Here is a 230,686-nt window from a genome sequence, read left to right on the forward strand (position 1 = left end):
TCAACTTTAGTGGGATACGCTGTCTAGTCTCCGCCTGGGGCTAGCTGAAGAAGACAATCAGGCTGACCTGAAGGGAATCCGGTGACAGGGAGTTCCTAGGGTGACATCAAATCTGTCACTACACCCGTAGAAGCTTGTGTTGTCGTTATCTTCGGACAGGGGTTCGACTCCCCTCGCCTCCATACATAAAATCGAAAAGCGACCTTGTGAGGTCGCTTTTTTGCGTGAAAATAAAAGAGAACCTTTATGACATGCATTGCAGCAAAAATAACAATAGTCGAAGTTAACTTTGCTTGTATCTCGTTTTGACTCGTTGAATGGCAGATTGACAATTATGAGAGTTAAAGTAAATATTTGCGGGAACGGCAAGCATTTACTTTAATAAACTTACGGCAAACCTTTGCTTTAAGTGTTATAAAAAAGTCCCATAAAGGGAATTTTGTATCCAGTCTTAAAAAGCTTTTGACTGGCGGGAGTTTAAGGTGGACCCACACAGTTTAAGAGAGGGCATTTGTCGCTGACCAGCCTTTCATTTTTAAAAATAACATTCCAAATAAGAAAAAATGCTCTCAAGCAATGGATATATGCACGTACAAGCGATCGCCGATGAAATAGGTTGTAAAAAAAACACTATACAATCACTTTCCTACACTTTGTAAAGCCCAAACGATAAAATGGAAGCAATACCTGGGGAGACGTAAACATATACGACTAGAAAATATTAAACAAGAAATTACGAATCTTTTTGAAAAGTATTCATGTCAAGGAAGGCAGATACTGAAAATTATGGAATAGATATTTGTAGTGATGAAATCGATTTGAAGGGCAATAAAGTTTCTGCTAATGATTTTAGAGCTGTGCTAGCGTTTCTTGGGCATAACTATAACAATGAGGACATAAAAAGGCTACTGGTTTCAAGTGGCGTGCCAATTGACAAAACTGATACGTATTCGAGCCTTGTTGTGCGAGCACGCGGACGGGATCGGAAGTGTTCGTGTCAGCGAATTCTTCTTGGAGTAGGAGCATCGCTATTCTCTGCTCATAAAATTTTTATGAGTTGTTATTGTATTCGTATGGTGGAATATAGAAAAAGGGGTTTTTGGGAGGTCCACCTCAATGCATAGTTCTAAATTAACCATATGTAACTTTAGAAACTTTAAAAATGTGGATTTTAAATTCACACATGAGGTAAACACTCTGATTGGTGAAAATGGATCAGGTAAAACGAATGCATGATGAGTAAATAGGAAATTAGTGAGAAAGCCAATTGAATTTCTGCAAATTTTATTTTGTAAGGGTGAGATTGAATTCGTCTGAGCTATGCCTTGAAAAGCTCCCCCCTTTATAATCTACTTAATCCTTTGACTCCGTGAACAGCCACAACTAACCGTTTCAAACCATTGCTGGTTGAGTAAATGAGGGCAATTGTAAATGGTGTAAAAGCCAGCCCGGATGTGACGTTAATGATCGCCCCTAATTCTTTTGCCACGAAAAAAGGAGCGAGCAGCATGGACAGATGGACCTGAAGGCCTCAATAAAGCTGCAGCTCGGTGGTGCTTGCGGTGTCCGGGCTGCGCTTATTCTAAAATGTTGTCCGAAGCCGCCGATCGCGCTAAAATGGCTTTAAATGAAACGCTTCAATAAAACGGAGGCTTCGCCGTGACGATTAAATGGATTGACTTGTCCAGGAATGCGATAGATTTATACGAGCAGAAGCATACGGGCGGACATCTCGTGTCTGAGCACTATCACCAGACGCACCAGCTGCTGTTTGTGCTGGAGGGCGAAGGCGCTATCCAGCTGGGGGAGGAGGAACGGAAGCTAGTGGTCGACGATACGGCGCTGATCGTGCCGTATTCCGTCCACTCGGTCATGTCCGACTCTAGGCTGACCTTGCTAGTGTTGGCGTTTGATGAGGCGGTGCTCGATCCGGATATGAAGGAGCAGCTGCTCCACGCCTATTTCCCGGACTCCTGTCTGATGAAACCGGGATTGTTTGCCGCGAGCGAGCTGCGTCAGTTGCTCAGGAAAATGCTGTTCGAGCAGTCCAGGGAGCTGTCGCCGCTCATCCGTCTATCGCTCAAAGTCCAGCTGTCTCAGCTGCTGCTCTTGCTGGTTCGTCCGGCCGGAACAGAGGCCGCCGGAGCGGGCTCCAGCTCCAACAGACTGCGCGCTGAGAAAATACGCAGCTATATCGATTCACAGTATTTTGATCCGCTGACCGCGGGGGACATCGCCTCCAAACTGGGCATCAGCACACGGCACGTGAACAACATCTTCAAGGAACGGTACGACATGACACCGATGCAATATTTGACCGAGGTGCGCATCCGCATCGCCCAGAAGCTGCTGGCCGAAACGGGCAAGGACATTATTTCGATCTGCTTTGAGGTTGGTTATGACTCCGTGTCCACATTTTACCGGTCGTTCAAGTCTGTCGCCAAGCTGTCCCCGAAAACGTACCGGGAGCTGAACGCACCCGCGCAAGCCGAGTAGGCAGGCCTTCCGTCAAAAAGGACAAACGAGCGCACAAACGTGCGATCAAACGAACAAGAATGCGATCAGCGGCCGACTGGCCGATTGATTGAAACGTAATTCCCCCTTCATCCCCCATTGGCTAAGCGCCCGCGGGGGATGTTGTTTTTCGCTCGAACAATTCGCTTCCGAAATTGAGAATCGTGTTCCCGGAATCGTAAGAAATGCGGTTTCGCACCGACTATAATACAGATATACGAAGCGAAGGGGGCAATGAAAGATGGCAGTTCGCAACATCGGCATTATTATGAACGGCGTTACCGGACGGATGGGAACCAACCAGCATTTAATCCGTTCGATTCTTGCAATTCGCAAGCAGGGGGGCGTCGCGCTATCGGGCGGAGACGTCATAATGCCCGACCCGATTCTGGTCGGCCGGAAGGAGAACAAGCTGCAGGCGCTGGCGGCCGCCTACGGCGTCGAGCGTTGGAGCACCGATCTTGAAGCATGCCTCGCCGATCCATACAATGAAATTTATTTCGATAGCCAGACGACGGTGCGCCGCGCGGAAAGCATCAAGCAGGCGATCGCGGCGGGCAAGCATATTTATTGCGAGAAGCCGACGGCCGTCGATCTCGAAGGAGCGCTCGAACTGGCCCGCATCGCCGCCGAGGCGGGGGTGAGAAACGGCGTCGTGCAAGATAAGCTATTTTTACCCGGATTGCTTAAGCTGAAGCGCTTGATCGACTCCGGCTTCTTCGGGCGCATCTTGTCTGTGCGGATGGAGTTCGGCTATTGGGTATTTGAGGGCGACTGGCAGCCAGGTCAGCGGCCTTCATGGAACTACCGCAAGGAAGACGGTGGTGGCATTATCGTCGACATGTTTGCACACTGGCGCTATGTGCTCGAGAATTTGTTCGGGGAAGTGAAGGCTGTTTCCTGTCTTGCCGCTACGCATATTCCGAAACGTTTGGACGAGCAGGGCGTTCCCTACGACTGCACGGCAGATGATGCGGCGTACGCCATGTTTGAGCTGGAAGGCGGCATTATCGTGCAGGCCAACTCGTCATGGGCGGTGCGCGTAGATCGAGACGATCTACTCACGGTTACAGTCGACGGCACCGAAGGCAGCGCCGTGGCGGGCTTGCGCGACTGCAAGACGCAGCATCGGGTCAACACGCCAAAGCCAGTATGGAATCCGGACATTCCGAATCCGTTCCAGTTCCGCGACCAATGGGTGCAGGTGCCGGACAACGCGTCGTTCGACAACGCGTTCAAGGTGCAATGGGAAATGTTCTTGAAGCATGTCGTCATCGACACGTCGTTCCCGTGGGATCTGCTCGAAGGTGCGAAGGGCACCCAACTTGCCGATCTCAGCTTACAGTCGTGGCATAAGCGCCGCTGGATCGACGTGCCGAAGCTGAGCCTGTAAAGGAGGAGAGTACAGATGACTAAATCGCTGCTCCTCCCCCGCGCAGGGGGAGCGTTGTATGAATATGCTCTTGGCAAAGCCGGCTCGTTTGCTGTGTCGACCAAGCCGTTTACGGGCCGTATCGCCTTCTCGGCCGCCCATGTCGTCTGCGATCCGTTTGCGGATGCCGATCCGCTGCATCACACGCAGATCGATTGGAACTCGACCCTCGCCTACCGGCACCATCTGTGGTCGCTCGGTCTGGCCGTGGCGGAAGCGATGGATACCGCGCAGCGTGGGATGGGCCTCGACTGGAACCGCTCGAAGGAGCTTATCCGCGCTTCGATCGCGGAAGCGTGCTCGGTTGGCGGCAAAATCGCCTGCGGCGCGGGAACCGATCATCTGCTCCCGGGACCGTCGGTCACGATATACGACGTGGAAGCTGCCTATGAAGAGCAAGTTGGCTTCATTGAAGGCGAGGGCGGTCAAGTCATTCTGATGGCGAGCCGCGCACTTGCCGCTTGCGCGAAAGGGCCAGAGGACTACGAGCGGGTGTATGGGCGCATTTTAGGACAAGTGAAACAGCCGGTTATCCTGCATTGGCTTGGCGACATGTTCGATCCCGCTCTGGCCGGCTATTGGGGGTGCAAGGACGATCCGGATGAGGCGATGGACGTTTGTTTGCGCGTCATTCGGGCAAACGCGGACAAGGTCGACGGGATTAAAATCTCGCTGCTCGATGCCGGTAAAGAAATCAAGATGCGTCGGCTACTGCCGGAAGGCGTCAAGATGTACACCGGCGACGACTTCAACTACCCGGAGCTGATCAAGGGTGATGAGCAGGGCTACAGCCATGCGCTCCTCGGCATATTCGACGCGATCGCTCCGGCCGCTTCCCAGGCGCTTCATGCGCTCGACGCGGGCGACCTGGTCAGTTATGGGGCGATTATGGAGCCTACAGTCGCCCTGTCGCGCCATATTTTCCAGAAGCCGACGTTCGCCTACAAGACGGGAATTGTGTTCATGGCCTACTTGAACGGCCACCAACCGCATTTCCGCATGATCGGGGGAGCGGAGGGATCGCGCTCGATCGTCCATTTGGCCGAGCTGTTCGTGCTTGCCGACCGGGCCGGGCTATTGGCCGATCCAGAGCTTGCCGCCGAACGGATGAAGCCTGTCTTAGCGCTGGCAGGTATTCGGCCGTAATCTCTTATAGCAATATTTGAAATCCGGGAGGGATCAGCATGGAACTGCTTCGTTCCATAGACAGACTCAGCTTGAACCAGATTACGACCGATCGGCTGGATATGCGCGAGGCCGTGGAAGCATGCGTTCACGCGGAAGTGCCTTGGATCGCGATGTGGCGGCATAAAGTGGCCGAGACCGGCCTGGCCGAGAGCAAGCGGCTTGTGCGGGACGCGGGCCTGCGCGTCTCCAGCCTGTGCCGCGGAGGTTATTTTCCGGCGGCCACCGCGGCTGCGCGCAAAGAGCGGATGGACGACAACCGTCGGGCTGTCGAGGAAGCGGCTGAGCTCGGCACCGACGTACTCGTGCTCGTTTGCGGACCAGCTCCGGACCGGGATATCGATTTTGCCCGCAAGACGGTCGAAGAGGCGATCGCGGAGCTCGTGCCGTTCGCTCGCTCGCACGGAGTCAAGCTCGGCATCGAGCCGTTGCACCCGATGTACGGCGCTGAACGCTCCGTCATCAATACGCTGGCGCAAGCCAACACGCTCGCGGAGCAGCACGACCCGCAGGACGTCGGCGTCGTTGTCGACGCGTTCCACGTCTGGTGGGATCCTGAGCTATACGCGCAAATTGAGCGTGCCAGAGGGCGGATACTCGGTTTCCACGTTTCCGATTGGATCGTGCCGGTACCCGACCTGCTAATGGGCAGAGGGATGATGGGGGACGGCGTTATCGAGCTGCGCCGGATGCGTCATGCCGTCGAGACGGCCGGATACTCGGGGGCGATCGAGGTGGAAATCTTTAACCAGCAAGTATGGGATATGCCGGGAGACGAAGCGCTCTCGCTAATCAAGGAACGTTACTTGCAGTGCGTATGATATGAATTTTTATTTACGGCTTTGGCTAGCCTGGAGAATCGCTTCCCGGCTTGTCAAGGCATAGGTAATGGAGGGAAGGAATATGAAGATTTGTCGCACCGCGCTGATCGGGATCGGGGGATTCGGCGCTCAGCATGTGAATATCATGCAGAAGCTGGCCGGAGAGGGCAGCCTGCAGGTTGTCGCTTTTGCGGAGCCGAATGTCGACGCTCATCAGGAGTCTTACGGTAAGCTGACCGCGCTTGGGGCCATCCATTATACGGACTATGTGCAGATGCTCACGCTTCATCCGGACATCGATTTCGTCGTGATTGTCACGCCGATCCCCACCCACAAGCCGATGTGCATCCAGGTGATGCGGATGGGCTTTCACGTGCTGGTGGAGAAGCCGCCGGCGATAACGATACAAGATCTGGACGAGATGATCGCCGTGCAGCGGGAGACCGGCCGCTTGTGCCAGGTGAACTTCCAGAATACGTCGGGTCAGGCGTTCCGAACGTTGCTGGAAAGGCTTGGCTCCGGCGTGCTCGGGCATGTGAAGCATGTGGTCGGCGTTGGTATGTGGAAACGCTCTCGCTCGTACTACGATCGAACCCGCTGGGCCGGAAAACTGGTCAGCGACGGCGAGTATGTGTTGGACGGGACGTTCAACAATCCGTTCGCTCACTTGCTGTACAATTGCTTGCTGTCGGCCGGAGTCGAAGGCGCCTCAGGTTTACACCCGGAATCGGTGCAGGCCGAGCTTTACCATGTCAACGACATCGAGGGGGACGACATCTCCTGTATTCGAGTCGTTATGGCTAACGGTGCGAGCGTTCATTTTTACGCCATGCTTTGCCACGAAACGAGTGAAGTGCCTTCCATTGCTGTGTACGGGACGCGCGGGGAGGCACATTGGAATTACCAGAACAAGCTGACGATTCGCGCGCAGGACGGCGAAGAAGATTTGGCGTTTGGCCCGGCCGATTTGATGCGCAACATGTATCAGAACCTGATGGAAGCGATAGAGACCCCGGGCAGGACGCTCTTCTCACCGATCGAGGCGTGCCGAAGCTTCGTACTGGTATCCAATGGAGCCTATGAGTCGGCCCGCGCCGTTCGCTCAATTCCCGGCCGGTTCGTGACCGAGCAGGAGGATAGCGACTCCACGGTGCGCTTGCTGTCCGGCTTGTCCGATAAGATGAGGGATGTGGCGGCGAAGAGGCAACTGTACAGTGAATACCCGCTTCCTTGGGCATCGCCGACCCTTCCGTTCAGGCTGGAGAGCTACAGCCGATTCGAGCTGCCTGCCGACATGCGTGCAAGTAGCGGTCGACCGACCAATTAGAGGCGTCCCTTCCGGGCTCTTGTTGCCGCTTCGCGGCAGGGGGGCCCTTTTCCTGGTTTCCTTCTTGCCTCTTCCTTAGTAGGGTTCTGATTCACTTATCCCCCTATCAGTTGAGATCAAGGCAGGCTGTACGTCTTATTTAGAGGAAGTGTTTACTTGGCAGGGCTATGACCAGATTTCGCGTCCCTTTATCTGTATGCGAAAAACAAAAAAATCTAAAGAAAAACCTAGAGAATTTTAAGGTTTGAACTGGAAGGACTGCGGTACAGTATACACGATATCGATAAGCATTCAACCAAGAAAGAAGGTTAGAACATGCCAACAACCTGCAGCCGCCGGAATGGACAGCGTTCCGAAGGCCAAACACGCCTTTTACCGGTATTTTTCTATGGGCGGGATTGAAATCGCTTTCAAGGGGTTCATCCGGATGGATTGGTTGAAAAAACTGAACCTGGGGGTGCGAAGAAGAAACGTTCGGACGAATCGCCGGCAATAAAGCAAATAAGGAGTGTAAAGTGTTTTCGGTGAATGCTGAGAGCTATATGATTCCAAGGAGGACTGTTAATGCTCAGGAAAAGATTCAGGTACCTGCTGCTTTGTCTCGCGGTGCTGCTGATGCTGCCGCAATGGAGAGGAGCGGCTGCGGCGGCAGACAGGGCGCCCGATGCGAAAGATTCGATGTCGGCGTCGACAACGGCGGTGTCGGAGGTGTCAAATTTCTATAATACGATTATGCAGGTAGGAGCCGACCCTTGGGTTTACAAGCATACGGACGGCTATTATTACAACGTCTTTGTCAACGCCAGCGGCATCATGATCCGCAGATCGATGACCATCACCGGCATTGAAGCGGGCGAGAGGAGCCTAGCCTGGACACCGGTTAAGGGTACCATGTACAGTTCCAATGTTTGGGCACCCGAAATGCACTATCTCAAAGATATCGATGGCAAATACAAATGGTATATTTACTTCGCGGCTGACAACGGAACCAACGCAAATCACCGCATGTATGTGCTGGAGAACGCCAGTGAGAGTCCGATGACCGGAACCTGGGAGTTCAAAGGGAAAATAACCGATTCCACGGACCGCTGGGCGATCGACGGCACGGTGCTGACTGTAAATGAGAAACACTATTTCATCTGGTCCGGCTGGGAGGAAACGGATGGGAGTTACCAAAATCTATATATAGCGGAAATGAGCGATCCACGGACCATCAGCTCGCAGCGGGTATTGATTTCGACGCCTGACCATGATTGGGAAACGTCCCCGGGCAGGATCAACGAAGGTCCCCAAGTCAATATACGCGGTAACACCATCAACTTGGTCTATTCCGCAAACGGAAGCTGGACAGACAGTTACTGCCTCGGACTGATCACGGCCAAGATTGGCGACGATTTGATGAACCCCAGCTCCTGGGTAAAACAGGACAATCCGATTTTCTCCAGCGCCAACGGCGTTTATGGCCCGGGTCACCACAGTCTCACCACCTCTCCCGACGGCAGTGAGGACTGGATTATCTACCATTCCGCCCGCTGGCCAGGATCAGGGTGGACCCGCAATGTCCGAGCGCAGAAATTCATCTGGAACGCAGACGGAACGCCAAACCTGGGAGAGCCCGTCGATCCAAACAAACCGATTGCCAAGCCTTCAGGGGAGCCGGCACGTCAGCGCTGCGAGGCGGAAGCAGCCCTGTTGGTGAAAGATCCCAGCGGCGGAACCGGCCCCGGCGTTTGGTGGGAAGGTACCGCTTCCGACGGGAAGAAGATCGCCAATATCAAGAACGCCAATGATTATGCCCAGTTTACAGTCAACGTGCTAGAGGCGGGATTTTATGTGCTGTCTGTGCGCAATGCCAACGGCTCATCGAATGGGGCGGATGCTTCACATATCTTGTCGGTAAACGGCAGTTCCGGCGCCCGTTTGAACATCGTCTATTCCGGCTGGAATCGTTGGGGAGCCTCCACGGTGAAAGTCTATCTTAAACAAGGCAACAATACCATCCGTTTCTCGACGGGTGCCAACCTTGCCGAAATTGACAGCATGGATATATTCAAGCTTGATGTTGCGTCGGAAATTCTATTCGATTCTCCGGGGTACACGCTGGGGTTAGGTGAAAGCCGCAGTTTGCCCGTGTATACGGTAACAGGCACTACCTACTCCCCTGTGGACAGCGGAGTTTCCTTCAGTTCTTCCAACAAAGAGGTCGCTGATATTGATGGGATGGGGGTCAAAGGACTCAAGGCAGGCAGCGCCACGATCACCGCGACATATAACGGAAAGACGGCCACAGCCACGGTTACCGTTGCCGCTGAACCTAAGTCTGTGCAGTCCATTGCCATCAGCGGATTGAACAACATCCTGACCAGCGGGCTGACAGGGCAACTGCAGTTAACAGCTCGCTACAACACCTATGAAGTCCAGGATGTGTCGGCTGACGCCACGTACTTCAGCAGCAAACCAGACGTGGCCAAGGTTACGGTCACCGGTCAGGTATATGACACTGGGCCGGGGGATACGGTGATTACAGCCGTATACGGCGGCAAGGAAGCAAAATTCAACTTAACAGTAACACCCGATCCGTCTCAGGTTCCTCAGATTCTTTCTCAAGTAAAAACTCCCTCCGGAGTGACACCGAGGCTGCCCGGCGTTGTTGACGTCAATTACAAGGGTGAGATAAGCATCGCCGAGGTCAGCTGGAAGCTGGAAGGAATACACTTCAACTCACTTGGCACGATTCAGGTGCCTGTCATATTAACACTGAATGGCGAGAAGATTCCTGCTGCCGTTTCCGTAGAAGTGATCCCGGGATGGGGTCTTGATGAGATTGTAGATAACATGCGCAGCAGGATAGTCGGTTTCTCTTATCCGCTGGGCGAAGGCTTGGGAACCTATAGTCAAGATGCGTATAATGCTCTCTTGGCTGAGCTGGAACATGCGGAAGAGATGTCTGTAGACCCTGATCTGCGTGAAGAGCAGTTTGAGGAGGCGCTGGATCGCCTTGCTGAAGCGGAAGCAGCCCTGCTTGGCTCACTTAACCTTACCGAGGATGGCGTGACCTATAACGCCTACCGGGATTTCTCCGGCGATGAGACGGGCAAGTACCCTTACGGCATTACCACCGAAGCTCTAACCAATGGCGCTACTGCCACTGTGCAAGAAGAGGACGGGAATAAGTTCCTTCGACTGACCACAACCGCTGTTGCGGGCAAGGCAAATTTGTTCCTGCCGTTTGCAGGCGAGGTCAAGGCAGAAGCGGATCAGCGCATCGTCATCGAATATCGTGCCAGATTAAACAGCAGCTTTCAGTACGCCAATGGTGCCATGGTGAGAAATGACAGCGGCACCGGCAATTATTCCATGGTCACAGCTTTTGATACGGGTAAAATCATCGTACAGAATGGGGGGTCCAAGAAGCCGGTCAAGAACACTTCATACAATACATGGTACAAAATTAAAATGGTGGCAAATTGGGACGCCAAGACTTATACCGTTTATATTAACGATGATCCTGTTCCGGCGGCCACTGACTTCCTCTTCCGCCATACAGGCGGCAGTAAGTTGACCGGCCAGCTGTTCGGCATCGACGGCTACGCTAACGCTTCAATCGACTTCGACGATTTCAAAGTCATGGTTACGGGAGGATCGAAAACTGCGCCGATCACATCCGCGGCTCTTTCGCCAGAAGTTCCGAATGGCCAAAATGGCTGGTATACGCATCCGGTAACGGTAAGTTTGTCAGCAAAGTCCCCGTGGGCAAGCGTTGCAAAAATCGTCTACAGTCTGGACGGCGGGGCGACTTCGCAAACCTATACGGCACCGATCACATTCAACCAAGACGGTACTTACACGGTTACCTATCGTTCGACTGATCCAGCAGGGAATGAGGAGATTGCGAAAGCCGTCAGTTTTAAACTGGATACGAAGGCGCCAACTATAGAAGTTGCCATTCCTGAAGACGGCAGCATCCATGAAGATAGCGGGGATTTGACCCCTATGGTGACTATGCTGGATACGGCATCGGGAGTCGACAACAGCAAGACGATGGTGACGCTGGATACGTATTCTTATCTGGTTGGCACGACGGTCCCACTCTTTTCATTGCCGCTGGGAACACATACGCTTGAGGTGTCTTCAGTTGATCTAGCCGGCAATTCAGGCAGTAAAACCGTTGTTTTCCATACCGTAGCAAGTATCAATTCATTAAAGGCATTAGTGACGCGTTTTGCCGAGAGCAAGGAAATCGATAATGCCGGAATCGCCCGTAGCCTGCAGAAAAAACTGGAGAATGGCAATTTGAACAGTTTTGTTAACGAGGTGCGGGCGCAAGACGGAGAACACATATCGAACGATGCGGCAAACTATTTACTTAGGGACGGACGCTTCTTGTTGTCCCGGCAATAATTTGAAGGAAGCATTAAGCTCTGGCATTTAAATGAAAAGCTAACGCAAACGGGAAAGGGAAGCGCCAAAAAAGGACGCGAGCGAATTCGCGTCCTTTTTTTTTCTGTACGTGAAAAACAAAAAAAACTATAGAAAAACCTAGAGATTCTTAAGGTATGCACCGGTGGGACTGCGATACAGTATAAACATCATCGAAAAGCAATTAACCAAGAAAGAAGGTTAGAACATGCCAACAACACCTGCGACCGCCGAAACGGACAGTGTGCCGATGGCCAAACAAGCCTTTTACGAGACCAAGAGGTTTCGGCAGAATATTCCGCTGTTCCTCATGCTCGTACCGGGGATCCTGTATTACGTGATATTCCGGTATCTTCCTATGGGCGGTCTTGTGATCGCTTTCAAGGATTACAATTTCCGCGATGGCATTTTGTCCAGCCCTTGGGTGGGACTCAAGTATTTCAAGATTTTATTTCAGTCCGACGCTACGCTGCAGATCATCTGGAATACCCTCGAATTAAGTATTCTGAATCTGATCTTCGGTTTTCCCGCGCCGATCATTATCGCCATCGCGCTGAATGAGGTTCGAAAAAGATGGTTGAAGCGATGGATTCAAACGATTATTTATCTTCCCCACTTTCTGTCATGGGTCATCGTAGCAGGGCTGGTTCTCACCTTGTTTTCGATCGACGGCGGCACCGTTAACAAGCTGCTGGAGCAATGGGGAATGGAGCCTGTGCCGTTTTTGTATCGCATCGAATCCTGGGTCGCGATCTTTATCGGCTCCGGGATGTGGAAGGAAATGGGGTTCGGTGCCATTATCTATCTCGCCGCCCTTTCGTCCATTGATCCCAGCTTGTATGAATCCACCGCCTTGGACGGCGCGGGTAAGCTGAGACAGATCTGGCATATTACGCTGCCGGGCCTCCGTCCTACGATTATCCTTCTGCTGATCCTGGGCATGGGCCGCTTGATGGAGGTAGGGTTCGACCAGGTTTACAACTTGCAGAATCCCACAGTCCTGGAAAAAGCCGAGGTCATCAGCACCTATGTGTACAAAGTGGGGCTGCAGAAGGCCCAATTCAGTCTGACCACGGCCATGGGTCTATTCGAGTCCATTGTCGGCTTGGTGCTGCTGTTGTCGGCTAACGCACTGGCCAGGAAATTCGACCAGGGATTATTCTAGCCCATGCTTCCGAAGCAAGTTTTGTACGAAGCTTATCCGGAAAGCAAGGCTCACAAAACTTTAAGGGAGGGGACCTGCATTGAGAGAGTCGGCTAGCGGAAGGGTTTTTTCGGTCTTCGTTCACACGGTTTTAATTATCATCGCACTCACCTGCATTCTGCCTTTCCTGCATTTGATCGCTTTGTCCATAAGCGAAGGGCAGGCAGTGGATCTGGGACAAGTCTTGTTCTGGCCGGTGGGCCTTGATTTTACCGCTTACAAATATTTTTTTCAGAACACGCCAGCCTTGCGGGCGTTTGGCAACAGCGTCATCATCACATTGGGCGGAACGGCGCTTAGCATGCTGACTACGGTTCTGACGGCGTATCCTTTGTCCCGCCGCTATCTGTATGCCCGCAAGCCGCTCACAACGGCCGCGCTGTTTACGATGTTGTTCAGCGGCGGCATGATTCCCACGTATCTAGTGATGAACACTCTGCATTTGACGAACACGTACTGGTCCTTATGGTTCGTTGGGCTGATCAGTACCTATAACATGTTAATCATGAAAAGCTTCTTTGAAAACATTCCGAGTGAAGTGACGGAATCGGCTCAGATTGACGGCTGCGGAGAGACGCAACTGCTTTTGCGCATTATTTTGCCTTTATCCCTGCCCATGCTGGCCACATTGACGTTATTCTACGGCGTTGGTTACTGGAACATGTTCATGAATGTCATTCTTTACATCAATCGAACGGAACTGCAGAATCTCACGGTCATTGTCCAGAGCATGCTGCAGATTCAGAGCATGGACAATATGATGGCGATGGATATCATGCAGCAGCAGGAGCTGATCTCCGAGAAACTGAAGGCGGTAGGCGTTATGGTGATGGTGGTGCCGATGCTGGTGGTATATCCGTTTTTGCAAAAGTATTTCGTTCAAGGGATTATGCTGGGTTCCATTAAAGGTTAGCGGCAACAAATCCATTCATTATAGATCATGGGTCGAGAGGAGCTTGTAAATGTTAAAACAAACATCCAAGTGGAACAAAAGGGTCTGGTCATCCACAGTACTGGCTATCGTGTTGACGGTGGGGGCTGCCGGCTGCAGCCAGCCAAAAGAAGAGGGGCAAAGCGGAGATAAACCTGTCATTACCGTGTCAAACTATGACAGAGGCAATATCCCGGCCGCGGAGGGAACCGTGGAGGAGAACCGCTGGACTAAATGGATTAATGAACATTCTCCGGTGGAGGCCAAGTTTGTGCCCGTGCTCCGGTCGGAATCGACTCAGAAGCTAAATGTGATGTTCGCATCCGGCAGCGCGCCGGATATGATCAATGATTATGATACGGGCTTCAGGGATTCCCTATATCAGCAGAAGCAACTGCTGCCCCTGGACGATTACTTGCAGTATGTCCCTGAATATGAAAAATTGCTGGAGAAGTATCCCCAGTTGCGCGAGGTGGGCACCAAGCCGGATGGCAAGCTTTACGAAATCGGCAAAATTAACGAGCCCCATCTGCAAAGCGTGGCGTTTATCCGGGTGGATTGGTTGAAAAAGCTGAACCTAGAGGTGCCGAAGACGACCGAAGAGCTGATTACAGTCTTGAAGGCTTTTGTAGAGCAAGATCCTGACGGCAACGGCAAGAAGGATACGTACGGAACGAATATAAGCTATACCTCCGGCGGCATGGTCGATTCCATGTTCGGCTCGAGCGGTTGGGCCATCTCGGCTGACGACAAAATCATCCGCAGCTGGGATAACACGCTGGAGGCGACGAAATTCAAGAAGAGACTGTTCGACGAAAGACTGATCGACCCGGATTACCTGGCAGACACGAACGGTTCCAAAGCCAAGAAGGATTATTTGAACGGCAAGGTGGGCGTTTTCCTTCCTCCGCAAATCAACAACTGGTTTGAGAGTACGGTCACCGATATCAAGACCATCAGAAAGGTGGTCCCGGATGCGGAAATTGCGCCGATGATGCAGCCCGAGTCTCCTGTGGGACAGTTTACCCATCACGTGACCAACCCGATTCAGATGACAACGGTGGTTAACGCCGCAGCCAAAGATCCCAAGGCTGTGATGGAATATATCAACTTTATGCTCCAGCCGGATACGGCGCTGACGTTGAGAAAGGGGCTGGAGGGAGAACATTGGAACAAGTCAGCGGACGGTGCGCCCATCGTGATTGATCCCGACAAGAATACGAAGGAAGTGGATTGGGCCGCGGACTACACCATGTTCTATTCTCTCCCGCAGAACGAATCTTTGACCTCCGTATCGGCATTTAATGTAGAGGATCCGGATCAGAAGGCGGGGCTGGAGATGATGAAGCAGGCAGACCAGTTCTTGCTCAATCCGGACGCCAAATATCCCGCTCTGAGTCACTACGAGCATATGCCGGTTCTGCCAAGCGACCTGGTGGTTATCAGTACCAACGTGAACAAAGAAGTGAGCGACATCATTGTCAAAGGAATCATAGGCGGGTCCAAATATACGGCCGAGCAGGCTATTGCGGATGCTAAAGCAGCCTGGGAGAAAGGCGGCGGCAAGCAGATTGAGGAATACATGAATACGTGGTATCAAGAAAATAAAGACACGGCCTTCCTGGGCGATGATGTACTGGAAATGGTCCGCTCCCAACTAAAGTAAAGTTCGGACGGAGCACCAGGAATAGAATAAGGACTTGGTCCGGTAGAAGCCGGGCCAAGTTTTGTTTTAATTCAGGATGAAAGGGATTACAATCGGATTACATCATCGTTTGGGGGAGGGAGCCAGACTGAATCCGATAAGTTGGCCGGGGAGAATTGCCGGAGAAATGAAGGGCAGCTTCAAGTTGAAGCTGATTGTACTGCTCTCGTGTATGGTCACATTAGCCTTTGCATTAGCGGGGTGGCTGGTCTACCGCTTAAATGTCCAATTGATGGAGGACGAGATCAGCAAGCAGTTCTCCATTGCCAATGAACAGGCTTTGGCCCGATTGGAACTCACCTTCCAAGAGGTAAGCCGGGTATCCCAATCCATTATACTGAACCCTTCTATAGAAATGTTCGTCACAGAGAGCCTTGATCCCGGAGGGGAGCTCTATACGCAATACAAGAACCGTAAGTACGTGGAGGAGCAGCTGATCACGCTGCAAGTGGATACGCCGTCGATTCGTTCCATCTTTCTGTTCAATGAAAATGGAGATTTGGCTATTCGCTCCCAAAATGGGGCGTCAGGGGAACCCGGACCTGAAGAAATGGCCATGTTGATGGGCAAGCTGGAATCGCATCGGGGGAACTTGGTCTGGGGACGGGCCAGTCTGCCTAGTAGTGTCGATCCCGGCGGACGCCGGACGGTGCTAATTGCCGCTAGACGGATGCTCAATGATAAGCTGATTCCGTACGGAACCATGGTGGTGGTCATGGAGGAAAGACTGGTGTCCAAAGTGCTGCGGGATCTTACGGAGAACGGCAACGGTAAGGTACTGCTGCTGGAACCTCTGGAGGGACTGCTCTACGCCAATATGAATCAGGAGGAGACGGAACAACTCATGCGCTTGATCGAAGCCGGCGATCCCCAATATGTCAAGATGAGTGGGGTCACCTATTTATTTGTCCGCCATCGTCTGGAACCGGCAGGCTTCACGTTATATGGAGGGGTTTCTCTGGAGGAAATTCAACGCAAAAACAAAGACATCATCCATATCTTTGTTATTGCCGGAATTGGCGTCGTGCTTCTTAGCGCACTGCTGATTACGATTTCTACCAGAACCTTGCTGAAGCCACTGGCTGATCTGCTGCGGGGGCTGCGCAAATTGCGTTCGGGGGATTTCTCGGCTCGGATTAGCGTCCGTTCCGGCGATGAGCTCGGGTTCATCGGTGAGAGCTTCAACAGCATGGCGGAGCAAGTAAGCACTCTGATCAACAAAGTGTATCTGGCCCAGATCAGCCAGCGGGAATCGGAATTAAAAGCCATTCAGGCGCAATTGAACCCTCATTATCTGCATAACCTGTTCAATGAACTGTATTGGAAGCTGTATAACGACGACCAGGCAGAGGCGGCTCTACTGATCAACGCTATCTCGGAGATGCTGAAGTATTCGCTTAAATCCGTCAAGACCGATACGACGCTGGGAGAAGAACTGCAGCAGATACGGAATTACATTAAGATTCAGACCGAATTGTTTACCGGCGAGATTGAAACGATCATTCAGGCCGAAGAATCGCTTCTGGGCCTACGGATGATGAGATGCCTGCTGCTGCCGGTGGTGGAAAATGTTTTTGTGCATGCCTTCCGAAATATGGATGAAGATCGGGTGCTCAGGGTGAAGGCGGCTTTACGGGATGGAGCGCTGCATATCGAGGTGGCTGACAACGGCTGCGGCATGGATGACAGCACTTTATATGCTTTGAAGGAAGCTGAGGATGCGCTGTCTGAGAACAACAAAACGGGAATTGGCTTTAAGAGCGTGCTGCGACGCATTGAACTGGTGTATGGGGCTCCTTACGGAGTAGAGATTTCCAGCGTCAAGGGAAAAGGAACGACCGTTCACATCAAGCTTCCCATTCAGACGATCCCGCAAGAGTACTAAGCCTATTCTTTCGAAGCGAGTTTTGCTCGAAGCTTATCATGAGGTAACGCTGACAAAACTTTTAGGAGGGAAATGGATGAAAGCCAAGCTGTTTATCGCCGAGGATCAACCGAATTTTCGCAAAGGATTGCTCAAGCTGGCCGGGAAACGGTCCGCCGAGTGGGTGGTGGCGGGAGAAGCGGCAAATGGCCTGGCCGCTCTGTCTTCGATGGAGCAATGCATCCCGGATTTGCTGTTAACCGATATCCGCATGCCCCATATGGATGGGCTCGAACTGGCCGAGGAAATCAAGGCTCGCGGCTGGGGGACCAAGATTGTGATCATCACGGGATTCAAAGATTTTGCTTACGCCCAGTCCGCCCTCAAGTTTGGAGTGCTGGACTTTATCACGAAACCTTGCGTAGAAGCGGATATATTAAACATGCTCGATCGGACCTATGTACGGCTGATCGAAGAGGATCAGTCCGGGCGGCTGGTGGAGGATTGGAAGCGCCAGCATGAGGACAGCCAGCTTCGCTCAGCGATTATGGGCATGTCCTGCAACAACGGAGAGGTGGAGGCTTTGCTCGGACGGATGAAGGAATGCGAGCTTTACTTTCTTAGCATCCCTACCTATATTTCCTCAGAAAAACATTATTCCGCCCAGGATATGCCGCTATTGCAGTTTGCTCTCGGCAACATTGTCAGGGAGCATTTGCATAAATGGTATGGCGGAGGCTTCCGTTTTTTTTCCTTGAGTTCATCGGAATGGGCTTTATTGGTGGACAGGACGGATTCCCGGCCGGAAATGCCTTCTTCCTGGTTGCAGATCCTCACCGATTCGATTCAGCAGTATCTGAAACTGGCGCTTGCCTACTGCGGACAAGGACGATGCCGCATGGCGGAGGACCTGCGTCAGGCTTACGAGCGGTATTGCAGCGGGCTGGGCCGGGAGGCGGCCTCTGAGCGCAGTACTGGCTATGAATCTTTACTTAACCAGACGGCGCTTTACGAAAAGGAGAAGGAAATCGTATCCTGGCTTATGTCGGGAGACAATGGCCGTTTGAACAAGGAGCTTCTAGATCAAGAGGTGCGGATCAGTAGTATGCCCCTGCAAACCGCTAAAATCGAAGCCCTGCTCCTGGCCACGGCCCTTCTCCGGCTGGTGCAAGTACAGTTTCCTGTATGGCGGATGGCCGCACGTTCCATCGAGTGGGGTTCCGTCTACAAATGCGAGACGCCCGAAGAGATTGTGGCTTGGCTGCAGGGATACATCCATGAATTCCTACTCTCCCATAACAACTGGCTTGCCGGCAAAAAAGATAATCCGGTCAAGCAAGCCATCCGGTTTATCGAAGAGAAATATATGGACGAATGCGGATTGGCTAAGGTGGCGGCGCATGTTCATCTCAACCCCAGCTACTTCAGCAACCTGTTCAAGAAAGAAACTGGCGAAAGCGTCACCGGCTATATCCAAAACCTGCGCGTGCAGAAAGCGAAGATCCTGCTCAAAAGCACCGATATGAAAATTTTCGAAATCGCCCAAGCCATCGGTTTTAACGATTCCAATTACTTCACGCATATGTTCAACAAAGTAGCAGGGCTCTCGCCCAAGGAATACCGCAAGCGGACAGCAGAGCCGCCGCAGGGAGTCGCGGATGGATTTTGATGCGGATGGGCAGTCTGATTCTCTTGAGGTAGCTTGGAATGCCGCGGCATTTATGATGAAAGTTGACACTAATAAATACGTATTAAAATTAGATTGAACATTCTTTCTAATAGACTGCGAAGGAAAAGCGCGATGTTCGATAAATACAAAAAATCACAAAAAAAGTGCTGGATACAACGCTCAGACTTTTTCGGGAGAATGGCTTGCAGGCTACCTCGATGTCAATGATTTCGAATGAATCCGGCGTATCCATGGGGAGTATTTACAACGCTTTTTCGGGGAAAGAGGATATCGTCAATGTGCTCTAAAAAAGCATCGTCGAATTCCAGACTGAGACAGTGCTGCAGGACTTTTACGACGAGTCGTCGATTCCGAAACGATTCGGGAATGTGTGGAAAAAAGTTGTCACATCTTGCATCGATTATCCTGACGCTTTTCAGTTCATGGATTTACGAGTCTTCCAAGAGAGAAGCCTATGATAACAACTGGTACGCTCCCTTGTCACGAATGTATGCCGAGGTAACTCAGCAAGGTTTGTTCATTTCGGACGACCCCCGGCTGATGGTGCAGATGCAGTGGGGGAACCATGGTTTTCCTGGTCAAAGGCCATTTGCAGGGAAATCTTGAACTATCCTCTGGGATTGTTGAAATGGTGATTCGATCCTGCTGGACTCAGTCAGCACAGCCCAGGGATTTAATCAGCTTCTTCAAGAAGCGGTGATTTGATTGTCGTCAGCAGCATTTGGCGGCCGTGCCGGCCTGTAAATGGGAGCGGCACTATTTTTTAGCCAAAATTAGAATGAATGTTCACTACAAATGATAAGGGAGGTTTTTATCATGAAATAATTGCATTTGTAGCGGGGGCACAAGCGGCATCGGGAGGGCGACGGCTTTTGAACTGGCAGAACGCGGTACGGTTGTGTTTGTGGCAGGACGACGCGAACAAGAAGCAAAGACAGTTCTGTTTGCGACGACAGGGGTTCGACTCCCCTCGCCTCCATACATACCTTAAAAAAAGCGACCGATTACGGTCGCTTTTTTTGCTGTAGAATGCTGATAAGTGTGAATAATAAATTTCACTGTCTTGTAGATGTTTTATTTATGGATCGTGGAATATACGGTTTCAAGATAAGCAATTGAATTGCGTTCGGCTTCTTCTTTGCGTATCCAACCATCAGAAGCCTGGCGTAAACGTTGATATAGCTTGATAGTGGCCTTTAACGCACGGTAACAACTTTCGTAGCTGTGGAGTGGAATCGTGTCCCGAAGCTCAGCCATCTCCATTTCAGCAAATTGCTCTAGTCGTCGGACTCCCGCGGGAAGATGGCCGTTACGCATGAGTATCAACGGTCCTAATACTGCATTGCGAATAAACGTAATATGTTGGATGAGCTCGAACAACTCGCCTCTTCCTAATTTCGCCGCACCGTAATGCACCCAAACCCAGAACCGATCCTCCATCCATTGCATAGAGGGCGATGGATAGGTAGGGGATGTCTCGGCAAGGATCGTTCTGATCTCCTCGTCTCTCTCCCAAAGCACAATCGGATTCTCGGTTCGTATCCTAAGCTCCGATTTCGAAATGAACTTCAGATCCACGTGAAGCAACGGTGGGCCGTATAGGCAAATAACCAGACGTGGTTCTCCGACATGCTCACCTGTGAATGCCGACAGTAATTGTTCGAGCTCTTCTGCGAGTTGAATGCGTTGCTCCATAATTTCATTGCGATACGCGTTATCGTACACGATGACTAAATCTAGATCGCTATACTCGTCCATGGCTCCGTGGATCATGGAGCCGCCTGCAAGGAGGCCCGTAAGTCGATTATCTCGACTGATTTTCTTTTTTGCCTGCTGAATGAAGCGTTCGTGAACGGGTAACATCATGCTATGCACTCCTTAAAGATAGGACCCATATATAAATGGGTATTACGCCAATATATCATTGCGGTTAATTCGTTGTCAAACGGGTGATACTCAGGTGACACCACAATCCTGACTACACCGTAGAAGCTTATCTTCGGACAGGGGTTCGACTCCCCTCGGTTCCATCATAATGAACACCATCCGCATGAGGATGGTGTTTTTGTTTTATATTAATACTATAGGGTAGAACATGTCGTACAGATGGAGTGAAATCGATGAATCATAGTCATGATGGAGAGGAACCATTGATAACGGTACTCAATATGGATGGTCAACAACTAACACCATGTTTACCCCATCGGGCTTGGCGGGAAGTTGAGCGATCGCGAGCTGTTTGGATTGATGAGCAGACGATCCAATTGCTTTATAATCCGTTCTTATTTCGGGACTATCGAAAAGCTGCACTGAAACGAGATCATCACACTTGTTTGTGGTGCGGACGACACGCCACGACAGTGGACCATATGATCCCCTCAAGCAAAGGCGGCTCGGATCTTCCGCAAAACCTGATCGCTTCATGCAGCGAATGCAATACGAAACGAGGAAACCGTTCTGCATTGTCCTATCTCAAAGAAAATGCACACTCTGTTCCAAATCTTATGAAGCTTTGCTGGCGTATCTTTCTAGCTAAATACAGACATCGTCAAATGAAAAAAGGGACACTTGAGTAAAGGCTTAGATTTATGATTTGGGAATCGTGGTGCAGTGAGCTTCAATGATCGCAGCCGTTTGTTGACGATCGAATTGATGGTTAACCATATCCACTGTAAAATTTTCGGCTTTCTTGCATCTATCTTGAAGTGCAGGCCATTAAAGCGCAGGAGTACAACCAGTGCTGTAAAAGCAGTCCAATTATTTGCGTTATGGAAAGGATGGTTTTGACCAAGGGATTCGAACAAAGCTGCGGCTATTTCGAAAATAGTAGGATAAGCATCTTCGCCTATGTTCCCCCGGGCTATATCGTTGTATCATGTTGGACGGATAAATAGCGGATGGATGTCATCCGTCTTTAAGTCCTCGAAGCGTTTGATCGTATTCTTCAATGTCATCGTCAAAGTATCCATGAAGTCCGCACGTATTCCTTTAGGTAAGGAGACCTTTGTTAACTTCTTAATAATGATTTCTCTTGTGGCTGGACTAACCTCAATACTGACAGTGTTGCCTTGATCCAGTCCAATTTGCTTCAAAACATCAGTCATGGTTATACCGAGGCTGTTGCCGAATTTGGTCACTTTCCGTTCCATCTGAATCATCCTGTTCATTACATGCTCAAACATCGAGAAAACGTCAGAAATAGAAGCGATTAAATAATGAGGGTCTTCAGAGTCTTCGTAAATAAATTTATATTCACAGAGGGAAAGATAATATAAGTTTGCAAAGCAAGACACGTCACTCAAAGAGTGTCAAATACACGTTATGCTAAAGAAGGGCCTTAGAGGTCCTTCTTTTTTTGCTTGTTATGGCTTTAGCCAGTTGAGTGCGTGAAACGCGCGAAACAAAAAACCACCCGCTATGCGGGTGGAGGGATTGAGGGTTTGACCACTGAGACCATTCCAATAAAATTGAGATGTTCAGGCTCAAAGAAAGGAATGGTCTCAAATGGCAACCAAGAGCTACTGCCTAGCTCACACAAAGTGGATGTGCAAATACCACATTGTATTTACCCCGAAGTATAGACGGAAAGAGATCTATAATCAAGTAAGAAGAGACTTAATAGAAGTTTTCAAACGCTTATGTAAGTACAAAGGAGTAGAAATTATAGAAGGTCACATGATGCCCGATCATGTCCATATGTTGGTGGCTATCCCACCGAAAATTTCAGTCTCATCATTCATGGGATATCTAAAGGGGAAAAGTTCGTTAATGATCTTCGAGAAGCATGCACAACTAAAATATAAATACGGGAATCGAAAATTTTGGGCAGAAGGATATTATGTGAGTACAGTAGGTTTGAATGAAGCAACAGTAGCGAAGTACATTCGTGAACAAGAGGCACATGATAAGCCATGGATAAGTTGAGTGTAAAAGAGTACGAAGATCCATTCAGCAGCAACAGGGGCAAAAAGAAATAAACCAGTTTAACTGGTAAGTGAAAGTGACAAATAACAATGAGCCTGAACAGAGTTATGGTCAGGCTAGCGTCTTTAGGCGCAGTTTGGCAACAAGGGGTTATACCCCAAGAGCAAACCACCCGTTGGACGGGTGGTCATGATTTCTTTTTTCTGACATTTGTCATAACCGGCTTGTGACAACCCACACTAATTGGTTTTCGCGCTTTCTCAATATAATAAGGACATCAAGTAACGAAAGAAGAAATTAGCGGAGGTTAGGACAAAATGACAAAGGCGATTGAATGTATCAATCTAGTGAAGAAATTCGGCGACTACCGTGCCGTTGATCATATGAATCTATCTTTTGAGAAAGGTCAAATATCAGCACTGCTCGGACCGAATGGTGCAGGCAAGACAACAACCATTTCCATGATCCTCGGAATGATCAAGCCAACATCAGGAGAAGTCAGGGTCTTGGGGGTCCCGTCTGGCACAAAAGAATTACGGCAACGCGTCGGAGCGCTTTTGCAGGATGTGAAAGCAGCAGATGGACTTACGGTCAAAGAAGTGCTTCAATTGTTCCGCAGTTACTATCGTAATCCGATGTCGCTAGAGCGATTGTTAGACATTTCGGGTCTCCATGCGGATCAGAAACGACGTGCATCCTCCCTGTCTGGAGGACAACGCCGTAGATTAGCCTTCGCTCAGAGTTTGGCGGGAAATCCAGAGCTTCTCCTGCTTGATGAACCAACCGTCGGAATGGATATCGAGGCTCGTGGCCGCTTTTGGGACACCATCCAAGCACTGGCAAGTGACGGACGTACGGTGCTCTTAACTACACATCATTTAGACGAAGCTGATGCTGTCGCAGATCACATCGCAGTCATCGCTGGTGGACAGGTTGTTGCGGAAGGGACTCCGGAGCGTTTAAAGGCTCAAACAGCGCTTAGAGCCGTTTCATTTCGAGCGGCGAACGCGCCAGCCCAGCAGGAATGGCTCACATTACCTGGCGTTGAAAAGGCAGAATGCAACGGTGAGCGAATTCGTCTGTATGCTCAAGAGACCGATGTATTGTTATTTACACTGATGCAGTCTGAATGGGGAATATCGGATATTGATATACAATCCGCCAGCTTAGAAGATACATTCCGAAGTCTTACAGGCTCAAATAAACAAACAATTATACGATAATAAACATTTTCAGGAGGAAAATAGCCATGTTACATATGTTTATTGCCCAGACGAAAGCAGAAAGTATACGAATTATCCGCAGTCCATTTTTCTTGCTCTTCTCCATTGCGATGCCGCTTGCTTTTTACTTTTTATTTGCGAGTATGAATGGGGTAGATCAATCGATCCAATCGACAACTTGGGGTGTCTTTTCATTGATGTCGATGACGGCATTCAGTTTGATCGGTACAGCCGTATCTCAATTCGGTATCCGTCTATCGTTCGAGCATCAAGACGGGTGGGTACGCCTGTTGAAGTTGACTCCACTATCTCCTGCAGTCTGGATTGGCAGCAAAATTGTATCGCAAATGGCTGTTCACTTGATCGTCATTGTTGTTATCTTTTTATCTGCTGGCCTTGTTCATGATATACAATTGACAGCCGGGCAATGGATTTTATGCGGACTATGGTTATGGATCGGGAGCATATCTTTTCTGGCGCTTGGTGCCTTGTTAGGAACGCTTAAAAATGCGAATACCTCCGTTGCCATCGGAAATGTATTACAGATGGGACTCGCCATTGTAGGGGGGCTTTGGATGCCGCTTAGTACTTTGCCAAGTTGGATGGGCTCGGTCGGGGAATGGCTTCCATCTCACCGTTACGCCAATGGGGCATGGAATATGATCGCTGGACAAAATCCAGCAAGTATTGATTTCATAATTTTGACAGGATGCGGTCTCCTCTTTATGCTACTATCAATCTATATATATAATCGACGGGATGCGGTCTAATTGAATAGAGAAAAGTGGCGTCTCTTTCCAAAATCGGAAGGAGTCGCTCCTTATATTTTGTTAACCAATTTAATGATACCCTTGTACTTTTTACTCTATGAGCCATCAAGTATACAGTGGCTTGGCTTTGTTCTGTTAGGCCTATTCGTTCTATTGTTTCGACAATCCTACTTTAATTTAAAGTGGGCCACGCCAATATTGATGGTTCAGTTGGGTATACTTTTAATTTTAGCAGCTGTATTTCACCCTATGTATACGTTTATGGGTTTTATGATCGCTGCTCCGCTGAGCAAACAAAAGCTGCCGATATTACTCTCTATAACGATCGTTTTTACGGTAGCTATGGGATTTATCGCCGTTCCTTACTTGGACCGGATGGGCAGCCTAGTATGGATAGGGCTGGTGCCTATGTTTGGCATCTGTATTCTGCCGTATATTATTCGAACTTCGACCCGGTTTCAACAGAAGGCAGCGCGGCTGCGGGCAGAAACTGCTGAACGAATGGCACAGCAGGAGGAGCGCCAGCGGATCGCACGTGAATTACATGATACATTGGGACATACGCTGTCATTAATCGCACTAAAAGGCGAGGTCGTTGAGAAATTGGTCAATCGTTCTCCCGAGAGAGCGATAGCAGAGGCTCGTGAAATACGGGAAACGGCACGCGCAGCCTTGAAACAAATGAGAGAATTGGTTACGGAGATGAAAGTTACATATCTCGCTGACGAATATAAGCATGCTGTATCGTTATGTTCAGCTGCGGGTATACCGCTTATTTTTCAATATCAATCGATTTCCGATCCCAGACCTTCTAATGTTGGGACGGAAGACGCTTTAGTGAACAATCCGCTTCCGTTAACACCCTTGCAGGAGACGATTTTGGCGATGTGTTTTCGCGAGACGATTACAAATGTGGTTCGTCATAGCCGAGCAACAAGTTGCAGCGTTCTTCTCGACATTCAGGAAGGGGAAGTTCGTGTATCCGTAAGTGATGACGGTATTGGGGCAGATATGGATCAATTCTATACTAGCAGTAACGGCCTCGCCGGATTACGGCAGCGGTTGGTTATGATCGACGGTCGTATGTCGCTGTCTTCTTCCTTAGGCAAGGGGACGGAAGTCACCTTACATATACCTAGGGTAATACGAAATGAAAAGGTAGGTAGCGCTTAGATGATTCGTATTGTTTTGGCAGAAGATCAAAAGTTATTAAGGGGAGCACTGGCAACGTTACTCTCGTTAGAAGATGATATTGAAGTAGTCGGTCAAGCTGAAAATGGGGAAGAAGTGATGTCCATGATTCAGGAGTATGAACCGGATGTAGCTGTTCTGGATATTGAGATGCCACTGAAAACGGGGTTAGATATTGCGGAATGGGTTCAAAAAAATAAGTTGGGTTGTCGTGTCATCATCTTGACGACGTTCGCGCGTCCTGGATATTTCCAGCGGGCCATGCAGGCAGGAGTTTATGGTTATCTTCTCAAGGATACGGGCAGCGAGGAACTGGCTGATGCGATTCGTCGGGTCTATGATGGGAAACGCGTCATTAATTCAGAATTATCGCTCGCGGTATGGGATGATCCATGTCCATTATCACCCAGGGAGCGTGAAGTCATGAAGTTGGCTGCCCAAGGCTTAGTTCTTCAAGATATTGGAGCACAGCTGTTTCTATCCTATGGAACGGTACGGAACTATATGTCAGAGGCGATCGGGAAGCTCGGGGCGAATACACGGATCGAGGCGATCGATATCGCACGCAGCAAGGGATGGTTGGATTAGGGAGAGTTCCGAGGTATATGGAGGTAAGCGGATCACCCCACTCAAGGGATGATGCAGCCGGCCAAAGAAGAGATTTTCAAGAAATTTGGGATGAAATTAGAAAGGTTCCGTACCAACGAGAGCGGGGAAGGACAGAGGATTAGGGAGCTGTTAAGCTCTATGTTGTATAAGATGGAATGATTTAAATAGAGCTAATCATCACCGATTTTATTTTATTAGTTACAGGTTTACCTTTTAATGTTCGACCCCCTCGCCTCCATACATACAATTATAAATCCACAACCGACTAAGGCTGTGGATTTTTGCTTTTGTGACACTTGCAGCTTTACAATAAGCACGCCTTAAAGCTATATCCTTTTATACAGAGATAATAGTTCTATCTTATTGTATGGATAGCGACCCATAAAGCCTCTCAATATAATGAGGACAACAAGTAACGAAGAAGAAATTAGCGGAGGTTAGTACAAAATGACAAAGGCCATTGAATGTATAAATCTAGTGGAGAAATTTGGCGATTGCTGCGCCGTTGATCATATGAATCTATCATTTGAGAAAGGTCAAATAACAGTATTGGCAAGACAACAACCATTGTTTCCTGTTTTCTGAAGGCTAAAGGCGTTGGATTTAGACAACGCCCTTGGAAATTGAAAAAATTAAAGTTATTGTTGATATCATCATGCAATGGAATATAATAGAATTATAGATGATTATGTTGTATTTTGATATTAAAGGTGATTTGAATAATTAATTTGATTTGTTGTCATAAACAGGAAGATAATATGTCATAAATTGTATATTAAACCGATATATATGGTGTTGTTGCAGAAGGAGAAATCGTTGATTTTATAAGATGGTTGTATGATGTGAGCTAAGAGAGTGAGAGTGTATAAGGGGCATGAAAGGGGGGAATTGTCCAAACTATGAACATACCTACGGATTTAAAGGATTTCGTAAGAAATCAGGTAAGTAATAATCCAAGTGTGGCATTTGATTTTTTCAGAAAAAAGAATATGTAACAAAGACCTATCAAGAGTTTCAAGATGACATTATTAATTGAGGCTCTTTTTTTTATACCAATGTTTTGAAAAATAGCAAGATTTCCGTCATTGGCGAAAATAGTTATGAATGGATTGAGGCAAGATCAAGACGTTGCATCCATTGTAATAAAGATAATGTCGTAGCATAAAAACATAATTTCTTGGGAGGTAAAACATGAAATCTTTTACAAAATTAGTATTAGAGGATGGAGTTAATATAACACTCGACCAATTACTTGGAAATTATGCTAATGAGAAATCAAAGGGAGTTTACTTTACTCAATCCGATGGCTCTGATTTGTTTGAGTCTTATGAAAGTCTTTATCTTAATGCCAAATGCATCTTAGGGGCACTACAAAAGCAGGGATTTCAGAAGGGCTCTTATATTATCTTTCAGACAAACAATAATCTATTCTTTATAAGGTTGTTTTGGGGTTGTATTTTAGGAGGCATGATACCCGTCCCTCTGTCTATACCGCTAATTGCATCGCCTGACACTGAAGCCTTCAAAAAGTTAGTGAAAGTAAGCGAGCAGTTGTCGAATGCGTGGATAATTACTGATGAAAGAAATTTAAATACGTTTAGAGAAAGTTATGAAGCCATTAATTTGAAATATTTAGAGTATGAAACCTTAGCAAGAAATATGGAAGAGGGGCAATGCGTTGCAGTAGATTGTCAGGACTTAGCGTATATACAATATTCGTCTGGCAGCACAGGTAACCCTAAAGGAGTAAAATTAACACATGAAAATCTAGCTTATAATTTGGCACAGATAGTAGATCGTATGAAATTAGACAAAAATGATGTCATGGCTAGTTGGTTACCATTGACACATGATATGGGCTTGATCGGTTATCATTTAACTCCGATATTTGCGGGTATATCTCATTCCCTTCTAAATTCCGGTACATTTTTAAAGAAATCTTGGCTATATCTTCAAAAATGTGCGCAATTAAAAGCAACGGTGCTTGTAAGTCCAAATTTTGGATTAGACTGGATGATGAAGACTGTAAAGGATTCACATTTAGAACATATTGATTTATCTAGTGTGCGAAACATAATGTGTGGTGCAGAACCAATATCAATGGATACCATTAGACGATTTTATGAAAAATTTTCGTCTTCTGGCTTGCGTGAAAATACGATCCATCAAGTCTATGGTATGGCAGAAGCTAGTTTGGCTGTTACTATTCCTGAAGAAGGACATAATCGAAGTGTATGTATTAACCGTCATAAAGCTCGTATTGGACAAGAAGTGGAAGATTTAGAAACGAAGGAGCCAAATGCAGCAGAGTTTGCCATAGTAGGAGAACCATTACATGAATTAGAAATATTGATTGTAGATGATGAAGATCACATCTTAAAGGAAAATTACATAGGCAATATCGTGATCAAAGGGAAAAATGTATTTGAGGGATATATGAATCATGATAGTTCCCCTTTTAGTGAGCAGGGCTTCTTCCATACAGGAGATTTAGGGTTTTTACGCAATGGAGAACTAATTGTAATGGGTAGAAAAAAGGATATTCTGTTTGTAAATGGCCAGAATTATTATGCTAGTGATATAGAAAATATGTTAACATTGGCGATCCCACAATTGTCTCAAGTCGTTGTGTGTGGTGTACGCAATCCGTCATCTATCAGGGATGAAATTATAGTATTTGTACATAATCGACAAGATGCTAAGGTATTTTTGCCGCTTGCCCATCAAGTGCAGAATATGGTATTAGAACGGATTGGAATAGCTGCAGATTATGTAATTCCAATAAAAACGATACCGAAAACAACAAGTGGAAAGGTCCAACGATATCTTTTAATAGAGCGATTTGAGAATCATGAGTTTGATGATGTTATCGCAATAGCTCCATATTCTTATCAGAGTATCAAGGAATCCGCAAAGAAGCCAGCATGGAACAAAGCGGAGATTGAAAATCAAATCGTTGAAATTGCAAAAGAAGTATTCTCTATCCCTACTTTGAAAGTAGACGATACTATTTCTCGGATGGGAGTTAGTTCGTTAACTTTGATTCGTTTCCAGGATGAAATAAATCAACGATTTCAAGTTGAAATCCCTATCGTAAGCCTTTTCAAAATGTCTACCCTGGAACAAATAATTACGATTGTTGAGGAACAACTACAGGTAGAGGATGTCCGAACTTCTGAATTAACAGGGAATAAAGACATGTGGTATGAGCCGTTTCCGGTAACAGAAATACAAGGAGCCTATTTAGTTGGAAGACAAAATATTATGGAAATGGGCAATATCTCCACACATGCCTATTATGAGTTTGAAACAGAATTAGATATTAAACGCTTAAACGATGCATTGAATCATGTTTTAGAGCGTCAGCTTATGCTACGTACTATTTTTGATGATACAGGAATGCAAAAAGTTCGACGTTCTGCTTCTTCTTATGAGATTTGTATTGAAGATTTACAAGACCTGTCTTTAGAGGATCAACAAAAACGAATATTGGAAAAAAGAAATCGTAGGTCACATTTTGTTTTTCAACAAGATCATTGGCCATTATTTGAGTTGTCTGCATTTATTCTTGGTGAGAAGAAAAATTACCTCTTCCTGGATATTGACCTATTAATTGCTGATGGCGGCAGTTTATTAATTTTAATACAAGAGATCATGGATTATTATGAGAAACCGAATATGGAGATTGAACCTTTAACATTTCAATTTTCAGATTATGTAAGGGCATTGGAGAGCTTTCGTGAATCTTCCGCCTGTCAAAGAGCTCAAGATTATTGGCAAGCCAAAATAGAGGATTTTCCATATGCCCCTCAGCTACCATTCGTTTGTGAGCCAGAATCCATAGAGAGACCAACATTTCAGCGAATGGAGAAGAGTCTGACAACTGATAAATGGAATATTGTGAAAGGCTTAGCAACTCAGTATGGTGTAACACCATCTGTATTCTTATGTACAATTTATGCGGAAGTTTTGGGCAAATGGAGCAATCAATCCAGAATGGCACTTAATTTAACATTATTTAATCGACAGTCCTTTCATCCAGACGTAATGAAGTTGATTGGAGATTTTACGTCAGTTTTACTGTTAGATATTGATTTGTCTGTTCATAGTGCTTTTTGGGAGAGAGCATCTATGGTTCAAGATCTATTATTTGAAGCCGTAGATCATCGTTTTTATAGTGGTGTTGATGTTATACGAAATATTGCAAGTAAGAGAGAAATGACTAGTAAAGCGATTATGCCAATTGTATTCACTAGTATGTTATTCGATAAATCGGAATTTACAGATACTTTGACGAAATTAGGAGAAATAAAATACGGAATAAGCCAGACCCCTCAAGTATTCTTAGATTTCCAAGTCACGGAAAGAGACGGACAATTAATGATGACTTGGGATTATGCGAAAGATTTGTTTGATGAAGATATGATCAGTGCTATGTTTGAAACGTATCAACTTCGATTGCAGCAAGTTATAGACCATAATCTTTCATCTATCCCGCTGCCTGTAACACAGTATCAACTACTGCTTGATTACAATCGTACACAAGGAGATTATGAAGGAGATTTACTGCAAAGATTAATAGACCAGCAATGCCAGAAGACGCCAGATGCGATTGCAGTCAAATTAGGACAGGATACATTGACCTATGGCGAGTTGGCGAGAAAATCCAATCAGGTCGCTCGCTATTTAGCAGAACAAAACTATGCGCACAATTCTTATATTGGCGTTTGGGCAGAGAGACGAATCGAGACCATTGTAAATACGGTGGCTATTTTAAAAGCCGGCCATGCTTATATTCCTGTGAATCCGGAACATCCTGAGGAAAGAATAGAATATATCGTGGAACATAGTGATATCAAGCTCATGATTCATCCGGATTTATATGAAAAAGAGAACCTGTCCACCTACAACGATGGAGCCTTAGATCTGTTAGAAGGCTGTGAGCAGGATAAAGCCTATGCTATCTATACTTCAGGAAGTACGGGACAGCCTAAGGGTGTTGTGATCACCCATGAAGCAGTCGTGAATACATTATTAGATATTAATGAGAAATTCAAAGTAGGCAGCGAGGATAAAATCATTGCCCTATCATCGATGAGCTTTGATTTATCTGTCTATGATATTTTTGGAGCACTCATTAGTGGAGCCCAGTTAGTATTAATTCCGGATCTTTTAGATATGAGTAGCATTCATCAGATCATGATCGAAGAAGAAATCACGATATGGAATTCGGTTCCGGCAATTATGGATATGTATCTGGAAAGCACAAAACAAGATACGGTGCATAGCACTTCAGCAGAGCGCTTACGTATTGTGATGCTAAGTGGAGACTGGATTTCTCTTGGTTTGCCGGAGAAAATCAAAACAAGAATGCCAAAAGCACAAGTCATCGGGTTAGGTGGAGCAACGGAAGGCTCTATATGGTCCATCTATTTCCCAATCATAGAAGTGAAGCCAGAGTGGAAAAGTATCCCTTATGGATATCCGTTGAAAAATCAACAAATTTACGTACTGGATGAATGTGGAGAAGAATGTCCAGTAGGCGTTCCAGGAGAACTGCATATTGGTGGAAAAGGAGTCGCCGTAGGCTATCTCAATGAAGAAGAGAAGACGAAGGCTGCCTTTATCAACCATAGATTCGGGTATCTGTACAAAACAGGTGATTATGGTGTCATGCGTGCGGAAGGATATGTAGACTTCCTTGGAAGAAAAGATAGTCAAGTTAAGATACGTGGGCATCGTGTCGAACTAGGAGAAATAGAACACTGTATCCATCATTTGCCCAAAATTCGCCAGTCCGTAGTCGCTGATTATAGTGATTCCCATGGAGAGAAGCAGCTGTGTGGGTACATTGTTGCCGATGAGATAATTGAATCGACAGAAATAAAAAGAGAGTTAGCGAAATATCTACCTGATTATATGGTCCCGGCACAATTCATACAGGTAGATGAGATTCCACTATCTGCAAATGGTAAAGTAGATCGTAAATTATTGCCGAATCCAGAAAAGTGTATTGAAGAAAGTAAGATGATAAGGGATTATGAGGCACCAAAGACCCAGACGGAGAAATTGGTAGTAGAGGCATTTGAATATGTACTTGGTATGGAAAGAGTAAGCGTAAACGACAATTTCTTTGATTTGGGTGGGGACTCCATCAAGGCTATCCATATTCTAAACAAGATAAGAGAAGCTGGATACGATATCTCCATGCGAAATCTTTTGATGGAGAGAACACCAAAGCTAATAGCCATGAATTTATCCACAAAAAAAGAAATTATACCTGCGGAGCAAGGAGAAATAAGTGGTGAAATTTCACTGACACCAATTCAAAACTACTTCTTCGCACAAAATATGATGGATCCTGAACATTTTAATGTATGCCAAGTGTTTAAGGTTCGTGAAAAGCTAAATGCCATGGCACTACAAAAAGCTTTATCTGCGTTAGTGCAGCATCATGATATGTTGAGAGCTACGTACAAAGATAAGAAACAGGTTATAGGGAAAGTAGAAGATAAGAAATGGTACGGCTTTACAACAATAGCATGTGAATCTGAAGAGATTCAGGAAAAAATTAAGTCAACGAAAGTAAAGATGGATTTGGCGGAAGGACCATTATTGCAGGCTGTTGTATTTAGTACGCCGGAGCAAGATTATATGATGTTGCTAGCTCATCATATGATAATGGATGTGATTTCCTGGCGAATTTTAAGTGAGGATCTGGAGAAGGGCTACTCTCAAGCTTTGAATCAGAAAGAGATAACATTACCAGCTAAAACCGTTTCCTTTAAAGTATGGAGCGAAGGATTAGCTCATTACAGCCAGAGTGAAAAGTTAAAGAGAAGGGTAGCTTACTGGTCAGAAATAGAAAATAAATTGGTTGATGGTAAGTTAAAAGAAGATAGCACTGACCATGAATTCGAACCAAAGACAGCCGTGGCATGTCTTAATGCCACGATCACAGAAAAGTTATTAAAAGAAAGTGCACATGCTTATAATACAGAGATTAATGACTTGCTTGTAGCAGCACTAGGACGTGCGGTAAACAAAGTAACAGGTCAGAGAACGCTTGCTATACAGATGGAAGGACATGGTCGTGAAGAAACAGTAGGGTCTTTTGATTTAGGTAGGACAATAGGATGGTTCACTAGTATATATCCCGTAGTTTTAGAAGAGTTAGGCACTAATATTGCTCAGGATATTCGAAATACGAAAGAGAACCTACGACGTGTGCCAGCACATGGAATTGATTATGGCCTCATAAAGTATGCAGACATGGTTAATTCAGAAGGAATGGATGTGGAAGTGGCACCAGATATATCATTTAACTATCTTGGAGAACTAGAAACAAAGAAAGGATCTGGCGATCCAAATTTTGAGTTTTCACAACTGGGTTATGGACAGGATACGGATCCTCGCAATCAATTTGGACCATCCATTAACGTCATAGGTCATGTGCAAAATGGTAGTTTATCTATGACAGTAACCTGCAACAGCAGTCGTTATTTAGCTGAGAGAATTGAGCAAATAGGAAAAGCATATGAAGAAGAACTGATAGCGGTCGCAGAACATTGCTCCCATGCACAGAAGAGTGAGTCAACGGCAAGTGATTTTGGTGAGAGGGTATGGAAAGATAGCGAATTTTGTTATGTACAGGAAGCTGCCAAAAACCGCGGCGAAGAAATTCAACGTATCTATCCATTGGCTCCTGTGCAAGAGGGAATGCTCTATGAGAAGCTTTTGGATGAATCCTCTACGAAGTATGTTGTTCAGCAGACGTTGCGATTGACGGAAGTAGATGTAGAGAAGATGCACAAGGCTTTTGAATATCTAGCAACACAGCATGATATTTTACGTACAAAGATCTGTTATCGGGAAGTAAGTGTACCAAGACAAGTTGTATTGAAAGAAAGAATGCCGGAATTTAATTATATGGAAGTAGATAATGAATCTGATTATCTTGATTTAAAGGAACAAGATGTAAAACGTGGATTTGATTTGGAAGAAGATACACTACTTCGTATGAATTTGATAAAAATAAAGAACAGTGGTTATCGGTTGATCATGACGAACCATCATATTATTTTAGATGGTTGGTGTTTGCCAATTTTGCGTAAAGAATTATTTAGTGCGTATATGGCAACAGATGAAGAACAATTAAAAATACTTAATCAGGCTGCTTCTAATAAAATTGGGAGCTATGAAAAATTTGTAGATTATATCAATGAAAAAGATAAAGAGCCGAGCCTTAAATATTGGGAAGACCTTCTTCAAGGATATGAGACAAGGGCTGAAATTTTACCTATGGGTCGTCCAGAAGAAACAGAAGAAGAGAGTCAGAGTCAAGAGTTTAAGTTAAGCTTGGAGGTAACCGAACAAGCAGAAGCGATATGTGCCAAGTATGATGTAACATTGAACACGCTAGTAGAAGCTTGTTGGGGCGTTTTATTGGAAAAATACAACTCAACCAATGATGTCGTTTTTGGAAAAGTTGTATCTGGTAGAAATGCAGAGATTGAAGGTATTGAAGAAATCGTTGGTTTATTTATCAATACCATACCCGTACGTATATCGACAACAAACGAAGACACATTCGCTGATTTGTTGAAATCATTACAGAGCCAGGCAATTGCTGCAAATGAACACGATTTTCTTCCTTTAGCAGAAATACAGAATCATACTTTATTAGGAAGGAATCTAATTGGAACCTTATTCTTCTTTGAGGGCTATCAAGGAACAAGTATAAATATTGATGGCAAATTAAATGTGGAATCTGAATATTACCGTGAACAAATCGGGTATGACTTGGGAATGACAGCATTTAAGAGTGATCGTCTCCATTTTAGAATTCTATTCAGTACAAAGGTATATAACAAGGAAGAAATAAACATTATTGGTTCCCATTTGCAAAGACTTATGGAACAAGCCATTGCAGCACCACAGACGAAATTAAAAGAATTGGGCATGACAAATGAAGCAGAAGAAAAGATTCAATTAGTACAGTTTAACGCAACGGGTAGTGACTATCCAAGAGACAAGACCATTGTCCAATTATTTGAAGAACAAGTAGCAAGAACACCCCATAATACAGCAGTAGTATGCGGGAATGAGCAATTGAGTTACGCTGAATTAAATGCTCGTGCCAATAAACTTGCATTAAAGTTACGACGAGAATATCATATTCAGCCTGATGATTTTGTTGCCATTATTGCAGAAAGAAGTTTAGAGATGGTGGTCGGATTGTATGCCATCCTAAAGTCGGGTGCAGCATATGTGCCAATCGACCCGTCTTATCCAGAAGAACGCATCGAGTATATATTGGAAGATAGCCAACCGAAAGCGGTTTTAATTGGTCATGGAAAGTATAATATTTCTCCTGAAAAGGCTGTAGACTTATATAGTGCAAGCAATTATGAGGAAGGTGCAGAGAATCCAGAACATGTGAATACTCCTCATGATCTTATTTATCTGGTTTATACATCGGGTACAACAGGAAAACCAAAAGGGGTTATGGTAGAGCATCAGCATATAGTCAATCAGCAGATGTGGACACAAAGAGAATATCCATTGCACGAGGGAGAATCCCTTTTAATGAAGACCACTTGTGCCTTTGATGTTTTTGCCTGGGAAGTATTTTGGTGGATGCTAGAGGGTGGTAAACTTGTTATTTTGCAACAAGGAGAAGAAAGTCAAAGTGATAAAATCATCAAGGTAATTCAGGATTATCAAGTAAATGCAATCCAGTTCGTTCCTTCCATGTTCAATATGTTCTTAGATGAATTAGATATGAGCAAAGAGGAAATCAATACGCTACGTTATATCATTAATATTGGTGAGAAACTGAATGCAGAAAGTGTGAGACATTATAATCAATTAAGGGAAAAAGGACAAGTAAGAGCAGAACTACTGAATCTCTATGGTCCAGCAGAAACTACAGTTAATTCCAGTGGATATCATTGTCCAGCAGGCTTAGATGTAGACAAAGTATTAATTGGTAAGCCTATTAGTAATACACAAATTTATATATTATCAAATGAAAAAATAGCTGGAATAGGTGTACCAGGGGAATTATGTATTGCAGGAGAAAGTGTGTCGCGTGGCTACTTAAATCGTGAAGAATTGACAGCACAGAAATTTATTAAAAATCCTTTTGGTTCAGGAATGATGTATAAAACAGGTGATCTGGCACGGTGGATACCGGATGGAAATATTGAGTACCTTGGCCGTATTGATGATCAGGTTAAGATAAGAGGTTTCAGAATCGAACCAGGAGAAATTGAAAGTGCTTTGATGGAACTCGAAGGAGTTAGTGGAGCAGCCGTTGTAGTACGCCAAGACAAGCAAGGAGAAAAATATCTGTGTGCTTATGTAGTCGTTCAGACAGAAGTGGAAAAATTAGACGAAGATACAATCAAGAGTGAATTACGCAAGAAGTTACCAGACTATATGGTTCCTTTATATATGATTCGAATTGATCAAATTCCATTAAGTCATAATGGAAAGCTGGACAAAGCCGCACTACCAGAACCAGAATACAAGTCTAAGGAATATGCAGCACCAACAAATAGAGAAGAGAAGTTAGTAGTTGAAGCATTTGAGAAAATCCTTGGAATAACAGAAATTAGTGTCCATGATAGCTTTTTTGACTTGGGTGGTCATTCACTGAAAGTTACATTATTGTGTAATGAATTAGAAAAGACGATCGGTATAAAGCTGCAGCTTAGTGAAATATTTGCTTTATCTACACCAAAACGTATTGCAGAAAGAATTGGAAGTTTGCAATATGATAGTTTTTCGGAAATACCGAAAATAGCTAAAGCAGAGTTCTATCCTATGAGTTCTGTTCAAAAGCGACTGTATCTTCTCAATGAGATAGTAGGTCCTAGTATTTCCTATAACATTTCGAATGTCATAAAATATGAAAACACTCTGGATAAAGAGCAGCTGCAGAGAGCATTAGATAAACTCTTAGAGAGAGAAGAAGTATTGAGAACCAGCTTCCATCTTATTAATGGGGAGCCAGTTCAAGTGATTCAACCAGATGCGAGAGTAGTATTAGAATACAAAGAAGCAGATACACTAGATATTCAAGATGAATATGATCGTTTTGTTCGCCCATTTGATTTATCCAAAGCACCTTTGATGCGGGTTAAGTTACTACAGGCGCCACAAGCTTCATACTTGATGCTGGATATTCATCATATTGTTTCTGATGGAGAAAGTCTGCCTATTATGATGAACTGGATAAGCGAGTTATATGAAGGAAATACTTTACCAATGCCAAGGGTTCATTATAAAGATTTCTCTGCTTGGCAAATGACTCAGGATATTACGAAGCAGGCGGCATATTGGAAGAACGAGTTCTCAGGCGAAATTCCAATACTCAATTTGAATACAGATTTCCAACGTCCTAAGAAAAAGAGCTTCAATGGTGCCGACGTAAAAACCAAGATTGAAGAACCAGTTTTTATGGAAATAAAAGAATTAGCGAAGAAGCATGGTGCTACGGAATTCATGATTATGTTATCAACCTTTATGCTTCTATTGAGCAAGTACAGTCAACAGGAAGAAATAGTAGTCGGAACTCCTGTATCAGGCAGAACCCACGTTGATACACAAGACATGCTGGGGATGTTTGTAAACTCCTTGGCGATCAAAGGAAAAGTGAAACAAGAGGAGAGTTTTGAACAAGTATTGCTAGGAGTAAAAGAAAAATGTCTTCATGCGTACGATAATCAGGACTATCAATATGAAGACTTGGTTGAGGCAGTAGATGTAAAGAGAGATTTATCAAGAAATCCATTATTTGATGTAATGTTTATGATGCCAGAGAGTGATATTATGTCTGGTTCAAAGAGCATTATGAGTGGAACATGGGTACCAATGGAAGGAAAAGTAGCTAAGTTTGATCTGAATTTAATGGTAATACACACATCAGAGGGTTATGTGGTCAATTTAGAGTATTCTACAGATTTATTTAAACAGGAAACGATAAAGCAAATGTTGGATGATTATGTTTCATTACTTTCGGAAGTTATAAAGCATCCAGAAGATCGTTTGCAAAAGCTACTTAAGAGAGAGGACGTTAAGAAAGAGGAAAAAGATTCGACCCAAGCAGAGCTTGATCATCGTGCCAATCATCTGGCGCAGCAAGTTTCAGATTTAATGCAAGCATTACATCAAAGAGATCAAGCTTATTGGAAGAGCAAAGTAGAAGATTTCCCACATGCGCCACAGTTACCGCTTCTTTTTAACGGGAATGCTGTAAACAACGCAACAGTGAAACGTTTAGAAACGAGAATTTCTGCGAAAGACTGGGCGATTGTGAGAAGCAAAGCTTTGGATAACAGAATTGCACCATCTGCGCTATTGTGCACAATATATGCGGAAGTTCTATTTAAATGGAGCAATCAAACCAATATGGCACTTAGCTTAAATCTGTTTAGTAATCAGCCTTTTCATCAAGATGGAATGTCTCTGATGAGGGATTTTGTATCAAAATTGTTGTTAGATATCGATTTATCATCTCACAGACCATTTTGGGAAAGAACTACTGAGATACAGAATCGGTTATTTGAAGCGTTAGACCACAGATTTTACAGTGGGGTTGATTTCCTACGTGATCTGGCTGAAAACCGCGGTCAAACAGATCAAGCTATAATGCCAATTATATTTACGAGTATGCTTCGTGACGAAGCGGATTCTTTCAATGCCAGTATAGGCAGTAGGGGAGAATTGAAATACGGAATAAGCCAGACCCCTGAAGTATTTTTGGACTTCCAAGTTGCGGAAAGCGACGGACAATTAATGATGACTTGGGATTATGTGAAAGATTTGTTTGACGAAGATATGATCAGTGCCATGTTTGAAACGTATCAACTTCGCTTACAGCAAGTTATAGACCATAATCTTTCATCTATGCCGTTGCCTGTAACACAGTCTGAACTACTGCTTGATTACAATCGTACACAAGGAGACTATGAAGGGGATTTACTGCAAAGATTAATAGACCGGCAATGCCAGAAGACGCCAGATGCGATTGCAGTCAAATTAGGACAGGATACATTGACCTATGGCGAGTTGGCGAGAAAATCCAATCAGGTCGCTCGCTATTTAGCAGAGCAAAACTATGCGCACAATTCTTATATTGGCGTTTGGGCAGAGAGACGAATCGAGACCATTGTAAATACGGTGGCTATTTTAAAAGCCGGCCATGCTTATATTCCTGTGAATCCGGAACATCCTGAGGAAAGAATAGAATATATCGTGGAGCATAGTGATATCAAGCTCATGATTCATCCGGATTTATATGAAAAAGAGAACCTTTCCACCTATAACGATGGCGCCTTGGAATCGGTAGAAGACTGCCAGCAGGATAAAGCCTATGCTATCTATACGTCAGGAAGTACGGGACATCCTAAGGGTGTTGTGATCACCCATGAGGCAGTCGTGAATACACTATTAGATATTAATGAGAGATTCAAAGTAGGCAGCGAAGATAAAATCATTGCCCTATCATCGATGAGCTTTGATTTATCTGTCTATGATATTTTTGGAGCACTCATTAGCGGAGCCCAGTTAGTATTAATTCCAGATCTCTTAGATGTGGCCAGCATTCATCAGATCATGATCGAAGAAGAAATCACGATATGGAATTCGGTTCCGGCCATTATGGATATGTATTTGGAGAATACAAAACAAGATACATTGCAGAGATCTACAGCAGAACGATTACGTATTGTGATGCTAAGTGGAGACTGGATTTCTCTTGGTTTGCCGGAGAAAATCAAAACAAGAATGCCAAAAGCACAAGTCATCGGGTTAGGTGGAGCAACGGAAGGCTCTATATGGTCCATCTATTTCCCAATCACAGAAGTGAAGCCAGAGTGGAAAAGTATCCCTTATGGATATCCGTTGAAAAATCAACAAATTTACGTACTGGATGAATGTGGAGAAGAATGCCCGGTAGGCGTTCCAGGAGAACTGCATATTGGTGGAAAAGGAGTCGCCGTAGGCTATCTCAATGAAGAAGAGAAGACGAAGGCTGCCTTTATCAACCATAGATTCGGGTATCTGTACAAAACAGGTGATTATGGTGTCATGCGTGCGGAAGGATATGTAGACTTCCTTGGAAGAAAAGATAGTCAAGTTAAGATACGTGGGCATCGTGTCGAACTAGGAGAAATAGAACACTGTATCCATCATTTGCCCAAAATTCGCCAGTCCGTAGTCGCTGATTATAGTGATTCCCATGGAGAGAAGCAGCTGTGTGGGTACATTGTTGCCGATGAGACAATTGAATCGACAGAAATAAAAAGAGAGTTAGCGAAATATCTACCTGATTATATGGTCCCGGCACAATTCATACAGGTAGATGAGATTCCACTATCTGCAAATGGTAAAGTGGATCGTAAATTATTGCCGAATCCAGAAAAGTGTATTGAAGAAAGTAAGATGATAAGGGATTATGAGGCACCAAAGACCCAGACGGAGAAATTGGTAGTAGAGGCATTTGAATATGTGCTTGGTATGGAAAGAGTAAGCGTAAATGACAATTTCTTTGATCTGGGTGGATACTCGCTTAATGTAATCCGGCTGTGTAATGAATTAGAGAAGAGTACAGGGGTAAGGCTGCAACTTAGAGAAATTTTTGATTTAGTTACACCGAAGAATATTGCAGAAACAATTAAAAACTCAAAGGTAAATACGTATGAAGAAATACCAGAAATAGCAGAAGCAGAAAGCTATTCTATAAGCTCAGCTCAAAAGAGACTTTATCTTCTAGACCAACTAACAGGTCCTGGTACAACTTATAATATTCCTTTAGTCATCAAGCTTAAAGTTAAACCAGACAATGAGCGGCTTCAGAGAGCATTGGATCAATTAGTAGAGCAAGAGGGAATTTTGAGGACAAGTTTCCATATAGTGAATGGTGAGCCAATTCAAAAAATTTCTTCAGATGCAAGAATTGTGCTGGAGCACAGTGAAGTAAATACAGCAGATTCACAATATATCCAAGCTGAATATAATACTTTCGTCCAACCATTTGACCTGTCAAAATCACCACTAATGCGTGCAAAAATACTGGATACTCCAAATGATTCATACTTACTTTTGGATATTCACCATATTTTGTGTGACGCAGAAAGCATGCCGATTATGCTCTACAAAATACAAGAGTTATATGAAGGAAGAGATTTGTTCATACCACGAGTACAGTATAAAGACTTTTGTGTTTGGCAAAATGCTAGAGATATAACAGAACAGGCAGCGTACTGGAAGAAAGAATTTTCTGGTGATATACCAGTCCTGGATTTAATCATGGATTATCCACGCCCTCATAAACAAAGCTTTAGAGGTGCTAATTTCCGAACACAGGTAGAAGAAAACACGAGTATTCAAGTAAAAGAGTTAGCGAAAAAGTATGGTGCAACTGAGTTTATGGTTTTGTTATCCATCTTTTTCTCCATGTTAGGAAAATACAGTCGACAGGAAGAAATTATAGTAGGAACTCCAATATCGGGACGAAGCCATACGGATACCCAAAATATGTTGGGCATGTTTGTAAACACTCTGGCAATCAAAGGGAATGTCTCCTCCGATGATTCATTTGAGGATGTATTATTAGGTATAAAAGAGAAATGTTTACAGGCATACGATAACAAGGATTATCAGTTCGAAGATTTGGTTGAAGCCGTGGGAGTAAAGAGAGATTACTCAAGAAACCCAGTATTCGATGTGATGTTTGTATTGCAGGACGATGAGAAAGAGAATTATTCGGATCGAATTCAATTTGGAACGAGGGAATCCGTTGAAGGGAGTATTTCTAAATTTGATCTTACCTTAACCATGATAAGTGATTCAGAAGGCTATAAGATTGATTTTGAATATTCTACGGACTTATTCAAACCAGAAACGATCGAGTACATGGCACAACACTTCTTAACACTAATTGAACGAGTTTTAATGTCTCCGGAAAAGAAGCTGCAGGATATTGCCATGGTCGATATGAACGAAGAAGCAAAAATATTGGATGAGTTCAATATGACGGATGCAGAATACCCTCATAATAAGACGATTGTGCAGTTACTTGAAGAGCAGGCTGCCAGAATACCTAATAGTACAGCAATTACATTTAATGGACAACAGCTGACCTATGCACAATTAAATGAACGGGCGAATGCTCTGGCAAGAAAACTTCGAAAGGACTATAACATTCAACCAAACGATTTTGTGGTTATCTCAACAGAAAAAAGTTTGGAGATGGTGGTGGGCATATACGCTATTTTAAAGGCTGGGGCAGCTTATGTACCCGTTGATCCATCTTATCCAGAGGAAAGAATTAATTATATCATTAATGACTGTAAACCAAGGGTAGTATTATGCGGTACAAAAGAACCTGAAGCTGACATTCCTATCATGAATCTTCATGATGAGGCAAATTATACAATGGAATGCAGTAACCTTGTCCATGTAAATCAATCAAGTGATTTGATGTATGTTATTTATACCTCTGGTACGACTGGCAGGCCAAAGGGTGTTATGGTTCAGCATGTAAATGTAGTGCGATTACTTAAGAATGACAAGTTTAAGCTTGATTTATATGAAAATGATATTTGGGTTCAATTCCATTCTTATTGTTTTGATGTTTCGGTTTGGGAAATATTCGGAAGCCTATTGAATGGAGCAAAGCTTGTAATTCCTTCTGAAGATACGGTAAAAGATGGATATGCATTTGGAGAGCTGTTGCAAAAAGAAGCGGTAACAATCTTATGCCAGGTACCTTCGCCATTTTATGCGCTGATCGATGCAACGACAGGACAAACAATAAATAGTTTACGATATGTTATTTTTGCAGGAGAGGCACTTTATCCAGCACATTTGAAGAAATGGCATGAGAACAATAGGCATTGTCGTCTGGTTAATATGTACGGGCCTACAGAAACCACGGTATACGCTACTTATCGCGATATTGATGCTGAAGCCATTGAGAGAGGAATTAGCGACATAGGAAAGCCACTTCCAACATTAAAGATTTATATCTTAAATGGAAATGAGCTTTGTGGAATTGGAGTTCCAGGTGAGTTATGTATAACGGGTGAGGGTGTATCTCAAGGATATTTAAATCGACAAGACCTGACAGACGAGAAGTTTGTACACAACCCATTTGGAGCCGGGAAGATGTATCGGACAGGTGATTTGGCACGTTGGTTACCTAACGGAAACATTGAGTATATTGGACGTATGGATGACCAAGCAAAAATTAGAGGATATCGTATTGAACCAAGAGAAGTAGAAAGCCGTTTATTGGAGCTTGAAGGGATAAGTGAAGCTGTAGTAGTAGTGCGAGAAGACAAAAAGAAAGAGAAATTTTTGTGTGCCTATATAATAGCTGAGACAGAAATAGAAGAAAGGAATGTAAAGATTAAGTTAAATAAAGTATTGCCAGATTACATGGTGCCTGCACATATTATTTCAATTGATGCGATTCCACTGACAAGTAATGGGAAACTTGACAAAGCCTCATTACCACAGCCGCAGTATAAGTCAAAGGAATATATTGCACCACGAAATGAATATGAAACTCTGATCGTACAGGCATTTGAGCACATCCTGGATATTGAAAATATCAGTGTAACTGATAATTTCTTTGATCTAGGGGGATCGTCACTGAAAGCAGTGCTCTTGTGTAATGAATTGGAGAAAGCTATAGGAGTAAGACTGTCAATTAGAGATATTTTTACTTTTGGTACGCCTGAGCAGATAGCGGAAAATATGGGGTCGATAGAGAACGAGATGTTTGTGGCAATAGAACAAGCTTCAGCAGCTGAATACTACCCTACAAGTTCAGCTCAGAAACGACTCTATCTTCTGGACGAGATGACCGGACCTAACATTAACTACAACGTATCGGATGTCTATGCCTACGAAGAACCGCTGGATAAAGAAAGATTACAGAAAGCTTTGGATAAGCTGTTACAGCAAGAAGAGATACTGCGAACTAGTTTCCATGTTGTGGACGGTGAACCCATTCAAACGATTTCTCCAGACGCAAGGGTTTTATTAGACTACAGCGAAGTGGACGCAATAGATGTACAAACAGAATACGATAAATTTATACAACCATTTAATTTATCCGAAGCACCGTTGATGCGTGTGAAATTAATGAAGACAACAACGGCTTCCTATCTATTTGTTGATATTCATCACATTATATGTGATGGAGAAAGCCTGCCAGTTATACTGCATCAGGTGAACGAATTTTATGAAAATGATGAAACTGATCATGAATAAGAGGAGAACTTATGAATAAAAATTCTAACCGAATCCAGTATAAAGATTTCAGCGTATGGCAGAATTTTTATGATATCTCAAAACAGGAAGAATATTGGAGGAGGGAATTCGCTGGTGAAATTGCCAGGGTGGATTTGAAGACGGATTTCCTCCGTCCTCAAATCCAGTCTTTCAGGGGAGCCAATGTTGTAGCAAAGGTAAAAGAGCCATTAAGCTCAGGGGTTAAAATTTTAGCCCTAAAGTATGGTGCTACTGAATTTATGGTTACTCTATCAGTGTTCATTTTATTATTAGGCAAATATAGTCGCCAAAAAGATATTATTGTAGGAACAACCGTATCAGGCCGAGTTCATGCAGATACTAAAGGTATGCTGGGGATGTTTGTCAATACTCTGGTAATAAAGGGAGAAGTTTGTCCTGATGATACTTTTGAGCATTTGATTTTAGCTGTGAGGGAGAAGTGTCTGCAAGCATATGATAACCAAGAATACCAATTCGAAGATTTAGTTGAAGCCGTAGAGAAGAAAAGAGATCTCTCAAGAAATCCGATATTTGATTTTATGTTCGGATTAAAAGAAAAGAAAAAACCGACGGAAATGCAAGGCCTATTGGGCGGGAAAAGTGCATCTATTAAAAGAAATGTTTCAAAGTTTGACTTATCCGTTCTGGTTGAATGTGTGTCAGAAGGGTATGAAATTGATTTTGAGTATTGCATAGATTTATTCAAACAAGAAACGATTGAATATATGGCAAGGCATTATGTAACGCTGCTTGAGGAAGCAGTAACACATCCAGAAAAAAAGCTTAAAGATTTGCATATGCTTGATATCAGGGAACAAGAGAAGATATTGGTTGATTTCAATGCAACGAATGTAGAATACGCACGAGAACAAACAGTTGTCAGCTTATTTGAGAATCAGGTAGAGAAAACAGCAGAACATATTGCACTTAAATTTGATGATAAACAGATGACATATGCCGAGCTGAATGAGAGAGCAAATCAGTTGGCGCGTACTCTTCGGGATTTAGGAGTGGTTCCAAACGATTTGGTGGCTCTAGTTACAGAGCGCAGCATGGAAATGATTGTAGGAATATTAGCAATCATCAAGGCAGGGGGAGCTTATGTACCCATCAATCCGGAATATCCAGATCATAGAATTCGCTATATGCTGGAGGACAGTAGTCCAAAGATTGTATTGACGTATAAGAATAAGTTGCCAGGGAAGGTAGAGATTCCGGTATTGGATTTAGAAGATGAGAATCATTATGCTAATGAAACGGACAATCTTCTGCATGTTAACAGAGCTAATGATTTAGTGTATTGTATCTACACTTCGGGTACAACTGGAAACCCTAAAGGAGTTTTAATTGAACATCGAAATGTGGTCAATATGTGGGTCACCTATAAGGAAACATTTGCACTGAACGACAAGGATACGGTGCTGCAATTTGCAAATGTATCTTTTGACCAAGCGGTTGGTGATATCTTCCCTGCACTTTGCAATGGTGCGGCATTATGTATTGTACCAAAAAATTTAACCTATGATATGGAGCAACTACAAAAATATATAGATCGAAATAATGTAACAACAGCATCATTGACACCTAAGGTAATAGAAGGGTTGTGTGTTGAAGCATTACCGACACTTCGTTTGCTGGAGTCAGGTGGAGAGGCAGGTCGTCTAGAGACTTTAAAAGAATGGGCGAAAAAAGTAGAAGTGCTAAACACATATGGTCCTACAGAATCTACTGTAAATGCAACTAGTTTTAGAGTGAACACAGACTCTACTTCCATTACCATTGGACGTCCGATTGCAAATACAAAGGTATATCTTCTAAATGAAATGGAGCTATGCGGTATTGGAATACCTGGCGAGTTGTGTATTGCAGGAGATGGTTTAGCAAGAGGTTATTTGAATCAGCCAGAATTGACTGATAAGAAGTTTATTGAAAATCCCTTCGGTGAGGGAAAACTGTACCGTACAGGAGATTTAGCACGTTGGCAGCCAGATGGAAATATAGAGTATTTAGGTCGTATAGATGAACAAGTGAAAGTCCGTGGTTACAGGATAGAGTTAGGGGAAATTGAAAGTGTATTAAGAAAACAGAGTAACATCACTGATGCTGTCGTTGTTGTAAAAGAAGTTGGAAACGATGAAATTCTCTGTGCATATCTCATTGCAGAGAAGGGTCAAGAATTAATTATACCCGAAATTAAGGAAGCGATAAGAGAAGAAGTAACGGAGTATATGATTCCTGCCTTTATGATACAGATCGATGAATTTCCACTAACCATAAATGGAAAGCTGGATAAAACTAGATTGCCAGAGCCAGATATGTTAGAAAGCTTGAAATACGTACCACCAAGTAATAAGACGGAGCAAGCAATCGTAGATGTATTTGAGGAAATTCTAGGAGTATCTCCAGTCGGAATAGAGGACAGTTTCTTTGAATTGGGTGGACATTCGTTAAAAGCAACGACAGCAATTAATGTAATAGAGAAGAAAACAGGGATTCGTTTGCCAGTCAAAGAGATATTTAGTTCACCAACTCCTGCCATGTTGGCGAAAAAGATTGAGGCCGCGGGAGAAGGCGAACATAGCCCAATACCACAAGCAGAACAGAGAGAAGTTTATCCAGCATCCTCTACACAGAAACGATTGTTTATTCTGGATCAGATGGAAGGCAGTAGTACAGCATATAACATGGCGTCAGCGCTAGAAGTAACAGGTAATCTTGATTTGGAAAAAATACAACAAGCCATAGATCGCCTGATCGAGCGTCATGAGTCGCTGCGAACCAGTTTTGTCATGACAGAAGGAGAAACCTTTCAAGTCATTGCAGACGAGGTATTCTACCCAGTGGAATATGAAGAAACCGACAGCTACAGCGAAGCAGATATGGAGCAATTTGTACGCCCGTTTGACATCGGAAAAGCACCACTTATGCGTTTTAAAGTAGTCAAAGAAAGAAATCGGAACAAATATATTTTACTATTCGATATGCACCATATTATTTCCGATCATCAGACGCTAAATCTATTAATCGAAGATTTCTCGCGATTGTATAACGGTGAAGAATTACAACCACTTGAACTCCAATACAAAGATTATAGTGAATGGATGCGTGGCAGAAACCTGGAGAGTCAGCGAGACTATTGGAAAGAAGTATTTAAAGAAGAGGCACCGGTTTTGGATTTGGTGACGGACTATCCACGTCCAAAAATCCAAAGTTACAAAGGAGCCCAAGTGTCGGTTCAGCTTAGTAAAGAACAAAAAATTGGCATTCAAAATATAAATAAACAACATGGAACGACAGATTACATGACCTTGCTGGCTGTATTTATGATAGAACTGCATAAATACAGCAGGCAACAAGATATCGTGGTAGGAACACCCATCTCCGGCAGGGTGCATCAGGATACCGAGACGATCGCAGGCATGTTTGTCAATACGCTAGCCATGAGAGGATATCCAAGGGATGAGAAAACGTTCCTGGAATTTTTAAGCGAGATCAAAGAGCTGGCATTGAATGCGTATGAGAATCAAGAATACCCATTTGAAGAATTGGTAGAGGAAGTAGAAGTACGCCGTGATCTGTCACGCAATCCGCTGTTTGACGTGATGTTTACCATGCAGAATAACGAGGAAATCCATCTTGCGATGGGCGAAGCCCAAGTCGACATGTTGGGCATTCCTTTCATTGATGCCAAATTCGATTTGGATTTACAAGCGACAGCGTATGAAGACGGGTACGCCTTAGATCTGGTCTATTGCAGTGATTTATTTACCCAGACTTCAGCACAGGTCATGCTGGAACATTTTAAGGTATTGCTGGATAGGGTGATTGCTAACCCTGAAATGAACTTGTCTGAACTAAACATGGTCAGTGAGGTAGAACAACACAGAATACTAACGGTTTTCAATGATACCCATACAGAGTATGCACAGCATCATACGGTAGTAGAGCGATTCGAGAAACATGCGGAACAAACACCTGAGAAGACGGTAATTGAATACGAAACGGGAGTACTTCGTTATGGAGAAGTCAACCGAAAGGCCAATGCATTGGCATGGGAACTGATTTCGTTAGGTGTTCAGCCCAATGATCGAGTGGCCATCATGACTACCCTGGAAGCGGAAACGATGATTGGCATTTTGGGCGTGCTAAAGAGTGGAGCCGCCTATGTCCCGATTGATCCAGCAACTCCGAAGGAACGAATCGAGCATATTCTGAACGATGCAGCACCCAAGGTCATCTTAACAAGAGAGAAGAAGCTGGAAACGGAAGTCCCATTCATCTCTATGAATCTTGATGATCTGGGCGAGAAGGAGACAAATCCAGCGTGTGCTGTTGAAAAGGGCGACATCGCCTATGTGATTTACACATCAGGAACGACAGGGAAGCCCAAAGGCGTGGCGGTGACACGAGGCAATTTGGATCATTACTTGTCGTATGCAGATCAAGAGTACCAGAAGGGAGCTAGTACGACGGTATTAATGACAAGCTTAAGTTTCGACCTCTCCGTAACGTCCTTGTTCTTACCGCTGATTAGTGGTGGATCTCTTCTATTAAAGGGAGGAGACGCGGAGGAAAGGTTGCGTGCAGCATTCAAAGATGACAGGGTAACCTTCCTTAAACTTACCCCTTCCCATTTAAAAATGCTGGAAACCTATGCAGACGGCGTAGATGTACCGAATTTAGAAGCGCTGATTGTCGGTGGAGAAGAGTTCACCACAGATACGGCGTGGAAAACGCAGAAGCTGTTAGGAGACAGCGTCAAGATTCATAACGAATATGGCCCTACAGAGACTACCGTAGGATGCTGTGACTATATCTATTCCAGCGAAAAAGATAAGGGTTTAAGTGTAGGAATCGGGCGTCCCATTGCCAATATGCAGCTCTATATACTGAATGAGATGGAGTTATGTGGTATAGGCATTCCTGGTGAGCTATGCATCGCGGGAGACGGGGTTGCTAAAGGCTATTTAAACCAGCCTGAATTAACAGCGCAGAAGTTTATCGACAATCCCTATGGAGAAGGGAAGTTATACCGCTCTGGAGATTTGGCGAGATGGCTGCCTAACGGGGAGATCGAATACCTGGGAAGAATAGATGAACAGGTTAAAATCCGAGGATATCGGATCGAGTTGTCCGAAATCGAGAGCGTTCTAAGGAATCAGCCGGGTATATCTGATGTAGCGGTTGTAGCATTGGAAGTAGGCGGTGACAAGCGTATATGTGCCTACCTGATCCCGACCAATCAAGAGCAGAAACTGGATATGCCTGAAATTAAAAATGATTTGAGAGACAAACTGCCCGAGTATATGTTACCTGGCTTTATGATGCAGATCGATGCATTGCCACTGACTCCAAATGGGAAGCTGGATACAAAGGCACTGCCAGAACCCCATGCATTAGCGGGACAGGAATATATGCCACCAAGAACTAAAACAGAGAAGGTCATTACGGACGTATTTGAAGAAATCTTAGGCATATCTCCAATTGGAATAGAAGACAGTTTCTTTGAACTGGGTGGACATTCGTTAAAAGCGACGACAGCAATTAATGCCATAGAGAAAAAGACAGGAATTCGTTTGCCAGTGAAAGAGCTATTTGGTTCACCAACTCCTGCCGTCTTGGCGAAAAAGATAGAGGCCGCGGGAGAAGGTGCATATAGTCCAATACCCAAAGCAGAAAAGAGACAAACTTATCCGGCATCCTCTACACAGAAACGATTGTTTATTCTCGATCAGATGGAAGGCAGTAGTACAGCATATAACATGGCGTCAGCGCTAAAAGTAACAGGTAACCTCGATTTGGAAAAAATACAACAAGCCATAGATCGCCTGATCGAGCGTCATGAGTCGCTGCGAACCAGTTTTGTCATGACAGAAGGAGAAACCTTTCAAGTCATTGCAGACGAGGTATTCTACCCAGTGGAATATGAAGAAACCGACAGCTACAGCGAAGCAGATATGGAGCAATTTGTACGCCCGTTTGACATCGGAAAAGCACCACTTATGCGTTTTAAAGTAGTCAAAGAAAGAAATCGGAACAAATATATTTTACTATTCGATATGCACCATATTATTTCCGATCATCAGACGCTAAATCTATTAATCGAAGATTTCTCGCGATTGTATAACGGTGAAGAATTACAACCACTTGAACTCCAATACAAAGATTATAGTGAATGGATGCGTGGCAGAATTCTGGAGAGTCAGAGAGATTATTGGAAAGAAGTATTTAAAGAAGAGGCACCGGTTTTGGATTTGGTGACGGACTATCCACGTCCAAAAATCCAAAGTTACAAAGGAGCCCAAGTGTCGGTTCAGCTTAGTAAAGAACAAAAAATTGGCATTCAAAATATAAATAAACAACATGGAACGACAGATTACATGACCTTGCTGGCTGTATTTATGATAGAACTGCATAAATACAGCAGGCAACAAGATATCGTGGTAGGAACACCCATCTCCGGCAGGGTGCATCCGGATACCGAGACGATCGCAGGCATGTTTGTCAATACGCTAGCCATGAGAGGATATCCAAGGGATGAGAAAACGTTCCTGGAATTTTTAAGCGAGATCAAAGAGCTGGCATTGAATGCGTATGAGAATCAAGAATACCCATTTGAAGAATTGGTAGAGGAAGTAGAAGTACGCCGTGATCTGTCACGCAATCCGCTGTTTGACGTGATGTTTACCATGCAGAATAACGAGGAAATCCATCTTGCGATGGGCGAAGCCCAAGTCGACATGTTGGGCATTCCTTTCATTGATGCCAAATTCGATTTGGATTTACAAGCGACAGCGTATGAAGACGGGTACGCCTTAGATCTGGTCTATTGCAGTGATTTATTTACCCAGACTTCAGCACAGGTCATGCTGGAACATTTTAAGGTATTGCTGGATAGGGTGATTGCTAACCCTGAAATGAAATTGTCTGAACTCCACATGGTCAGTGAGGTAGAACAACACAGAATACTAACGGTTTTCAATGATACCCATACAGAGTATGCACAGCATCATACGGCAGTGGAACGATTCGAGAAACATGCGGAACAAACACCTGAGAAGACGGTAATTGAATACGAAACGGGAGTACTTCGTTATGGAGAAGTCAACCGCAAGGCCAATGCATTGGCATGGGAACTGATTTCGTTAGGTGTTCAGCCCAATGATCGAGTGGCCATCATGGCTTCCCTGGAAGCAGAAACGATGATTGGGATTTTAGGCGTGCTAAAGAGTGGAGCCTCCTATGTCCCGATTGATCCAGCGACTCCGAAGGAACGAATCGAGCATATCCTGAACGATTCAGCACCCAAAGTCATATTAACAAGAGAGAAGGAGCTGGAAACGGAAATCCCATGTATCTCTATGAATCTGGAGGACCTGGGCGAGAAGGCGGAAAACCCAGCGTGTGCCGTTGAACAAGACGACATCGCCTATGTGATTTACACATCAGGAACGACAGGAAAGCCCAAAGGCGTGGCGGTTACACGAGGCAATTTGGATCATTACTTGTCGTATGCAGATCAAGAGTACCAGAAGGGAGCTAGTACGACGGTATTAATGACAAGCTTAAGTTTCGACCTCTCCGTAACGTCCTTGTTCTTACCGCTGATTAGTGGTGGATCTCTTCTATTAAAGGGAGGAGACGCGGAGGAAAGGTTGCGTGCAGCATTCAAAGATGACAGGGTAACCTTCCTTAAACTTACCCCTTCCCATTTAAAAATGCTGGAAACCTATGCAGACGGCGTAGATGTACCGAATTTAGAAGCGCTGATTGTCGGTGGAGAAGAGTTCACCACAGATACGGCGTGGAAAACGCAGAAGCTGTTAGGAGACAGCGTCAAGATTCATAACGAATATGGCCCTACAGAGACTACCGTAGGATGCTGTGACTATATCTATTCCAGCGAAAAAGATAAGGGTTTAAGTGTAGGAATCGGGCGTCCCATTGCCAATATGCAGCTCTATATACTGAATGAGATGGAGTTATGTGGTATAGGCATTCCTGGTGAGCTATGCATCGCGGGAGACGGGGTTGCTAAAGGCTATTTAAACCAGCCTGAATTAACAGCGCAGAAGTTTATCGACAATCCCTATGGAGAAGGGAAGTTATACCGCTCTGGAGATTTGGCGAGATGGCTGCCTAACGGGGAGATCGAATACCTGGGAAGAATAGATGAACAGGTTAAAATCCGAGGATATCGGATCGAGTTGTCCGAAATCGAGAGCGTTCTAAGGAATCAGCCGGGTATATCTGATGTAGCGGTTGTAGCATTGGAAGTAGGCGGTGACAAGCGTATATGTGCCTACCTGATCCCGACCAATCAAGAGCAGAAACTGGATATGCCTGAAATTAAAAATGATTTGAGAGAAAAACTACCCGAGTATATGTTGCCTAGCTTTATGATGCAGATCGATGCATTGCCACTAACTCCAAATGGTAAGCTGGATGCAAAGGCCCTGCCAGAACCCCATGCATTAGCGGGACAGGAATATGTGCCACCAAGAACTAAAACAGAGAAGGTCATTACGGAAGTATTTGAAGAAATCTTAGGCATATCTCCAGTCGGAATAGAAGACAGTTTCTTTGAACTTGGTGGAGATTCTATTAAAGCGATTAAGGCAGTTTCGAAGTTGCGGGAAAAAGGTTATAAGCTATCTTTCGCAGCATTAATGTATCAGCAGACACCAAGAAAGATTGGGGAAAATATTCAAAAGGGAGAAGTAAGTCAAGTATACGAACAGGGAGAAATCAATGGGGAAAGTTCTCTAACTCCTATACAACTAGAATTTTTCAATAAGCGTCACATCGTACCCAATCATGTTAATCAGGCCTTAATGTTAAGAAGTGATGAGCCGTTTGACATCCCTAGTTTAAAGACAGCAATTACTGAAATCATTAAACATCATGACGCCTTAAGAAATGTATATAACGAACAACGTCAAATCACGCTGTCTACAGAGGAAAGCAAGCTATATGATTGGTATGAAAAAGATTATACAAAAGTGCAAGATCCATCGAAAGAGATAGAGTATGCCAGCGATCAATTACAGGCAAGCATAGACCTAGCCAAAGGACCCTTGGTAAAAATAGGACTGTTTCATTCAGGCAGTGGAGATCATTTACTAATTTGTGTACATCATCTGGTCATAGACGGTGTATCATGGAGAATTCTGCTGGAGGATTTATTTAGTGGATATCGACAAATCCAAGAGACAGGTAAAATCAAGCTGCCAATGAAAACGGCTTCGTACAAGGAATGGGCGAATGCTTTAACACAATATGCTAAGAGTGAAGTGCTTTCAAATGAAATAGCATACTGGAAAAATATATCAGAAAAATCAAATAGTACGGAGACATTCAAGAGTACACAAACAGCAAGTGGTCAATATAAAAATAAAGTAGTGAAAGTGGACTCTGAAACGACGAAAAAGTTGTTACTTGAAGCTGGAAAGACATATAAAACCGAAATAAACGACTTGTTACTGGCATCGCTGACCATTGCGGTCAAAGAATGGAGAAACTCTAAGTACCTAACCATAGAAATGGAGGGTCACGGTAGAGAGACAATAGATAGAGAGATCGCCATTGATCGTACAGTTGGTTGGTTTACAAGTGTATATCCTATTATTTTGGAGACAAAAGATACTGTTGAAGAAAGCATTTTGGAGACAAAACAAACATTGAGACAGGTCCCTAATCATGGAATTGGATATGGAGTTTTGAGATATCTTGGTGAGTATAGTGGACTTGAGATGAGCGCAGCCATAACATTCAATTATCTTGGAGAATTGGATAATGAGATAGACAGAATTGAAGGCATATCCATGTCGGAAATGCCATTAGGAAGAAGTATGTCAGAAAAAAATTCATCAGGAATGGGATTGTCTCTAAACGGGGCTGTTTTAAATGGGCAACTTGAATTTGACATCATATATGATACTGGATTGTATACTGACGAAGATGCTCAAACATTGGTGTTGGCATATGAAAGAGCAATTAAGGATGTTGTCGAAACGTGTTTAACCAGAAAAGGAACAGTAAAAATGCCATTAGACGTAACATTTATCGGTGATAACCGTGATGGCGATCTAAAGTGCATGATACAAGAACAGTTGAATGATTATGGAGATAACTATATTAAAACACGTCCTACTTTAGAATGTCCTGTATTGACAGGACATAAAGACTTCTTGCGACCAGATACAGAAATTATTACTGACATCATAAGAATAGAAGGAACGGCAGAGAATGCTTCTTTGTCAGTCAGAGAAATCATTTCCAGGCATGGAGCATTAAGAACAAAATTAAACCAAAAAATGACCTATTTAGAAGAATACGATTATTCAGATGAATGGGAAATTCCAGTAGTGAAAGGAACCTTAGCATTATCTGCAGAACAATTTAAGCAAATTGTGAATGAAATGAATTTTCTAACTGACGATAAGCTCTTATCTAGATTTTTAATCGTAGAAATTGATGCAGATCATTGCTTAGTACTTAGTGCAATTCATCATTTAATATGGGATGGAGTCTCACAAGATTTGTTTAAGGTTATGCTTCATGAAACTTTGAACAACAGACGTAACACTCCCTATAACTATTCTTTCATAGAATATTGCAAAATGATCAAAAAGAAAGTTGATGAACTGGAAATTTCTGATAATCAAGAGTCTAACATGGCGGAGTATATTGAAGCTGCTAAAAAATCGGCTAACTTAGTCTCGCGACGAGACACGAAGAGATCTACAGAAATTCATGTGAAACTAAATGAGTTACAATATCAGAAATTTAGTGAGCAACCCATTAATACAGCAGCAGAATTTATATCAAGGCTTATGTATAGTGACTTATCTGAAGAATTAAACAACATTCCTGTTTCTGTTTTGACACATAACAGAGATGAATTCAATAAGGGAATGTTGGGGCTGACTTTAAATTTAGATTATTCAATTTATGATAGGAAAAGTAAAATGCAAAAACAGCTTTTATCAGCATCAGAAAAATCCAGTATTAATCAATCTGCCATTACAGAAAAGTTGTTTCTTATAGCACAAAAGTACGGTTTTAATGAAATGTCCAATCGCATTCCAATCCTTAATTATCAGGGAGTCCTTGATAAGTTTGCAAGTCGAGATGACATATCATTAGAGAAGATGTTTTTACAAACACAGATTATAGAGTCTGAAGATTTTGGAGTTAGCATGCACTTCTACATTCAAAATAGTACTCTAATTGCTCGCATTACAGGCATTACAATTGAAGAAGAGCTCCTTAATGATGTCATGAATAATATTTAATGTTGTATCTTACCCATAAACCACCTGCTATGCAGGTGGAGGGGGCATAAAAGGCCATATGATGCTGGGTCATGTGCATATGCTCGTGGCGGTTCCACTCAAAATATCTGAAAAATGCACATGATCTAGCAATAAACAATTGAAGTATAAATTAGACATGCTCTAAATGAAATTAGAAACAAGAAGAGGGCTTATAGTATGAATGAAAAAATTTCAAAAAGCATATACAAAAAGAATATAGGCTTATTTATTTTGTCCTGCTTACTTGGTATCGTGACATCTATTCTGTTTATTGCATTGGCGTTTATACTACAAAAGTTTATTGATTATTCTATTAACAAAGATATTGACAATATCGTTAAGTTAACTACTATTTCCGTTATTTTATTGCCTTTAGGTGCAGTGGGAATGTATGTGGGGTATGCTGTTAAAAATTTATATACAAAAAAGGCAACGTTAAACCTGAAAAATACCCTGGTTGAAAACATTTTGCGGTTAGATATGAGAAGCTTCAACAAGGAGAGTAATGGAACTTACATATCACGATTGTCAAATGATATAACTATTATTCAAAACGATTATATAAAAGGGACCGTGGAAATATTTGTTCAGCTTGCTATGCTTGTAGGCGGAGTGCTTGCGATGTTTATCATTAATTCATTCCTTGCATTGAGTATATTACTCACTTGCATCATTCCACTCGCCGTTTCGAGTATATTTAATAATCGTATGCAAAAAGCACAAGGCGAAGTGGCTGAGCAAAATAAAAGTTATGTATCTTTCATTAAAGATATATTGTCTGGAAATCAGGTTGTTAAGAGTTTTAACATCGAAAAAGAGATTTTTGAAAGGGCAAAGGCAAAAGCGAACAAGCAGGAAAAAGTAAAAATGGTATACGAAAATCTGCTGTCACTCATTATGTCACTTACTGATATTTCAACATTTCTTGTTGCTGTAGTCATATTTATTGTGGGAACTCAGCAGCTCATGAAAGGACAAATTACAGTAGGGGAGATTATGGCTTTTATTCAATTGCTAAATTGCGTAACAGTTCCCATTAATCGACTCATAACCGGTTTTACCAAAAGGCAGGCTAGTCGGGTTTTATTAATGAATTTCAATAAAATAGGAGAGGCAAAAACGGAACAAACTCAAAGAGTTGATATTCCTAAATTCAGGAATAAAATTTCTTTAAATGGGCTTTCGTTAAGCGTAGATGGGAAAACAATTTTAGATGATATTAATTTTGAATTTGAACATGGAAAGTCTTATGCAATTGTAGGAACAAGCGGGAGTGGAAAGACAACCTTATTAAAGATGCTGACTGGGTTTTATGATGGGTATGAAGGAAGTATCAGGTACGACGGGGTTGAACTTGAGAAAATAAGTGATCAGTCCATTTTCCAAAATGTTAGTTTTATTCATCAGGACTGTTTTATCTTTGATGAGACGATCGAACAAAATATTAAATTGTTTCGTGAATGTGACACAGATGAGTTTGAGCAAGTCATAAAGAGGAGTATGCTACAGAAATTGATTAGTGACAGAGGCGGCTTTGATGTCTTATGTGGAGAAAATGGAATCCATTTTTCAGGTGGGGAAAAACAGAGAATTTCTATAGCAAGAGCACTCCTTAGAAAATCACCTATATTACTTATGGACGAGGCGACTTCAGCGTTGGACAATCAAACAGCTAGTGACCTGGAGTGTATGTTAAGTGAAATGCAGGGCATTACGAGAATTTCCATTACACATAGGCTGGATGAATCCATTCTTAGTGGATATGATGAAATTGTTTTATTGAATAATGGAAAAATTGAAGAACACGGGACGTATCATGAATTAATGGAATCCAAACAAAGATTTTATGCATTGAGTATGTTGAGTAGACATAATAATGACCTATTAATAGAGAAAGGTATAACAAGTCTTGTATTTTAAATCTCAACGTATGTATGAAATAAGTTTTTGGACTGTTTTATGCTTGTATAAGATGAAAGGGGTGTCGTACGGATGGAGCAAATCGCAGTTGTTGGGTGTGGCGGAATGATCGGTGAAGTCATCTGTAAGAACTTATGTAAAGACTTTATAGTTAAGGGCGGACAGCGGCGTGAACCTACAGCATTATTGAACCTGAATAATTTTAACTATCACTTTTTGGATATTTTTGACTGGGAGAACTTGATTGCATTCTGTGCTGATTGTACCGTTGTCATTAATTGTGCAGGGCCTGAATTTGTAATTAAAGATAGAGTTGCTCAGGCAGCTATGAAAGTAGGAGCAAAATATGTTGATGCTTCCAATGCTTTATTATTGAGTCAGGAGCAAGAGCTAGAGCTCAAAGCTAACGGTGTAAATTACATAGGAGCTGGTTTTTGTCCTGGAATTACAGGTTTGCTATTAAAACGAGTGATAAATCATTTACTAGACGAAACTAAGCATGTGAATTGTTATATTGGTGGTGCGGAACATTATACGAAAACTTCTATCTCAGATATATTAATGAGTGGGCATAGTGTAATTGGAAAAACAGACTCTTATTGGAGTGATCATCGTGTTAAAACGGAAAATATAAATATGATGCAGAAAGAATTTGTACCTGAAGTGGATGTGCCTGTCTATAAGAAACCGTATTTAAGTCAAGAGATCATTGATATTCTAGAAGTTAGTTCGGTACAAGAACTCCACTGGTACAATATAGCAGCAAATGATTATATTTTTCGTTTGGCAATGCAATTTTATCAAATGCAGCTTGAGTCTTCGGTTGAAGAAGCCATGAAAAAACTAGACATTAGTTTAGAGGAGCAACCTAAAGAGGAATGGATAGCTTTAGTCATTGATGCTACAGGAGAGAAAAATGGAAAGAATGTTAGGTGCAGATTGAATTTACAAATGGAAACGAGTTCAGAGTTAACGGGTACAGTGGCTGCTGAAATCGCCCGACATGCTATTTCAAGTAATAGACCTAATGGTACCTACTGGGCTTATGAAGTACTCCCTATAGATTTTATGAATCAATATGTTTTTTCTAATAAACATGATTTTTATGAGGAAAAGTATATTGAAATAAAGAAATAATATTACGATGTTACATTGCGTACATCCTATATTTATTGGATAGGAGGAGTACATTATAAAAAAGCTTTTACTTAAGAGATTGCCGTGGATCTCACTTGGAGTTATAGCTTATATACTGACAAAATACGCGCAGAACCATCAGGATTGGGCGGAAAAATATAGTAAGTCTGTCTATCCGTTATTGTCAAAAACAGTAGGATTTGTACCTTCTTGGGTCAAATTTTCTGTTAGTGAATGGCTTGTAGTGTTGGTTGTGTTACTTTTTCTATTTTATATCGTTTATTATGTGCGCAAGGTTATCATGAGTAAAGGTGTACGTAAGATGGTAGTTTATCGTGGTACTCTAGGAATCGTTACGATCTGTAGCGTAATATATTTTTGTTATACTATTTTGGGTGGAATAAACTATCACAGATATTCTTTTTTGTCTCATACCGAATATAAAGAGGAGAACTACAGCAAAGAGGAACTGGTCAAATTGACTAAGTCGCTTGCCGTTGAAATGGAATTGGCAAGGGAAAAGTTAGCGGATACTGATCTTTTGGCTCATGTACCAGAGGTTTTTGATTATTATGCACAACACGCAGTGTTCTCGATGCAAATGTTATCAAAGAAATATCCTATTTTGGAGCATTCATATTCAACACCAAAACCAGTGGCGATGTCAAAACTAATGTCGCACGCAGGGATACATGGTATTTTTGTCCCTTTTACTTATGAATCCAATATCAATGTTAATGTGCCAGTTTTCTTGGTGCCTGCTACTATGGCGCATGAATTGGCACATCAGAGTGGTTTCATGCATGAGGATGAGGCAAATTTTATAGCTTATCTGGCATGTAAGCAGCAGGATGATTCAATGATACTATACAGTGGTTTATTTCTAGCATTTGATTATTCTATATCTGAGCTAAAAAAGGTTGATCCAGATCAGGCGTCTGATATAATGTCCAGTCTGTCCAAGGCGGTGCAGCATGATATAGAACAAAATGAGCAGTACCGGGATAAGTATGAGGGTGTTATTTCAAGTATTTCAAGAAATGTAAATGACGTATATCTGAAGGCGAATAATCAGACAGATGGTTTGAATAGCTATAGTGGTATGGTAAATTTGTTGCTGGCAGAGCAGCGAGGGATAGAGAAGTATAATTAAATAAAGTATAGATACTATTAGGAGTGAGTGAAATAAACAAAATAAAAGTATTTCCCATTCCATATGCTGGAGCATCGGTAAATGTATATTATGAATGGAAAAAACTACTGCCGGATAGATATGAATTGTTTATGAGTGAATTGGCTGGGAGAGGAACTCGATTCAGAGAGCCTTGCTACCAGTCTGTTGGTGAAGCAAGTGAAGATATCGCCAAAAGAATCATTGAACAATTAGAATATGACGATGAATATGTTATATTTGGACACAGTATGGGAGCCTTATTGACTTATGAGATATATTATAAACTTAAGCAAATGGGAGCTAAGGAACCAAGGCATCTGTTTTTTTCTGGGCGAAATGCTCCACATATTTTTGAAGAGAGAGAAGACATTGAAAATATGACGAATGAAACTTTCTTGCTAAAGGTAGAACAATATGGGGGCATACCAGAGGAGTTTTATACCCAAGAGATTATGGATATGTTTCTTCCGATTTTGCGAGCAGATTTTATAATTTTGGACAATTATAAGTTTCAGCCCAAAGCAGAAAAAATAAGTTGTGGAATAAGCGTTTTTTATGCGGATAATGATTTTTCGACTCATATCAAAGAAATTCATAAATGGAGCGAAGTTGTTGAAGGGAATGTGAAATTTCATGAATTTAAAGGAGAACACTTTTTTTTGAATCGGTATCCTAATGATATTGTAAATACGATTGTTAAAGATACAGAGACTCAAAATATTTATTGTAATAATGAGCGCAAAGTTTACTGATATTGTACTTGAAACCCAAAAAAGAGGGGGGGTTCTCCTCTTTTCCAGGCGATCCACCTGGATCGCCTGGAAAAACGGGGGTAATCTCCTCCTTAAATTCTATTTTTTGAATGAACTCAAATGCGATAAACCCTGTGCCTTTGAAAAAGTACAGGGTTTATCGACAATCTGAAGCGACCAATATGGTCGCTTTTTGCTTATTACAGCGGTAAAAAGTGTGTGTGTTTTACTTATTCGTTATTAAGCTGTCGAGGAGAATTTTCGAATGGTAACCATTTCATATATAATTGAACTGTCTAAGTTGAACTGAAGTCATGTTATGCCGTCAACAGCGGTCGGAAGTCACGTCTTTCGTATTGTGACTCTCCAGGCACATCCGTGAATCTTTAGGTAACTAAATATAATTAAATGAGGGAAGCGAATGAATTTTTTGCGGGAGTTTTTTTCTAACAATGTAGTAAGAAGGATTCTGTTCCTCTTACTTGTTATTTTATTGCTGTACAGCTTAAGAGGTATGCTCAATCTGCTGTTATTGCTGTTTCTTGTTACCTTCGTCATGGGACGCCTAGAGCAGTTTATTACGAAGAAAATATCGAAGCTGTTTCCTATATCGCCTATTGTCGTGAATACGATATTGTATGCGGTTTTAATATTTGGGCTTGTATACGGAATTGTCAATTATGTTCCGAAGCTCATTAGTCAAATTTCCGATTTATATTTTTCCATTATCAGATTCGTGAATACACCTCAGTCGGATGAAATCGCTGAGCTTGTCTCCTCCGCGCTCGGTAAGCTGGAATTAGAGCAATACGGAAGCCAGGCATTAAATTATATTCTGAAGATAGGCAAATGGGCCGAGGTTATCATTTTTGTTATTGTATTGAGTTACTTCTACTTAATCCAGAAGAAAACAGTCAATGACTTTACAGATAAGTTGAGCAAAAGCAAGATAAGCTGGGCTTACAATGAGTTTAAATATTTTGGCCAAAAATTCACCTCTTCCTTCGGTAAAGTGATCGAGGTTCAACTGATGATTGCCTTAGTCAATACGATTTTAACGACTATCGGGTTGTGGATTATGGGCTACCCTTACTTGTTCGCTCTAACGATTATGGTATTTTTACTAAGCCTTGTGCCGGTTGTCGGTGTTGTGATTTCCTTCATTCCGATCAGTATTATCGGTTACCAGATTGGCGGTATCTCAACTGTCATTTGGGCGATTGTCATGATTTTACTTATCCATGCAGTAGAGACATACTTCTTAAATCCGAAGCTGTATGCTCACAAAACGAAGCTGCCGATGTTCTACACCTTTATTGTTCTTATTTTCTCCCAGCACTTCATGGGGATTTGGGGGCTTATTATCGGGATTCCGATCTTTATGTTCCTGCTCGATATTTTGGAAGTCGATCAAAGCAACGCGTTATCCTAAATATTTGAGTAGACAATTGTAGCCATCAGCCCTAAAAAGAAATAAGAAAAGTTAAACTTAAATGGATAAGTAAGACCTTATGGCTTCGATGTTACATTCATAACACATGATAAAAAGATGGGGGCAATAATCCGCTTCCTCTCTTTGAGATTTCAACCGTATAAGCGTACCATGTGTTGTTTTTTGTACGCTAACTGTATATTTTAGTCCTAAACACAATGAGGAGAGGATCGACAAGTCCAAGGGCTGGAAATGGCGGCTTCTCTTACTGAAGGTTTCATACAGCTCCCCATAAGATATCTTTACTCTAAATTCCCTCCACACATCAGGTGGCAGATTGGCAAAAAACTTTCGCAAGAATGTTTTAAGATCGTCTGGTCTGGGTTTTCCCCGTGCCTGGAGGGCCTTTGATAATACTGATGGTGCTTTTTAAAGCCTGCTCAGGCGCGTTCATTGACTCAAGTTGTACCGAAACAAAGTATTGTGTATTAGATCTCCGAATTGGATTGGTGCATCAGCTCTTTGATTTCAAGAAACTGTGAATTCGTTATTTGTTGGGATTGATGAAGGGCGTTCAGCTTATCTTCTATTTTTTCCATTCGAAGTTGTGTTTCTTTTTGGATTTTCTCGGTCTCCTTTTGTGTTTTAGAGTTATCCATGACGACTAAGATGGTCAGACCTGCACTAAAGATCGTTAACCCTCTAGCGATTTGATTTAAATCGATTGAATTCATGGCAATCAGGCAATCGGCAAATCCTGCTCCTATAAGTAGGCCGCCGATCGTGACAATCCCAGTTCTTTTCCATTGGTCTGGGATGATACTTAATGGCTGTTTCATGTAGAGATCTCCTTCAGTTAGGTAGTAAACGTGAATAGGATAGCTTCATTCTATATTTAATAAAACACAGATTATGGAATAATAAAAGGAAATACATGGAGGCTCATTGCGTTGACTTTACTTCAATAAGTTCATCAGAGCCAGGTCAGTCCCTAGTCTAAAGTCTAGGTTCAGATACCCCCTAAGACGGTTATGTCAGCCAAATAAGGCGGATATAATGGACTTATAACTCGGAGCGTGACTTATGAAGCTATAAGGGGTGTTTGAATATGAAGGCAACAGAATCGACTGGAATGGCGCGGGCAGGCAAGGTGAATTGGGTGCTTTTTAATCCAAAAACCTATGCAACGATCCTCTATTTCTTGCTATCTCTCCCGTTAGGGATTATTTATTTTACAGTAGCGATAACGGGACTAACACTATCCATCGGTTTGACTCCAATATTTATCGGAATACCGCTGTTTTTTGGAGTAGCCAAGCTGTTGAATGGGATTGTCAATTTTGAACAAAGCATGATTAGACAAATTTTAGGTTTACCTGCTCCTTCTGCTTCGTATACCTACAATCAACAGTCTGAATCTGGGCAGAACTGGTTGAAACGAATGGTGAGAGGTTTTGACGGAGGGTTATTTATTCGAAATCTGCTCCTCGTATTACTAAGATTTGTTACTGGCATCGTATTCTTTGTTATTATGGTGACGGCGATTTCACTGGGACTCGGATTAATTGCTCTTCCCGTCGTCCATATCATTTTGATGAATGAACTGCAGCTTGATATTTTAGAGAATAGTTTGTTCAGTTATTTTCATATCGATTGGACTTATAATCAGCAATACCTGCTGTACGTAGGCGTTGGCCTTATCCTGTTCTGGGTCGCGCTGCGTATCGTGAATGGGCTCATGCAAATTCAGCGTAAGATCATGTATGTGGATGAACCCTATCAGCAGCCGTCAGTGCCGCCAATGGAAGCACCAATACATGCGTCTGTTCAGTCGCAATATTACGACTACCCAGAGGATCACCCCACTCAAGGGATGATGCAGCCAGCCCATAGAGAGCTTTAGAAGCTATCTATTTTTGAAAATCTACTATTTGGTCCGTATCGTCTACATTGCTTCAACAATCGAATTGGATAGACAAGTATGAAAGGTAACGAATGGAATACTCGGCGGTGTATTGTGGTTTTACACAGCCGTGGTTCGCCTCCATACACAGAACCCGCTCACTACAGCGGGTTTTCTTCATTTTTGAAAAGGAAAATGAATTCCGTCGGTTGAAGGTTCGTTTGCCTATTTATGTTGAATGGAATAAATGTTTCTTTACCCATCGTTTGTGCTCAGGTGATCACGGTGTTCGGTTTAAGCAAAAAGGGGTGCTCTTTAGGTCCATAGATCGGAGTGACACCTTTCTATATTTCGGACTCGACGCTTTGGCTTGGCGGCCTTCCCGTAATTTTCTTGAATACCTTGGAAAAATATTTGCTGTCCGAGAAGCCCAGTTGATAGGACAAATCCGCCAGCTTCACATCGGGATTGCGGCGGAGCATCTCTTCGGCCCGCTCGACGCGCAGCTTGTTCACCAGTTGATTAAGAAGGTCGTGAGGACATAGGATCCGTTATTTACAGGAAACGGCCCTTTCCCGTGCTTATGTGGGCAGCAGAGGCCCTGCTATATGCTAAAATTCGCCCATTAAGAAGATCATGAGGACAGAGGATCCGTTAATTTACGGGAATCGGCCCATTATGGAGTTCACGCGGACATAGGATCCGCTATTGTACCATAAACACGGATTAATCCGCGATAAATCCCGCAATAGCGGATCTCTTGTCCGCTTATTGCTGCGAAATCGGTGAAAATAAGGAAATAGCGGAACCAGTGTCCTCAAATAACGCAAATCGATGGACTTTAACAATGCTGGATGGCGGTATCATAATGAGAGAATCTGTACGCTATTAATCGCTGCCGAACTGAATAACAGAGTAATACAAAAAGCTTACGCCGTTACATAACGGGTAAGCTTTAATGCGGTATGCCGTACATCCTGCCAAGCTACACGGTTCGCCTCCATAAAATCTATGCGATGCAGCCAGCCCATAGAGAGCTTTTAGAAGCTCTCTCCAAAGCGACCTTAACCGGGCGCTTTTTCCGTTTGCGTCCGGAGAAGGCTGAAATATAGCCCAATCTGCGCATTGTATCTGCAGATTTCAGCCGTTCGCGACGATGCCAACAAGGATGTTGTCCAAGAGTAGGTGTCATTTCCCTGACGAATAATCATTAACTCAGATTATCGTGAAATGCACCGGGTGTGAGAAAATGATTGTTTCGGAACTTCTTTAGCAGCTGATAAGCTGTGGGTGGAATTTCAAAATTTATTGATTTTAAACAAAGACATTGTTTTGACAGACATGGTCCATAAGCGAGGGGGATGATAAGAAAGTTCCAATTTATTGAAAACGATTACAAAAGTGCAAGTGAACAAAAAAAGGAGGAGATGAAATGAAGAACAGCGTTGCAAAGGTGACCGGCATGGTGTTGTTGTTTTCTCTGGCGCTATCTCTCATAGCGGGAGGATGGGTGAATAAGAGTACGGTCCATGCTGCCGGTCTTTCGATCATCGGTGGTGGGGGTTGGAATGAAACGGCGTATATAGAATGGTCACCCCTAAGTAATGCGGAGGGATACAATGTATATGTTAAACAAGCAGGCGCCTCGGATTCCAGCTATCAACAAATTGATAATGAGCTGATTCGACAATACCCTTCCTATTGGAGAGCGGACGCCGTAGGCTTAGCTGCAGGAAATTATGTAATGAGGGTTGAAGCCAGGCTGAGTGACGGTTCGACGGTAAATGCCGTTTCGAATAACCTGTCCGTAGCACCGCATGATCGATCCGGATTTGCTTTTTCCTCAGACTCGCCATACGGGACTGGCTCGGGTGCCTACAATGATGACGGTACGCTTAAAGATGGTGCACAAGTTATTTATGTGACCTCCGAGACGGCACGAACCGTAACCCTTGATGTGAAAATCAATAGCTCAGGCGGAATTCAAACTGGCGTGGGGATCGGCGAGATTTTGACGCTAAGACAAAAAGGATATGATACAACCCCTCTTGCCATTCGATTTATTGGAAAAGTTACAGATGACGACATGATCGGACAACTGAATAGCAGCGGCTACCTTCAAGTAAAAGGCAATAACGAATATTCGGAAATGAATATGACGATCGAAGGGATCGGAGATGACGCTTATGCTTATGGATGGGGATTGCTCCTTAGATATGTCGGGAATGTGGAAGTAAGAAACCTGGGACTCATGTTGTTCCCTGACGACGGGATTTCCATGGATACAGGAAACGTCAACGTGTGGGTGCATAATAACGATCTTTTTTATGGAACCGCAGGAGGAGATGCCGACCAGGCCAAGGGTGATGGTTCAACGGATCTGAAAAAAGGATCGACCTATATTACCATCTCCTACAATCACTACTGGGATTCGGGAAAAGCGGCTTTGGTCGGTTTGAGTGAATCGGAGGAATTCTTTGTCACCTTCCACCATAACTGGTTTGATCACTCGGACTCGCGGCATCCACGCATCCGATTGGCATCGGTTCACATCTATAATAACTTCTATGACGGAGTCTCAAAATATGGGGTCGGTGTGACAACGGGAGCTTCGGCCTTTGTGGAATCCAATTACTTTAGACATGCCAAATACCCGATGTTGAGCTCTTTGCAAGGTACGGATGCTCTAGGAGCAGGGACATTTTCGGGCGAAGACGGAGGCGTGATTAAGGCCTATAACAATAGGATCGTAGATGCGGACAGTCTAATTTATGCGAATTCCGATACCGGAACAGTTCCGGCAAATGCAACCTCATTCGATGCATTCTTGGCTTCGTCAAGAAGTGAAACCGTACCAAGCTCATACAAAGCATTCGTGGGAGGAACGGCTTATAATAACTTCGATACAACCGTCGATACGGGAGTAAACCGCGTCGACATTGATAACGTGAGCGATGTGGAACAGATCGTAACCGCACAAGCCGGACGCCTGAATAACGGGGACTTCACCTGGGAATTCAATGATGCCGTTGACGACACATCCTATGCCCTCAATACAGCTCTTATGGCTAAAATAAGCAGCTACACCAGCGGGCTTGTATCCGTAGGCGGGAATTCAACCGGGGCGGAGCCGGAACCAGAACCAGAACCAGAACCAGAGCCGTCCACCGGAGAACAAGTTCACAACTTCACAACGTCCGGAGTGGAAAACGATTTCTTTAATATTGTAGGGAATCTCTCCACAACCAAGGGAACAGTGGTGTATAACGGCTTAACGCTAACCCAATGTTTGAAAATCGAGAGTTCAACCCGTATTACCTTTACCTCTACGGAAACCGCTACATTAACATTAGTGTTTAATTCGGCAGACGGAACCAAGATCAAGATTGATGGAACGAGTTATCCAATGACGAATGGTATTGTTAGTGTGTCACTTGCTCCAGGGGCGCATACGATTACAAAAGATAATACGACGAATCTCTTTTATATGGAGTTGGAGTAGAACAGTCTTCGGTTAAAAAGTGGAGCGACCGTGATTCGGTCGCTTTTATTTTTCCTTTTTAAGACTTCTTAATTATAATTTTCTCAGTGTCCGGTCTAATTTCCATGCTGACTGTATTCGTATCCCGTAGTCATCCCCACCATGTTCCTGTACAATGAAGTGAAAATAAACGGGACGGGCGGAAGGGGGTGGCCAGCGTGTCTTTCAGGTTCAAACCGCTTAAGTCCTGGAGTCTTCGTGCTAAAATTTTGCTGATCTTCCTGCTGCTCATTTCGATTCCGCTCAGTCTGCAGGGCGTGGCTACTTACGTGGATTTTTCCAACTCCGTTGAACGAAGAACCTCCGATTATACTGCTCAATTGGTGGACCAGATCAACCGGAATTTGGACAGGACCCTGATGGAGATGCAGAGATTGAGCTTGATGCCTTTATATGATTCGGGGGTATTGTCCATCTTGCGCAAGTACAGGGAAGAGGATAGTCTGCATCAGCAGCCTACGGTGGAAGAACGCTCCAAAATGCAGCTTTATATCGCCAGCATGACCTTCGACAGGCCAGAGATTGACAGTATCCAGATTTTTGCCGGAAGCGGTTACACCTTCTCGAGCCTGGCTCCTAGTGCGATCGCTGCCTATACGGACGTGGAGCGACAGCCCTGGTACCCTGGCGTGGTGGAAGCGAGAGGGGCCTGGGTGCTGCTTCCGCCGCATCGGCCTTCTTACTATCTGGACGGCAATCAAAGCTATTTTTCCGTAGCCAGGCTGATCCGTGAGCCCAATACCAACCGGACGCTCGGATTAGTCAAAATCGATTTGAAGCAGACCTTGTTCAAACAGCTTGTCGAAAATGTCAGGCTGGAAGAGAACGGCGGCATCGTCGTGCAAAATAGCCGGGAAGAGCTTTTCTACACGGCGACCGCAGATGGGGATACAGAGGCGTCCAAGCTGCTTTCGGACCGGATCCTCGAGCTTTCAGGGCATTCGGAGACGGCCAGCCAGATTCTGCATATGGAGGGCAGCAAGTATTTGGTAGTCTCCAACTATTCCCGATATTCCGATATCCATATCGTCAGCTATATTCCGGTGGCTACCCTGCTTGTGGAGACCAAGGAACTTCGCAACTTTACCCTCCTAGCCGGCCTGGTATGTCTCGTTATGGCCGGGGCCTTAGCCATCTTCTTCTCTTATCGGCTGACCAAGCCTCTCGGGACGCTGGTACGAAAAATGCGACTTGTGGAGCTCGGCGATTTCAAACAGAGCGTGCCGGTAACTGAGGATGAAATCGGTCGGCTCGGTTCCGGCTTCAACCGGATGGTAGAGGAAATCGACCGTCTCGTCCATGAAGTGTACGTGCTCGGTATGAGGGAAAGAGAGGCGGAGCTAGCCGCACTGCAAAGCCAGATCCAACCCCATTTTATATATAATACATTGGAGTCGATCAGCATGCTTGCCCGGCATCGAAATAATGAGGACGTCTCAGAAATGGCCACGGCTTTGGGACGACTGATCCGCAGCGCAGTGGAGCAGGACCGAAGCCTCATACGGCTTGGCGAGGAGCTTGAGACGGCGGAGTCCTATATTCGAATCCAAAAAATGCGCCATGGTTCCAGGCTGCAGGCTATGTTCGATATCGAAGAAGGGTTGGAAGATTGTTTGGTCCCGAAGCTGCTGCTCCAGCCGCTCATTGAGAATGCGATTATGCACGGGATTGGAGACCGCGAGCAAGGGGGAACGGTATACGTTACGGTGGCGCGTTTTGAGGATGAGGTGCTGTTGACCATTCGGGATGACGGGCGGGGCTTGTCGGAGGATGAATTGGCGGCTTTGCAAGCTTCATTGGAAGAGGCCGGGGATGATGTGGCAGCAAATACGCCGGCGATGCCATTACGCGGTCATGGAGTGGCGCTGAAAAATATTAAACAGCGTTTGCGGTTGATTTACGGCGGGGACTGTGACTTCGAAATCGATGGAAGCTTGGGACAAGGTGCGGCCTTTACCGTGACGCTGCCGTTCGCGAAACAAGAAAAGTAGGAGGTCATCAATGATCAAGCTCATGTTGGTGGAGGATGAGGACATTATCCGTAAAGGCATCCGCGATCTGATCGGCCGTGTGGCTCCTGATTTTGAGGTCGTATACGAAGCCGCTCACGGCAAGGAAGCGCTGACTTATCTGGAACGCAATGTGGTGGATGTGCTCATTACGGATATTCGTATGCGGGAGATGGACGGACTTCAGATGGTCGAAAAGCTGCGGACCGCGGGCCATGGGATGCCGATTGTCATTATCAGCGGCTATGGAGATTTTGTATATGCTAAAAAAGCGCTGCAGTTCGGGATCGCCGATTACCTGCTGAAGCCCATAGACCGTAAGGATTTTACGGTTGCTTTGGACAAGATTCGGCTAACCTTGAATTCTTCAAATCGATATGCGGATGGGGCTGAGTCGCATAGCGAGGCGGACGGGGGGCCGCCATCCAGCGAGGGGCGCAGGATGATCCGGAAGCTGAAGGCGTATATCGCTGAAAACCCCGACGGTGATTTGCGTCTGCAGACGTTAGCGGAAATGGTGCATTTAAATCCCTCCTATCTAAGCCAGCTCTTTAAGCAGGAAGGGGGCGGCAATTTGTCCGATTATATCGCCGAAACGCGCATCCGGCGAGCCTGCAAGCTGCTTGAGACGACGAACCTGAAGGTTTACGACATCGCCCGTTTATCAGGATATCAAAGTCCTAAGCATTTTATGCTGGTATTTAAACAGCATATCGGAATAACGCCGGGAACCTACCGGGAGCAATACGGTGTGTAACACTACATAACAAATTATGTTATGTAGTTCTTTTTTTGTGGACAAGAACAGAAAAAAACTAAAAAAATCGTACCTTTTCTGAACGTTTAGTGATTTTTTATATGACCATATGTAAATATAATTAACCTCATCACAACCTTAACTTGAACAATACAGAGGGGGAAGCGGTATATGAAAAAATGGTTGACCGGTTTGTTGGCATTAACACTTGGTGTGGGGCTCATTGGCTGCGCCGGAAAAGAACAGCCGAATAATACGCCAGGTGAAGCCAGTGGCGAGAAGGTGCTGCTCAAATTTGCGACCTGGGGAAACCCGGCGCAGCTTGAGCTGTACAAAGGGCTGACCGACGCTTTCACGCAGGAGCATCCGAATATTGAGGTGCAAATTGACACAATCCCGTTTGCGGATTATCAGCAAAAAATGTCCGTACTGGCGGCAGGCCAGGAGCTGCCCGACATTGCCTGGGTATCAGAGCGGATGGTACCGCAATTTATGGCCAACGACATTCTGGCCGATGTCACGGATATTGTTCAGGATGAAGCTTTTGACATCGATGACATTATACCTTCGACGCTTGAACTGTTTCGCCAGGACGACAAGCTATACGGACTGCCGTTTTCCACTCCGCCCAGCGTGGTGTTCTACAACGAAGATTTGTTCAAGCAAGCGGGCTTAAGTACGCCAAATGAGCTTGCGGAAAAAGGAGAATGGACGTGGGAAAAGTTCGAAGAAGCCGCAAAAACGATCAAGACGAGCGCTGCTTCACCGAACGTTTACGGGGCTAACTTTTTCCGTGACTGGAAGACATGGATTATTCTCGCTTCGTATTCTTGGTCAAACGGGAGCGGACCCTTTAATCCGGAGATGACGGAATACACTTGGAATGATCAATACGGGGTTGAAACTTTGGACATGCTGAAGCGCATGATGTTTACAGAAGGCTCGCACCCGAAGGCGGGAGAGCAGGTTAATTTTGAATCCGGGCAAATCGGCATGATTTTCGACAACTATAGCTTTGTATCCAAAGCCAGGGAAATCCAAAATTTCAAATGGAGCATTGCGCCAATGCCATCGGGCTCGAAAGGCAGCGTTCCAATGATGGGTCAGGCGGGTTACGTGCTATTTAAAGAGGGAAAACATCCGGAGGAAGCCAAGGAACTGTTGAAATTCCTTGCCGGCAAAGAGGGTGTCCAAAAAACGTCGGCCTTCTTCGTGCCGCCGCGCCAATCGGTGTTGAACTCGGATGAGTTCCTGAGCGTGGAGGGCAATCTGGATGCCGGGCACATCAAGCAGGCGGTCATCGATGAAATGCCTAAAGCAGTTGTGCAGCCGGGACATATCCGCTGGCAAAACATTGACACGGAGATTTTGACAGGCTTTGACGAGTTATTTGCCGGGCGGGGTGAACCGCAGCAAATTCAGGACGAGGTAAAAAGCAAGGTGGATGCTCTGCTGAGCAAATAGTGGAAGCTACATTAGGAGGAACGGGCATGAATCGTTTGGATAAAGCATTAAACGAAGCGCCGGGGCTGCAGCTGTTCGTCAGCCTCCCGGCCAATGACATCAAGCTTGCAGAGGCAGCCTTGGCTTCGGGCGCCGACGGTTTGAAAGTTCATATCAACGTAGGGCACCGGGCCAGCGGCAATCGCTTCGGCACGCTGGGTAGCTATGCCGACATTTTCAAGGACATTCGCTCCCGCTTTAGCGGCCCCCTTGGAATTGTGCCCGGAGGCTCGGTGGAAGAGGTAAACGCGGAGGAAATTATCCGGCTCCCTGAACTTGGCGTCGATTTCTACTCGATTTATGCCTTTCATCATCCTGCTTTTCTGCTGCAGGCCCCGGGATTGGCAAGAACGTTTGCGATCGATAGCGAGTTCGACCGGGACATCGTGCAAGGAGGCCGGACCTTCGGCATCAGCGCGCTTGAGGCTTCCATCGTTCCCGGCCATGAATATGGTACCAGGCTTACCCTTGCCGATCTGCTTCATTACCGCTGGCTTGCGGCACACGGCGGTTTGCCGGTCATTGTGCCAACACAGCGTAAAATCGGGCCGGAGGATATCCCGGCCTTGGCCGACAGCGGCGTTAAGGTGCTGTTGGTCGGAGCGGTGGTCACGGGCAATGAAGCGGAAGGCATCCGCAAGGAGGTTGCCGCTTTACGGAATGCCATCGATCGTCTGTAGAGGTGCCCCACAAGGAGGAAAGCGACATGACCACACTTGAAACGATAAAATCTGAAGGGCCCGGCCGTTCATTTCGAAGGAAGGCAAGGAAGACCAGGCCTTTAAACCGCGGAGACCATTTGGCGGGCTGGCTGTTTGTGCTGCCGATGGTGCTGGGGTTCATTCTGCTGCTGCTTGTCCCGCTCATGATGGCGCTTTATATGAGTTTTACTGATTGGCCGCTGCTGGGTGAGGCCAAGCTCATCGGATTTGAGAATTACCGAACGATTGCGGGGGACGCGGAATTTTGGCGCGTGCTGGGCAATACGCTTTATTTTGCCGTCGGACTTGTTCCGCTGAACATTACTTTGGCATTACTGCTTGCAATCCCGTTATCAAAAAATATCCGCGGAGCCGGCTTTTTCCGGACATTGATCTTTATTCCGGTCATGACCTCGCTGGTGGTCTGGTCGATTGTCTGGAAGTATATGTTTGCCACGGACTCCGGGTTCATTAACCAGCTGCTGCGCATGATCGGCATTACCGGACCGGCCTGGCTGTACGATACCCGGCTTGCCATGCCCGTTGTTATCGTGACCAGTCTCCTGAAAAATGTCGGTTTGAATATGGTGTTGTTCATTGCGGCGCTGCAGCAGGTTCCGGCGCAGCTCTACGAGGCGGCCAGAATCGATGGCGCAGGCAGAATGCGGATTTTTTTCCGAATTACCGTACCCATGATCACGCCGACGATTTTTTTGACCGTGATGATGACCATTATCGGTTCGCTGAAGGTGTTCGGACAAATTTACGTGATGACACAAGGGGGGCCTTCTGGAAGCACCAAGGTGCTCGTCTACAACATCTGGGAACGAGCCTTTAAGCTGTTCGAGTTCGGATATGCTTCTGCGCTGGCTTATGTGCTGTTTGTCATCACCCTGCTGCTTACGCTGGCACAATGGCAGATGAGAAAAAGGTGGGTTCTGAATGAAAGCTAGTCTATTTGCTAAAAGGGGTAACCCGGCAGGCGGGAACCTGTTCCATTATCTGCTGCTGCTTGCCGTTTCGGTGGTCATGATGACCCCGTTCGTGTGGATGGTCTCGACTTCGCTCAAACAGCCGGCTGATGTGTTTGTTTTTCCGCCGCAGCTGATTCCGTCGCCGATACGATGGGCGAATTATGCGGAAGTGCTGGAGACGATCCCGTTCCATCTATTTTATGGCAACAGCGTCTATATCGCCCTTCTGGTTACCGTGGGCACTGTGCTTTTCTCTTCCATGGCGGGGTATTCCTTCGCACGAATTCCTTTTTGGGGGAGAAGCCTGGTGTTTCTGCTGCTGCTGAGCACGATGATGATTCCGAATGAGGTCATTGCCATTCCGATGTTTCTGTTTATGCGTGAGCTGGGTTGGATCAATACGCATTTACCGCTGATTATTTTGCCTATATTCGGCGCAGGCGGTGTGTTCGGGGTGTTTGTGATGCGGCAATTTTTTCTGGGGATTCCGAAGGAGCTGGAGGAGGCGGCGATGATTGACGGCTGCTCGAGGCTGCGGATTTATTCCACAATCATGATGCCGTTAGCAAAACCTGCAATTGCCACGCTGATCATTTTCACGTTTTTGACGAGCTGGAACGATTTTTTTGATCCGCTGATCTTTATTAATGACCGTAAGCTGATGACTTTGCCGCTGGGATTATCGCTGTTTACCGACGAGTCGGGGACATCGTGGCATCTGCTGATGAGCGCTTCGGTTATGGCGACATTACCACTGCTCATTGTGTTTTTCTTTGCGCAGAAGCAGTTTGTCGAAGGGGTATCCATGACGGGTCTCAAGGAATAGCGTAAATAACGCTTAAAAGGAGGAGTAAAAAGAGATGGACAGCAGGACACGGATCATGGAGGCGGACGTGGTAGTTATAGGTGCGGGGCCGGCGGGCATTGCCGCCGCCATTGCCGCAGGCAGGCAGGGGGCAAGCGTCATCTTGATTGAACGGTACGGGTTTGTCGGCGGGATGTCTACGGCTGCCGGAGTTTATCCTTGGATGACGTTTCATACACAGCAAGGGGAACGGGTCATCGGCGGTATTGCACAGGAAATTGTGGAGCGCCTGATGGAGCGAGGGGGCTCGCCCGGCCATCTTCGCGATACCGTCGGTTTCGTGAATACGCTGACGCCGTACCATCCAGAGATATATAAGGTGCTTGCCGTCGATATGCTGCGCGAAGCGGGGGTGAAGCTCGTCTCGCACAGCTTCGTTGACGAAGTCGGACGTGAAGGCGAATACATCCAGTCCGTGACCCTTACTGGAAAATCGGGGCGAATCAAGGTTGACGGGAAGATGTTCGTCGATGCGTCCGGGGATGCGGACGTCGCTTATCTGGCGGGAGCACCGACGCTTCAGGGGCGCGAAAGCGACGGGCTGTCGCAGCCGATGACGATGAAATTCCGGATGCGGGGTGTTGACGTGGAGGCGATTCGGAAGGCGATGCTTGCTGATCCCGACAATTTTTATCACAAGACGCCGTTTGCCGAACTAGAGAATGAGCGTATTCCGCTCACGGGGGTTTCCGGCTTTTATAAGGAGTGGAAGGCTGCCGAGGTCCCGATCAACCGCGATCAGGTTCTGCTGTTTATCGGGCCGGAGAAGGATGAGGTGTTGATTAACTGTACGCGGGTACAAGGCTTAAGCGCGACCGACGTCGAGGAACTGACTTTGGCGGAGGAGGAAGGGCGCAAACAGGTGCTGATGATGGCGGAATTTTTGAAATCGCGGGTGCCTGGATTTGCCGAGGCCTCCATTTCCTCGGTTGCCCCCCAGATCGGAATTAGGGAGTCGCGCCGAATCGACGGTCTGTATCGGTTAACGATGGAGGACGTGGTGACGGGACGACATTTTGAAGACGGCATTGCGAGGAGCGGTTATCCGGTTGACTTGCATGATCCGTCAGGCAAAGGGATCATGGAGGCTAGCATCGAGAATGACGGTTCCTACAGTATTCCATACCGCTGCCTGGTGGCCCGAGGAGCAGTAAATCTGCTCGCGGCAGGGCGCTGCATTTCCACCACGCATGAAGCACTGGCGACCACGCGCTTGACGCCAAGCTGCATGGCTACGGGAGAAGCGGCGGGCACGGCGGCGGCCCTGGCCTGCAAGATGGGAATCACCGCGGCGGAAGTCGATGCATCGCAGCTCAGGGAGATGCTGTACGCCCAAGGGGCGATTGTGTGAAGAGACGCGGGCTAGCCGCTCCGGTATAACTTGGGGCGGCTCCGTATTTTTGTAGTGTGTTTGAGGCGGACTGCTTTTTTGCATCTCCTTAAAGCTCGTTTGTAGGTTTCCTTGTTGATTCAGACGAAGAAATTCAAAAGTGTATTACTGATTCAGAAGTACGAATAGCCTGTGTTCGGGTTGGTGGAGCCTTGGTAAAAGAGTGTTACGGATTTTTCACTATAGGGGTTCGACCCCCTTCTATACATACAATAATGAAGCGACCGTAACCGGTCGCTTTTTGTTTACGGTCCCCGAAGCAATTCGGAAACAAGGGTTGTTACGTATATATGGCTGAGCGGGCTTCGTTCAGTCGTGCGGCCATTCCGTCAAGCGGATAAAGATTTTTCGAAGATGACGTATCACCTTTTCTATGTTCAATGAATCTTCATTCCCTATGTGCTTTTAATCACAAGTCACGGTGCATGAGAATGCTAGTTTAGAGAAGTAAACAGAATAGAACTTTATCTTTATATAATGAATCAAAACAGAGGTGATGAACATGAGTGAATTAATTAATAACCGTGAGGAAGGAATTTCTGCTCATCGAACTGCCCGGCTACATTTGCTCAAGGAAATCATTAAAGAGCTTCACCATGGAAAAAGCGTGGAGGAAGTAAAGTCAAAATTCAACCAAGCTGTAGGCGAAATATCGGTTGATGAAATATCGGAGCTGGAGCAAGTGCTGATGGAGGAGGAAGGAATCCCCGTAACCGAAGTACAGCGACTGTGCAGTGTGCATGCTGCGGTATTTAAAGGTTCCATCCAAGACATTCACAGAGCCCATAAGCCTGAAGAGCAGCCTGGACATCCTGTGTTTACCTTTAAGATGGAGAACCAAGAAATCGATCGACTGGCAAACTTCAAAATCGCACTGCATCTGGATCAGTTTCTTAAGGATCAAGGAGAGGCAAATCGCCTCAAATTGCTGGAGGATTTCAGTCTTCTCTATGATGTAGACAAACACTACAGCCGCAAAGAAAATTTGCTGTTTCCTTTTCTTGAGAAATACGGAATTTATGGACCGACCAAGGTGATGTGGGCAGTAGATGACGGTATCCGAATGGGCATAAAAGAAGTGAAATCCAAACTTACTCATTTTGATGGGCATGCCGAGATCGTAGTGGATCTGGCCAGACGCGTCTTAAACGAAGTTACAGAAATGATCTATAAAGAGGAACATATCTTATTACCTATGGCTCTGGAAAAGTTGACGGAGGATGAATGGCTTCAAATTGCTGCCCAAAGCGAAGAGGTCGGTTATTGCTTAATTGCGCCTGATCAACAATGGAATCCTGAAAGAGCAGCTGAGCCTGGCGCAGATCAGGGATTGGCGTCTTCTCCGCTGCAAGAGGGATATATCCGAATGAGTACAGGCATTTTATCGGTCAAACAGGTGGAATCCATTTTAAATCATTTACCGGTCGACCTAACCTTTATCGATGAACATGATATCGTTCGATATTTTTCCCAGGGCAAAGAACGAATCTTCGTTCGAACTAAAGCGGTGATCGGCCGAAGTGTTCAGAACTGCCATCCTCCGCAAAGCGTTCACGTCGTCAATCAGCTCCTAGCTGATTTCAAAGCAGGTGTCAAAGATGCAGAAGATTTCTGGATCCCGGTTAAAGATAAGTTTGTCTACATTCGCTATTTTGCCGTAAGGGATGAAGAAGGGAACTATTTAGGCACGCTGGAATTTACTCAAAACATTAAGCCGATTCAGGAGCTCACCGGTCAAAAACGGATACTCTCTCCGTAAGTTTATAGAGGACATCCTGACTAACGCGATCCGGCGAATTGTGGTTTCGAGCAGCCACGATTCGCCATCATACATACTAAAGGGGCTGTCCCAAATGTCATTGTAAATGACGGAGACACGGCCCCTTTTTTCATTTAGTCAAACATAAAGAAACCGCTCTTTGATAAAATGGAGGTACCATCCAACCATAAACCAAAACGAGACGGTTTCTTGGTACATTCATCGCGCCGTTGTACGATTGGAGCCTTTATCGGTGATGGCGCAGCTAAAGTGGTCAAAAATAGAGTTCGCTGGATTCGCGGACTATTCAAATAATTTCAGAAAGGCGTTAATTCATGAACGCGATATCTTATCGGAAATCCGTGGCATGGGGCAAAACATTTGGCAGTTTACTGTTTGTGCTGACCTGCCTGTTTCTGCTGTATGCGGCTTTTTTTATGGATACTTCCTTTATTCGTAAGTTCTTTTGTATCACATCAGCCATAATAGGGATTCCGTTTTTTGGAGGATATTTGGTTGTCAGCTTGCCAAAGGCACTGAAATCAGACACGCAGCTCATCACCTACGATCAAAATTCCATTTCAGATGGTACGCGGACCGTAGCCTGGACGGAGATTACAAGCATCAGCTACAGCGGCCCTTCCATTCGGGAGTGGCTGCTTCCGAAATTTCCTGTGCTGATTTTTCATTTGAAAAACAGAGAGACCTGGACAGTGAACACGTATTATTTGTTAACCGATACTGAAATTCAGTCTGTCATGAAGCTCCTGCGGGGGCTGGTCAGTCGTAACGGAAAGGAAACGAAATAGATCGGATCGAATCAGACAAAAAGAGCACCGAATCGGTGTTCTTTTTCGTTTTCCTTACAGACTTACCAAGCATCTTCCAAATCAACCCAGCGATGTCTTATCTTGAACTTTGCGTAGTACTAGAATCTCCTCTATAATAATAGGCTAATCTTAAACTGCGTCAGGAGGAAACAATGGACTTTATCAAAAATCAACTAGACGGATATGGCATGAGCGAACAAACCATTGGATATCTCTCGAATATGATCATGGTTGTATTTATCGCGGTGATCTCCGTGCTGGCTAATTTCATAGCCAAAAAAATCGTGCTGAAGACGATTATTCATATCGTCAACAACAATCGGTATACGTGGGACAATATTATCGTTGAGAAAAAAGTGTTCCACAAGCTGTCGCATCTCGTGCCGGCAATCATTATTTATTTTTCGGCGTCCATCTTTCCGGCTTATCAAGTTTTGATTGAAAAAGCTGCAGCAACGTACATGATTATCGTAACGATCACGGTGTTGAATGCGCTGCTTAATGCGTTTGATGACATTTATCGTTCGTTTGAGGTTTCCAAGATCAGACCGATTAAGGGATACATTCAGGTGGTGAAAATCGTTCTCTTCATCATCGGCGGCATCGTGGTCATCTCCAACCTCATCGGGCAGAATCCTTTGATCATTCTCAGCGGGCTTGGTGCTTTATCGGCTGTTCTGATGTTGGTTTTCAAGGACTCCATATTGGGCCTGGTGGCAGGCGTTCAATTATCATCGAATGATATGGTGCGCGTTGGCGACTGGATTGAAATGCCGAAATATCATGCGGACGGTGACGTCATCGATATTACATTGAATACGGTAAAAGTAATGAATTTCGATAAAACGATTACCATGATTCCAAGCTACGCCCTCATCTCGGACTCGTTCAAGAATTGGAGAGGCATGCAAGTATCCGGAGGCAGAAGAATTAAGCGAAGCTTCTATGTCGATACGAGCAGCATCTGCTTTTGCACCAGGGAAATGATTGAGGAATTTCAGAAGATTCACTACCTTACCGATTACGTCACGACAAGAGTAAATGAAATTAACGCCTACAACATCGAACACGAGATTAATACGGAAAGTAAAGTGAACGGCAGGCAGCTTACGAATGTGGGAGTATTCAGGGAATATATCCATCAATATCTACGGAATCATCCGAAAATCCATAAGGATATGACGCTGATTGTCAGACAATTAGCGCCGGGAGATAACGGACTTCCATTGGAAATCTACGCTTTCAGCAATGACACCAACTGGGGAGTGTATGAATCGATTCAAGCGGATATCTTTGATCATATCTTTGCGGTTGCGCCGACCTTCGGGCTTCGTGCCTTCCAGAATCCAACCGGTCATGATATCGTCCATCTTAAAGAAAGCCCGGAATATTCGCGAGGATATTAGATCGGCTTACGAAATTATTTACAAACAGGTACCCATAGCCCGCACCTTTTAAAGTGTTCGGACCATGGGTACTTTTTTAATATGAGGCAGGCCCTTAAGCGTCTGTTGTTTTAGTTTATGTAATGAAAGTCAGATCAAGTCGTAAAGTCTGCTCGTGTCGACTACTTGAGCAAAGGTATCTTGTAGCGATGCCATAAAGGTATCATGGACGGTTTTTGCAGGAATTACCGTATCATTCCATACTAAATCTCGGGTGGTGCACGCATCACTGAGCAATAGGACTTCATAGCCCAGGCGACTTGCCGTTCTCACGGTCGAATCGATACAGATGTGGCTCATCATGCCGCCAATGACCAACCGCGTGACTTTAATGGATTCGAGATATTCTTGCAGTTCCGTTTGAAAAAAGCTGTCTGGCGTGTGCTTTTCGATGACTTGTTCGTCGGATTGGGGTTTTATGCCCTCATGAATGTTGATCCCTTCGGTTTCGGGGAGGAAAAATGTAGCGTTATTCTCCAGAAGAATACACTGAATATGGACAATAGGTAAATTCTTTTCCCGGAATAGCGACAATGCTTCTTGAGCATGGGTTAACGCTTGATCGGGATGGAATAATTCATTTCTACCTCCTGGAAAGTAATCATTCTGAATGTCTACTAATAGTAACGCAGTATTCATGGTTCATGGCTCCTTTACTCGTAGTAAAATCAATTTCTACAAGTATTATAATTTCGGACCCGTGAACGGTGAATTACCCACTTTTTTGTGGGTATGGTGATCATGATTTCATAACTTATAACTGATGCCTTTGCGGTCGAGAAGCTCGGTTTGACCCCGTTCCACCATATATTCAATGCCGATCTCTTGCATAATCAGTACCGCCTCTAACAGCTTCCTCCCGCGTTCCGTAAGATAGTATTCTACGTGTAACGGATACCCTTCCGTTTTGATTTTATCAACGATCCCGCAGGATATAAGTTCTCTTAAATGCTGTAGCAACATCTTTTGGTTGATCTGATCAATATCTCGCTCCAGTTGGGCTAAGGACGTGTTCCCATTTTTCAATTGATATATGATCATGGTTTTCCATTTGCCTTTTATAATGTCATGAGCAATCTCTAATGGACAGGTACATTTCTCTCGAATTATCATCGAACTCACCTCTATGCCATCATAACAAATGTAATAAAATCGTGACACTTAAACAATAAAAAGGTAGCATGTATACCATAAGAAAAGCGACCGCTACGGGTCGCTTTTTTACGTTTTCTCATTGGGAAGGGAGATCAGTAAGGTTTGTCACCGACGCTCCTAATGATAGTTCTTGGATTCATTTTCCTTGTATTTGTCATCGCTGTTATGCAGCGCTTGTTTCCGGCGATCGTTGCGGGCTTGTTGCTGTTGCTGGGCCTCTTGGCTGTTTACAGGTGTTTCTGCCAGTTGTTCCACCGTGTTGATCAGGTTCTTGTCCGGTTGGTTCGTACTCAATGGAAAGCACCTCCTTGTTTACTTTTTTTCGGTTATGAAGTTTATTATGTGCTGGCTTAGGATGGGCTATTCGTAGGTCGTACGTCGTAGGATTCCAATCGTACTGGTTACGAGGTAAGAAAAAGCCTCGATATTGGGACTAATGAAAATACCTAGTCTTTAATAGTATCGACAGCTTTGGCCAACTCCCATAGTCTGTCGGGGGAAACTCCCCCTGGTACATTTTTATTGACAGTAATATAATTCAAAACCACACCTTCATACATGATTACGGGTGGAGCTATCGTATTTTTATTAAATGCACTTTCCATAGAGGTTTCACTACCGTAAGTTCCGTATGGATTCCATATGCTGTTGAAACCATAAGAACTGCCATAATTCCCCTGTTTATTAAATATTGAGTCAGTATCCGATGTGTTCGTTGATAGATTTCCTAAAAAAGTTTTTTTGTCGTTAGAATAAATGCTCAGTAACGCTGATTTTGGGCTAGCCACTTTTTCTGACTTAATTTTAGACGTTGGTTTCGTAAATATGGGAACCGATTGGGTTCCGTTAATTATGCCCGAAGGAACAGTGACTTTCACAGAACCAAGTGAGAACGCAGCAACTTCATAGGGATCAAAAACTAATGTAATTCCATGATCTCTGAAATAGAAATTACCTTTTTTCATATCAATAACGGCTTCTGTATCATACTCGTCTTCACTCTTGCTGTTCTTTACTTGAAGTATATATTGAGTATATTGATTCGCTTTCAATATCTTTGTTTGTGAATTCAAAACGTTATTTAATAAGATACGCTTTCCGGTAGTACTATCAAAATTATACGTGGTGGTCCATTGGATATCATGGGCTCCGCCGTAATAGGCGCTCGTTTCATACACTACGGATAACCTTCCGTTCTTGTTATATACTGTTCTAGCTGATGTTTTATACCAACCGTCATATTCTTGAATTACGCTGTCTTTTGCTGCTATAGCTGCTGCAACAGCATGTGATTTCAGCGTTTTATTGATTTTATTTGCTATTGTTTTATTAGGATGATTCGTTATTTGGATATACGGCTGGCCTTTGTAACCATATGTCTTTACTTTTAAGCCGCCTGATGCAGCTTCAACTTGATGTGGCAGCACAATGTTACTAAGCAATAGGAATAAAGACACGAATAGAATATTTAGCTTTTTCAAAATATAATCCCTCTTTTTACTCCCCATCGGTTGAGGTATTTGGCTTAATTTATCAGTAAGCACATTATAGCTCAGATTCCATAATCGTACATATTATTTGAACTATAGAGCATGGCCTAGCTGCGTACATGCCAAATCATCGTTTTTACCCTAGCAAAATCTCCAGAAGACTTTTTTTATATACTCCTATACAGAATTTGTTACTATGATAGTAGAAGATGCCTTACACCTAATATTGGAATCAGCTGGGCATTTACATACCTTTCTTCATATTGATTGGATCTATGGAGAAAATAAACAGGAGGGAATATATTGAGTACACAGAGACTGGGAGTTCCTTTGGAAGGATTTGCGGAGTTCAGCCGAAAGGTCGCCGCCGAAGGTGCCGTACTGTTAAAGAATGAAGGACAAGTTCTTCCCCTTCAACCACACGAAACCGTTTCCGTTTTTGGCAGAACGCAGATTAATTATTACCGCAGCGGTACGGGGTCAGGCGGGAGCGTTCATGTATCCCATACAACAAATCTGCTCGGCGGTCTTCGGGATAAGAAGAACATCACTGTTAATGAAGATTTGGCAGCTGTTTATGAACAGTGGATTGAACAGAACCCTTTCGATAATGGCGGAGGCGGCTGGGCGGCCGAGCCGTGGCATCAGAAGGAAATGCCTTTGACCGATGAGCTGGTATCCGCAGCAAGACAGGCATCCGACAAGGCGGTTGTTGCCATTGGGCGGACAGCCGGAGAAGACCAGGATAATGCCAATGAGCCGGGCAGTTACCAGTTAACGTCCGAAGAAATAGCCATGCTGCAGCAGGTGACAACACACTTCGAGCAAACGATTGTGGTGCTGAATGTGTCGAACATTATCGATATGAGCTGGATGCGTGATGATAGTTATGCACACCCGATTTCTGCTGTGATCTATGCTTGGCACGGTGGCATGGAAGGCGGCAACGCCATTGCGGACGTATTGGTTGGCGAGGTGACGCCAAGCGGCAAATTAACCGACACGATTGCTTACTCGATCGAGGATTATCCATCGACTCGTAATTACGGCAATGAACTAAAGAATGTTTATCAAGAAGACATTTATGTGGGTTACCGTTTTTTCGAAACGTTTCGACCCGCTGCTGTCCAGTATGAATTCGGTTTCGGGTTGTCGTATACGCAGTTCGAAATCGAGCCGCAAGAAGCCAAGTTAACGGTCAAAGAGGGAACACAATATATTGAGATCGGTGTGAACGTAAAAAATATCGGGACCACCTATACAGGCAAAGAGGTTGTTCAAGTTTATTACGAAGCGCCGCAAGGCGTGCTGGGTCAGCCTGCCAAGGTGTTGGCGGCATTCGGGAAGACGCAGGAGCTTGGACCGGGCGATTCGCAGCAGCTTACGATCAGCTTCCCGGTTCATATCATGGCTTCCTATGATGATGCAGGTGTGACGGGGGTGCTTTCCGCTTATGTATTAGAGGCTGGAACATACCGTTTGTATGTGGGAACCAGCGTGAGAAATGTGGAGCCCATCAGTTTGGATGGCCAAGATGGTTACGTTGTACAAGCGCTGCAAGTCGTGGAGCAGCTGCAAGAAGCCATGGCGCCAACGGAGAACTTCACACGTATGAAGCCGGGCGCTCGAAAGGAAGACGGCTCCTATGAACTCACTTTTGAAGAGGTGCCGCAGCGGAAGGTTTCCATGGAGGAACGCATTCATCAAAACCTGCCGCTTACCTTGGAGCAAACAGGTAATCGAGGTTATACCTTAAGGGATGTGTATGAGGGAGAGGTCAGCATGGAAGCTTTTATTGCTCAATTAAGCGATCAAGATCTGGCGGTGATCGTCAGAGGAGAAGGCATGAGCAGTCCGCTGGTAACAGCAGGAACGGCCTCAGCTTTTGGCGGCGTGAGCGACAGCTTGCTCGACTACGGAATTCCGGTGGCTTGTACGGCGGATGGACCGTCCGGAATTCGGATGGACAGCGGGCAGCAAGCAACGCAGGTGGCCATTGGCACCTTGCTTGCGGCTACATGGAACACCGAGCTAGTCGAAGAGCTCTATGTGATGGAAGGCCAGGAGTTACGCAGCTACAACATCGATACTTTACTTGGACCGGGTCTGAACATTCGGCGCAGCCCACTGAACGGACGCAATTTTGAATATTTCTCGGAAGATCCGCTGATCTCAGGCGCGTTTGCTGCGGCATGCACGCGCGGGATTATGAAGGGCGGCTCCAATGCCACCCTGAAGCATTTTGCCTGCAACAACCAAGAGAAGCATCGCAGTAAAGTCGACGCTGTTGTGTCCGAACGCGCCCTTCGGGAGATTTACCTGAAAGGTTTTGAAATCGCGGTGAAGCAGGGCGGAGCGAACTCGATCATGACCTCATATAATCCGATCAATGGACACTGGGCGGCTTCCAATTATGATCTGAATACCACGATTCTGCGTGGAGAGTGGGGATTCCATGGCATCGTGATGACCGACTGGTGGGCCATTATGAACGATGTGGTGAACGGAGGCCCTGCCGATCGCAAAAACACGAACTGGATGGTCCGCGCCCAAAATGATCTGTACATGGTGGTTATGAACTACGGTGCGGAAATCAATGCATGGGAAGACAATACCTTGGCATCTTTGGAAAATGGTACGCTGACCCGTGGAGAGCTGCAGCGCAGCGCTATGAACATTTGCCGATTCCTGATGCATGCACCGGTATTTTCAAGAAAACAAGTGATCGAGGAAGCCGTCGGTGCTTTTAAAGCGGCTCCTTCTCTCGCATCGGAACATGCCCAAACCTTATCGGAGAGCACACAAGTAAAGCCGGCTGCAGCGGGGCCGACTTATGTGAAGGTGGAAGATTCCGGCGAGTACCGAATTATTGTGGGCATTATGTCTCCGGAAACCGAACTAGCCCAAAGCGCGTGCAACGTCACGTTGAACGGTCAACCGGTGACCACGATTCAAACGAATGGTACCGACGGCAGATGGATCAAACAGAAGCTGGTTAAAGTGGAACTGGAAGCAGGTTATTATGAGATGAAGCTGGATTTCGTCAAGCCCGGCTTGCAGATCGACTGGATTGAATTTAAGCGGGTGTAAATCCAGAAACACAGGGGGGATCCGATGGATCTAAGATCTTTCGGACGCCCCTTTTTCCTCCTTAAAAATATGAATACACCAATTGCACGTTGCTGATATCCAATATAATGTGACGAATGTCATCGAAAAAATATTTAAAATTCGAATAATAAGGATGATGCAAGAACTTAAAAACAAGAGAGGGTGTGAAGCGTTTGGCAGCAACGATCCGTGAATGTGTGGAACAAGACTATGTTATTGAGCATGTGAAGCAGCGATTTCATTGCATGGTGTTATGGTGTGAAGGGCGTGCATGCCTGGAATATAACGGCGAGGAAGAGCTAGCGCGAATATCGGAATACGTAAAACAAACGTTTGACAAAGAGCTGCTGGACGTATTCTTCACAGCTGTTGAGAGCATGCCGCTGGACGACTAAATCGTGTCGATGCCATGCCATACCTTGGCAGTCTTCGGATTGGGGAGCGACTCCCCTTGTCTCCACTATGTTAAACCACATTCTCATATGGACGTGTTTTTTACGTTTTCAATAGCATGATAATCAAAATCCATCCGTACGAGGATGGATTTTTTGCGCGTTGGTTAAGGTGTTATCATCAATTTGTTCAGTATATATTGTGACTAGAGTCTACAATGTTCAACAATCTGAGGTTCCTACTACAGCAAAGTTCAACATGTTCCTTCATGATGTTCCATGATATACTAAAATAAACCAAAATATAGTTCTTGGAGGTACTATGCGGAGACCGATATTAGGACTTAGTACTCGGGTTGAAACCAATCTGAATGTTGCACCCAGGCAGCAAGCTGCAGTTCGCTTAGAAGGAGTTGCATTAGAGAAAAGGTTGCGCTCAAAACGCTCAAGCGCTTTCATAGAAGCGATGACCAAGCTTGATGCTAGCGGTGTGGTTGCCACAAAGGAGAAAGTTCAAGAGCTTATAGATCAAATAGCCAGTGAATTTCCCGAGTTAGCGGTGGATCAGCTTCCGTTAGGTATTGTGAGTAAGTGTTACTTGGGGAATCCTTATGAAGTCCATTCGCTAGATACTAGATTACAGATTCTCGATCATTATAAACGAGGAGAAATCGTTCCAAACGGCATGGAAAAGGCTAGAAGACTGGCTATGCATCCTAGCTATGCCTACATCGAGGTATATATGAATATGATTGCTGCAGTATCCCTATCTGGAGAAGTATCTATGATTAAGGAGTAGATGAACGATGTCAAATCATCAAACGATCTCAACGGCTAACTTGAGTCGGATCGAAAATTCATTGAGCGCAATTAATGACAATATTAACGGAGTATATCAACAGGTAGCTACAGTAGAACAGCAACTGGAGGATACGCAGAGCGATCTTGCGCTGCTTGCAGAAGAGTTTCGGGAATATGTACGCCAGGATGGCTTGATCAAAAATGTGCAGTTAGCAGAGACGAGATTAGTTAAGGTTAGGCAAGAGCTTGAGAATAAATTCGGCCACTATGAGGATGTTCGTCGAAGAGCGATTGGAATATTGCAAGCGGTCGACACCAGTTTGGTCCGTAAGGATACAATCGAGAATGCATCGGAAGAACAGTTGCTGGCTGCTCCACGGTATTGGCTAGCGCCATGTTTAATCGCATTATCCGCATGGCTTAGTGATAATAAGGAGCTGGCCGAGAAGGCAGTTGTCGAAGCTTTGCGAAGAGATGATGAGAAGACATCTTTGTTTTTTGCATTGGTTACACGCCGAGGAGGCCGTTATCAATCAAGCCGGTCTTGGTTGGAACGATATTTCGGTCAGCAAGATCCGAATGAACTTAAGAGAGAAATCGTTATTTTGATTGATGGCTTTTCTAACGGAATTTTTGGTCCGGAAGCTAGAGCGAAATGCGGCTTATTAATTAAAAGCTGGTTGGACGAGCTATCACAAAAAGCAGGTTTTGTCGAAGCACAGCGAGACCAATGGAAGAAAGCGCTTTTGTCGCGTACAGAAAAGCTGAGTGCTTCAAAATTTCCTCATTTGAGGAAATACAGTCCGACTTGGCCACAGCTCCAGTGTGCGCTTGAGGGTGCACAGCTGCATGATATTATTTTTCAATATTTCAATTTTATACTTACTCAAGAGATCGTCCCTTCTAAAAACTTGGCTTTTGCAGTAGACCAACTGCTCGACATTTTGGTTCGTGAATTCGACGAGGAAGAGCTGCCGTTGCGTCGTGAAGAACGATTAAATGAATTAATCATAAAAGAAGATGGAGACAAGAATACGGCCCAGAACTTGTTCGCAAACGAGAAGGTCGTTGAGGAAAGACTTGATTTTACACAGCTGCTAACGAACTTTTCCATGTATCCTACGGAATCCAACGCTTCTGTTGCTACCCAAAAGCTCGCCATAGCCCTATCGAAGGAATGGATAAACCATGCACATGATGATCTAACAGCTGAAAATCGTAATGCTGTCCCTATCGATATTGAGATTAAATTGGATGATTGGACGGGCGCTTCGAGGGACGGAAGTAATGAGGAAGAGCTGATCTCCAGTTTGCAACAGCATATCCAATTGAAGAAAGAGAACGCTTTGAAAAAAAACAAACTTGGCGCCAAACATTGGGTATCCTTAGCCGCAAGCATTGGGTTCTTTGTATTAGGTATGAGCACACTATTTTTATTTATTGTTTCTGCCATCTGTTTGTTTATTTTCTTGAATGGTCTGAGGATTGTCAAAAAGAATGTACAACTAATTGAACAGAATTATGAGGAACTTTTCGCAAATCATAAGCAAATTTTAGTGGCGACTTTAAGTGACGTTGTTGATTATCGCCGCGAGTATGAGACTGAAGATGCTAAGGCAAGTAAAGTTGATGAGCTTCTTGATCAAGTTACACCAGAGCAATATACATATTCGACCTATGATTCTGCTAGAGCCGTTATTTCGTCTAACTAAGAGGGAGTGAAATCCGGATGTTAAATAGAAGCAAACCTATCATTCAGAATACTTCGACAGAGCCGGCTGCTCAAATGCAATCGAAGCTGGATCTGAAGATTGAAGAGCTGCAAAGGCAAACCATTAACGAATCATTAGCGGAAAGTTTTCCTGCATGGGATTTGAATCCGCCGGCTGTACTAGTTCGTAGACGGAGTTCCAAAATATTATGAATCCTCCGAACTATTATTCCGAATGGACACAGCTGTTTCAGCAACTAAAAGAACTTGGTCAGGAAGATGAGAAGATCATTTCTGTTCTGGAAAAAGGCCGGTTGGAATGGACTTCAGGTGTAGCTGATAAAATTGTGAAGTGTACCTATGATGTAATTGAATTTAAATTAAAATATGCGACGCGCCTATTTCAGCAGGAATTAGATCATTCACGCGGCGAGGAAGCAGCCATTATTTCCGCCATTATAAATGCCCGTTATCGATTTGATTTGCTGTATCGTTTATGCCGCCTTTCTATTTTTCCTGAGGATGTCAAGGAAACTTTGATCCAAGTTGTAAGTAAATATGTCGGAGATTCTCAGGAAGCATTATTAGAAAGTGCAAAGCATGATCGAACAGGTCAACTTGCGTATACGATTAGACATAACAGTTTGACGCAGCAACAGACGCAAGCTCCAGCGGCTGCGGCTCGTGAGCCGTCTGATCCAAAGGAGTCTGGTTCTGATCCATTTAAGTCTAGAAGAAGGGTGCTATTTTAAATGAGTGACTTGCAAACATGTTTGAAGACCATGGAGCAATATTTGAAAGCGAGAATTCCCTTTATTTCTATACGTACCGCGGAACGCTCTCGTGCGCTTAGCTTTATAGCTCAATTATCAACAAAGCTAAATTTAAACATTGGCTACCATACGTTATCCCAAGGAATGAGAGATATATCAACCAATCGGCTTCTCAATGAGGACCGTTCGGTTATCGGTGGACTAGATTATGTGACACAAAAAATCGGTCAACTGCAAAATCAAACGTTTGTTTTTACAGAGGTACAAGAGCTTGAAGACGATACTCGAATGGCAAGACAATTGCAAGATGCGGTAATGCTTGCTACGGAAACAGGCGGGGCGATCGTTGTGATTACGAATAATCCTGTTTGGGGGCCATTACAGCGTCTCGGCATGTCGATAACACTGTCTCAGCCCAACGAGGATGAAATGCTGATCATTATTCGAGATCAAATCAATCCTTACCGAAGTGAAATGTTCATTGAGTGGCAGGATGCTGAGGAGAGACAAGCGGCCGCTATACTTGCGGGCATAAGCCAAATCGAGGCTGAAAATGTGATCGCAACATTACTAGCTAACGGCAGTATTATGAACGAGAATTTAAAGGAATTAATGCATGCCAAAGATAAGATTTTTGCCGATATTTCTGGTATTGAGCGAGTTATAGTAAGAGAGGACTATCAAATTGGCGGTTTAGAAGGTCTTAAATTATGGCTTGAAGCTAATCGCCAGTTATTGACGGCGGACTTGCGAGAGCGCGGCATTCGTCCGCCAAGAGGAATTTTGTTGGTAGGCGTTCCTGGGTGTGGGAAGTCTTTATCCGCTAAGGCAATCGCTTCTTTATGGAACCTACCGCTGTATAGGTTGGATTTATCCACCATACATGGTCAGTACTTAGGGCAGAGTGAGAATCGTTTGAAAGAAGCATTATCCACAGCCGATCATGTAGCGCCATGCGTATTATGGATTGATGAAATTGAGAAGGGACTTGCCGGCGCAGTAGGCGGAGGCGATGGAGGCACATCGACCCGTCTGGTTGGCCAATTCCTGTATTGGTTACAGGAGAGCCTCGCTAGAGTCTTCGTTGTGGCAACCGCCAATGACGTATCCAAGCTGCCCCCTGAACTGCTGCGAAGAGGACGTTTTGATGAGTTGTTTTTCGTGGATTTGCCAACCGCGAGTGAACGGGAGGAAATTATAAAGATTTATATTGAAAAGGGATTGAAGAGAACAGTATCAAATGAATTGTTGCAACAATTAGTAAGACTTTCGGACGGCTTTGCCGGTGCGGATTTGGAAGCTGCTGTTCGAGACGTAGTGAAGCAAGCATTTGTAAGAGGGGACGACTCCATCACAGATGAAACGTTTATAAACTTCTTTACCAATGTCGTGCCGTTATCTCAAACAAGCCCTGAACAAATTGAAGCGATACGTACTTGGGGTAAAGAGAGGGCAGTCCCAGCCGGTAAAATAAACGAAGAGTCGAATGGGCTTGGCGTTCACCGGTCAAGCGGACGAAAAGTAATGGTATAGTATACGAATATAAACTGATCCGATCAGCGCTCGGGCCCGTTTAATGACGGCAATATCGCCGTATTCTCCACAAATAACAACCCGCTCATTGAGCGGGTTGTTATTTGTCTAGGATTGAATAATCCCCAAACCTGTCGTTTGGGGATTATTAATAGAGGGGACATATGTAATCGAGGGTGTTTGAGGGCTGAGGGATATGATTCAAGAAAAGACTCAAGGAGTTCATGTGTTTATTCACTTATGGCATCTGCAACCATGGCCGTTAGCTCGTGCACGGTATGTTCGTTTAATGGACGCTGAATCTGGTACATAGCCATACTCCCGGACATACGCGCCGTGATGTCAAAATGCCACTTCGTTAATCCGCTGCCGGATAGAAGTTGGTTTCGATAGGTATGACGATGCAGCAGCGGCAGCTTCTCTAATTTATCAATCTCACGTATATGTAGTTGACTGCAATCGGTCTTCACGAGCTCAAAAATGCCAGCCAGCGGCAGGGGATTATTGGAGAATTGGGATGTGACGGGGACGGCGTACTTGGTTTCACGCTCGAACAAAGGTCGAAATTGCCTGGAATCCATACCGAAGACTTCAAGGCTTTCCTGCCAAAGCTTTTGTTGAGGATAAGCTGGCGTTGCGTAAGGAATATTTTGTTGGTCCAGCGTCACAGCGATAATGTCATCCGTTAATAATTGGTAGCCTTTCTGCAGAAAGGCAGAGGCCAGCGTCGACTTCCCGTGTCCGGAATGGCCGATGAAGGCATAGGCTTTATGGTCAATCACTACCGCGCTGCCGTGCAGGGGGAGTATTTTACGCTGCAATAAAAGGGCACCCATACAAGATCCAAGCACGTACAGCCGGATTTTATCCTCCGCTGCCCCCTTCTCTGGAGAGACAGAGATGGTCGACCCGTTCTCTATTGCAAAAATAGCGAGTTCAGGCACTCTGAACATGACCATATCTTCAGTACATACCCATGTTTTATTCGATTTATCAGATCCTTCAAGCCATCTTTCAGTCAGATCAGCATAACGGACGACAATATCGGCATAATCATCCGGGAGGACGACGGGCTGTAACTCAGGCAGGGGAATGTCACTATGAATGGAAAACCCGAAGGCCTTATATGTGGTTGGCTTAAACGTTTGAAGCATGGTCCTCACTCCAATGATTAATATGCGAATAAAAAAAGATAGCCCTTATACCCGATCAGGCGTATAGGGGCTCTTTTTATCAGATAAATGATGACTTTATATGTTAGCTGGTGTGAACCATTTCGTCCGGATCCGGTTGCACTCCATCCGGAATTGCACTACCAGGACCAGCCATGGTCATTTTGATGTCAAGAACCTCCAAAGCAGGTACGCTCCATTCCTTTTTCATATAGATTCACCTCCTTTCAAAAGTTTTTTTGAAGAAATCGGTACAGAATGAGGCTGCGCATGAGGAGTTTAATGGACGGGCCATAGGCTTGATTTGGATCCATTCCCTGACGGGCCTCCGATAGAGCTTCTTCGAGAACAGGCATGTTAATGAACTGCTGCATTCTAGAATCACGACTCAGATGATCCAGTTCATCGATAAATGCAGGCCAGTCGCTTCGCATTCGATGGATAGAATCGGCTGCCTGGATGCCTCTTGTTCTCTGGTTAAGCCGGATGGAATCAGGGAGCAAGCCTGAAGTAGAGCGTCTAATTAAAGCCCGATCCATGCCGTTATGAACAAATTGCTCCATGGGCGTTGACAAGCAGAAACGAATGACGCGCAGATCATTGGTCGGATCGTGACTCCATACGGAATAACGAAGGGACAGTTTGCAGCCGCTTGACCCGGTGGCGCTCCACATGTTAACCCGGTTAAAATGCTGAATTCTTGCTTCCAGTGGATCATCTGGAAGATCGTCTGTTGAACCAATTCCGGTAAACGCGCGATCCTGCAGCTTGTCGTAGATCCCTGCGCGTTCAGCAAAGTCGGAATGAATGAGCTGCGGCAAATCAGCTGATGATCCGGATGGCCTTATCCTTGTAAGGGAAGGCAATGCTTTACGACAAAGGATGGAGTATAACCGCTTACGTCCAACTCCAACGTTCCTGCTATACTGATTGATCTCGCGGGATAGATGAAGCCAGTTGAACTTTTTCATAAGTCGCGTGTAATACTCAATCGCGGGTCCCCAAGATATGCTGTAATTCCCCCGTGCACCATTCAACAGAATTCCGATCCCGCGCTGCTGCGCTTGCGCATAAATTCCTCTTAACCAAAAAGAGTTATCAAAGAACTTGTAAGGAGATTCCAGGATGTCGATCCAGTCGTCGATTTCCGTAAAGGGACTGTGACCTTTGAAATCCAAGTAATGATCATGGATGTTGCCCACAAACTGTACGGTCTGCCTGATGAGCGGCCTCTCGTCAGCGAATCTGTGTTTTGGCGTCCAATCTTTGAATTCGTCTTCCGGTATGTAACTGAAAGTATGAAGCATCCGGTTTTCCTGCTGAAGCGCTCTGGCAGCAAAGCTTGCAACGGAGCCCGAATCCAAACCACCACTAAGATGAGCGCCGATTTGCAGACTTGAACGACGAAGCCTTGAGGTTACGGCTTTATGAAACACCTCACGAAAGGCTTCTTCATACTCCTCGGATGAACGGAGCTGCAAAGGCTGCACATTAGCCAGGCTGTCATATCGGCTGATCCATAACCGGTTCTGTTTAACGATGAAGGAGTGGGAAGGCGGGATCTGATAAATATGATTGTACACAGTGGTTGAAGCATCCGGGGGTTCGAACACACCGCGGATCGCCAGAAACTCGGCTAGCCAACGCTCGTTAAGCTCTTTATGTATATAAGGTAAAGTGAGCAAGGGAGTCATCATTGTACAGAAGGAGAACTGCTGCTCATCGAGATGATAATATAGCGTTCTTGCGCCTGAGAAATCCCTTGCCCCGAACAGCAGCTGCTTGCGTGCATCCCATATGGCAAAAGCAAAATCTCCGACCAATCGTTCCGGCATCCGTTCGGACCATTTCTCATAAGCCTGCAGCAGGATTTCACTGTCTGTCATGTGCGACCTTTGGACTTTCGGCACATGCAGTTGTTCCATAAGCTCATCCCGATTGTCTAGGATGGCGTCGGCGGTGATGGCAAGTCCGCGCTGCGGATCGTAATAAGGAAGTATTTCGTGGACGGCTTGCTCTGTAATCCATTGGGCATGACACCCCATCATAATGTAGTCCTGTTGCCAAACGGCGCTTTGATCGGCAGGATACTTGCTTAATGCTGACATTATGAGCTCACTGTTATCCGTTGGAATCGGCTCTCCATGAAAACGATAAATACCCGCAAGTGCGCCCATTCGATCTTCCTTTCGTTGCAACTCATTACGAAATAGTAAGCATGTATGCATGATACATTTCGTATCGTAATCATTATAATACAAGTATACATTTTGTATCAATACTTTTTTTATACTTTATGGTAAATACATTAGTTCAAAGTTAAATGGCTTCACCTTCTTGTGCGCCTTGAACTTTTGCGGAATAGGATCATACAGAGTAGGTAAGCAAGGAGAATGCCGAGTGAATCATTGATCACATCGTAGATTCGACCGCCTCGGAAGAAGAAAAGCTGGAGAATTTCAGTTAGCGCCGCATAGGCGACAGACCAGAAAAAGGCGGTTCTTCTTCTGCCAAAATCGGATGCGAGTAGGGCAAGAATGAAGAATCCGATAAAATGACCGATTTTTCGCAGAATCCAATCGTTGCTGTACCACTTAAGATCCAGTTTTATAAGCTCGGACCAGTCGGGAGAGGGGTTAAACTGGAAATCCACGACTTGATATCTGATCAGTAGATGGAAATTAACTGAACAAGTAAAGACGAATAGAGCTATTGCCCATAGAAAGGTAAGAATGATTCGCATGAAAAATAGCTCCTTTTGGTGGTGAAGATGCTTCTATTTATATAACTGATTACAGTGCGTTTTTATTTGATACAAAATGTATCCAACCAGTTCCTATATTATAGTAATCCATGAGTTGTTTTCAAGATTGAAGTTTGAATTGTTTCAATATTTGGGCTTGGCTCTAATCGTAGGTGGGTATTTTCATCAAGCACATTTGTAATGTAGTCACTACTATGTAGCAAGGAGGAGATGAGCATGGCCAAGAGACAAACGAAATACATGAAGATGAATGCATGGTCATCCTCGGATACGATGGATCCGAACGATGTAAGCTTCAATTTCGATTTGTTAGATGAGGAATTAATGAGCCGTGGCATTAACGTTAAGTGGTTTGGAGCTGTAGGTGATGGAAGAGCAGATGATACTGCGGCTTTTCAGGCCGCGATGGCAAAGTGTGATAAGCGTTACAAGCTATTTGTGCCTCCTGGTGATTATCGGATCAGACAAACGATAGAGAATAATAGCAGAGGAATTTATGGGGCAGGTCCCTATGTAGATGGTGGACAAATGGGCACGAGAATTATCTGGGACCCCCTCGACACAACAACCGATTTACTTCCATGCATAAGAATCCGAAATTCTGGAGTGAAAGCAGTATTTGAGGATTTCGGAATATATGGTGTTTCAAGATATAACTCAAGAGAACTGATCAACTGGATAAATAAGGAGTTATTTGAGCAAAGTCTGTACGATATGTTTGCTGTAGGTTCAGCTGCTTTTGAAGTTGCAGGATCAGCGACACCGATATTTAGAAATATTGCTACATCTGGAGTGAAGGTTGGGCAGCTTCTTAACAGTAACAATGGACATGTATCTTCATACGAATGTACCTGGAACGGATTAATTGGCGTATATTGCCGTATCAACACAGGGGATTATTTTTATCAAGGTGGCAGTATAACAGGAGCATTCTGCGGCATCATGTTTGGTACGATATTAGCGGCCGGACATCGCGGGGGGTTCAATGCCAACCTTCATAGAACACATCTTGGATTTTCACCGTACGCTATTTATCAGTGCATTGACAGTGGACTTGATGACTATAAGGCAGCTCCTGTAGTTCTAGGATTAAGCGGCATCTATATGAATGCTCAGTTTGAGCAATGCGGAGAAGCTGCAATCAAACTATTGAGTAAATCTTTAACATCGAATTTAAGACTATTCGGCTTCGGCTTTACTTGGTCTGTAACAAGTTATACAGGGAATCCTTCAATGTGGGAGTACTCGATGCCAGATGAATTGATACCTGCTGGTGAAAAACAGAAATATGCAGCTTGGTTTGGAACCGTTACAGCTCCGACGACATTTAACGATGAACTCGGAATATTAAAAAAATCGAATGCTCAAGGCGCCATTGGAACGGCATATATTGATATTCTGACCGGTGATAAGGAATCCGATTTGACTGGATTGGGACTAGAGAATGTGGTGATTCGTAGAAAGGTAACTCCTTTATACAAGAGTGCCGACTTACAAACACGAATGAAGGAAAGAGAGCATCGCACCCTTATGCCGGTATCAGCGCCAAACCTGCTTAGAAATCCGGAAGTGCTATCGAATTGGACGGTATTAAATGGAGGCGTAATTAGTCTTGTCACGGCCGACCAAGTGCCGGTCCCGATTAGTAACGAGATGAGGCAGGTCATCGGTCCGCATCCTGTCATTTTAAAAATCACGCCAGATGGAGTGCGATCACCGATGATGGCGATCAAGTTCAATAGCCGGATATTGCCGTATCAGGGAGATGCTAACAGAAACTTGGCCATGCAATATTTCATTTTGCAAACGGAGTATGAAAGCGGAACGTTATATAAATCAATGGGCCGAATTGCTGCCCAGAATGCGGAGTATATTTTTAACGATGCCATAACTTGGCGTGAAGAAGGTTGGAAGCATCTTCGGGGGAGAGAGCTTGCAAGTCAAACTGGTTTATTGCATGAATTCAGCATATCGTTCATCCCCAAAGTGGGTGAAACCTATATTGCTGGGGTAATGGTGACGTGGGATCATATCGGGTCGTACTCTCCGCATCCACATAGTTATATGACAGATTCCTTAGAAATTGAGGGTCCGGGAAACGGGATTATATTGACGGACTCCGTGACAAGAGCCAGATATCAATTATCTATTGTCAACGGCAGCTTGCAAATTACGCAAAAATGAAAACTGTTTTGTGAATCGATGATTCTCTTCGATAAATCAGCTTTGTTGATCTCGTACATCAACAAGGCTGATTTTTTTGCGGTTAGAACGAAAAGGAGGTGGTATTTAGGATACATATTGTGTCATTTTTATGTAAATTCATGAAAATTAACCTTGACATGATACAAATTGTATCGTAAATTATGGAATGTAAAATATACAGAATGTATCGAAGAGCTTGGACATTCAAGGCATGTTTTTTAATCCATAAAATAAGCGGAGGTTTACAGCCGAATGGAACTTAAACAATATTTCCGAATTGTTCAGAGAAAATGGTGGTTGATTGCTGTTATTGTCGTCATTGCGATGGTAGCAGCCGCTGTAAAGAGCTTCTATTTTACGACACCTATCTACGCAGCGAACGCTAAGTTAATTGTAAACCAATTCTCGGGGGACAGAGCGGCGACACTCAATGCAAGCACAATTCAAACTAGTATTTTTCTGATCAATTCGTACAAGGAAATTATTAGGTCCTCGGCCGTGATGAACAAAGTGGTTGAACAGTACCCCGAGCTGGGTGAAAGTCCCTCACAAATTGCTGCCAAAATATCTGTTACCTCGGCGAACAATTCACAAGTTATGAATCTGGTTTACGAGGATATCTCTTACACCAAGGCCGCTAGTGTCGTAAATGCTGTCTCCACGGTATTTAAAGAGCAAATTCCAAACATTATGAATGTGGACAATATAACCATTCTGAGCGAAGCGGATCCAACCCTATCTCCTGCGCCTATCAATATAAATCCGGTGATGAACATGTTGATTAGTTTTGTTATCTCACTCCTTCTGGCGATCGGCTTTATATTCCTGCTCGATTATTTGGACGATACCCTCAAGACCGAAGTGGAGATTGCAGAAATCATGGAAGTACCCGTGCTTGCTGTCGTAGGAAGGATCAGCAGAAAAGAGCTGAAGAGGTCCACACGATCGAAAGCTATTCCAAAACAAAAGGCAGGTGAGAGTCAGTATGCGTCGCTCCATCAATAACCATAATCTGATCGTTTCCGCCAATCCGAAATCGCCAATTTCAGAGATTTATCGACTGCTTCGAACCAAGATCCAATTCTTTTATAAAGAACAGGAATTGAAGACCGTTATGGTGACATCGTCACAGCCTGGAGAAGGCAAAAGTACCGCGATAGGCAATTTGGCGGTAGCTTATGCGCAGGAAGGTAAGAGTGTACTACTGATCGATGCAGACCTGCGAAAGCCCTCCTTGCACCGGATGTTCTCGTTGTTAAACTCCCAAGGCTTAAGCACTTTGCTTGCGGGAGGCATAAGTCTTGAGGAAGCGATTCAGGAAACGGCTGTTGAACGATTATCATTGCTGCCATCCGGACCGGTCCCCGTAAATCCATCAGAATTGATCGATTCACCATCTATGCGGGAACTGCTCGAGGTTTCAAAATTGCAATATGATGTCATTCTTGTCGATACGCCATCGGTGCTTTCCGTATCGGACTCCGTAATTGTCAGCGCATTATGCGATGGAGTCATTATGGTAGCTGCAACCGGAAAGGTAAAGAAGGATCATCTTAGAAAGGCGAAGGAGCAGTTGGACCATGTGAATGCCCGGATATTGGGGATTGTGCTGAATTAAACGAAGAGAGCGTCCACAAAGATACGGCTTTCAGGCAGGAATGATAATAGAAGAGGAATGAGTAAGAAAAGGTAATGTCTACTGCACCTCTATCACTGCAGACACTCGGTTACGCTGTGGGTCGTTTCGACCTTAGACATGATTGTCGAGGGTGTAATGTGAGGACGGGTTTAATGCCCTTTTTTCATGAAAGGCTTAGCTATGTTCTTTTCTACAGAGAAGAGTATATAGCTGAGCGTTTCTGCTAAACGGACAATGAGCCTACCCGTTGTCTACATAAAAATATGAGTTGGAGAGTGAATGGGTGATGAGGAGAGTAAAGAAAGCCATTATTCCTGCAGCGGGGCTTGGGACACGTTTTCTGCCTGCAACGAAAGCAATGCCAAAGGAAATGCTTCCGATTGTGGATAAACCCACCATTCAATACATTGTGGAAGAGGCCGTGGCATCGGGAATTGAGGATATTATCATCGTGACGGGTAAAGGCAAGCGTTCTATTGAAGACCATTTCGATCATGCGTTTGAACTGGAGCATAATTTGCTCAGCAAGGGAAAGTATGAATTGCTTAACGAAGTTCGGCGCGCTTCGAATGTTGAAATCCATTACATACGCCAAAAAGAAGCCCGGGGTCTAGGTCATGCCGTTTGGTGTGCACGTAACTTTATAGGAAATGAACCATTTGCCGTCCTATTAGGGGATGATATTGTTCAATCCGATACACCTTGTACTCGGCAATTGGCCCAGCAGTTTGAACGATTGCAGAAGTCGGTTATCGGTGTTCAAAACGTGCCCGATGATCAAACACATCGCTATGGAATTGTGGCTCCACTGGGTAAGATGAATCGCTTGTATGAAGTGGATTATTTTGTAGAGAAGCCTCCTGCCAGTCAAGAACCGTCGAGACTAGCCATCATGGGCCGCTACATATTAACTCCTGAAATTTTTGATTACCTGGAACATCAAGAGGAGGGGGCTGGTGGAGAAATTCAGTTAACGGACGCGATCCAGAAGCTGAATGAAAGTCAGGGCGTATACGCTTACGATTTCGAAGGCACCCGATATGATGTAGGCGAAAAGCTTGGATTTATTATGACCACTCTTGATTTTGCACTTCAAAATGAGGAGCTCCGAAAACCCCTTCTACAAGGTATGGAGACGATTCTTGAAAGAGAGTATTCAAATTCAAATAAAAATTAATAGCTGAAGAGGTGTATCATCCATGTCTCCCAATCCGCAACGTAATGAAGTAGACGTTGTGTTCGAAGTAAATAAACGATATGCAAACGATTTGGCATTAGAGGCGGAACCCAGAGTTTTGTATCTGGCAATAAAACGTGTCATGGATTGCGTATTGGCTTTCATCGGACTTGTTCTGTTGTCGCCACTCTTTGTGATTGTATCCATTCTTATAAAACTGGAGGACCCGAAAGGGTCTGTTTTTTTCTACCAGACACGCATCGGTAAGGATGAGAAGCCATTCCGAATGTACAAATTTCGCTCCATGGTATCGAATGCGGAAGAACTGCTCGAGGAGCTATTGGATCAAAATGAAGTCAGCGGTGCTATGTTCAAAATGAAGAATGATCCTCGTATTACGAAGATTGGGAAATGGATTCGAAAGACGAGCATTGATGAGCTGCCTCAGCTATGGAATGTTCTCTGCGGCGAGATGTCTCTGGTCGGTCCAAGACCGGCACTGCCAAGAGAAGTACAATTATACAGCAATTACGACAGGTTGCGATTGAGAGTAAGCCCTGGCTGCACCGGATTGTGGCAGGTGAGCGGTCGTAACAATTTAAGTTTTGATGAGATGTTGGAGCTGGATCTGGAGTATATCGAACGAAGAGGCTTGTGGATGGATCTGAAATTGATACTTCAAACCGTCAAGATCATGATCCTTCCGAATTCAGCCTATTAACTGAGGCGTACTATTGGAATTTTTGAGGGAGATAGGGTGATTGGAAAATATGGAGAGGATCTCTGGATTAAGCTCTTGGAGAAGGAACGCCGCACGAACGATTCGTGGGTCGATACAGGTCGGGGTCATTATAGCGAGCGGTACTTTGATTGGATTGCTCAGTTCCGTTGACTCTCTGCATATTAAACTGCTGGAATTGGTATTCCTGGTCTTATGTATGCTGATCGGGCTGTATATCCAGTTTAAGAGCCCACAAGTTCTTATTCCATACTCACTTTTGATATGGACGATCAGCCCTGAGGTAAGACGCTTGCTCGACTGGTCGTTTCAGTCGTACAGCGATACATCGATTATCATGCTGACTCCGTATTCTGTTTCATTGATATTACTGATAACAACGATCAAACACTTTAATCGGATCGATTCGAGAATAAGACTGATCATAAAAATCATTAGCGTGGCATTGATATATGGGTTTATCCTCGGTTTCATGAAATATGGACTGTCTTCTGTATATGACTTGCTGAGCTTATTTGTTCCATTCTTAGTGCTGCTATACGTGAGTGCCAGTCAGTTCGATAAGGGAATTTGGGACAAATGGCTGAGAAGCTTTGCTTATCTTGCGGTCCTTGTAGGAGTCTACGGCATATACCAATACTTGGTTTTGCCTCCTTGGGATCATTTCTGGATGACAACCGCGGATATGAACTCAGTCGGAATACCGGAACCTCAGAAATTCCGGGTGTTCTCTCTGCTGAATTCACCGGGACCAGCAGGTATGTTTCTTGGTTTTGCACTAGCCATTATGATTGTACAAAAAAAGTGGAGAGCGTTTGGCATAGTCGGAATTATGATCGTCGCGTTTGCGCTTCTGCTCACTCTGGTTCGGGTTGGATGGATTACGTGTGTAATAATGATCGTTGCCTATTTTGCCCGTTCTCGATTAAAGAGCAAAGTGCAGTTGGTAGCCTTAGGTGTCATTATGGTGCTGGCGTATACCTTTATTCTTCCGCTCTTGCCGGGGGCCAATCAGGTATCCTCGCGTATTAGCACGTTCGAGTCATTGGAGGAAGATCACTCTTTTAATGAGCGGTTGGACTTTGCTAAATATATTATCTCGGATGTGATATCCAATCCCATTGGAAGAGGACTGGGCAGTTCGGGACTGGGGGTCAAGCTAACCCAGAGTTCGAATACAGTGGCTGTATTTGATAATGGGTATTTAAATTTGTTTTATTCATTTGGGTTACCCCTGGGACTGGCCGTTATTTTTTTATTAGGATATTTGTTCGTAATTCTCTTCAAGATCAGCAAAACAGAGAAGAATTATGCTCCGATTTCCTTTGCAGCTATTAGTGCGATTCTATTTCTGTTATTAGGAAGTAATGTATTGAGCGGATTAAGCGGATATATTCTACTGCTGATTATCTCACTCGCATTTCCATATGCGTCTACCAATCGGAGGGAACTGTAGCATGTTAATCGTTTTTTTAGGCGACTCCATTACGGAAGGATTAGGTGTCATTCGCTCCAATACCAATTATGCCAACTTGTTGCAGGCTCAGCTCAAGTCACTGCTTTCCCAGCCTGTTGAAATCATGAATTTCGGCTCCAGCGCCATGCAGGTAAACGAATCAAGGGCGAAGTATGAACAACGTATTATGGAGCTGCAGCCGGATTTCATCGTTTTTGCCCACGGAATTACGGAATCCATTGTACGGGAACAGAAGCAGTATTTGAAATGGCTGCCCAGACGGTGGCGAAGGCCCGGTTGGATGGACCCAAGACCTTATTATTCGACTCGAAAAGCGCGAAGACTTATGGAAAGGCTGGAATCGGCGCTTCGATGGAGAGTGAAGGTGACCCTGATTAAAGTGTTTGGCGGCAGACCATGGATGAGTCTCGAGGATTTTAAACAGCATACGACGGAACTTATTCTGAACATTCTGAATAACAGTCCGAAGACCAAGGTGGTGCTGCTTACTCCCAGTGATATCGAGGAGAAGTACTTTCCGGGATCTGTAGAATCAATGAAGAGGTATAGAGGTATATTGCACGATATTTGCGAGAACAGCAAAGATTCAAACCGGATATTTCTGTGCGACACATCCCAAACCTTGAATAAATGGAGTGATTACTTGGAAGACCGGTTTCATCCGAATGAACTGGGACACAGTAAAATTGCTAAAGCGCTGCTCAGCGCCATTCGTGAGGATTCCCTTGCTGCACAACCATGGATGAAAGAGGTACAACGATGAGAATCTGTTTTGTTACGCACAAGGTGAAGAAGGGAGACGGACAAGGCAGAGTCAATTATGAAGTTATTGTGGAGGCCTTAAAGCAAGGGCACGAAGTGATCGTGATATCCTCAGAGCTGTCGGAGGACCTCCGAAATCATTCCCAAGTGGAGTGGATTAGGATCAATGTTAGCAAAATCCCGATCGCCTTATTACGAAATCAGTTGTTTGCTATCGTTTCCGCATGCTCAATCTGGCTTCGTCGGGCCCGCATTCAGCTAGTTGTGGTCAATGGATTCATAACTTATGCCCGGTCTGATATCAATTGTGTGCACTTAGTTCATAGCGCGTGGGTGAAGTCGAAGTATCATCCGTTTCGGGAAAAGAAAACGTTAAGGACGTTTTATCACTTTGTCTACAACGGGATCAATGCCGTTCTGGAGCGAATCGCACTGAAGAAAACCCGGCACATTATTTCCGTATCTGGGCAGGTGAAGCAGGAACTCGTCCGGGATGCAAAATGCGGCGGTCGGCGCATTTCAGTTGTTCATAATGGTGTTGACACGAGCGAATTCTATCCACGTCACATCAATAGAGCCGGTTATAAACTGGATGAACACACAGTCTACGCCTTGTTTGCAGGAGATTTGAACTCAGGCATAAAAAATCTGGATACAGTGCTCCGTGCGTTATCCGAAGTGGAGCATGTTCACCTGCTGGTTCTAGGAAATGCAGAAAAGAGCCCATATCCGAAAGTTGCCGAACAATTAGGAATTTCGGACCGTGTTCATTTCCTTGGGTATCGGAAGAATATCGCAGATTTTATGGCGCTTGCCGACTTGTTTGTTTTTCCTTCTAGATATGAGTCGTTCTCGCTTGTCATTTTAGAAGCGATGGCATCAGGCCTGCCTGTGATCATGAGCAACCGCTGCGGTGTGGTTGAGCTTCTGTCTGACGATGCAGCCATAATCTTGGACAATCCGGATGATACCAAGGCTCTGACCAATGCAATCAGAAAACTATCCTCCAATCCGGAACAATTAAGAAGGATGGCACGAAGAGCGAGGGAACATGCGCTCCAAAACGACTGGGAGGCCATGGCGATCAAATACATGGAAATATTCAGAGAGACGATGAACGCTCAGTCAGGCATCCTGCCGATCGATAGGCTTGAAGGGAAAGAACGGTATGTTGAAAATACATATACTCAAAAATAAAAGAAGTTGGGGCAGTCTTGGCAATGTGATGCAAACATTTGCATCCAATGTGTTAATCCTCGGTGTCAACGTATTGACAGGTATTATTATCGCGAGGACTTTAGGCCCTGAGGGACGTGGAGAACAGGCAGCCATGATTATGTGGCCGCAATTCTTGGCGTACTGTTTAACTTTAGGCATTCCGTCAGCGCTGGTCTATTATATGAAAAAAAAAGATGGGAACCAGGGCTCGCTCTATATCACCGCGTTGATTATGTCGTTGATTCTTGGATGCGTGGCCATAGCGATCGGTGCTGCCCTCATTCCGTTCTGGATGAAGGAATACTCACCGGAAGTCATTGAATTTGCCGTGTGGGCACTGGTAGTTTCGCCGCTTGCCATACTAGGCACCATTAATATAGCTGCCTTACAGTCTAGAGAAGAATACCTCTTGTATAATTTCATGCGATATATTCCGGTCCTGGGTACACTGATTCTGCTCGGTGTTCTTGTTGCAACCGGGAATGTTACGTCATTTTATACATCGATTGTATATCTTTTTCCCGCTATCCCAATAACCATATGGATAACAATCAAGCTGGTCTTGCATTATAAAATGAAACAGAGAAACAAGCTGAAATCCGCCAAAAAGCTGCTCAGTTACGGGGTCCGTTCCTATGGAACCGATGTGGCAGGGACCTTCTCCGGTTATATTGATCAGATTTTGGTAGTAGGGTTACTATCACCGGCCAGCCTTGGCCTTTATGTTGTTTCGCTGAGCCTGTCAAAAATTTTAAACACGATTCAGACTGCGATTACCTCGGTGTTGTTTCCCAAGGCGTCCGGACTTCAACAGGCGGAAGCCATTCGACTCACGTTCAAAGTTTACCGCGTTAGTATGCTGGTGACTCTTCTTGTAGGTGCCTCGGTATTTCTTATTGCACCATATCTGTTAATTCTCTTGTATGGACAGTCATTTACGGATGCTGTTCCGATATTCCGGATTTTAATCTTCCAAACGGGGATTGCAAGTCTTTCGTGGATTCTTTCACAAGGATTTATGTCTACTGGCAAGCCGGGAGTAGTTACCATCATTAGAGTATCAACCCTGGGAATTAATATTGTGCTGCTGAATATTCTTATCCCGATACTGGGAATTGAAGGTGCGGCAATCTCGCTGTTGATTACATCCGTCGTGGAATTTATTCTGATCTTCCTGCTCTATACGCTGAAGCATCATATTAAACCACGGGACTTTATCTTGACGAAGATGGATATTGTATGGCTGCTTCAGCGTATTCGTATTCAATTGAGCAGCTAAGGAGTCATACTGTGCCAATTGAACTAGCTTTACCGTTAAATCTTATTGAAGAAAAGAGAGATTATGATGAATATACTTACAACTGGAATGGGTTGGATCGATATTCAGCATGGCGGATTAAACCGTTATTTTGCGGATTATATGAAAGCTATGAAGGAGTATGGCCATACCGAGCTTGGACTGGTCGTAGGTCCTCAGGGGGCTAGTATAGAAACAGATCTTAATATAATCAATACAACGGAAGGAGCAACCCATCACGATCTCCTGTCTCGAATGAGATCTGTTCAGAAGCGTTCCTTTCAAGCAGTTGGCAGCTTTCAGCCCGATGTATATAATCCGCATTTTGCACTCTATTCAGCTATGGTTACAAGGAAGAAAATACCGCCGCATGTCCCAATTGTTACTCATTTTCAAGGACCTTGGGCGTTAGAATCAAAAATTGAGGAGAAGAAGCAGAGCGGAGCCGTGACAGAGGTGAAGTGTTGGCTGAAGAAACAAGTAGAACAAATTAGCTATCGGCGTTCAGACAGCTTTATTGTTCTGAGTCAATATTTTAAAGATATGCTCGTGGAGAACTATGATGTGAAAGAGCGGGACGTTCATATAATTCCAGCGGCTGTAGATCATGAACGCTTCCGCCCTCATCCCAATCGGGAGCAATTGAGAACAGAGCTGGCTATTTCAACTGGTCAGCCCATGCTCTTCTGTATAAGAAGATTAGTCCGTAGGATGGGAATCGACAGGCTGATTCACGCCATGGTAGACGTGATTAAGATACATCCTGAATCTCGCCTGTTCATCGGTGGAGACGGACCCATGCGTGCGGAATACGAAGCGTTAATCGGTCAGCTTGGACTCGCTTCGCATGTTAAATTGCTTGGCAGAATTTCTAACGAAGAGCTTGTTCGGTACTATCAAGCTGCGGATATCAGTGTTGTTCCGACACTTACCTTAGAGGGATTTGGGCTTATAACTGTTGAGTCTCTTGCGTGCGGGACGCCCGTGCTAGGAACTCCATATGGGGGGACGAAAGAGATTCTGCAGCAATTGTCGAATGACTTACTGTTCAAAGACGGGACATCTGAGGCCATGAGTGAAAAAATTATTGATGTTCTAAATAACAATTTATTTTTGCCAACCCGGGAAACATGCAGACAACATGTGCTGAATCGGTATACATGGAGCAGGGTGGCGGAAGCTGTAACCGGGTTATTTACGGAAGAGATTGAGAAAAGGAAGGTACTTAGAACATGAGGATTGCCTTCTATAATCATACGAGTACCGTGAGCGGGGGCGAGATTAGCTTGCTGTTGACCGCCAGGCATTTAACCAAAGCGCATCCGATATTGTTTGCACCAGAGGGGGAGCTTCTTCAGAGAGCCCGCAGCCAAGGGCTTGAAGCTGTTGTTATACCAAGCTTTCGTGCGAGGTTAACTAAAAATCCTCTCCTTCTTGTTATATATGTATTCGGTATGCTATGGGCAGGTTGGAGGCTTGCCCTTCTTATGAAGCGAAGCCAGGTAGATCTTATTCATGCCAATTCGATCCGTGCTGGTATGATGGCAGCATTATTCAGATGGTATCATAGGCTTCCTGTCGTATGGCATTTGCGAGATATGCCGCCTAAGGGACTCATTGGAAGGCTTATTCAAAAATTAGCCGTCCATACGACGCAGGCTCTTATCGGTATTTCTGAATCCGTTATTCATAGTATGGATCATCCCTCTTTGCAAGAAAGATGCCATCTTGTGCATAACGGAGTAGAACTGGTTCATTTTGATGCGGCGGAAAAAGACGTGATAAGAGCACGGTTAAGGTCGGAGTTCCAAACACCGCTGGATGCGAAAGTGCTGACCATAATTGGTCAGATTGCGCCATGGAAGAGGCAGGAAGATGCGATTGAGGCATTTTCAAGGTTTGCGGTTGAAGAACCGGATGCGGTTCTATGGATCGTTGGCGAGGCTAAATTCAGGCAGGAGAATGAACGCTATCTTGAACGTTTAAAGGCCAGAGCTAGAACGTTAAAGCTCGAAGATAAGGTTAGGTTTACTGGATTTAGAGATGATGTACTGGAGATCTGCTGTGCAGCAGATCTCCTTTTATTATGCTCAGAGAATGAGCCGTTTGGGAGAGTTATTATTGAAGCCATGTCGCAAGGTATGCCGGTTGTTGGCACCCGTGGAGGCGGCGTGCCTGAAATTATCCAGAGCGGTGAAAGTGGACTTCTGTATGAGACTGGAAACATCGAAGAGCTTACACAATGTATCCGGCAGGTGCTAAAGGATAAACGAATGTGGTTGACGCTTAGCGATAACGGGCAAGAGCGTGTGCGAGATCACTTCTCGATTAAGCAGACATCTCAAAAAATTGAGCTGATCTATCAACAACTGTTGTCTAAGCCGGGAATGAAACAGGTGGAACAACAACAGCATGCAAGGGAGCTGGTATAATGCGGGATTTGAAAATAGCCATTGTGCATGATTACCTCAATCAAATGGGGGGAGCCGAACGTGTGGTGGCTGTATTGCACAAGATGTTTCCCGAGGCACCAATCTACACAACCATAGTCGATCGCAATAAACTACTCCCTGAATTACAGGATGCGGTTATCCATACGACTTGGATGCAGCGAATACCGGGGATACTAAATAAATTTAAGCTTTATTTCTGGCTGTACCCATTCTCAATCAGGTCTATAAACGTGAAGAACTACGATCTTATTCTTAGCTCCAGCAGTGCTTATGCGAAAGGGGTTCGGAAGGGCAAGCAGAGCCTGCATGTCTGTTATTGCTATACGCCCATGCGCTTTGTCTGGGATTTTGAGACGTACATGGAAAGTATTCAAGTCCCCCGTTTCGTGAAGAGGATTGCGAAATGGCTAATCTATCCTCTAAAGAGATGGGATAAGAATAACTCTAAACGCGTGGATCGTTTGATCGCTATTTCCACGATCGTGAAGGAGCGAATTAAACATTGTTACGGAGTAAATGCTCCAATCATATTTCCTCCCGTAGAAGTTAGCCGGTTTAGCGTCACGGAAGGGGAGCCGGAGGATTATTTTCTTGTTGTCTCGCGATTGGTTTCCTACAAAAAAATAGATTTGGCAATTGAGGCATGCTCACAGTCCGGTAAGCGTCTGATCGTAATTGGAGATGGACCCGATCGGCAAAGGCTGGAGCAGCTTGCAGGGGATACTGTCACTTTTCTTGGAAGAAGAAGTGACGAAGATGTTGTCCGTTACATGCAGAATTGCAAGGCGCTGATATTTCCCGGTATCGAGGATTTTGGCCTAACTCCTCTTGAAGTCAATGCATGCGGCAGACCGATTATCGCGTACTACGGGGGCGGAGCGCTGGACACCATTATAGCTGAACAGACAGGGTTATATTTTGAGGAGCAGTCGATAAGCTCTTTAGTGAATACGATTAACCGGTTCGATCAATATGATTGGGACCCACAGTATATAAGGCAGCATGCAGAACAATTCAGCGAACACATATTTATCGAACGGATGCAGTCCATCATTGAATCTTCGCTGAAATCAAGAGAGATCAATTCGACTATTCCAGAACCGGAGGGGAGTTATTAGCAGATGCATATTGTTCTACTGTCAGGAGGCAGCGGAAACCGATTATGGCCGTTGTCTAATGAGACACGCTCCAAGCAGTTTCTTAAAATACTGAATAACGCAGCTGGCCAACGTGAATCGATGGTACAGAGGGTATGGAATCAGCTTGGCAAGATGAACTTAACTCAGATCGCCGTTGTAGCAACCGGAAGATCGCAAGTTGAACTGCTTCAAAATCAGCTTGGACACGAGGTGGAAATCGTTGTTGAACCTGAACGAAGAGATACTTTCCCGGCAATTGCCTTAACTGCCGGTTATTTATACTCCGTGAAGGGTGTCAGTCTGAATGACGTTGTCATTGTGCTTCCGGTTGATCCTTTTGTAGAGGATCACTTCTTTGAGAAAGTAAAGGAACTGGAAGCATTAATGCTTGAAACGGAAGCCGATCTTGGATTAATGGGGGTTTCGCCAGATCATCCCTCCTCGAAATTTGGTTATATCATACCGCAGTCTGTATCGAAGTTAAGCAATGGGATGGAATTCTACAAGGTTAGCCATTTCGTTGAGAAGCCTGAAGAACAACACGCTCTTCAGCTGTTGGAGCAATCCGCCCTCTGGAATTGCGGCGTGTTTGCTTTTCGGCTCGGTTATCTCATCAATCATCTTATTGAACAGTCTCTTCCCATTCAATATGATGAATTACTTCTACAGTATCACCGAATACACAAGACGAGCTTCGATTACGCTGTAGTGGAGAAAGCAAATAATATTGTGGTTATGCCATATAGCGGCTTGTGGAAGGACTTGGGCACATGGAATGTGCTGACAGAGGAAATCAAAGACCCCTTAGTGGGGCGGGGCACATTGAGCGAGGATTCTTCCAATACACATGTTATTAATGAGCTGGATATTCCAATAACCGTCATAGGTGCTCGGAATTTGATTGTTGCTGCTAGTCCGGACGGGATTCTTGTTTCTGAGAAGAATGCCAGTATACGGCTTAAAGAGGTGGTCAAATTTGGAGATCAGCGACCCATGCATGAAGAGCGCAGATGGGGACGCTATCGGGTACTGGACTATACTAAATATCCGAATGGATGCGAGGTATTAACGAAGCGTATCTGTATTCATGAAGGGCAAAATTTAAGCTATCAATACCATATGCTGCGCAGAGAAGTGTGGACGGTAATATCCGGAGAAGGAGAAATGATACTAAATGATGATGTCCGCCATATTAAAGCTGGCGATGTCATTGTCATTCCGATCGAAGCGAAGCATAGCATAAAAGCCCTAACAGAGCTTGAGATAATTGAGGTTCAGTCAGGTAGTGAGCTCATTGAAGATGATATTGTAAGACTGGCCACTAGGTGGGAGGAAATCATTCATATTGTTTCTGTGTAACATGGATTTTCACTACGCATTGGAGTGATAAGAGATGAAATTAACAGTAGTTGGAACCGGGTATGTCGGATTAGTCTCAGGCGTATGCTTCGCTGAGCTTGGGAATGAAGTTATATGCGTCGATAAAATCGAACAGAAGATCATGCAGCTTAATCGTGGAGAGGTACCCATATATGAACCAGAGCTTCAACAATTAATCGTTACGAACCAAGCAGCAGGCAGATTAAACTTTACAACAGACCTAAATGAATCGGTCAAGAGCTCGGATATTGTAATTATCGCAGTAGGAACGCCTTCCCTTCCCAATGGTCATGCTAATCTGAGTTACATCGAACAGGCAGCCAAAGAGATCGGTCGAGCCATGAATGGTTACAAAATTATCGTAACGAAAAGCACGGTTCCAGTTGGCACCAACGAGAAGGTTCGGGAGATCATTTCGGAATACACGAATGAATCGTTTGATATCGCATCTGTTCCTGAATTTTTACGTGAAGGAACAGCGGTCTACGATACGTTGAATCCCGATCGGATCATCATTGGCACCGACAGCGAAAGAGCGGGAAGACAACTGGTTGAGCTTCATAAAACGTTAACCTCGGATATCATCGTAACCGATATTCGAAGTGCCGAGATGATTAAATACGCCTCGAATGCTTTTCTGGCAACCAAAATATCTTTTATAAATGAAATTGCGAATATATGTGAAAAAGTTGGAGCTGATGTGACGAAGGTAGCCTCTGGTATGGGCTATGACAGACGCATCGGCTCTTCATTTTTGAGAGCGGGCATTGGTTACGGTGGCTCCTGCTTCCCTAAGGATACACAAGCACTTATTCAAATAGCGGGACAGATGGATTATGATTTCAAGCTCCTGAAGTCCGTTGTTGAAGTTAATCGTGATCAACGATTTAATGTGGTCCGAAAGCTCGAGACCTTACTGGGTGATTTATCAGGTGCGACAATCGGCATTTGGGGGTTAGCGTTCAAACCGGAGACGGATGATGTTCGCGACTCTCCCGCATTCGAAATTATTGCTGCCTTGCAGGAACGGGGAGCTAGAATTAAAGCTTATGATCCTATTGCATCCGACAATTTCAGGAATCACTCAGATTTCAAACAGATCGTTTATTGTCAGGAAGCGAAGGAAGCGGCTTGGCAGGCAGACGCACTTTGTATTCTGACCGAATGGAAGGAATTTGAGCGTATCTCGTTAACCGACATTGCCACATGGTTGAAATCACCTTACCTGATTGATGGAAGGAATATATATACAGAGGAGCAGTTGGCCAATACCCAGCTTGTTTATTATTCGGTTGGCAGGCCCAATATGCGGGGAGGAATTAAGGAAAAGGCACCATCCCTTGCTTTGTAGGTCAATGATTGTATGAAATACCATGTATTCACCATCAGCATTATAAATTATTGATGAAGGGGAAGATTTATCGTGACTAAGAATGCACTCGTTACTGGAATAACTGGACAGGACGGCTCCTATTTGGCGGAGTTATTGCTGGAGAAGGGCTATAAGGTCTATGGACTGCGTAGAAGAACCAGTACACCCATCATGGAGAATATCGAACATATTAAGCATGAGATTGAATTTATCGATGGTGATTTACTGGATCAGGGTTCACTAATGAATGCGGTGCGCATTTCGAATCCGGATGAGGTTTACAATTTGGCGGCCCAATCCTTCGTAGGCACTTCCTGGATTCAGCCTGTACTGACAGGACAATCCACAGCGATTGGTGTCACGAATATGCTCGAGGCTGTACGCTACGTGAAGCCAGAAGCAAGATATTATCAGGCATCAAGCAGTGAGATGTTTGGTAAAGTGGTGGAAACACCTCAGAAGGAGACAACACCATTTTATCCGCGCAGCCCTTATGGTGTAGCGAAGGTGTACGGGCACTGGATAACAGTTAATTATCGTGAAAGCTATGATATGTATGCTTGTTCCGGTATCTTGTTCAATCATGAGTCTCCTCGCAGAGGCGTGGAATTCGTTACTAGAAAAGTAACAGACGCGGTTGCAAGAATTAAATTAGGACTCCAAACCGAATTACGACTGGGTAACCTGGATGCCAAACGTGATTGGGGATTTGCAGGAGACTATGTAAAGGCCATGTGGCTTATGCTGCAGCAAGACAAGGCAGAGGATTTTGTTATTTCAACAGGAGAAACTCATACCGTAGAGGAGCTTGTCTCCATTGCCTTTAGCCATGTGGATCTCAACTGGAGAGATTATGTTGTAATTGATGAGAAGTTTGTTCGTCCGGCTGAGGTGGATTTATTGCTAGGGGATTGTTCAAAAGCGAAAGAGAAGCTGGGATGGAAGTTGGAGATTGGATTTGAGCAAATGGTTAAGATGATGGTCGATAACGATTTGCAGAAGATCTCCAGCAACAATAATGTATTGGTACATCAATGAAAGCCTTAATTACTGGAGTTAGTGGTTTTGTTGGCAAGTACCTAGCGCAAAACCTAGTTGACCATGGTTATGAGGTATGGGGAACATCACGTGAGGTACCCTCTTCCCTGCTAGGTGAAGTGAATATCCTTAAGATGGATTTTTCTGATAAAGAAACGATAACGAAAGTTATGGAAGAAGTAAGACCGGATGCCATCTTTCATCTATCGGGTCAAAGCTCAGTCCAGTATTCATGGAGTCATATTCATGAAACCTTTCAATCAAATGTGATGGATGCTATTGGGCTATTTGAGGCTGTAAAGGACTCCTCTATAAGAAGCAGAGTAAGAATTATATCGATAGGCTCATCGGAGGAGTACGGATGGGTTAAAGATTTACCGATTGTGGAGGGCGCAGATACGAATCCAGGTAATCCTTATGGGTTGTCCAAACTTACCTTGAGTAAGTTGATACACTCATATTGCAGCACGTATGAGATGAAGATTATTCACGCTCGAGCCTTTAATCATATAGGTCCAGGCCAAGCGCTTGGTTTCGTGACAAGTGACTTTGCTAACCAGTTGATTAAGATAGAGCTGGGTAAAGCTGAGCCGGTAATCTCTGTAGGAGATTTGAGCAGTAAACGAGATTTTACAGATGTAAGAGATATCGTAGAGGCGTACCGGTTGCTTGTTGAAAAAGGTAAAGCGGGAGAAGTCTATAACGTATGCTCCGGTAAATGTGTCTCCATCCAAGACATCCTTACGTTACTGGTATCTTTTTCTTCAAAATCCATTGAAGTTGTCGTAAACAAAGACAAATTAAGACCGAATAATGTACCTGAGTATTATGGTTCGAACCATAAGTTGATGGAGACGACCGGGTGGACCCCTTCCATCTCATTAGAAAATAGCTTGAGAGATATTTACATGTACTGGAGGAAACAGCACTTAGATATAACTTCTGATGAAATACAACTGACACTAGACAGTCAGCAGATCTGATTGGAGGACTATACGGCGTACAAATTTATAAAGATAGGGGGTGGATACCTTGATTATTGAAGATGCCATTAAACTGGACTTGAGTGATATCTCCAAAGAACTATCTTTTTTACTTTATCTTCTCCGCAATAACACTCACGAAGAAATTCTCATAAAGCAATATGCATCGGATCTCGATTGGGAACTATTCATGAAACTCGCGCTGCACCACCGGGTTTATCCCCTTGTATATCTGCGGCTTAAAGGGGGTGACACATCACTGATTCCGTGTGAGGTTATGACATCCCTCCAGCAGCATTATCATAACAACGTGATGAAAATGCTGCATTTAAGCAGGGAAATGAGCCAGCTTTGTGAGGCGCTCAAGGATAATGGGGTGCGTACACTTTTGCTAAAAGGCCCAATATTAGCCACGCAGCTCTACGGGGATCTGGCACACAGGACTTCGAAGGATTTGGATATCTTGGTGGATGCGGATGACGTGGAGAGGGTTGAACGGGTGTTGGGGCAGCTTGGGTACGAGTTGCAGGATGAACGTATATTGGAAAATTGGAAGAAAACAAGCCATCACTTCTCCTACGAGCATAAGAAACATTCGACGCAGATCGAAGTTCACTGGCGTCTAAATCCTCATTATAATAAGTCGTTTTCCTTTGATTTATTGTGGGAGCGCAGGAATGATGTAATGCTGTCGCATCAGATTTATCATTATCTGGGCAATGAGGATTTGCTAAGCTATCTGGCCGACCATGGCGCCAGGCATGGTTGGTTCCGCCTGCGTTGGCTGATGGATATTGAAAGGCTGCTCCCGATCATAAACAGCAACGATATGAGAGCTCACTTTGAGCGATATGGGGGACAGCAATATGTAGGGCAGGCTTTCGTTCTCTTGTCACGACTGTTCTCGGTCGACATTCCGCACGATTTGACTGTATTGACGATGAACTCCAAAGCCCATCGCCTTGCACAAAGCGCTCTCTACTATATTAAAAGGATCGTCAAATTGAACCCGGTGCCGGAGAAAAGCGTAGCATGGCGTTATAACCGTTACCTTTTCTCGTTAATGACGAGAAAACAGAAAGTTTTGTATATATTGAATAAGTTTCTGCCTAATTCGCGGGACGCTTCGGTGCTGCCATTACCAAAGTCACTGCATTTTCTGTATTATCCGCTGCGGCCATTTCTCTGGTTCTGGCGGCGTATGAAACAACCGTCGATTTAAGGGTATTATCGCTTGTAACATTGGATCGTAATCCATTAGGTATAAGCGAGTAGCATCAGAATATTGCTCAAGCGAGCTTATATAGCTGAAAAAAGGGGGTTCTATTCATGAGTACGGAATTAATCACGACAGACGCGCTTGTTGTGCAATCCGAAGGTTTCCTGGTCAGTGATATGGATGGCGAGAAGGTGATGCTGAGCATCGAAAACGGCAAGTATTATAATCTGGGACGGATTGGCGGGCGGATATGGGAACTTATTTCGTCTCCCGTTACGATCTCCAATATGGTGGATCAATTGGTGATGGAGTATGAAATCGAGCCGGAGATCTGTGAGCAGCAGGTCCGATTATTTCTCAAGCAGTTAGCCACGGAAGGCCTTGTTCAGGTGGATAAATAGCAATGAGCCTTTACCGGAAAGCACGCCGATTCATGTCTTATCCTGTTAGCATGAAGCTGATGTTGGCAGAAGCTTATGTTTATCTGGCCTGGGGAAGGGTATTCAAGCTATTTCCTTTCCAAAAGGTATCTTCGTCTCTGGGAGAACATATGAAGGAGACGCCGTATGTGGGCTATACGGAGCAGGAGCTTTCGCTTGTCCGCCAAATCTCAAGAGCCGTACATACCATGAGCCGTGTCACATGGTGGGAAAGCCAGTGCCTGGTTAAAGCCGTTGCGGCGATGAAGATGCTGGAGCGAAGAGGGATTCCGAGTACGCTTTATCTGGGGAGCGGACGGGACGATAAAGGAATGATGGTGGCCCATGCCTGGCTCCGCTGCGGCTCTTATATTGTAACGGGGAGAGAAGGGCACGAACGATATGCCGTCGTCGGGATATTCGGTAAGGATATGGGGGCCGGAGATTTGAACTTGAAGCGGTCATCCGATAAGGAGTTTTTACATTGAAGGATCTCTTATATTTTATCCGTAAAATGCATGGGATGGCCGGGTTTAAGCTCTACCTCAATATGAGTATGATTCTGGTCATCAGTGTTCTGGACGGCATCGGCATCTATTTGATCGTCCCGCTTCTCGGGGTCATTGGCGTATTCGAGACTGATTTGAGCGGGGTGCCGCTCGTCTCAACCTTGATGGACCTTGCGGGTTCATGGTCATTGCAGCTCAATCTGCCGATGGTGCTGGCCCTCTATGTTGTGATTGTGGGCGGGCAGGCCTTGCTGCAGCGCAGCCAGAACCTGTTAAATGCAAAAATCCTGCAGCGATTCATTCGCAAACTGCGCATGGAAACGTATCAAGGGCTGCTGCATGCCAAATGGGAGTTTTTCCTGCGGCACCGCAGGTCGGATTTCAACCATGTCATGACCAATGAGCTCGGGCGCGTCAATCAGGGCACGTTTCTGTTCCTGCAGATGGTCTCGTCTTTCTTGTTCACGGTTATTCAGATCGGCCTTGCCCTATGGCTGGCTCCGCTGCTGACTCTCATCGTCCTGTTGAGCGGCGGGCTCCTTGCCCTGTTCGGACGCAGATTCATCCGGCGCTCGAAGCGGATCGGCGAGCAGACGACAGAGTTATCAAAATATTATTTTGCGGGCATCAGCGAACATTTCAACGGCATCAAGGATATCAAGAGCAACCGGTTGGAGCCGTTTCATATGAACTGGTTTGACAGGCTGTCGCGAAAGATGGAGCATAACTTCATCCAATTTGGCAAAATCAATTCTTTGTCCCAGCTGATTTATCGGCTCTCGTCCGTCTTGCTGGTTGCCGGATTTGTGTATTTGGCGCTGGAAGTGCTGCGTACGCCTGCCGAGCAGCTGCTGATGATCGTTCTTATCTTTTCGCGCTTATGGCCTAGATTTATCAGCATTCAATCGAGCACCGAGCAGCTCGTGTCGAATTTCCCGGCCTTCCGGGCGATTCGCGAGCTGCAAGCGGAATACGAGGAAGACAGGGAAATCGCCGGATCGGTTCCGATGGCAGGTGGCGAGCGACTACAGCTGCAGCATGGAATTGATTGTCGTCATGTGGACTATCGGTACGATGCCTCTAGCCCCGTCTATGCTTTACGAGATATCAACTTACATATTCCGGCCAATCGCATGACGGCCATCGTCGGCAAATCTGGCGCGGGCAAGAGCACACTTATCGATCTTCTTATGGGACTGATCCAACCGGAGAGCGGGCAAGTTCTTGTGGACGGCGTGTCTATGGAGGACGAAGGTCAGCTGATGTCGCTCCGAGGGGGGATCGGATATGTGGCGCAGGATCCTTTTCTGTTCAATGAGAGCATACGGGATAACTTGAAGCTGGTGGCTCCCGATGCCTCGGAATACGAGCTGTGGGAAGCGCTGAGGTTTTCAGCCTCCGACGAATTCGTGCACGGGCTTCCGCTAGGCCTCGATACCGTCATCGGTGACCGGGGTATCCGCCTGTCCGGGGGAGAACGTCAGCGGATTGTGCTGGCCAGAGCTATCTTGAAAAAGCCTTCGATTCTGGTATTGGACGAAGCGACAAGCGCGCTCGACAGTGAGAATGAGCAGCGGATTCAGGAAGCGTTGGAACAGCTGAAAGGGAGCATGACGATTATCGTGATTGCTCACCGGCTGTCCACCATTCGCCATGCGGACCAGGTCATCGTGATGGAGCAGGGGCGGGTTATCCAGCAGGGAGGTTATCAGCAGCTGTCCCAGGATCATAAAGGCACTTTCCGGCAGCTGCTCAGTTATCAGACAGGTGCTCAGATGTAACCCCTGATGGGAGCACATAACACGGCTGTATTCGCGAGACATTTTAAAGCTGTAGCCTTGGGCCATTTCCCGGTATTCTGCCGGGGAATGGTCTTTTTTTTGCGTAAACATGTCTCTAGCTAGCAGATTAAACTGACTACCGGCCTTCTCATCAATCTCCCCATTAGCTTGGTAGCGTTTAAGTTTATTTTATCCATGTCTTTTTTTGGATTGCGCCCTTAGAAATAAGACGTTTGCTATTTTAGATCGGTTGGGGTATAATAAGTTTATTGGGATTTTGACCTGAGATTCACATATTGCAGAGGGTTATTATTTTGATTAGGAACCTTGTGCAATATGTGAATTTTTTGTTTTTTAACCAAAAATGAGAAAATCATATAAATTTAGGAGGTGTTTCTATGCAAACAGGAACAGTAAAATGGTTTAACGCAGAAAAAGGCTTTGGTTTCATCGAGGTTGAAGGTGGCGAAGACGTATTCGTACACTTTAGTGCAATCACTGGCGACGGCTTCAAGTCGCTTGATGAAGGACAACGTGTTGAATTTAACGTAGTTCAAGGCAACCGCGGACAGCAAGCTGAGAACGTTGTAAAACTGTAGATTCGTGAAAAGATCCCCAAACGTACCGTTTGGGGTTTTTTTTATAATAGAGATCAAGCAGCATGAAGGCGTTAAAAATGTAGCTAAAGGGGGAAGTTCATTGTCTTATTCTTGGAATAAACCACTGGAAAATCTGCCGGAAGAGATGACCGCGATCTGGTCTTGTACGAAGGAAGGGTGTAACGGTTGGATTCGAGACAGCTTCTCGTTCAAGGAAGTTCCCATTTGTTCACAGTGCGCGTCGTCCATGGTCAGCAGCAATAAAATTCTACCGATCCTTGTTTCGTCGGATCAGCAGATCAAGCTTTACCGTAAGAATCAGCGCAAGGATACCAAATCGTAGGGAGAAGCCTTTTCGGCTCCTTAACCACTTTGTTTCATTCGTTGCGTTAAAGAAAGGTTGAGATCTCATGCAGGTGTTCGAAGATTGGAATTTAAAGGTGAAAAAAACGTTTAATGCAACCAGTAATGAAGAAGTATTAACCGTTTCTGAGGCAGGTCAATTGTTAGGTTTGTCCAAAGATCAAATGAAAAGCTATGTCGATCAGAATAAGCTGACCAAAGTTCCGATCATGAGAAGCGTGCATCGATACCTTTTGTTGAAAAGTGAAATCGATCGTATTGTGAATAAACGATAACCTCAGCTGTTTGCTGCTCTCGCAAAAGACGGTGTCGAGGCAATCTTTCATGATGTATCGACTATCCTCAGGCTCCCATATTTAATGTGAAAGGCACCCTTAGGGTGCCTTTTTCATGATCCCAAGATTCGTCACGATCCAGGCTGCTTGATGACGGTAGATACAATATAGTCTAAAGGTCAAAAAAGGTCAAATCGAAAGATCGATACCCCTTCATTCAAAAAATCGGCTGAAAATACGCTATTTTAGCTCTGATTTCTTCATCATCGGTTTTGGCATTAATGCGTGCAAGGCATATAATAAAGGCGTAAGGTCAAACAAGGTCAAATAAGAAAGGGGAAATCTATGATGTTTGATTTGATGCCATTTGGAAAGCGCAGAGAGGATGCCTTCGGACAGTTGGTGAAGTCATTTCACGATGTCTTTAACGATGCGTTTCAAGATGAGGCGTTTGCACCGTTCAAAGGTTCGATGATGTCTTTCAAAACAGACGTTAAAGAGACGGAGCGCGCTTATCTGGTTGAGGCGGAACTTCCAGGCTTTCAAAAGGACGACATCGAAATCAGCTACGCTGACCCTTACTTAACGATCAAAGCCGTTCGCAAGGAGGATCACAGCGTAGAGGATACGAAGCAGCAGATCGTCCGGAAGGAACGCCGTTATGGCGAGTATGTGCGCAGATTTTACGTGCAGAACATAGCCGAGGACCAAATTGCCGCTTCCCTGAAGGATGGAGTCCTTAAGCTTGAAATACCGAAGCAGCCGAATCCCGGTAAGAAGCGTATCCAGATTCGGGATGATATCTAATATATACACCCTCCGATCATTAGGTCGGAGGGTATTTTTTTGTTTTTCTATAGCAATAAATTTACATATATTCCATCGAATTTCGGCAATTGAAACCTTTTGTCGGTATATAGGGTATTATAGTTTAAATGTAAACTTTTCGAGGGGGACACTCATGGTGGGAATCTTATCGAGGTTTAAGGATGTTATGAAGGTGAATGTGAACGCGCTGTTGGATCGGACGGAAGATCCGGAGAAAACAGTTGATACTTATATGCGCAGCTTGAATACGGACTTGGGTAAGGTGAAAGCGGAGACGGCTTCCGTGCTCTCGGATGAGCGAAGAGCGAAGCGGGCGCTTGATGAATGCAGTAGCGAGATCAAGAAGCTGCAGCGATATGCGGAGAAGGCCGTGGAAGCGGGAAACGAAGGCGATGCCCTGAAGTTCCTGGAACGAAAAGCGGCTCAGGCTGAGAAGCTGAGCGAACTGCAGGCAGCCTACGAATCGGCTTCCGCAAACGCCGTCAGGATGAAACAAATGCAGGATAAACTGGTGTCGGACATGAGTCAGCTGGAAGCTCGTTATGCGGAGTTGAAAGGGAAGATGGCGGCTGCCAAAGTCCAGCAGAATATAAACGCCGGCCATGCATCCTCGGGCGGTGCGAATGCGGCATTCAACACGATGGAAGAGAAGGTAAACCGTGCCTTGGATGAAGCGCTGGCCCTGGCCGAGCTTCGCGCCGGAGCGAAGGAAGACGATCTGGACGATCTGATCGCTGAATTGGAGAAGAATATGAAGAAGGACGGAGCTGCTCCAATGGAGACTCCCTCTGCCCAGGATGAACTGGAAGCAATCAAAGACAAGCTGAAAAAGAAGGAATAATCATTTCATTGTTATCGAGGTGAAGAAATGCCGGTTATCGAATACAAATGCCCGAACTGCGGCAGCAGCATGGTTTTTGACGGCGATACAGGAATGTTGTCTTGCTCGAGCTGCGGAAGAAAAGATAATATCGAGGAAATTCCCGACCCGCTGAAAAAGCAGGTTTTCGTCGAGAACGAAGTGAAGGAGTATCACTGCAACAGCTGCGGGGCCGTCATCGTGACAGAGCCCGAAACCAGCGCTACGACTTGCAGCTTCTGTGGATCCGCCGTTGTACTCAGCGACCGGCTGAGCGGTGAGTTGGCTCCGGTCATGGTCATCCCGTTCTCGATTACCAAGGAAGAAGCGATGAAGGCTTTCAAGAAATGGTGCAGGAACGGTCTTCTGACGCCAAGCGGATTTATGACAGCGAATCGGATCAAGGAAATTACCGGGATCTATGTGCCCTTTTGGCTATATGAGTTACATAATCGGGTTGAAGTTCATGGCCACGGCACCAAGGTGAGAACCTACACACAAGGAGATTACCAGTACACGGAGACCCAGCATTTCGATATCTACCGGAAGATTCGCTTGAACTATGTGAAGGTGCCGATCGATGCTTCGGAGAAAATGAATGATGAACTGATGGATAAGCTGGAGCCCTTCCCCTATCAGCAGCTGAAGGAATTCAAGACGCCTTATCTCGCCGGGTATATTGCCGAAAAATACAGCCATGATGAAGAGCAGCTTCTTCCGCGTGCCAAGGATAAGATCAGCTCCTACATTGATTCGTATATTTCGTCCGCGGTGTCAGGATATACAACCGTGAATTATACCAACAAGCGAATCGATACCACCTTGAAACAGGCCGATTATGTCCTCCTTCCGGTATGGATGGTGCACTATGATTACAATAAATCGGAGCATACCTTTGCGATGAATGGCCAGACGGGAAAAGTGGTCGGCAAACCGCCGATTAGCAAAGCAAAAGTGGCTGCGTGGTTTGCAGGCATTTCGGGAGTTTCGTTACTGTCATTGAAGCTGATCTCCTGGGCGATGGGAGGAGGTTTCCTGTGAGAAGACGATATGTGTTAGGGGCTGTTCTGTTCTTCCTGATTGCCTACCTGATGGTTCCGGCCTTGATGGTCAACGCTGCGGATGATAAGCCATTAATCTTTGATGAAGCCAATCTGCTCAGCCCGGAAGAACGGAATGAGCTGAATGCGATGGCGAATGAGTACGGTGCTGAACGTGAGACAGACTTTATGATACTTACGGTTAACAGCGTTCCGAATGACGATTATGAGACATGGACGGAAAACTTTTACGATGAGTACGCACCCGGGTATGACAAGCGGCACGGCAATACCGCCATTTTGACCATAGTAATGAGTGCGCGTGACGGTTCTCGTAACGTGCATTTGGAAGGTTATTATAAGGCTGAGAAGTATCTCGATCCCGGGAGACTGACCAAAATACGCAGCAAGATCACACCAGATTTGTCGAGCGGCAATTATAAGCAGGCTTTTGAAAAATACATCAAAACCGCTCATCGGTACATGGGCTTTGAGCCGGACGTGAACCCGGATAATATTATATTTAATCTCTGGTTTCAGCTGGGAGCTGCCGCTGCCATCGGCGCGATCGCCGTGGGGGTCATGGCTTACCGTTCCGGCGGACGGGTGACGGTCGATCGTCGAACTTATGAGGATACCAGCACATCGAGGATACTAAACCAAGAGGACCGTTATATTAGAACAACGGTAACGAAGCAGAAGATCGAGCGCAACACGAGCAGCGGCTCGGGCGGCGGAGGCGGAGGCGGCGTCAGCAGCGGCGGCCATTCGCATAGCAGCAGCAGCGGGAAATTTTAAGGGAAGGGATGGATAACATCGATGGGATTTTTCAAGAACCAATTTTCTAACGTCGTGGAATGGGAAGAGTTTAGGGACGATATGATTTTCTGGAAATGGAGCAACCGGGAGATTAAAAAAGGGAGCAAGCTGGTTATTCGCTCCGGCCAGGACGCGATTTTTGTCAATAACGGCAAGATCGAGGGGATTTTTGAGGATGAAGGCGTATATAACATCGACTCGGATATCATTCCGTTCCTTTCTACTTTAAAGGGATTTAAATTCGGATTTAACAGCGGGATGCGCGTGGAAGTCCTGTTCGTTAACACGAAGGAATTCACCGTCAGATGGGGGACGCAGAATCCGATCCTCATTCCGACGCCTCAGCTTCCGGGCGGAATGCCGATCCGTGCCAACGGCACGTTCAATTTTAAAGTGAATGATTATGTGACGCTCATCGACAAAATAGCCGGGATGAAAGAAAGCTACTTAGTTGAGGACGTTAAGATCCGGATCACCTCGGTGCTCGATCAATTGTTGATGAAATGGATCAGCCGCGAAGGCAAGGACATGTTCAATCTGCAGGCGAACGCCTCCGATATCGCGAGAGGGATTCAAGAAGACCTTGACATGGAAGTGATGGACAACGGGATCACGATCACCGGCTTCCAGGTGATGAGCTTCAATTATCCGAAGGAAATTCAGAATATGATCACCAAGACGGCTTCCCATGAAATGATCGGCAATCTGCAAAAATACCAGCAGGTGAGCATGACGGATGGAATCGCATCCGGTAAGGTGCAAGGCGGCGGTGCGGCTTCGGATATGGCCGGCATGATGATGGGGATGAACATGGCTAATGAAATGATGAAAAACATGAATCAGAACCAGAATCAGAATAATTCAAACCAGAACAATCAGAACCGGAACAATCCGAATCAAAGCCAACAACATCCGGCCGGGAAGGAGCCGTCCGCGGCGGCATCCTCTTCCTCATCCGAAGGAAACAAAAAGCCCAACTTCTGCCCGAACTGCGGCGCAAAGAATGAGGGGGCGAACTTCTGTCCGAATTGTGGGCAGAAGCTGGGTTGAGTTAAGTCCAGCAGCATGAATAGATAGATGCGCAACTTTGGGATTTGACATCAAATTGATGTCACGGTCACGGTTAAAATGATGCAAATGGTCGGTTTTTCTATTGAATGTGAATGACCATCAAGACAGCACCCCTCGCTCATAAAGCGGAGGGTGCTGTTCTGCTATGTGTGCATATGAGTGGACCACACTTCAAAGCCCAGTTCGTGAGTGCCGTTATGCGGGTTGGCGGACATCAGATCACTTATTCCTTGGGCAGGAACGTAGGTGCTGCAGCGCGAATCCGGAGAAATAGAACTTGACGGACAAATGAGAACTAGGCAAACGGAAAAGGGGTGCATTATGATAGGACATATTGGTCGTAAGAGAGCTCCTAAAGACGAAGGGGGACAGGGGGATACTATGTTCAGATCGACATCCTGGCGCATATTTGTGATAAGCGGCATCTTTTTTGCAATGACCATCATACCGTTCTCGTTGTTTCTGGCCAACCGGTTTTCTCATTTCGCATACTCGCAGATGGGGACGTTTAATCAGGACCGCATCGACGAAATGGCGGAGCGGGTCGAGTACATCCTGGCCAAGCTGAAATGGTACAGCCTGACCATGTACGAAGACCGAACCGTGCAGAATTGGATGTATGCTTCCGCCGACAATCTGCTGCAAAATGCCAGCACAATGAGGGTGTTGACGAAATATCTATCTAATGAACCTTATATTGAAACCGCTTACTTATTTAGCTTCCGTAAACATGAGGTGATCGACTCCAAAGTCGGATTGCTTTCGTTCGAGGAATTTGCCGATCAGCCGATGCTGCAGCGGATTGAGCGTACGCCAGGGACCTTCCTTCGTTATTTTGATCATCAGATAGGAAACGACACGTATTTGGCGCTTCAGCTTCCTTCGGCTCCTGTGCAGAAAAACCGCGACGGGTATCTTGTCGTCCTGTTTGACAAGAAAGAGCTGCAGAAGCATTTGATTTCAGGCGACGGAAGGGCGGATACGCTGCTTTCGATCGTGGATGATCGAGGAAGGTTGATTCTGGGGGAACGGGATGAGCATCTCGAGGAGACCATGGATAGCATCCAGCCGGGACGGAAGGGGGGTTCATTTGAGCTGAGCCGTACGGGAGGGAAAGCATTCGTCAATTATGCGCGGATGGAATCGCCGGAGTGGACCATTATATCTGTCACTGAAATGAAGCAATTCCGCGAAAAGGCCGGGGCGTTCAAAACAGTCATCATCGCTTGCTCGCTCTTACTGCTCGCGGCGCTGCTTCTGGCCGCCTATTGGAATTCGCGCCGTTTCGTCGGGCCATTTCGCCGGTTGGCGGATCAACTGCAGCGGAAGCTTGGCGTGAAGGGGGAGAACGATTACGGTGTCATTGAGCAGGGCGTCGTTATGCTTCGCGATCATTATCCGCTGATCAAGACCGAATATTTGCGGCAATGGCTGCTGCAGGGCAGGCTGACCGACGGCGCCAGAGCGGCGGTTGCGCGCGAATCGTGCCTGCTTGACTATGAGTGGCTTCGGTTGGCTGTGATCAAGATTGATTCCTATTACGAAATATCCGAGCAGTACGATTTTGTATCTCGCAAGCTGCTCAAGTATGCAATCGGTAATATCGCAGAGGAGCTGCTCGGCACAGCTGAACGGCCGATCGAGGTGGTCGATTTTGGGACCGACCATCTGGTCGTTCTGGTTGGTACGGCCAGTTCCCTCCCTGATCCCGAGTTGACCCAAGAGCTCAAGGAGCTTAGCCGTCAAGTCAGCCGTTACGTCAAGCTGGACGTGACGATCGCCGAAAGCGAAGCGCGGCGCGTACATGACGATTTACGCAAAGTATACGACGATATGAACGAACTGACATTATTCAAGTTTGTCAGCGGTGATGACAAAATCTACGTCGAACAAGACTTTGAACGGTATGCCGATTTACAGTCGCCGATCGACTCCGCCGTGCATGAAAGCTTGATCCAGACGATTCGAAGCGGCAAAGAGGAGAAGGTGCTGGCCATGCTGGACGAGGTGTTCACGCGTCTTAAGACGATGAAATATACCGAGTGTCAATTCCAACTGAAGCTGCTTCTGTTTGCGATCGTCAAATCGTTCAGCAAAGTGATGTCTATCCAGAGTGTTGAAGGGATTGAGCGCCACTTGAGGCAGTTCGCCACGCTTACTGATGTTCATGGATGGTTGAAGGAAGAAATCGGGCGGATTATCCGGCAGCTTAGCGATCAAAAGGGATTTAATCGCAAGGAAAAGCTGGTGAGGGAAATCATCGAGTACGTCCGCTACCATACCCATGACCCAATGCTGTCGGTAGACGATATCGCTGACCATATCGCTTTGTCGGCCAAATACGTCCGGCAGCTGTTTCACGAACATCATGGCATGCCTCTATCGAATTTCATCTTGAACGAGCGGCTCGGGAAGGTTAAGGAGCTGCTGGAGCAGACCAGCATGCAGGTCACCGAAATTGCAGAGCAGTCCGGTTTTCAGACGAAAAGCCACTTTTTCACTGCATTCAAAAAAGCGACCGGTATGACGCCAAGCCAATACCGCGATAGCAAGGCGAGCGAGCGGATGGAGCGGACGCGGCAGATAGCCGGGAACTCTGCGAATTAGAAAGGTCAACGGGCGATTGAGAACCGGCCAGACCAATAACAACCGGCCGAACGCTTGCGAATCGGCCGCGCGAGAACCGAATCCGGCCAATGAGAACTAGGCAAGCAGAAGCCGTGAATGCTACGATGGCTCCGTTCGAATCCTGCAAGCCGCACAAGAAAGGAGGGACGTTCTTTGGAGCGACGTAGAAGGTTCGGCGGGTCGTTTGTGCACGAGCTGTCGCGGAACCGGTATTTATACTTGCTGGCGCTGCCCGGCATTGCGTTTCTGGTCGTATTTGCGTATATGCCCATGGCTGGGCATCTGCTCGCCTTCCAGGATTACCGGCTATCCGATGGAATATGGGGGAGCGAATGGGTCGGATTTAAGAACTTTGAGTTTTTCTTCAATGGGAAAGACTGGCTGCGGGTGACGCTGAATACCGTTTTCCTGAATGCACTGTTTCTCGTAACCGGTCTCGGCAGCGCGGTCGTGCTGGCTATCTTTCTGAATGAAATCCGTAACAGGCTGTTCAAGCGAATCACGCAATCGTTTATTTTTTTACCGTATTTCATTTCTTGGCTTGTCGTCAGCATGATGACGTTGACGCTATTCAGCACATCCGAGGGGCTCATTAACCGCGCGCTTGCCGCCCTTGGCTACGAAGGAGTGGACTGGTATTTGATGCCTGGCGTATGGCCGTATATCTTAACCGTCATTAGCGCCTGGAAGATTGCCGGCTATAATTCCATTATTTTTTTGGCCGTCATTACGGGCATCTCCTCAGAATATTACGAGAGCGCCCGAATAGAAGGCGCCAGCCGGATGCAGCAGATGCTCTACATAACGCTGCCGTTGATGCGGCCGACCGTGATGATATTGGCGCTGCTTGGCATTGGCCGTATTTTCTACGGTGATTTCGGCATGATTTACGCGATCATCGGAGATAACGGCATACTCTTTCCAACGACAGATGTCATCGATACGTATGCGTTTCGTGCGCTGAGGCAGCTGGGGAATTTCAGCATGTCCGCTGCCGTTGTCGTGTACCAGTCCTGCATGGGGCTTGTCACGATTCTGATCTTCAATGCGATCGCGCGCAAGGTGGACGCGGATTCAAGACTATTCTAAAAGGAAGGTTGGGCGAGTTGGCATGAGGCCGGATTCGGGCTTTTCGATCGCTGTTGTTCCCGAATCGTTATGATCGTATAAGCTCGTTAAGCGGATACGATTAGGGAACAAAGGCGACCACTTGCGTTTCTCCAGCTCCGAACCGGCCCTTTGCTTCAGTTCCAACCAGTTAAGGTGTGATCGAAGTGAGAGAACGGTTGTTTCTTGTTTTGATGTACGCGGTGCTGGGCGCTTTTGCGCTGTTTTGCTTCATTCCGTTCTGGATTGTGTTCATCAACTCGTTCGCCGATGAATCGCTTCTGCAGACGGCGGGGTACCAGTTGCTGCCGAGCAAATTCAGCCTCCATGCGTACAAATTTTTGCTTTCCGGCAAGCAGGTGTTTCTAAGCTACGGCATTACGATTATCGTGACGATCGCCGGCACGGCGCTGGGCGTACTCTTGACAGCTGCCTATGCGTACACGCTAAGCCACCGGAAAGTGAAGTACCGCCATATTTTATCGTTTTTAACCTTTCTGACGATGTTATTCGGCGCAGGACTTGTCGGCTTTTACATGCTGATCGCCAACTGGCTGCATCTGAAAGACTCGGTTTGGGCGCTCATTTTGCCCTATCTGCTTAATCCGTTCTATGCCTTCATTCTTGTCTCTTACTACCGGACGCTGCCGTATGAATTGAATGAAGCTGCGACTGTGGACGGCGCCAATGATCTCTATATTTTCTTTCGCATCATCTGGCCGATTGCGCTGCCTGTTATTGCCACGGTGAGCCTGTTTTACGCGCTGCAATATTGGAACGACTGGTACTTGTCATTGCTGTTTATCGACAATCACAAAATGCTGCCGCTGCAGATGATGATCCGCCAGCTTATGTCCAATTTGAATGTTATGGCTTATGTGAGCGGGAGCCAGACGCAGTACAACGTCGTCCTGCCGACCTATGGCATGCAGCTGGCGATCGTCTGCGTTACCATCGGCCCGATCGTGTTCGTCTATCCCTTCATCCAGCGCTTCTTTATTAAAGGTTTGACGCTTGGTTCGGTAAAAGGGTAGAGCGGCAAACGTGAAGGCGTTTGGCCGGTTCGAGCCTTCAATCGCTGCAGTTTATGAACCGGCTCATCTGCCTATTTTCTCTATTATTGATTCAGGGGGAATGACTATGAAAAAGCTATTGCCCATTGTGCTCGTGTTGTTGATCGCGCTCATCGCGATTGCAGGTTGTTCGGGCAAGAACGAAGGGGAAGGGAAGACGCCCGGACCGTCGGGTCAAACCGGAGACAGCGCCAGCGGTGACGCCAAACTTGAAGAGGTGACGCTGAAAATCATGATTCCCGGCGATCGGCCGTCGGATATGGATATGGTCATCGCCGAAGCAGAGAAGCGAATGAAGGATACGATCAACGTCAAACTCGACGTCGTCTTCGTACCCTGGTCCGATCTGGCGCAAAAGACACAGGTGACGCTTGCTTCCGGCGAAAACATCGATCTCATCTTCGATGCGCCATGGCTGCATATCAACCAAATGATCGCTAACGGATTCTATGAGCCACTGGACGACCTCTTGGCCCAGTACGGCCAAACGGTGCTCGAGAAACGGCCGAAGCAAATGTGGGATTACAACAAGTACGGCGGCAAAATTATGGCCGTTCCGCTCGGCGTCAGCTACATGTCCGGCAATTCCTACATGGTGCGCAAAGATATTCGCGAGAAGCTCGGCGTACCGCCGATTAAAACCTATGAAGATTTGATCGCTTTCGCCTACAAGGTGAAAGAGCAGGAGAAAGGCATCATCCCGATGACCGCAGGCTCCGGCACTTATACATTTGTCGCTCACCATGCGCTGAACGATTACGAAACCCATGTCAGACCGACCCACGCCCTGGGCAACAGCCTGATGCTCTATTACAAGAACAATGACGGCAAAGTTTACAATTTGCTGGAGGATCGGGAGCCGATCGAAACTTGGCTGGCGAACACGCACAAATGGTTTAAAGACGGACTGATCTTCAAGGACATTTTGACGACAAAAGATTTTCATCAGCCGATCTCGGCAGGCAAAGTGGCGATCGTCACGAACGGCGCGTTCGGCATCGGCGATTCCCTCAAGAACACGTTAAAGAACAATGTGCCGGACAGCGAGCTGGAGACGGTCACCTTCTTTAATCCGGAGAAGGGTGCGAACATCACCGACTTCAAACAGTGGAACTTTCTGGCCGTTCCGAAGGTAAGCAAGAATAAGGAGCGGGCGATTATGTTCCTGAACTGGGCGAATGAGAAGGAGAACTACGACCTGCTTTCTTACGGAATCGAAGGGAAGCATTGGGAAGCGGTAGGAGAGGACAAAATGAAAACCCTGGATACAGCTGGCTACTCTGCATTCGGCTACGTTTGGCTGTGGAATCCCGTCGATGAGCGCAGTGATGTGAAGGGCGAGAATGAGGAGTTGAACGCTGTGCTTAAGGATGCCGACATGTTCACGACCGATATTTTGGCCGGCTTCGAATTTGACAGTACCCCGGTGCAAAACGAGGTCAGCCAGTACAATACAGTCGATGGGCAATACTACACGGCGCTGTTCAACGGGGTTATCGATCCGGATGAGACATTGAAGAAATTTGAAGCGGAAGCCGGCCCTGCCCTCAAAAAAATTCAGCAGGAACTGCAAAAGCAGATTGATGAGTTCCTGGCGGCAAAGGCGAAGTAGACCAGAATCACCTGAGCACGGATAAACCGAAGTTTGCTTATCCATGCCTAAGAATCGTCCGAAGTGCGGAGTGTTTGGCAGCGCTGCACTACTGCTGTTGCCCACTGGAAACTCCGCGCCGCTGGCGGTACTGGACGCGGCGGTGACGGCTTCCTCTTTCGGAGGAAGCCGATCTTATACGCTTTGCTGCTTACTTATACCAGATTTCGCGAAAGGGGGGATCAAAATTTAGCGTTCACCCGGAACAGAAATAAGGGTTTAAAGTTTTGATATTTCTGTACTCGAGAATAAAGAAAAGGAGTTGGCCTTGATGAATTTGAATAAAAAATGGGTATCTGGATTATTAGCAGCCGTATTGCTAATGGCTCCAGTCTCTGCGGTGCAGGCGAAATCGCCTGTTCCGGATGTGACTGTCCTGCAGGCGGCAGGTGCAGACCAGATGGAAGCAGGAAAGGATACAGGTCATCCACAGGTCGAACTAGATCAACTGACGGATGCTGGCGAACCGGCAGCGGAACAGGCACCACAAGCAATAGACGAAAATCAAGCGGCAGTATCTTCGACTATGCAGGAGACGCAATTCCGCAATCTCGCGGCAGATCTTCCGTATGAATGGTCTGAAGCTCCGGAAGCTTCGCATCCCGATGACGGATACAAGCTTACGGACGGAAAATACGGCGCATTGGATATGAACGACCCGGCATGGGTAGGACATCTGCGCGGAAAGGCTCGCGAAGTTGTGTTCGATCTCGGTGAGGAAAAGTCAATTGGAAAGATCACGGCTAATTTCTTTCAAGATTTTCCTACGAATTCGATTCTCGTGCCGCTGTCGGTATCGATGTATGTCTCCGACGATAAGGAAAATTGGGGGCTGCTTTCCCATAACGCTACGCAGCTTCTGTGGGGAGAAGGACCGCCCAGACACGAGACCTTTGAATGGGATGGCAGCCGGGATGGAATCAAAGACGGGAATACGGATGGCAAGCTGGCTTATGCCCGTTATGTGAAGGTGACCTTTTATATGCATCCTACACAGTGGGAATACATTGATGAAATCGAAATTATGGGTATGGACGGCAAGGTTGACGGTGCGGTAAAGGTTCCTGCCGAGCAGCCTCGTTTTTTGGAGCCGGGGGAAGCTACGGCCGGGATCCGGAATCTGAATCTGCTGTATAACGGACAATACGCGAATGGTTTGGGCGATTGGAAGAAGGAACGGATTATCCCTAATATCAGCTATGTAAATAAAGACGGCGAGCCGGTCGATTGGCTTTATGACGGCGTTCTATATCTCGGGATTGCTTCGCCTGCCGGTCGCGATTTCGGTCAGGGACAAACGAACCTGGACGATTGGAAATGGTATTTGGATAAAACATTTGCAGCCACGGGCGATATGCAGCAGTTGAATGAGGCTGCCAAGGAAGTTGGGGCCAAGCTGAAACAGCCCGATCATCAAGTCAAGGTTGTGTTAATGATTCCGAATCCAGGGGAATCCTTAACCGATTTTGGCGACATTGACGGTAGCGGTTCCTTAAATTTCAACGACGCCGTCGTAGGCAAAGAAAAAGCGTCTGAAAACAGAGGAAAAGCGGTGCAGTGGTGGCTGGACCAGACCCGGCAAAGATGGCAGGCTGCCAACTACTCGAATCTTGAGCTTGTCGGCATGTACTGGATGCCGGAACAAATCGATATATCCGAATCGGGACCAGACATAGCTCGCATGGTGTCGGATAAAGTGCACGCCATGAACATGAAGGTTTTCTGGATTCCACACTCCTATGCTTACAAAATGTTTATGTGGAAAGACGTAGGGTTCGATGCCGCGGCGCTTCAGCCTAACTATTTCTTTGGCGGAATGGATTCCGACCGTCTGGACGATGCTACGGATACGGCAAAGCGATACGGAATGGGGAACGAAGTTGAATTTGATGACGGAATGCTGACAGATCCCGTACTTCGTCAGCGTTTTGTCGAATACTTGGACAGCGGCGTCAGATCCGGTCTGATGCAAAATGGCTTCAGAGCTCACTATCAAGGCAATAATGCAGTATACAACTTAGGGGTAAGCAAGGATCCAAGTTTGCGTTTAATGTATGACTGGCTGTACCAGTATTTGAACGGAACGTACGCCATCGATAGCAGCCCGGCGCCGGAGACGATGGCGGAGGTTGTACAGCGTTATGTCGCATCGAACGAAATCAAGCCGGCTTTTGGTAATGATTTGACGTATCGATTGCAGACCATCAAACTTCTTCTGGACGATAACAAGCCGAAGGAAGCCGTGACGTATATGCAGGATTTTCTCGCGCACATTCACGACCCGGCCGTCCAAGCGCAAGGGTTGATTTCGGTCCCGGCCGCAACGGTGCTTGATTCCTACGCCCAAGTTCTCATTCAAACCTGGTCTGACGGAGGGGGACTCAGCAATCTGGTTCTTGGCCAAAGCTATACAATTTCACAGCAGCCTAACAGCAACTATCCCGATTCCGGGAACGAACTTACGGACGGCCGATTCGGCGGGACGGATTACCGCACCGAGCAGTGGCAGGCCCATGCGGGAAGCGATTACCCTGACGAACGAAGCCGCACCATCACATTTGATTTGGGCAGCAACAAATCGATCGGGGCAATTAGAGCCCATTTTCTTCAGGATCAAGGACCTGGCATCTATTTTCCTCAGAACGTCGCTTTTTCCGTTTCATCTGACGGCGAATCCTGGAGCACGCTGGCAACCGTTTCTCCGCCACCGGCACAGGATGCTGCCTCGGCCGAGTTCGTGGGTTGGAGCGGAATAACAGATGGTGTGCCGGGGAAAGCGGGATCCGATAAAGTATACGCCCGCTATGTCAAAGTTGAATTCCCGGTCAACGTCTGGGTCTTCCTGGATGAAATCGAAGTTCTCGGCGTTGACGGCCATGCCGGGGGTGGCACTACAATTGACGGCGCAAGAGCCGTGGTGGATGCCGCTGCAAAGAAATTGACGATTGACGGGCTGGTCGTGAACGGCAGCCAGTCCCAAGTGAATTTGAAAATACTCGATTCGAAAGGGAAGGTTCGCTACGAAGGCCAGACGACCAGTACAGAAACGGGAAGTTTCGAATTCATGATTAAGCTTACTGGCAATTTGAAGGGAACTTGCGACGCCTATCTGTCTATGGATGGAATGTCGGATCCCGTTAAGATTTCATTCGAATACAACAAGAAGGACTGATAAGTTATTCCAGCACGAGCTCAGATTTCGATGGCATGTGGCTCGATTTCCTAGAAGTAGGATGAGGGGCATTCCATGACAAAATTCTGCCGTGCCACACTGTTGCATAATAACTAATGCTTCAATAAAAAATGCCATGGTCGCAGCGCGAGATTTCCACGTTGTGATCGTGGCTTTTACTTTGAATCGGTATTTCTGAGCGCATGAGGAATATGAGACTCATCTCGATGTTAATGAACACATCTAATATAATGAACGAGATTAATGTAAACGCATACTTATTCATGGTATAATGCATCTAATAGATTAGGCGATCTTAGTGATTTGGGGTTCTTATAATGCTGTAAATCTGGCTTGGGGGTGTTGCGAAGATGAGAAGGTATAACGTGTGGCGTCCAATTATGCTAATTGCAGTGGCGCTGCTTACGAACAGCTTGGTTACGAATTTGGCGGGTGTATTTGGCATGACGCCGGAGTCGGCAAGCAGTTTGGGTGTAGTCGCCATGATTATTGCCGGCCTAATTACGTATAATCGCATGATGAAGTCTCGTCGTAAATGAATAATCATTCATAGCATTCATCGGAATAATCAGCATGTTTGTAAGCACCTTGCCGAGGTGCTTTCTTTGCATAAAGCGCAGTTATTTTTTTCCTTATGGAAGGGTCTGATCACTTGCACGATTGACTTATCACACCCGCTGTAACTCCCATGTTATCTATAAAAACCGTGATATCAACAGCGTGTTAACTGGGGGGTTCCTATATCTACTAGAATTGGAATAAAACATGTCTTAAACGTTTCACCGCGGCACAGATGCAGTTTGACAGATTCACCCAAATTTATGTTGAAAAGGGTCTGTTTTATTAATATATTGTAAATAGCGCGAATCTAGTATTCGGGCATATATACCTAGGAGGGTTATCCTTAATGAAAAAAGGGGTCATATCTTTAATCAGTTTGGCGTTATCTGTCACAATGCTGGCAGGTTGCGGCGACAAACCGGCGTCAGAACCAAGCGGCGGCGCAGGCGGCGACGCACCTAAGGCAAACTTCAAGGTAGGGATGGTTACGGACGCAGGAACCATTGATGACAAGTCGTTTAACCAAGGAACATATGAAGGTATCGTGAAGGCCAACGAGGACTTCAAAATGGAGTATAAATACCTGAAGCCGGCCGGAACTACGGAAGCCGACTATTCAAAAGAGATCGGAAACCTGTATGATGCCGGATTTAAGTTCATTGTAACCCCAGGCTTCAAATTTGAAACAGCCGTGTTTAAAGCACAAGACAAGTATAAAGATGCTAAATTCGTTATTATTGATGGAACGCCTCATTCCGGGGAAGAGGGCGCAACACCGGTAGTTAAGGAAAATACCGTATCCATCTTCTTCGCTGAGCAAGAGTCCGGATTCCTGGCTGGCGTAGCGACTGCGCTTCATGTGAAGGATGGACAAGCTGGGTTTATCGGCGGCATGGAAATCCCTCCTGTACAGAAGTTCAACTGGGGCTTCCAGCAGGGTGTAGCTTATGCCAACGAGAATCTCGGAACGAAACTGGTAATTAACAAAGAGAACGTTGTCTACCAAGGATCTTTTGACGATGTTGCAGCAGGCAGCCAATTGGCGGCTCAAATGTATGACCGCGGCGTAAACGTGATCTTCGCAGCAGCAGGCGGCGTGGGCGTTGGTGCGATTAACGAAGCGAAGACCCGCGTACAGAACGGATCTGAAGTATGGATCGTTGGCGTAGACGTTGACCAGTATCAAGATGGCGTTTATGAAGGCGACAAATCCGTTGTCCTGACTTCGGCCGTGAAGAAAATCGACCATGCGGCTTACGATATGATCAAAGCTGAAATGGAAGGTAAATTCCCAGGCGGACAGACACTTACGCTGGATGCAACTAATGACGGCGTCGGTCTTCCTGAGAAGAACCCGAACCTGAGCGATGACGTTCTTAAGCAAGTGGACGAAGTGTTTGGCAAAATCAAAGCCGGCGAAATTAAAGTAGCCGCTGAGCAAGGCGATTTGATTAAGTAATCCAAGATACCAAGGTCATCTACGACGTGGATAGACTTACTTGAAAAGCAGCGATACCGCATGAAAAAAAAGACGGATTCCCTCCGTCTTTTTTTAAGGTATTTCAGTGAAGCGTAAGCAATTCTGTAATCGCATTTATATGTTTTGGGGCCCCCGCAAAGGATTTGGAACAAGCATCGAAGCATAGGCTCCACTTTGTGGAGCTATTTTAGGTATCAGACCGTATCATCGGCGCAAGCGATTGCATTCTGATATTGAATGTGGAATTCGATCTATGTAACTGCGTTCTGGCTGTTTGGAAGTGAGTCGATCCGCGTTTTTTTAAAACAATTTATGCATAGGAAGATATTCAACACAAAAGAAGGAGAGGACCCAAAACCATGGACTATGTTGTCGAGATGGTGGGCATCCGCAAGGAATTTCCCGGGATCGTAGCCAATGACGATATTACGATTCGGCTGAAGAAGGGTGAGATTCATGCGCTGCTCGGTGAGAACGGGGCGGGCAAGTCCACCCTGATGAGTATCCTGTTTGGCATGTATCAGCCTGACCGTGGCGTAATCAAAGTCAACGGCAAGGACGTGCGGATCTCGAATCCGAATGTCGCGAACAAACTCGGAATCGGGATGGTGCATCAGCATTTTAAATTGGTCGAGCCGTTTACCGTGACCGAGAATATTATTCTGGGCAGCGAGACGCGCAAGTACTTCTTCGGCTTGGATGTGAGATCGGCTGCCAAACGGGTTGAGGAACTGTCCAAGCGATACGGCCTCAATGTAGACCCTTATGCCAAAATCGAGGATATCTCGGTCGGGATGCAGCAGAGAGTGGAAATTCTCAAAATGCTGTACCGCGACGCGGAAGTGCTCATATTCGACGAGCCGACCGCAGTGTTGACCCCTCAGGAGATCGAAGATTTGCAGGGCATTATGAAAAACCTGGTCAATGAAGGCAAATCGATCATTCTGATCACCCATAAATTGAAAGAAATTAAAGCGGTTGCGGACCGCTGCACCGTCATCCGCCGAGGCAAGACAATCGGCACCGTTGAAGTGGCAGACACGAGCCGCGAGGCAATGGCCGAAATGATGGTGGGCCGCAGCGTCTCCTTTAAGGTGGACAAGCAGGAGAGTAGCCCGGGCAAGACCGTTCTCGAGATTAAATCGCTTACGGTAAAGAACAGCAAGAAAGTCGATGCGCTCAAAGGCTTTAGTCTGGACCTGCATGCCGGGGAGATTGTGGGTATTGCAGGCGTGGATGGTAACGGTCAATCGGAACTGATCGAAGCCATTACCGGACTTCGCGAGGCCGAGAGCGGAACGGTGAGCTTGAATGGTAAAACGCTCAACGGTCTTTCTGTCCGTCAACGGAATGAAAGCGGAATCGGCCACATTCCGGAGGACCGTCAAAAGAGGGGACTCGTGCTGGACTATACCATTGAAGAGAATTTGATCCTCGAGGTGTACAACCGCCCACCGTATTCCAAGAACGGGCTGCTGCAGCCAGCAGCGATCCGCAAGCATGCGGAGCATATCATTCAGAGCTTTGATGTGCGTTCCGGAACGGGCGGCCGGTCGATCGTGCGTTCGATGTCCGGCGGTAACCAGCAAAAAGCGATCATCGGCCGTGAGGTAGAGCGCGATCCGGATCTGCTTATTGCCGTTCAGCCGACCCGGGGCCTTGACGTAGGCTCGATTGAATATATTCACCGTCGTCTGATCGAACAGCGGGACAAGGGAAAAGCCGTTCTACTGGTTTCCCTGGAGCTTGATGAAGTGCTGAATTTGTCGGACCGCATTGCCGTTATTAATAACGGTGAACTGGTAGGTATCGTTAAAACCTCCGAAACGAACGAAAGAGAGCTCGGACTAATGATGGCCGGGTATCAAAAAGAGGAGGCACCACATGAATAACAGCGTAAAATCGTTGCTTGCCGTCCTGTTCGGACTCATTGCGGGGGCACTGCTTATGGCGCTGACCGGACATAATCCGGTAGAAGGGTATAAGTATCTCATCCAGGGTGGACTCAAGAACCCGGAGCGGATCGGAAATACGCTGGCGACGGCGACTCCGCTTATTTTGACCGGTTTGTCTGTGGCCTTTGCCTTCCGTACCGGACTGTTTAATATCGGTGCTGCAGGCCAGATGCTGTTCGGTGGCTTTTGTGCGACGGCTGTCGGCCTCTCGCTGGACCTGCCGCGGGCTCTGCTCCTGTTGGTTATGGTACTGGTCGGGTTTATCGGCGGTGCGCTATGGGCGGTTGTCCCAGGGTTCCTGAAGGCTAAATATAACGTGCATGAGGTCGTATCCACGATCATGATGAACTGGACCGCCTACTGGACCGTTTATTATGTCATTCCGGGTTACTTCAAAGGGGCGAGTCTGGAGACGGAATCGCGTCAGCTTCCGCCTGAAGCCATGCTGCATCAGCAGTGGCTCAGCGATATGTTCCAAGGCTCCTATGTCAATCTGGGCTTTTTTATCGCGGTCATTGCTGTTCTGGTCGTCGCTTTCCTTATTAACAAAACAACGCTTGGATACGAATTGAAGGCGGTCGGATTCAACCGACACGCTTCCGAATATGCGGGTATCGCTGTCAAACGCAGCATCGTGCTGTCCATGTTCATCTCCGGCGGCCTCGCGGGCCTCGCGGGAGTTGCGCAGTATGCGGGGAATGCCTCCAGCATGCAGATCGGCATTCTGCCGAGCCAGGGATTTGACGGGATTGCGGTGGCTCTGCTCGGAATCAACGCACCTATCGGTGTTTTCGTGTCGGCCTTGTTTTTCGGGATTCTTTACTCGGGCAGAGGGTTTATGAATGCCATGACGGAGATTCCGCCGGAAATCGCCGATTCGATCATCGCCATCATTATTTATTTTGCGGCAACCAGCATCTTGATCGAACGACTATACCGTAAATTGAAGCTGCGTCGCGCGGCTAATAAAAAGCAGGGGGAGTAAGGACATATGTGGACAACGATTGAACAGATTTTTCCGTATGCCATCGCTTACACGATCCCGCTTTTGATTACCGCCCTGGGCGCGTTGTTCAGTGAACGAAGCGGGGTCGTCAATATCGGCCTTGACGGCTTGATGATTGTCGGTTCTTTCATCGGAGCCTTTGTCATATTCAAAATGCAGGCCCAATGGCCCGGCCAATCGTGGGTATTATGGGTAGGACTATTAGCAGCAGCGGCAGCGAGTGCGCTATTCTCGCTATTGCATGCTTTTGCCAGCATTAACCTCAGTGCCAACCAGATTATAAGCGGTACGGCGATCAATATGATCGCGGGTGCCCTGACGATTTTCCTTGCCCGTAACATTACAGGTAGCGGCAAGATCAGCATCACGAATGGTTTTGCACCGTTTGATTTTCCGGGTCTGTCCAAGATTCCGATCATCGGGGATTTATTCTTCACCAAAACCTATGCCACGACATGGCTTGTCCTGATTTTGCTATTGGTAAGTGCATTTGTGCTGTACAGAACACCGTTCGGTCTGCGACTCCGGTCCTGCGGCGAGCATCCGCACGCGGCTGAAGCAGCAGGTATTAAGGTACAGTCCATGCGGTATGTCGGCGTCATGATCTCGGGTGCTTTTTCCGGACTCGGGGGAGCTGTCATTTTGTTGACGTATTCCGGCGAATTTACGGGGAACGTGGCGGGACTCGGGTTCCTGGCTCTGGCATCCTTGATCTTCGGACAATGGAAGCCGCTCGGTATCCTACTGGCCACCTTGTTCTTCGGATTTGCCACGACGGTAGCCAACGTATCACAGGTCATTCCGTCTTTGGCGGTAATCCCGCCGGTCATTCTCAAGATTTTCCCTTATGTTGTCACACTGATCGCACTCGTGATTTTCTCCAAATCCTCAAATGCGCCGAAAGCCGTAGGGGAGCCGTTCGATTCAGGTAAACGGTAACGTATTGCGCAAGTCGATGTAAGCCAAATAGAACCTCTGATATGCCTATCCAGCTTTGGGTTTAGGTCTATCGGAGGTTTTTTTACATCCAGCATACTTTAGGTTAGAACTCCCAAAACATATCTGGTATATATAGTAAATAAGGTAAGAAAATTTAATAGAATAGAGGAGTGAAAACCTGAATGCGCATTCGATTACATCGGTGCCAAAGGCCGTTAAGCATGCTTCTGGCAATCGTGATGCTTCTGAGTATCATCGTTCCTTTCAACCCTGTGAAGGTGGCGGAGGCTTCCCCCCGGCATGACCAGGTTGTGATCAGCCAGGTGTACGGTGGAGGCGGGAATAGCGGGGCCACGTATACGCATGATTTTATCGAATTGTTCAATCCGACCGGCAGTCCGATCGACTTGACAGGCTGGAAGGTACGTTATGCAAGCGCAACAGGCACTTTTAACGGCACGACCTCTTTAACTGGTATTATAGAGCCTTATGCTTATTATTTAATCCAACAACAGAGTAGTGGCTCGGTAGGTGGTTCTTTGCCGACAGCTGATGCTGCAGGATCATTGAACCTTAGCGGCTCTAACGGCAAGGTGGATCTGGTAAACGCCGCAGGCGATCGTATTGACCTCGTTGGCTATGGATCGGCCTCAGAATCTGAGACGAGCCCGACAGCAGCTTTATCCAACAGCACGGCTGCGATCCGCAAGGAATTGACCGTTGGTCAAAATGATCGCGGCCTCGACACGGATAACAATGTCGCTGATTTTACCGTTACCAAGCCGGAGCCCCGGAACAGCTCGAGCCCGAAGACACCGGTCACTCCTAGTACGGGTTTAGGGCCAGTAACCGCCAATCCGGAGCCTAATGCCTGGCCAGCAGGAACGGAGATCATAATGAAACCGCCTACGGTGGGCGCTTCCGTTTATGCGGATGTGTATCTGTCCAGTGGAAATTCGGGATATCAGCTCGTGAATGGCCCGATCGAGATTAACGAGCCTACGCGGGTGGATGCCTATGCAGTCCAGGATGGTTTACCGGATGGACCGGTCTCCTCGTTCCAATATGATATTTTAACGCAAACGTCCGTCGCTGAAGCCCGCAGCAAGGCAAAAGGCGAGCATGTGTGGACGGAAGGCATTATTACCCATATCGAAGGCAGAGAAACCTACATTCAAGATGATTCGGCCGGTATCGTACTCTATGACTACCCTCTTAACGCCAGTGTTGGCGACCGGGTGAGTGTGGCCGGCGTGATGGAGATTTACAACAATCTTCAGGAGATCAAACCGCATGCCTTGCTGCCGTATGATGTAACGGGCGCAAATGCAGGAGTGCCGCAGGCTCTTCAAATCACCGGAGCTGATCTATCTGCAGCTTCGGGAGAGACTTATGAAGCGCGACTTGTCTACCTGGACGATGTCACCATCAAGTCCGAAAACAGACCTGGGGAATATACGGCCGAGCAAGGCGGTCATGAATTCATCATCTATTCCGGATTGTCCAAGCTGAAGACGGTGAAGACCTTCAGCCGCGTCACGGGTGTGGTGAAGCAGTTCGGCAACATCTATGAGCTGATTCCTTTAGGCGAGAATGCCCTAATCGAGGACATGTTCTCCGTGATCGCAAGTCCGGGTGCCGGACCAATTATTACCGGTGGAACGGTAACGCTGTCCAGCCCTACGCAAGGGGCAAGCATCTATTATACGCTCGACGGGTCAGTCCCGACGACAGCGAGTACACAGTACAGCTCGCCGATTCAAATAGACCGTGACACGACCATCAAAGCGATTGTTGTCTCGGGGGCGAATGAGAGCAAGGTATACGAATTTGCTTACAAAGCGACACAGCAACCGCGTATCGCGGATATCCAAGGCGAGGACCATACTTCGCCGTATACCGGACAGACGGTAACCGATATTGAAGGCGTTGTAACCCAATACGGTTACACGTTCTCTAACGGCAATATCAAGGGATTCTATATCCAGGATCCGAAGCCGGATTCCAATCCGGATACCTCGGACGCGATTTTCGTGTATTCCACGGATCCAAACCGACCTCAAATCGGAGACCTGGTGAGTGTAACCGGAAAAGTGGCCGAGTTTAATGAGGGAAGCTCCAGCAACCTGACCTCCACTCAAATCGAGCTGCAATCCATCAAGAATCTGGGTCAGGGTCAACAACTGCCGGACCCTGTTACCTTAGGTAAAGGCGGACGACCGATTCCGGCTGCCATTATCGATAACGACGGCATGACCACGTTTGATCCGGAGGAAGATGCCATCGACTTCTACGAATCTCTGGAAGGCATGCTGGTCAGACTTCCGCAGCCAACGATCATTAGTCCGTATTGGACAAGCGGCGGTACCTACAACATTGCGACCCGTGTCGAGAACGATATCGCGGATGTCATTACGCCAGCCGGCGGGCTGGTTCTGAAAGAGAACGGTAATTTCAACCCGCAGCGTCTCCTGATTGCTTACGGCAATCCGGGACAAGAAGTGGGCACCGGCGATACATTTGCCGATGATGTGATCGGTGTAATTGGTTATAACAGTGGCAATTTCAAGGTGATTCCGGCTAAAGGCGAATTGCCTGCAATCCACAGCAGCTCTTTTAAGCAAGAGGTATCCACGCTCGACGTGAAAGACGAACAGCTCAGAGTAGCGACGTATAATATCGAAAATTTCTATCCGGGCGTAAGTTCCGCCAAAATCAACAAGCTGGCGGAGTCGATCGTAAACAACATCAAGTCTCCGGATATTATTGGTCTTGTCGAAGTACAGGATAACAACGGGGAGCAGAACAACGGAACTACCGCGGCAGATCAAAGCTACCAGACCTTGATTAACGCCATCAAGGCAGCCGGCGGACCAACCTACAGCTTTACCGATATCGATCCGGTGAATAATAATGACGGGGGAGCGCCGGGAGCGAACATTCGGGTCGGATTCCTCTATAACACCGATCGTGTCCAGTTATCGGACAGTGTAAACGGCAAGAAGGGATCACCGATTGAATCGGTGGCGTATGATGCGGCAAAGGATCAGCTGACTCTGAATCCGGGCCGAATCGAACCGCTGAACCCTGCATTCAACGCATCGCGTAAACCTCTGGCCGCGCAGTTCGAATTCCAAGGGGAAAAAGTGATTATCATTGCGAATCATTTTAACTCGAAATCCGGAGACCAAGGACCTTTCGGCAATACCCAGCCGCCGGTTCTCTCCAGCGAAACGCAGCGCCATCAGATTGCAGCGGTTGTGAACAGATTCGTGAAAAGCGTTGTGTCTGCTAACCCTGACGCTAACGTCGTTGTTCTGGGAGATTTGAATGATTTCCAATTTACCGAGACGGCGAACATTTTGAAAGGCAACGAATTGGACAATCTGATCGATACGCTTCCGCTCAAGGAGCAGTACACATACACGTATGACGGAAACTCGCAGGTGCTGGACCATATTCTCGTCAGCAAGAACCTGACCCGTTCTACGCAAGTCGACATCGTGCATCTGAACGCCGATTTCCCGGCCTCCAAGGGCCGCGTATCGGATCATGATCCGATCGTCGCGCAGATCGATCTGAAGGAAGAAGCCGTGGACGGCTTCCCGCTGACCATTTTGCATACCAATGACACGCATGCCAATCTGGATACCGTAAGCTCGCCGGATAACATTGCACGACGGGTTACGGCAATCAAGGAAGCCAAAGCGAATGCGGTCAACCCTCTGCTCGTGGATGCAGGGGACGTATTCTCCGGCACGCTGTATTTTAATCAATATTTGGGACTCGCCGATCTGGAGTTCATGAATTTGGTTCAATATGATGCCATGACCTTCGGTAACCATGAGTTCGATAAAGGATCCGAGGTGCTGAACGATTTCATCGAGCATGCGGAATTCCCGTTTGTTTCCTCGAACGTGAATTTTTCGGCCGATGCTTTATTGACTCAGAAATTCAAGAATGAAGTGACCCGGGATGCCAAGGATGCAACCATCTACCCGGCCATCATCATGGAGGTAGACGGGGAGCAGGTTGGCCTCATTGGACTTACAACCGAAGACACGGCCAACATCGCTTCGCCTGGTGACGTAATTTTTGAGAATGCAGTGCAAAAGGCAAAAGACACCGTAGCGATGCTGCAGCAGGAAGGCATCAACAAAATCGTTGTACTGTCGCATCTTGGTTATGACGTGGATGTCAACCTTGCGAAGGAAGTCGAGGGCATCGACATCATCGTGGGCGGTCACAGTCATACCAAGCTGGATGAGGCGGTTGTGGACCACTCGGACAGCGAACCGAAGCTGATCGTGCAGACGGGTGAAAAAGGTCAATTCTTAGGTCAGCTTGAGGTCGTATTTGACGACGAGGGTGTCCTGCAGGAGTGGAACAGTAACCTCATTTCGGTTGACGAGAAAGATAGCGCTGGTCAATACGTGGTAAAGCCGGATCAAGAGGCGCTGCAAATTCTGAATACCAAATATAAGCCGGGTGTGGAGCAGTTAAAACAAACGGAGGTTGGTACGACGGAAGTGAAGCTGAACGGCGTTCGCGCCGATGTCCGCACGAAGGAAACGAATCTCGGCAATCTGATTGCCGATGGCATGCTGGATGCGGCGCAAGCCGCCGGAACGAACGCGGTCATCGCCCTGCAGAACGGCGGAGGCATTCGCGAATCTATTGAAGCAGGTAAAATCACGATGGGTGACGTCATGACGGTGCTTCCGTTTAACAATGATCTCGTTACGATCACGCTGACGGGCGCCGAGATTAAAGAAGCCATGGAGAACGGGGTTTCCAAGATGCCTGCTGCGGATGGCCGCTTCCCGCATATCGCGGGTATGAAGTTCTATTATGATTCGACCAAACCGGTTGGATCACGTGTCCTTCGCATCGAGGTCAAAGGCAAGAACGGATATGAGCCGATCGACATGAATAAATCGTATGAGGTGGCGACAAACGCATTTACCGCTAAGGGCGGCGACTTTTATGCATCGCTCGAGAAGGCTTATCTGGAAGGTCGCGTGAATCTGCTTTACAAGCCTGACTATGAAGTATTCTCGAACTATGTGAAAAAAGTAGGCACCATTACGGCCAAGACCTCCGCCGTCGAAGGACGGATTACGGACTTGAAGGGAGAGCCGCTTCCGGGAGGGCCTAATCCAGGAGGGCCGGGAGAGCCTGGACCGGGGAACCCTGGGAACCCGGGCACGCCTGGAACTCCAGGACCGACAACACCTCCCGTAAATCCATCGAACCCTGGAACGACACCACCAGCCGAACCAGGCAAGATCAAGGTTCCGGTTAAAGTGGAGAACGGCGCAGCTGCAGGCAGCGTGACTGGAGCGGTTATGAAGGAAGCCTTGAAACAGCCTGCTGGCGGAAAAGTTACCGTAGAGGTAACGAGTACGCAGCCAATCTCTTCTTCATCCATTACCATCGAGAATGAAGCGCTGCGAGCGTGGCTTGATCAGACAAGCGCGCAGTTGCTGGTGGTAGCAACGCCTTACGGAAGCTATGAGCTTCCGAAGAAGGAGATTGATCTTCAAGCGCTGGCAGCCCAAGCCGGCTCGGACATGAACAGCCTTCAATTGGTCATTCAACTTGCTGTAGATGCGGATGCCCTTAAATCAGCGGCGTCCAAAGGATATAATGCAATACAAGCTGTGAGCTATACCGTGACGGTGAAGTCCGGCAATGGCAAGACTGCCACGTTGGAAGCATTCCAATCGTATGTAAAGCGGTCTCTGAATGTCGACAAGTCGCATGCGTTGACTGATATTGCGGTCGTTCGGGTGGACGGAAACGGGATATACACGCCAGTACCATTCAAGGTGAACGGCCAACGTATCGATATTTATAGCCGCACGAATAGCACATACTTGGTGTTGCAGAACCCGGTAACGTTCCAGGACATCGCGCCGCACTGGTCGAAGGGTGAGGTTGAATCGCTTGCGGCCAAAATGATCGTAACCGGGCGCACGGAGCAGACCTTTGTTCCGAACGCTCCAGTCACTCGGGCCGAGTTCGCAGCGCTTGTCGTCCGGGCACTGGGACTTTCTGCAGACGCTGCGTCAGGCAGCTTCCAGGACGTGGTTTCATCCGACTGGTACGCGGGAGCGATCCAGGCAGCAGTCGATGCCGATATCATTGACGGCTACACGGACGGCACTTTTAAGCCGAACCGGACGATCACGCGCGAAGAGATGGCCGTGATGGCCTACAACGCGCTGGAGTATGCCGGATACAACCCAGTCGACGCGGCAAAAGCCCATTTTGCCGATGCGTTCTCGATCGGCGCTTGGTCTCAGGCAGCGGTATATGAATTGGCGGGTCTGGATATTCTGAACGGAGATCCGAAGCAGCGCTTCAATCCTAAATCGAATGCCACACGCGGCGAAAGCGCCGCTGTGCTCCATCGTTTGATGCAGGATTTGACGTATGTAAAATAAACAGGTTCTATAGCGGCTGGAATGGTTAATGGATTTGCATTTGTGATATACGAAGGGGGCAACAGCAAATCTGCTGAAGAACACTCCAATCGATCAAAATGCTGAAAATATAGAAATGGCGGTGCTAGGGATCATCATCCTTAGCACCCCATTTTTTTTGCTTTTTTGTTACACCATTTCTTTCGTAAATGGTCGCACATCCATTTTGTGAAGATGTGGTTTTCCCTTGCTTAATTCATTCCAAGAAATTTGGAGACAACAGCGATGGAAGGAACGATGCGTACACGGAGCGTCTCCAAACAGAAAGAGGGGGCCCGCCAGATCTAAGATCTTGGGGACACCTTCTTTTTTAATCCGAAAAACTTAAAAACAAAATGTGACCGATATACGTCCATAACTGTGTTAATGGTAAAAGGAGGTCTAGGCGATGCAGATCGATTCGCTCCGGCCGGGCGGAGATATTACGGAAACCTATGAATTATATGGCGATATGCTTTTTAAAATAGCGATGGTGTACCTTGGGAACAAACAGGATGTCGAAGAAGCCATTCAGGAGACGTTTATTAAATTGATATATAAAGCGCCTGACTTCAGCGACCAGGAGCATAAGAAAGCCTGGCTCATTCGGGTGATTACGAACCATTGCAAGAACATGCAAGGGAGTCTGTGGCGCAAGCGGGTAACCAAAATGGAGCATATGAACGATTATTTTGTCGAACCGTCGGAACGGACATTGATGGATAACGTCATGAGTTTGCCGTTCAAGTATAAGTCGGTCATCCATCTGTTTTATTACGAGGATTATTCCGTTAAGGAAATCGCCGGGATTTTGCAGATTAACGAGTCTGCGGTCAAGATGCGTCTTCAGCGCGGCAGGAAGCTGCTGCGCATGGACTTGGAAGGAGAGGACGATTGATGAATCGGAATGACTACAAATCATTGATAGATCGAATAGAACCTGACAAAGGACTGGAGGAGCGGATTATGAAAGGAATGAAACAAAATCAGCGTCAAACGACCAGAATGAGCCGAATGGGGGTCGCCGGCGTCACCGCGGCCGTTATGTTGGGGCTGGTGGTAGTAGCTTCGCTGGTATTGAATCTTGAGAACGAGCCAGCGAACAGCGATATCCCGGTCGTTCAACAGGGGACGGGGGAGAATACCCCGCCGACCGCGAAGGTTGGTCACGATCCGGTAACCATTCCGAAAATCGAGCTTCCGAAGGACAGCAACATCAAAGCCGACATGATCGGTTTGGTTGTATACCAGGGCAATATCTACACCCAAACCGGTACGCAAATCACGCCGGACATCGCCAAGCAGCTGCGTGGGGATAAGCTTGGGCGGTCGAAATCGGGAATTACGGAATGGAGCTCCGCCGACGATTACACGGAGCTTGCTTCGACGATCGGCGAAATGGATATTTTCACGGTGAAGGGATATGATGCCGATTTTAGAATCATGTCCTACATGGAGCATGACGGGGAAGTCTACGCCGAATTGTATGAGCACCTCAACGGGATTACGGTGGCCAAGGGCGAGGATATCATCGGCAAGCTGAATCTGTTGGGGAACATGACTTCGGTTCAATGGCAGGATTTCGACAGCTGGAACATGGGCGAGAATAAGCTGCGCGAGCTTGCCGACGATACGGCGGTGCAAGCCTTCGTTGAAGCTTTATATGAAGCGAAGCCGATAGCGGCAGAGCCTCTGTTTGAGCAAGGGATCTACGAGACCGGGCCTAGCGAGCAGAAATTTCTGTATATCCAGCTGCAGGACGGGACGGAAGTCCAGTTAAGACTGTTTAAAGGCGGCCAATATGTACGATATGCCAATGCACCTGTGTTCTTTCAATTGGAAGGTGAGGCATTTACCACGCTGTGGGGGCTGATGGAGGAATAGGTTGTCCTGCCGTTTGTAGCAGCGTAAAAAAGATAATGTAAAAAGCTAGAGGCTATCCCTAATCGGATAGCCTCTTTTCGTTGCTGTAGGATCGATAAGGGCGATTCCTTTATTGTTTATCGTATTGGCGGATCCGTGTTATTCGCTTGTTCTCGATGATGGGCGGTTCGCTTTCACGAATGTGCTCGGCGTCATTCCGTAATAACGGGCAAAGGCGCGGGAGAAGGTAAACAAATCCGAATACCCCAGGGATAAAGCGGTCTGCGTGATGCTGGTTCCCTCGGCGGTTAACAGGCGGGTCGCTTTCTCCATGATCAACTGCTGCATGTAGCGGGACGGAGAGATGCCGTATCGGCGGGTAAAAGCGCGGGTGAAGTGACTGCGATGCACGCCGGCCCAGGCGGCAAGGTCCTCCACGGACAGGTTCTCCGTGCAATGAAGCCCCATATACCCGGGGGCGGATTCGAGCCAGTCCGAAGCAGCCGGGAGGTGCTGGTCCCGGTTGGGATCGATGCTGTGGATCAACTGGAATCCCAGCGACATCAGCTGAAGGCTATGGTCCTGCTGGGGCTGCCGGAGCAAACGCTGGATGTCCTTGATGACAGCCAAGGCATCGTCCCTGAAGGCATTTCGTCGATAGGGCCGCTCCGGACCTAAATCGACATGCTTCAATATGGACGGCATCAACTCGCCCATAAAGGCCGTCCAGGTGATCATGGTAGACGGCTCGTCGCAGTTCTTGACATATGTATAGACCGAGCCGGGGAAGAGGCAGAAGAGGTCGCCTTCCGAGAGGGAGACACTGCTGCCGTCCCAGCCGAACCGCACTTTGCCGCTGGCAACGAAATGTATACTATAAAATTCGACGGACCGGGGACCGACTTTATCGGTGAAAAAGGGGTGGGATCCGGATTTGAATATCCATAATCCCAGTTGTGTCTCAAAGTGAGCCGGGTTATTAAAGTATTCTTCCCGGGATGGCCGCTGATTCACTGTTAAACGCATGTGTCCTCCTTCCACCTATACCGATCATTTCTTTTGTTACTGCTATGATGCAACATATTGTATAACGATTGCAAGGCTGGAACATTCCGTATTCGTCCGCCAAAAGGTACGATGATGAGGAACAAGTTGAGCATAGTAGAGGTGAATGGAGATATGAAACAACCGAATTTTATCGTGATTTATTGCGATGACTTAGGGTATGGAGATCTTGGATGTTACGGTTCGGACACGGTGAGAACCCCACATCTGGACGGGTTGGCTGATGAAGGCATTCGTTTTACGAATTGGTATTCGAATTCTCCGGTCTGCTCTCCGTCACGAGCCTCTTTATTGACGGGCAAATACCCGGCCCGAGCGGGAGTCGGCGAGATTCTGGGGGCGAAGCGCGGTTCGCATGGACTGCCTGCCGACGAGGTGACGTTGGCCAAGGCGCTTAAGCCTGCCGGGTACAGGTCGGCGCTGTATGGAAAATGGCATTTGGGCTTGTCCGAGGAAACCAGCCCGAATGCGCATGGATTTGATGAGTTTTTCGGATTCAAGGCAGGCTGCGTCGATTTTTACTCGCACATTTTTTATTGGGGCCAAGGCCATGGCGTCAACCCCCTGCATGACCTATGGGAGAACGAAACGGAGGTTTGGGAGAACGGCCGATACATGACCGAGCTGATCACGGAACGATCGGTAGATTTCATTCAGCGGTCGCGGGAGCAGGAAGCTCCGTTCTTTTTGTTTGCGTCGTACAATGCGCCGCACTACCCGATGCATGCGCCGCAGGAATATATGGACCGGTTTGCGCATTTGCCTTGGGATCGGCAGGTCATGGCCGCCATGATTGCCGCAGTGGACGACGGCGTCGGGGAGATCGTGAAGGCCTTGAAGGAAGCCGGCTGTTACGAGGATACGGTCATTTTCTTTTCCAGCGATAACGGACCGTCCTCCGAGAGCCGGAACTGGCTGGACGGAACGGAAGACGTGTATTACGGGGGAAGCGCGGGGATCTTCCGGGGGCATAAAGCAAGCCTGTTCGAAGGCGGCATCCGCGAACCTGCCATATTGAGCTGGCCGAACGGTTGGAAAGGAGGACAAGTGCGCGATGAGGTGGCGGCTATGATGGACATCGCACCGACCTTTTTGGATCTGGCCGGCGTCGATCCGGCGGCAGGACCGCTTCAAGGCGTTGCGCTGGACGGAAGCAGCCTGAAGGAGATGCTGCAAATGCACGAGCCGTCGCCGCATAAGCAATTGTTCTGGGAGTATCAAGGCCAACTGGCTGTTCGGGAAGGGGATTGGAAGCTGGTGCTGAACGGGAAGCTCGATTTCGACCGCGTGGTTCCCGATCAGGTTCACCTGTCTGATCTGTCCAGGGATCCCGGGGAGCGAACCAACCTGGCGGACCGTTACCCCGAGATCGTGGAACGGCTTAGCCGGGATGTGCGAGACTGGTATGAGGAAGTGCAGCGTCACGAATCCTGAGCGTGAATAGAGCATATCATCTATGCCTCAGCGATAAATGTAAAAAGAGTCCCGGCAACCGGGGCTCTTTTTGTTTGGGATGAATGGTATGAGCTGAAGAGCAGCTTTGATCCTTAAAAAGGATTCAGCACATGGTAGAACACGTTTGGCGAAGCCATGCGGTAATAATGGCTGCACCAGCCGACTCCCTTGTGATTGTCGCGGTTGGTCGTGCTGAACACCAGCCGTTCCTGCTCAAGCTCCTCGATCCGTGCCGTCCGTCCTTCCACGTATTCCAGAATGCGGAACGATGCTGTGTCCAGGCGGGTGATGACACCGCCATAACGGATGTCGATGACCTCCCAGCCAAAGGGCTTGAACATCCGGTGCCACTGCGTGCGGTGGGCAATGCGCAGCTCTTGAACGGCTTTGGAGATGGCAGGGAGCACGTTCTTGGCCATATGCCTTAAGGTATCGGCGTCCTTGGCATCATAGGCTTGCTTCAGCAGGATGCCGATTTCGCTCTTGCGTTTGAGGACGGCGCTCAGCTTCTCCGGCATCTCGAACAGATAGTCCAGCTCGGCCGTGCTATCGCGCTTCGCGCGCAGGTTTTGCTCCAGCTCGGCATAGTGGTTGGAGAGGTCCAGGCCTTCGATCTGTTTGTCGAACATCCCGAGGAGCACATCCTGATACAACAAAAATTTGGACGGGTTGCTCTGCTTGGCGTTGTTTGGCTCCTGGCCGGGAATCTCGTCCAGATCCTTCAGCAGGAGGAACGCCTCCATGTCGATGCCCGTACAGAATTTCACCCGTTCCGCCAACTGCGTCGGGGAAGGCTCCTGTTCCGAGTAGGCATGCTCGGCATAAAGCTGCAGACCGAGCAGCGCCGCGAACGGATTTCCTTCGTTGCCGTCGTCGCCCCACATCGTGGCGTATACCTCGCGGATTCCTTCCCGCTTGCACACTTGAAGCGCAACATTCGAAGCGTTCAGGGACAACCCGTAGTTGACGCCGAATGTGTTAAAGATCCAGACGGCTCCGGCAAACACGAGGTTGCAGCCCAGCGGGCGGTGATTGGCGATCAGCTTCTCATAGTCCTCCGGCTCCATGTGGGTGTAATCCCAGTACACCATGTCCACATCCTTCGGGATGCGGCGGGCCATATCCTCCGGAATCGAGGTGTCCTTGTCGTAATACGCCGCATCGCCGCCTCCGCCGGCAGCGAGCTTCAGGAACATGTCGCTCCACATCATCGGCTTCAGGCCGCGCTTGCGGACGGCAGCCAGGACTTTGTCCAGATGGGCGATCATAATGTCGAAACGGCTCACATAACCGTTGTGATCCAAATATTTACCACGTCCGAGCTCCTCCGCTTCGTCCATCCCGATATGAATCTTGTTGCTGCGGAACGGAGCGCTGGCAGCCTCGATCATCCGTTCAATCAGGGAATCGGTCTGCTCGCTGCCGACGAGCAGGGCACCCTTCGTATCGCGGTAATGCTTGATGGGCTCCCACTTCAGAAACTCCTCCAGGTGCGCCAAGGTTTGGATGCTTGGAAAAGCCTCAATGCCGAATTGATCGGCATAATCGTCTATCTCTTTCAGCTCCGCCTGCGTGTAGCGACCGCGCATATAACCGAAATACGGTTCGCCTTCGATCTGGTAGGTGTCCTCCATGTATAACATCACGCTGTTCATCCCCATCAGGGCCATCTTGTTCAGCATGAGCTTGAAGCTGTCCACGGTCAGCACGGCGTTGCGGGACAAGTCGAACATCGGGCCAATTTGGTCAAATTGCTGGCGTTCGTGAAGGTGGAACGTATCGTTTTGGCGGCTATGTTGAACCAGCAAGCCGAGTCCCCTGAAAAATTGATGTTTTCGTCCATAACGAATATAGGCGTGGTCTCGGTCCTTGGCGACTTCCAGATCGCCATCGGACAAGGCTACCTCAACGGGGAAGCCGTTTTCCCCAAGCTCGACGCCAAGCTCATCCAGCAGCAGCTCAATGCCTGGCATGACATCCGTAACAGCGCCCTCAAAACGAAATTCCATATGAAATCCCCCTGCGTTCATGATTTTACGAACATTAAACATTATATCATTATAATGTTTAATGTTATGGGAATCCTCGCGGGAAATCAATCCTAAGTTTGCGATCCCCGCTTGAGCCGCAAAATTCATTGTGAAAACAGGTCAAAATGTAGTTGACGAGAAGGAGCCGTGATACTACAATAATTGATGCAAACGTTTCCATTGTAATCGCTTTCATCTATATTTATATTTCGAACATATTCTCTAACCATTGTCAGTAATTGTCGTACTTTACTTGATGGAAGCTCAAACCTGTTTATGCAAGCGTTTGCGCAATGAGTGGCATCAACATCGTATCAGCTGTACCTAATCCAAGAACAGAAGGAGGCTATTTGTTTCATGAGAATGACGGTTTCAAGCAAACGAACGTGGTCCATCTTCATGATTGTTTCGCTGATTTTCTCCATGCTCGGCATTCCGCCATCAACGGCCAATGCCAATAGCGCGCCAAGCCAGGTTACGCTGGTGGGGACTCTGCAATCCGAATTAGGCCATAGCGGGGATTGGGATCCGGCTGCTGCCGCGACAACCATGCACGATATGGGGAACGGAGAATACAGGTTCACCGGCAGCTTGCCCGCGGGATCGTACGAATACAAGATCGCGATCGACGGAAAGTGGGACGAGAATTACGGCTCCGCCCATTATTCCAATCCCAGCGGAGCAAACAAGGATGGCAACATCCTCATAACGCTCGCTCAAGATTCCCAGGTTACCTTTTATTACAATCATGGGACGCACCGGATCGCGGATTCTACATACTATGCTCCGATCGAGGCGGGTAAGCTACCCCGAGTGATTGGCAGCTTCCAATCGGGCATCGGCGAAGCGGCTAACTGGTCGCCTGCGGATTCGAGATTAATCATGCAGGATTCCGATTATGACCATGTATACACGGTGACGGCCGACGTCTACGAAGGGGATCATGAGTACCAAATCGTTTTGGGCAGCGACGCGGCAAGTCCGGTTCACCCCGCTAATCGGGAAAAGCTTCAGCTGCCACAGGACGTTAAGGTTACGTTCAGCTACGATGCGGCCAATCACGGCGTTGCCACTCATTTCACGGTACCCGCTGATCCGGAAACGCCGGTGCCGGCTAACCATCTGCGCGTCCATTACAACCGGGCTGACGCGAATTATGGCAGCATCGGACTGTGGATATTCGATGACGTCGCATCCCCGTCCGCCAACTGGCCGACTGGCGCAACGCCATTCCCTGGCGGGCAGCAGGACGGCTATGGGGCCTTCGTCGACATTCCGCTCAAGGACGGCGCCCAAAAAGTCGGCATCGTCGTTGTCGATCGTTTCAACGGCAATAAAGACGGCGGCGACAAGAAATTCACCCTAGCCTCGCCGGACATGAACGAAGTATGGCTCAAGGAAGGCTCCGATACGGTATACAGCTTTGAGCCTGTTGACCTGCCGGCGGATACCGTGCGCATTCATTATCAACGGCAGGATCAGAACTACGATCCGTACGGTTTGTGGATATGGGGCGACGATGTCGCTGCGCCTTCGAAGGATTGGCCGACGGGGGCTACCATGTTCCCATCAGGCCAAACCGACCGATATGGCGCATACGTGGACGTTCCGATGAAGCCGGGGGCCCAGAAGATTAACTTCCTCGTGCTGGATCCAGCCAAAGGAGACGCCGGCAAAGACGGAGGCGACAAAGGCTTCACCCTGGTAGACCGATACCAGCATCTGTTCATTCAAGAAGGCGACAACACCGTCTACACATCTCCGTATGGGGAAGTGCCTATCGGGTTGGTCTCTGCCGAGGTATTGGCTCCCGGAAAGCTCCAGCTCGGATTTACCATGACCGATGGTTTGGAAGCGGATATGCTGAAGAATGAGCTGCAGATTAAGGATAAGGACGGCCATACGGTTGCCATTCAAAACGTGAAGGTTACCGGAAACACGACCATCGAAGTGTCGGCATCATTTCAGCTGGATCAGATACCGCTAAGCGTAACTTACGCCGGAAAAACCGTATCCGCCTCCACCGGCTGGAGAATGCTGGATGAGATGTACGCTTACGACGGCGATGACCTCGGGGCGACTTATCAGGCTGGAGGAGCCGAGCTTAAGCTGTGGGCACCGACGGCGACCGACGTCACCGCAAATGTGTACGGCAAGGATGATGCCACGCAGTTTATCGGCAACGTCGCCCTCCAAAAGGGAGACAAAGGGGTATGGTCGGTTCAGTTGAATCCAGGAGACCTCGGTATCCAAGATTTTAGAGGATATTTTTATCAATACGAAGTGACTAACAACGGCGTGACGAAAACCGTGCTGGATCCATATGCCAAATCCATGGCGCAATTCAGAGTGAACACCAAGGGCGAAGTTGGACCGGACGGCGATGCCGTCGGCAAAGCCGCGATTGTCGATTTGAGTCAAACGGATCCCGTCGGATATGATTTTGCGGACATTCCGGACTACGAGCAGCGGGAAGACGCCATCATCTGGGAGATTCACGTCCGGGATTTCACGTCCGATCCGACGATTGAGAACGACCTGCATAACGCGACTTGGGGATCCTACGATGCATTCAAAGAGAAGCTCGAATACATCAAGTCCCTGGGCGTCACCCATGTTCAGCTGCTGCCCGTGATGGCTTGGTATTACGGTGACGAAGCGGCCATGAAGAACAGGGAGCTGGATTATTCGGCCAAAGACAATGAGTACAACTGGGGGTATGACCCGCACAGCTATTTCTCCCCTGACGGTGCTTACTCCGAAGATCCAACGGATCCCGAGCTTCGCATCAAAGAACTGAAGGCGATGATTAACGCCATTCACGAGGCGGACATGGGCGTCGTATTGGACGTGGTCTACACCCATATGGCCAAGGCCGATTTCTTGAATGATATCGTGCCGAACTATTATGCGTTCCAGGACGCCAACGGCAATTTCATCGGCGGCTTCGGCAACAATCTGGCGACCAACCACAAGATGGCCGAGAAGCTGATGGTGGACTCCGTGAAATACTGGTTCGACGAATACAAAATCGACGGCATGCGCTGGGACATGATGGGCGACGCCACCTATGAAGCCGTGCAGAACGCTTATGATGCGGCTGCCGCCATCAACCCGAACGCCTTGTTTATCGGCGAGGGCTGGGTCACGTTCGGCGGTCATCTGTCGGATCCTTCCTTGGCAGGCAAGGGCGCAGACCAGAATTGGATGGATAAAACGGATAACGTCGGCGTTTTCTCCGATGAGTTCCGAAACGAGCTGAAATCCGGCTTCGGCAATGAAGGCGAGCCACGATTCATTACGGGCGGCGCGCGCGACATCCAAACCATTTTCAACAATATCAAGGCGCAGCCGAGCAACACGAAGGAAGACGATCCGGGTGACATCGTTCAATACATTGAAGCCCATGATAATCTGCCGCTGTACGACATCATTGCGCAGTCCATCAAAAAGGATCCGTCGATTGCAGCGAATGACCTCGAGATCCATAAGCGCATTCGCCTGGGCAACCTGCTCACCTTGACCTCGCAAGGAACGGCGTTCCTCCATGCAGGACAGGAGTACGGGCGGACCAAGCAATGGCTGGGCTCGGGGGTACCCGAGCAGAAATACCACGAATTAGAGGATGAGGCAGGAAACCGTTTCGGTTATTTCATCCATGACTCCTACGATTCCTCCGATGCCATCAACATGTTCGATTGGGAGAAGGCGACGGATGAAGCCAAATATCCGGAGAACAACAAAACGCGGGAATATACGACCGGACTGATACAGTTGAGAAAGTCGTCCGATGCATTCCGCCTTGGCGATCAGTCGATGGTGAATTCGAACGTGACGCTGCTGCAGATTCCCGAAGTAAAAGCGCAGGATCTGGTCATCGCCTATAAGAATAAAGCGACGGACGGAACCGGCGATTATTATGTGTTCGTTAATGCCGACAACCAGTCGAGAACGTTGACACTTAATGAAGATCTGACTTCCGGCACGGTGGTGGTCGATAACGATGAAGCAGGCACGACCGGCGTCAAAGCGAAGTCCGGCTTCACGTTAACCTCCGGCTCGATGACGCTTGAGCCTCTGACGGCCATTGTGATTAAAATGAATGCGAAGATCGATGACGGCGGCAGCGGCAGCAACCCCGGCAGTGGAAACGGAGGCGGGGGAGCAGGCGGCAATCCGCCAATCGATCCGGGAACGAAGCCAAATCAGGGTCAGCGGATCGTTAACGAAGAGTCGCTGCGTGGCGGGCAAGAGAAGGTGACAATTCAGCTCGGTGCCGAGGATATCGAAGTTCTCCTGCCGCTGACGGCAGGGGACATCCTGGGGACGAAGCCGCTGGAACTGAAGCAGGACGGCGTGATGGTACAGCTTCCGTCCGCGCTGCTCAAAGCGCTGCGCCAGCTCGTACCGGCCGAGCAGGCTAAGGATGCAGTCATTTCGTTTAAGCTCGAGGAGGTTGGATCGCAGACAGCTGCCTCTCTCGTAGCCAAAGCAGCTGCTGTCGAGAAGGCTAAACTGAAGCAGGGCAGCAAGATGTACGCATTAGATCTTAACGTCCGCACAAAAGACGGCAAGGCATATAAGCTGGAGCATTTCATAGCACCTGTAACGATTGCTTTTCCTGTCGACAGCGTCATTCACGGCAAGCTGGCCGGCATCTACCACATCTCGGATCAGGGGCAATTGAAATATGCTGGCGGCAAGCTGGTAAACGGGTTATTAACGGCTGAAGTCAGTCAATTGAGCTACTATGCCGTGTTGGAATATGACAAATCGTTTGCCGACCTTGCTGGCCATTGGGCGGAGCAAGCGATAAATGAGCTGGCAGCCAAGCATATTGTGAATGGCACCAGCGATACAATATTCAGTCCGAGTCAGCAGCTGACTCGTGCACAATTTGCCGCAATGCTCGTTCGTGCCCTGGGCCTTGAAAGCACGCAAGACACGGCCTTCACGGATGTGGACGGCGATGCATGGTATGCTTCGGCGGTTGCGGCGGCTTACCAGCACGGGCTGGTGAACGGCAGAGGCAAGGGCACGTTCGCACCGAACGAGGCGATCACCCGCGAGGAGCTGGCTGTCATGCTCTACCGTGCTTATGGAACCAAGGGGAACGCCTCTCCTTCACCAGAAGCACCGGATCTGAAGGATAGGAAGCAAATTTCTTCATGGGCACTTCAAGAGGTGAATGAAGCTTTGGCCCTTGGCTTAATGAAGGGGCATGCCAATGGCACGTTTACGCCTCAAGCCAAGACCACCCGTGCGGAAAGCGCGCAAGCCATGCTGAATTTGTTGGATCGACTGCAGTAATTCCGCCCATCCCGCCGATTCGTGCAACGCTGGAATGGGGTTAGAGAGCCGGTTCGGGCGGGAATGGCATGGGATCGAGCCGCAATATAGCAATCTTTCGGAAACGCAAGGAGCCTGGACATGGATACATGACCAGGCTCCTTTTTCGTCGATATGGTCGGATTTCCTACCCTAACTTTGGAGCAGTTTCAATCTTTACCTAGATGACGGCAGAGGGGGATTGGAGGCGGATGATCTCCTTCATGAGCTTTTTCAGCATGACGGAGGCTTTGACCTTAATGGGCAGGCTGTCCGAGACATGAAGCTGGTAAGCGCCTTGCATAATGGCACTTTTAAGCTCGTCGGCGGACTCGCAAGGCATATGCAGCTCGTTATAGACGCTTCCAAATTGGAGGCATTGATGCGTATCGCTTCCCGCCGTAACAGGTTTTCCGAGGTCGGCAGCGAACCGTTGAACCTGATCTTGATTGGCTTCGCAGCCGTATTGGTACATATCCTTGGCATTGAGATCAAAGGCGTCCAGGCGGCTCAACTGGCTGCGGGTGAGATGGTGGAGCGGTGTGCTCTCCCGGAACGGATGGGCACCGATCTTGAGCAGCGGGAAGGCTTCGGCTAAGTCCATCAGGTCATCAAAGGGAATGAAGGAGCCCTTCTCTGTATATCCATCCAGCTGGCGGCGGGTCTCCAGAATATACTCCTTCCGGCCAATCAGCAGAATGTGACCGGTCTCCCGAATGTCCACTTCCATGCCCGGAAAGATTTTCAATCCGTCTGCATCGTAGTATTCGCCATTGTAAGGAAACATCCGGTCAAGCTGCTGGTACACTTCTTCAAAATGGCGCGTATTGAAATGCTCGGTCAGAGCGAGCGCATCAAGGCCGTTGTCCAGCGCCTCCCGGATCATCTCCTCATAATAATTTATAGAGAAATCGGATGCTTTGGACAATTTGGCATGGGTATGAAGATCAATTTTCATATTCAAACACTCCTTGTATAAGTCAGTGGTAAGGTCAGCCGATCCAGAACAATAATGCGGTATATGCTGCCGTACCGGACAGGAACAGCACATCCCTCGCGGACAGGGTCAGGTGGGACAGCTTCAGCTTCTTGGCGGCCGGATTCTTCATGCCGTAGGAGAACCCGCGGGTCTCAAGCGCTTCTACCGTCGTGCGGGAACGTTTAGCAGTTGCCAGCATCAAGGGGAAGAAGGATAGCACCAGCAGCTTTATATAATAGGCTGCGAGCCGCCAGTAGAGAAAACCGGTGCGTTCCGGCGCTTTTCCCCGCAATCGGTAAGAGAGCATTACATTGCGGAATTCTTCGAATAATACGGGGAGTATCCGATAACCGTATGACAAGCTGAACGAGAAGGCGGCAGGCATGCCGAGCGCAAGCAGGCCGTCGCTGATTTTCTCGGGATCCATGCCGGAGAAGACCGTAATGCTCGCAAGCGATACAACCGACAGCTTTAAGGTCAGCTTCAGCAGTGGCAGCGCGGAACTGATGTCCCCACCGAAAAAGAGGGACACAATAAACAGCCAGCCGACCTGGCCGATCAAGCCCAGGCATAGCACAACGATAATAAACGGCGTTACCCGCGACAGAACGGTGGTAACCACCATCATCATAAACAATCCAGCCAGCACGTTGATGCTGGAGATGAACCAGGGTGCGATAGCGAAGAACAGGTACCAGATCAGCATGCATCGAGGGTCCAACCGGGAAAGGGAGGCATGGCCGCTTCCGTAGGCGGTATTCATCAACTCGAGTTGAATCCGTTCAATCGTAATCTTGTTAAACCAGTTGCGGACTAACTGCATGGTGGTGAAGCTCCTTTCCACTCAGAATGCGGTACATATACTGCGCAAACTCGGCCGGCGAGCTGGTTGGGGGCATGACGTCCAGCCTTGTCGATAAATCCATCATTTGGGTCGGTGCAAGCCCGGCCCGGGAAATAAGCTCCGAATCGGCGAAGATCTCGGAGACGGTGCCGTCGCCGGCCACGACGCCTTGATTTAACACGATGACTCTTGTCGCCCATTCGTGAACCAGCTGCATATCATGGGTAGCGATGATAACGGTGCGGACATGGCCCTCCAGCTCTTGCAGCGTATCCAGCAGCTCCTCGCGAGTGGACATGTCCAGATTGGCCGTTGGCTCATCGAGCAGAATCAGCCGGGGCATCATGGCGGCTCCTATGGCTAGAGATACGCGGCGCTGCTGGCCTCCGCTGAGGAGACGGGCGTCCCGTTCCTTGAGAGGCTGAAGCCGGAAATGGGTCAGCATGCGATGAACCCTGTCCTCAGCCTCCGGGTGGCGGCGGCTCTTTAAGCCATAGGCCACTTCTTTATACACATTATCTTCAATGAACATATCCTCGGGATTCTGGAAGACGTATGCCACGTTAGCGGATATTTGCTCCATCGATAAATCCTTGGTATTCCTACCCATAATCGAGACGGAGCCGTCGGAAGGCTTGGCGATGCCGGCAATCAGCTTCAGAAGAGATGATTTGCCCGCGCCGTTGTTGCCTACAAGCGCGATGCGCTCCCCTTCATACAGGCGAAGATCAATGCCCCGGAGCACTTCATGCTCTGCTTTATGAATCGTTCGGTAGCGCAGTACGGATCGGTTAAAATATACGAGCGTGCTATGCTCCATTTGCCGTTCTGTTTCATGCTCCTGTTGAGGACTGTGCTGGTCGGAATCCGGGTTCTTCACGGTTGTGTCAGCCGGTGAAGCATCGTCAGCTCTCGCGCCGGTTGGTGTATGATCAAGCAGCAACGGGGTATCCGTGTGCCTGTGCATAAGCTCTCCAAAATAGACTTCTGCTTCCTCAGCCGTAATAGGGTAAGGCTGCTTCAGCCGATATCCGGACAATCCCATAGAATGAGAGCCGGAGCCGACCGTTATCGAGTGTCCATCCTGCGGACTGTCGGGGGCCATGCCTCCATTCAGCAGAATCGCAGACAGCTGTACCGCTGCTTTGGTCACCTGGGGCGGCTGGATGCCCAGCCGCTCCAGATCTTCAAGGCTGTTCAGCGCTTGGACTACCGGGCGCTGCCACAGTACTTTCCCCTGCTCCATCAGGCACACTTCCTCGCAGTAGTCGGCAATATACTCCGTATGATGCTCAATCACGATAATGGTTTTTCCATGAACCTGATTCAATTGGCGCAGCACATCATACACCTGCCTGGCGTGCTGGGGATCGAGCTGGGATACCGGCTCATCCACCACGAGAATGTCCGGTTCCAGCGAGAGGGCTCCCGCCAAGGCGAGCAGATGCTTCTGCCCGCCGCTCAGCTCCCAGATATAGCGTTCCTTCAGATGGGTTAATCCGCACATATCGAGTGCCCTCGCGCCCAGGGCCCGGTAGTCCGGGAGTCCGTAATTGAGCGGAGCGAAGTTGGCTTCATCCATGACCGTCGGACGGACAAGCTGGTTATCAAAATCCTGATAGACATACCCCACCATCCGCGACAGCTCGGAGACTGTCCGGTTCTCGGCGGAAACCCCGCAGATTTCAACGGTTCCTGTGAAGTCGCCTGAATAATAGTGGGGAATCAATCCGTTGAACAGCTTGCAGAGCGTGGATTTGCCGCAGCCGTTTCCTCCGATGATCGCCGTAAAGCTGCCGCGGCGAATATGCAGGGATGCCTCATTTAGCACGGGCTGCTCCGAACCGGGATAGACGAAGGTGACGCCTGCGATTCGGATTGCCGGGTTGTCATGAACGAACGGTTTAGACATAAGGCGGGTTCTCCGACATTTTCTCTTCTTGAAGTCCGCGGTTTCTTCTGGCCCGCATGAACGTCAGAACCGCAATGGCAACGATGGCGGCTGCACCGATGCTGATCCAGATTGCGCCGATGCCGAACCGGTCTGCAAATCCGCTGTCCCACTCGCCGAAGTTCCAGTCCGTTTCCGAAAGGGATTCCGCTCCGAAGGCAACCAGCGCCAAAGCGATTCCAGCCAGGATCAGCTTGGGCGAGATGATGCCGGCGGCTTCGTATTTCGTAAGTTTCTGGCGGGGTTTAATGCCGAGCAGTGGTTCGATTTTTCCATACAACCTTGGAACCAGATATAATGTAGGCAGAAGAGCGAAGAGAATGCCGGAGAACAGCACATCGTTCAGGAAACCGATGCCTTCGACAAGCACCACGCTTTGTGCAAGCCCGGGTACGGCTTCGAATTCCTCGACGCCGATCCAGACCTTGCCGATGTCTACCAGAGAGCTGCACAGCTGATGGATGATGACGCCCGACATAGCGGCGATGCCTACCTGGGCGCGATTGAGGGGATTTTTGACCATACGGCCGGCGACGTACATGGCGAAGGAGAAGGTAAGAAACTTCTCCAGCTCACCGAGACCGCCGAATTGTCCGAGCATGAGTTCGCCGAAGATGACCTCGCCGAGCGCAGCCCCCACAGCCGCGTAAAAAGGATGGAACAGCATGCAGAGCGTCAAGGGGATGAACGCGAAGTATTCGACGGAAAGCTCGATCGGACCCAGGCGGAACGCGGGGATGAGCTCAGTGAACATGTTGGATAGGCCGTACAGCGACATGGACAACACAAAAATCATCATTTTCTGCGAAGACGTTAGGGTATAGACCCGTGAATTGCTTGCCATTAAAAAGAAGCCTCCTTGGAAATGGATTTGTTATCAGTATAGGAGGCGATTATTAAAATGAACGGAGTACTATGTCAACGCATTGTAATATTTTTTACATAGATGTTACCATGAAATAAAATTTACATAACAATCACGGCGTATGATGTACTCATACCGAACGCAGAAGACTGATCGTAGAAGGAGTGCAGCAGCATTGAAAAATTGGTTTCCCGATAAATCCGGATTTTCGCCGAGTCAGCTCAAAATTGCCGATTTTATCGAACGTTATCCCGAGGAGATGCTGTTCATGACCGAGCAGGAAATCGCCGATCGGCTTAGCACCAGCATCGCGACCGTATCCCGGTTTTGGCGTGCCGTCGGTTACGACAATGCCAAGGCGTTTAAGCTCAAGCTGCGGGAGTCCTCGGATTCGACGCCTGCGGTGAAACTGGAAAAGACGATATCCCGGCTGGACGCGTCCAGTTTGCCGGTGAAAATGCTGGAGCAGGCGAAGCATCATCTGCAAGATACGATAGAGAGGATCCATCCCGATGAGCTGGAGGAAGCAGCCGGGCTGATGGCTTCGGCAAGACGCGTCTATATCTATGCACCAGGTCCATCCCTGTCGCTGGGCGAGCTGTTATCGTACCGCTTATCCCGGTTCGGCATGTCGGTGCGGATCATGGCCGGGAGCGGCCATGAACTGCTGGAATCGCTGGCACACCTGGAAAGCGAGGATGTCGTGCTGATCTTCAGCTTCACCCGGATGCTCCCGGAAACGGAGGTCATTCTGGACTGCGTAAGCCGCGTGCAGAATGCGGCGATCATGATCACTGACCGGGAGGACTTTCGTTATGGAACACCGGCGCGAATCTCGTTTTATGTCAGTCGGGGGGATATGGGCGAGTTTCATTCCATGGTGACGCCGCTATTGCTGATCGAGCAGCTCATTCTGAGCATCGGCATGCTGAATAAGGAGAAGGTGCTGCGCAAGCTGGATTATTTAGGTGAACTGCGGACTCGGTATGCGGATAAGCTGCCGCGAGGCAAAGCTTAAAGCCTGCTCGATAGTTGCCCATCTATTAATAGCAGAAGTCTTTCAGGCAATCCCTGAAGGACTTTTTTTGCGTCTTTTGTAGCAGAACCATTGGATTATTTATGTGATTTTGTTATAGTTACCCTGATCTAGCTTGCCTCAGCTCGGCCTCCTGTTCTTCCAGCAACTCTCTGCGTCTGCACCTGGCGTTCAAGGCACACGACGAAAGTGTGAACGTCTTGACCAGGTGAGGTTCTGGATACAAAAGTTGGAGTGGATTGTAAAATCGGCAGGCCTATCGCGCGAGGAAAATGCATCTAACTTCGATTTGAGACGTAGTATGTGTTATATCCTTATGTATCTATGTTTTACGGATGTTTCAAAGGGCGGTTATAGGTCGAATCAGTCATCGCTCTATAGGAGTAGGGGAGGTGTTAATTCTTGAATGGCTCGAAATCCGTGAAGCTGCTCCTGCTTATGGCGGTTATCGCGATCGTGAATATTGTCCTGGTCTCGCCCGGGCTGCTTGGATTCCAAATCGGCGGCGACAGCGCCTTCCAGTCGGCATTGGTCATCACCGTATGGGTTGTCAGTGTTCTTGCACTCTTTTATGGCAGTTATGTCTTGTTATTCAAGCCTCCGGCTGCGAAGGCGATCCAAACGATTCAGACCCGTGAGGATTACATAGACGCGCTTCACCATTATCGTAACGTGAAAGTGCTGAAGAATGATATCGCTCTTGCCCTGGACCAATTGGAACGAATCGAGAAAAAGAGAAATGCGCTGCTGAATGTCCTGGGTCAGCGTTTTGAACAAACGGAGCTCAGTTACAAGAAATTCATGGCGGTCATCGATGAGGTGGAGAAGCTATTCTATCTCAATATCCGGGGGATTCTGAACAAGCTGGGCGTCTTCGCCGCATCTGATTTCACCCGCATGGCCGATCAGCCCAAAGCCTCCCAGCTATCCGGCAAGGTGGCGCAGAAAAAAACAGCTCTGTACCAAGAGTATCTGGCTTACGTAACCGGTTATTTGGAGGCGAATGAGGAGATCATGCTCAAGCTCGATAAACTGCTGCTGGAGATTTCCTTGCTTGGCAGCACCGATTACCGGGATGTGGAGGAGATGCCCTGCATGAAGGAAATCGATATGTTAATCAAACAAACCAAACTATATAAGCAATAAGAGAGGGAGATGATTATGCGAAGCAAGGGTAGTGCCTTTGTTGTATTAGTGGCCATTGCAGTGGTCGTGTTTGTTCTGGTGTACGCGGGGATCGCGTTAACCTCGAACCTGGGCAAGAGCGAAGCCGAGGTCGATTCGGAAGGCGCGGCTAAGAAAATCAACAAAATCTACAAGGACATTATGGTTACGACGGCGGACCCGATAAAAGGTCAAGTCGATCTGGACCCGGTGGCCGTAGCAGACTCCCTGCCCGATATATCCAAATTCCCGATCTCGGTTGAGAATACAACGGACTTATACGTCGAAATATTCTCTTCTCCCGAGAAAGCAGGGCCGGGCATTGACGGATGGCTGAATGAAGTGGCAACGGAGTTCAACAACTCCAAGCCGGTGGTGAACGGACAGCCGGTATCCGTGAAGATCCGCAATATTGCTTCGGGAACCGCAACCGATTACATAACATCCGGGAAGTACGTGCCGGACGCTTTTACCCCTTCCAATGAGCTGTGGGGGGAGATGGTTAAGGAATATGGCGTCAAAGCCGAGCTAGTATCCAAGCGTCTCACGGGGAACGTGACCGGCGTTGTCACCCGAAAGGCCAAATACGACGAGCTGGTGGAGAAGTACGGCTCCTTGAACGTCAAGACGCTGACGGATGCGATATCGAATAATGAGTTGGCGATGGGGTATACGGATCCTTTTGCCAGCTCGACGGGTCTTAACTTTCTGATCACGGCCCTTGAAACGTTTGACAGCTCGGATCTGCTTAGTGAAAAAGCGGTACAGGGTTTCGAAAAATTCCAGGCGAACGTCCCTTTCACGGCTTCGACCACGATCCAGATGCGCGATGCGGCGAAGTCCGGTATGCTGGATGCCTTTGTTCTGGAGTATCAGACCTATGTCAACGCGGCGGATATGAAGAGCGGTTATGTCTTTACCCCGTTTGGCGTAAGGCATGACAGTCCTTTGTATGCGCTCGGGAAATTGCCGCAGGAGAAGCTGGAGATCATTAAGAAATTCGCGGCGTTTGTCGAGCAGGACAAATACCAGAAGATGGCCGACAAAAAAGGGTTCAATGGTCTGAATGATTACCAATCCGAGCTTGAAGTTGTTGACAGCAGCCTGCTGCCGTCCGCCCAGAAGCTGTGGAAGGAGAAGAAGGACGGCAACAAGCCGGTTGCGGCCGTGTTTGTGGCGGATGTGTCGGGGAGCATGGACGGTGAGCCGTTAAACCGCCTCAAGGAATCGCTGTTGACGGGACAGAAATATTTGGGTCGGGACAACAGCATCGGCTTTGTATCGTACTCCACGGATGTCACGATTAATCTGCCGATCGGCAAATATGACTTGAATCAGCAATCGATGTTTGTCGGGGCGATCAACAGTCTTGAAGCCAGCGGGAATACCGCCACCTTTGACGGCATTGCGGTGGCGATGAAGATGCTTCAGGACGAGATGGCGGCGAATCCGGACGTGAAACCTCTGATTTTTGTGCTGAGTGACGGAGAGACGAACGTTGGCCACTCCCTTGACGATATTCGGGAACTGATCCAAGCCTACAAAATCCCGGTGTACACGATTGGCTATAATGCGAACATCCAGGCGCTTCAAAGTATCTCCAGCATCAATGAAGCCGCCAGCATCAACGCCGATACCGATGATGTCGTATACAAAATCAGCCAGCTGCTGAATGTGCAGATGTAGCATCAATACAAGCGATATAAGAGTTAACAAGAAACTTGGAGGAGGGGTTATATTGTCATTTACGATGGAAGTCATAAGTCCCGAGGAGATCAAGACGGCGATTGAGGAGCAGGTGAAGCCTGAGCCGGAAGAAGTCACGCAGCTGAAGGAGCTGGCGGCTAACAATGTGCAGGCCATCATGGAGCTGGATATTGAATCGCTCGAGAAGCGAAGACAGGTGCTGCAATCCATTGAAAGCTTTGGCATCAGCACGATGAGATCCTCCTCGGAGAAGAATGCGCTCCTGCAGGTTCAGGTGGGGAGATTATCGAAAACCGGGGATGAAGGCGGTCAAGTGGCTAAAGGGTTAACGGAGCTGCAGCTGCAGCTGAAGGATCTGGATCCGAGCGTTGTGGATTTTGCGAAAAGCGGGCTCCTGGGCATGGTATTTAACCCGCTGCGCCGATATTTTGCCAAGTTTCAAAAGGCGGATGCCGTCATTTCGGACATCATCATTTCTCTTGATAAAGGAAAAACCGTATTAAAGAATGACAACACCACGCTGGAGATTGAACAGCAAACCCTCCGCGAGCTCACCAAAAAGCTGCAAAAGGAAATTCAGCTGGGCATGCTCATGGACGCAGAGATCGAATCCCAGGTCGAGGCGGCTAAAATACGGCAGGAGTCGGAGGATAAAATCCGGTTTATTACTGAAGAGGTGCTGTTTCCGCTGCGCCAGCGCGTGATGGACCTGCAGCAGATGCTGGTCGTGAACCAGCAGGGGATCATGGCTATTGAAGTGGTCATCCGGAACAACAAAGAATTAATTCGCGGCGTGGATCGGGCGAGAAACGTAACGGTAACGGCGCTGAAAATCTCGGTCACGGTGGCTAGTGCCCTGTACAACCAGAAGATTGTCCTGAAGAAAATCGAGCTGCTGAACGAAACCACGAACAACCTGATCAGCGCCACTTCCAAAATGCTGAAGGATCAGGGCGCGGCGATTCACAAGCAATCGCTGGAAACGAGCATTTCCGTCGATACCTTGAAGCAAGCGTTCACGGATGTGCTGTCAGCGCTTGATTCCATCAGCACATATAAGCAGGAGGCTCTCCCGCGGATGCGTGAGACGATCCACCAGTTCAGTGAGCTGGCGGTAACGGGCGAGCAGCAGATCCAGCGCTTGGAGCGGGGGCAGAAGCTGGGACTGTAGCGTAGGCGGGGACATCATCAAATAAAGAGTGTGCGGTTACGAGACTGCACACTCTTTTTATATGGACAAAGCCTTAGGCTCGCAAATAATTAAGCAGGATCCGCTTGAGAATCGCCAGGGGTCGCTTTTTATTACGTTATTTCAATGGAATATTCTTTAATAAGGGACGTAAGTTCTTGAAAGGTGAATTTGTGATTAACCATATCGACCGTGAAGTTCTCTGCTTGTTTTTGATCCATGATAAATCGATATCCGTTATAGCGTAAAAACAGGAGAAGAGCCGTGAAGGCGGTTCTTTTATTGGCGTTTTGAAATGGGTGATTTTGTCCCAGTGATTCAAATAATGCAGCTGACTTTTCCCAGATAGATAAATAGGCGTCCTCTCCAAAAGCTGACGATTTAGGCCGATGGAGAGCCGACTCAAGCAAATGCGGGCTCTTTACACCGATATGCTCGCCGACACTATATTTCTGTATCATAGCGACGTTAATGGCGATAACCTCTTGGGAGGTTAGATAACGTATAGGGTTCATCGATCTTTTAACCCTTTTAAGGTCTGGTCGTATTCGCTCATGATCTCAGACAAAGTATCTAAGAAATCAGGGCTGATGCCGTCAGGTAGGGAGACTTTGTTAGCTTTTTTAATGATGATCTCACCATCGGTTTGATTAACATCTATTTGTACTGTATCGCCTAGTTCTAAACCAATCTGTTTGAGGGCATCCGTCATTGTAATTCCCAGGCTGTTGCCAAACTTAGTGACTTTCCGTTCCATTTCGTTCACCCTGCTCATATAAAGTTTTCCTCCTTAATTATATTATTCAACTGTTATAACAATTATACATCGCCTGAGAAATAAGATAAATATTCTTGTAGTAGCAGTTAAATGCAGGAGCCGGCTATCCATATGCAGAAATCAATGGTCATTGAATGCTTGATCAACCGGATGGTGAAGGGAGGCGATGCAAATGGAACGAAGAAGGGAACTTATGGCCGCCGCTGTAAGCAGGTTCGGACTCTTGGAGCGGGATCGACTTCAGACGCATTTTTCCGAACACAGCCTTGTCTGTTCTTATCGAAGGGGGGCGGAGACCGTGTATGTACGCTTGACCGACGAGTCCCATAAACCGTATGCAAAGATTGCAGGCGAGGTGCAGTGGGTGGAGTTTCTCGGGAGTAACGGCGTTTGCGTTGCGAGGCCGCACTACTCGGCGGCAGGAAATCTTGCGGAGCGGATTCGGATGGAGGATCATGACTATACGGCGGTCTGTTATGAGGAAGCCAAGGGGCGTCCGGTCGGGGAGAACGATGCCGATGAGAGCTTACACAGGCGAATGGGCCAATTCATGGGGCGCATGCACGGCATCACCAAGGGTTACATCCATCTGGATCCCGTCACAAAACGTCCTGATTGGTCGGAAGAGGCGGGAAAAGTTCGGCGTATTGCTTTACCGCCATCCGAGAAGGAGATCACCCTTGGTTATCAGGCATTGCTCCATTATATATCAGAGTTCCGATTGCTAAGAACGCTTATGGACTGATCCATGCGGATTTCCATTACGGCAATTTTTTCGTGCATGAGGATTCATTGTGTCTGATTGATTTTGATGCGAGCCGATATTCATGGTTCGTGGATGACATTGCGGTAGCCGCGTTTTTCTCAGGTTTAACCGAAGGAGCCGATTCGGACCTGGACAGGTTTCTGATCCCGTTCCTGGAAGGATACCGTCTGGAGCATCATCTGGAGGAGAAATGGCTTCGAGAAATCCCGTATTTCATGAAGCTGAGAGAAATGGGTCGGTATATCAAGCTGTTCCATGCCTGCGGCGGAGTATTCGACAAACTCCATCCGTGGGGGCAGTGGTATATGAAAGGGCGTAGGGAAAAGATTCTGCAAGGCGATCTGCCACTTTAATAAACGCAGCCTTGGTTCGAAAGACGGAACCAGGGCTTTTTTATATTTAGCGGGAGGGCTGGCTGCGAAGGTTGATGCCATGGAGAGGAACGAAATCCTTGCATGTTGAATCTATTAATTTTCGTGAACAGGAAATTAATTCTAGCACGATCAATTATTGCATTGACAGCAAATTCCGAATCCATTAGTATGTGCATAACTTATTAAACCTACCAGATAACTTAGAATTTAGGGGTGCGTTCGTTTCACGAGTTTTGACAGAGCATGATGCATACATTTCATATGCAAATGTCTACTACATGGGGGGATTACAATGAAAGCCAGAAAGTTAGGTTTACTCTTATCGTCGATCGTGCTGATGCTGTTGATCGCGGCATGCGGCAGCGGTTCCGATCAGGCTGCAGAGGGAGCAGCTGAAGACAATGGAAGTGAAAAGCAAACCGAGCAGAAAGAGTACAAAGACGAGCTGAACATCGCGCTTACGGCTCAGCCGCCCACGTTGGATACGGCCTTGACGGTATCGGCGGTTGCGCTGGATACGGCAGGCAACATCTTCGAGCAGTTGTACACACTGAACGCAAACTATGAGCCTGTACCTGCTCTGGCAGAGTCCGTCGAACGAAGCGAGGATGGATTAACGTATACGTTCGCCCTTCGCCAAGGCGTGAAGTTCCACAACGGGAAAGAGATGACGTCCGAGGATGTTGTAGCATCGATGAACCGCTGGCTGGTGACTTCGTCCCGTGCGAAGGTGCTGCTGACGAATGCTAAATTCGAAGCCGTCGATACGTATACCGTGAAGCTGACCGTAGAGGCGCCTACGTCGGACGTGTTGATTCTTATTGCATCGCAAGCGCAGTTCCCTTCCATCATGCCGAAAGAGATTGTAGAATCAGCGCCGGCTGACGGGATCAAGGAGTACATCGGTACGGGTCCTTATAAATTCCAGGAATGGAAGCAGGATCAGTACATACATTTGGTGCGAAACGACGATTATTATCAGGTGGCGGATACGGAGCCGAGCGGATTTGACGGGCGAAAAGAAGCTCCTACCCAGAATCTGTACTTCCATTTCGTCACGGACCACTCCACGCGGATTGCAGGCGTGAAGACCGGACAGTACGATGTGGCGGATAGCATTCCGATCGAAAGCTATGATGAGCTTGCTGCCGACAACAATATCAATTTGCTTTCGTTCCCTGGTGGTGCACTGACGGCATTTTTCAATACCAGCGAGGGATTGTTACAGGACGTGAAGATTCGCCAGGCCATTCTCGCCGCGTTTAATAATGAGGAGATCATGTTGGCGAGCTTTGCCAAGCCGGATTTATACTCCTTGGCACCGGGTTACCTGAATACGAACCAAGTCCAATGGTCGACCGAAGCCGGAGCGGAGTATTACAACCAGTCGAACCCGGAGAAGGCCAAGCAGCTGCTGCAAGAGGCCGGTTATAACGGCGAAGAAATCACGCTGCTGACGACCAAAGACTATAACGAGATGTACACGGCCACATTGGTCATTCAGGAGCAGCTTCGTCAGATCGGCATGAACGTAAAAGTGGAGAACTTCGATTTCCCGACGTTCCTGGAAACGAAGAACGACCGCTCCAAGTGGGACATTTTCGTTGCGAGCACGGGCTATCAGATTACGCCGCCGCAGCTGTTGGCCGTCAATCCGGATTGGGCCGGACTCGACAATGAAACGGTCAAGCAGGCACTGATCGATATTCGCGGGGCAGCCACGCCGGAAGCCGCCAAGCAGGAATGGGAGAAACTGCAGGGCTTCCTGTACGAATTTGCCTCCTCCACCGTGATCGGACATTATAATGGCGTCGTCGCCACAACGAAGAAGCTTGAAGGCTTCGAGCTGTTTGAAGCGCCGGTGGTCTGGAATGCCAAAGTAGCGAAGTAAGCATATATGGAGGGTGTTACAAGTTACCGAAGTAACTTCGATAACACCTTCCTTTTTTGAAATTGGATTCATAGACCATGTACAAATGAGGGATTTGTAGTGCTGGCTTATATTACGAAAAGACTTTTGTCGCTGATTCCCGTGCTGGCCGTTGTCACCATCGCTATTTTTCTGATCATCCACATTACGCCAGGAGATCCGGCGGCGGCGATATTGGGCATGGAGGCGTCGCAGGAGGAAATACAGAAGCTGAATCAAGATCTGGGCTTAGATCGCCCGATACTCGAACAGTATACAAGCTGGGTAGCCAACGTATTTAAGGGAGATCTGGGGGATTCGATCTTCATGAATCAGCCGGTTAGCGAAGCCATCGCGGAGCATATCACCCCAACGCTATCGTTAGCCATTCTGGCGCAGGTTATCGCAATTATACTGGCGATTCCCTTCGGGATTATCGCTGCTTACAAGCGAGGGTCCATCGCAGATTATTCGCTGATGGGGATGTCCTTGCTGGGCATGGCCTTACCCAGTTTTTTGCTGGGATTGTTCCTCATGCTGTTTGTTGGCGTCAAGCTGCAGTGGCTGCCGGTCGCTGGATATGAACCGCTGAGCAGCGGGCTCTGGGAACATATAAAGTATCTGATTCTTCCCGGTATTTCGCTTGGGACCATACAGGCGGCCCTGATCACGCGGATGACCCGTTCGTCCATGCTGGAAGTGCTGAATTTGAATTTCATCAAGACAGCCAGATCCAAAGGCCTGCATGAAATGAAGGTGCTGTTCAAACATGCGTTTCGGAGCGCGTTTCTGCCCATTCTGACCGTTATTGGACAAACATTCGGCACTTTGGTGACAGGGGCCGTGGTTGTGGAGGCGATATTCAATATTCCCGGATTGGGTCAATTGATCTTAGATTCCATTGCCAGAAGAGATTTTGCAGTGATCCAAGGCGTGGTGCTTGTTGTCACACTCATGTACGTCACCATCAACTTGATTATCGACTTGCTGTATGGCGCGGTTGATCCGCGTGTTCGTTTGGAACGCAAATAAAAGAGGTGTGATTGGATGGCAACTGTTCAGGAAAAAGAATACGTCGCTCAAGTCAGTAAAAAGCTGAAAAAAGAGCAGCGTGCACTAGGATATCGCCGATTGAGGTCGAACTACGGGCTGTTGATCGGAGCGACCATCTTTGTTTTATTGGTAATTCTGGCGCTGATCGGACCGCTCTTCACAACCTACGGCCCGTACGACATGAAAGTTGTAGACCGTTTAACGCCGCCAGGGGCCGAGCATTGGCTGGGTACCGACAAATTTGGCCGGGATTTGTTAACCAGGCTTCTCTACGGTGCCAGGGTATCGATCAGCGTAGGACTGGCGGTTGCGCTGCTGTCCTCGGCATTGGGGCTCGTGATCGGCGTCTATGCGACGTATTATAAAACGCTGGATCATATTCTTATGCGCATCTGTGACGGGTTGATCGCGATTCCGGGAATCCTGCTCGCCATTGCCTTAATGGCAGCACTCGGCGCATCCGCCATCAATGTCATCACGGCGCTAACCATCGTGTTCACGCCGAATATTGCCCGGGTCGTTCGCTCGGCCGCGCTGGTGGTACGCGAGCAAACCTACATCGAGGCGATGCATGTCCAGGGAGCAAGCGCAACGCGCATCATATGGCAGCACATCGTGCCGAATGTAATGTCGCCTCTATTGGTACAGGCGACATTCGTATTTGCTGAAGCCATTATATCCGAGGCCGCGCTAAGCTTTCTCGGAGCGGGCATTCCTGCCCCTGAAGCCAGCTGGGGGAACATTCTGCAAGCAAGCAAACTAGTTATTTATAAGGCATGGTGGATGGTCGTATTCCCCGGGGCCACGCTCGTTTTGTCTGTACTCAGTCTGAATTTGCTGGGCGACGGGCTGCGCGACTTGCTGGATCCCCGCGTGAAGCAAAAGTTGAGAAAGTCATGAATATAAAGCTGGAGGTATTTTCATGAATAACGAGCCTCTATTGGAAGTGAGAAATCTAAAAACGCATTTTCATACCGAGCGGGGGAAAGTGACGGCCGTGAACGGAGTCAGTTTTTCCATGAATAAAGGCGATATCATCGGCATTGTCGGAGAATCCGGCAGCGGAAAGAGCGTCATGTCCCAATCGATCATGAGGCTGCTGGACCATACGGATGCGATCGAGTACGAGGGGGAGATCCTGTTTGAGAAGCAGGACCTGCTGTCTCTTTCGCCTTCTAAATTACGGGCGGTCCGCGGCGACAAAATCTCCATGGTTTTTCAGGACCCGCTTACGTCCCTAAGTCCCGTGTATACGATAGGTAATCAAATCGGGGAAGCCATTCGTCTCCATCAGAGGAAGTCCAAGAAGGAAGCTCGTCAACAAGCCATTGAGATTCTGCGGATGACGGGTATTCCATCTCCGGAGGTGAGGGTGGATGAATATCCCCATCAGCTGTCGGGAGGAATGCAGCAGCGGGCGATGATTGCCATGGCACTCTCCTGTGAGCCGAACCTGTTGATTGCGGATGAACCGACAACCGCGCTCGACGTAACGATTCAGGCGCAGATTCTGGAGCTGATCGCCGATTTGAACCGCAAAATGGGCATGGGCGTGCTGTTTATCACGCATGATCTGGGTGTCGTATCGGAAATTTGTACGGGCGTGAAAGTGATGTACTTGGGGCAAATCGTGGAAGAAGCCCCCACGGAACAGCTGTTTCGTAAACCGCTCCATCCTTATACGCAGGGACTGATCCAATCGATCCCCAAGCTGGAAGGAGACAGAAACGATGAGCTTCATGTCATTGAGGGAACGGTGCCCTCTCTGACGGATATTCCGCAGGGCTGCGGCTTCTCTACGCGATGCCCTTATGCCGATGAATTATGCCGTACCTCGGAGCCGCCGATGCAAACGGCACATATGGACCATCGAGTGAAGTGCTGGCATTACGAGGCCATAAACGAGTCGAAAGGGAGGGAGACAACCGTTGGAACAAACAGCTGATCATTCGATTTTAAAGGTAAGCTCCCTTCACAAGCAGTTCCCGGTATACGGATCCTTCGGTAAGTTATGGGGCGCCAAGGGATATGTAAAAGCCGTAACGGATGTTTCTTTTCAATTAAGAGAGGGAGAGACGTACGGACTTGTCGGAGAATCCGGTTCCGGTAAAACTACCACGGGGCGTACGATCCTAGGATTAACCCCGGCAAGCCAAGGTCAGGTTCTATACCGGGACCGGGATTTGGCTGCGATGTCGAGGAAGGAAATCCGGAAATTCCGCAAGGACGTACAGCTTGTTTTTCAAGATCCGTTCTCTTCGCTTAACCCGAGGAAAAGAATCGGCCGAATTCTGGAGGAGCCCCTGATTATTCATAAAATGGGAGACAAGGCAGAGCGTCGGGAAAAAGTATTTCACATCCTGAAAACCGTGGGCCTGCAGCCGGAGCATTATTTCCGTTTTCCTCATGAATTCTCGGGCGGTCAGCGCCAGCGTCTGGGCTTGGCGCGCGCGCTTATCATGAATCCGAAGATTATCGTATGCGACGAGCCGGTCTCGGCACTGGACGTCTCCATTCAGTCGCAAATTTTAAATATGCTCAAGCGTCTGCAGCGGGAATTGAAATTAACGCTATTATTTATTACGCATGATATCAGCGTGGTTCGGTATATTTCCGATCGGATCGGCATTATGTATCTCGGGAAAATCGTGGAAGAAGCTTTAACGGATGATCTATTCCATGAGCCGTTGCATCCCTATACGAAGGCGCTGTTCTCAGCGGTACCCGACTTTACCCGCAGCCGATTACAGGACCGGGTGATATTGCGGGGGGAAATCCCGTCCCCTTTATCTCCGCCGAGCGGCTGTGTTTTTCATACGCGCTGTCCCTTTGCAACGGATGTCTGCAAGGCAGAAGTTCCGGCTTTAAGAGAAGTTCGGCCCAACCAGAAGGTAGCTTGCCATCTTGTTGATGAGAGCCGTTCATCCTGAACGAAGACAAAAAGAAAAGAGGCTAAGAACATGACAACATTAAAAATCGTAGAGGGTCAGGATCGGATATTCAATGAGGCTGGGGTTCAGCTCGTCGGAAACCACGGCCCGAATCTGGAGGGCGGTTTGTCTCCGAGAGAACTTCTGGAGGCGTCCCTGGCGCTATGCGTATCCATTTCGCTCCAAAAAATAATGGCTTACGACGGCGTGGATTATGATAAATCCTCCATTCATATCGAAGTGTCGTCGGTAAAGGCAGAAGATAAAAGCAATAAGTTCTCGCATTTTAACGTCCATGTCACGCTGCCGCAAACGCTGGATCCCGCCTACAAGGAGAAGCTGAAATCTGTTGTAGAACGAGCCTGCACGATCGGCAATACGCTGAAGAGCGAGGCCGTTGTTGAACTGATCGAGGTGAATGAATCCATCGAAACGAGCAGCAATGCGTAACTCGTAAGCTTCTGTGTTCATCTTTTATGCTAATCCGACAACAGCCTTTGTCCAGGATTCATCGTGGACTAAGGCTGTTGTGTTCTTAGGAACCGTGCAATGCACTATTTGAATCGGCATAATGCAATCCCAGCTGATAAGCTCGTTCGAGCAAACTCTCCATATGCTCCGGTCTGGCCTCTAGCGTATCATAGAAGAATTCCACACGGGAATTCTTGATTCCGGAGTAGTCGGCCATTCCAACATTGAGGGAAAGGGATAACATCTGATCATAGCCCCGCTTGGCGAAATGATCCTCCGAAGCCCCTGCTAACGCAAGCCATAACACCTGTTGGTGATGAAGCTTTGAGCCTCCGCCGTAAGCGAAGCCATGATTCCAGACACGATCGATATACCCTTTCAGCATGGCAGGTACTCCGTACCACCATACCGGGAAGATATAGGCCAGCGCGTCGTGCTCCTTCATCCGTGCGATTTCAGCCTCAACCTCAGGAGAATAGATCTTGGAAGGGTCAGACCAATCGGGTTCGTCTGCCTCCCACAGGACCGGATCGAAACCGATGCGGTGGAGGTCCAGAATTTCCGCTTCATGCCCGGCGTCCCTAAGCCCTTGTACAAACTTCTCGGTTACTGCAAATGTAAAGGAATTTTCACGTGGATGTGTAACAACTGTTAATACCTTCATGAGGGTTCACCTACTCTTTCTTCTCTTCGAATTTGAATGCCAAATTGTTCAATACGTGCCATTGCGGTTTCAAGAGGAACCAGCGTTTCCGGTAGATAGAAGCCTCCGGGAGCAGGAGATGAGCCGTCCCAGCCAAGAATGCGCTCAATGGACAGGAGAATACCGAGGGCCGTAAAATGCGCCTGTCCCTTCGGATCGGTCAACGTGATTCTCCGTTTCGCGTAACGGCCGTCAAGAAGTACGCCTTCAAGGTCAATGTAGAGGTCTTGGGAGGCTCTGCCTCCAGCCCGTGTTCCTATGGAGTCATGGATGGCGAAGTCGAATCGAATATTAGGCGCTCCCGTAACAGCCGCGAGGCTTGGAATATCCAATAAACTCATGGGATGGCCTTCTACCCGAAGACCATTAGAAAGACTTATGCTCCTCGGATACTTTGCAGCCTCAACCCATTTCCATCTCCCGTTTTCCCGGATAAGGGCACGGTTGATAAACCCTTCGGTATCTTCCAGCGTCATAGGGCCCATCGGATCGCGTTCATCATAGTGACCCGCCAAGCCGATCGATTGGACGCTTTGGAAAGACTTCGCCTCCTGATATGCGACCAAGGTCAGAATCCCTGCTTGCGAATGTCCCAGAGGGACAATGGGTGCTTGAGGGGGATGACTTTGCATGGCGAATAGCATAGGTGTCAGCTCGTCGGCAAGCTTCGTGATTCCGATATGTGCAATTCCTTTTGCGAGGGCTTCTTGAATGAGGAAGTCGGCCGGATCCTGAATCGTAGAAACGATGAGGTCGGCTTGATCCAGCTCCCCTGGAGCCAGACCCTGGCGGATATCTAAAAAAGCGGTGCGGGCGTTTCCTAGCTCCTGTACCAATAAGCTCCCCTTCTCGGGATTCCTTCCGGCGAGAATAATCTCGGTTTCTTGATTGATCGTTCGGATATGCCGGGCAACGGCACACCCGATTACGCCATAACCTCCGGCAATGTAAATACGCTGCATGTTATTTCACCCCCATGTTTTTATGATGCAGTACTGGTATAAGGGGATTATGTAACATATAATGACGGAAAGGAAGTACGCACTTAATTGTTCTATAAGCACCTAAAAGTATCATTAGTACCCCAAAGTGCCTGTTGTTAGAGATATGCCACTTACGTTCAAAAAGGAGAGAAGTTCTTATGAATGGGGAGCGACAATACAATATTCCGTCTGAGGCGACCATGGACGTCATCGGCGGCAAGTGGAAGGTCATTGTGCTGTGTCACTTAAGTTATGGCCCCAAGCGAACGAGTGAAATTAAGAAGCAGATGCCGGATATTACGCAGAAAATGTTAACCCAGACGCTGCGGGAGCTGGAGGAGGACGGGATTATCACGCGAACGGTCTTTAATCAAGTGCCGCCTAAGGTCGTGTACGAGCTGAGTGAAATGGGCGTTTCGCTGCAACCGATCCTTGATCAAATCTGTGAATGGGGCGAGATGTACTTGAATGGGAAAGCGAAGGTAGTCACACCTTGAGGACAGACAAAATATAAGCTGCTGACCTAATAAAGGACCCGCAGCTTTTTTTATTTTCCAAATAGAGTGTTGTCGCTCATCATTTCTCATAGGGCAGAGGATAAGTCGAGATACCTGCAGAATAATTTAGTTCTTTAGACTCATCTCGATTCGGGAGCGTTCGAACATTTCTCTGTTTGTCGAGAAATTGAATAGTTACTAAAGATATAATATGGATATGGTGCAGGGCTGTGAAGCCGCGGAAATAAACATTGCTTTTTTCTGATATGCACCGGGGCGAGTCACCGTGAATTAATAGAAACGTTATCCGCTAGGAAACGTATGATCTTCATAGGGCTTAAGAATTACTCACAAAAGGGGTGTGTGCAGCTCAGATGGACGGCAATTATAACTATTATATTGTTGGGCTCTCAATTGCGATTGCTATACTTGCTTCATACTCGGCTTTAAATATTACGTCGAAAATTTCAGATGCGAACGGTAAATCCAAGTTTTTTTGGCTTTTCGGCGGGGCCATGGTCATGGGAAGCGGCATTTGGTCCATGCATTTTGTCGGCATGCTGGCGATGCACATGAATATGAATGTGAGATACGATGTCTTTCTGACCATCATGTCGATGCTCGTCAGCGTGGTTTCCTCCTTCATCGCGTTTTATATTACGATGCCCAGAAATATTAACTGGTTCAAAATCGCCATTGGCGGCTTCATTATGGGAAGCGGCATCGTTATCATGCATTACACGGGAATGGAGGCCATGGTCATACATGCCGAAATTAGTTATGATCCCGGCATTTGGGTACTGTCCGCCATCATTGCATTGGTAGCCTCCTATGCGGCTTTGCTATTGTTTCTCCGTTTTCGGAATCATCCCAAATCCAGCTTTCTCAAGTGGGGTTCGGCGGTTGTCATGGGCTTCGCCGTATGCGGAATGCATTATACAGGAATGAAAGCTGCACGGTTTGAGGCTCATGCCGGTATGCTTACGAAGCAGCCGCAGTCTGTCGATTTTCTGCTTCTGTATGGTGTAACGGTCGCGATTTTTGCCATCCTGCTGATCTCCTGGGGGGCGATGTTCTTTGATCGGCATGTGCTGGAAAAGCTGGCCTATCAGGATACGATCACGGGATTGCCTAATCGCAATGAAATGAACCGATTCTTCGAGACGAATTCCGAGACAGAGCAGATTACGATCCTGTTTCTGGATTTGGACCAATTTAAGGCGATCAACGATACGCTGGGTCACAATGTTGGAGATCTGCTGGTCCAGGAAGTAGGTAAGCGACTGCGTCAATTCATTGGAAACGGCCAGCAGGTATTCCGGATCGGCGGGGACGAATTTCTGATTATTCTGAAGCAAAGCGACCCGGTATATGCCCAGCATTTAGCTGATGATATACTCCAACGAATAAAAAACGTGTACTATATTGACGGTAACGAGTTGTATGTGACGGCAAGTATCGGAATCAGCATCGGCTCCGTTCATAGCTCTGACCGTACGACGCTGCTCAAGAATGCGGATACCGCCATGTATAAAGCGAAGGGACTCGGCAAGAATCAGCAGTGCCTCTATGACGAGGAGATGGGTCTTCAAGAGGTTCGCAAAATGGAATTGGAGAAGGACCTGCAACGAGCGCTTGAACTGAAGGAGTTCTTCATTGTGTATCAGCCCAAATGGAATGTGCAAAGTGATCGCTTGGTCGGATTCGAAGCGCTGCTCCGCTGGAAACACCCCCGCTTGGGCGTGATATCCCCGCTTGAATTCATTCCGATTGCCGAAGAGACGGGGCTCATTATACCGATGACCCGATGGACGCTTGAGGAAGCTTGCAAACAGTGCAGAATTTGGCAGGAGAGAGGGATTGTCCAGCCGGTCTCGGTGAATTTATCGGTTCGTTTATTCCATGGCGACAATCTGCTGGAGCTTATTCAGAACGTGCTGGATAAGGCGAATCTGGAACCTCGCTTATTAGAGCTTGAGATAGCGGAGTCCATGGTGCTGCACGATGTCAATGATATTATCCGCCAGCTTGGGAATATCAGGTCCTTGGGGGTTAAGGTCTCCATGGATGATTTCGGAACCGGCTATTCCTCGATTGGGCTCCTGGACCGGATTCCAATTGATGCTTTAAAGCTGGACAGACAGTTTACCAATGATTTGGACACGCCCAGCAAGCGTGCCATCGTTAACGCCATCGTTCTTATGGCAGAGAATTTGAATCTGGATGTCATTGCGGAAGGTGTAGAGAACAAGGAGCATATCGACTTTTTGACCGGACTTGGCTGCCATGTCATGCAAGGTTATTATTACGGAAAGCCGATGGATATCAATGAGATTAAGGTTTGGATGTACGAGCAAGATCACAAGAACGAAGAGATTGTGACCCTGCGATGAAAAATAGATACAGATCATACGAATAACGGGCACCGTGAGGTGTCCGTTATGTTGTTGAAGGAACATTATAAACCCTGCTTCGGGTCCCTCAAGTTTCTGCCATTAAACAAAATAGGCAATTTTCGCAAAAGGAAAATATTCTCTGATCCCCTTCTCGAACAACTGCTGGAACTCCTCGACGGTTTCGGCCTTATAGACATATTTGAACTTTCCGTATCTCCCCCATTTTAACTGCCGATCTTCCTCGTCCATATTCAGTTTGGTTTTGGGGTAACGCTGTAAAATCGTGTTTTTGGCCGTTTTGGTAAAGCGGTGCTGAATGAGCTCGAACGTCAGATCCTTGACCTCCACATGGCTCAATCGCGCATGAAGCTTCTCTAACAAATGCCAATATCCCTCTTGCCATCCGTCATATTTGACGATTGGGGCAATGATAAAACCTAACGGATATCCGGCTTCGGCAATTTTGCCCGCTGCGTCAATTCGTTCATCGAAGGAAGAGGTACCCGGTTCAAAATAACGGATCACGTAATCGGAATTGATGGAAAAGCGTACCCGGGTATGACCGCCGTGATGGATATTCAGCAGGGAATCGATGTTAGCGAACTTTGTCACGAACCGCAGTCTGCCATATTCCTGCTTGGCCATAAATTCAATGTAATAGGCCAGTGCTCCGGTCAAATGCTCAAGCGATACGGGGTCACCGGTACAAGCCGCCTCGAATCGGGTGATTTCCGGCGCTCGCTCTGCGATATACTGCTTCGCTCGATCCAGAATTTCATCCAGGTTGACATATATTCGGACATAAGGCTTCGAGCTCATGGTGGTTTGCAAGTAGCAGTAATGACAATGTCCCGCACATCCTGTGGTTAGCGGGATGGCATATTCCGCTGACGGCTTAGAGGTATCGAAATCCAATGTTTTCCTGATCCCGACAACCAGGGTTCTCTTGGCGTTCCGGTATTTCTCCGTTTCCGTTTCTCCTGGAATGCCAGTCACTCTATTGTGAGAGGTCGTCATTTTAATAGGGGTGCCTAATTCTTTAAACCATGCATACAGCTTCTTTCCCAGAGGATACTCTAATGCGTCCGGCTCAAAAAAGACCAGTTCCGGGTCAAAACGCTCCAATAATCTGACCTCCCGCTAAATAAGAATATGATGTATAGGATTGGCAGTGGTCATGGCAATCATGCATTGTCGAAGTTAGCAAAAGGCTTGACGGCTGTACAGTCTTAAACATGATTTTGAAAGCCCTTTCTTAAAACTGTGATATACTACGACAAAACAGGTATACCATTATAACAACCTATATTTCCCTATATCAGCCCCATACTTTCACCAGCAAAGGAGATTGTCTGATGTTTAATGTTCTTATTGTTGACGATGAGTCCATTCAAAGAGAAGGCATTAAGGATTTGATCTTTCAGTACCGCTTCCCCTTTCAGGTATTGGAAGCCGAGAACGGAATGAGTGCGAAGCGAATTCTGCTGCAAAACGCGATTGACATCCTGATCACCGACGTCAGAATGCCTCTTATGGACGGACTGGAACTGAGCAAGCAAGCCCGAAAGACCCAGCAGGATTTAAAAATTGTCATCTGCAGCGGGTATGACGAATTTGAGTATGCCCGCAGCGCTATCCGATTGGGCGTGGTAAATTACTTGCTCAAACCGCTTGTCAGGGAAGAGTTTCTGCAGGTGATGGAGGATATTACACAGATCAGTCCTTATGGCGGGGAGCTTGAACAGGTTACGATCGAATCGAAGGTCATCCGTCAGGTTAAAGACTATGTGAAGGATCATCACCAGCGGGATATTTCGTTGTCGGATGCCGCCGAGGATGTGTACCTGTCTCCGGGGTATTTGAGCATTTTATTTAAAAAAGAAACCGGGGAGAACTTCTCGAAGTATTTGACCGACTACCGCCTGCGGAGGGCAAGCTATCTACTGAAACACTCAAATATGAAAGTCAATGATATTGCAGGAGCGGTGGGTATCGACAACCACTCTTATTTTGCCAAGCTGTTCAAGAGCAAGTTCGGCGTAAGTCCCTTACAATACAGAGAGTGCGGGGTGCTCCATGATCGGATGGATAAAGAGCAAGTTCAATGATATCCGGTTCCGCAACAAGCTGCTGTTGTCCCATCTCATCATTGCACTCATTCCGATTCTATTGCTAGGACTGCTCTCCTTTATCCAGTCCTACCGCATTCAGATGAAGGAATTACGGAGCGAAGCGGAAGCCAGCCTGGAACAGGTGGCCAACATAATGGATTATAAGATCAACCGGTACAATACGCTGAGCGAGTTCATGGTACTGAACCGGGAGCTATCGCAAATTTTCATTAAGGACTATGAAGAGAACTATTTTAACATGTACCTGGATTTCCGGGACATTCTGGAGCCATTGATCTCGAACATTCGGCTAATGGATGATGATATTGAAGCCATTACCTTTTATACATCCGGAGAACTGCTCGGGATTCGCGATAATATTTTGCCCATCGGGGAACTCAAGAGCAAGTCTTGGTACGATGGATTTCGCGGAAGGCGCTGGATTGTGGACGGGGAGAAGCTGTATCTCGTCCAGGAATTGATCAGCAATCCCAAGGACAGCAATTTCATGGTGATTTCCATTCAGCATGACAGCATCTTTGCTGATATGGACAAACTGTCGGAGCATGTAGCGGTTCATATCGAGGATGCTGAGCAGCGTGTGATTTTCAAGGAAAGGAAGGAGTCCGATGCTTCAGCCGATTTGGAGAGTGGGGAGACGGGCGGTCTGAACCTAAGCCGGTCGCTCGCCAATAATGGATGGACGATTCACTATAATCTGCTGAATACGAATGCATATGCAAATGCGCTGGGTATTTTTCAAATTACGTTGTTTGTCATGATCCTCAGCTTGATCATTACATTTCTGCTCATTTATGTGATCTCCAACAACTTTACGCGTCGAATTATCCATATCAAGAACAAGGTAGACAAGGTGGAGCAGAACAACCTCGAGGTGATCATCCAGAGCTCATCTCGGGACGAATTCGGCGAGTTGACCAATGGCATCGGCAAAATGCTGAAACGGATTAACAGTCTAATCTCCCAGGTGTATCAAGCGGAAATCGCCAAGAGGGAAAGCGAATATAACAAGCTGATTAATCAGATTAATCCGCACTTCCTATACAACACCCTCTCCTTTATACGGTGGAGGGCCGAGAAGAAAGCGGATATCGAAACGAGTTATATGGTATCGGCATTGGCCCGGTTCTATAGAACGACGCTGAATCAGGGGAGGCATATGGCTACGATCAAGGATGAGGTGCAGCACATCAAGGCTTATCTGGATTTGCAGCTTATCATGAACGATGGCCGATTTGACGTGGATTACCAGATCGATGAGGAAGTATTAGATACCGAGATCATTCATTTTATTCTGCAGCCGATCGTGGAGAATGCCATCAAGCACGGTTTTGTGGAGGCTGGAGGGGCAGATTACCGCATTCATATTGGGGTTAGCCGGGTCGAAGGGGGCATGAAACTTATCGTCAGCGATAACGGGGTGGGCATGACTCCCGCGCAGGCGGCGAGGCTGCTGGCCGGAGAGAGCGGCGGCTGCGGCGTTCGGAACGTGAACGACCGGATCAAGCTGTATTACGGACTGGATTACGGACTCGATATTCATAGCGAACCAGGCAGCGGAACGGAAGTATCCATGGTTATTCCGGCCTCCTGAACAGCGAGCGTTATTCCCATCCATTATCCATCGTGTTGTTAATGAAAGCGGTGTGCTGAAGCAGCCGCTTTTTCTGGGTTTGAAGTTGAGAACAAGGAAGGTCATGAAAAAAGTGATACATATCCAAAAAATGTTGCATATACGCCAATTATGAAACCGCATACAATTTGGTTATCAACCAAAACGAGAAAAAGGGGATGACAGGATGAACAAGCGTAAAAAGATGGCTTCGCTGCTGCTCGGGTGCATGATGCTGACTGTATTCAGCGGCTGCGGCGGGAGCGCGGGGGACAGCGCACAGCCGCAAATTTCAGAACAGGACTATGAGCCTTACGGGAAATACGAAACGCCGGTGGAATTTACGATCGGCCGGAATACCAATCATGTGAACAACCTGCCTCCCGGCGATACGATAGAGGACAATTTGGCTACCCGCTATGTGGAAGACCGGGTGAACGTAAAAGCTAAGGTGGCTTGGGAGACGGACGATATGGATCAGAAGCTGTCGCTGTCGATGACAACGGGCGATCTGCCGGATGTTATGCTGGTCAGCCGCGATATCTTCAACCAGCTGGTGGATAACGACCTGATTGCCGATATGACGGAGGTGTACGAGAAGACCGCATCCGACGGCGTCAAGAATATCTACGCTTCTTATGGCGACTTGCTGCTGGACCAAGTCAAGGTGGACGGTAAGATCATGGGCCTTCCGATGACGAATATCGGAAACCAGCACCAGCTGCTGTGGGTACGGAAGGACTGGGTGGATAAAGTCGGCGCACAGATGCCGGAATCCGTTGAGGATGTATGGAATCTCGCCAGAACGTTCGTAGAGAAGGACGCCTCGGGAACAGGCAAAACGGTTGGGATGGTGATGGATTCCAATGCCATGAACTTTACACCCGTTTTTGCTGCACGCGGTGCTTTTCCAATGAACTGGATCGAGAAGGATGGCCAGGTTGTGTATGGATCGGTTCAGCCCGAGATGAAGCAAGCGTTGGCGGAGCTGAGCGCCATGTACAAAGAAGGTCTGATTGATAAACAGTTCGCCGTCCGAACGAATGAAGAGAAGGAAGCGCTTGTGATCAACGGGCAGGTAGGGATACTGTTTAACCCATGGTGGATCGGCTACACCAACTACAAGGATTCCATCAAGCAGGATTCCGATGCTGTCTGGGTTGCTGTATCGGCACCCGTGGATGAGAACGGCAAGTTCAAGACCATCCGTCAGGATCCTGTGGGCGGCGGTATCGTCGTAGTCAAGAAGGATTTCGCCCATCCCGAAGCGATCATGAAATCGGTCAATTTAACAACGGATTTCCTGTACTCCTTAACCGATGATGCGGTCAATTACAAGAAAGAGCACCCTGATGAGATGCTGACAGACGCAAGCCGCTGGAATAATGATCCGACACAAATTCCGATGCAAGTGGATTATGACGATGTGTTGAAACGTTATTACGAGGATCTGATGAAGGCGGATGAATCCGGTGATGCTTCCTCCGTGCAGGAAGATCGGGTGGTGTCCTTCAAGGCGTATCAGGAATTCAAGGAAAAAGGAAATGCCATCGACGTGAACACATACGGCGAATACCTCTCCCGCATTGAAGGCCAGCGCGAAGCGAACAATCCGAATCTGGAAGTTATACCTGCCGGCTTCTATGGAACCACCGAGACGATGAAGCTGAAGTGGGCCAACCTCCAAAAGCTCGAAGAGGAGACCATATTGAAAATTATTATGGGACAAGCTCCCGTCGATGAATTCGATAAGTTCGTGGACACCTGGAAGCGTACCGGAGGCGATGAGATTACGGAAGAGGTCAACCAGATGAGCAGCAGATAAAGATAGCATGGGCCTTGGCGCGGAGGGCTATGGTGGTCAGCCGCGCGGGCTTTTTTATTCCATAAGGCTTGTCCTGACAGGGACATGATGGAGGTGAAGCGGACGATGGCGCAAGTGAAAACAACCGTCAATCAAGAGCCGGAAGTACGATACCGGAGGAAAAAGAAACGTAAAACCTTTGACGAAATGACCTATCATGCGATGCTGCTGCCTGGCATGGCCATGCTGTTCATTTTCTCGATTGTGCCGATGTTCGGGGTGGTCATGGCTTTTCAGAAGTTCATCCCTGCAAAAGGAATACTCGGTTCCGCATGGGCAGGTCTCGACAATTTCACGTATATGTTTCAATTGCCTGATGCCAAGCAGATCTTCGTCAATACGCTGGTCATCGCGGTCGGGAAGATTGTTCTCGGATTGATTGTGCCGATCGTATTCGCCCTGCTGCTGAATGAGGTGCGTCTGAAGCTCTTCAAAAGCACGATTCAAACCATTGTGTATTTGCCGCATTTTATGTCATGGGTGGTCCTGGGCACGATGCTGACCATGATCTTTTCCTTTGACGGCATGATTAACAATTTCCTTGAGTTTCTGGGGCTGGAACGAATCATGTTTCTGGCAAGCAACGACTGGTTCAGGCCGCTGCTCATCGTGACGGATACCTGGAAGGAATTCGGTTACGGGACGATTGTGTACTTGGCTGCATTGACGGCGATTAATCCGGCTTTGTATGAATCCGCCGCAATGGACGGCGCAAGCCGCTGGAAGCAGACCCTGAATATCACGCTGCCGGGCATGTTTCCGACGATCATCCTGCTGGGCACGCTGAGTCTCGGCAATGTACTCAATGCGGGATTTGACCAGGTGTTCAACCTGTATAATCCGCTGGTCTACGAGACGGGTGATATTATCGATACGTTTGTGTACCGCATGGGTCTGATCAATATGCAGTATTCGTTCGCAACGGCAATTGGACTGATGAAGTCGGTCATTAGCTTTGTTCTGATCGTTATATCCTACAGGCTGGCCTCAAGGTATGCGGGGTACAAGATTTTCTAGGAGGGTTAGCATGATTCAATCCAAAACGCTGGGCTCAAGGCTGTCCCGCCTGATGATTATGCTCGCGCTCGTTCTAATTACATTTGTGTCGCTGGCTCCCATCGTCAATACGATTATGGTGTCCGTCAGCAGCAGCACGGCTGTGAATGCCGGCCGGGTCTACTTTTTTCCGGTGGAGCTGAACTTCTCATCCTACGGACAGATACTGAATGACACGAAGTTTTGGAAGGCGTTCCTCATATCCGTGGAACGGGTGCTGCTTGGGGGAGCGATCAACATGATCTTAACCATCCTTATGGCTTACCCATTGTCACGGAGCGTCACGCAGTTCCGATCGAGAAACAAATACATGTGGATTATCGTGTTTACGATGCTCTTCAGTGGAGGGATCGTCCCCTGGTATATGGTGATCAGCAAGCTGGGGTTGATCAACAGCATCTGGGCGTTGGTTCTTCCAGGTGCGGTTCCAGTCTTCAACGTGATTCTCCTTATGAACTTCTTCAAGGGAATTCCGAAGGAGCTGGAGGAGGCTGCATTCATTGACGGTGCCGGTCCGCTGAAAATCCTGCTCAAGATCTTCATCCCGATCTCCATGCCCAGTCTGGCGACCATTACGCTGTTTGTCATCGTCGGTCACTGGAACAATTTCTTTGACGGGATCATCCTGATCAATGACAGCGAGAAAATACCGCTTCAGACCTATCTGCAGCAGCTCAGCCTGACGCGCGACCAGATGCAGAATCTCTCGGTCGAACAGCTTCAGCAGTTCAATAAAATCTCCAACACGACCCTGAATTCTGCCAAAATTCTGGTCTCCATGATTCCAATTCTGCTCATCTATCCATTTTTGCAGCGTTATTTAATCCACGGAATCGTCCTGGGGGCCGTGAAGGAATAGTTCAATACACGGAGTAGGTAGTCGACAGGGAACAGCGCTATTGCATGAATCTTTCGGAGCGAAAGATCATGCGGCGCTGTTTTGTCATGAATGGGACTGTTTAGGGAAGGATGATATTTTTCTAAACCGGTTATCCGCGCAACATGGACAAATTAAATATATCATGTTATATTGTTATATGAATCAGCATGTTTTGGAGTACCGTTGGAGGGATATCAATTTGAAAGACGCAGCTTCCGCAAAGCCGATGTATGAACAGATTTTTAACGAGATGAAGCGAAAGATCTCCACACATATTTTCCGCATTGGCGATAAAGTCCCTTCGGAGAAGGAACTCGCGGACGAATACGGAGTTAGTCGAATCACAAGCAAGAAGGCATTAGATATGCTGGCGGCTGAAGGCGTGATTGTGCGTAAGCCGGGCAAGGGATCCTTCGTAGCTGACCCGGATGAGCCCGTGGCACAGAGGGAAACATTTTCCTCGGAGGGCGGAGTTGTCAGAGCAGCTAGCCAAGAGAAGATGATCGGTCTTGTCATTACAGACTTTTCGTCAAGCTACGGAACACGCCTTGTCTACAGCATGGAGCAGTATTCGAGGGAGAATGACTGTTTTCTGGTACTGCGCAGAACGTTTGGAGACCAGGATAATGAGGAATTATCCATTCAGAAGCTGCGCAATCTCGGCGTGAACGGTCTCATCGTTTTTCCCGCTCAGGGGGAATATTTCAATGCCGAAATATTGAAGCTGGTCATTGCCCGGTTTCCGCTTGTCCTGATTGATCGCAAGCTGAAGGGAGTCGCAGCCGCTTCCATCAGTACAGATAATCTGGGAGCAGCCGTTCAGGTAGTGGAGCATTTATTTGATTTGGGACACCGTTATATATCCTTGCTGTCTCCTCCGCCGAGGGACACGACAGCGGTTGAAGAGCGGATTGAAGGGTTCGTGCAGGCTCATGCCGCTCGGGGCATCGCGTTTGATAAGGAGATCTGGATTAGTGACGTGACGGCTACTTTGCCTAATGCCTTCTACGAGAGCAATATTGAACGGGAAATCCAGCGGATCGTGCAGCACTTGCAGGATCACCCGGCAATTACTGCCTTTTTTGCGATCGAATATAACATTGCATTGCTGGCCAAGGTAGCTGCAGAGCGCCTCGGTTTGCGGGTACCGGAGGATTTATCCATCGTATGCTTTGACAGTCCGCAGCTGAATATCGGTGAGGGCTATTTGTTTACCCATATGCGGCAGAACGAGGAAGAAATGGGGAGGCTGGCGATTGAGACGGTACTCGGCATCATGAATCACGATGATGTAGCAGTTGAGAAGCGATTGCCTGCGGAATTGGTGGTTGGAGCATCTACCGGTCCTGTAAAGAGTCGGTGAAGGCGATATATTTGTATTATTGTCCGCTATAGATGTACAAGAACAAACCATGCGCTCGCGTAAATGTGAGCGCATGGTTTGTTGTTTTTCTTTTGAATGGACAACTGCTTCGATATTCAAGTAGAGATCGCAGTTAATATGATATAACATTTCGTTGTTTTATATATTTACTCAAAGTGGTGTTTCTTTGCCATTCGCTTCACATTTATTTTTCTACTTCAATATCGCTCAAATGAATAGCTCTTGTATGCTTTGTAGGATTCCAATTCACGTTCTTCATCGTAATGAGTGACCAAAGGAACAGCGGGACGTAAGTTAGATTGAAGAAGTACAGGTATGCATAGCTCCGAAAGAGGCTTACTTTATTTTTCGAGTCAAGAAACTGTGCGTATCCTACATAAATGAATTGGAATAACAAGCACATCACCCAAACTTGCCAAGGAATCAAATGATGAGCATCTAATAAGTCGGTAGCCATAGACATGAGAACAAGGAGACCAGTGGTTGCACTCAAAACAATTTTGCCAGGGTTAATAAGGTACATAAAACCATCAAAAGCTTTGAAGTCCAGCTTGCTAATGAATCTCCAAATTAATTTGTGAGCGTATTTGAAGCAGACATCCCAATGCCCTCTTGCCCATCGGAGACGTTGAGTGCAGGAAGATTTGAAGCTTTCCGGCTTTTCATCGTACACGCGCGCAAAGTGACACCATTTAGCTGGTACTCCTTCAAGCAAACACTGCATAGTAAACTCAAGGTCTTCCGTTAAGGATCGAGCGGTCCAACCGATCGTTTTGAATAGAGTCGTGTCTACGCAGAACCCGGTTCCACCGATCGCGTTTCCTAACCCCAATCTGGACTTGGCAAGCTGCCAAGAGCGGTTCATGAAAATGTAGCTTATGGAGTAACCTATGGTCACCCAGTTGTCATCTGGATTCTTGGAATCCAGGTAACATTGTATTAATTGATCCCCGTTCAACAAGTGGTTATTCATTTCCCTTAAATAGTTCAACGAGACGAGGTTGTCGGCATCGAAGAAGGCGATACCGTCAAAATCATCGATTAACCTGTCGCCATACTGCTCAATTGCGTATTTGATTCCATAAGGTTTCCCCTTTTGCTCTCCTGGCAGGTATGTATGTTCAATAACAGTAGCACCAAGTTTTCCAGCGATTTCACTTGTTTTATCCTTACATCCATCAGCAATAACGCATACTTCATAGAGCTCTTTCGGGTAGTCCATGTTATGAAGATTCTCTACAAGGTGTCCGATAACCGCTTCCTCGTTGTGTGCAGGAATCATCAGAAGAAATCTTTTCAAAGGCTTATGTTCTTTCAGTTTCTTGGGTTTTCCAAAGCCAAAGAGACTGATCAGCATCCAATATGCCCAGAAGAACAGTAGGAGATATTGAATAAAGGTCAATCCAACACCAAATGCATACTCAAAATTCATTACTAGCCCCACCCTTTTTACAATTTCCTTGCTGGATTGATATCGATAGAATAATCGAATGTAGTACAGAAGATGAATATGAATGGGCAAGGATATAGAAAAAGGCAACCCCATTCGCCCCCAGTGGCGATGAGATTGCCTTGGCTGCCAATTAATCGAACTTGATCACGCCCGTGGTATGGAGCAGCACCAGTAATACGAGAACCGGCGCGATATAACGGAGCATGAACAGCCATACCCGGAACCAGCCGGCTTTAAGGCCGGCGGCATCTGCCGCTCTCTTCCAGAAGTACCCTGCAAAGATAGTGGTGATCAGCCCCCCGAGCGGAAGCAGAATGTTCGATGTGACGAAATCCAGCCAGTCAAAGAAGTTTTTGCCGCCGATATCGGTAAGCCCGGGTACGATGCCGAATGACAACGCGGAGGGTAGACCGACCAGCATAACCAGCGCGCAGATGACCAATACAGCTTTGGTACGTCCCCAATTCCAGCGGTCCATGACATAAGAGGTTGGGACCTCCATCAATGAGACGGAAGAGGTTAAGGCGGCGATGGCTAGAAGTATGAAGAACAATCCCCCGAAAAAAGAACCCAGCGGCATGGCCGAGAAGGCAGCCGGCAAGGCAATGAAGACAAGAGAAGGGCCGGCATTGGGCTCGATCCCGAAGGAAGCGGTTGTCGGGAATATAATAAGCCCGGCAATAAACGCATAAATCAGGTCGCCCGCGCCGATGGCGAGGGTTGCCGGACCTAGCGATTGCCGCTTATCCACATAAGCGCCGTAGGTCAACAGAATCCCCATCCCCAGCGAGAGGGAGAAGAAGGCGTGTCCCAACGCGACCAGCGCCGCTTCCGGGCTCAGCTTCGAGAAATCAGGATTTAAGAAGAAGGATACGCCTTCGCCGGCTCCAGGCAAGGTTACCGCGCGGATCATTAATACGATCAACAGAATGATCAGGCCCGGGATCAGAACCTTGTTGAATTTTTCGATTCCTCCGGAGATGCCTTTAGCTACCACCCATCCTGAGATCGCAATAGCGACGATTTGCCATATAATCGGCATGTAACCTTCCGTAAACGCAGTAAATTGGCCACCGAAATCGGTGTTGTTGTACAGATTGCCGCTAAATGACATGACCGCATAATGAAGCGTCCAGCCTGCCACAATGACATAGAAGGTCAGAATGAGAAATGGTGCAATAACCTGGAGCAATCCCAGATGCCCGAAGGCTTTCGGTCCGCCCGCTTTGACAAAGGAAGTTGCGGCACTCCCGCGGCCAGCTCGTCCAATGGCGAGTTCTGCCAGCAGGACAGGCAAACCGATCACGATGAGGCAGACGATAAAGAGCAGGAAGAATGCTGCACCGCCATGTTCTCCCGTAATGTAAGGGAACTTCCACATGTTTCCGAGGCCGACAGAGCTCCCGATCGCGGCCAGAATAAATCCAGCAGAGGAAAACCGATCATTTTTTCCTGTTGAAGCTGGGTTGTTGAGCTGAGATTTCATAGATGTTCCCCCAGTTGATTAAAGTTAAGTTCCTCTATTATATTTCATGTTCTGTCAGAAAGGGATAAGTAATTTTTCCTAAGGAATCAGAACCCGTATTTTTATTATGCTGCGAACGCAAAGTTTTCAATACTAACATTAACCACGATTTGTAAATAAATAAACCTTAAACACCAAGTTTAAGGAAGTGAAGAGACTTTGGGTAGGGAAAAAATCACAAATGCGCCTGTTGATCATGAAAGCTGGCAGGGGTTGACAAATATCTCTGTTTATTATATCTTTATATTGAGATAATTGATAAATCAAAATCATATGGAAAAGAGGGATATCATGATTCAAAGCTTAACCCGGATTAATGAATTGGCTAAAAAACAGCGGGAGGGCACACTCACTGCTGCGGAAAAAGCCGAACAGCAAGTTTTGCGCACGGACTATCTGCGTGAAATTCGCGGACAGGTGCTAAGCACCTTCTCGGGATTAAGCATCGTGGATCCCGCCGGAAATGACGTGACACCTGAGAAACTTCGTAATGAGCAGAAGAAGCTGAGAGAAAACTAAGTAAGACATCGAAGTTTTGAAGAATGTAGACACAGAGATTGATTTTAGGATTAACTATGGGGTGCGCACTCCAGCATGCCACGAGAATTTCACGTATCAAATATAACTAACCAATTGTCTCCCGTGAGTTCACTGAACTTGCGGGAGTTTTTTATTACTTCGTTATAATACATACATCATTTGTAACCTTTTGGAAGTCCTGACTATCTAATTATTGAATCCAACAATCATAAAATGCGTTAAGATGAAGCCTTGAAGGGAGGTAGGTTATTCCTTGGAAGTGCAGCATGAGCAAGAATTAGAGGTCAAACTCGCCAAGAAGGGAAACCATGAAGCGTTTATCAAGCTTATAAAGCCATTAGAACTGCAAATGTACAACATAGCGAAAGCCATACTCCGACACGACGAGGATTGTGCAGATGCCATGCAGGAAGCCATATTAAAAGCATACAAGTCACTCCCGAGACTAAGACAAGCGCCCCTATTTAAAACTTGGTTGCTTCGCATCCTGATCAATGAATGCAACATGATCCTGCGTAAAAAAAGCCATGTGATCCCTTTGCTCAACCTGGATCAAGCCGAACATATTACACCAAGCCTTGATGTCAATATCGATTTGCGAGAGGCGGTTTACCGGTTGGAGGAAGTATCCCGTACCATCATTATCCTGCACTATTTTCGTGACCTGCCTTTACGGCAGATTGCGGAAATGCTTGATTTGAACGAAGGCGCCGTTAAGACGCGTCTCCACAGGGCAAGAATCACGCTATCGGAATGGCTGGCTAATCACAGGGAAAGGGAGGTTAACGTATGAAATATGACCTTAATCATGAGCTTGAACAGGCTAAGGATGAAATAGAGGAGGCTCAGGAGTTGCCGGAGGCAATCCGCATGCGTCTTAATAATACCTATCAAATTTTAGAAAATAATCCTCCCATTCAGAAGAAGCGGCGTTTGAAGGGTTTATTGATAGGTGGTGTAGCGTCGGTACTTTTGATTATCGGATCGGGCTTCATCTCCCCGGTAATGGCCGAGGCTTTAAAAAATATACCGATTATAGGAAGCATCTTCATAAATGGTGGGGACGAGGGGTTAAAAACAGCTAGCCGGCAGGGAATGACGAGTGATATTGATCAGAGCATCACCCATGATGGGATTACGATGAGCATATCGGAAATCATGTATGACGGAAGTCGAATTTCAATGGTACTGACCCGGACGACAAGGGATGGCAAGAATGAATCTTTTGGTCAATTGGGGAGTAAAGCTAGTCAGCAAGGGGAAGTGAACGGGATTCAATTTTATGCGGATGGAGAGGAGCTGGGTGATTTCGGTTACAGCATTTCTAGAGTAGGGGATGGTGCTCCGAATTCGGACATCGTGACCTTGTCGCCGGAGGGATTGCCTGACGAATTTACATTGGAGGTCGTTATTCGAGACATAAGCGTCTCGGAGCCATTTACATTCAAAATTCCCGTCAAAAACAGTGCAGCAGATAGCGTGGTTCTTAAGTCAGAAGAACTTAAAGTGCATGACAATATTCATATGGGCATCAGCAGTTTGAAACTCACCCCAGCTACAATGCAAATGATAGTAAGCATCACTGGAAAACCGGGTCAGGATCTTAAGGAGTTCATTAAGTCCGTTCCCAGCCAATATAAAGTGAATGAATTTATAAATATTGATTACGAGGTGATAAATGAGAAGGGGGAAATAGCCAAATCCCTTGGTGGGAGGGGCAGCGGCTCCGGCAGCACTCTTAAATACACGTACATGTATGAGCCGTTCCCAACTAAACCGAAATCCATCACGATTAGACCCTTTGTGTATAGTGCAGAGCATAAAATATATATACCGGAACTTGAATTCCATTTGCCTGTAGAAGAATAAGCATGCCACATTGGTAAGCTTGCATGAAAAAAAGAGCGAGTTGAGGACGTTGGCAGCATGGCCATCCAGTCCTATCTCGCTCTTTCTCCATTATCATAATTAAATGCACAACTCTCCTATCCAAACCGCTCCGTCTTGTACCACTTGGACTCCCTGCCCGTGATCTTATCAACAATCATGGAGTAGAAGGCTTTGACAGATATGACGAGGAACAGCTGGGCGTAGGTGAAGTACGACACGCAGGATAGAATGAAATTGCGTGTGTTGCTCTGGCCGATGTCCGTTGCGAGCGCCAGGTTAATCTGCAGGACGTAGATGTAATACATTAAGGCCCAGGCAATAATGAGATACATATAGACATCGCCCTCGAACCTGAAGGGAGAGACGACGGCCGGATTAAACAGCGCGATGATCTGATACACAATATTGGTCACAAATATAATATCCGAGATGATGATGGCAATCATAAACCAGAAGTAACTGGCCGCGTAATACAGCACATGCAGCTTAATCCGCCAGCTTGTCCGATCGAACAGATGATGAATGTTATCCGTGACGACGCTGTAGTTGCCTTTGGCCCAGCGTTCGCGCTGCTTCATGTACACCTTCAGGTCCTCGGGCTCTTGCTGATAAGCTTCGGCTTGGGGTGCCAGCGCAATCAGCTGCCCTCTTGTCAGAATCTCGAACGAAATCGCGGTATCTTCCGTGATTGCATGCTCATCCCATCCGCCGATGTCCTGAATGAGCGCGGTTTTCACGATAAAGTTCGTCCCGGGAATGGTACCCAGCTTAAACAGCTGCCATAACCCGGTATGATGCACGCGCTGAATGGTCACCAGCTCCAGATTGATACAGCGGGACAGAAAATTCTGTCCGCGGTTCCGGGCCTTGTTGCGGCCGAAGACGGCCCCATAGCGTTCGGGCTGCTCCATCGCTTTCTGCGTCAGGAATAGCAGCGCATTTTTCTCGGGTGCGGCATCCGCGTCGTAGACACAGATCCATTCGCCTGTTGCCTGCTTGAGCGCATCGTTCAGGGCGCCCGATTTGCCGCCGGTTCCGGTTCTCTCCAGAATAAGAAAGTCGCGGTCCCGGTAGCGTTCATTGGCTTTCAGCGCTCTTAAGCGCTTGGCGGTATGATCCTTGCAATTGTCGGCGATGACAATCACCTGCATTTTGTGATGCGGGTAATTCATCTGCAGAATGTGCTCTACCGTTGCCTGGATGACCAATTCCTCGTTATGCGCGGGCACCATGACCGTCACGGTGGGGAAATCCTCCAGATTGCCCGGATTCACCAGCTTCTGCCGGTTTTGTTTGTGAATGAACACGATGGCCCCGGCCATAATAATGATCGATTCCAGCACGGCAATCCATATACTGATAATGGAGACGATCAGGAAAAAGTCAGTCACTGAACTTCCCCCGATCGTATTTTCGTTTGACTTTTGAACGGAAGCTTAAGGTGGCCATCGTCAGAATAACGATGGCTATGGAGAACATAATGCTGACCCCGATGCACAGAGGGATAAACCAGGTGGTATACGACATCGGCTGCAAGCCTCCTTTTGATTGATGGTGGCAACTTAACTTGATTAAATGTATTCCCCGATGAGATCGGTTTCGGTATTCCGTTCTAATGCAGAGATGACGTCATCGATATTATCGTATCGGCTGAATTGCTCCTTCTGGAACACAAGGCCGCCGGCACGGACCACAAGCTTGAGGGACATGCCTTTCTTGTCACGGAAGGGGACGTTCATCATGGCGACTTTGATGCGGTCCATGAGGCTTTTGAGGTACTCCGGCTTGGTGAGCGGGCACAGAATGATAAAGCGTCCTTCGCCAATAGAGAATTTATAGTCCTCGTAACGAATCTGCTTCTGAATTGTGCTCGACAGTTCCATAATCAGCTTGGCAAAACGGTGGGATCCGACAGACTCCCTGGTCAGGGGGAGAAAATCGAGCTTAAACATCATGATGCAGAAGCTGTACTGATCCGAATACCGATTGGCCAGATTGGCCTGTTTCACCAGCGTGCTTTCAAAAGCATCCTTGCTGCCAAGCGAGGTGTCGATGTCGATATCCGGGTTGGTTTTCCTCAATTGCTCGAGACGCCGGATGAACCTCCGGCTTCTCACCAGAGCCAGCTTGATGAAGATGGCAATGGCGGTATTGGCGGGCAGCAGCAGAATCCAGGCCAGCGTGAGTGCATTGACCGGGGCCAGCGTGGACAACCATACGAAATAAGTGACCAGATACACAAAAACCGCCACCGTCGACACGCCTACCGGAAGAAAGAAACCGATCAATAAGGCGGCTAGTGTGCCAACGCTGAACAGGAATTCCGTGAAAGTAAAACTTTGGTTTACATAGATGTTCCAAAATATGAACAACTGCTGGACGATGGCGAGGGCAATCAGCAGAAAATAACCGAATTCGACGCGACGTAAAGGGGTGGATTTTTTCATGTTTTACCTACTTTCTAAACTCTTCAACCTTTTATCGCTGTAGTTAAGCCATTCCATATGTTATTTAAAAATTACCCAAATGTCGATAGATTTATCGAATGTTGTCATAATCTGCATGTTGGATGACGAACGCTGTGTTGGTTGACCTTCAAACTCTCTGATAAACTGACCCTTCCGGGAATCCGGGGATATGGGGTAGAGTAGAGAATAACATCTTCAGATGTCACAGGCGGTATGGCTCATTTGTCTTATAAGTGGTGTAGCTTTCATGCCGAAAATATACAGAGTAAGAAGGTGTGTCTGATGTTATTGGATCAAATCTATACCGAATACAAGCCGATGATGTTCGGCCTGGCTTACCGGATGCTGGGGAGTGCAGCGGATGCGGAGGACATCGTACAGGATGTTTTTTCCCAATTCGTGCAGATGGATCGGGGAGAAGTGCTGAACGAGAAAGCGTATTTGGCCAAAATGACAACGAACCGCTGCATCAACCTGTTGAAATCGTCCAGACGCCAGCGCGAAACGTATACCGGTCCCTGGCTCCCGGAGCCGATGCCGGATTATGACATGCTGACGCGGTCCGATCCTGCGGAACGCCGCGAAACGATTGGTTATGCCTACCTGGTGCTGCTTCAGCGGTTAACGCCGCTGGAGCGTGCCATTTATATCGCCAAGGATACGCTGGGTCTTGAATACCCGATCATAGCGGAGATGCTTGGAAAGACGGAGATCAGCTGCCGCAAAACCTTCAGCCGTGCCAAGCAGAAAATGGGCCAGGCCACGGAAAGGGCTAATGGAGAAACCGCCCGGACGGAAACGCAGGAACGCTTCGTTGAAGCATTCCTGCGGGCGTCCGATATGGGCAATTTTAAGCCGCTGCTGTCTTTTCTGAAGGAAGAGGTTACGCTGCTATCGGATGGCGGCGGCAAAGCGAAGGCTGCCATTAATCCGATACTGGGCGTGGAACGGGTACGTGCGTTTTTCGAGGGGTTGTCTGCCAAAGGCTCGTTCCGAGAAGGCTTTGAGCCTGTTTCCGTAAACGGAGAACCCGGCTTATTGCTGAAGCGGGACGGCAGGGTCTCCATGGTGCTAACGGTAGAGTGGGAACCCGACTTATCCCGCATCAGCCAGATTTTCCTTGTGGTGAATCCGGATAAATTGCAGCTATTTAATCAAAACAGCCCGGGAACAGCCCTGTAGCGACACCGATCCGGTTCCAGGCATTGATCGTTGTGATCGCCATGACCAAATCGACGAATTGTTTCTCGTCAAAATGCTTGCGGACGCGTTCGTATACCTCTACAGGAACGCCGGCCTCGGACAGCTTGGTCACGCACTCCGTCAGTTCGATGACAGCCCGTTCCTCGTCTGAATATATCGGGACTTCGCGCCACATGGGCAGAAGGAGGAGGCGGTCCACGCTTTCGCCCATGGAGAGCAGATCCTTGGAATGCATATCCACGCAGAAGGAGCAGCCGTTGATCTGGGATGCCCTGAGCTTAATGATCTCGTACAGCTTGTGATCGAGTCCGCTTTTTTGGGCCACTTGCTCCAGGGCAAGCAGGGTTTTGAAGGCTTCGGGATTGGCTGATCGGTAATTCATTCGCAGTTCCATGTTCAGTTCCCCTTTACGTATGATTTTGGATGTTCACCCATATGACAGTTAGCCGTGCAGAATTGTGACATGTTCAAACGGAAAAAAGAAAGAAACTCTCAAAAGGTGGAGAACGGAAGACGGAAAAAGGAATGGCGCTTCTTGGCAGAAGCGCCGTTCCGGGTACTGTTTATGTCCATCCAGAGGGTTTCTTTATCGTTTATTCCGTATATGTTATTTTCCGGCCTTAAGCGGAACGCGCAGGACATCGTCCCGTTTATGGGTGGTATAACGCCAAACGTAAATGTCGAGCTCGGTCTTGTCGAAATTCTCATACACGTCCATATGTTTATTATTGTCATCGCCGAGCATGCCGATCATGGCCGGCATTCCATAACTCCGGTCTTTGCCGTCAAGATAATAGGTTTGGTTGACGCCGCCGAACGACGGGTCGGAGCTCAAGGATTCCACATAGAGGTTATTGTCCTTTAGGTAATAGGTCCATGTGATCGGATAACCTGCAATGCTGGACGTTAAGCTTTGATGTTCAGCCGAAATGCCGGTCAAGCGGATGGGATTCTTGTCTCCGGCATATTCATCAACGCGATGTTTGGCGATCAGAGACACCGGTTGGTTCGCCAGGGAGGCCGCATTCAGTCCGGCCATTTCAAAGCGCAGCTCCGTTGTTCTGGGTTGCCCCTGAACAAACCACATACCTCCGTCCAACAGCGTCCCGCCTACATCCAGTTGATAATTCATGTAAGGAACACGGGTATACTTTTCTTCATGGGTCAGGATCAGCCTTACTTGGGTCGGCGTAACAATCATTTCATGGATTTTTGTTCCTCCAGGAACTTGATCAACAGGGATATTCAGCGCTTCTTTAAATGTGCCGTTGTCCATTTGCGTCTTGGACAAGGCCATATTTAAGCTCCAAGTACCCTCTGCGGTTTCAAGCGTGCGATCGTAAGCAAGCTGGAACTGGGTACCTTCAGCACGCAAGGAGTCAGACTTGAATACTTGCTGGCTCAGGTATTCCCCAGAGGCACCTGGGGTTCCAAAAGAAGGCGTTCCAACCTCCTTGATCATCTTTTTCTTGGAATCGGTCACATGAATTCGCACCCAGCTTCTGCTCTTCACCTCAGGATCCGTAAATGTAATGGCCGATTGGAGCAGGACATTTCCTTCGGCTTGTTCGAAAGATTGCAGGGTTACGCTGTCGATGCCATCCTTCTGAATGGGGAATGCCTGCGTATTCGGGTCTTGTGGGTCGTAGTTGATCGACTGTATTCCATCGCCGGTAAAGCGGATATTCTCCATGGCAAACTCAATATCCGCCGTTTGGCCGTCAGCCACCCAATCGGTCTCAAAATACCCCTGGAATACGCCTGCATCCGCGTTCCACTGATGGGAATAATGGCCCTCGATAGAGTTCCCTTCCTTATCTTTAAGTCCAATATGATCAAAGGCTACTTGCTCGCCAGCTCGTGATGAACCTGGATCCAGACTGTAGAGCAGGAACGTTCGGTTCTCATCGATAAACGCCGTGTGCACTGTTAAGGTTATGCCATCCTTTGTAACGGATTGCTCAATCGTCTGGCCAAGCCCCTGCTCCAATGCAGTCTGGATACCGGCCCTGTAAGACAGGAGATTGGACCAATCATAGTTCAGGGCTGCATAGACCGGCGTTGCCATCAAAGCGACGGATATCCCGGTGATGATTGCAATCCGCTTTCGTTTTCGCGGACGAAGCGGAATCGATTCACCTTCGGCCACCTTCAGTTCATTCTGCTGGATACTGCTCCACATCCGGTCAAAATCAGGATAAGACACGTTATTCGCCGTTTTCATCTGGTTTTTCAAATTGCCCTCAAAACGTTCCAAATTGGTTCTCTCCCTTCAGCCAGAAGCCGTTATGGTGTTCAAGTTTTTTGCGCATGATTTTCAATGCTTTGTGAAGCCTTGATTTAACCGTCCCGACGGGAATCTTCAGCGTTTCGGCGATTTCCGCCAACGACAGTTCACCGATATAGCGGAGCGTGACAACCGCCATCAGCTTGTCCGGAAGCTGCCGCAGCAGTTTCTCCCATTCCGCCGCTGCTGCCTTTTCCAATACGATGGTATCTACGGATTTAACCGATGCCGTGGTCTGCTCGTGGAGCCACTCGACCTGGCTTTGCTTGTCTCGCTGGGTCTGATTCCTTCTAAGCAGGTTCAAGCAATGATTCATCGCGATGCGCATGATCCAGGCGCGTGTATGTTCAACGTTTCTCCAATCCTGGCGAAATACAGTGACGAATACATCGTGGCAGAGGTCTTCCGCATCTTGGGCGTTCCGCAGCATATAGTAGCAGGTGCGGTACACATCCTTGTTATAAGAATCGAATAACTCGCGTTCCGTCAATCCGAGGCACTCCTTTCTTCGCGTTATGTCTAATAAACAAATGACTCTAGGAAAGGGTTCATCTTTTTTTGCTCTCTTAAGCAACGAAGGCCTGAGTCCTTCTCTGTAACGGTTCATGATTTAATTGATTTCATTCTAACAAAAAATGAACATCTGCCCTCAGTATAAAAAGAAGGGCAGATGTTCATCGGTAAGTTTAGAAGACGCTGACAGAAAGGCGCAGTGGAATCTGGCGACTAAGCAAACTTATATATGAGTCATCGCTAAGATATGAGTTATCGCTAAGCTATGCGGAACCAGCTGATTTGCACTTCGCCTTGCATGATGAGGAAGACGTCAGACCGTCCTGTTAATCCCGTCAATTCGGACTGGACTGTCGTCCAGGCTTGGCGCCCTCCAGTCGGCAGAACCTTGCAGCTTCCAGCTGCAGGACCATCCGGGCTGCCGGTCGTAATGACGATTTCGCCGCCCTTGATATGTCCGCTTACCCTTGCTTGGAACGTTACCGAAGCGTTGCCGAGATCCACGTCATGGAAAGCGATCCAGCCCGTTTCGCCGGTTAAGCGGATGCTTTCTCCGCCTTCACGGCATTCATCCAGGAAGATACCCTGGTAATCGTCATAATTCACCGCTCGAACAGGCTCGCGCAGCGTGCGTGGAGGGATCGTCTCCCCTTCGACTTGAAGGGCTGCGGTGACCGGCAATTGGCTGGAGGACGGTCCAGCCATGATCGTGTAACTACCTTTTTCAACACAGTAGCGATCCCGGGTGACATCCCAGAAGGCCAGATCCTCCGCTTTGAGCTCAAAGCTTACCGTTTCCGAAGTGCCTGGGGCCAGATGGATGCGGCGGAAGCCTTTCAACGTTTTGAGAGGACGGATAACTCGGGAGGAGTCGGCCTTCACATACAGCTGAACTACCTCGTCCCCGGCCAGCTGACCCTCATTCCTGACGGTAACGGTGACGGTTACGCTGCCTTCAGCCGTGATTTTCGGCTGGCTTAGCGACAGACCGCTGTAATGGAAGCGGGAATAGCTGAGACCATGACCGAACGGGTACAGCACATCCCCGTCGAAATATTGATAGGTCCGCTTCCCTTTGATGATGTCGTAATCCATCAGATCCGGAAGCTGTTCGGTCGACTTGTACCACGTCATGTTTAAGCGGCCGCCCGGATTGTAATCTCCGTACAGAACGTCGGCAACTGCATGGCCCAGCTCCTGCCCGGCGTGAGATGTGAAGAGGATGGATGGCACATGCTCCTGTTCCCAGTTCACGGCGAACGGATACCCGCCTACGATGACAACCACCGTATTGGGATTAGCTTCGTACACCGCCTGAATTAAGGCTTGCTGGGCGAGCGGGAGCGTAATGTCGGGACGGTCGATCGTTTCCTTGCCGTTAATGAACGGACTGTTCCCCACGAATACCAGGGCGGTTTCAGCCGATGCTGCCGCTGCGACGGCTTCAGCGATGCCGTCCTGAACCGTCTCGATGACAAATGGCGTTCCCGTATCCTCGGTACCGCCAACGACAAGCCGTCCATGCTCATCCAGCAGGATCGGTTTGCCTTCCCAATTCTTCATCATAAAGCTTCCATCCGGTAACGCCTCAAAGCTGAATGCCTCTTTTACGAACCAGCCACGAGCTTCGTCGGCCGTTGCGTGCAGTCCCGTTTCGGTTTCGGTTACGAATTTGCCGCTGCTGGCGAGCCGGAGCGTGACGGAACCCCAGCCCCAGTCGTTCCGCTCGAACACCGCTGCATTGGTAGATTCAGCCGTGTTTGCAAGCAGCCGGCCATTCTCTTCCGAAGATAGGGCTACATATTGGCCGCTAACAGCAGAACGAAGACGTACCTGATCTAATCCCGTATGAAAATGGACGCTGCGGTCCTGCATTTTCTCCTGCACGCCCTGAAGCGGCGTAATCCGGTATGGAGGCGTGCCGCTGTACCAATCCGTAAATGCTTCGTTAGCCAGGGGCCCGATGACAGCAGCGGATTTCAACTGATCGCGCTGAAGGGGCAGCAATCCGTCGTTTTTCAGCAGCACGATCGATTCCCGGGCGGCCCGCAGAGATAGTTCGGCATGCTCGGACGCGCAGAGCTTTGACTCCGGAACATGGCTGTAAGGATTCCGTTCTTCCGGATCGAACTCGCCGAGGCGGAACCGGACACGGAAGGAATTGCGGATGGCATGATCGAGATCCTGCTCTTCCAATAACCCTTGCTCCAATGCGTCACGGAGCGCGCGGAAGGAGATGTCCTGGTCGTCGGTGATGCTGTCGATTCCGGCTTTAACGGAGCCGGCAACGGCCTCTGCATAGGAAGAGACATAATGATGGTCCATAACGGTGCCCAGAACGTCACCCGCGTCTCCAACCACGAATCCGTCCATGCCCCATTCCTGTTTGACGATGTCGTTTACTTCATGGTTCAGGTTGCACGGCGTGCCGTTGATGCCGTTATACGCGGTCATCATGGAACCGGCTTTCCCTTCCCGGAACGGTGCCTCGAAAGCCTTCAGATAATACTCGCGCTTGTTTCTCGGATCGATGCTTACCGAGGCGCTGCCGCGGTCAACTTCGTTGTTATTGCCGTAGAAGTGTTTCAGCGTAGCTACGGTTTTATAGTAGAAGGGATGGTCTCCCTGCATGCCCTTCACAAGCTCGGTGGCGAGTTTCCCGGTCAGATGCGGGTCTTCCCCGTAGGCTTCTTCCGTGCGTCCCCAGCGAGGGTCGCGTTCCAGATCTACCGTGGGCGCCCAGATGGTCAATCCGTTGATGGCCCGGTCGCGCTGGTAATAGACGCGGGCTTCCTCCGCGATGACGGATCCGATCTCCCGCATTAGCTCGGGATTCCAGGTGCACGCAAGCCCGGTATTTTGCGGGAACACGGTTGCTTCGCCAAGCCATGCCACGCCGTGAGCGCCTTCGGTGCCATGTTTATATTTTTGCACGCCGAGACGGGGGATTTCCGCCTGGTATTGGCACATTAATTCGATTTTCTCGTCCAAGGTAAATCGGGATACAAGATCGTTAACCCGTTCTTCCAGCGGAAGATCCGGATTCTGGAATGGATATTTCATGGAGCAAAACCTCATTTCTATGCATAGTTGGAATGGAAACGCTCTCAGTTATACATGCGATAAATTCTTGCTTCTCTTATTTCGGTTAGTCCAATATCATCATAGCGCGCACAGCGGAGTTGTAATACACCGAGAATTAGCGCAGTTTTCATGTGATAATCTCGATTCCTTCAGGACAACTAATTTGGCGCCCTCGTTGCCTCTGAGCCTCAGTTGATAACCTGGTAGTGATTGGGAACGGGTTCGGGAGGCTGGAGGATGAACAGGTTGCCGGGGATATCCCTGTACCTTTTGTAACCCACTCATAAGATCAAGCGTTTAGATTAATGAATGAAATGAATGGAGGAAACGAAAGAGAGGAGTGATTTTATTCCAAGAGTAAAGAAAATCATAATGGCAATGGCAGTGGTGCTCTTAGCAGTTACTATAGTGATTATCTATTATTCTGTTCGATTGCCTTCTAAAAGCGTCATTGCCCATTCTACTAAAATAGAAAAGATCTCTTTTCTTTACCTGAAAGGAGCTAACATGACACCTTACCTTATCGAATTCGAAGACAAAAATGAAGAGCTCGACCAATTAATGAGCATTTTAGATTCCGTTTCGTATACGAGATCGCCGCGATCGTTTTTCAACAGAAACATAAGAAATGATGGAGGTCCTACGTTTGCATTCATTATTTTTTACCGTGATCGTGACGGAGAAATGAGTGATTATTTTTTGGATATGAATCAAGGGGGCTATGTTTTAAGGGGAGGAAAGAAAATGTATAAGATGGTCGATAGGGAAAAGGAGGTTTTTGATCAGCTATCTACATGGCTTTTTGAAAAAGCTGTTAGAATGCTTGTAAACTAGAAGCTGAAAAAAATTGAACCGCGAAATGAACGCATGAAATATGAAACCTCTCCGATGAAAAGGGATGCTTATGCGCCTTTCGTTTCTTCGTGAGAGGTTTCTTCTCATTTGTCAGTTACATTCGGCAAATCTCTCGGGGACAGTCCTCACAGTGGCAAATATTCCTTAAATAGTCGGGATCATTGAGAACGATGCGTCCCCGTTCGGTAGAAATGACGCCAAGATCCTTAAGCTCGTTCAATATCCGGTTAACGCTTTCACGGGTAGAACCAATCATCTCCGCCATTTCCAGATTCGTAATCCGCTTGCCGATGATGGCTCGTGTTTCCTTGTTTGTCCCGCTCGTCCCGTACATATTGTACAGCCGCAGGAGCAGAGAGCACAGGGCGCCGGATTTACCATGCAGCAGCAGATCGCGTAATTTGCTTTGCGCGGTGCGCTGCATGAGTGCCATCCAGCCCATATACTCCACGGCAAAGTCACCGTTGGTTCGGATGACTTTATCCAGTTCGGCCTGCGGCACAATTCCGACTTCACTATCCTCCAAGGCTTTGGATTCGAATTGATGAACGGCTCGTCCGAACGGATCGGGTTCACCGAACAGATCGCCGGGAATGTGAAGCGATAAGGTGGCCGACGATCCGTCTTCCAGCAGCTTGGATACCTTCAGGCTTCCACGATTTACAAAGTACAGCCGGTCTGCAGGATCATTCTCCTGGTATAGATAATCACCTGCAAACAAACGGACAGGCTCGGCCAATTCCCGGATCAGAGCGAGATGCGGTTGTGAATAGACGGAGGAAGTGCCTGCTGGAAACAGCCCTCCATCCCATGCATCGGATCTTATAGCACGATTCTGTTTCATACCATCTTCTCCTTCCATAAGTTTATTCGGCAAGCTGGTAATCGCCATTGGTCAGTTTAAATGTTTGGGTCAGACCTGAGGTGAGATAGATTTGATGATCGGTGGTGACGAAAATAGCCTCGGCATCGCCGCGGCTCTCTACCAGTTTCCGCCCTTCCGTTAGTCCAAGCGAGAAGACGGAGGTCGACATGGCGTCAGCATCCATGGACGTGTCGGTCACTATGGTAACGCTGAGCAGGTCATTGTCGACCGGATAACCGGTGAAAGGGCTCAGGATATGATGATACACTTTTCCCTCTGCTTCAAAGAAACGCTCGTACACGCCGGAGGTCACGATGGTCTTATTGATGACTTCAAGCGTACCCAGGGATTGCCCGCGATCTTTACCAGGATCCTGGATGCCGATATTCCACGGCGAACCGTTCGGTTTTGATCCCATGGCAAGGATGTTACCCCCAAGGTCGATGATGGCCGAATGAAACTCCTGCTGCTGCAAATAATCTGCGATGACGTCCGCCGCATACCCTTTGGCGATGGCGCCCAGATCCAGCGACATTCCTCCTTTCTTCAGCAGGATGGCATGGGATGCCGGATTTAAAATGACATCCTTATAGTTCATTCGCTTCATGGCAGCATCCAGTTCATCCTCTTCCGGCACAATGGGGTGTTCACCGCCAATGCCCCAGAGGTCTACAAGCGGACCTATGGTCGGTTCGAAATGTCCACCTGAAGCCGCTGCGTAATCGATGGCGGTTTGGACAACCTTGAAGGTTTCCTCGGATACGCTCACTTCGGATTGGCCCGCCGCTTGATTGACCCGATCGATCTCGCTGCCCGCCAGCTTCCGGTTCATGCGTTGGTCGATACGCTCTAGCAGTGCGCCTATCTCATCGAAATGCTGGGACGTCATCCGTTCATCGTAAACGCGGAGACTTACAATGGTATCGAATATAAAGTAACGTTCGGTTGCCGGCTCGTTACTGGCGGCTACCTTCTGATCTGCTGTGGTTGTGCAGCCAATCGATCCCGTCATCAACAGGGTGAGCATGATCAACAGGCTGCTGTAGGAAAGAAGCTTCCTATACATGACAGTGCCTCCTCTTTTCAGTTCTGGTCTGTTCTAAATCGACTTCCGATGATCCCAGCGTATCAGACCCGTACCTTGCTGAATGTGAGAAAAATCATTTCTGGCACTTGGTGCAGCCCTGATAATGAAGATAAGCAAAGCGAAGTGGAGAGATGCTGATGAAACGCGGAGATATTGGAATAGCGCTCGTGCTGATTGCGGTTGTCGCCTGGTTTGGAATATCCAAGTTTATGGGAGAAGACGGAGCGGCGGAGGGAACCTATGCCATGATCGAGGTGAATGGAAAGCATTATGATACGGTGGCGCTTACGGAAGAGCCCCGAGATATAGAAATCCGGACGGAGCGGGGATATAACCTCTTGCGGGTCTCCCGCGAGGGTATCGAGATGGTGGAGTCGGATTGTCCGGATCAGCTCTGCGTGGGGTTCGGCCACGTTCACGACATTCATGACACCATCGTATGTTTGCCTAATCGCGTGTTCGTCGATGTGACCGGAGATCAAGATGAAGGAAGTGAGCCGGATGCCGTTGTCTCCTGATCCCTATGCTCTCCGCAAGCTGGTCGTGATTGCCATCTGCGCCTCCTTATCGGTGGTGCTTGGCATTGTGGAGGCCCTGATTCCATTCGCGGTCACGATACCCGGTGCGAAGCTGGGACTTGGCAATATTTTGGTGCTGACCTGTTTAGTTTGCCTGGGGGGCAGGGATGCCCTGTGGCTTATTGTTTTAAAAACACTGCTGACAGCCTTTATACTCGGAAGCTTCTCGACCTTCCTATTCAGTATGTTCGGGGCGCTGGCAAGTTATCTGGTGATGTATGTCATGCTTAGGCTCGGGGGCCATAGTTTCAGCTTAACGGGCGTGAGTATCGCAGGCGGCATCGCTCATAATGTTGGTCAATTAACGGCAGCCTCGCTGGTATTGGGAACAACCAAAATTTATTATTACCTGCCATTTCTGCTCGGGGCGGGTGTCGTGACAGGGATCTTTGTGGGATGGGCTGCAAAACATCTGATCGAATCCCTGCGACGTATCGATCCGTTTAGCATGTTTCATACGGAAACCTAGGGAGGAGGCGATAGGCATGGGCACAATGGATAAGTCAGAGCATGCAGTAAAGCTCAAGCATGTATATTACGGCCAGGGCTGCACGAACGTGCTCAAGGACGTCTCGCTGACGATTCCCCATGGGCAGTGGGTATGCATCGCCGGAAAGAACGGGGCAGGCAAGTCTACGCTGATTCGGTTGTTAAACGGTTTGCTCCTCATGAGCCGGGGGCGCATCCTTATCGATGGCATAGAACAGAACGGCTGTACGCTGGGGGAGATTCGCCGGCGTATAGGCATGGTGTTTGCCAATCCCGATGATCAGTTTGTCGGCTTGACCGTAGAGGATGACATTGCGTTCGGTTTGGAGAATCTGTGCTTGAGCCGGGAAGAGATGCTGCGGCGGATTCGGGTATACGCGGAGCGGCTGGACATTGTCCATCTGTTAGACCGGCATCCGGCAACCCTGTCCGGCGGACAGAAGCAGCGCGCTGCTATTGCTGCCGTACTGGCCATGGAGCCTTCTATCATTGTCTTGGACGAGGCAGCTTCCATGCTGGATGAGAAGGCTAAGCATGAGCTGCTGGATTTCATGCGAACGATGCATGCCGAAGGCCGATACACCATCATCTCCATCACCCATGATGTAGAGGAGATGGCCGAAGCAGACCGAATGATCGTGCTGGATGGCGGAATGGTGACGGCGGACGGAAGTCCAGGGGAGCTGCTGCTGCAGGAAGAGCTGCTCCAGCGTTGCAGGCTAAAGGTGCCTTTTGCCCTCCAGCTGTGCAGGGAGCTCAAAGCGCGGGGGATTGATATCGGCGAGCTGGTTAGGGAGAAGGAGGTGCTGGAGGCGTTATGGTCATATCATTCGAAGAGGTTTCTTACCGCTACCGGGACCGGGGGATGAGCCCGATTCTTGGACTCGACGGCCTTCATCTGGAGCTGGAGGAAGGCAGAATGATTGCCGTTCTCGGTGCGCCGGGTTCGGGAAAATCAACGCTTCTCCAGCATATGAACGGATTGATACGGGCTGATGAGGGCTTGATTCGCATATTGGATTTCCGCCTTGAACCTGGTGACAGCAAGAAGGTCCCTGCCGGTCTGCGGCAGCGCGTCGGCCTTGTTTTTCAATACCCGGAACAGCAGCTGTTTGAAGAAACGGTGGAGAAGGATTTGCTGTTCGGGCCGCTTAATTTCGGGATGAGCCCAGCCGAAGCCGCCGAGGCGGTCCGCAGAGCGGCATCCTTCGTCGGATTGGACGAGGAGCTGCTGGCACAGAGTCCCTTCAAGTTAAGCTCGGGTCAGATGCGAAAAGCGGCCGTAGCTGCCGTACTGGCGGCTGACCCCGACATTTTGGCTTTGGATGAGCCTACCGCCTCCCTTGATCCTGCCAGTCGCGAGGATTTGCTGGAACGGCTGCATGGATTAACGAGGACCCAGGGCAAGACGGTTCTCCTCGTCTCCCACCGGTTAGAGGAAGTCGCGGCCTATGCGGACGAATTCGTTGTCATTAAAGATGGCCGAGTCGTATTTCAAGGAACGGCCAAGGAACTGGTACACCGGCAGGAGGTGCTGGAGCAGGCAGGATTGATGGCTCCGTCGTCTGTGCGGATGGCGGGCAAGCTGGCATCGCAGCTTGGAGTACAGCCTCCGGAGATGCCACCGGATGCGGCTGCGCTGGCGGACTGGTACGCAGGGCAGCTTGAAATGTAGGGCAGAGCGAAGCAGAGGCGAAAGGAGGAAGCATGGATGAAACGAAAAATCATCCTGGGCCGGTATATGGAAGGCGCTTCATGGGTTCACCGCCTGGATCCGCGTGCCAAAACGGCTGCCATGCCGCTCTTTATGGTGGCCGTGTTCCTGGTAGACGGATATATGGGGGTGCTCGCGCTGCTGCTGTTCACTGCGGCGGTGATCCGGGCTACGGGTATCCCGTACCGCTATTTCATCAGAGCCATGAAGCCGCTGATGTTCCTGCTATTGTTTATCCTGGTATTTCACATTGTATATGATGCGGGAGGCGGGGAACTTCTGGATATGGGCGCGTTCAAGGTGTATGCAGGCGGATTGGAAAAAGGTATCGTGTCCGCCTCCCGGATGGCGCTCTTCATCATGTTGGCCGCGGTGCTGACCTTCACGACCCAGCCGGAGCAGTTGGCCCAGGGTCTTGGCAGCCTCCTGCGGCCCCTGACCTATATCGGCGTGCCGACCGATCGGCTGGTGCTGATGCTCGGCATTGCCCTCCGTTTCATTCCGACCATCTTCGAGGAAGCGGAGCGGCTGTGGAAGGCACAGCAGTCCAGGGGACTTGACCTGTCATCGCGGCCGCTGAAGGAGAAGGCACGGCTGATCATTGCCCTGCTGGTGCCAGTAACGACAGGCGCGTTCCGGCGCGCCATCGGGCTTGCCGATTCCATGGAAGCCAGAGGCTACCGGCTGGGTGCTCGGCGAAGCAGGTTCAGGGCCTTTGTATGGAAGCGGGCGGACACGCTGTTTGTTGCTTTGTTCCTGCTGCCCGTGGCCGCCGCCGCGCTGCTGTAGTTTGTGGCTTGAAGGAAATGAAAACCGCAGTCCTTCAGGACTGCGGTTTGTGGTTTATTGCTACTCGAATTTGATAGGAAAGGTCACGCAAACGCTGGTGGACGAGTTGCTGCAGCCTTGCTGCGCTGTTTCGTTTTCAAAGTCTTTTAATAGCTTTGAGAATTCACCTAGATAAGGCTGAAGGACATGCTTCTTGTTATTGATTTTCCCTTGAACGATCCCGGCAAACCGTCCGTTCTCCGGTACTTCTTTTGCAGAAACGAGTCTCCCGTTCTTGTAATTCTCTACTCTATAGGATTCTTCATCCTCGAAACGTTGGTTCACCCCGGTATAGAGCTCCATCACCCCATAGTCACCTGTTCGATATACGCCTTCGCTGATAGAACTCCCGAAATCCTCCATCTCGCTTGCATATTCGAACCCTTTGTAGTCAGGCGTGGACTTATCCCGTTTGTAATAATTCAGCAGTTGAATATGACCGCGAGCCAATTTGGATTGCATCAGTTCATTTGCCTGCTCCCGATCCGATACAGAAAACTGCAAGAGAGTATACCCATTCCGATATTCAAACCAAAGGGAGTCTATGGATTGCATCACGGTATAACCTGACAGCAAGTCATGATCCTTGAAAATGCCCTTCGAGATTACATAAAATTCAAAATCAGGGTTGCTTTCGCTCCGAATTCCCGTTCCGTTAGGACGATCGTTTCGCCATTCACCCTCATACACGATTTTCATATCCTCTGGAAGCCTGTCCGATATGTATCTGCCTGTGCCGGATCTTTGTCCATTGTGCCAATCGCCGCTGTATACTTTGGAAGGTCCCCAATTCATGGTGCCTTTTCCGTGGGGTTTATTGCCCTTCACTTCTCCGTAGTAGGTGGCCCCGTTAGGGAGGGTCAAGTTGACTTTCTGGTTCGAAGCTTCGGTCTCCTTATGGGTGAAAGTAAGAAACAGCAATGCTAGTGTAAGAAAGCTTAGGTATTTTCTGATCACGTTGTAATACGTCTCCTCTAATCTGCCGATTTTTAATTTCTGATGTATACCGTCGATGGATGATATACCAGTCAAATCATAGATTACACTCATACACGCCGTAAAGGTATAATATGGCAATTACATAGTGAACTGGGTAATCGCCCCTTCTTTTTTGTGATTTTTTAAAACACAGCTTGTAGAGAACGAATATAAAAAACACCGATCCTTAACGGAACGGTGTTTTGTCATACCATTCATTCATTGGCATCGGCGTATCCGTCGGCTCGATCCCCTCGTAGGCCCGGTCCACGGCCATCCGGATTTCCTTCAGGCTCAGCCCCTGCTGCCTGCCGTCCAGGTACATGTTCGTGATGTCCAGGCAGGTTTGGCAGAATTTCGCGTGCGTGGTTGGCGTGAGTCTGCCGTCTTCCTCTTGAGCATAGTAGCAATTGAGGTTGCTGCTATGGCCAGCATCGCCGCATCCGCAGAAGCAGGGCATGTAGGCCAAGTGGCTGGCATGGAGGATGGCTGCATTGTATTCCTGCACGCTGGAGATATGCGGAAGAGGCGTATCGGGATGCAGCAGGTAGTCGGTTTTTCCGTCGGAACGGCCAGCAAGAGCTTCCGCATAGAGGATGTCGCTGCGATACGCGCCGCTTACTACTTGAACGCCGTTCACGCCTTCAAAGGTTTGCAGCGTAAGCGCGATGGCTTCTTCCGCCCGTTCTCCCTGCTTAGAGCCGGTAAAGGCACGAAACGATGGGGAGAGCTCTACCACGGTCACCCCGTGCTCGTTTCGGATTTCCACGAAGGTTACGCCATCAGGGATGGCGCTTTCAAGTTCAGGTGGTAACAGATCTCCCAGCTGGGTCAGCATCGTCATGGCACTGACCTTGGGATAGCGGACGGAGGTATCCGTCTGCACGTACTGGGATACGGGCGTGAATAAACCGGAAAACGGGTCATAGGCATGGAGGGTTACGCTGGGCATCGTGCTGGGGATGGCGGAAAGAATCGTCCCCTTGGGCGGACGTGCACCGTTCGCAGCGATATCTTCCAGTTCGCGGAGGATCCTGTCGCTTGATATGTCCTCGGTCAGTCTCCCGAGTTCTTCATCCTGAGCGTTCAGGAACAGGATGGTCGGGTGCTCCGTAATGCCGTACCGGTTAACGGCTTCCGTATCCTCCGAAATGCTGAAATACTGGTAACGGTAGGCTGGCGAGGTTGCTTCCATCTGTTCCATGACACCCAGCGCTTTGGAGCAGCCGCCGCAACCCTTGAGCGCAAAGATGGCGATGGAGCTCACTTGCGTGTCACCAGTCCTCTGTTCTTCGACTGGAGATGTCTTGAACAGCATGAAGCCCCCCGCACCAAGCAGGATCAGGAAGGCCGCCAGCGCAATTCGCCACCGCCAGATTCGTGTGCGATTCATGTCTATAAAACATCCTTTCATATCGAACAGGGATGCATCCATGATGGACGTATCCCTGTTCGTTTGGAGTATATGGCTTCATGTCTGTCTTTAGGGCAGGAAATAATGGAGCAATGCCTGCAAATCACGCTGAGCGGGGTGATCCGCGAAGTCGCCGATCATCCGCTGGGCCTGTTCCGCATACGATCGGGCAAGCTCCTCGGTTTGCTTAATGGCGTCGCTTGCGGCGATACGCTGGATGACCTCGTCCATGTCAGCCTCCGCAGAGTGGGGGCCAAGCTGCCTGATTCCAGGTGCAAGGGCTGGATCGTTGAGGGCGTATAGCACCGGAAGCGTAATGTTGCCGTTTCGCAGGTCTGCGCCAGCCGGCTTGCCGATGGCCTCCTTGGGCTTCGTGAAATCGAGCAGGTCATCCCGGATTTGAAATGCCATGCCGAGCGACTCCCCGAATTGAAAGAGCCGCTCAGCAGTTCCGGCATCCGCATGAGCTGCTTCCGCGCCCGCTTTCAGGCAGTGAGCCATCAGCAGGGCGGTTTTGCAGCGTGTTTTCTCTAAATACTGCTCCATCGTCAGTCCGAAGTCGAAGCGGTGATGCAGCTGATCGTATTCTCCCATGCAAAGCTCGGTCACCAACGCCGCAAGCTCGGCTAATCGGTAGGCCTCGTCTTCGGAGATGTCTTCACTGCTCTTGTCGGACTCGTCATTCGGATGACCCGCGGCCCATTCGATGGCGCGGGCAATCACGTAGTTGCCGATGTGCACGGCCGTCTGGACATCCGTCGTTTCATGCAGGGTCGGCATGCCGCGCCGCATATCGGATTGATCGATAATGTCATCGTGCACCAGCGAGGCCATGTGTAAGTATTCAAGCAGTACAGCGGTTTTCATGACGGCCCGCTCATGACCGCTTTTTCCGAAACGGCTGCCGAGGACGACCATAAGCGGGCGCAGCCGCTTGCCGCCGGCGTTAATGAGATCCATGACGCTGCTCAGAACAACGGAGGGGGGAGTGAGGTCACGGTCTGAGGTGACTACCTCCCGGAGCAGGCGGTCGAAGGAAGCGAGATCGACTCCAATCTGGTTATGAATGTTCATCTGCATCAGCGCTCCTTTCCCTAGATAGCTCCTTACGCACTCCGCTGCTCCAGATAACTGCGGATTTCACGCTTCAGCTCTTTAAGCAGGAGTTCGGGTGAGACGTTTTTCATTAGTTTCAGCTGCATGCGCTTATGGAGGGGGAGAAGCCGAGACAGCAGCTTCCATTCCTTCCGTTTGACGGCAATCCGGTACATGAGTCCAGTCAAATAATCGCCGTCCAGCAGCATACGCGTCAGTCTCTCGTTATCCTTCGCTTGCAGCTTGCCATGCTTGTTTAGCGCAGTATGAATCAGGATGCAGCAAGCCAGCACCGTCATTTTGCGCGAATAGGCAAGCTCATAAGCGTTGAGCATATCGGCGATGTCCCTCACCGGTCTGTTATCCATCTCCATCCAATCGATATCCGTTCCGGAATCGATATGCGACCGAAGCAGGTCGATCGTATCCTGTAATAGCTTCATATCCATCGTTATTGACTCCTTCCGGAAGGCTCGTGTTGATTAAGAGTGTGAATGCCAGTAGAACGGTTAGGGCTTGAGCTTGATACGGCAATGCGCGATACGATCAGCCCGTTCTATTGAGTAGAGAAGAATTAGTCCGTATACACGTACCATCGCCTTACGATCGGTATTCGTTTCCATACCTTCTTCAGCCAAGGGTATACATAGTAGTCCAGTCCGAACGTGCTGCCTGATCCGCCGATTAAGGCGATCCCGGCTGCCAGATACCACAGCATTTCGTTAGGTGCCATCCCCGATACCCATACCATCGCGCCCATGGCGACGCTGGCTACGGCTGCAGGTGCCGTGAACAATCCGACGATCAGCAGGATGCCGACGATCAGCTCAGCCAATACCATCGAGGTCTGAAATACATAGGCAAGCGAAGTATAGCCGCCGTCGCCGGTATAGAACATCAGGTCCATCGACCAATCGACAATGGATTTCATAAAATCCGGAACCGGGAGGGCGGATACCGCTTCGGCAGTATAAGCAGAGGCGGCAGACACTGCGTCTGCGGCTCCAGCCCCGGCAGCATCGGCACCTGCAGCGGATGCTGCGCTTACGCCGTCGGCTGCTTTGGCAGGAATGAGGAACACTTTATCCGGATCATCGATAATCTTGTGGATTTTATCCCATCCCTGTGAGAGCCACATCCATCCGGCAAAAATCCGCAGCGGAACGAGCCAGAAATTCGGCGAGCGCTTGGCAAAATGCCCGCCCACGAAGCTGCGGTTGTTCCGGACATGGAAGAATTCATGCAGTAGGTAGTGATACACCTTGTTGAAGCCGCAAACCTGGAACAGATAGAGCATGTTGATCAGATGTTTGACCAGCATGGCCGGGAAGCCGCTGAGCCTGAACATATGGCCCGGAACCCCCACGTTAGCTACTCCGTAGCGGCTGCCGATACAGACCATCGTGCCGTGGAACGTCGGTTTGTAGGATTTCATCGGTTTGTTTAATAATTCAGCCACGATGTTATGTGCAATGACCGGGGCTGCTAGTTCCGCATTTTCTACCATTTGAGGCACGGGTGCAGCCGCGCCCTCAGGAATGTAGAAAATATTGTCCCCGACGACATAAACGTTCGGATGGGCAGGAACTTGAAGTTTGTCGTTGGTCAAAATACGCTTGCGGCCTTTTTGCTCGACATCCATATTGCCGACCACATCGGAGCCTTCCACCCCTGCGGTCCAGATCACGGTACGGGATTTGATGTCGCTGCCGCCGACGGTAACGCCGTCCGGTTTCACTTCCGTAATCTTGGAGCCTGTGATGATGTTGACGTTCATTTTGCGCAGCCGTTTCTCGGCTTTGCGGATCAATGGCTCGGGCAGGATCGGCAGGATCTTGTCGACCATGTCGGCAACGTGCAGCGTAACCTCGCTTGGATCCACGTAGAATTCCTTACATAATTGTTGCGTGAACTCGGCCAACTCGCCGATCATTTCAACCCCGGTGAATCCGCCGCCGACCACGACGAAGGTCAGCATTTCTTTGCGGACTTGCGGGTCGCGCTCCAGCACGGCTTTTCGGAACATATTCAGGGTGTGTTCTTTCAAACGGACCGCATCGTCATACGACCATAAGGTAAAGGCGTGTTGATCTGCGCCTGGTATGCCGAAGAAGGTTGGCTTGCTGCCTGTTCCGATGACCAGATAATCGTAGGAATAGGTTTGTTTCTCTCCACGGAGTGTTTGGCCGTCAAAGTCGATGCCGCCGATTTCATCCAGCACTACGTCTACATTGCGGAACCCGGAAAACACTTTCTTCAGGTCGATTTTGATGGAATCCTCCTCGACCCGGTTTGCGGCTACTTCATGCAGCTCGGTCAGCAGTGTATGATACGGCTTGCGGTCGATGAGTGTTATCCGCAAATCCTTCTGTTTGCGCAGTCGTTTAGCCAGCTTCTTGGCGGTAAGTATACCGCCATATCCGCCGCCCAGCACGATAATCTGTTTCATGCGAATCTCCCCTCAAGGAATAGTTGTCTTCTATCTATCGCTCTTGTGCTTATTTGGCGCCTTCGAGTGCTTTTGTTGCCAGCTCTACAAATCCGTTGACGTGGATCGACACACCGGAGATGGCATCGGTTTTACCGTCTTCCGCCGTTACGATGGCTTGCGGATCTTGTTTTTCAATCAAATACTGCTCAGCTTGATAAGCCTGTTCATGCCATTCGGATTGAGCTCCGCCGTTCTTCATGCCGTATTCACCGGATTTGGAACGGGTAACTTTATCGGTACCGCCGTCTTTATGAATGCCGTTCCAGCTGACAGCGGTGATCTTGCCGTTAATAACGGTAACGTCGACGGTTTCCTTCCAGCCGGACTTAGCGTCAAAATCAGCCCCTTCTGCGTGATAGCTGCCGTCTTTGTACGGTCCTGCTTCAACAGGTCCCGCCGCCAGCGCTTTTGCTGCCAGTTCGGTAAATCCGTTGACATGGATCGATACCCCGGATACGGCATCCGTGCGGCCTTCGTCGTTTAAGGTCAAGCCTTCAACCGACTGCTGAGCCACCAGGTATTCCTCCATTTTGGCTGCCTGTTCATGCCATTCCGCTTGAGCGCCGCCTTTTTCCTTCATGCCGTAGAAGCCTTTTTCGGAAAATGTCTTTTTGTCCAAGCCGCCGTCCTTATGAAGTCCGTTCCAGTTGGCGCTGACGATCTTGCCGCCTTCGACCTTAATGGCAACAAGTTCCTTCCAGCCGGAGTCTTCGGCAAACTCGCCTTCAGCGTAATATAAGCCGTCCTGCAGGGTTCCATCTTGTGCAGGCTGTTCCGCATTAGTTGTGGTATCCGTGTTTTGGCTTTCCGCCGGTTTGTCCGTAGTGACAGGCTCTTTGTCTCCGTTGCCTCCGCAGCCTACGAGCAGCGCAAACATCAACATGACAGAGAGGGATAGAGAGAGTGTCCTTTTCATTCTGGTTTCCTCCTATAATTTTGTGAATTACTTCACAAATATTGTTCTTGAGTTCATTTTATTCTTAAAAGGAATAGTTATCGGTGAAAAAAATCACAAACAGTGTCGGTGCTTCATGTTCGAGTTGATTCCCGTCGATTGCTCATGAAGCACCATGGGTCAGATAATGCCTCGAATGTCATCCAGCGATTGGATGCCTTCGCTTTCCATCAATTCCATCAATTCTTCGGCCAGGGTATCGCCTGCGCGCAGGTTGATGAAGTTGTAGGTTCCGATCTGTACGGCTGCCGCACCTGCCATGATGAATTCGAGGATGTCCTCGGCGCTGCTGATTCCGCCGATTCCAACAACCGGGATGGATACTGACCGTGCTACCTGATGGACCATGCGGAGCGCTATCGGCTTAATTGCCGGTCCCGACAATCCGGCGTAGGCTCTGTCAAAAACGCTGCGACGTTCCCGAATATCAATCGCCATCGCTTGGATCGTATTGATGAGCGAAAGACCATCAGCGCCTTCAGCTTCACACATGCGAGCCATTTCCTTCAAATCCCTCGCACCGGGAGAGAGCTTGACGAGCAGCGGCAGCGTGGTCGCTTTCCGGACTGCGCGAACCACCTCTTGAGCCTGCTCATTCTCAACGCCGAAGGCCAGCCCGCCTTCCTTGATGTTGGGGCAGGAGATGTTGAGCTCAATCATGTCGACGGCTCGTTTGCCGGATGACCGTAACTTGAGGCTGGCTTCGGTAAGCAGCTCGGCGCCCTCCGTGTATTCCCGTATGGTGCCGCCGCCAAGATTGACGATGACTGCCGTCCCGTGCGAGGTCATCTCGGATAATTCATGCTCCAGAAAAGCGTGGATGCCCGGATTCTCAAGGCCAATGCTGTTCATGATGCCGGATGGCGTTTCATAAAGCCGTGTTCCTGAATTGCCGAATCGTGGCGTCAGGGTCAATCCCTTGGAGATTATACCTCCAAGCTTGCGAAGCGGATATAGATCCGCATACGGTTTGCCGAATCCAAACGTGCCCGATGCCGCCAAAATCGGGTTCACCAGCGGTACGCCCGCCAGTTCACAATCGATGGAGATCATTCCAGTTCACCTCCTTCGCCGGAAATACGGGGCCATCGGTGCATACCTTGCGGCTTGAGCCAGCGGAGGTTAACGTGCAGCTGTTGCATGCCCCGATGCCGCAGCCCATTCGCTTCTCGATGGAGACGTGGAGCTTGGCATTGGTACCTTCCGCTTTTTGGGCCAGACTGCGCATCATGGCAACCGGTCCGCATGCGAATATCGTGTCATAGCAGCTCGGGTCCACGGCATCTACAATGGTGCCGCCGGATTTGACGGTGACATTGCGGCTGATTTCGTGAAATCCGTTGACCGCGAAGGGCACCCCGGTATATCCCAGATAGACGCTGGATTCAGGAATTTCCTTCGCAGCCAGCAGCAGCGGGGGCTGCTCCAATGCCGCCTCCTACCAGTGCCGTCCGGCCTTGCGGCCTAGGGAATCCTTGCCCGAAGGGCCCCTCCAGCTGAATCTTGTCACCCGCTTGAAGCGCTGACAGCAGCCATGTGCCAGTTCCGTGCACGCGATATAAGAAGGAAACGGAGTCCTCCGTCAGATTATGGATGCTGATCGGTCGTGATAGCACGGGATAGGCATCCCAGCAGCGAAGCATGAAGAACTGTCCCATTCGTGCCGAATAGCTGCCTTGAACGGTAAGTCGATAGATGCGATGGGCCAGTCTGACATTTTGAATAACAAGGGCCACGTCCTCATTCTCCTCCCTTGGCGTACTTTTTCCGCCCGCTATGTTCCTTGCTACAGTATCACAGACCAAATAACGCTACCTGTGACTTTTCTCATATTCGGGTGTTATCCGGGCTTGATACCTTTTGTATACATATACGAGACAAAAAAAGGTGGGACCATACATGAGAACACTGGTAATCGTTGCACATCCGGGTCTGCATGAGGGATCAAGGATCAATCGCGAACTAATCGAAACGGTTATACATCATCATGAGGTGACGGTGCATGACCTCTATCAGCGGTATCCGGATGGACACATCGATATCGAGGCCGAACATCAATTGCTGCTCCAGCATGACCGCCTCGTGTTTCAATTCCCTTTTTGGTGGTACAGTTCTCCGCCCCTTCTGAAGCATTGGTTCGACGAGGTGCTGACCTTTGGATGGGCGTATGGTCCCGGCGGGGGCAAGCTCCATGGAAAAGAGTGGGGCCTAGCTGTTACGACCGGCGGAGCCGCGGAAGCCTATGGCAGCGAAGGATACAACCGCTACACGGTGGAAGAGCTAACCCGGCCCTATGAAGTGACGGCGAGCCTGGTGGGCGCGTTGTACTTGCCGGTATTTACCGTTCATAATGCCATGCAGCTGACGGATGAAGAGCTGCGGCGTTATGCGGAGGATTTTGCGTTGCATGTTACAGGCACGGCGAGATCCAGGTAAAGGGCTGCTAATGAAAAGCGTGCAGCTCCTGCAGTGATGGTTCGATTTATGGTTGAGGGTGGACAAAACGACAGAATGTAAGCTCCAAACTCCAAAATGGTGAATGTGGAGGCGGTAGCCCGTTGAAAGTGAATAACTGAATTGCTGATAAATTAGCCTGGCGGCGGAAGCTGCCGGGCTTTTCGGTGTTACTGGCAAATTTCTGTACATTCTGGCATATCCCGAGCGATCAGGGGAGGCTGTCACTTTTGGTTGCAATAAAAGTCTTCTGGAGCTGCGCGATTCTGTTTATAGGCTCGGCTGCTGTTCTCGTAGGAGATCATCCTTCGATTTCCGTTAGCAGGCTAAACTTTTGCAAAAGAAAAAGCGAGACCTTGGGCTCTCGCTTTTTTCTCTTTTATAGAGAGGTGCCGTTATCCGTTCGGCGTATAAGCTACACCTTCTCCAGCGCACCGGCTGCGATCTCTTGGATATAGTGGCAGGCCGCCTGATGGCCTCCGCGCTCATCGACTTCTCGAAGCAACGGAGCTTCGGATCGGCAGCGATCCGTGGCATACATGCAGCGGGTATGAAACCGGCAGCCGGAAGGCGGGTTGATCGGGGACGGGACATCCCCCTTGAGAATGATGCGTTCCTTCTTGCGCTCGGGATCCAGTGTCGGGATGGCCGACAGCAGAGCGCGGGTGTAAGGATGCTGCGGGCGCCGGAAGAGGGAGTGCTTATCCGCGATTTCCACGATTTTCCCCAGATACATCACAATAATCCGGTCCGAGATATGCCGGACAACCCCGAGATCATGAGAGATAAACAGATAGGTCAGCTTGAATTCGGTTTGCAGCGACTTCATCAGATTGAGCACCTGTGCCTGGATGGACACGTCAAGCGCAGAGACCGCTTCATCGCTGATGATCAGCCTGGGATTCACGGACAAGGCGCGGGCGATCCCTATTCGCTGCCGTTGTCCGCCGCTGAATTCATGCGGGTACCGATTGGCTTGATAGGCGGCCAGGCCGACCGTTTCCAGAAGCTCGATGGCCCGTCCCCGCCGGTCCTTCTTTGGAACAACATTCTGAATGTCCATCGCTTCTTCCAGGACTTGCAGCGCTGTTTTCCTGGGATTCAGCGAAGCATAGGGGTCCTGAAAAATCATTTGCAGGTCTTTACGCCTTCGGTTCATCTGGGCTTTATTCAGGGAGAGCAGATCGGTTCCTTCGAACAGCACCTCGCCGGAGGTCGGTTCGTCCAGCCTCAGGATGGCCCGGCCCGTGGTTGATTTGCCGCAGCCGGATTCGCCCACGATACTGACAGTTTCCCCCTCACGTACGGAGAACGAAATATCATCCACGGCTTTTACGAAGTTGACGGTACGGCCCAGGACGCCGCCCTTGATCGGAAAATACTGCTTGAGATTTTTTACCGTTAACAGCTCTTTGCTCATGGCAGAACGTTCACCTCGCTTTCCGGCTCCCATTGATCGGTATATTTCCAACACCTGACTTGCTGGTTATCCTCCAGCGCCTGAAGCTCCGGCAGTTTGTCATAGCACAGCTTGATTGCATGGGGACAGCGGGGGGCGAAGCGGCAGCCTTCCTGTGGGTCATAGGGACTTGGAACCGAGCCTTTAATCGGCTCCAGCGTTTCCTTATCGATATCATGCCGTGGCAGCGAGTTCATCAGGCCAATGGTGTAGGGGTGCTTCGGATGTTTGAATAGGGTCCGTACATCGGTATATTCCACGACTTTTCCGCAGTACATGACGGCTACTTCATCGCAGGTTTCCGCGACGATGCCCAGATCATGCGTGATAAAAATAATCGACATCTGCAGCTTCCGCTGCAGTTCTTTCATCAGCTCCAGAATTTGAGCCTGAATGGTCACGTCAAGCGCCGTGGTCGGCTCGTCTGCAATGAGCAGATCTGGATTGCATGCCAGCGCCATAGCAATCATGACACGTTGGCGCATACCGCCGGACAACTGGAAGGGGTATTGCCGGACTCTTTTTTCCGGAGAGGGAATGCCGACCAGTTTCAACATTTCAACGGCTTTGTCCATCGCTTGTTTTTTGCTCAGATTCTCATGGATTTGGTAGGCCTCCGCGATCTGATCGCCGACGGTGAAGACCGGGTTGAGCGATGTCATCGGCTCCTGGAAGATCATCGAGATCTGATTGCCCCTTATTTTGCGCATCTGCCGGTCCGATTGTTCGAGCAGATTCACACCGTTATATAGAATTTGGCCTCCTACGATTCGTCCCGGATGAAAGATTAGCCGCAGGATGGACAGGGACAATATGCTTTTGCCTGAACCGGATTCGCCCACGATCCCGAGCGTCCTCCCCTTGCGTACGGTTAGGCTGATATCATCCACAGCTTTTACTTCGCCCAGTTCGGTGAAAAAAGAGGTTCGCAGGTTCTTGATCGTAAGCAAGCTTGATGCGTGCTGTTCCATCTTGTCTAAGCTCCCTTCGCTTTCAATTGGCTTTGGAAATCGTGTGTCCGGATGGTCTCCCAAATGGATCGGTTTTCGGAAAATAGCGGATCGTGTGTCCGGATGGACTCGCATATGGATCGGTTTTCGGTAAATAGCCGATCGTGTGTCCGTATGATACTCACCAACAGCTCGATTGGTCTGGATTAGCGATATTTGATGCTATTAGAGGACTGTAGTTCCGCTATTCCTTTGTTTTCTGCCTTTTAGTGGAGGTATGAGGACATGAGATCCGCTATTGCAAGATATTACAGGCTAAATTTGTGATTTTGGGTGCATTAACGGATCCTCTGTCCGGATGGTCTCCCAAATGGATCGGTTTTCGGTAAATAGCGGATTGTGTGTCCGAAAGGCCCCCTAAACAGCTCGATTACAGTAATTAGTGGGTTAAATGTCCGCATAGCCTCGAAAATAGGTCGGTTATCAGCAAATAGCAGATCATGTGTCCGAAAAGGCTCCCCCAACGGCTCGATTTCAGGTAACTAGTGGATTAAAGATCCGCAATGGCCCATAACTTCCATATATCGAAGGTGTGTATGGACTTAAAACGGTTCAGTATGGCTGCATTAGCGTAGTTGAGGACCGTGGTTCCGTTATTTCTTAATTCTTCGCCTTTTAGCAGCAGGTTGAGGACACCAGATCCGTTATTGCGAGAAATTCCAGGAGTAATCCGTGATTTTGGATGCATTAACGAATCGTGTGTCCGCGTGGATTCGAAAATGGCCCAATTATGGGCAAATAGCGGATCGTGTGTCCGAATGGGCTCCCAGGTCGTGTGTCCTGATAGGCCCCAAATGTTCGATTAGCGGATCGTGTGTCCGAATGGGCTCCCAGGTCGTGTGTCCCGATAGGCCCCAAATGTTCGATTAGCGGATCGTGTGTCCGAATGGGCTCCCAGGTCGTGTGTCCCGATAGGCCCCAAATGTTCGATTAGCGGATCGTGTGTCCGAATGGGCTCCCAGGTCGTGTGTCCCGATAGGCCCCAAATGTTCGATTAGCGGATCGTGTGTCCGAATTGGCTCCCAGGTCGTGTGTCCTGATAGGCCCCAAATGTTCGATTAGCGGATCGTGTGTCCGAATGGGCCCCCAAACGGCTTGACTACAGTAATCAGTGGGTTATAAGTCCGCAAAATAGCTCGGTTTTCGCCAGATAGTGAATCCCACCGTGTCCATCTACACTCAAACCGCGATAGACGGAAAATCGCCAATCAATCGAAATCAATGCGTTTGTTGAAGTAGCGGTAGGAGATGTCCACGAGCAGGTTTACGAGCACGAACATGATCGAGAGCACCAGCACGGTTGCCTGTACGACCGGAAAATCCCTTGCCCGGATCGAGTCGATGACGTAGCGCCCCATGCCGTTCACGGCGAATACGGACTCGGTCAGCACCGCCCCGCCCAGCAGGCCGCCAAATTCCAGGCCGATGACGGTAATGACGGGAATCATGGCGTTTTTTAAGGCATGCCGGTAGATGATGACGCGTTCCCGAACGCCCTTGGCTTGGGCGGTTCGGATATAATCCTGGCCGATGACCTCCAGCATGCTGGACCGGGTCATTCGGGCAATAATGGCGGCGCCGCCGGTCCCGAGCGTGATCACGGGAAGGACGGTTTGCGACCACGTGCCCCAGCCGGAGGGACGGAACCAGCCCAAATCGACGGCAAAATATTGGATCAACATCAGCCCCAGCCAGAAATTTGGCATCGACAGTCCGAACAGGGCGATGAACATGACGCCAATATCGGCAGGCGAGCTTTTTTTGACGGCGGAGATGATGCCGGCCAGAATGCCGAGGAATACGGCCAGGATCGTAGAGTACACGGCAAGCTCGACGGTGATCCAGAACCGGCTTTTGAATATTTCATCGGCGATGGGGCGGCTGCTGCGGATCGAATCTCCCAAATCCCCCTGCAGCAAGCCGCTGACATAGTTCCAATACTGAAGCGGCAGCGGATCGTTCAATCCCAGGTTCTCGCGGATCTTCTCGACCTGCTCCTTGGGTGCCCCTTCACCGATAATAACCTGCGCCGCATCTCCCGGAATGAGGTGCATCAGCAGGAAGACAACGATGGTTACACCAATGACAACGGGTATCGTCTGAATCAGCCTTCGAATGGAATAGATGAGCATGGCCCGGCAGCTCCTTTCATTATTTTTTCATTTTCGGGTCAAGAACATCTCGTAAGCCGTCGCCCAGCAGATTAAACGCGATGACAACGAACACGATCGATAAACCGGGGAACAGGGCAACATGGGGGTGATCCATAATATAGTTGCGCCCATCATTCAGCATCGCTCCCCACTCCGGCGTCGGCGGCTGTGCGCCAAGACCGAGGAAGGACAGGCCGCTGGCGGTCAGGATAGCGACGGCAATCCGCAGCGTAGCCTGCACGATGATAGGGGATGTGATATTCGGCAATATATGTCCGAAGATGATTCGTCCATCGCTTGCGCCCAGCGAACGCATGGCATCAATATATTCGAGCTTGCGGACGGCCAGCGTCGAGCCGCGCACGACTCTGGCAAAGGTGGGGATCGAGAAGATGCTGACGGCGATGATCACGTTAAACAGATTTTTTCCAAGGACGCTGACAACCGCCAAAGCCAGCAGAATGCCGGGGAACGCCAGCATAACATCAGTAATTCTCATAATGAGTGCATCCCATTTACCTCCGTAATAGCCGGAGATGATTCCGAGCAAGACACCAAAGGCTGCTCCGATGATGACCGAGATAAAACCGACCGAGAGCGTGAGACGCATGCCATGGATAATCCTTGTAAAAATATCTCTTCCGTTGTGGTCCGTACCAAACCAGTGGGCAGAGGACGGCTTTAGCAGTTTCGTAGAATAATCCACTTTGGTCGGATCATACTGGGTGAGCAGGGGGCCGAAAATCGCGATAAGAATCATCAGCAGGAGAAAATAGCCCCCGAATAAGGCTGCTTTGTTCTTCTTCAGACGGTGATAGAAAGATTTCCATTGTGCAAGGCGGGTTCCACTAGGGAGCGATTCTTGTGCTCTGGCATCAGCAGTCATGTTAGGCACGTGAAATCATCCTTTCTCCAAGTATGGATGTCAGAATTGGTGTCGTAGAAACGTGAGGTAAATCTGGCTTCTACTGGTATAAATATCAAATAGTAAAATATATGTTAACTGTGTATGAAATATTTTCCTATTTTGATTGAGAAGGGGGAGTTTGTTTCACATGACAGGTAATAGAAGATTCAAATGGCTTGTCTGCATCCTGTTCATACTTACCGTAATGATGTCGGCGTGCGGCGGTCCAAGCAAGAGCAGTAACCCCGAAACGCCGCCAAGCGGCACCAATACGCCAGCTCCTGAGCCGGGGGCCAAAGATCCTCCCGAAGGAACGGCCAATACCGGTGCGAATGAGCTTGTGATTGCCTGGCTTTCTGATCCGCCATCCATGGACCCTCATATGTCGACGGACCAGCAAACGAGCGTAATGACAACGCATATCTATAACACGCTGGTGATTCATGATAAGGATCTGAATATTCAACCGGGGCTTGCCGAGAGCTGGAAAGCAATCGATGAATTGACCTGGGAGTTCAAGCTGAGAGAAGGCGTGAAGTTTACCGACGGCTCTCCATTCAATGCAGAGGTAGTCAAAGCCAACATTGATCGTATGCAGGATCCGGAGGTTGCTTCTCCCCGCGCATCGCTTGTCGGCATGATTAAAGAGGTTAAAGTTGTTGACGAATACACGGTGCAGCTCGTGACCGAGTATGCCTTCTCGCCGCTGCTTGCCCATCTGGCCCATTCTGCGGTGAGCATGATTAGTGCGGAAGCCATCAAGCTGGATTACGAGAAGCTGAAGGCAGGAGAGAAAGCAGGCGCGTATCTGGCACAGAACCCTGTAGGCACGGGCGTTTTCAAATTAGAGAGCTGGAACCCGGGACAGGAAGTGAAGCTGGTTGCGAATGCCAATTATTGGGGAGATAAAGCGAAGGTTGAACGGGTCACGTTCAAGGTCGTAAGCGAAGAGGGAACGCGGATCGCGGAGCTGGAAACCGGCTATGCGCATATTATCGATCCGGTGTCGCCGAGCAGCATCAGCCGCATTGAGAGCACGGACGGCATGTCCCTGAACCGTCAGGCATCGCTGAGTCTGTCTTATATCGGGTTTAACAATAACAAAGAGCCGTTCAACGATGTGCGGGTGCGGCAAGCCCTATCGATGGCCATCAATAAGGATGAGATCATCTCGGGCATCTACGAAGGCACGGGCATCCCTGCCGTCGGTCCGCTGGCACCGGACGTGAACGGGTATGATGCTACCGTCAAGCCGATTGAACATAACATCGACAAAGCGAAAGAGCTAATGAAAGAGGCCGGCTACGAGGGTGGCTTCTCGACGACCATCTGGACCAATGACAATCCGGAACGGATTAAGATCGCCGAGTACGTACAATCCAAGCTGAAGGAATTGAACGTCGAAGTCAAAATCGAAGTGGTGGAGTGGGGAGCATATCTGGCCCAAACCGCGGAAGGCAAGCATGATATGTTTGTTCTCGGATGGTCCACGGTAACGGCTGATGCCGACTATGGCATGTATGAATTGTTCCATTCCAAAAATGTAGGGGAGCCGGGCAACCGTACCTTTACGAAGGATCCGGAACTGGATAAACTGCTGGATGACGGGCGCAAAGAGAATGATCCGGAGAAGCGCAAGCTCATCTATAAACAGGCGCAGGAGAAGCTGGTTGAGTTAGCGCCGATGCTGTATATCCATCATCAGGAGTATTTAAACGGAGTCAGCAGCAAGGTGGAGGGCTTCTGGCGGCATCCGAACGGCATCATGCAGCTGCATCAGGTGTCCATTCAGCCATAAGGATGTCTGAAAGCTTTATAGCTTTGAATGATCGTAATTTATAGAGTAGTTTATAGCAAAGAGGCCGCTATAGTGGGCCTCTTTTTTAATGTTTTTAGAGCCCCTGGACAGGTGAGCAGGGCCTAGCCACTGGATCATTAGCGTGCTCATCTGGGTATCTGGATAAACCCTGCAGCATGCAGAGTGAACGGTTGCCATGTTTTTTGATGTCAAAAAATGATGTGAAAAAATTCTATACATTCATTGACATGTATATACGCTTAAGTGTATATTTAAATCATGAATACATCAGCTATGCAATTAACCCTGTTTACGATCTCAGAGCCGAACCGCTTCAACATCGTTGAGCTCTTAAAGCAAGGCTCGAGATCGGTCAGCGACATCGTAGAGATTCTGGGCATCGGCCAGCCCCAAGTATCCCGCCATCTGCGGATACTGAGCGAGGCCGGGCTGGTAAAAGTCCGTAAGAAGGCACAGCAGCGCATCTATAGTCTTGAAGCCCAGCCGTTTCAGGAGCTGGACGTCTGGTTCGATTCGTTCAGTCGACTATGGGAAGAAAGACTCGACAAGTTCGAGGACTATATGAGCGACTTCAACGGAAAGGAGAGTTAATCAATTTTTTAGTAGATCCACAGGAAATTACGGCTCTGCGCGCAGAGCCGATTTCACAGAGAGGAGGAATTCATATGGGTAGAAAGACCATTGTCACGAAAGACCGGGAGCAGCGGAAGCTGATCGTGGAGCGTGTCGTATCGATACCGCTGAAGATGTCCTGGCTGGGATGGACTAAGCCGGAACACATCGAACGCTGGTGGGGGCCAAAGAATTGGAGTGCCACGGTATACGAGATGGATGTCAGACCGGGCGGCGTATGGCGCTACAAACTGGCTCCCGATGCGGTGGGAGAAGGGGAAGAAGCCTTTTGCAAGGCGACCTACTCCGAAGTGGTGGAGTTATCGAGGCTCGTATTTACAGACACATTCACGGATCAGAACTGGAATTCCGTAGCAGGCAGCGATATGTTGACCTCGGTTGCGTTTGAAGAGGACGGAGACGGAACGAGGCTAAGCATCATAACCCATTTTGCAAGTGCGAAGGAACTGGAAGCTGCGGAAGTCATGGGAATGGTGGAAGGATACACGGATACGCTGGAACGGTTTGAGGACGAAATAAGTTTGTACATAAAAGGACAATAAAAGGGGAGATGATCATGAACTACGTGATATCGAATGACGGTACCCGAATTTTTTATGAAAAGAAAGGGGCTGGTCCGGCTGTTATCCTTGTAGCTGCTGCAGCTTCGGATCACAACGATACAAAGCGCCTTGGTGAGCTTCTATCTGAACATTTTACCGTCTACAATTATGATCGACGGGGACGAGGCAGCAGTACGGATACGGCTCCGTATGCCGTTGAACGTGAGATCGAAGATATCGATTCCCTTATTCGGGAGGCGGGCGGCAGCGCGTATGTATTCGGAAGTTCTTCGGGCGCTGTTCTGGCGCTGGATGCGGCGAGCAGACTCGGAAGCAGTAAAGTTAGAAAACTGTTTTTATATGAGCCGCCGTTTATCATTGACGATAGCCGTGAACCTGTACCGGCGGAATACGTGCAGCATTTGAATGCGCTGATGGCCGAACATCGACGCAGCGATGCCGTAGAATATTTCATGACGGCAGCGCTGGGAATCCCCGCGGAATATATAGAATTCATGAAGGCAGATCCTTCTTGGCAGGTCATGGAGGGCATGGCGCATACATTGGCCTATGACGGCATGATCATGGGGAGCACGCAATCCGGTCAACCGCTGCCAACGGCTCGCTGGGATGTCGACGTTCCGGTCATGGTGATGACGGGCGAGAACAGCGGACCTATGTTCCATGGGGCCGCGAGCGCATTGGTTGACTTGCTCCCTCAGTGCGAGCATCGGATGCTGTCTGGTCAGGACCATTCTGCCGTCGTGATGGCGCCGGAAGTGCTGGCTCCCGAGGTGTCGGGTTTTCTGCAGCCTTCGGCAGATCAAATACCGAGATAAGTGTGATTGGCTCGTCAAGAAACCGTGACCCTTAGGGTCACGGTTTTTCCCGTTCCGGTCGAAGTATTTATTCGGTCTTCTCAAATTGCTCAATAAAATGATTAAAGGCGCTGGTGCGAAACAGGCTGCGCCGGAATACAAAATGGACCTTGGAGCTGCGATACCGCTTGGGATTTGGAAGGCCTGCAATTTCCCGGCATCGACCCAGTCCTTAACGGAAGAACGCGTTAGCAGCGAGATACCCAGCCCGGCGGCAACACCGCCCATGATGGTGATTAGTGGCATCTACCTGATTTAGCAGGTCACGGCGATGGATTCCCGTGGCCTGCTTTTTGCTGTGACGAACAAAGGGCTTCTGGCCTGAGCAGCGTATCATGAAAAACAATGATAAGGATGATAATGCAAGGAAAATCTCATCCAAGCAAAATAAGTAAATTTTATTAAAAATAAATCCATGTTATATTAAATTTACTAACGCCTTTGGAGAGGGGATAGGATTCATGAGTGGTTTGAAGGAAATTGCAAAGCTCGCGGATGTCTCGGTGTCTACAGTGTCCAACGTGCTGAACGGGCGCAAGAACGTGGGGCGGGAGACGAGGGAGCGAGTGCTGAGATTATGCTCGGAGCACGGCTATTTTCCGCATAAGTCAACCAAATCCGATAAAAGCAACACGATTATATTCGTCTTCAGCGACTTTGATCGCGATTATTATTTAAAAATCATTAAGGGGATCAGCCATTGCCTGACGGAGAATGGATACGACCTTATCATCTGTACGAACAAATCCAGCACCAATTTTATGCGCAGCAAATTTGCAAGCGGTACCATAAGTTTGGATCGGAATATGACGGACGAATATTTAGTCTCGGTAGCCACGCCGCAATTCCCTGTCGTTCTCATGGATCGGATTATTGATAATGAGTACGCCAACACCAAAAGCGTGATCGTGGACAATTACCCCGTCATGTGTGAAATGGTCCAGGCCTTGGTGGATAAACAGTTTACGAATTTCGGATACATCGGCGGTTTGGAGTTTACCCTGGATCACAAGGAGCGGTTCGCCGGATTTATGGATACGCTTGCGAAGAATGGCATCGTGTTTGACCGCCGCAATTACTTCCATGGCGATTACAGCGAGG

The 230,686-nt window shown here is 47.8% G+C and carries 170 protein-coding genes, 1 other RNA gene and 3 pseudogenes (2 of these 174 cut by a window edge); 126 read left to right on the plus strand and 48 right to left on the minus strand.

From position 1 onward, the window contains the following. Together ssrA and MKY82_RS01515 are read left to right on the plus strand one after the other, a co-directional pair. Positions 1 to 185: a transfer-messenger RNA gene (gene ssrA / locus MKY82_RS01510) on the plus strand; it begins 180 nt to the left of the window's first position. Between the two features lie 931 nt (positions 186 to 1,116). Then, positions 1,117 to 1,236 carry an AAA family ATPase gene (locus MKY82_RS01515; RefSeq protein WP_220686919.1) on the plus strand — a complete coding sequence of 40 codons (120 nt, stop codon included), beginning with the start codon at positions 1,117 to 1,119 and terminating at the stop codon, positions 1,234 to 1,236. Positions 1,237 to 1,402: 166 nt separating this feature from the next. On the opposite strand, the pseudogene MKY82_RS01520 reads toward MKY82_RS01515, so the two are convergent. Next, positions 1,403 to 1,519: pseudogene (locus tag MKY82_RS01520) on the minus strand (short-chain dehydrogenase); the annotation flags it as partial. 140 nt (positions 1,520 to 1,659) lie between these two features. On the opposite strand from MKY82_RS01520, the gene MKY82_RS01525 reads away from it, so the two are divergent. The 12 genes from MKY82_RS01525 to MKY82_RS01580 all read left to right on the plus strand — a co-directional run bounded on the left by MKY82_RS01525 (position 1,660) and on the right by MKY82_RS01580 (position 19,379). Beyond that, positions 1,660 to 2,496, plus strand: a complete 837-nt coding sequence (locus MKY82_RS01525; protein ID WP_220686918.1) for an AraC family transcriptional regulator — start codon at positions 1,660 to 1,662, stop codon at positions 2,494 to 2,496. A 259-nt stretch (positions 2,497 to 2,755) separates the two neighbouring features. Next, positions 2,756 to 3,907, plus strand: a complete 1,152-nt coding sequence (locus tag MKY82_RS01530; protein WP_220686917.1) for a Gfo/Idh/MocA family oxidoreductase — start codon at positions 2,756 to 2,758, stop codon at positions 3,905 to 3,907. A 15-nt stretch (positions 3,908 to 3,922) separates the two neighbouring features. Then, entirely contained in the window at positions 3,923 to 5,092 is a 1,170-nt protein-coding gene (locus tag MKY82_RS01535) for a dihydrodipicolinate synthase family protein (RefSeq protein ID WP_220686916.1), read from the plus strand. A 38-nt stretch (positions 5,093 to 5,130) separates the two neighbouring features. Continuing rightward, the gene (locus MKY82_RS01540) at positions 5,131 to 5,952 is read left to right on the plus strand and encodes a sugar phosphate isomerase/epimerase family protein (protein WP_220686915.1); all 822 of its coding nucleotides are present in this window, start codon (positions 5,131 to 5,133) and stop codon (positions 5,950 to 5,952) included. Positions 5,953 to 6,034: 82 nt separating this feature from the next. Then, complete coding sequence (locus MKY82_RS01545) at positions 6,035 to 7,279, plus strand: Gfo/Idh/MocA family oxidoreductase (RefSeq protein ID WP_220686914.1); 1,245 nt, start codon at positions 6,035 to 6,037, stop codon at positions 7,277 to 7,279. Positions 7,280 to 7,843: 564 nt separating this feature from the next. Then, positions 7,844 to 11,680 carry a family 43 glycosylhydrolase gene (locus MKY82_RS01550; protein ID WP_339295316.1) on the plus strand — a complete coding sequence of 1,279 codons (3,837 nt, stop codon included), beginning with the start codon at positions 7,844 to 7,846 and terminating at the stop codon, positions 11,678 to 11,680. A gap of 226 nt (positions 11,681 to 11,906) precedes the next feature. Then, positions 11,907 to 12,863, plus strand: a complete 957-nt coding sequence (locus MKY82_RS01555; RefSeq protein WP_100539679.1) for an ABC transporter permease subunit — start codon at positions 11,907 to 11,909, stop codon at positions 12,861 to 12,863. 79 nt (positions 12,864 to 12,942) lie between these two features. Continuing rightward, positions 12,943 to 13,815: a carbohydrate ABC transporter permease gene (locus tag MKY82_RS01560; RefSeq protein WP_220686912.1), complete on the plus strand. Its 873-nt coding sequence runs from the start codon at positions 12,943 to 12,945 to the stop codon at positions 13,813 to 13,815. 49 nt (positions 13,816 to 13,864) lie between these two features. Further along, positions 13,865 to 15,499, plus strand: coding sequence for an extracellular solute-binding protein (locus MKY82_RS01565; protein ID WP_220686911.1), 1,635 nt, complete (start codon positions 13,865 to 13,867; stop codon positions 15,497 to 15,499). 166 nt (positions 15,500 to 15,665) lie between these two features. Then, positions 15,666 to 17,423, plus strand: coding sequence for a histidine kinase (locus MKY82_RS01570; protein WP_339295317.1), 1,758 nt, complete (start codon positions 15,666 to 15,668; stop codon positions 17,421 to 17,423). A gap of 76 nt (positions 17,424 to 17,499) precedes the next feature. Beyond that, a complete protein-coding gene (locus MKY82_RS01575; protein WP_100539682.1) occupies positions 17,500 to 19,071 on the plus strand; it encodes a response regulator in 1,572 nt (523 codons plus the stop codon). Between the two features lie 218 nt (positions 19,072 to 19,289). Then, a complete protein-coding gene (locus MKY82_RS01580) occupies positions 19,290 to 19,379 on the plus strand; it encodes a TetR family transcriptional regulator (RefSeq protein ID WP_339295318.1) in 90 nt (29 codons plus the stop codon). Positions 19,380 to 20,166: 787 nt separating this feature from the next. On the opposite strand, the gene MKY82_RS01585 is transcribed toward MKY82_RS01580, so the two are convergent. After that, positions 20,167 to 20,958: a nucleotidyltransferase domain-containing protein gene (locus tag MKY82_RS01585; RefSeq protein WP_220686909.1), complete on the minus strand. Its 792-nt coding sequence runs from the start codon at positions 20,956 to 20,958 to the stop codon at positions 20,167 to 20,169. 254 nt (positions 20,959 to 21,212) lie between these two features. Between MKY82_RS01585 and MKY82_RS01590 the strand changes: the two genes are divergently transcribed. Then, positions 21,213 to 21,668 (plus strand): HNH endonuclease, encoded by a 456-nt coding sequence (locus tag MKY82_RS01590; RefSeq protein ID WP_113061584.1) that lies wholly within the window; start codon positions 21,213 to 21,215, stop codon positions 21,666 to 21,668. On the opposite strand, the gene MKY82_RS01595 is transcribed toward MKY82_RS01590, so the two are convergent. Together MKY82_RS01595 and MKY82_RS01600 are read right to left on the minus strand one after the other, a co-directional pair. Next, positions 21,621 to 21,896 carry a hypothetical protein gene (locus MKY82_RS01595; protein WP_339295319.1) on the minus strand — a complete coding sequence of 92 codons (276 nt, stop codon included), beginning with the start codon at positions 21,894 to 21,896 and terminating at the stop codon, positions 21,621 to 21,623. The genes MKY82_RS01590 and MKY82_RS01595 overlap by 48 nt on opposite strands. Before the next feature lie 69 nt (positions 21,897 to 21,965). Beyond that, positions 21,966 to 22,241 carry an AbrB family transcriptional regulator gene (locus MKY82_RS01600; RefSeq protein WP_339295320.1) on the minus strand — a complete coding sequence of 92 codons (276 nt, stop codon included), beginning with the start codon at positions 22,239 to 22,241 and terminating at the stop codon, positions 21,966 to 21,968. A gap of 355 nt (positions 22,242 to 22,596) precedes the next feature. Between MKY82_RS01600 and tnpA the strand changes: the two are divergent. The 12 genes and pseudogenes from tnpA (at position 22,597) to MKY82_RS01660 (ending at position 62,854) form a co-directional block, all read left to right on the plus strand. Next, a pseudogene (tnpA, locus tag MKY82_RS01605) lies at positions 22,597 to 23,069 on the plus strand (IS200/IS605 family transposase). Between the two features lie 264 nt (positions 23,070 to 23,333). Next, on the plus strand, positions 23,334 to 24,239 hold the full coding sequence (locus tag MKY82_RS01610; RefSeq protein WP_220686908.1) for an ABC transporter ATP-binding protein: 906 nt from the start codon (positions 23,334 to 23,336) through the stop codon (positions 24,237 to 24,239). Between the two features lie 26 nt (positions 24,240 to 24,265). Beyond that, positions 24,266 to 25,009 (plus strand): ABC transporter permease, encoded by a 744-nt coding sequence (locus MKY82_RS01615; protein ID WP_220686907.1) that lies wholly within the window; start codon positions 24,266 to 24,268, stop codon positions 25,007 to 25,009. A gap of 249 nt (positions 25,010 to 25,258) precedes the next feature. Then, positions 25,259 to 26,182, plus strand: a complete 924-nt coding sequence (locus MKY82_RS01620; RefSeq protein WP_339295321.1) for a sensor histidine kinase — start codon at positions 25,259 to 25,261, stop codon at positions 26,180 to 26,182. Beyond that, positions 26,183 to 26,788: a response regulator transcription factor gene (locus tag MKY82_RS01625; protein WP_339295322.1), complete on the plus strand. Its 606-nt coding sequence runs from the start codon at positions 26,183 to 26,185 to the stop codon at positions 26,786 to 26,788. It abuts the gene before it with no gap. 1,212 nt (positions 26,789 to 28,000) lie between these two features. After that, positions 28,001 to 45,100: an amino acid adenylation domain-containing protein gene (locus MKY82_RS01630; RefSeq protein WP_339295323.1), complete on the plus strand. Its 17,100-nt coding sequence runs from the start codon at positions 28,001 to 28,003 to the stop codon at positions 45,098 to 45,100. Between the two features lie 11 nt (positions 45,101 to 45,111). Beyond that, complete coding sequence (locus MKY82_RS01635; protein ID WP_339295324.1) at positions 45,112 to 56,418, plus strand: amino acid adenylation domain-containing protein; 11,307 nt, start codon at positions 45,112 to 45,114, stop codon at positions 56,416 to 56,418. 198 nt (positions 56,419 to 56,616) lie between these two features. Then, a complete protein-coding gene (locus tag MKY82_RS01640; RefSeq protein WP_339295325.1) occupies positions 56,617 to 58,359 on the plus strand; it encodes an ABC transporter ATP-binding protein in 1,743 nt (580 codons plus the stop codon). A 72-nt stretch (positions 58,360 to 58,431) separates the two neighbouring features. Beyond that, positions 58,432 to 59,496 carry a saccharopine dehydrogenase NADP-binding domain-containing protein gene (locus MKY82_RS01645; RefSeq protein ID WP_194540473.1) on the plus strand — a complete coding sequence of 355 codons (1,065 nt, stop codon included), beginning with the start codon at positions 58,432 to 58,434 and terminating at the stop codon, positions 59,494 to 59,496. A 79-nt stretch (positions 59,497 to 59,575) separates the two neighbouring features. Next, a complete protein-coding gene (locus MKY82_RS01650; protein WP_259445521.1) occupies positions 59,576 to 60,649 on the plus strand; it encodes a DUF3810 domain-containing protein in 1,074 nt (357 codons plus the stop codon). Between the two features lie 23 nt (positions 60,650 to 60,672). Continuing rightward, positions 60,673 to 61,422: a thioesterase domain-containing protein gene (locus tag MKY82_RS01655; RefSeq protein ID WP_339295326.1), complete on the plus strand. Its 750-nt coding sequence runs from the start codon at positions 60,673 to 60,675 to the stop codon at positions 61,420 to 61,422. Between the two features lie 421 nt (positions 61,423 to 61,843). Beyond that, positions 61,844 to 62,854, plus strand: coding sequence for an AI-2E family transporter (locus tag MKY82_RS01660; protein WP_339295327.1), 1,011 nt, complete (start codon positions 61,844 to 61,846; stop codon positions 62,852 to 62,854). Between the two features lie 488 nt (positions 62,855 to 63,342). Here the strand turns inward: MKY82_RS01660 and MKY82_RS01665 are convergent, their stop codons facing one another. After that, on the minus strand, positions 63,343 to 63,693 hold the full coding sequence (locus tag MKY82_RS01665) for a hypothetical protein (RefSeq protein WP_194540475.1): 351 nt from the start codon (positions 63,691 to 63,693) through the stop codon (positions 63,343 to 63,345). 269 nt (positions 63,694 to 63,962) lie between these two features. Here MKY82_RS01665 and MKY82_RS01670 point away from each other — a divergent pair, with 269 nt between their 5' ends. Next, a complete protein-coding gene (locus MKY82_RS01670) occupies positions 63,963 to 64,757 on the plus strand; it encodes a sensor domain-containing protein (protein WP_339295328.1) in 795 nt (264 codons plus the stop codon). Positions 64,758 to 65,101: 344 nt separating this feature from the next. Here MKY82_RS01670 and MKY82_RS01675 read toward each other — a convergent pair whose 3' ends face one another. Next, positions 65,102 to 65,272 (minus strand): helix-turn-helix domain-containing protein, encoded by a 171-nt coding sequence (locus MKY82_RS01675; RefSeq protein ID WP_339221052.1) that lies wholly within the window; start codon positions 65,270 to 65,272, stop codon positions 65,102 to 65,104. A 917-nt stretch (positions 65,273 to 66,189) separates the two neighbouring features. Between MKY82_RS01675 and MKY82_RS01680 the strand changes: the two genes are divergently transcribed. From MKY82_RS01680 to MKY82_RS01730, 11 genes are all read left to right on the plus strand, one after another. After that, entirely contained in the window at positions 66,190 to 68,259 is a 2,070-nt protein-coding gene (locus tag MKY82_RS01680; protein ID WP_339295329.1) for a pectate lyase, read from the plus strand. 197 nt (positions 68,260 to 68,456) lie between these two features. Continuing rightward, positions 68,457 to 70,289 carry a sensor histidine kinase gene (locus tag MKY82_RS01685; RefSeq protein WP_339295330.1) on the plus strand — a complete coding sequence of 611 codons (1,833 nt, stop codon included), beginning with the start codon at positions 68,457 to 68,459 and terminating at the stop codon, positions 70,287 to 70,289. A gap of 10 nt (positions 70,290 to 70,299) precedes the next feature. After that, positions 70,300 to 71,064 carry a response regulator gene (locus tag MKY82_RS01690; RefSeq protein WP_339221059.1) on the plus strand — a complete coding sequence of 255 codons (765 nt, stop codon included), beginning with the start codon at positions 70,300 to 70,302 and terminating at the stop codon, positions 71,062 to 71,064. 171 nt (positions 71,065 to 71,235) lie between these two features. Beyond that, complete coding sequence (locus MKY82_RS01695; protein ID WP_339295331.1) at positions 71,236 to 72,528, plus strand: sugar ABC transporter substrate-binding protein; 1,293 nt, start codon at positions 71,236 to 71,238, stop codon at positions 72,526 to 72,528. 26 nt (positions 72,529 to 72,554) lie between these two features. Continuing rightward, positions 72,555 to 73,247: a hypothetical protein gene (locus MKY82_RS01700; RefSeq protein WP_194540481.1), complete on the plus strand. Its 693-nt coding sequence runs from the start codon at positions 72,555 to 72,557 to the stop codon at positions 73,245 to 73,247. A gap of 26 nt (positions 73,248 to 73,273) precedes the next feature. Beyond that, the gene (locus tag MKY82_RS01705) at positions 73,274 to 74,221 is read left to right on the plus strand and encodes a sugar ABC transporter permease (protein WP_339295332.1); all 948 of its coding nucleotides are present in this window, start codon (positions 73,274 to 73,276) and stop codon (positions 74,219 to 74,221) included. Beyond that, positions 74,211 to 75,068, plus strand: coding sequence for a carbohydrate ABC transporter permease (locus tag MKY82_RS01710; protein WP_071219263.1), 858 nt, complete (start codon positions 74,211 to 74,213; stop codon positions 75,066 to 75,068). Before MKY82_RS01705 ends, MKY82_RS01710 begins: the two co-directional genes overlap by 11 nt. Positions 75,069 to 75,102: 34 nt before the next feature. After that, on the plus strand, positions 75,103 to 76,458 hold the full coding sequence (locus tag MKY82_RS01715; RefSeq protein WP_339295333.1) for an FAD-dependent oxidoreductase: 1,356 nt from the start codon (positions 75,103 to 75,105) through the stop codon (positions 76,456 to 76,458). 541 nt (positions 76,459 to 76,999) lie between these two features. Further along, positions 77,000 to 78,256, plus strand: coding sequence for a DUF438 domain-containing protein (locus tag MKY82_RS01720; RefSeq protein ID WP_339295334.1), 1,257 nt, complete (start codon positions 77,000 to 77,002; stop codon positions 78,254 to 78,256). Between the two features lie 335 nt (positions 78,257 to 78,591). Then, positions 78,592 to 79,065 carry a DUF5381 family protein gene (locus tag MKY82_RS01725; protein ID WP_339295335.1) on the plus strand — a complete coding sequence of 158 codons (474 nt, stop codon included), beginning with the start codon at positions 78,592 to 78,594 and terminating at the stop codon, positions 79,063 to 79,065. A 173-nt stretch (positions 79,066 to 79,238) separates the two neighbouring features. Next, positions 79,239 to 80,492, plus strand: a complete 1,254-nt coding sequence (locus MKY82_RS01730; protein WP_339295336.1) for a mechanosensitive ion channel domain-containing protein — start codon at positions 79,239 to 79,241, stop codon at positions 80,490 to 80,492. A gap of 129 nt (positions 80,493 to 80,621) precedes the next feature. On the opposite strand, the gene MKY82_RS01735 is transcribed toward MKY82_RS01730, so the two are convergent. The 4 genes from MKY82_RS01735 to MKY82_RS01750 all read right to left on the minus strand — a co-directional run bounded on the left by MKY82_RS01735 (position 80,622) and on the right by MKY82_RS01750 (position 83,167). Next, entirely contained in the window at positions 80,622 to 81,170 is a 549-nt protein-coding gene (locus tag MKY82_RS01735; RefSeq protein ID WP_339295337.1) for a cysteine hydrolase family protein, read from the minus strand. A 108-nt stretch (positions 81,171 to 81,278) separates the two neighbouring features. Continuing rightward, positions 81,279 to 81,644, minus strand: coding sequence for a helix-turn-helix domain-containing protein (locus MKY82_RS01740; RefSeq protein WP_339295338.1), 366 nt, complete (start codon positions 81,642 to 81,644; stop codon positions 81,279 to 81,281). 159 nt (positions 81,645 to 81,803) lie between these two features. Then, positions 81,804 to 81,980, minus strand: a complete 177-nt coding sequence (locus MKY82_RS01745) for a hypothetical protein (protein WP_181469815.1) — start codon at positions 81,978 to 81,980, stop codon at positions 81,804 to 81,806. Positions 81,981 to 82,132: 152 nt separating this feature from the next. Beyond that, on the minus strand, positions 82,133 to 83,167 hold the full coding sequence (locus MKY82_RS01750; RefSeq protein ID WP_220686897.1) for a DUF3298 and DUF4163 domain-containing protein: 1,035 nt from the start codon (positions 83,165 to 83,167) through the stop codon (positions 82,133 to 82,135). Between the two features lie 312 nt (positions 83,168 to 83,479). Between MKY82_RS01750 and MKY82_RS01755 the strand changes: the two genes are divergently transcribed. From MKY82_RS01755 to MKY82_RS01785, 7 genes are all read left to right on the plus strand, one after another. Next, the gene (locus MKY82_RS01755; RefSeq protein ID WP_339295339.1) at positions 83,480 to 86,266 is read left to right on the plus strand and encodes a glycoside hydrolase family 3 C-terminal domain-containing protein; all 2,787 of its coding nucleotides are present in this window, start codon (positions 83,480 to 83,482) and stop codon (positions 86,264 to 86,266) included. Positions 86,267 to 86,451: 185 nt separating this feature from the next. After that, positions 86,452 to 86,682 (plus strand): hypothetical protein, encoded by a 231-nt coding sequence (locus tag MKY82_RS01760; protein WP_308116318.1) that lies wholly within the window; start codon positions 86,452 to 86,454, stop codon positions 86,680 to 86,682. Between the two features lie 319 nt (positions 86,683 to 87,001). After that, on the plus strand, positions 87,002 to 87,478 hold the full coding sequence (locus MKY82_RS01765) for a hypothetical protein (protein ID WP_339295340.1): 477 nt from the start codon (positions 87,002 to 87,004) through the stop codon (positions 87,476 to 87,478). A 7-nt stretch (positions 87,479 to 87,485) separates the two neighbouring features. After that, positions 87,486 to 89,192, plus strand: coding sequence for a hypothetical protein (locus tag MKY82_RS01770; protein WP_339295341.1), 1,707 nt, complete (start codon positions 87,486 to 87,488; stop codon positions 89,190 to 89,192). A 17-nt stretch (positions 89,193 to 89,209) separates the two neighbouring features. Then, entirely contained in the window at positions 89,210 to 89,404 is a 195-nt protein-coding gene (locus MKY82_RS01775) for a hypothetical protein (RefSeq protein ID WP_194540492.1), read from the plus strand. Continuing rightward, positions 89,401 to 89,943: a hypothetical protein gene (locus tag MKY82_RS01780; RefSeq protein WP_194540493.1), complete on the plus strand. Its 543-nt coding sequence runs from the start codon at positions 89,401 to 89,403 to the stop codon at positions 89,941 to 89,943. Before MKY82_RS01775 ends, MKY82_RS01780 begins: the two co-directional genes overlap by 4 nt. Further along, positions 89,944 to 91,497, plus strand: a complete 1,554-nt coding sequence (locus MKY82_RS01785; protein ID WP_339295343.1) for an AAA family ATPase — start codon at positions 89,944 to 89,946, stop codon at positions 91,495 to 91,497. It begins immediately after the preceding gene. Positions 91,498 to 91,727: 230 nt separating this feature from the next. On the opposite strand, the gene MKY82_RS01790 is transcribed toward MKY82_RS01785, so the two are convergent. The 4 genes from MKY82_RS01790 to MKY82_RS01805 all read right to left on the minus strand — a co-directional run bounded on the left by MKY82_RS01790 (position 91,728) and on the right by MKY82_RS01805 (position 95,412). Further along, positions 91,728 to 92,651, minus strand: coding sequence for an aldolase (locus tag MKY82_RS01790; protein ID WP_339295344.1), 924 nt, complete (start codon positions 92,649 to 92,651; stop codon positions 91,728 to 91,730). A gap of 103 nt (positions 92,652 to 92,754) precedes the next feature. Next, complete coding sequence (locus MKY82_RS01795) at positions 92,755 to 92,880, minus strand: paeninodin family lasso peptide (protein ID WP_106426994.1); 126 nt, start codon at positions 92,878 to 92,880, stop codon at positions 92,755 to 92,757. A 16-nt stretch (positions 92,881 to 92,896) separates the two neighbouring features. Continuing rightward, a complete protein-coding gene (locus MKY82_RS01800; protein ID WP_194545023.1) occupies positions 92,897 to 94,846 on the minus strand; it encodes an asparagine synthase-related protein in 1,950 nt (649 codons plus the stop codon). Between the two features lie 152 nt (positions 94,847 to 94,998). Beyond that, on the minus strand, positions 94,999 to 95,412 hold the full coding sequence (locus MKY82_RS01805) for a VanZ family protein (protein WP_339295345.1): 414 nt from the start codon (positions 95,410 to 95,412) through the stop codon (positions 94,999 to 95,001). A 237-nt stretch (positions 95,413 to 95,649) separates the two neighbouring features. On the opposite strand from MKY82_RS01805, the gene MKY82_RS01810 reads away from it, so the two are divergent. The 41 genes from MKY82_RS01810 to MKY82_RS02010 all read left to right on the plus strand — a co-directional run bounded on the left by MKY82_RS01810 (position 95,650) and on the right by MKY82_RS02010 (position 148,038). Continuing rightward, positions 95,650 to 97,617, plus strand: coding sequence for a glycosyl hydrolase family 28-related protein (locus MKY82_RS01810; RefSeq protein ID WP_339295346.1), 1,968 nt, complete (start codon positions 95,650 to 95,652; stop codon positions 97,615 to 97,617). Between the two features lie 273 nt (positions 97,618 to 97,890). Then, positions 97,891 to 98,643 (plus strand): Wzz/FepE/Etk N-terminal domain-containing protein, encoded by a 753-nt coding sequence (locus MKY82_RS01815; protein WP_339295347.1) that lies wholly within the window; start codon positions 97,891 to 97,893, stop codon positions 98,641 to 98,643. Beyond that, on the plus strand, positions 98,624 to 99,256 hold the full coding sequence (locus MKY82_RS01820; protein ID WP_194540498.1) for a CpsD/CapB family tyrosine-protein kinase: 633 nt from the start codon (positions 98,624 to 98,626) through the stop codon (positions 99,254 to 99,256). The genes MKY82_RS01815 and MKY82_RS01820 overlap by 20 nt, the downstream gene beginning before the upstream one ends. Before the next feature lie 307 nt (positions 99,257 to 99,563). After that, complete coding sequence (gene galU / locus MKY82_RS01825) at positions 99,564 to 100,454, plus strand: UTP--glucose-1-phosphate uridylyltransferase GalU (RefSeq protein WP_339296625.1); 891 nt, start codon at positions 99,564 to 99,566, stop codon at positions 100,452 to 100,454. Positions 100,455 to 100,476: 22 nt separating this feature from the next. Continuing rightward, positions 100,477 to 101,175 carry a sugar transferase gene (locus tag MKY82_RS01830; protein ID WP_113059074.1) on the plus strand — a complete coding sequence of 233 codons (699 nt, stop codon included), beginning with the start codon at positions 100,477 to 100,479 and terminating at the stop codon, positions 101,173 to 101,175. Positions 101,176 to 101,224: 49 nt separating this feature from the next. Beyond that, positions 101,225 to 102,649: an O-antigen ligase family protein gene (locus MKY82_RS01835; RefSeq protein WP_339295348.1), complete on the plus strand. Its 1,425-nt coding sequence runs from the start codon at positions 101,225 to 101,227 to the stop codon at positions 102,647 to 102,649. Between the two features lies 1 nt (position 102,650). Then, entirely contained in the window at positions 102,651 to 103,433 is a 783-nt protein-coding gene (locus tag MKY82_RS01840; RefSeq protein WP_194540500.1) for a GDSL-type esterase/lipase family protein, read from the plus strand. After that, positions 103,430 to 104,629, plus strand: coding sequence for a glycosyltransferase family 4 protein (locus MKY82_RS01845; RefSeq protein WP_339295349.1), 1,200 nt, complete (start codon positions 103,430 to 103,432; stop codon positions 104,627 to 104,629). Before MKY82_RS01840 ends, MKY82_RS01845 begins: the two co-directional genes overlap by 4 nt. Beyond that, positions 104,601 to 105,929, plus strand: a complete 1,329-nt coding sequence (locus MKY82_RS01850; RefSeq protein ID WP_339295350.1) for an oligosaccharide flippase family protein — start codon at positions 104,601 to 104,603, stop codon at positions 105,927 to 105,929. Before MKY82_RS01845 ends, MKY82_RS01850 begins: the two co-directional genes overlap by 29 nt. Positions 105,930 to 105,992: 63 nt before the next feature. Then, positions 105,993 to 107,183 (plus strand): glycosyltransferase family 4 protein, encoded by a 1,191-nt coding sequence (locus tag MKY82_RS01855; protein ID WP_339295351.1) that lies wholly within the window; start codon positions 105,993 to 105,995, stop codon positions 107,181 to 107,183. Continuing rightward, on the plus strand, positions 107,180 to 108,379 hold the full coding sequence (locus tag MKY82_RS01860; RefSeq protein ID WP_339295352.1) for a glycosyltransferase family 4 protein: 1,200 nt from the start codon (positions 107,180 to 107,182) through the stop codon (positions 108,377 to 108,379). The genes MKY82_RS01855 and MKY82_RS01860 overlap by 4 nt, the downstream gene beginning before the upstream one ends. Further along, a complete protein-coding gene (locus MKY82_RS01865; protein ID WP_339295353.1) occupies positions 108,379 to 109,518 on the plus strand; it encodes a glycosyltransferase in 1,140 nt (379 codons plus the stop codon). The genes MKY82_RS01860 and MKY82_RS01865 overlap by 1 nt, the downstream gene beginning before the upstream one ends. Positions 109,519 to 109,521: 3 nt before the next feature. Continuing rightward, positions 109,522 to 110,898 (plus strand): sugar phosphate nucleotidyltransferase, encoded by a 1,377-nt coding sequence (locus MKY82_RS01870; protein WP_339295354.1) that lies wholly within the window; start codon positions 109,522 to 109,524, stop codon positions 110,896 to 110,898. Between the two features lie 34 nt (positions 110,899 to 110,932). Then, positions 110,933 to 112,270 (plus strand): UDP-glucose/GDP-mannose dehydrogenase family protein, encoded by a 1,338-nt coding sequence (locus tag MKY82_RS01875; protein ID WP_339295355.1) that lies wholly within the window; start codon positions 110,933 to 110,935, stop codon positions 112,268 to 112,270. A 72-nt stretch (positions 112,271 to 112,342) separates the two neighbouring features. Beyond that, the gene (gene gmd, locus MKY82_RS01880; protein ID WP_194540507.1) at positions 112,343 to 113,329 is read left to right on the plus strand and encodes a GDP-mannose 4,6-dehydratase; all 987 of its coding nucleotides are present in this window, start codon (positions 112,343 to 112,345) and stop codon (positions 113,327 to 113,329) included. Next, positions 113,326 to 114,312 carry a GDP-mannose 4,6-dehydratase gene (locus tag MKY82_RS01885; protein WP_194540508.1) on the plus strand — a complete coding sequence of 329 codons (987 nt, stop codon included), beginning with the start codon at positions 113,326 to 113,328 and terminating at the stop codon, positions 114,310 to 114,312. Before gmd ends, MKY82_RS01885 begins: the two co-directional genes overlap by 4 nt. Positions 114,313 to 114,361: 49 nt before the next feature. Then, entirely contained in the window at positions 114,362 to 115,534 is a 1,173-nt protein-coding gene (locus MKY82_RS01890) for a nucleotidyltransferase family protein (RefSeq protein ID WP_339295356.1), read from the plus strand. Between the two features lie 107 nt (positions 115,535 to 115,641). After that, the gene (locus MKY82_RS01895; protein ID WP_339295357.1) at positions 115,642 to 115,932 is read left to right on the plus strand and encodes a lasso peptide biosynthesis PqqD family chaperone; all 291 of its coding nucleotides are present in this window, start codon (positions 115,642 to 115,644) and stop codon (positions 115,930 to 115,932) included. A gap of 2 nt (positions 115,933 to 115,934) precedes the next feature. Continuing rightward, a complete protein-coding gene (locus MKY82_RS01900) occupies positions 115,935 to 116,438 on the plus strand; it encodes a lasso peptide biosynthesis B2 protein (RefSeq protein WP_339221098.1) in 504 nt (167 codons plus the stop codon). Beyond that, positions 116,435 to 118,240, plus strand: a complete 1,806-nt coding sequence (locus MKY82_RS01905; RefSeq protein ID WP_339295358.1) for an ABC transporter ATP-binding protein — start codon at positions 116,435 to 116,437, stop codon at positions 118,238 to 118,240. The genes MKY82_RS01900 and MKY82_RS01905 overlap by 4 nt, the downstream gene beginning before the upstream one ends. 398 nt (positions 118,241 to 118,638) lie before the next feature. After that, positions 118,639 to 118,839 carry a cold-shock protein gene (locus tag MKY82_RS01910; RefSeq protein WP_006207692.1) on the plus strand — a complete coding sequence of 67 codons (201 nt, stop codon included), beginning with the start codon at positions 118,639 to 118,641 and terminating at the stop codon, positions 118,837 to 118,839. 100 nt (positions 118,840 to 118,939) lie between these two features. Then, a complete protein-coding gene (locus MKY82_RS01915) occupies positions 118,940 to 119,182 on the plus strand; it encodes a cold-shock protein (protein WP_071219234.1) in 243 nt (80 codons plus the stop codon). Between the two features lie 67 nt (positions 119,183 to 119,249). Further along, positions 119,250 to 119,477: a helix-turn-helix domain-containing protein gene (locus MKY82_RS01920; protein ID WP_113059088.1), complete on the plus strand. Its 228-nt coding sequence runs from the start codon at positions 119,250 to 119,252 to the stop codon at positions 119,475 to 119,477. Between the two features lie 348 nt (positions 119,478 to 119,825). Beyond that, positions 119,826 to 120,284, plus strand: coding sequence for an Hsp20/alpha crystallin family protein (locus MKY82_RS01925; protein ID WP_339296626.1), 459 nt, complete (start codon positions 119,826 to 119,828; stop codon positions 120,282 to 120,284). A 154-nt stretch (positions 120,285 to 120,438) separates the two neighbouring features. Next, complete coding sequence (locus MKY82_RS01930) at positions 120,439 to 121,146, plus strand: PspA/IM30 family protein (protein ID WP_339295359.1); 708 nt, start codon at positions 120,439 to 120,441, stop codon at positions 121,144 to 121,146. A gap of 27 nt (positions 121,147 to 121,173) precedes the next feature. Continuing rightward, on the plus strand, positions 121,174 to 122,205 hold the full coding sequence (locus tag MKY82_RS01935; protein WP_113059091.1) for a TFIIB-type zinc ribbon-containing protein: 1,032 nt from the start codon (positions 121,174 to 121,176) through the stop codon (positions 122,203 to 122,205). Beyond that, positions 122,202 to 123,002 (plus strand): TPM domain-containing protein, encoded by an 801-nt coding sequence (locus MKY82_RS01940; protein ID WP_339295360.1) that lies wholly within the window; start codon positions 122,202 to 122,204, stop codon positions 123,000 to 123,002. The genes MKY82_RS01935 and MKY82_RS01940 overlap by 4 nt, the downstream gene beginning before the upstream one ends. Positions 123,003 to 123,023: 21 nt before the next feature. Continuing rightward, entirely contained in the window at positions 123,024 to 124,073 is a 1,050-nt protein-coding gene (locus tag MKY82_RS01945) for an SPFH domain-containing protein (RefSeq protein ID WP_339295361.1), read from the plus strand. A 402-nt stretch (positions 124,074 to 124,475) separates the two neighbouring features. Further along, positions 124,476 to 126,701: an AraC family transcriptional regulator gene (locus MKY82_RS01950; protein ID WP_339295362.1), complete on the plus strand. Its 2,226-nt coding sequence runs from the start codon at positions 124,476 to 124,478 to the stop codon at positions 126,699 to 126,701. 174 nt (positions 126,702 to 126,875) lie between these two features. Further along, a complete protein-coding gene (locus MKY82_RS01955; RefSeq protein ID WP_339295363.1) occupies positions 126,876 to 127,811 on the plus strand; it encodes an ABC transporter permease subunit in 936 nt (311 codons plus the stop codon). Positions 127,812 to 127,996: 185 nt separating this feature from the next. Continuing rightward, positions 127,997 to 128,863, plus strand: a complete 867-nt coding sequence (locus tag MKY82_RS01960) for a carbohydrate ABC transporter permease (protein ID WP_339295364.1) — start codon at positions 127,997 to 127,999, stop codon at positions 128,861 to 128,863. Between the two features lie 106 nt (positions 128,864 to 128,969). Continuing rightward, the gene (locus MKY82_RS01965; RefSeq protein ID WP_339295365.1) at positions 128,970 to 130,514 is read left to right on the plus strand and encodes an extracellular solute-binding protein; all 1,545 of its coding nucleotides are present in this window, start codon (positions 128,970 to 128,972) and stop codon (positions 130,512 to 130,514) included. A 310-nt stretch (positions 130,515 to 130,824) separates the two neighbouring features. Further along, positions 130,825 to 133,725 carry a DUF4855 domain-containing protein gene (locus tag MKY82_RS01970; RefSeq protein WP_339295366.1) on the plus strand — a complete coding sequence of 967 codons (2,901 nt, stop codon included), beginning with the start codon at positions 130,825 to 130,827 and terminating at the stop codon, positions 133,723 to 133,725. A gap of 371 nt (positions 133,726 to 134,096) precedes the next feature. Further along, complete coding sequence (locus MKY82_RS01975; RefSeq protein ID WP_220686864.1) at positions 134,097 to 134,285, plus strand: hypothetical protein; 189 nt, start codon at positions 134,097 to 134,099, stop codon at positions 134,283 to 134,285. A gap of 368 nt (positions 134,286 to 134,653) precedes the next feature. Continuing rightward, on the plus strand, positions 134,654 to 135,766 hold the full coding sequence (locus MKY82_RS01980; RefSeq protein ID WP_216534984.1) for a BMP family ABC transporter substrate-binding protein: 1,113 nt from the start codon (positions 134,654 to 134,656) through the stop codon (positions 135,764 to 135,766). A gap of 380 nt (positions 135,767 to 136,146) precedes the next feature. Next, positions 136,147 to 137,679 (plus strand): ABC transporter ATP-binding protein, encoded by a 1,533-nt coding sequence (locus MKY82_RS01985; RefSeq protein WP_216534983.1) that lies wholly within the window; start codon positions 136,147 to 136,149, stop codon positions 137,677 to 137,679. Then, positions 137,672 to 138,727, plus strand: coding sequence for an ABC transporter permease (locus MKY82_RS01990; protein ID WP_220686863.1), 1,056 nt, complete (start codon positions 137,672 to 137,674; stop codon positions 138,725 to 138,727). Before MKY82_RS01985 ends, MKY82_RS01990 begins: the two co-directional genes overlap by 8 nt. A 6-nt stretch (positions 138,728 to 138,733) precedes the next feature. Beyond that, positions 138,734 to 139,687, plus strand: coding sequence for an ABC transporter permease (locus MKY82_RS01995; RefSeq protein ID WP_220686862.1), 954 nt, complete (start codon positions 138,734 to 138,736; stop codon positions 139,685 to 139,687). Between the two features lie 182 nt (positions 139,688 to 139,869). Then, the gene (locus MKY82_RS02000; RefSeq protein ID WP_339295367.1) at positions 139,870 to 146,136 is read left to right on the plus strand and encodes a 5'-nucleotidase C-terminal domain-containing protein; all 6,267 of its coding nucleotides are present in this window, start codon (positions 139,870 to 139,872) and stop codon (positions 146,134 to 146,136) included. A 427-nt stretch (positions 146,137 to 146,563) separates the two neighbouring features. Further along, the gene (locus MKY82_RS02005) at positions 146,564 to 147,052 is read left to right on the plus strand and encodes a sigma-70 family RNA polymerase sigma factor (RefSeq protein WP_071219211.1); all 489 of its coding nucleotides are present in this window, start codon (positions 146,564 to 146,566) and stop codon (positions 147,050 to 147,052) included. Further along, positions 147,052 to 148,038, plus strand: a complete 987-nt coding sequence (locus MKY82_RS02010) for a hypothetical protein (RefSeq protein ID WP_339295368.1) — start codon at positions 147,052 to 147,054, stop codon at positions 148,036 to 148,038. The genes MKY82_RS02005 and MKY82_RS02010 overlap by 1 nt, the downstream gene beginning before the upstream one ends. Before the next feature lie 138 nt (positions 148,039 to 148,176). Here MKY82_RS02010 and MKY82_RS02015 read toward each other — a convergent pair whose 3' ends face one another. Then, positions 148,177 to 149,043 (minus strand): AraC family transcriptional regulator, encoded by an 867-nt coding sequence (locus tag MKY82_RS02015; protein WP_339295369.1) that lies wholly within the window; start codon positions 149,041 to 149,043, stop codon positions 148,177 to 148,179. Positions 149,044 to 149,196: 153 nt separating this feature from the next. Here MKY82_RS02015 and MKY82_RS02020 point away from each other — a divergent pair, with 153 nt between their 5' ends. Next, positions 149,197 to 150,516, plus strand: a complete 1,320-nt coding sequence (locus tag MKY82_RS02020) for a sulfatase-like hydrolase/transferase (RefSeq protein ID WP_339295370.1) — start codon at positions 149,197 to 149,199, stop codon at positions 150,514 to 150,516. A gap of 113 nt (positions 150,517 to 150,629) precedes the next feature. Here MKY82_RS02020 and MKY82_RS02025 read toward each other — a convergent pair whose 3' ends face one another. After that, positions 150,630 to 152,546 carry a beta-N-acetylhexosaminidase gene (locus tag MKY82_RS02025; protein WP_339295371.1) on the minus strand — a complete coding sequence of 639 codons (1,917 nt, stop codon included), beginning with the start codon at positions 152,544 to 152,546 and terminating at the stop codon, positions 150,630 to 150,632. Between the two features lie 378 nt (positions 152,547 to 152,924). On the opposite strand from MKY82_RS02025, the gene MKY82_RS02030 reads away from it, so the two are divergent. Then, entirely contained in the window at positions 152,925 to 157,877 is a 4,953-nt protein-coding gene (locus MKY82_RS02030; RefSeq protein ID WP_339295372.1) for a pullulanase, read from the plus strand. 199 nt (positions 157,878 to 158,076) lie between these two features. Here the strand turns inward: MKY82_RS02030 and MKY82_RS02035 are convergent, their stop codons facing one another. From MKY82_RS02035 to MKY82_RS02050, 4 genes are read right to left on the minus strand one after another with little or no spacing between them, the layout of a single operon-like run. Then, positions 158,077 to 158,853 (minus strand): PHP domain-containing protein, encoded by a 777-nt coding sequence (locus tag MKY82_RS02035; protein ID WP_339295373.1) that lies wholly within the window; start codon positions 158,851 to 158,853, stop codon positions 158,077 to 158,079. Positions 158,854 to 158,887: 34 nt separating this feature from the next. Further along, the gene (locus MKY82_RS02040; RefSeq protein ID WP_339295374.1) at positions 158,888 to 159,697 is read right to left on the minus strand and encodes an energy-coupling factor transporter transmembrane component T; all 810 of its coding nucleotides are present in this window, start codon (positions 159,695 to 159,697) and stop codon (positions 158,888 to 158,890) included. Beyond that, positions 159,672 to 161,630: an ABC transporter ATP-binding protein gene (locus MKY82_RS02045; RefSeq protein WP_339295375.1), complete on the minus strand. Its 1,959-nt coding sequence runs from the start codon at positions 161,628 to 161,630 to the stop codon at positions 159,672 to 159,674. Before MKY82_RS02045 ends, MKY82_RS02040 begins: the two co-directional genes overlap by 26 nt. Continuing rightward, entirely contained in the window at positions 161,623 to 162,513 is an 891-nt protein-coding gene (locus MKY82_RS02050; protein ID WP_220686849.1) for a cell division protein FtsQ, read from the minus strand. The genes MKY82_RS02045 and MKY82_RS02050 overlap by 8 nt, the downstream gene beginning before the upstream one ends. A gap of 196 nt (positions 162,514 to 162,709) precedes the next feature. Here MKY82_RS02050 and MKY82_RS02055 point away from each other — a divergent pair, with 196 nt between their 5' ends. The 4 genes from MKY82_RS02055 to MKY82_RS02070 all read left to right on the plus strand — a co-directional run bounded on the left by MKY82_RS02055 (position 162,710) and on the right by MKY82_RS02070 (position 167,612). Continuing rightward, positions 162,710 to 163,552, plus strand: a complete 843-nt coding sequence (locus MKY82_RS02055; RefSeq protein WP_339295376.1) for a MurR/RpiR family transcriptional regulator — start codon at positions 162,710 to 162,712, stop codon at positions 163,550 to 163,552. 420 nt (positions 163,553 to 163,972) lie between these two features. Continuing rightward, positions 163,973 to 164,716 carry a hypothetical protein gene (locus MKY82_RS02060; protein ID WP_194540534.1) on the plus strand — a complete coding sequence of 248 codons (744 nt, stop codon included), beginning with the start codon at positions 163,973 to 163,975 and terminating at the stop codon, positions 164,714 to 164,716. A gap of 15 nt (positions 164,717 to 164,731) precedes the next feature. Further along, complete coding sequence (locus MKY82_RS02065; RefSeq protein WP_339221141.1) at positions 164,732 to 166,420, plus strand: VWA domain-containing protein; 1,689 nt, start codon at positions 164,732 to 164,734, stop codon at positions 166,418 to 166,420. Positions 166,421 to 166,472: 52 nt separating this feature from the next. Continuing rightward, positions 166,473 to 167,612, plus strand: coding sequence for a toxic anion resistance protein (locus MKY82_RS02070; RefSeq protein WP_194540536.1), 1,140 nt, complete (start codon positions 166,473 to 166,475; stop codon positions 167,610 to 167,612). 131 nt (positions 167,613 to 167,743) lie between these two features. On the opposite strand, the gene MKY82_RS02075 is transcribed toward MKY82_RS02070, so the two are convergent. Next, entirely contained in the window at positions 167,744 to 168,145 is a 402-nt protein-coding gene (locus tag MKY82_RS02075; RefSeq protein ID WP_339221143.1) for a type II toxin-antitoxin system death-on-curing family toxin, read from the minus strand. After that, positions 168,142 to 168,405 carry an AbrB family transcriptional regulator gene (locus MKY82_RS02080; protein WP_098741518.1) on the minus strand — a complete coding sequence of 88 codons (264 nt, stop codon included), beginning with the start codon at positions 168,403 to 168,405 and terminating at the stop codon, positions 168,142 to 168,144. Before MKY82_RS02080 ends, MKY82_RS02075 begins: the two co-directional genes overlap by 4 nt. A 175-nt stretch (positions 168,406 to 168,580) precedes the next feature. Between MKY82_RS02080 and MKY82_RS02085 the strand changes: the two genes are divergently transcribed. The 8 genes from MKY82_RS02085 (at position 168,581) to MKY82_RS02120 (ending at position 175,890) form a co-directional block, all read left to right on the plus strand. Further along, positions 168,581 to 169,153, plus strand: a complete 573-nt coding sequence (locus MKY82_RS02085) for a hypothetical protein (RefSeq protein WP_339295377.1) — start codon at positions 168,581 to 168,583, stop codon at positions 169,151 to 169,153. Positions 169,154 to 169,200: 47 nt separating this feature from the next. Then, positions 169,201 to 169,527, plus strand: a complete 327-nt coding sequence (locus MKY82_RS02090) for a hypothetical protein (protein WP_339295378.1) — start codon at positions 169,201 to 169,203, stop codon at positions 169,525 to 169,527. Between the two features lie 313 nt (positions 169,528 to 169,840). After that, positions 169,841 to 171,439 carry an ABC transporter substrate-binding protein gene (locus tag MKY82_RS02095; protein WP_339295379.1) on the plus strand — a complete coding sequence of 533 codons (1,599 nt, stop codon included), beginning with the start codon at positions 169,841 to 169,843 and terminating at the stop codon, positions 171,437 to 171,439. Between the two features lie 99 nt (positions 171,440 to 171,538). Beyond that, positions 171,539 to 172,489: an ABC transporter permease gene (locus MKY82_RS02100; RefSeq protein WP_339295380.1), complete on the plus strand. Its 951-nt coding sequence runs from the start codon at positions 171,539 to 171,541 to the stop codon at positions 172,487 to 172,489. Between the two features lie 15 nt (positions 172,490 to 172,504). After that, the gene (locus MKY82_RS02105; protein WP_339295381.1) at positions 172,505 to 173,410 is read left to right on the plus strand and encodes an ABC transporter permease; all 906 of its coding nucleotides are present in this window, start codon (positions 172,505 to 172,507) and stop codon (positions 173,408 to 173,410) included. 22 nt (positions 173,411 to 173,432) lie between these two features. Beyond that, complete coding sequence (locus MKY82_RS02110) at positions 173,433 to 174,455, plus strand: ABC transporter ATP-binding protein (protein ID WP_339221152.1); 1,023 nt, start codon at positions 173,433 to 173,435, stop codon at positions 174,453 to 174,455. After that, entirely contained in the window at positions 174,439 to 175,440 is a 1,002-nt protein-coding gene (locus MKY82_RS02115) for an oligopeptide/dipeptide ABC transporter ATP-binding protein (RefSeq protein WP_339221154.1), read from the plus strand. The genes MKY82_RS02110 and MKY82_RS02115 overlap by 17 nt, the downstream gene beginning before the upstream one ends. A 30-nt stretch (positions 175,441 to 175,470) precedes the next feature. After that, the gene (locus MKY82_RS02120; RefSeq protein ID WP_156088564.1) at positions 175,471 to 175,890 is read left to right on the plus strand and encodes an OsmC family protein; all 420 of its coding nucleotides are present in this window, start codon (positions 175,471 to 175,473) and stop codon (positions 175,888 to 175,890) included. A gap of 85 nt (positions 175,891 to 175,975) precedes the next feature. Here the strand turns inward: MKY82_RS02120 and MKY82_RS02125 are convergent, their stop codons facing one another. Both MKY82_RS02125 and MKY82_RS02130 read right to left on the minus strand, forming a co-directional pair. Next, complete coding sequence (locus MKY82_RS02125) at positions 175,976 to 176,575, minus strand: NAD(P)H oxidoreductase (protein WP_220686837.1); 600 nt, start codon at positions 176,573 to 176,575, stop codon at positions 175,976 to 175,978. Continuing rightward, positions 176,572 to 177,576, minus strand: coding sequence for a hypothetical protein (locus tag MKY82_RS02130; RefSeq protein ID WP_339295382.1), 1,005 nt, complete (start codon positions 177,574 to 177,576; stop codon positions 176,572 to 176,574). Before MKY82_RS02130 ends, MKY82_RS02125 begins: the two co-directional genes overlap by 4 nt. A 179-nt stretch (positions 177,577 to 177,755) precedes the next feature. Here MKY82_RS02130 and MKY82_RS02135 point away from each other — a divergent pair, with 179 nt between their 5' ends. Together MKY82_RS02135 and MKY82_RS02140 are read left to right on the plus strand one after the other, a co-directional pair. Next, entirely contained in the window at positions 177,756 to 178,094 is a 339-nt protein-coding gene (locus MKY82_RS02135) for a helix-turn-helix domain-containing protein (RefSeq protein ID WP_216532872.1), read from the plus strand. Between the two features lie 374 nt (positions 178,095 to 178,468). Then, positions 178,469 to 180,487, plus strand: coding sequence for an EAL domain-containing protein (locus tag MKY82_RS02140; protein WP_339295383.1), 2,019 nt, complete (start codon positions 178,469 to 178,471; stop codon positions 180,485 to 180,487). A 102-nt stretch (positions 180,488 to 180,589) separates the two neighbouring features. Here MKY82_RS02140 and splB read toward each other — a convergent pair whose 3' ends face one another. Further along, positions 180,590 to 181,615 (minus strand): spore photoproduct lyase, encoded by a 1,026-nt coding sequence (gene splB / locus MKY82_RS02145; RefSeq protein ID WP_339295384.1) that lies wholly within the window; start codon positions 181,613 to 181,615, stop codon positions 180,590 to 180,592. Positions 181,616 to 181,845: 230 nt separating this feature from the next. Between splB and MKY82_RS02150 the strand changes: the two genes are divergently transcribed. From MKY82_RS02150 to MKY82_RS02175, 6 genes are all read left to right on the plus strand, one after another. Next, positions 181,846 to 182,598 carry a response regulator gene (locus MKY82_RS02150; RefSeq protein WP_194540549.1) on the plus strand — a complete coding sequence of 251 codons (753 nt, stop codon included), beginning with the start codon at positions 181,846 to 181,848 and terminating at the stop codon, positions 182,596 to 182,598. Beyond that, the gene (locus MKY82_RS02155) at positions 182,567 to 184,216 is read left to right on the plus strand and encodes a histidine kinase (RefSeq protein ID WP_339295385.1); all 1,650 of its coding nucleotides are present in this window, start codon (positions 182,567 to 182,569) and stop codon (positions 184,214 to 184,216) included. Before MKY82_RS02150 ends, MKY82_RS02155 begins: the two co-directional genes overlap by 32 nt. 205 nt (positions 184,217 to 184,421) lie before the next feature. Continuing rightward, positions 184,422 to 186,059, plus strand: coding sequence for an extracellular solute-binding protein (locus MKY82_RS02160; RefSeq protein WP_339295386.1), 1,638 nt, complete (start codon positions 184,422 to 184,424; stop codon positions 186,057 to 186,059). A gap of 186 nt (positions 186,060 to 186,245) precedes the next feature. Then, positions 186,246 to 187,115, plus strand: a complete 870-nt coding sequence (locus MKY82_RS02165; RefSeq protein WP_339224288.1) for an ABC transporter permease subunit — start codon at positions 186,246 to 186,248, stop codon at positions 187,113 to 187,115. Positions 187,116 to 187,125: 10 nt separating this feature from the next. Continuing rightward, on the plus strand, positions 187,126 to 188,013 hold the full coding sequence (locus tag MKY82_RS02170) for a carbohydrate ABC transporter permease (protein ID WP_098741533.1): 888 nt from the start codon (positions 187,126 to 187,128) through the stop codon (positions 188,011 to 188,013). Positions 188,014 to 188,233: 220 nt separating this feature from the next. Then, positions 188,234 to 189,397 (plus strand): GntR family transcriptional regulator, encoded by a 1,164-nt coding sequence (locus MKY82_RS02175; RefSeq protein ID WP_194540552.1) that lies wholly within the window; start codon positions 188,234 to 188,236, stop codon positions 189,395 to 189,397. A gap of 205 nt (positions 189,398 to 189,602) precedes the next feature. On the opposite strand, the gene MKY82_RS02180 is transcribed toward MKY82_RS02175, so the two are convergent. Beyond that, complete coding sequence (locus MKY82_RS02180; protein ID WP_339295388.1) at positions 189,603 to 190,850, minus strand: glycosyltransferase family 2 protein; 1,248 nt, start codon at positions 190,848 to 190,850, stop codon at positions 189,603 to 189,605. Between the two features lie 151 nt (positions 190,851 to 191,001). Beyond that, positions 191,002 to 192,357, minus strand: a complete 1,356-nt coding sequence (locus tag MKY82_RS02185; protein WP_220686830.1) for a sodium-dependent transporter — start codon at positions 192,355 to 192,357, stop codon at positions 191,002 to 191,004. Positions 192,358 to 192,687: 330 nt separating this feature from the next. On the opposite strand from MKY82_RS02185, the gene MKY82_RS02190 reads away from it, so the two are divergent. From MKY82_RS02190 to MKY82_RS02200, 3 genes are all read left to right on the plus strand, one after another. After that, the gene (locus MKY82_RS02190; RefSeq protein ID WP_220686829.1) at positions 192,688 to 192,915 is read left to right on the plus strand and encodes a DUF896 domain-containing protein; all 228 of its coding nucleotides are present in this window, start codon (positions 192,688 to 192,690) and stop codon (positions 192,913 to 192,915) included. Positions 192,916 to 193,195: 280 nt separating this feature from the next. Beyond that, positions 193,196 to 193,729 (plus strand): sigma-70 family RNA polymerase sigma factor, encoded by a 534-nt coding sequence (locus tag MKY82_RS02195; protein ID WP_339296627.1) that lies wholly within the window; start codon positions 193,196 to 193,198, stop codon positions 193,727 to 193,729. Then, positions 193,726 to 194,805, plus strand: a complete 1,080-nt coding sequence (locus tag MKY82_RS02200) for a DUF4179 domain-containing protein (protein ID WP_339295389.1) — start codon at positions 193,726 to 193,728, stop codon at positions 194,803 to 194,805. The genes MKY82_RS02195 and MKY82_RS02200 overlap by 4 nt, the downstream gene beginning before the upstream one ends. Positions 194,806 to 194,921: 116 nt before the next feature. Here MKY82_RS02200 and MKY82_RS02205 read toward each other — a convergent pair whose 3' ends face one another. Genes MKY82_RS02205 through MKY82_RS02215 form a run of 3 tightly spaced genes read right to left on the minus strand, consistent with a single transcriptional unit; the run spans position 194,922 to position 197,273 of the window. Then, entirely contained in the window at positions 194,922 to 196,217 is a 1,296-nt protein-coding gene (locus MKY82_RS02205; RefSeq protein WP_339295390.1) for a glycosyltransferase, read from the minus strand. Then, positions 196,210 to 196,353, minus strand: coding sequence for a hypothetical protein (locus tag MKY82_RS02210; protein WP_339295391.1), 144 nt, complete (start codon positions 196,351 to 196,353; stop codon positions 196,210 to 196,212). Before MKY82_RS02210 ends, MKY82_RS02205 begins: the two co-directional genes overlap by 8 nt. Before the next feature lie 44 nt (positions 196,354 to 196,397). After that, entirely contained in the window at positions 196,398 to 197,273 is an 876-nt protein-coding gene (locus tag MKY82_RS02215) for a diguanylate cyclase (protein WP_339295392.1), read from the minus strand. A gap of 303 nt (positions 197,274 to 197,576) precedes the next feature. Here MKY82_RS02215 and MKY82_RS02220 point away from each other — a divergent pair, with 303 nt between their 5' ends. Next, positions 197,577 to 198,476, plus strand: coding sequence for a sigma-70 family RNA polymerase sigma factor (locus MKY82_RS02220; RefSeq protein WP_194540559.1), 900 nt, complete (start codon positions 197,577 to 197,579; stop codon positions 198,474 to 198,476). Here MKY82_RS02220 and MKY82_RS02225 read toward each other — a convergent pair. The 4 genes from MKY82_RS02225 to MKY82_RS02240 form a co-directional block, all read right to left on the minus strand. Then, entirely contained in the window at positions 198,445 to 198,891 is a 447-nt protein-coding gene (locus MKY82_RS02225; RefSeq protein WP_339295393.1) for a carboxymuconolactone decarboxylase family protein, read from the minus strand. The two genes, MKY82_RS02220 and MKY82_RS02225, sit on opposite strands and share 32 nt — an antisense overlap. A gap of 213 nt (positions 198,892 to 199,104) precedes the next feature. Further along, complete coding sequence (locus MKY82_RS02230) at positions 199,105 to 200,754, minus strand: DUF4179 domain-containing protein (protein WP_339295394.1); 1,650 nt, start codon at positions 200,752 to 200,754, stop codon at positions 199,105 to 199,107. Next, positions 200,741 to 201,274 carry an RNA polymerase sigma factor gene (locus MKY82_RS02235; protein ID WP_194540562.1) on the minus strand — a complete coding sequence of 178 codons (534 nt, stop codon included), beginning with the start codon at positions 201,272 to 201,274 and terminating at the stop codon, positions 200,741 to 200,743. Before MKY82_RS02235 ends, MKY82_RS02230 begins: the two co-directional genes overlap by 14 nt. A gap of 281 nt (positions 201,275 to 201,555) precedes the next feature. Further along, complete coding sequence (locus MKY82_RS02240) at positions 201,556 to 204,360, minus strand: glycoside hydrolase family 3 C-terminal domain-containing protein (protein WP_339295395.1); 2,805 nt, start codon at positions 204,358 to 204,360, stop codon at positions 201,556 to 201,558. A gap of 339 nt (positions 204,361 to 204,699) precedes the next feature. Between MKY82_RS02240 and MKY82_RS02245 the strand changes: the two genes are divergently transcribed. After that, positions 204,700 to 205,215, plus strand: coding sequence for a hypothetical protein (locus tag MKY82_RS02245; RefSeq protein ID WP_260066737.1), 516 nt, complete (start codon positions 204,700 to 204,702; stop codon positions 205,213 to 205,215). A 115-nt stretch (positions 205,216 to 205,330) separates the two neighbouring features. Here the strand turns inward: MKY82_RS02245 and MKY82_RS02250 are convergent, their stop codons facing one another. Further along, on the minus strand, positions 205,331 to 206,080 hold the full coding sequence (locus tag MKY82_RS02250; protein WP_220686822.1) for a Crp/Fnr family transcriptional regulator: 750 nt from the start codon (positions 206,078 to 206,080) through the stop codon (positions 205,331 to 205,333). Between the two features lie 22 nt (positions 206,081 to 206,102). After that, a complete protein-coding gene (locus tag MKY82_RS02255; protein WP_220686821.1) occupies positions 206,103 to 207,167 on the minus strand; it encodes an FAD:protein FMN transferase in 1,065 nt (354 codons plus the stop codon). Between the two features lie 158 nt (positions 207,168 to 207,325). On the opposite strand from MKY82_RS02255, the gene MKY82_RS02260 reads away from it, so the two are divergent. The 5 genes from MKY82_RS02260 to MKY82_RS02280 are packed head-to-tail and all read left to right on the plus strand — an operon-like array spanning position 207,326 to position 210,758. After that, complete coding sequence (locus MKY82_RS02260; protein ID WP_220686820.1) at positions 207,326 to 207,706, plus strand: NusG domain II-containing protein; 381 nt, start codon at positions 207,326 to 207,328, stop codon at positions 207,704 to 207,706. Then, positions 207,690 to 208,235, plus strand: coding sequence for a Gx transporter family protein (locus MKY82_RS02265; RefSeq protein ID WP_339296628.1), 546 nt, complete (start codon positions 207,690 to 207,692; stop codon positions 208,233 to 208,235). The genes MKY82_RS02260 and MKY82_RS02265 overlap by 17 nt, the downstream gene beginning before the upstream one ends. A gap of 16 nt (positions 208,236 to 208,251) precedes the next feature. Beyond that, entirely contained in the window at positions 208,252 to 209,124 is an 873-nt protein-coding gene (locus MKY82_RS02270; protein WP_339295396.1) for an energy-coupling factor transporter ATPase, read from the plus strand. Next, positions 209,073 to 209,930 carry an ATP-binding cassette domain-containing protein gene (locus MKY82_RS02275; protein ID WP_339295397.1) on the plus strand — a complete coding sequence of 286 codons (858 nt, stop codon included), beginning with the start codon at positions 209,073 to 209,075 and terminating at the stop codon, positions 209,928 to 209,930. The genes MKY82_RS02270 and MKY82_RS02275 overlap by 52 nt, the downstream gene beginning before the upstream one ends. 36 nt (positions 209,931 to 209,966) lie before the next feature. Continuing rightward, a complete protein-coding gene (locus MKY82_RS02280; protein WP_339295398.1) occupies positions 209,967 to 210,758 on the plus strand; it encodes an energy-coupling factor transporter transmembrane protein EcfT in 792 nt (263 codons plus the stop codon). Between the two features lie 60 nt (positions 210,759 to 210,818). Here MKY82_RS02280 and MKY82_RS02285 read toward each other — a convergent pair whose 3' ends face one another. The 8 genes and pseudogenes from MKY82_RS02285 to MKY82_RS02320 all read right to left on the minus strand — a co-directional run bounded on the left by MKY82_RS02285 (position 210,819) and on the right by MKY82_RS02320 (position 219,466). Then, a complete protein-coding gene (locus MKY82_RS02285) occupies positions 210,819 to 211,754 on the minus strand; it encodes a hypothetical protein (protein WP_339295399.1) in 936 nt (311 codons plus the stop codon). Positions 211,755 to 211,962: 208 nt separating this feature from the next. Then, on the minus strand, positions 211,963 to 213,168 hold the full coding sequence (locus tag MKY82_RS02290; protein WP_339295400.1) for a PCYCGC motif-containing (lipo)protein: 1,206 nt from the start codon (positions 213,166 to 213,168) through the stop codon (positions 211,963 to 211,965). Positions 213,169 to 213,258: 90 nt separating this feature from the next. Next, positions 213,259 to 214,263, minus strand: coding sequence for a polyprenyl synthetase family protein (locus tag MKY82_RS02295; protein WP_339295401.1), 1,005 nt, complete (start codon positions 214,261 to 214,263; stop codon positions 213,259 to 213,261). A gap of 32 nt (positions 214,264 to 214,295) precedes the next feature. After that, a complete protein-coding gene (locus MKY82_RS02300) occupies positions 214,296 to 214,733 on the minus strand; it encodes a hypothetical protein (protein ID WP_339295402.1) in 438 nt (145 codons plus the stop codon). A 125-nt stretch (positions 214,734 to 214,858) separates the two neighbouring features. Beyond that, a complete protein-coding gene (locus MKY82_RS02305) occupies positions 214,859 to 216,733 on the minus strand; it encodes an FAD-dependent oxidoreductase (protein ID WP_194540577.1) in 1,875 nt (624 codons plus the stop codon). 49 nt (positions 216,734 to 216,782) lie between these two features. After that, positions 216,783 to 217,691 (minus strand): FMN-binding protein, encoded by a 909-nt coding sequence (locus MKY82_RS02310; RefSeq protein WP_339295403.1) that lies wholly within the window; start codon positions 217,689 to 217,691, stop codon positions 216,783 to 216,785. A gap of 159 nt (positions 217,692 to 217,850) precedes the next feature. Next, entirely contained in the window at positions 217,851 to 218,783 is a 933-nt protein-coding gene (locus MKY82_RS02315; protein WP_194540579.1) for a dihydroorotate dehydrogenase, read from the minus strand. Next, positions 218,764 to 219,466: pseudogene (locus MKY82_RS02320) on the minus strand (dihydroorotate dehydrogenase electron transfer subunit). Before MKY82_RS02320 ends, MKY82_RS02315 begins: the two are co-directional and overlap by 20 nt. 163 nt (positions 219,467 to 219,629) lie before the next feature. Between MKY82_RS02320 and MKY82_RS02325 the strand changes: the two are divergent. Next, on the plus strand, positions 219,630 to 220,166 hold the full coding sequence (locus MKY82_RS02325) for an NAD(P)H-dependent oxidoreductase (RefSeq protein ID WP_339221208.1): 537 nt from the start codon (positions 219,630 to 219,632) through the stop codon (positions 220,164 to 220,166). A gap of 433 nt (positions 220,167 to 220,599) precedes the next feature. Here the strand turns inward: MKY82_RS02325 and MKY82_RS02330 are convergent, their stop codons facing one another. The 4 genes from MKY82_RS02330 to nikC form a co-directional block, all read right to left on the minus strand. Next, positions 220,600 to 221,604 carry a dipeptide ABC transporter ATP-binding protein gene (locus MKY82_RS02330; RefSeq protein WP_339295404.1) on the minus strand — a complete coding sequence of 335 codons (1,005 nt, stop codon included), beginning with the start codon at positions 221,602 to 221,604 and terminating at the stop codon, positions 220,600 to 220,602. After that, positions 221,601 to 222,614 carry an ABC transporter ATP-binding protein gene (locus tag MKY82_RS02335; RefSeq protein WP_194540583.1) on the minus strand — a complete coding sequence of 338 codons (1,014 nt, stop codon included), beginning with the start codon at positions 222,612 to 222,614 and terminating at the stop codon, positions 221,601 to 221,603. The genes MKY82_RS02330 and MKY82_RS02335 overlap by 4 nt, the downstream gene beginning before the upstream one ends. 1,247 nt (positions 222,615 to 223,861) lie before the next feature. After that, positions 223,862 to 224,785, minus strand: coding sequence for an ABC transporter permease (locus tag MKY82_RS02340; protein WP_012818632.1), 924 nt, complete (start codon positions 224,783 to 224,785; stop codon positions 223,862 to 223,864). 19 nt (positions 224,786 to 224,804) lie between these two features. Beyond that, positions 224,805 to 225,692: a nickel transporter permease gene (nikC, locus tag MKY82_RS02345; protein WP_233355157.1), complete on the minus strand. Its 888-nt coding sequence runs from the start codon at positions 225,690 to 225,692 to the stop codon at positions 224,805 to 224,807. A 169-nt stretch (positions 225,693 to 225,861) separates the two neighbouring features. Between nikC and MKY82_RS02350 the strand changes: the two genes are divergently transcribed. The 6 genes from MKY82_RS02350 to MKY82_RS02375 all read left to right on the plus strand — a co-directional run. Next, a complete protein-coding gene (locus tag MKY82_RS02350; RefSeq protein ID WP_339295405.1) occupies positions 225,862 to 227,511 on the plus strand; it encodes a glutathione ABC transporter substrate-binding protein in 1,650 nt (549 codons plus the stop codon). Between the two features lie 279 nt (positions 227,512 to 227,790). Continuing rightward, positions 227,791 to 228,123, plus strand: coding sequence for a metalloregulator ArsR/SmtB family transcription factor (locus MKY82_RS02355; RefSeq protein WP_233354722.1), 333 nt, complete (start codon positions 227,791 to 227,793; stop codon positions 228,121 to 228,123). A 74-nt stretch (positions 228,124 to 228,197) separates the two neighbouring features. Continuing rightward, positions 228,198 to 228,707 (plus strand): SRPBCC domain-containing protein, encoded by a 510-nt coding sequence (locus MKY82_RS02360; RefSeq protein ID WP_194540587.1) that lies wholly within the window; start codon positions 228,198 to 228,200, stop codon positions 228,705 to 228,707. 14 nt (positions 228,708 to 228,721) lie between these two features. Next, a complete protein-coding gene (locus MKY82_RS02365; protein WP_339295406.1) occupies positions 228,722 to 229,546 on the plus strand; it encodes an alpha/beta hydrolase in 825 nt (274 codons plus the stop codon). Between the two features lie 97 nt (positions 229,547 to 229,643). Continuing rightward, on the plus strand, positions 229,644 to 229,844 hold the full coding sequence (locus MKY82_RS02370) for a hypothetical protein (protein WP_194540589.1): 201 nt from the start codon (positions 229,644 to 229,646) through the stop codon (positions 229,842 to 229,844). A gap of 202 nt (positions 229,845 to 230,046) precedes the next feature. Beyond that, on the plus strand, positions 230,047 to 230,686 hold the 5' portion of the coding sequence (locus MKY82_RS02375; protein WP_071219137.1) for a LacI family DNA-binding transcriptional regulator. It continues 320 nt past the right edge of the window; 640 of the gene's 960 nt are visible here — the first part of the coding sequence; the start codon lies at positions 230,047 to 230,049; its stop codon lies off the right edge, out of view.

The organism is Paenibacillus sp. FSL W7-1279 (genome assembly GCF_037969845.1).
Taxonomy (GTDB): domain Bacteria; phylum Bacillota; class Bacilli; order Paenibacillales; family Paenibacillaceae; genus Paenibacillus_AQ.

What these genes read in the sequence shown, in the direction of transcription:
- MKY82_RS01515 (WP_220686919.1), top strand. Translation starts at nt 1,117, where the DNA reads ATGCATAGTTCTAAATTAACCATATGTAACTTTAGAAACTTTAAAAAT.
- MKY82_RS01530 (WP_220686917.1), top strand. Translation starts at nt 2,756, where the DNA reads ATGGCAGTTCGCAACATCGGCATTATTATGAACGGCGTTACCGGACGG.
- MKY82_RS01535 (WP_220686916.1), top strand. Translation starts at nt 3,923, where the DNA reads ATGACTAAATCGCTGCTCCTCCCCCGCGCAGGGGGAGCGTTGTATGAA.
- MKY82_RS01540 (WP_220686915.1), top strand. Translation starts at nt 5,131, where the DNA reads ATGGAACTGCTTCGTTCCATAGACAGACTCAGCTTGAACCAGATTACG.
- MKY82_RS01545 (WP_220686914.1), top strand. Translation starts at nt 6,035, where the DNA reads ATGAAGATTTGTCGCACCGCGCTGATCGGGATCGGGGGATTCGGCGCT.
- MKY82_RS01550 (WP_339295316.1), top strand. Translation starts at nt 7,844, where the DNA reads ATGCTCAGGAAAAGATTCAGGTACCTGCTGCTTTGTCTCGCGGTGCTG.
- MKY82_RS01555 (WP_100539679.1), top strand. Translation starts at nt 11,907, where the DNA reads ATGCCAACAACACCTGCGACCGCCGAAACGGACAGTGTGCCGATGGCC.
- MKY82_RS01565 (WP_220686911.1), top strand. Translation starts at nt 13,865, where the DNA reads ATGTTAAAACAAACATCCAAGTGGAACAAAAGGGTCTGGTCATCCACA.
- MKY82_RS01570 (WP_339295317.1), top strand. Translation starts at nt 15,666, where the DNA reads ATGAAGGGCAGCTTCAAGTTGAAGCTGATTGTACTGCTCTCGTGTATG.
- MKY82_RS01575 (WP_100539682.1), top strand. Translation starts at nt 17,500, where the DNA reads ATGAAAGCCAAGCTGTTTATCGCCGAGGATCAACCGAATTTTCGCAAA.
- MKY82_RS01580 (WP_339295318.1), top strand. Translation starts at nt 19,290, where the DNA reads ATGTCAATGATTTCGAATGAATCCGGCGTATCCATGGGGAGTATTTAC.
- MKY82_RS01585 (WP_220686909.1), bottom strand. Translation starts at nt 20,958, where the DNA reads ATGATGTTACCCGTTCACGAACGCTTCATTCAGCAGGCAAAAAAGAAA.
- MKY82_RS01590 (WP_113061584.1), top strand. Translation starts at nt 21,213, where the DNA reads ATGAATCATAGTCATGATGGAGAGGAACCATTGATAACGGTACTCAAT.
- MKY82_RS01600 (WP_339295320.1), bottom strand. Translation starts at nt 22,241, where the DNA reads ATGGAACGGAAAGTGACCAAATTCGGCAACAGCCTCGGTATAACCATG.
- MKY82_RS01610 (WP_220686908.1), top strand. Translation starts at nt 23,334, where the DNA reads ATGACAAAGGCGATTGAATGTATCAATCTAGTGAAGAAATTCGGCGAC.
- MKY82_RS01615 (WP_220686907.1), top strand. Translation starts at nt 24,266, where the DNA reads ATGTTACATATGTTTATTGCCCAGACGAAAGCAGAAAGTATACGAATT.
- MKY82_RS01620 (WP_339295321.1), top strand. Translation starts at nt 25,259, where the DNA reads ATGTATACGTTTATGGGTTTTATGATCGCTGCTCCGCTGAGCAAACAA.
- MKY82_RS01625 (WP_339295322.1), top strand. Translation starts at nt 26,183, where the DNA reads ATGATTCGTATTGTTTTGGCAGAAGATCAAAAGTTATTAAGGGGAGCA.
- MKY82_RS01630 (WP_339295323.1), top strand. Translation starts at nt 28,001, where the DNA reads ATGAAATCTTTTACAAAATTAGTATTAGAGGATGGAGTTAATATAACA.
- MKY82_RS01635 (WP_339295324.1), top strand. Translation starts at nt 45,112, where the DNA reads ATGAATAAAAATTCTAACCGAATCCAGTATAAAGATTTCAGCGTATGG.
- MKY82_RS01640 (WP_339295325.1), top strand. Translation starts at nt 56,617, where the DNA reads ATGAATGAAAAAATTTCAAAAAGCATATACAAAAAGAATATAGGCTTA.
- MKY82_RS01645 (WP_194540473.1), top strand. Translation starts at nt 58,432, where the DNA reads ATGGAGCAAATCGCAGTTGTTGGGTGTGGCGGAATGATCGGTGAAGTC.
- MKY82_RS01660 (WP_339295327.1), top strand. Translation starts at nt 61,844, where the DNA reads ATGAATTTTTTGCGGGAGTTTTTTTCTAACAATGTAGTAAGAAGGATT.
- MKY82_RS01665 (WP_194540475.1), bottom strand. Translation starts at nt 63,693, where the DNA reads ATGAAACAGCCATTAAGTATCATCCCAGACCAATGGAAAAGAACTGGG.
- MKY82_RS01670 (WP_339295328.1), top strand. Translation starts at nt 63,963, where the DNA reads ATGAAGGCAACAGAATCGACTGGAATGGCGCGGGCAGGCAAGGTGAAT.
- MKY82_RS01680 (WP_339295329.1), top strand. Translation starts at nt 66,190, where the DNA reads ATGAAGAACAGCGTTGCAAAGGTGACCGGCATGGTGTTGTTGTTTTCT.
- MKY82_RS01690 (WP_339221059.1), top strand. Translation starts at nt 70,300, where the DNA reads ATGATCAAGCTCATGTTGGTGGAGGATGAGGACATTATCCGTAAAGGC.
- MKY82_RS01695 (WP_339295331.1), top strand. Translation starts at nt 71,236, where the DNA reads ATGAAAAAATGGTTGACCGGTTTGTTGGCATTAACACTTGGTGTGGGG.
- MKY82_RS01700 (WP_194540481.1), top strand. Translation starts at nt 72,555, where the DNA reads ATGAATCGTTTGGATAAAGCATTAAACGAAGCGCCGGGGCTGCAGCTG.
- MKY82_RS01705 (WP_339295332.1), top strand. Translation starts at nt 73,274, where the DNA reads ATGACCACACTTGAAACGATAAAATCTGAAGGGCCCGGCCGTTCATTT.
- MKY82_RS01710 (WP_071219263.1), top strand. Translation starts at nt 74,211, where the DNA reads ATGAAAGCTAGTCTATTTGCTAAAAGGGGTAACCCGGCAGGCGGGAAC.
- MKY82_RS01715 (WP_339295333.1), top strand. Translation starts at nt 75,103, where the DNA reads ATGGACAGCAGGACACGGATCATGGAGGCGGACGTGGTAGTTATAGGT.
- MKY82_RS01720 (WP_339295334.1), top strand. Translation starts at nt 77,000, where the DNA reads ATGAGTGAATTAATTAATAACCGTGAGGAAGGAATTTCTGCTCATCGA.
- MKY82_RS01725 (WP_339295335.1), top strand. Translation starts at nt 78,592, where the DNA reads ATGAACGCGATATCTTATCGGAAATCCGTGGCATGGGGCAAAACATTT.
- MKY82_RS01730 (WP_339295336.1), top strand. Translation starts at nt 79,239, where the DNA reads ATGGACTTTATCAAAAATCAACTAGACGGATATGGCATGAGCGAACAA.
- MKY82_RS01735 (WP_339295337.1), bottom strand. Translation starts at nt 81,170, where the DNA reads ATGAATACTGCGTTACTATTAGTAGACATTCAGAATGATTACTTTCCA.
- MKY82_RS01740 (WP_339295338.1), bottom strand. Translation starts at nt 81,644, where the DNA reads ATGATAATTCGAGAGAAATGTACCTGTCCATTAGAGATTGCTCATGAC.
- MKY82_RS01765 (WP_339295340.1), top strand. Translation starts at nt 87,002, where the DNA reads ATGCGGAGACCGATATTAGGACTTAGTACTCGGGTTGAAACCAATCTG.
- MKY82_RS01770 (WP_339295341.1), top strand. Translation starts at nt 87,486, where the DNA reads ATGTCAAATCATCAAACGATCTCAACGGCTAACTTGAGTCGGATCGAA.
- MKY82_RS01775 (WP_194540492.1), top strand. Translation starts at nt 89,210, where the DNA reads ATGTTAAATAGAAGCAAACCTATCATTCAGAATACTTCGACAGAGCCG.
- MKY82_RS01780 (WP_194540493.1), top strand. Translation starts at nt 89,401, where the DNA reads ATGAATCCTCCGAACTATTATTCCGAATGGACACAGCTGTTTCAGCAA.
- MKY82_RS01785 (WP_339295343.1), top strand. Translation starts at nt 89,944, where the DNA reads ATGAGTGACTTGCAAACATGTTTGAAGACCATGGAGCAATATTTGAAA.
- MKY82_RS01790 (WP_339295344.1), bottom strand. Translation starts at nt 92,651, where the DNA reads ATGCTTCAAACGTTTAAGCCAACCACATATAAGGCCTTCGGGTTTTCC.
- MKY82_RS01795 (WP_106426994.1), bottom strand. Translation starts at nt 92,880, where the DNA reads ATGAAAAAGGAATGGAGCGTACCTGCTTTGGAGGTTCTTGACATCAAA.
- MKY82_RS01800 (WP_194545023.1), bottom strand. Translation starts at nt 94,846, where the DNA reads ATGGGCGCACTTGCGGGTATTTATCGTTTTCATGGAGAGCCGATTCCA.
- MKY82_RS01805 (WP_339295345.1), bottom strand. Translation starts at nt 95,412, where the DNA reads ATGCGAATCATTCTTACCTTTCTATGGGCAATAGCTCTATTCGTCTTT.
- MKY82_RS01810 (WP_339295346.1), top strand. Translation starts at nt 95,650, where the DNA reads ATGGCCAAGAGACAAACGAAATACATGAAGATGAATGCATGGTCATCC.
- MKY82_RS01815 (WP_339295347.1), top strand. Translation starts at nt 97,891, where the DNA reads ATGGAACTTAAACAATATTTCCGAATTGTTCAGAGAAAATGGTGGTTG.
- MKY82_RS01820 (WP_194540498.1), top strand. Translation starts at nt 98,624, where the DNA reads ATGCGTCGCTCCATCAATAACCATAATCTGATCGTTTCCGCCAATCCG.
- galU (WP_339296625.1), top strand. Translation starts at nt 99,564, where the DNA reads ATGAGGAGAGTAAAGAAAGCCATTATTCCTGCAGCGGGGCTTGGGACA.
- MKY82_RS01830 (WP_113059074.1), top strand. Translation starts at nt 100,477, where the DNA reads ATGTCTCCCAATCCGCAACGTAATGAAGTAGACGTTGTGTTCGAAGTA.
- MKY82_RS01835 (WP_339295348.1), top strand. Translation starts at nt 101,225, where the DNA reads ATGGAGAGGATCTCTGGATTAAGCTCTTGGAGAAGGAACGCCGCACGA.
- MKY82_RS01840 (WP_194540500.1), top strand. Translation starts at nt 102,651, where the DNA reads ATGTTAATCGTTTTTTTAGGCGACTCCATTACGGAAGGATTAGGTGTC.
- MKY82_RS01845 (WP_339295349.1), top strand. Translation starts at nt 103,430, where the DNA reads ATGAGAATCTGTTTTGTTACGCACAAGGTGAAGAAGGGAGACGGACAA.
- MKY82_RS01850 (WP_339295350.1), top strand. Translation starts at nt 104,601, where the DNA reads ATGTTGAAAATACATATACTCAAAAATAAAAGAAGTTGGGGCAGTCTT.
- MKY82_RS01855 (WP_339295351.1), top strand. Translation starts at nt 105,993, where the DNA reads ATGATGAATATACTTACAACTGGAATGGGTTGGATCGATATTCAGCAT.
- MKY82_RS01860 (WP_339295352.1), top strand. Translation starts at nt 107,180, where the DNA reads ATGAGGATTGCCTTCTATAATCATACGAGTACCGTGAGCGGGGGCGAG.
- MKY82_RS01865 (WP_339295353.1), top strand. Translation starts at nt 108,379, where the DNA reads ATGCGGGATTTGAAAATAGCCATTGTGCATGATTACCTCAATCAAATG.
- MKY82_RS01870 (WP_339295354.1), top strand. Translation starts at nt 109,522, where the DNA reads ATGCATATTGTTCTACTGTCAGGAGGCAGCGGAAACCGATTATGGCCG.
- MKY82_RS01875 (WP_339295355.1), top strand. Translation starts at nt 110,933, where the DNA reads ATGAAATTAACAGTAGTTGGAACCGGGTATGTCGGATTAGTCTCAGGC.
- MKY82_RS01885 (WP_194540508.1), top strand. Translation starts at nt 113,326, where the DNA reads ATGAAAGCCTTAATTACTGGAGTTAGTGGTTTTGTTGGCAAGTACCTA.
- MKY82_RS01895 (WP_339295357.1), top strand. Translation starts at nt 115,642, where the DNA reads ATGAGTACGGAATTAATCACGACAGACGCGCTTGTTGTGCAATCCGAA.
- MKY82_RS01900 (WP_339221098.1), top strand. Translation starts at nt 115,935, where the DNA reads ATGAGCCTTTACCGGAAAGCACGCCGATTCATGTCTTATCCTGTTAGC.
- MKY82_RS01910 (WP_006207692.1), top strand. Translation starts at nt 118,639, where the DNA reads ATGCAAACAGGAACAGTAAAATGGTTTAACGCAGAAAAAGGCTTTGGT.
- MKY82_RS01920 (WP_113059088.1), top strand. Translation starts at nt 119,250, where the DNA reads ATGCAGGTGTTCGAAGATTGGAATTTAAAGGTGAAAAAAACGTTTAAT.
- MKY82_RS01925 (WP_339296626.1), top strand. Translation starts at nt 119,826, where the DNA reads ATGTTTGATTTGATGCCATTTGGAAAGCGCAGAGAGGATGCCTTCGGA.
- MKY82_RS01930 (WP_339295359.1), top strand. Translation starts at nt 120,439, where the DNA reads ATGGTGGGAATCTTATCGAGGTTTAAGGATGTTATGAAGGTGAATGTG.
- MKY82_RS01935 (WP_113059091.1), top strand. Translation starts at nt 121,174, where the DNA reads ATGCCGGTTATCGAATACAAATGCCCGAACTGCGGCAGCAGCATGGTT.
- MKY82_RS01945 (WP_339295361.1), top strand. Translation starts at nt 123,024, where the DNA reads ATGGGATTTTTCAAGAACCAATTTTCTAACGTCGTGGAATGGGAAGAG.
- MKY82_RS01950 (WP_339295362.1), top strand. Translation starts at nt 124,476, where the DNA reads ATGTTCAGATCGACATCCTGGCGCATATTTGTGATAAGCGGCATCTTT.
- MKY82_RS01965 (WP_339295365.1), top strand. Translation starts at nt 128,970, where the DNA reads ATGAAAAAGCTATTGCCCATTGTGCTCGTGTTGTTGATCGCGCTCATC.
- MKY82_RS01970 (WP_339295366.1), top strand. Translation starts at nt 130,825, where the DNA reads ATGAATTTGAATAAAAAATGGGTATCTGGATTATTAGCAGCCGTATTG.
- MKY82_RS01975 (WP_220686864.1), top strand. Translation starts at nt 134,097, where the DNA reads ATGAGAAGGTATAACGTGTGGCGTCCAATTATGCTAATTGCAGTGGCG.
- MKY82_RS01980 (WP_216534984.1), top strand. Translation starts at nt 134,654, where the DNA reads ATGAAAAAAGGGGTCATATCTTTAATCAGTTTGGCGTTATCTGTCACA.
- MKY82_RS01985 (WP_216534983.1), top strand. Translation starts at nt 136,147, where the DNA reads ATGGACTATGTTGTCGAGATGGTGGGCATCCGCAAGGAATTTCCCGGG.
- MKY82_RS01990 (WP_220686863.1), top strand. Translation starts at nt 137,672, where the DNA reads ATGAATAACAGCGTAAAATCGTTGCTTGCCGTCCTGTTCGGACTCATT.
- MKY82_RS01995 (WP_220686862.1), top strand. Translation starts at nt 138,734, where the DNA reads ATGTGGACAACGATTGAACAGATTTTTCCGTATGCCATCGCTTACACG.
- MKY82_RS02000 (WP_339295367.1), top strand. Translation starts at nt 139,870, where the DNA reads ATGCGCATTCGATTACATCGGTGCCAAAGGCCGTTAAGCATGCTTCTG.
- MKY82_RS02005 (WP_071219211.1), top strand. Translation starts at nt 146,564, where the DNA reads ATGCAGATCGATTCGCTCCGGCCGGGCGGAGATATTACGGAAACCTAT.
- MKY82_RS02010 (WP_339295368.1), top strand. Translation starts at nt 147,052, where the DNA reads ATGAATCGGAATGACTACAAATCATTGATAGATCGAATAGAACCTGAC.
- MKY82_RS02015 (WP_339295369.1), bottom strand. Translation starts at nt 149,043, where the DNA reads ATGCGTTTAACAGTGAATCAGCGGCCATCCCGGGAAGAATACTTTAAT.
- MKY82_RS02020 (WP_339295370.1), top strand. Translation starts at nt 149,197, where the DNA reads ATGAAACAACCGAATTTTATCGTGATTTATTGCGATGACTTAGGGTAT.
- MKY82_RS02025 (WP_339295371.1), bottom strand. Translation starts at nt 152,546, where the DNA reads ATGGAATTTCGTTTTGAGGGCGCTGTTACGGATGTCATGCCAGGCATT.
- MKY82_RS02030 (WP_339295372.1), top strand. Translation starts at nt 152,925, where the DNA reads ATGAGAATGACGGTTTCAAGCAAACGAACGTGGTCCATCTTCATGATT.
- MKY82_RS02035 (WP_339295373.1), bottom strand. Translation starts at nt 158,853, where the DNA reads ATGAAAATTGATCTTCATACCCATGCCAAATTGTCCAAAGCATCCGAT.
- MKY82_RS02040 (WP_339295374.1), bottom strand. Translation starts at nt 159,697, where the DNA reads ATGCAGTTAGTCCGCAACTGGTTTAACAAGATTACGATTGAACGGATT.
- MKY82_RS02045 (WP_339295375.1), bottom strand. Translation starts at nt 161,630, where the DNA reads ATGTCTAAACCGTTCGTTCATGACAACCCGGCAATCCGAATCGCAGGC.
- MKY82_RS02050 (WP_220686849.1), bottom strand. Translation starts at nt 162,513, where the DNA reads ATGGCAAGCAATTCACGGGTCTATACCCTAACGTCTTCGCAGAAAATG.
- MKY82_RS02065 (WP_339221141.1), top strand. Translation starts at nt 164,732, where the DNA reads ATGCGAAGCAAGGGTAGTGCCTTTGTTGTATTAGTGGCCATTGCAGTG.
- MKY82_RS02075 (WP_339221143.1), bottom strand. Translation starts at nt 168,145, where the DNA reads ATGAACCCTATACGTTATCTAACCTCCCAAGAGGTTATCGCCATTAAC.
- MKY82_RS02080 (WP_098741518.1), bottom strand. Translation starts at nt 168,405, where the DNA reads ATGAGCAGGGTGAACGAAATGGAACGGAAAGTCACTAAGTTTGGCAAC.
- MKY82_RS02085 (WP_339295377.1), top strand. Translation starts at nt 168,581, where the DNA reads ATGGAACGAAGAAGGGAACTTATGGCCGCCGCTGTAAGCAGGTTCGGA.
- MKY82_RS02095 (WP_339295379.1), top strand. Translation starts at nt 169,841, where the DNA reads ATGAAAGCCAGAAAGTTAGGTTTACTCTTATCGTCGATCGTGCTGATG.
- MKY82_RS02105 (WP_339295381.1), top strand. Translation starts at nt 172,505, where the DNA reads ATGGCAACTGTTCAGGAAAAAGAATACGTCGCTCAAGTCAGTAAAAAG.
- MKY82_RS02110 (WP_339221152.1), top strand. Translation starts at nt 173,433, where the DNA reads ATGAATAACGAGCCTCTATTGGAAGTGAGAAATCTAAAAACGCATTTT.
- MKY82_RS02120 (WP_156088564.1), top strand. Translation starts at nt 175,471, where the DNA reads ATGACAACATTAAAAATCGTAGAGGGTCAGGATCGGATATTCAATGAG.
- MKY82_RS02125 (WP_220686837.1), bottom strand. Translation starts at nt 176,575, where the DNA reads ATGAAGGTATTAACAGTTGTTACACATCCACGTGAAAATTCCTTTACA.
- MKY82_RS02130 (WP_339295382.1), bottom strand. Translation starts at nt 177,576, where the DNA reads ATGCAGCGTATTTACATTGCCGGAGGTTATGGCGTAATCGGGTGTGCC.
- MKY82_RS02135 (WP_216532872.1), top strand. Translation starts at nt 177,756, where the DNA reads ATGAATGGGGAGCGACAATACAATATTCCGTCTGAGGCGACCATGGAC.
- MKY82_RS02140 (WP_339295383.1), top strand. Translation starts at nt 178,469, where the DNA reads ATGGACGGCAATTATAACTATTATATTGTTGGGCTCTCAATTGCGATT.
- MKY82_RS02150 (WP_194540549.1), top strand. Translation starts at nt 181,846, where the DNA reads ATGTTTAATGTTCTTATTGTTGACGATGAGTCCATTCAAAGAGAAGGC.
- MKY82_RS02155 (WP_339295385.1), top strand. Translation starts at nt 182,567, where the DNA reads ATGATCGGATGGATAAAGAGCAAGTTCAATGATATCCGGTTCCGCAAC.
- MKY82_RS02160 (WP_339295386.1), top strand. Translation starts at nt 184,422, where the DNA reads ATGAACAAGCGTAAAAAGATGGCTTCGCTGCTGCTCGGGTGCATGATG.
- MKY82_RS02165 (WP_339224288.1), top strand. Translation starts at nt 186,246, where the DNA reads ATGACCTATCATGCGATGCTGCTGCCTGGCATGGCCATGCTGTTCATT.
- MKY82_RS02170 (WP_098741533.1), top strand. Translation starts at nt 187,126, where the DNA reads ATGATTCAATCCAAAACGCTGGGCTCAAGGCTGTCCCGCCTGATGATT.
- MKY82_RS02180 (WP_339295388.1), bottom strand. Translation starts at nt 190,850, where the DNA reads ATGAATTTTGAGTATGCATTTGGTGTTGGATTGACCTTTATTCAATAT.
- MKY82_RS02185 (WP_220686830.1), bottom strand. Translation starts at nt 192,357, where the DNA reads ATGAAATCTCAGCTCAACAACCCAGCTTCAACAGGAAAAAATGATCGG.
- MKY82_RS02190 (WP_220686829.1), top strand. Translation starts at nt 192,688, where the DNA reads ATGATTCAAAGCTTAACCCGGATTAATGAATTGGCTAAAAAACAGCGG.
- MKY82_RS02200 (WP_339295389.1), top strand. Translation starts at nt 193,726, where the DNA reads ATGAAATATGACCTTAATCATGAGCTTGAACAGGCTAAGGATGAAATA.
- MKY82_RS02210 (WP_339295391.1), bottom strand. Translation starts at nt 196,353, where the DNA reads ATGTCGTATACCACCTGGTTTATCCCTCTGTGCATCGGGGTCAGCATT.
- MKY82_RS02215 (WP_339295392.1), bottom strand. Translation starts at nt 197,273, where the DNA reads ATGAAAAAATCCACCCCTTTACGTCGCGTCGAATTCGGTTATTTTCTG.
- MKY82_RS02220 (WP_194540559.1), top strand. Translation starts at nt 197,577, where the DNA reads ATGTTATTGGATCAAATCTATACCGAATACAAGCCGATGATGTTCGGC.
- MKY82_RS02225 (WP_339295393.1), bottom strand. Translation starts at nt 198,891, where the DNA reads ATGGAACTGCGAATGAATTACCGATCAGCCAATCCCGAAGCCTTCAAA.
- MKY82_RS02240 (WP_339295395.1), bottom strand. Translation starts at nt 204,360, where the DNA reads ATGAAATATCCATTCCAGAATCCGGATCTTCCGCTGGAAGAACGGGTT.
- MKY82_RS02245 (WP_260066737.1), top strand. Translation starts at nt 204,700, where the DNA reads ATGGAGGAAACGAAAGAGAGGAGTGATTTTATTCCAAGAGTAAAGAAA.
- MKY82_RS02250 (WP_220686822.1), bottom strand. Translation starts at nt 206,080, where the DNA reads ATGAAACAGAATCGTGCTATAAGATCCGATGCATGGGATGGAGGGCTG.
- MKY82_RS02255 (WP_220686821.1), bottom strand. Translation starts at nt 207,167, where the DNA reads ATGTATAGGAAGCTTCTTTCCTACAGCAGCCTGTTGATCATGCTCACC.
- MKY82_RS02260 (WP_220686820.1), top strand. Translation starts at nt 207,326, where the DNA reads ATGAAACGCGGAGATATTGGAATAGCGCTCGTGCTGATTGCGGTTGTC.
- MKY82_RS02265 (WP_339296628.1), top strand. Translation starts at nt 207,690, where the DNA reads ATGCCGTTGTCTCCTGATCCCTATGCTCTCCGCAAGCTGGTCGTGATT.
- MKY82_RS02270 (WP_339295396.1), top strand. Translation starts at nt 208,252, where the DNA reads ATGGGCACAATGGATAAGTCAGAGCATGCAGTAAAGCTCAAGCATGTA.
- MKY82_RS02275 (WP_339295397.1), top strand. Translation starts at nt 209,073, where the DNA reads ATGGTCATATCATTCGAAGAGGTTTCTTACCGCTACCGGGACCGGGGG.
- MKY82_RS02280 (WP_339295398.1), top strand. Translation starts at nt 209,967, where the DNA reads ATGAAACGAAAAATCATCCTGGGCCGGTATATGGAAGGCGCTTCATGG.
- MKY82_RS02290 (WP_339295400.1), bottom strand. Translation starts at nt 213,168, where the DNA reads ATGAATCGCACACGAATCTGGCGGTGGCGAATTGCGCTGGCGGCCTTC.
- MKY82_RS02295 (WP_339295401.1), bottom strand. Translation starts at nt 214,263, where the DNA reads ATGAACATTCATAACCAGATTGGAGTCGATCTCGCTTCCTTCGACCGC.
- MKY82_RS02300 (WP_339295402.1), bottom strand. Translation starts at nt 214,733, where the DNA reads ATGGATATGAAGCTATTACAGGATACGATCGACCTGCTTCGGTCGCAT.
- MKY82_RS02305 (WP_194540577.1), bottom strand. Translation starts at nt 216,733, where the DNA reads ATGAAACAGATTATCGTGCTGGGCGGCGGATATGGCGGTATACTTACC.
- MKY82_RS02310 (WP_339295403.1), bottom strand. Translation starts at nt 217,691, where the DNA reads ATGAAAAGGACACTCTCTCTATCCCTCTCTGTCATGTTGATGTTTGCG.
- MKY82_RS02315 (WP_194540579.1), bottom strand. Translation starts at nt 218,783, where the DNA reads ATGATCTCCATCGATTGTGAACTGGCGGGCGTACCGCTGGTGAACCCG.
- MKY82_RS02325 (WP_339221208.1), top strand. Translation starts at nt 219,630, where the DNA reads ATGAGAACACTGGTAATCGTTGCACATCCGGGTCTGCATGAGGGATCA.
- MKY82_RS02330 (WP_339295404.1), bottom strand. Translation starts at nt 221,604, where the DNA reads ATGAGCAAAGAGCTGTTAACGGTAAAAAATCTCAAGCAGTATTTTCCG.
- MKY82_RS02335 (WP_194540583.1), bottom strand. Translation starts at nt 222,614, where the DNA reads ATGGAACAGCACGCATCAAGCTTGCTTACGATCAAGAACCTGCGAACC.
- MKY82_RS02340 (WP_012818632.1), bottom strand. Translation starts at nt 224,785, where the DNA reads ATGCTCATCTATTCCATTCGAAGGCTGATTCAGACGATACCCGTTGTC.
- nikC (WP_233355157.1), bottom strand. Translation starts at nt 225,692, where the DNA reads ATGACTGCTGATGCCAGAGCACAAGAATCGCTCCCTAGTGGAACCCGC.
- MKY82_RS02350 (WP_339295405.1), top strand. Translation starts at nt 225,862, where the DNA reads ATGACAGGTAATAGAAGATTCAAATGGCTTGTCTGCATCCTGTTCATA.
- MKY82_RS02355 (WP_233354722.1), top strand. Translation starts at nt 227,791, where the DNA reads ATGAATACATCAGCTATGCAATTAACCCTGTTTACGATCTCAGAGCCG.
- MKY82_RS02360 (WP_194540587.1), top strand. Translation starts at nt 228,198, where the DNA reads ATGGGTAGAAAGACCATTGTCACGAAAGACCGGGAGCAGCGGAAGCTG.
- MKY82_RS02365 (WP_339295406.1), top strand. Translation starts at nt 228,722, where the DNA reads ATGAACTACGTGATATCGAATGACGGTACCCGAATTTTTTATGAAAAG.
- MKY82_RS02370 (WP_194540589.1), top strand. Translation starts at nt 229,644, where the DNA reads ATGATTAAAGGCGCTGGTGCGAAACAGGCTGCGCCGGAATACAAAATG.